This window comes from Pseudomonas sp. CAM1A (genome assembly GCF_047501685.1).
In the GTDB taxonomy this organism is placed as follows: Bacteria; Pseudomonadota; Gammaproteobacteria; order Pseudomonadales; family Pseudomonadaceae; genus Aquipseudomonas.
In genome coordinates, this window is sequence record NZ_JBFNXP010000009.1 from 57,672 (window position 1) to 282,278 (window position 224,607).

Annotated in this window: 204 protein-coding genes and 6 pseudogenes (2 of these 210 running past the window's edge); 103 read left to right on the plus strand and 107 right to left on the minus strand. The window is 65.0% G+C overall.

Translation table 11 applies throughout. The features are described 5' to 3' along the window. The 6 genes from ABZO33_RS19920 to ABZO33_RS19945 form a co-directional block, all read left to right on the plus strand. Positions 1–97, plus strand: partial view of an MdtA/MuxA family multidrug efflux RND transporter periplasmic adaptor subunit gene (locus ABZO33_RS19920; protein ID WP_414537401.1) — the 3' portion only. The gene continues 1,184 nt to the left of window position 1, outside the view; the window shows 97 of its 1,281 coding nt (coding positions 1,185–1,281); its start codon lies off the left edge, out of view; the stop codon is at positions 95–97. Next, on the plus strand, positions 94–3,192 hold the full coding sequence (locus ABZO33_RS19925) for an MdtB/MuxB family multidrug efflux RND transporter permease subunit (RefSeq protein WP_414537402.1): 3,099 nt from the start codon (positions 94–96) through the stop codon (positions 3,190–3,192). Before ABZO33_RS19920 ends, ABZO33_RS19925 begins: the two co-directional genes overlap by 4 nt. Next, on the plus strand, positions 3,189–6,299 hold the full coding sequence (locus tag ABZO33_RS19930; protein ID WP_414537403.1) for a multidrug efflux RND transporter permease subunit: 3,111 nt from the start codon (positions 3,189–3,191) through the stop codon (positions 6,297–6,299). Before ABZO33_RS19925 ends, ABZO33_RS19930 begins: the two co-directional genes overlap by 4 nt. Then, positions 6,296–7,780, plus strand: a complete 1,485-nt coding sequence (locus tag ABZO33_RS19935) for an efflux transporter outer membrane subunit (protein ID WP_414537404.1) — start codon at positions 6,296–6,298, stop codon at positions 7,778–7,780. Before ABZO33_RS19930 ends, ABZO33_RS19935 begins: the two co-directional genes overlap by 4 nt. Positions 7,781–7,916: 136 nt before the next feature. Then, a complete protein-coding gene (locus tag ABZO33_RS19940) occupies positions 7,917–8,726 on the plus strand; it encodes a substrate-binding periplasmic protein (RefSeq protein WP_414537405.1) in 810 nt (269 codons plus the stop codon). A gap of 118 nt (positions 8,727–8,844) precedes the next feature. Further along, positions 8,845–9,525, plus strand: a complete 681-nt coding sequence (locus ABZO33_RS19945) for an alpha/beta hydrolase (RefSeq protein ID WP_414537406.1) — start codon at positions 8,845–8,847, stop codon at positions 9,523–9,525. Here ABZO33_RS19945 and ABZO33_RS19950 read toward each other — a convergent pair whose 3' ends face one another. After that, the gene (locus tag ABZO33_RS19950; protein WP_414537407.1) at positions 9,526–9,807 is read right to left on the minus strand and encodes a hypothetical protein; all 282 of its coding nucleotides are present in this window, start codon (positions 9,805–9,807) and stop codon (positions 9,526–9,528) included. 320 nt (positions 9,808–10,127) lie between these two features. On the opposite strand from ABZO33_RS19950, the gene ABZO33_RS19955 reads away from it, so the two are divergent. Beyond that, complete coding sequence (locus ABZO33_RS19955; protein ID WP_414537408.1) at positions 10,128–12,215, plus strand: putative bifunctional diguanylate cyclase/phosphodiesterase; 2,088 nt, start codon at positions 10,128–10,130, stop codon at positions 12,213–12,215. Here ABZO33_RS19955 and ABZO33_RS19960 read toward each other — a convergent pair. After that, complete coding sequence (locus ABZO33_RS19960) at positions 12,212–12,475, minus strand: DUF1652 domain-containing protein (RefSeq protein ID WP_414537409.1); 264 nt, start codon at positions 12,473–12,475, stop codon at positions 12,212–12,214. The two genes, ABZO33_RS19955 and ABZO33_RS19960, sit on opposite strands and share 4 nt — an antisense overlap. A gap of 292 nt (positions 12,476–12,767) precedes the next feature. Between ABZO33_RS19960 and ABZO33_RS19965 the strand changes: the two genes are divergently transcribed. Beyond that, positions 12,768–13,997 (plus strand): pyridoxal phosphate-dependent aminotransferase, encoded by a 1,230-nt coding sequence (locus tag ABZO33_RS19965; RefSeq protein WP_414537410.1) that lies wholly within the window; start codon positions 12,768–12,770, stop codon positions 13,995–13,997. Here the strand turns inward: ABZO33_RS19965 and ABZO33_RS19970 are convergent. Both ABZO33_RS19970 and ABZO33_RS19975 read right to left on the minus strand, forming a co-directional pair. Further along, on the minus strand, positions 13,914–14,570 hold the full coding sequence (locus ABZO33_RS19970) for a DUF1345 domain-containing protein (protein WP_414537411.1): 657 nt from the start codon (positions 14,568–14,570) through the stop codon (positions 13,914–13,916). The genes ABZO33_RS19965 and ABZO33_RS19970 overlap by 84 nt on opposite strands. Positions 14,571–14,639: 69 nt before the next feature. Continuing rightward, a complete protein-coding gene (locus tag ABZO33_RS19975; protein ID WP_414537412.1) occupies positions 14,640–15,821 on the minus strand; it encodes an NnrS family protein in 1,182 nt (393 codons plus the stop codon). 217 nt (positions 15,822–16,038) lie between these two features. On the opposite strand from ABZO33_RS19975, the gene xerC reads away from it, so the two are divergent. Beyond that, positions 16,039–16,953 (plus strand): site-specific integrase, encoded by a 915-nt coding sequence (xerC, locus tag ABZO33_RS19980; RefSeq protein WP_414537413.1) that lies wholly within the window; start codon positions 16,039–16,041, stop codon positions 16,951–16,953. A gap of 23 nt (positions 16,954–16,976) precedes the next feature. Here the strand turns inward: xerC and ABZO33_RS19985 are convergent, their stop codons facing one another. Continuing rightward, positions 16,977–18,155 (minus strand): type II secretion system F family protein, encoded by a 1,179-nt coding sequence (locus tag ABZO33_RS19985; protein WP_414537414.1) that lies wholly within the window; start codon positions 18,153–18,155, stop codon positions 16,977–16,979. A 12-nt stretch (positions 18,156–18,167) separates the two neighbouring features. Beyond that, positions 18,168–18,593 (minus strand): type II secretion system major pseudopilin GspG, encoded by a 426-nt coding sequence (gene gspG, locus ABZO33_RS19990; RefSeq protein ID WP_414537415.1) that lies wholly within the window; start codon positions 18,591–18,593, stop codon positions 18,168–18,170. Positions 18,594–18,779: 186 nt separating this feature from the next. Here gspG and ABZO33_RS19995 point away from each other — a divergent pair, with 186 nt between their 5' ends. The 4 genes from ABZO33_RS19995 to ABZO33_RS20010 all read left to right on the plus strand — a co-directional run bounded on the left by ABZO33_RS19995 (position 18,780) and on the right by ABZO33_RS20010 (position 24,116). Further along, entirely contained in the window at positions 18,780–19,379 is a 600-nt protein-coding gene (locus ABZO33_RS19995) for a lytic transglycosylase domain-containing protein (RefSeq protein WP_414537417.1), read from the plus strand. Between the two features lie 108 nt (positions 19,380–19,487). Further along, positions 19,488–20,933 carry a sensor histidine kinase gene (locus ABZO33_RS20000; RefSeq protein ID WP_414537418.1) on the plus strand — a complete coding sequence of 482 codons (1,446 nt, stop codon included), beginning with the start codon at positions 19,488–19,490 and terminating at the stop codon, positions 20,931–20,933. Between the two features lie 293 nt (positions 20,934–21,226). Then, a complete protein-coding gene (locus ABZO33_RS20005; protein ID WP_414537419.1) occupies positions 21,227–22,720 on the plus strand; it encodes a sensor histidine kinase in 1,494 nt (497 codons plus the stop codon). Further along, positions 22,689–24,116 carry a sigma-54-dependent transcriptional regulator gene (locus tag ABZO33_RS20010; protein ID WP_414537420.1) on the plus strand — a complete coding sequence of 476 codons (1,428 nt, stop codon included), beginning with the start codon at positions 22,689–22,691 and terminating at the stop codon, positions 24,114–24,116. Before ABZO33_RS20005 ends, ABZO33_RS20010 begins: the two co-directional genes overlap by 32 nt. Positions 24,117–24,185: 69 nt before the next feature. Here ABZO33_RS20010 and ABZO33_RS20015 read toward each other — a convergent pair whose 3' ends face one another. The 3 genes from ABZO33_RS20015 to ABZO33_RS20025 form a co-directional block, all read right to left on the minus strand. Then, entirely contained in the window at positions 24,186–24,485 is a 300-nt protein-coding gene (locus tag ABZO33_RS20015; RefSeq protein WP_414537421.1) for a hypothetical protein, read from the minus strand. A gap of 108 nt (positions 24,486–24,593) precedes the next feature. Next, positions 24,594–25,946, minus strand: coding sequence for a GntP family permease (locus ABZO33_RS20020; RefSeq protein ID WP_414537422.1), 1,353 nt, complete (start codon positions 25,944–25,946; stop codon positions 24,594–24,596). Positions 25,947–26,060: 114 nt separating this feature from the next. Further along, positions 26,061–26,600 (minus strand): gluconokinase, encoded by a 540-nt coding sequence (locus ABZO33_RS20025; RefSeq protein ID WP_102685267.1) that lies wholly within the window; start codon positions 26,598–26,600, stop codon positions 26,061–26,063. Between the two features lie 208 nt (positions 26,601–26,808). Here ABZO33_RS20025 and ABZO33_RS20030 point away from each other — a divergent pair, with 208 nt between their 5' ends. Beyond that, entirely contained in the window at positions 26,809–27,828 is a 1,020-nt protein-coding gene (locus tag ABZO33_RS20030) for a LacI family DNA-binding transcriptional regulator (protein ID WP_414537423.1), read from the plus strand. Positions 27,829–27,938: 110 nt separating this feature from the next. Next, positions 27,939–28,262, plus strand: a pseudogene (locus ABZO33_RS20035) (RHS repeat-associated core domain-containing protein); the annotation flags it as partial. A 600-nt stretch (positions 28,263–28,862) separates the two neighbouring features. Here the strand turns inward: ABZO33_RS20035 and ABZO33_RS20040 are convergent. Then, the gene (locus ABZO33_RS20040) at positions 28,863–29,753 is read right to left on the minus strand and encodes a bile acid:sodium symporter family protein (RefSeq protein ID WP_414537424.1); all 891 of its coding nucleotides are present in this window, start codon (positions 29,751–29,753) and stop codon (positions 28,863–28,865) included. 173 nt (positions 29,754–29,926) lie between these two features. Here ABZO33_RS20040 and ABZO33_RS20045 point away from each other — a divergent pair, with 173 nt between their 5' ends. Beyond that, positions 29,927–30,805: a Dyp-type peroxidase gene (locus tag ABZO33_RS20045; protein WP_414537425.1), complete on the plus strand. Its 879-nt coding sequence runs from the start codon at positions 29,927–29,929 to the stop codon at positions 30,803–30,805. An 86-nt stretch (positions 30,806–30,891) separates the two neighbouring features. Here the strand turns inward: ABZO33_RS20045 and ABZO33_RS20050 are convergent, their stop codons facing one another. The 6 genes from ABZO33_RS20050 to ABZO33_RS20075 form a co-directional block, all read right to left on the minus strand. Next, on the minus strand, positions 30,892–32,178 hold the full coding sequence (locus tag ABZO33_RS20050) for a hypothetical protein (protein ID WP_414537599.1): 1,287 nt from the start codon (positions 32,176–32,178) through the stop codon (positions 30,892–30,894). A 168-nt stretch (positions 32,179–32,346) separates the two neighbouring features. Next, on the minus strand, positions 32,347–33,114 hold the full coding sequence (locus ABZO33_RS20055) for an SDR family oxidoreductase (protein WP_414537426.1): 768 nt from the start codon (positions 33,112–33,114) through the stop codon (positions 32,347–32,349). Further along, positions 33,111–33,902: an SDR family NAD(P)-dependent oxidoreductase gene (locus tag ABZO33_RS20060; RefSeq protein ID WP_414537427.1), complete on the minus strand. Its 792-nt coding sequence runs from the start codon at positions 33,900–33,902 to the stop codon at positions 33,111–33,113. Before ABZO33_RS20060 ends, ABZO33_RS20055 begins: the two co-directional genes overlap by 4 nt. After that, complete coding sequence (locus ABZO33_RS20065) at positions 33,899–34,717, minus strand: molybdenum cofactor biosynthesis F family protein (protein WP_414537428.1); 819 nt, start codon at positions 34,715–34,717, stop codon at positions 33,899–33,901. Before ABZO33_RS20065 ends, ABZO33_RS20060 begins: the two co-directional genes overlap by 4 nt. 75 nt (positions 34,718–34,792) lie before the next feature. After that, on the minus strand, positions 34,793–35,452 hold the full coding sequence (locus ABZO33_RS20070) for a response regulator transcription factor (protein WP_414537429.1): 660 nt from the start codon (positions 35,450–35,452) through the stop codon (positions 34,793–34,795). A 2-nt stretch (positions 35,453–35,454) separates the two neighbouring features. After that, complete coding sequence (locus tag ABZO33_RS20075; protein ID WP_414537430.1) at positions 35,455–36,942, minus strand: aldehyde dehydrogenase family protein; 1,488 nt, start codon at positions 36,940–36,942, stop codon at positions 35,455–35,457. A 284-nt stretch (positions 36,943–37,226) separates the two neighbouring features. Here ABZO33_RS20075 and ABZO33_RS20080 point away from each other — a divergent pair, with 284 nt between their 5' ends. The 5 genes and pseudogenes from ABZO33_RS20080 to feaR all read left to right on the plus strand — a co-directional run bounded on the left by ABZO33_RS20080 (position 37,227) and on the right by feaR (position 42,320). Next, on the plus strand, positions 37,227–38,396 hold the full coding sequence (locus ABZO33_RS20080; protein WP_414537431.1) for a p-hydroxyphenylacetate 3-hydroxylase oxygenase component: 1,170 nt from the start codon (positions 37,227–37,229) through the stop codon (positions 38,394–38,396). Between the two features lie 46 nt (positions 38,397–38,442). Then, positions 38,443–38,952: pseudogene (locus ABZO33_RS20085) on the plus strand (flavin reductase family protein); the annotation flags it as partial. Between the two features lie 188 nt (positions 38,953–39,140). After that, on the plus strand, positions 39,141–40,640 hold the full coding sequence (locus ABZO33_RS20090) for an APC family permease (RefSeq protein WP_414537432.1): 1,500 nt from the start codon (positions 39,141–39,143) through the stop codon (positions 40,638–40,640). After that, entirely contained in the window at positions 40,621–41,184 is a 564-nt protein-coding gene (locus ABZO33_RS20095) for a DUF3156 family protein (protein WP_414537433.1), read from the plus strand. The genes ABZO33_RS20090 and ABZO33_RS20095 overlap by 20 nt, the downstream gene beginning before the upstream one ends. A gap of 170 nt (positions 41,185–41,354) precedes the next feature. Then, the gene (gene feaR, locus ABZO33_RS20100; protein ID WP_414537600.1) at positions 41,355–42,320 is read left to right on the plus strand and encodes a transcriptional regulator FeaR; all 966 of its coding nucleotides are present in this window, start codon (positions 41,355–41,357) and stop codon (positions 42,318–42,320) included. Between the two features lie 85 nt (positions 42,321–42,405). Here feaR and ABZO33_RS20105 read toward each other — a convergent pair whose 3' ends face one another. The 7 genes from ABZO33_RS20105 to ABZO33_RS20135 form a co-directional block, all read right to left on the minus strand. Next, positions 42,406–42,771: a cupin domain-containing protein gene (locus ABZO33_RS20105; protein WP_050705511.1), complete on the minus strand. Its 366-nt coding sequence runs from the start codon at positions 42,769–42,771 to the stop codon at positions 42,406–42,408. 30 nt (positions 42,772–42,801) lie between these two features. After that, positions 42,802–44,100: an NAD(P)/FAD-dependent oxidoreductase gene (locus ABZO33_RS20110; protein WP_414537434.1), complete on the minus strand. Its 1,299-nt coding sequence runs from the start codon at positions 44,098–44,100 to the stop codon at positions 42,802–42,804. Between the two features lie 269 nt (positions 44,101–44,369). Next, the gene (cprA, locus tag ABZO33_RS20115) at positions 44,370–45,527 is read right to left on the minus strand and encodes a cationic peptide resistance protein CprA (protein ID WP_414537435.1); all 1,158 of its coding nucleotides are present in this window, start codon (positions 45,525–45,527) and stop codon (positions 44,370–44,372) included. A 341-nt stretch (positions 45,528–45,868) separates the two neighbouring features. Continuing rightward, positions 45,869–46,540 carry a ligase-associated DNA damage response endonuclease PdeM gene (gene pdeM / locus ABZO33_RS20120; RefSeq protein ID WP_414537436.1) on the minus strand — a complete coding sequence of 224 codons (672 nt, stop codon included), beginning with the start codon at positions 46,538–46,540 and terminating at the stop codon, positions 45,869–45,871. 11 nt (positions 46,541–46,551) lie between these two features. Then, a complete protein-coding gene (locus tag ABZO33_RS20125; protein WP_414537437.1) occupies positions 46,552–49,146 on the minus strand; it encodes a ligase-associated DNA damage response DEXH box helicase in 2,595 nt (864 codons plus the stop codon). Continuing rightward, on the minus strand, positions 49,143–50,798 hold the full coding sequence (locus tag ABZO33_RS20130) for an ATP-dependent DNA ligase (RefSeq protein WP_414537438.1): 1,656 nt from the start codon (positions 50,796–50,798) through the stop codon (positions 49,143–49,145). Before ABZO33_RS20130 ends, ABZO33_RS20125 begins: the two co-directional genes overlap by 4 nt. Then, positions 50,798–51,808 carry a ligase-associated DNA damage response exonuclease gene (locus tag ABZO33_RS20135; protein WP_414537439.1) on the minus strand — a complete coding sequence of 337 codons (1,011 nt, stop codon included), beginning with the start codon at positions 51,806–51,808 and terminating at the stop codon, positions 50,798–50,800. Before ABZO33_RS20135 ends, ABZO33_RS20130 begins: the two co-directional genes overlap by 1 nt. Positions 51,809–51,982: 174 nt before the next feature. Here ABZO33_RS20135 and ABZO33_RS20140 point away from each other — a divergent pair, with 174 nt between their 5' ends. The 3 genes from ABZO33_RS20140 to ABZO33_RS20150 are packed head-to-tail and all read left to right on the plus strand — an operon-like array spanning position 51,983 to position 52,883. Further along, complete coding sequence (locus tag ABZO33_RS20140; protein WP_414537440.1) at positions 51,983–52,447, plus strand: hemerythrin domain-containing protein; 465 nt, start codon at positions 51,983–51,985, stop codon at positions 52,445–52,447. A 43-nt stretch (positions 52,448–52,490) separates the two neighbouring features. After that, positions 52,491–52,724, plus strand: coding sequence for a PLD nuclease N-terminal domain-containing protein (locus ABZO33_RS20145; RefSeq protein ID WP_414537441.1), 234 nt, complete (start codon positions 52,491–52,493; stop codon positions 52,722–52,724). Positions 52,725–52,733: 9 nt separating this feature from the next. Next, a complete protein-coding gene (locus ABZO33_RS20150) occupies positions 52,734–52,883 on the plus strand; it encodes a hypothetical protein (RefSeq protein WP_414537442.1) in 150 nt (49 codons plus the stop codon). A 15-nt stretch (positions 52,884–52,898) separates the two neighbouring features. On the opposite strand, the gene ABZO33_RS20155 is transcribed toward ABZO33_RS20150, so the two are convergent. Beyond that, positions 52,899–53,729, minus strand: coding sequence for an alpha/beta fold hydrolase (locus tag ABZO33_RS20155; protein WP_414537443.1), 831 nt, complete (start codon positions 53,727–53,729; stop codon positions 52,899–52,901). A 117-nt stretch (positions 53,730–53,846) separates the two neighbouring features. Here ABZO33_RS20155 and ABZO33_RS20160 point away from each other — a divergent pair, with 117 nt between their 5' ends. Then, positions 53,847–54,272, plus strand: coding sequence for a MerR family transcriptional regulator (locus ABZO33_RS20160; protein WP_414537444.1), 426 nt, complete (start codon positions 53,847–53,849; stop codon positions 54,270–54,272). Between the two features lie 42 nt (positions 54,273–54,314). On the opposite strand, the gene ABZO33_RS20165 is transcribed toward ABZO33_RS20160, so the two are convergent. Beyond that, positions 54,315–55,268, minus strand: a complete 954-nt coding sequence (locus ABZO33_RS20165; protein WP_414537601.1) for an acetoacetate decarboxylase (ADC) — start codon at positions 55,266–55,268, stop codon at positions 54,315–54,317. A gap of 206 nt (positions 55,269–55,474) precedes the next feature. On the opposite strand from ABZO33_RS20165, the gene ABZO33_RS20170 reads away from it, so the two are divergent. Both ABZO33_RS20170 and arfB read left to right on the plus strand, forming a co-directional pair. Beyond that, complete coding sequence (locus ABZO33_RS20170) at positions 55,475–56,701, plus strand: NADH:flavin oxidoreductase/NADH oxidase family protein (RefSeq protein WP_414537445.1); 1,227 nt, start codon at positions 55,475–55,477, stop codon at positions 56,699–56,701. Between the two features lie 46 nt (positions 56,702–56,747). Then, positions 56,748–57,161, plus strand: coding sequence for an alternative ribosome rescue aminoacyl-tRNA hydrolase ArfB (arfB, locus tag ABZO33_RS20175; RefSeq protein WP_414537446.1), 414 nt, complete (start codon positions 56,748–56,750; stop codon positions 57,159–57,161). Between the two features lie 6 nt (positions 57,162–57,167). Here arfB and ABZO33_RS20180 read toward each other — a convergent pair whose 3' ends face one another. The 7 genes from ABZO33_RS20180 to ABZO33_RS20210 all read right to left on the minus strand — a co-directional run bounded on the left by ABZO33_RS20180 (position 57,168) and on the right by ABZO33_RS20210 (position 63,192). Further along, positions 57,168–58,073, minus strand: a complete 906-nt coding sequence (locus tag ABZO33_RS20180) for a MurR/RpiR family transcriptional regulator (RefSeq protein WP_414537447.1) — start codon at positions 58,071–58,073, stop codon at positions 57,168–57,170. A 66-nt stretch (positions 58,074–58,139) separates the two neighbouring features. Then, positions 58,140–58,904, minus strand: coding sequence for an ABC transporter ATP-binding protein (locus ABZO33_RS20185; RefSeq protein WP_414537448.1), 765 nt, complete (start codon positions 58,902–58,904; stop codon positions 58,140–58,142). Between the two features lie 19 nt (positions 58,905–58,923). Next, positions 58,924–60,036, minus strand: coding sequence for a succinylglutamate desuccinylase/aspartoacylase family protein (locus ABZO33_RS20190; protein ID WP_414537449.1), 1,113 nt, complete (start codon positions 60,034–60,036; stop codon positions 58,924–58,926). 10 nt (positions 60,037–60,046) lie between these two features. Further along, the gene (locus ABZO33_RS20195) at positions 60,047–60,745 is read right to left on the minus strand and encodes an ABC transporter permease (protein WP_038706090.1); all 699 of its coding nucleotides are present in this window, start codon (positions 60,743–60,745) and stop codon (positions 60,047–60,049) included. 12 nt (positions 60,746–60,757) lie between these two features. Next, positions 60,758–61,447 carry an ABC transporter permease gene (locus ABZO33_RS20200; protein WP_094012169.1) on the minus strand — a complete coding sequence of 230 codons (690 nt, stop codon included), beginning with the start codon at positions 61,445–61,447 and terminating at the stop codon, positions 60,758–60,760. 24 nt (positions 61,448–61,471) lie between these two features. Beyond that, entirely contained in the window at positions 61,472–62,248 is a 777-nt protein-coding gene (locus ABZO33_RS20205) for an ABC transporter substrate-binding protein (protein WP_414537450.1), read from the minus strand. Positions 62,249–62,412: 164 nt separating this feature from the next. Next, positions 62,413–63,192, minus strand: coding sequence for an NAD(P)H-dependent oxidoreductase (locus ABZO33_RS20210; RefSeq protein WP_414537452.1), 780 nt, complete (start codon positions 63,190–63,192; stop codon positions 62,413–62,415). A gap of 84 nt (positions 63,193–63,276) precedes the next feature. On the opposite strand from ABZO33_RS20210, the gene ABZO33_RS20215 reads away from it, so the two are divergent. Continuing rightward, positions 63,277–64,188, plus strand: a complete 912-nt coding sequence (locus tag ABZO33_RS20215; RefSeq protein ID WP_414537453.1) for a LysR family transcriptional regulator — start codon at positions 63,277–63,279, stop codon at positions 64,186–64,188. Here the strand turns inward: ABZO33_RS20215 and ABZO33_RS20220 are convergent. Beyond that, positions 64,137–65,354: an MFS transporter gene (locus ABZO33_RS20220; RefSeq protein WP_414537454.1), complete on the minus strand. Its 1,218-nt coding sequence runs from the start codon at positions 65,352–65,354 to the stop codon at positions 64,137–64,139. The two genes, ABZO33_RS20215 and ABZO33_RS20220, sit on opposite strands and share 52 nt — an antisense overlap. Before the next feature lie 145 nt (positions 65,355–65,499). Here ABZO33_RS20220 and ABZO33_RS20225 point away from each other — a divergent pair, with 145 nt between their 5' ends. From ABZO33_RS20225 to ABZO33_RS20325, 21 genes are all read left to right on the plus strand, one after another. Continuing rightward, positions 65,500–66,435, plus strand: a complete 936-nt coding sequence (locus ABZO33_RS20225) for a LysR substrate-binding domain-containing protein (RefSeq protein WP_414537455.1) — start codon at positions 65,500–65,502, stop codon at positions 66,433–66,435. 48 nt (positions 66,436–66,483) lie between these two features. Further along, positions 66,484–66,990, plus strand: a complete 507-nt coding sequence (locus ABZO33_RS20230) for an AAA family ATPase (RefSeq protein ID WP_414537456.1) — start codon at positions 66,484–66,486, stop codon at positions 66,988–66,990. 702 nt (positions 66,991–67,692) lie between these two features. Next, entirely contained in the window at positions 67,693–69,672 is a 1,980-nt protein-coding gene (locus tag ABZO33_RS20235; RefSeq protein ID WP_414537602.1) for a cytochrome D1 domain-containing protein, read from the plus strand. Next, complete coding sequence (locus ABZO33_RS20240; protein ID WP_414537457.1) at positions 69,669–70,322, plus strand: SCO family protein; 654 nt, start codon at positions 69,669–69,671, stop codon at positions 70,320–70,322. Before ABZO33_RS20235 ends, ABZO33_RS20240 begins: the two co-directional genes overlap by 4 nt. Beyond that, the gene (locus ABZO33_RS20245; RefSeq protein ID WP_414537458.1) at positions 70,319–70,975 is read left to right on the plus strand and encodes an SCO family protein; all 657 of its coding nucleotides are present in this window, start codon (positions 70,319–70,321) and stop codon (positions 70,973–70,975) included. Before ABZO33_RS20240 ends, ABZO33_RS20245 begins: the two co-directional genes overlap by 4 nt. Positions 70,976–71,003: 28 nt before the next feature. Next, entirely contained in the window at positions 71,004–72,491 is a 1,488-nt protein-coding gene (locus ABZO33_RS20250; protein ID WP_414537603.1) for an ABC transporter substrate-binding protein, read from the plus strand. A 19-nt stretch (positions 72,492–72,510) separates the two neighbouring features. Next, positions 72,511–73,152 carry a SurA N-terminal domain-containing protein gene (locus ABZO33_RS20255; RefSeq protein WP_414537459.1) on the plus strand — a complete coding sequence of 214 codons (642 nt, stop codon included), beginning with the start codon at positions 72,511–72,513 and terminating at the stop codon, positions 73,150–73,152. 239 nt (positions 73,153–73,391) lie between these two features. Beyond that, on the plus strand, positions 73,392–73,925 hold the full coding sequence (locus ABZO33_RS20260; RefSeq protein ID WP_023631301.1) for a response regulator: 534 nt from the start codon (positions 73,392–73,394) through the stop codon (positions 73,923–73,925). Positions 73,926–73,979: 54 nt separating this feature from the next. After that, positions 73,980–75,698, plus strand: coding sequence for a GspE/PulE family protein (locus tag ABZO33_RS20265; RefSeq protein ID WP_414537460.1), 1,719 nt, complete (start codon positions 73,980–73,982; stop codon positions 75,696–75,698). Continuing rightward, positions 75,679–76,461 (plus strand): hypothetical protein, encoded by a 783-nt coding sequence (locus ABZO33_RS20270; protein WP_414537461.1) that lies wholly within the window; start codon positions 75,679–75,681, stop codon positions 76,459–76,461. Before ABZO33_RS20265 ends, ABZO33_RS20270 begins: the two co-directional genes overlap by 20 nt. 1 nt (position 76,462) lies before the next feature. Further along, the gene (locus tag ABZO33_RS20275) at positions 76,463–77,005 is read left to right on the plus strand and encodes a pilus assembly protein (protein ID WP_414537462.1); all 543 of its coding nucleotides are present in this window, start codon (positions 76,463–76,465) and stop codon (positions 77,003–77,005) included. Continuing rightward, positions 76,992–77,543: a type 4a pilus biogenesis protein PilO gene (gene pilO / locus ABZO33_RS20280; RefSeq protein WP_414537463.1), complete on the plus strand. Its 552-nt coding sequence runs from the start codon at positions 76,992–76,994 to the stop codon at positions 77,541–77,543. Before ABZO33_RS20275 ends, pilO begins: the two co-directional genes overlap by 14 nt. Next, a complete protein-coding gene (locus ABZO33_RS20285; RefSeq protein WP_414537464.1) occupies positions 77,543–78,046 on the plus strand; it encodes a hypothetical protein in 504 nt (167 codons plus the stop codon). The genes pilO and ABZO33_RS20285 overlap by 1 nt, the downstream gene beginning before the upstream one ends. Then, positions 78,043–79,920: a secretin N-terminal domain-containing protein gene (locus ABZO33_RS20290; protein ID WP_414537465.1), complete on the plus strand. Its 1,878-nt coding sequence runs from the start codon at positions 78,043–78,045 to the stop codon at positions 79,918–79,920. Before ABZO33_RS20285 ends, ABZO33_RS20290 begins: the two co-directional genes overlap by 4 nt. Beyond that, positions 79,917–80,390, plus strand: coding sequence for a type II secretion system protein (locus ABZO33_RS20295; protein WP_046855689.1), 474 nt, complete (start codon positions 79,917–79,919; stop codon positions 80,388–80,390). The genes ABZO33_RS20290 and ABZO33_RS20295 overlap by 4 nt, the downstream gene beginning before the upstream one ends. Before the next feature lie 5 nt (positions 80,391–80,395). Beyond that, a complete protein-coding gene (locus ABZO33_RS20300; RefSeq protein WP_414537466.1) occupies positions 80,396–80,770 on the plus strand; it encodes a type II secretion system protein in 375 nt (124 codons plus the stop codon). Beyond that, complete coding sequence (locus ABZO33_RS20305; protein ID WP_414537467.1) at positions 80,745–81,266, plus strand: type II secretion system protein; 522 nt, start codon at positions 80,745–80,747, stop codon at positions 81,264–81,266. Before ABZO33_RS20300 ends, ABZO33_RS20305 begins: the two co-directional genes overlap by 26 nt. Next, positions 81,263–81,658, plus strand: coding sequence for a curli production assembly/transport protein CsgE (gene csgE / locus ABZO33_RS20310; protein WP_102685112.1), 396 nt, complete (start codon positions 81,263–81,265; stop codon positions 81,656–81,658). Before ABZO33_RS20305 ends, csgE begins: the two co-directional genes overlap by 4 nt. Further along, positions 81,655–82,074, plus strand: coding sequence for a curli assembly protein CsgF (locus ABZO33_RS20315; protein WP_414537468.1), 420 nt, complete (start codon positions 81,655–81,657; stop codon positions 82,072–82,074). Before csgE ends, ABZO33_RS20315 begins: the two co-directional genes overlap by 4 nt. Before the next feature lie 33 nt (positions 82,075–82,107). Continuing rightward, the gene (locus ABZO33_RS20320; RefSeq protein WP_414537469.1) at positions 82,108–82,959 is read left to right on the plus strand and encodes a CsgG/HfaB family protein; all 852 of its coding nucleotides are present in this window, start codon (positions 82,108–82,110) and stop codon (positions 82,957–82,959) included. A 112-nt stretch (positions 82,960–83,071) separates the two neighbouring features. Continuing rightward, a complete protein-coding gene (locus ABZO33_RS20325) occupies positions 83,072–83,239 on the plus strand; it encodes a DUF6021 family protein (RefSeq protein WP_177410828.1) in 168 nt (55 codons plus the stop codon). A 1-nt stretch (position 83,240) separates the two neighbouring features. Here the strand turns inward: ABZO33_RS20325 and ABZO33_RS20330 are convergent, their stop codons facing one another. Beyond that, positions 83,241–83,624 carry a winged helix-turn-helix transcriptional regulator gene (locus ABZO33_RS20330; protein WP_414537470.1) on the minus strand — a complete coding sequence of 128 codons (384 nt, stop codon included), beginning with the start codon at positions 83,622–83,624 and terminating at the stop codon, positions 83,241–83,243. A 129-nt stretch (positions 83,625–83,753) separates the two neighbouring features. Here ABZO33_RS20330 and ABZO33_RS20335 point away from each other — a divergent pair, with 129 nt between their 5' ends. Then, positions 83,754–84,308 (plus strand): ester cyclase, encoded by a 555-nt coding sequence (locus tag ABZO33_RS20335; RefSeq protein WP_414537471.1) that lies wholly within the window; start codon positions 83,754–83,756, stop codon positions 84,306–84,308. A gap of 136 nt (positions 84,309–84,444) precedes the next feature. Here ABZO33_RS20335 and ABZO33_RS20340 read toward each other — a convergent pair whose 3' ends face one another. Then, entirely contained in the window at positions 84,445–85,419 is a 975-nt protein-coding gene (locus ABZO33_RS20340; RefSeq protein ID WP_414537472.1) for a polysaccharide deacetylase family protein, read from the minus strand. A gap of 103 nt (positions 85,420–85,522) precedes the next feature. On the opposite strand from ABZO33_RS20340, the gene ABZO33_RS20345 reads away from it, so the two are divergent. Further along, on the plus strand, positions 85,523–86,401 hold the full coding sequence (locus ABZO33_RS20345) for a LysR family transcriptional regulator (RefSeq protein ID WP_414537473.1): 879 nt from the start codon (positions 85,523–85,525) through the stop codon (positions 86,399–86,401). Positions 86,402–86,449: 48 nt separating this feature from the next. Here the strand turns inward: ABZO33_RS20345 and ABZO33_RS20350 are convergent, their stop codons facing one another. Continuing rightward, positions 86,450–86,701, minus strand: coding sequence for a hypothetical protein (locus ABZO33_RS20350; protein WP_367858516.1), 252 nt, complete (start codon positions 86,699–86,701; stop codon positions 86,450–86,452). A 28-nt stretch (positions 86,702–86,729) separates the two neighbouring features. Continuing rightward, positions 86,730–87,230: a DUF4142 domain-containing protein gene (locus tag ABZO33_RS20355; protein WP_414537474.1), complete on the minus strand. Its 501-nt coding sequence runs from the start codon at positions 87,228–87,230 to the stop codon at positions 86,730–86,732. A gap of 145 nt (positions 87,231–87,375) precedes the next feature. Between ABZO33_RS20355 and ABZO33_RS20360 the strand changes: the two genes are divergently transcribed. Genes ABZO33_RS20360 through ABZO33_RS20370 form a run of 3 tightly spaced genes read left to right on the plus strand, consistent with a single transcriptional unit; the run spans position 87,376 to position 90,021 of the window. Beyond that, entirely contained in the window at positions 87,376–87,618 is a 243-nt protein-coding gene (locus tag ABZO33_RS20360; RefSeq protein ID WP_414537475.1) for a hypothetical protein, read from the plus strand. Next, the gene (gene xth, locus ABZO33_RS20365) at positions 87,615–88,409 is read left to right on the plus strand and encodes an exodeoxyribonuclease III (RefSeq protein WP_414537476.1); all 795 of its coding nucleotides are present in this window, start codon (positions 87,615–87,617) and stop codon (positions 88,407–88,409) included. The genes ABZO33_RS20360 and xth overlap by 4 nt, the downstream gene beginning before the upstream one ends. Positions 88,410–88,452: 43 nt before the next feature. Beyond that, the gene (locus ABZO33_RS20370; protein WP_414537477.1) at positions 88,453–90,021 is read left to right on the plus strand and encodes a diguanylate cyclase; all 1,569 of its coding nucleotides are present in this window, start codon (positions 88,453–88,455) and stop codon (positions 90,019–90,021) included. 23 nt (positions 90,022–90,044) lie between these two features. Here the strand turns inward: ABZO33_RS20370 and ABZO33_RS20375 are convergent, their stop codons facing one another. The 8 genes from ABZO33_RS20375 to ABZO33_RS20410 all read right to left on the minus strand — a co-directional run bounded on the left by ABZO33_RS20375 (position 90,045) and on the right by ABZO33_RS20410 (position 97,123). Continuing rightward, positions 90,045–91,004 (minus strand): ribonuclease Z, encoded by a 960-nt coding sequence (locus ABZO33_RS20375; RefSeq protein WP_414537478.1) that lies wholly within the window; start codon positions 91,002–91,004, stop codon positions 90,045–90,047. Positions 91,005–91,147: 143 nt separating this feature from the next. Further along, positions 91,148–91,948 carry a 4-hydroxy-2-oxoheptanedioate aldolase gene (hpaI, locus tag ABZO33_RS20380; RefSeq protein WP_414537479.1) on the minus strand — a complete coding sequence of 267 codons (801 nt, stop codon included), beginning with the start codon at positions 91,946–91,948 and terminating at the stop codon, positions 91,148–91,150. 9 nt (positions 91,949–91,957) lie between these two features. Next, positions 91,958–92,761 carry a 2-oxo-hept-4-ene-1,7-dioate hydratase gene (gene hpaH, locus ABZO33_RS20385; RefSeq protein WP_414537480.1) on the minus strand — a complete coding sequence of 268 codons (804 nt, stop codon included), beginning with the start codon at positions 92,759–92,761 and terminating at the stop codon, positions 91,958–91,960. A 7-nt stretch (positions 92,762–92,768) separates the two neighbouring features. Then, positions 92,769–93,179: a 5-carboxymethyl-2-hydroxymuconate isomerase gene (locus tag ABZO33_RS20390; RefSeq protein WP_414537481.1), complete on the minus strand. Its 411-nt coding sequence runs from the start codon at positions 93,177–93,179 to the stop codon at positions 92,769–92,771. A gap of 11 nt (positions 93,180–93,190) precedes the next feature. Further along, a complete protein-coding gene (gene hpaD / locus ABZO33_RS20395; RefSeq protein WP_414537482.1) occupies positions 93,191–94,114 on the minus strand; it encodes a 3,4-dihydroxyphenylacetate 2,3-dioxygenase in 924 nt (307 codons plus the stop codon). Between the two features lie 101 nt (positions 94,115–94,215). Continuing rightward, on the minus strand, positions 94,216–95,676 hold the full coding sequence (gene hpaE / locus ABZO33_RS20400) for a 5-carboxymethyl-2-hydroxymuconate semialdehyde dehydrogenase (RefSeq protein ID WP_414537483.1): 1,461 nt from the start codon (positions 95,674–95,676) through the stop codon (positions 94,216–94,218). Further along, a complete protein-coding gene (locus ABZO33_RS20405; protein ID WP_414537484.1) occupies positions 95,673–96,452 on the minus strand; it encodes a fumarylacetoacetate hydrolase family protein in 780 nt (259 codons plus the stop codon). The genes hpaE and ABZO33_RS20405 overlap by 4 nt, the downstream gene beginning before the upstream one ends. Then, positions 96,449–97,123 carry a fumarylacetoacetate hydrolase family protein gene (locus ABZO33_RS20410; RefSeq protein ID WP_414537485.1) on the minus strand — a complete coding sequence of 225 codons (675 nt, stop codon included), beginning with the start codon at positions 97,121–97,123 and terminating at the stop codon, positions 96,449–96,451. The genes ABZO33_RS20405 and ABZO33_RS20410 overlap by 4 nt, the downstream gene beginning before the upstream one ends. Before the next feature lie 163 nt (positions 97,124–97,286). Here ABZO33_RS20410 and hpaA point away from each other — a divergent pair, with 163 nt between their 5' ends. Beyond that, positions 97,287–98,189: a 4-hydroxyphenylacetate catabolism regulatory protein HpaA gene (hpaA, locus tag ABZO33_RS20415; RefSeq protein ID WP_414537486.1), complete on the plus strand. Its 903-nt coding sequence runs from the start codon at positions 97,287–97,289 to the stop codon at positions 98,187–98,189. A gap of 170 nt (positions 98,190–98,359) precedes the next feature. Beyond that, positions 98,360–98,782, plus strand: coding sequence for a homoprotocatechuate degradation operon regulator HpaR (gene hpaR, locus ABZO33_RS20420; RefSeq protein WP_023632900.1), 423 nt, complete (start codon positions 98,360–98,362; stop codon positions 98,780–98,782). Positions 98,783–98,891: 109 nt separating this feature from the next. Here hpaR and ABZO33_RS20425 read toward each other — a convergent pair whose 3' ends face one another. Then, a complete protein-coding gene (locus ABZO33_RS20425) occupies positions 98,892–99,488 on the minus strand; it encodes a TetR/AcrR family transcriptional regulator (protein ID WP_414537487.1) in 597 nt (198 codons plus the stop codon). Between the two features lie 5 nt (positions 99,489–99,493). Beyond that, positions 99,494–100,702 (minus strand): multidrug effflux MFS transporter, encoded by a 1,209-nt coding sequence (locus ABZO33_RS20430; RefSeq protein WP_414537488.1) that lies wholly within the window; start codon positions 100,700–100,702, stop codon positions 99,494–99,496. 339 nt (positions 100,703–101,041) lie between these two features. Here ABZO33_RS20430 and ABZO33_RS20435 point away from each other — a divergent pair. From ABZO33_RS20435 to ABZO33_RS20475, 9 genes and pseudogenes are all read left to right on the plus strand, one after another. Further along, positions 101,042–101,164, plus strand: a pseudogene (locus tag ABZO33_RS20435) (general stress protein); the annotation flags it as partial. Positions 101,165–101,223: 59 nt separating this feature from the next. Then, positions 101,224–101,403 (plus strand): hypothetical protein, encoded by a 180-nt coding sequence (locus tag ABZO33_RS20440; RefSeq protein WP_414537489.1) that lies wholly within the window; start codon positions 101,224–101,226, stop codon positions 101,401–101,403. Positions 101,404–101,418: 15 nt separating this feature from the next. Continuing rightward, positions 101,419–102,753, plus strand: a complete 1,335-nt coding sequence (locus ABZO33_RS20445) for an iron-containing redox enzyme family protein (RefSeq protein ID WP_414537490.1) — start codon at positions 101,419–101,421, stop codon at positions 102,751–102,753. Further along, positions 102,753–103,709, plus strand: coding sequence for a methyltransferase (locus ABZO33_RS20450; RefSeq protein WP_414537604.1), 957 nt, complete (start codon positions 102,753–102,755; stop codon positions 103,707–103,709). Before ABZO33_RS20445 ends, ABZO33_RS20450 begins: the two co-directional genes overlap by 1 nt. A 4-nt stretch (positions 103,710–103,713) precedes the next feature. Beyond that, positions 103,714–104,838 carry a carboxylate-amine ligase gene (locus ABZO33_RS20455; RefSeq protein WP_414537491.1) on the plus strand — a complete coding sequence of 375 codons (1,125 nt, stop codon included), beginning with the start codon at positions 103,714–103,716 and terminating at the stop codon, positions 104,836–104,838. 173 nt (positions 104,839–105,011) lie between these two features. Then, positions 105,012–105,782, plus strand: coding sequence for an RHS repeat-associated core domain-containing protein (locus ABZO33_RS20460; RefSeq protein WP_414537605.1), 771 nt, complete (start codon positions 105,012–105,014; stop codon positions 105,780–105,782). Positions 105,783–105,924: 142 nt separating this feature from the next. Further along, entirely contained in the window at positions 105,925–106,830 is a 906-nt protein-coding gene (locus ABZO33_RS20465) for an SDR family oxidoreductase (RefSeq protein WP_414537492.1), read from the plus strand. An 81-nt stretch (positions 106,831–106,911) separates the two neighbouring features. Further along, positions 106,912–107,049, plus strand: coding sequence for a PSPA7_2676 family Cys-rich small protein (locus tag ABZO33_RS20470; RefSeq protein ID WP_414537493.1), 138 nt, complete (start codon positions 106,912–106,914; stop codon positions 107,047–107,049). A 9-nt stretch (positions 107,050–107,058) separates the two neighbouring features. Continuing rightward, positions 107,059–107,895: a Ku protein gene (locus ABZO33_RS20475; protein WP_414537494.1), complete on the plus strand. Its 837-nt coding sequence runs from the start codon at positions 107,059–107,061 to the stop codon at positions 107,893–107,895. Between the two features lie 13 nt (positions 107,896–107,908). Here the strand turns inward: ABZO33_RS20475 and ABZO33_RS20480 are convergent, their stop codons facing one another. The 5 genes from ABZO33_RS20480 to ligD are packed head-to-tail and all read right to left on the minus strand — an operon-like array spanning position 107,909 to position 113,463. Next, the gene (locus ABZO33_RS20480; protein WP_414537495.1) at positions 107,909–108,571 is read right to left on the minus strand and encodes a glycosyltransferase; all 663 of its coding nucleotides are present in this window, start codon (positions 108,569–108,571) and stop codon (positions 107,909–107,911) included. Next, complete coding sequence (locus ABZO33_RS20485) at positions 108,568–109,167, minus strand: class I SAM-dependent methyltransferase (RefSeq protein ID WP_414537496.1); 600 nt, start codon at positions 109,165–109,167, stop codon at positions 108,568–108,570. Before ABZO33_RS20485 ends, ABZO33_RS20480 begins: the two co-directional genes overlap by 4 nt. A gap of 10 nt (positions 109,168–109,177) precedes the next feature. Beyond that, positions 109,178–109,933 (minus strand): PIG-L deacetylase family protein, encoded by a 756-nt coding sequence (locus ABZO33_RS20490; RefSeq protein ID WP_414537497.1) that lies wholly within the window; start codon positions 109,931–109,933, stop codon positions 109,178–109,180. Beyond that, on the minus strand, positions 109,930–110,970 hold the full coding sequence (locus ABZO33_RS20495; RefSeq protein WP_414537498.1) for an acyl-CoA dehydrogenase: 1,041 nt from the start codon (positions 110,968–110,970) through the stop codon (positions 109,930–109,932). Before ABZO33_RS20495 ends, ABZO33_RS20490 begins: the two co-directional genes overlap by 4 nt. A gap of 21 nt (positions 110,971–110,991) precedes the next feature. Continuing rightward, positions 110,992–113,463: a DNA ligase D gene (gene ligD / locus ABZO33_RS20500; RefSeq protein WP_414537499.1), complete on the minus strand. Its 2,472-nt coding sequence runs from the start codon at positions 113,461–113,463 to the stop codon at positions 110,992–110,994. Between the two features lie 155 nt (positions 113,464–113,618). Here ligD and ABZO33_RS20505 point away from each other — a divergent pair, with 155 nt between their 5' ends. Both ABZO33_RS20505 and ABZO33_RS20510 read left to right on the plus strand, forming a co-directional pair. Beyond that, the gene (locus tag ABZO33_RS20505; RefSeq protein WP_414537500.1) at positions 113,619–114,080 is read left to right on the plus strand and encodes a phosphotransferase system, HPr-related protein; all 462 of its coding nucleotides are present in this window, start codon (positions 113,619–113,621) and stop codon (positions 114,078–114,080) included. Continuing rightward, positions 114,080–114,310, plus strand: coding sequence for a metallothionein (locus ABZO33_RS20510; RefSeq protein ID WP_414537501.1), 231 nt, complete (start codon positions 114,080–114,082; stop codon positions 114,308–114,310). Before ABZO33_RS20505 ends, ABZO33_RS20510 begins: the two co-directional genes overlap by 1 nt. A 1,092-nt stretch (positions 114,311–115,402) precedes the next feature. Here the strand turns inward: ABZO33_RS20510 and ABZO33_RS20515 are convergent. From ABZO33_RS20515 to ABZO33_RS20535, 5 genes are read right to left on the minus strand one after another with little or no spacing between them, the layout of a single operon-like run. Next, positions 115,403–115,831 carry a hypothetical protein gene (locus ABZO33_RS20515; protein WP_414537502.1) on the minus strand — a complete coding sequence of 143 codons (429 nt, stop codon included), beginning with the start codon at positions 115,829–115,831 and terminating at the stop codon, positions 115,403–115,405. A gap of 27 nt (positions 115,832–115,858) precedes the next feature. After that, entirely contained in the window at positions 115,859–116,818 is a 960-nt protein-coding gene (locus tag ABZO33_RS20520) for a lysylphosphatidylglycerol synthase domain-containing protein (protein WP_414537503.1), read from the minus strand. Then, positions 116,818–118,020: a cardiolipin synthase ClsB gene (clsB, locus tag ABZO33_RS20525; protein ID WP_414537504.1), complete on the minus strand. Its 1,203-nt coding sequence runs from the start codon at positions 118,018–118,020 to the stop codon at positions 116,818–116,820. Before clsB ends, ABZO33_RS20520 begins: the two co-directional genes overlap by 1 nt. Further along, positions 118,017–118,790, minus strand: coding sequence for an endonuclease/exonuclease/phosphatase family protein (locus tag ABZO33_RS20530; RefSeq protein WP_414537505.1), 774 nt, complete (start codon positions 118,788–118,790; stop codon positions 118,017–118,019). The genes clsB and ABZO33_RS20530 overlap by 4 nt, the downstream gene beginning before the upstream one ends. Further along, positions 118,787–119,704 (minus strand): DUF72 domain-containing protein, encoded by a 918-nt coding sequence (locus ABZO33_RS20535; RefSeq protein WP_414537506.1) that lies wholly within the window; start codon positions 119,702–119,704, stop codon positions 118,787–118,789. The genes ABZO33_RS20530 and ABZO33_RS20535 overlap by 4 nt, the downstream gene beginning before the upstream one ends. Positions 119,705–119,860: 156 nt before the next feature. Here ABZO33_RS20535 and ABZO33_RS20540 point away from each other — a divergent pair, with 156 nt between their 5' ends. After that, positions 119,861–120,256 (plus strand): low affinity iron permease family protein, encoded by a 396-nt coding sequence (locus ABZO33_RS20540; RefSeq protein ID WP_414537507.1) that lies wholly within the window; start codon positions 119,861–119,863, stop codon positions 120,254–120,256. A 14-nt stretch (positions 120,257–120,270) separates the two neighbouring features. Beyond that, positions 120,271–120,822, plus strand: coding sequence for an ATP-dependent Clp protease proteolytic subunit (locus ABZO33_RS20545; protein WP_367858492.1), 552 nt, complete (start codon positions 120,271–120,273; stop codon positions 120,820–120,822). Positions 120,823–120,868: 46 nt separating this feature from the next. Here ABZO33_RS20545 and ABZO33_RS20550 read toward each other — a convergent pair whose 3' ends face one another. Continuing rightward, positions 120,869–124,999 carry a CheR family methyltransferase gene (locus tag ABZO33_RS20550; RefSeq protein ID WP_414537508.1) on the minus strand — a complete coding sequence of 1,377 codons (4,131 nt, stop codon included), beginning with the start codon at positions 124,997–124,999 and terminating at the stop codon, positions 120,869–120,871. A 324-nt stretch (positions 125,000–125,323) separates the two neighbouring features. On the opposite strand from ABZO33_RS20550, the gene ABZO33_RS20555 reads away from it, so the two are divergent. Together ABZO33_RS20555 and ABZO33_RS20560 are read left to right on the plus strand one after the other, a co-directional pair. Then, complete coding sequence (locus tag ABZO33_RS20555; protein ID WP_414537509.1) at positions 125,324–125,533, plus strand: general stress protein; 210 nt, start codon at positions 125,324–125,326, stop codon at positions 125,531–125,533. 104 nt (positions 125,534–125,637) lie between these two features. Continuing rightward, positions 125,638–125,859 (plus strand): DUF6555 family protein, encoded by a 222-nt coding sequence (locus tag ABZO33_RS20560; protein WP_046855649.1) that lies wholly within the window; start codon positions 125,638–125,640, stop codon positions 125,857–125,859. Positions 125,860–125,935: 76 nt separating this feature from the next. Here ABZO33_RS20560 and ABZO33_RS20565 read toward each other — a convergent pair whose 3' ends face one another. Together ABZO33_RS20565 and ABZO33_RS20570 are read right to left on the minus strand one after the other, a co-directional pair. Then, positions 125,936–126,103, minus strand: a complete 168-nt coding sequence (locus tag ABZO33_RS20565) for a hypothetical protein (protein ID WP_158659514.1) — start codon at positions 126,101–126,103, stop codon at positions 125,936–125,938. A 146-nt stretch (positions 126,104–126,249) separates the two neighbouring features. Next, positions 126,250–126,864, minus strand: coding sequence for a LuxR C-terminal-related transcriptional regulator (locus ABZO33_RS20570; protein WP_414537510.1), 615 nt, complete (start codon positions 126,862–126,864; stop codon positions 126,250–126,252). A 106-nt stretch (positions 126,865–126,970) separates the two neighbouring features. Between ABZO33_RS20570 and ABZO33_RS20575 the strand changes: the two genes are divergently transcribed. Beyond that, on the plus strand, positions 126,971–128,590 hold the full coding sequence (locus tag ABZO33_RS20575; protein ID WP_414537511.1) for a hybrid sensor histidine kinase/response regulator: 1,620 nt from the start codon (positions 126,971–126,973) through the stop codon (positions 128,588–128,590). A 17-nt stretch (positions 128,591–128,607) separates the two neighbouring features. Here ABZO33_RS20575 and ABZO33_RS20580 read toward each other — a convergent pair whose 3' ends face one another. The 16 genes and pseudogenes from ABZO33_RS20580 to paaF all read right to left on the minus strand — a co-directional run bounded on the left by ABZO33_RS20580 (position 128,608) and on the right by paaF (position 144,527). After that, positions 128,608–128,919, minus strand: coding sequence for a hypothetical protein (locus tag ABZO33_RS20580; RefSeq protein ID WP_046855646.1), 312 nt, complete (start codon positions 128,917–128,919; stop codon positions 128,608–128,610). A gap of 187 nt (positions 128,920–129,106) precedes the next feature. Next, positions 129,107–131,155, minus strand: coding sequence for a phenylacetic acid degradation bifunctional protein PaaZ (paaZ, locus tag ABZO33_RS20585; RefSeq protein ID WP_414537512.1), 2,049 nt, complete (start codon positions 131,153–131,155; stop codon positions 129,107–129,109). 39 nt (positions 131,156–131,194) lie between these two features. After that, complete coding sequence (locus tag ABZO33_RS20590) at positions 131,195–132,427, minus strand: OprD family porin (protein ID WP_414537513.1); 1,233 nt, start codon at positions 132,425–132,427, stop codon at positions 131,195–131,197. Positions 132,428–132,462: 35 nt separating this feature from the next. Further along, positions 132,463–134,031: pseudogene (locus ABZO33_RS20595) on the minus strand (cation acetate symporter); the annotation flags it as partial. Beyond that, positions 134,022–134,330, minus strand: a complete 309-nt coding sequence (locus ABZO33_RS20600; protein WP_414537514.1) for a DUF485 domain-containing protein — start codon at positions 134,328–134,330, stop codon at positions 134,022–134,024. The gene ABZO33_RS20600 and the pseudogene ABZO33_RS20595, both read right to left, overlap by 10 nt. 131 nt (positions 134,331–134,461) lie before the next feature. Next, on the minus strand, positions 134,462–135,538 hold the full coding sequence (paaE, locus tag ABZO33_RS20605; protein WP_414537515.1) for a 1,2-phenylacetyl-CoA epoxidase subunit PaaE: 1,077 nt from the start codon (positions 135,536–135,538) through the stop codon (positions 134,462–134,464). A gap of 15 nt (positions 135,539–135,553) precedes the next feature. After that, positions 135,554–136,072 carry a 1,2-phenylacetyl-CoA epoxidase subunit PaaD gene (gene paaD / locus ABZO33_RS20610; RefSeq protein ID WP_414537516.1) on the minus strand — a complete coding sequence of 173 codons (519 nt, stop codon included), beginning with the start codon at positions 136,070–136,072 and terminating at the stop codon, positions 135,554–135,556. Next, positions 136,059–136,817, minus strand: coding sequence for a 1,2-phenylacetyl-CoA epoxidase subunit PaaC (paaC, locus tag ABZO33_RS20615; protein ID WP_414537517.1), 759 nt, complete (start codon positions 136,815–136,817; stop codon positions 136,059–136,061). Before paaC ends, paaD begins: the two co-directional genes overlap by 14 nt. Positions 136,818–136,825: 8 nt before the next feature. Continuing rightward, positions 136,826–137,107 carry a 1,2-phenylacetyl-CoA epoxidase subunit PaaB gene (paaB, locus tag ABZO33_RS20620; protein ID WP_023631078.1) on the minus strand — a complete coding sequence of 94 codons (282 nt, stop codon included), beginning with the start codon at positions 137,105–137,107 and terminating at the stop codon, positions 136,826–136,828. Between the two features lie 26 nt (positions 137,108–137,133). Further along, positions 137,134–138,123, minus strand: a complete 990-nt coding sequence (paaA, locus tag ABZO33_RS20625; RefSeq protein ID WP_414537518.1) for a 1,2-phenylacetyl-CoA epoxidase subunit PaaA — start codon at positions 138,121–138,123, stop codon at positions 137,134–137,136. A gap of 215 nt (positions 138,124–138,338) precedes the next feature. Then, complete coding sequence (paaK, locus tag ABZO33_RS20630; protein ID WP_414537606.1) at positions 138,339–139,658, minus strand: phenylacetate--CoA ligase PaaK; 1,320 nt, start codon at positions 139,656–139,658, stop codon at positions 138,339–138,341. A 94-nt stretch (positions 139,659–139,752) separates the two neighbouring features. After that, the gene (gene pcaF, locus ABZO33_RS20635) at positions 139,753–140,973 is read right to left on the minus strand and encodes a 3-oxoadipyl-CoA thiolase (RefSeq protein ID WP_414537519.1); all 1,221 of its coding nucleotides are present in this window, start codon (positions 140,971–140,973) and stop codon (positions 139,753–139,755) included. Further along, positions 140,966–141,415 carry a hydroxyphenylacetyl-CoA thioesterase PaaI gene (gene paaI / locus ABZO33_RS20640; protein ID WP_414537520.1) on the minus strand — a complete coding sequence of 150 codons (450 nt, stop codon included), beginning with the start codon at positions 141,413–141,415 and terminating at the stop codon, positions 140,966–140,968. The genes pcaF and paaI overlap by 8 nt, the downstream gene beginning before the upstream one ends. Beyond that, on the minus strand, positions 141,408–142,925 hold the full coding sequence (paaH, locus tag ABZO33_RS20645; RefSeq protein WP_414537521.1) for a 3-hydroxyacyl-CoA dehydrogenase PaaH: 1,518 nt from the start codon (positions 142,923–142,925) through the stop codon (positions 141,408–141,410). The genes paaI and paaH overlap by 8 nt, the downstream gene beginning before the upstream one ends. Before the next feature lie 2 nt (positions 142,926–142,927). Beyond that, entirely contained in the window at positions 142,928–143,722 is a 795-nt protein-coding gene (gene paaG, locus ABZO33_RS20650; RefSeq protein WP_414537522.1) for a 2-(1,2-epoxy-1,2-dihydrophenyl)acetyl-CoA isomerase PaaG, read from the minus strand. A 31-nt stretch (positions 143,723–143,753) separates the two neighbouring features. After that, a complete protein-coding gene (gene paaF, locus ABZO33_RS20655; protein ID WP_414537523.1) occupies positions 143,754–144,527 on the minus strand; it encodes a 2,3-dehydroadipyl-CoA hydratase PaaF in 774 nt (257 codons plus the stop codon). Between the two features lie 340 nt (positions 144,528–144,867). On the opposite strand from paaF, the gene paaY reads away from it, so the two are divergent. From paaY to ABZO33_RS20670, 3 genes are read left to right on the plus strand one after another with little or no spacing between them, the layout of a single operon-like run. Further along, complete coding sequence (gene paaY / locus ABZO33_RS20660; protein WP_414537524.1) at positions 144,868–145,467, plus strand: phenylacetic acid degradation protein PaaY; 600 nt, start codon at positions 144,868–144,870, stop codon at positions 145,465–145,467. A 59-nt stretch (positions 145,468–145,526) separates the two neighbouring features. Next, positions 145,527–146,450, plus strand: a complete 924-nt coding sequence (paaX, locus tag ABZO33_RS20665; protein WP_414537525.1) for a phenylacetic acid degradation operon negative regulatory protein PaaX — start codon at positions 145,527–145,529, stop codon at positions 146,448–146,450. Positions 146,451–146,460: 10 nt separating this feature from the next. Next, a complete protein-coding gene (locus tag ABZO33_RS20670) occupies positions 146,461–147,426 on the plus strand; it encodes an RHS repeat-associated core domain-containing protein (protein ID WP_414537526.1) in 966 nt (321 codons plus the stop codon). A gap of 128 nt (positions 147,427–147,554) precedes the next feature. On the opposite strand, the gene ABZO33_RS20675 is transcribed toward ABZO33_RS20670, so the two are convergent. The 7 genes from ABZO33_RS20675 to ABZO33_RS20705 all read right to left on the minus strand — a co-directional run bounded on the left by ABZO33_RS20675 (position 147,555) and on the right by ABZO33_RS20705 (position 155,856). Then, a complete protein-coding gene (locus ABZO33_RS20675) occupies positions 147,555–148,469 on the minus strand; it encodes a fatty acid desaturase family protein (protein WP_414537607.1) in 915 nt (304 codons plus the stop codon). Positions 148,470–148,557: 88 nt separating this feature from the next. Further along, positions 148,558–149,625, minus strand: coding sequence for a GNAT family N-acetyltransferase (locus tag ABZO33_RS20680; protein ID WP_414537527.1), 1,068 nt, complete (start codon positions 149,623–149,625; stop codon positions 148,558–148,560). A 421-nt stretch (positions 149,626–150,046) separates the two neighbouring features. Then, positions 150,047–151,342, minus strand: a complete 1,296-nt coding sequence (locus tag ABZO33_RS20685) for a histidine decarboxylase (RefSeq protein WP_414537528.1) — start codon at positions 151,340–151,342, stop codon at positions 150,047–150,049. Positions 151,343–151,422: 80 nt separating this feature from the next. Beyond that, on the minus strand, positions 151,423–152,205 hold the full coding sequence (gene dhbA, locus ABZO33_RS20690; RefSeq protein WP_414537529.1) for a 2,3-dihydro-2,3-dihydroxybenzoate dehydrogenase: 783 nt from the start codon (positions 152,203–152,205) through the stop codon (positions 151,423–151,425). Beyond that, positions 152,172–153,038, minus strand: a complete 867-nt coding sequence (locus tag ABZO33_RS20695; RefSeq protein ID WP_414537530.1) for an isochorismatase family protein — start codon at positions 153,036–153,038, stop codon at positions 152,172–152,174. Before ABZO33_RS20695 ends, dhbA begins: the two co-directional genes overlap by 34 nt. A gap of 17 nt (positions 153,039–153,055) precedes the next feature. Beyond that, positions 153,056–154,657, minus strand: coding sequence for a (2,3-dihydroxybenzoyl)adenylate synthase (locus ABZO33_RS20700; RefSeq protein ID WP_414537531.1), 1,602 nt, complete (start codon positions 154,655–154,657; stop codon positions 153,056–153,058). A 26-nt stretch (positions 154,658–154,683) separates the two neighbouring features. Further along, positions 154,684–155,856 carry an isochorismate synthase gene (locus tag ABZO33_RS20705; protein WP_414537532.1) on the minus strand — a complete coding sequence of 391 codons (1,173 nt, stop codon included), beginning with the start codon at positions 155,854–155,856 and terminating at the stop codon, positions 154,684–154,686. A gap of 128 nt (positions 155,857–155,984) precedes the next feature. Here ABZO33_RS20705 and ABZO33_RS20710 point away from each other — a divergent pair, with 128 nt between their 5' ends. Both ABZO33_RS20710 and basC read left to right on the plus strand, forming a co-directional pair. Then, a complete protein-coding gene (locus ABZO33_RS20710) occupies positions 155,985–160,271 on the plus strand; it encodes an amino acid adenylation domain-containing protein (RefSeq protein ID WP_414537533.1) in 4,287 nt (1,428 codons plus the stop codon). A 75-nt stretch (positions 160,272–160,346) separates the two neighbouring features. Further along, on the plus strand, positions 160,347–161,666 hold the full coding sequence (basC, locus tag ABZO33_RS20715) for a putative histamine N-monooxygenase (protein WP_414537534.1): 1,320 nt from the start codon (positions 160,347–160,349) through the stop codon (positions 161,664–161,666). A 153-nt stretch (positions 161,667–161,819) separates the two neighbouring features. Here the strand turns inward: basC and ABZO33_RS20720 are convergent, their stop codons facing one another. Next, positions 161,820–163,925 carry a condensation domain-containing protein gene (locus tag ABZO33_RS20720; protein WP_414537535.1) on the minus strand — a complete coding sequence of 702 codons (2,106 nt, stop codon included), beginning with the start codon at positions 163,923–163,925 and terminating at the stop codon, positions 161,820–161,822. A gap of 218 nt (positions 163,926–164,143) precedes the next feature. On the opposite strand from ABZO33_RS20720, the gene ABZO33_RS20725 reads away from it, so the two are divergent. The 8 genes from ABZO33_RS20725 (at position 164,144) to ABZO33_RS20760 (ending at position 174,326) form a co-directional block, all read left to right on the plus strand. Further along, positions 164,144–164,659 carry a sigma-70 family RNA polymerase sigma factor gene (locus ABZO33_RS20725; RefSeq protein WP_414537536.1) on the plus strand — a complete coding sequence of 172 codons (516 nt, stop codon included), beginning with the start codon at positions 164,144–164,146 and terminating at the stop codon, positions 164,657–164,659. Positions 164,660–164,779: 120 nt separating this feature from the next. Continuing rightward, a complete protein-coding gene (locus ABZO33_RS20730; protein WP_414537537.1) occupies positions 164,780–166,564 on the plus strand; it encodes an ABC transporter ATP-binding protein in 1,785 nt (594 codons plus the stop codon). Positions 166,565–166,566: 2 nt separating this feature from the next. Continuing rightward, positions 166,567–168,336 carry an ABC transporter ATP-binding protein gene (locus tag ABZO33_RS20735; protein ID WP_414537538.1) on the plus strand — a complete coding sequence of 590 codons (1,770 nt, stop codon included), beginning with the start codon at positions 166,567–166,569 and terminating at the stop codon, positions 168,334–168,336. After that, positions 168,333–169,277 carry an ABC transporter permease gene (locus ABZO33_RS20740; protein WP_414537539.1) on the plus strand — a complete coding sequence of 315 codons (945 nt, stop codon included), beginning with the start codon at positions 168,333–168,335 and terminating at the stop codon, positions 169,275–169,277. Before ABZO33_RS20735 ends, ABZO33_RS20740 begins: the two co-directional genes overlap by 4 nt. Beyond that, a complete protein-coding gene (locus tag ABZO33_RS20745; RefSeq protein ID WP_414537608.1) occupies positions 169,277–170,212 on the plus strand; it encodes an iron chelate uptake ABC transporter family permease subunit in 936 nt (311 codons plus the stop codon). Before ABZO33_RS20740 ends, ABZO33_RS20745 begins: the two co-directional genes overlap by 1 nt. Next, entirely contained in the window at positions 170,209–170,991 is a 783-nt protein-coding gene (locus tag ABZO33_RS20750) for an ABC transporter ATP-binding protein (protein WP_414537540.1), read from the plus strand. The genes ABZO33_RS20745 and ABZO33_RS20750 overlap by 4 nt, the downstream gene beginning before the upstream one ends. Then, the gene (locus ABZO33_RS20755; protein ID WP_414537541.1) at positions 170,988–171,950 is read left to right on the plus strand and encodes a siderophore ABC transporter substrate-binding protein; all 963 of its coding nucleotides are present in this window, start codon (positions 170,988–170,990) and stop codon (positions 171,948–171,950) included. Before ABZO33_RS20750 ends, ABZO33_RS20755 begins: the two co-directional genes overlap by 4 nt. 138 nt (positions 171,951–172,088) lie before the next feature. Beyond that, positions 172,089–174,326 carry a TonB-dependent receptor gene (locus ABZO33_RS20760; RefSeq protein ID WP_414537542.1) on the plus strand — a complete coding sequence of 746 codons (2,238 nt, stop codon included), beginning with the start codon at positions 172,089–172,091 and terminating at the stop codon, positions 174,324–174,326. An 81-nt stretch (positions 174,327–174,407) separates the two neighbouring features. On the opposite strand, the gene ABZO33_RS20765 is transcribed toward ABZO33_RS20760, so the two are convergent. Beyond that, positions 174,408–175,304: a LysR substrate-binding domain-containing protein gene (locus ABZO33_RS20765; protein ID WP_414537543.1), complete on the minus strand. Its 897-nt coding sequence runs from the start codon at positions 175,302–175,304 to the stop codon at positions 174,408–174,410. 120 nt (positions 175,305–175,424) lie between these two features. Between ABZO33_RS20765 and ABZO33_RS20770 the strand changes: the two genes are divergently transcribed. Continuing rightward, entirely contained in the window at positions 175,425–176,756 is a 1,332-nt protein-coding gene (locus ABZO33_RS20770; RefSeq protein ID WP_414537544.1) for a serine hydrolase domain-containing protein, read from the plus strand. 39 nt (positions 176,757–176,795) lie between these two features. On the opposite strand, the gene ABZO33_RS20775 is transcribed toward ABZO33_RS20770, so the two are convergent. Together ABZO33_RS20775 and ABZO33_RS20780 are read right to left on the minus strand one after the other, a co-directional pair. After that, positions 176,796–177,659, minus strand: a complete 864-nt coding sequence (locus ABZO33_RS20775) for a methyl-accepting chemotaxis protein (RefSeq protein WP_414537609.1) — start codon at positions 177,657–177,659, stop codon at positions 176,796–176,798. Then, positions 177,657–178,403 (minus strand): annotated as a pseudogene (locus tag ABZO33_RS20780) (HAMP domain-containing protein); the annotation flags it as partial. The pseudogene ABZO33_RS20780 and the gene ABZO33_RS20775, both read right to left, overlap by 3 nt. A 251-nt stretch (positions 178,404–178,654) precedes the next feature. Between ABZO33_RS20780 and ABZO33_RS20785 the strand changes: the two are divergent. The 4 genes and pseudogenes from ABZO33_RS20785 to ABZO33_RS20800 all read left to right on the plus strand — a co-directional run bounded on the left by ABZO33_RS20785 (position 178,655) and on the right by ABZO33_RS20800 (position 184,324). Further along, positions 178,655–179,302: pseudogene (locus tag ABZO33_RS20785) on the plus strand (IS5 family transposase). 237 nt (positions 179,303–179,539) lie between these two features. Further along, a complete protein-coding gene (locus tag ABZO33_RS20790) occupies positions 179,540–180,157 on the plus strand; it encodes a response regulator (protein WP_414537545.1) in 618 nt (205 codons plus the stop codon). 9 nt (positions 180,158–180,166) lie between these two features. Continuing rightward, positions 180,167–183,364: an ATP-binding protein gene (locus ABZO33_RS20795; RefSeq protein WP_414537546.1), complete on the plus strand. Its 3,198-nt coding sequence runs from the start codon at positions 180,167–180,169 to the stop codon at positions 183,362–183,364. A 120-nt stretch (positions 183,365–183,484) separates the two neighbouring features. After that, positions 183,485–184,324 carry an EAL domain-containing protein gene (locus ABZO33_RS20800; RefSeq protein ID WP_414537547.1) on the plus strand — a complete coding sequence of 280 codons (840 nt, stop codon included), beginning with the start codon at positions 183,485–183,487 and terminating at the stop codon, positions 184,322–184,324. A 45-nt stretch (positions 184,325–184,369) separates the two neighbouring features. Here the strand turns inward: ABZO33_RS20800 and ABZO33_RS20805 are convergent, their stop codons facing one another. The 4 genes from ABZO33_RS20805 to ABZO33_RS20820 all read right to left on the minus strand — a co-directional run bounded on the left by ABZO33_RS20805 (position 184,370) and on the right by ABZO33_RS20820 (position 189,345). Beyond that, positions 184,370–185,359, minus strand: coding sequence for a fimbrial protein (locus ABZO33_RS20805; RefSeq protein ID WP_414537548.1), 990 nt, complete (start codon positions 185,357–185,359; stop codon positions 184,370–184,372). 1 nt (position 185,360) lies between these two features. Continuing rightward, complete coding sequence (locus ABZO33_RS20810) at positions 185,361–187,850, minus strand: fimbria/pilus outer membrane usher protein (RefSeq protein WP_414537549.1); 2,490 nt, start codon at positions 187,848–187,850, stop codon at positions 185,361–185,363. 113 nt (positions 187,851–187,963) lie between these two features. Beyond that, the gene (locus ABZO33_RS20815; protein ID WP_414537550.1) at positions 187,964–188,683 is read right to left on the minus strand and encodes a molecular chaperone; all 720 of its coding nucleotides are present in this window, start codon (positions 188,681–188,683) and stop codon (positions 187,964–187,966) included. Between the two features lie 71 nt (positions 188,684–188,754). After that, the gene (locus ABZO33_RS20820) at positions 188,755–189,345 is read right to left on the minus strand and encodes a fimbrial protein (protein ID WP_414537551.1); all 591 of its coding nucleotides are present in this window, start codon (positions 189,343–189,345) and stop codon (positions 188,755–188,757) included. Positions 189,346–189,828: 483 nt separating this feature from the next. On the opposite strand from ABZO33_RS20820, the gene ABZO33_RS20825 reads away from it, so the two are divergent. Next, complete coding sequence (locus tag ABZO33_RS20825; protein ID WP_414537552.1) at positions 189,829–190,566, plus strand: hypothetical protein; 738 nt, start codon at positions 189,829–189,831, stop codon at positions 190,564–190,566. 295 nt (positions 190,567–190,861) lie between these two features. Here ABZO33_RS20825 and ABZO33_RS20830 read toward each other — a convergent pair whose 3' ends face one another. The 5 genes from ABZO33_RS20830 to ABZO33_RS20850 all read right to left on the minus strand — a co-directional run bounded on the left by ABZO33_RS20830 (position 190,862) and on the right by ABZO33_RS20850 (position 197,198). Next, positions 190,862–192,220 (minus strand): DUF4041 domain-containing protein, encoded by a 1,359-nt coding sequence (locus ABZO33_RS20830; RefSeq protein WP_414537553.1) that lies wholly within the window; start codon positions 192,218–192,220, stop codon positions 190,862–190,864. Between the two features lie 367 nt (positions 192,221–192,587). Beyond that, complete coding sequence (locus ABZO33_RS20835) at positions 192,588–192,896, minus strand: DUF3077 domain-containing protein (protein ID WP_414537554.1); 309 nt, start codon at positions 192,894–192,896, stop codon at positions 192,588–192,590. Positions 192,897–192,971: 75 nt separating this feature from the next. After that, positions 192,972–193,208, minus strand: coding sequence for a hypothetical protein (locus ABZO33_RS20840; RefSeq protein WP_028688843.1), 237 nt, complete (start codon positions 193,206–193,208; stop codon positions 192,972–192,974). 627 nt (positions 193,209–193,835) lie between these two features. Then, a complete protein-coding gene (locus ABZO33_RS20845; protein ID WP_414537555.1) occupies positions 193,836–194,555 on the minus strand; it encodes a hypothetical protein in 720 nt (239 codons plus the stop codon). 660 nt (positions 194,556–195,215) lie between these two features. After that, a complete protein-coding gene (locus ABZO33_RS20850) occupies positions 195,216–197,198 on the minus strand; it encodes an ATP-binding protein (protein ID WP_414537556.1) in 1,983 nt (660 codons plus the stop codon). A gap of 383 nt (positions 197,199–197,581) precedes the next feature. On the opposite strand from ABZO33_RS20850, the gene ABZO33_RS20855 reads away from it, so the two are divergent. Both ABZO33_RS20855 and ABZO33_RS20860 read left to right on the plus strand, forming a co-directional pair. Then, complete coding sequence (locus ABZO33_RS20855) at positions 197,582–199,312, plus strand: ATP-dependent nuclease (RefSeq protein ID WP_414537557.1); 1,731 nt, start codon at positions 197,582–197,584, stop codon at positions 199,310–199,312. Then, positions 199,302–200,720 (plus strand): UvrD-helicase domain-containing protein, encoded by a 1,419-nt coding sequence (locus ABZO33_RS20860; RefSeq protein ID WP_414537558.1) that lies wholly within the window; start codon positions 199,302–199,304, stop codon positions 200,718–200,720. Before ABZO33_RS20855 ends, ABZO33_RS20860 begins: the two co-directional genes overlap by 11 nt. 296 nt (positions 200,721–201,016) lie before the next feature. Here the strand turns inward: ABZO33_RS20860 and ABZO33_RS20865 are convergent, their stop codons facing one another. Genes ABZO33_RS20865 through ABZO33_RS20880 form a run of 4 tightly spaced genes read right to left on the minus strand, consistent with a single transcriptional unit; the run spans position 201,017 to position 203,697 of the window. Continuing rightward, on the minus strand, positions 201,017–201,568 hold the full coding sequence (locus ABZO33_RS20865) for a YdeI/OmpD-associated family protein (protein ID WP_414537559.1): 552 nt from the start codon (positions 201,566–201,568) through the stop codon (positions 201,017–201,019). 22 nt (positions 201,569–201,590) lie between these two features. Beyond that, positions 201,591–202,724 (minus strand): alanine--glyoxylate aminotransferase family protein, encoded by a 1,134-nt coding sequence (locus ABZO33_RS20870; protein ID WP_414537560.1) that lies wholly within the window; start codon positions 202,722–202,724, stop codon positions 201,591–201,593. 39 nt (positions 202,725–202,763) lie between these two features. Beyond that, a complete protein-coding gene (locus ABZO33_RS20875; protein WP_414537561.1) occupies positions 202,764–203,372 on the minus strand; it encodes a glutathione S-transferase in 609 nt (202 codons plus the stop codon). A 16-nt stretch (positions 203,373–203,388) separates the two neighbouring features. Next, the gene (locus ABZO33_RS20880; RefSeq protein WP_414537562.1) at positions 203,389–203,697 is read right to left on the minus strand and encodes a hypothetical protein; all 309 of its coding nucleotides are present in this window, start codon (positions 203,695–203,697) and stop codon (positions 203,389–203,391) included. A gap of 337 nt (positions 203,698–204,034) precedes the next feature. On the opposite strand from ABZO33_RS20880, the gene ABZO33_RS20885 reads away from it, so the two are divergent. Then, complete coding sequence (locus ABZO33_RS20885) at positions 204,035–204,628, plus strand: hypothetical protein (protein WP_414537563.1); 594 nt, start codon at positions 204,035–204,037, stop codon at positions 204,626–204,628. Between the two features lie 309 nt (positions 204,629–204,937). Here the strand turns inward: ABZO33_RS20885 and ABZO33_RS20890 are convergent, their stop codons facing one another. Then, a complete protein-coding gene (locus tag ABZO33_RS20890; protein WP_414537564.1) occupies positions 204,938–211,561 on the minus strand; it encodes a DUF3320 domain-containing protein in 6,624 nt (2,207 codons plus the stop codon). Positions 211,562–211,875: 314 nt separating this feature from the next. On the opposite strand from ABZO33_RS20890, the gene ABZO33_RS20895 reads away from it, so the two are divergent. The 5 genes from ABZO33_RS20895 to ABZO33_RS20915 all read left to right on the plus strand — a co-directional run bounded on the left by ABZO33_RS20895 (position 211,876) and on the right by ABZO33_RS20915 (position 216,285). Continuing rightward, positions 211,876–212,811, plus strand: a complete 936-nt coding sequence (locus ABZO33_RS20895; RefSeq protein WP_414537565.1) for a cyclase family protein — start codon at positions 211,876–211,878, stop codon at positions 212,809–212,811. Positions 212,812–212,923: 112 nt separating this feature from the next. Then, positions 212,924–213,829, plus strand: a complete 906-nt coding sequence (locus ABZO33_RS20900; RefSeq protein ID WP_414537566.1) for a LysR family transcriptional regulator — start codon at positions 212,924–212,926, stop codon at positions 213,827–213,829. A gap of 92 nt (positions 213,830–213,921) precedes the next feature. Continuing rightward, the gene (locus ABZO33_RS20905) at positions 213,922–214,719 is read left to right on the plus strand and encodes an SDR family NAD(P)-dependent oxidoreductase (RefSeq protein WP_414537567.1); all 798 of its coding nucleotides are present in this window, start codon (positions 213,922–213,924) and stop codon (positions 214,717–214,719) included. A gap of 22 nt (positions 214,720–214,741) precedes the next feature. Continuing rightward, positions 214,742–215,149: an SRPBCC family protein gene (locus ABZO33_RS20910; protein WP_414537568.1), complete on the plus strand. Its 408-nt coding sequence runs from the start codon at positions 214,742–214,744 to the stop codon at positions 215,147–215,149. Positions 215,150–215,298: 149 nt separating this feature from the next. Next, complete coding sequence (locus ABZO33_RS20915; protein ID WP_414537569.1) at positions 215,299–216,285, plus strand: zinc-binding dehydrogenase; 987 nt, start codon at positions 215,299–215,301, stop codon at positions 216,283–216,285. An 82-nt stretch (positions 216,286–216,367) separates the two neighbouring features. Here ABZO33_RS20915 and ABZO33_RS20920 read toward each other — a convergent pair whose 3' ends face one another. From ABZO33_RS20920 to ABZO33_RS20940, 5 genes are all read right to left on the minus strand, one after another. Beyond that, positions 216,368–217,378: an aldo/keto reductase gene (locus ABZO33_RS20920; RefSeq protein WP_414537570.1), complete on the minus strand. Its 1,011-nt coding sequence runs from the start codon at positions 217,376–217,378 to the stop codon at positions 216,368–216,370. Between the two features lie 124 nt (positions 217,379–217,502). Then, complete coding sequence (gene hutH / locus ABZO33_RS20925) at positions 217,503–219,026, minus strand: histidine ammonia-lyase (protein WP_414537571.1); 1,524 nt, start codon at positions 219,024–219,026, stop codon at positions 217,503–217,505. 12 nt (positions 219,027–219,038) lie between these two features. Next, entirely contained in the window at positions 219,039–219,872 is an 834-nt protein-coding gene (locus ABZO33_RS20930; RefSeq protein WP_414537572.1) for a quaternary amine ABC transporter ATP-binding protein, read from the minus strand. Then, the gene (locus ABZO33_RS20935; protein ID WP_258701588.1) at positions 219,869–220,720 is read right to left on the minus strand and encodes an ABC transporter permease; all 852 of its coding nucleotides are present in this window, start codon (positions 220,718–220,720) and stop codon (positions 219,869–219,871) included. Before ABZO33_RS20935 ends, ABZO33_RS20930 begins: the two co-directional genes overlap by 4 nt. 76 nt (positions 220,721–220,796) lie before the next feature. After that, positions 220,797–221,765, minus strand: a complete 969-nt coding sequence (locus ABZO33_RS20940) for an ABC transporter substrate-binding protein (protein ID WP_414537573.1) — start codon at positions 221,763–221,765, stop codon at positions 220,797–220,799. A 102-nt stretch (positions 221,766–221,867) separates the two neighbouring features. Between ABZO33_RS20940 and ABZO33_RS20945 the strand changes: the two genes are divergently transcribed. Further along, on the plus strand, positions 221,868–222,782 hold the full coding sequence (locus ABZO33_RS20945) for a LysR family transcriptional regulator (protein ID WP_414537574.1): 915 nt from the start codon (positions 221,868–221,870) through the stop codon (positions 222,780–222,782). A 177-nt stretch (positions 222,783–222,959) separates the two neighbouring features. Here the strand turns inward: ABZO33_RS20945 and ABZO33_RS20950 are convergent, their stop codons facing one another. Continuing rightward, positions 222,960–223,211: an SMI1/KNR4 family protein gene (locus ABZO33_RS20950; protein WP_414537610.1), complete on the minus strand. Its 252-nt coding sequence runs from the start codon at positions 223,209–223,211 to the stop codon at positions 222,960–222,962. Between the two features lie 151 nt (positions 223,212–223,362). On the opposite strand from ABZO33_RS20950, the gene ABZO33_RS20955 reads away from it, so the two are divergent. The 3 genes from ABZO33_RS20955 to ABZO33_RS20965 form a co-directional block, all read left to right on the plus strand. Further along, a complete protein-coding gene (locus tag ABZO33_RS20955) occupies positions 223,363–224,004 on the plus strand; it encodes a hypothetical protein (protein ID WP_414537575.1) in 642 nt (213 codons plus the stop codon). Next, the gene (locus ABZO33_RS20960; protein ID WP_414537576.1) at positions 224,004–224,357 is read left to right on the plus strand and encodes a CPCC family cysteine-rich protein; all 354 of its coding nucleotides are present in this window, start codon (positions 224,004–224,006) and stop codon (positions 224,355–224,357) included. Before ABZO33_RS20955 ends, ABZO33_RS20960 begins: the two co-directional genes overlap by 1 nt. Positions 224,358–224,517: 160 nt before the next feature. Continuing rightward, on the plus strand, positions 224,518–224,607 hold the 5' portion of the coding sequence (locus ABZO33_RS20965; RefSeq protein ID WP_414537577.1) for an FAD-binding oxidoreductase. 1,377 nt of this gene lie beyond the right edge of the window; only the first 90 of its 1,467 coding nucleotides appear in the window; the start codon lies at positions 224,518–224,520; the stop codon falls past the right edge of the window.

Below are 224,607 nucleotides of genomic sequence, written 5' to 3' on the forward strand. Positions count from 1 at the left end.
CTCGCAAGTGCCGACCACCCCCGGCCAGCACCTGCAGGGGCAGGGCGCCAACGGCTCGGCGCAGACCGGTGAACCAGGCTCCAAGGCGGGCGCATGAACCTCTCGCGCCTGTTCATCCTGCGGCCGGTCGCCACCACGCTGAGCATGCTGGCCATCGTCCTGGCCGGCCTGATCGCCTACAAGCTGCTGCCGGTGGCAGCCTTGCCCCAGGTCGATTACCCGACCATCCGCGTCATGACCCTGTACCCCGGCGCCAGCCCCCAGGTGATGACCAGCGCCGTCACGGCACCCTTGGAGCGTCAGTTCGGCCAGATGCCGGGCCTCGAACAGATGGCCTCGACCAGCTCCGGTGGCGCCTCGGTGCTAACCCTGCGTTTCAACCTCGACATGAACATGGATGTCGCCGAGCAGCAGGTGCAGGCCGCGATCAACGCCGCCAGCAACCTGCTGCCCAGCGACCTGCCGGCGCCGCCGGTGTACAACAAGGTCAACCCGGCCGACACGCCGGTGCTGACCCTGGCCATTTCGTCGAAGACCATGCCGTTGCCCAAGCTCAACGACCTGGTCGATACCCGCGTGGCGCAGAAGATCGCCCAGATCAGCGGCGTCGGCATGGTCAGCATCGCCGGCGGCCAGCGCCAGGCGGTGAGGATCAAGGTCAACGTCGACGCCCTGGCGGCCAACGGCCTCAACCTGGACGACGTGCGCACCCTGATCGGCGCCTCCAACGTCAACCAGCCCAAGGGCAACTTCGATGGCCCGACCCGGGTGTCGATGCTCGACGCCAACGACCAGCTGCGCTCGCCGGCCGAGTACGCCAACCTTATCCTCAAGTACAACAATGGCGCGCCGCTGCGCCTGAAGGACGTCGCCGAGATCGTCGACGGCGCCGAGAACGAGCGCCTGGCCGCCTGGGCCAACCAGAACGAAGCGGTGCTGCTGAACATCCAGCGCCAGCCCGGCGCCAACGTCATCGAGGTGGTCGATCGGATCAAGGAGCTGCTGCCGTCGATCACCGACAACCTGCCGGCGGGCCTGGATGTCAGCGTCCTCACCGACCGTACCCAGACCATTCGCGCCGCCGTGCGCGACGTGCAGCACGAGTTGCTGTTCGCCATTGCCCTGGTGGTGATGGTGACCTTCCTGTTCCTGCGCCGGGTTTCGGCCACGATCATCCCGTCGATCGCCGTGCCGCTGTCGCTGATCGGCACCTTCGGGGTGATGTACCTGGCCGGCTTCTCGGTCAATAACCTCACGCTGATGGCCCTGACCATCGCCACCGGTTTCGTGGTGGACGATGCCATCGTCATGCTGGAGAACATCTCCCGGCATATTGAAGAGGGCGAGACACCGCTGCAGGCCGCGCTCAAGGGCGCGAAACAGATAGGTTTCACCCTGATCTCGCTGACCTTCTCGCTGATCGCGGTATTGATCCCGCTGCTGTTCATGGCCGACGTGGTCGGGCGGCTGTTCCGCGAATTCGCCATCACCCTGGCGGTGGCCATCCTGATTTCCCTGGTGGTGTCGCTGACCTTGACGCCGATGATGTGCGCCCGCCTGCTCAAGCGCGAACCCAAGGAAGAGGAGCAGGGCCGCTTCTACCGTGCCAGCGGCGCCTGGATCGACTGGCTGATCAAGCACTACGCCAGTGCCCTGACCTGGGTGCTCAAGCACCAGCCGTTGACGCTGCTGGTAGCCGTGGCAACCCTGGCGCTGACCGTGGTGCTCTACCTGATGGTGCCCAAAGGCTTCTTCCCGGCCCAGGACACCGGGGTCATCCAGGGTATTTCCGAGGCACCGCAGTCCACCTCGTTCGCTGCCATGAGTCAACGCCAGCAGGCCCTGGCCGAGGTGATCCTGCAGGACCCGGCGGTGCAGAGCCTGTCGTCGTACATCGGTGTGGATGGCGACAACGCCACCCTCAACAGCGGCCGCCTGCTGATCAACCTCAAGCCCCATGGCGAGCGCGACGTGACGGCCGCCGAGGTGATCAGCCGGTTGCAGCCGCAGCTCGACAAGTTGGTCGGCATCCGTCTGTTCATGCAGCCGGTGCAGGACCTGAGCATCGAAGACCGGGTCAGCCGCACCCAATACCAGTTCAGCCTAAGCTCCCCGGATGCCGACATGCTCGCCGAGTGGAGCGGCAAGCTGGTGCAGGCACTGAAGGACCGCCCCGAGCTGCAGGACGTGGCCAGCGACCTGCAGGACAAGGGCCTGCAGGTGTACCTGGTGATCGACCGCGACATGGCCAGCCGCCTCGGCATCACCGTGGCGCAGATCACCAACGCCCTGTACGACGCTTTCGGCCAGCGGCAGATCTCGACCATCTACACCCAGGCCAGCCAGTACCGCGTGGTGCTGCAGTCGCAGACCGCGGCCAGCCTCGGCCCGCAGGCCCTGGAGGCGGTCCACGTCAAGGCCGCCGACGGCGGCCAGGTGCGCCTGTCGGCGCTGGCGCGCATCGAGCAGCGCCAGGCCCAGCTGGCCATCTCGCACATCGGCCAGTTCCCGGCGGTGATGATGTCGTTCAACCTGGCCCACGGCGCGTCCCTGGGCGAGGCGGTCAAGGTGATCGAACAGGTGCAGCAGGACATCGGCATGCCGATCGGCGTGCAGACCCGCTTCCAGGGCGCCGCCGAGGCGTTCCAGGCTTCGCTGTCGAGCACCTTGCTGCTGATCCTCGCCGCCGTCGTGACCATGTACATCGTGCTCGGCGTGCTCTACGAGAGCTACATCCACCCGGTGACCATCCTCTCGACGTTGCCCTCGGCGGCGGTGGGGGCCTTGCTGGCGCTGCTGCTGAGCGGCAACGACCTGGGCATGATCGCCATTATCGGCATCATCCTGCTGATCGGCATCGTCAAGAAGAACGCGATCATGATGATCGACTTCGCCTTGGAGGCCGAGCGCCAACAGGGCATGAGCCCGAGTGATGCGATCTACCAGGCTGCGCTGCTGCGCTTCCGGCCGATCCTGATGACCACCCTGGCTGCGCTGTTCGGCGCGATGCCGCTGATGCTTGCCACCGGCTCCGGCGCCGAACTGCGCCAGCCGCTGGGCCTGGTGATGGTCGGCGGCCTTCTGGTGAGCCAGGTGCTGACCCTGTTCACCACACCGGTGATCTACCTGTACTTCGATCGCCTGGCGCGCCGTTGGCGCCCGGCGGCCGAGCAACAGCAGGCTGAAGCATGAACCTGTCCGGACCCTTCATTCGCCGGCCGGTGGCCACCATGCTGTTGAGCCTGGCAATCATGTTGCTGGGCGGGGTGAGTTTCGGCCTGCTGCCGGTGTCGCCACTGCCGCAGATGGATTTCCCGGTGATCGTGGTACAGGCCAGCCTGCCCGGGGCCAGCCCCGAGGTCATGGCGTCCACCGTGGCCACGCCGCTGGAGCGCAAGCTCGGCGCCATTGCCGGCGTCACCACGCTGACCAGCAGTTCCAACCAGGGCTCGACCCGGGTGATCATCGCCTTCGAGCTGGGCCGCGACATCGATGGCGCGGCACGCGAGGTGCAGGCAGCGATCAACGCCACCCGCAACCTGCTGCCCAGTGGCATGCGCAGCATGCCCACCTACAAGAAGATCAACCCGTCCCAGGCACCGATCATGGTGCTGTCGCTGACCTCGCAGGTGCTGTCCAAGGGTAAGCTGTACGACCTGGCCGACACCATCCTGTCGCAGAGCCTGTCGCAGGTCAGCGGAGTAGGGGAAGTGCAGATCGGCGGCAGTTCGCTGCCGGCGGTGCGCATCGAGCTCGAGCCGCAGTTGCTCAACCAGTACGGCCTGTCCCTGGATGACGTGCGCAACGCCGTGGCCAACGCCAACCAGCGCCGGCCCATGGGCTTCGTCGAGGACAGCGAGCGCAACTGGCAGGTGCGCGCCAACGACCAGCTGGAAAAGGCCGAGGACTACAAGCCCATCGTCATTCGCCAGCAGGACGGCTCGATCCTGCGCCTGTCGGACGTGGCCAAGGTCAGCGATGGCGTGGAGAACCGCTACAACAGCGGCTTCTTCAACGACGAGAGCGCGGTGCTGCTGGTGGTCAACCGCCAGACCAACGCCAACATCATCCAGACCGTCGAGCAGATCAAGGCCGAGCTGCCGGCGTTGCAGTCGCTGCTGCCGGCCAGCGTCAAGCTCAACGTGGCCATGGACCGCTCGCCGGTGATCAAGGCGACCCTGAAGGAGGCCGAGCACACCTTGCTGATCGCCGTGGTGCTGGTGATCCTGGTGGTGTACCTGTTCCTCGGCAACTTCCGCGCTTCGTTGATCCCCAGCCTGGCGGTGCCGGTGTCGCTGGTGGGCACCTTCGCGGTGATGTACCTGTGCGGATTCTCGTTGAACAACCTGTCGCTGATGGCGCTGATCCTCGCCACCGGTCTGGTGGTGGACGACGCCATCGTGGTGCTGGAGAACATCTCGCGGCATATCGAGAAGGGCGAGAGCCCGATGCGTGCCGCCTACAAGGGCGCGCAGGAGGTCGGTTTCACCCTGTTGTCGATGAACGTCTCGCTGGTGGCGGTGTTCGTCTCCATCCTGTTCATGGGCGGTATCGTGCGCGGGCTGTTCAAGGAGTTCTCGATCACCCTGGCGGCGGCGATCATCGTCTCGCTGGTGGTGTCGCTGACCCTGACGCCGATGCTTTGCTCGCGCTGGCTCAAGGTCCATGGCCCGCAGCAGCAGACCCGCCTGCAACGCTGGAGCGATCGCATCCACCAGCGCATGGTCGCCGGCTATGACAAGAGCCTGGGCTGGGCGCTGCGCCACAGGCGCCTGACCCTGCTCAGCCTGCTGGCCACCATCGTGCTCAATGTCGCGCTGTACGTCGTGGTGCCCAAGACCCTGATGCCACAGCAGGACACCGGTCAGTTGCAAGGCTTCATCCGTGGCGACGACGGCCTGTCGTTCACCGTGATGCAGCCAAAGATGGAAATCTACCGTCGCGCCCTGCTCGCGGACCCGGCCGTGGAGAGCGTCGCCGGCTTCATCGGCGGCAACAGCGGCACCAACAACGCCTTCGTGCTGGTGCGCCTGAAGCCGATCGCCGAGCGCAAGGAAAACGCGCAGAAGGTGATCGATCGTCTGCGCAAGGACTTGCCGAAGATCCCCGGCGGGCGCCTGTATCTGATGGCCGACCAGGACCTGCAACTCGGTGGCGGCGGTCGCGACCAGACCACCTCGCAATACCTCTACACCCTGCAGAGCGGCGACCTGGCTGCTTTGCGCGAGTGGTTCCCCAAGGTCACCGCCGAGCTGCGCAAGCTGCCCGAGCTGACCGCCATCGACGCCCACGACGGTGCCGGCACCCAGCAGGTGACCCTGGTGGTCGACCGTGACCAGGCCAAGCGCCTGGGCATCGACATGGACATGGTCACCGCGGTGCTCAACAACGCCTACAGCCAGCGGCAGATCTCGACCATCTACGACAGCCTAAACCAGTACCAGGTGGTGCTGGAGATCAACCCGAAATACGCCTGGGACCCGAGCACCCTGGAGCAGGTGCAGGTGATCACCGCCGACGGCGCCCGGGTGCCGCTGTCCACCTTCGCCCGCTACGAGAACAGCCTGGCCAACGACCGCGTCAGCCACGAAGGGCAGTTCGCCTCCGAGGACATCTCGTTCGATGTCGCCGAAGGCTACAGCCCCGACCAGGCCCTGGCCGCGCTGGAGCGGGCGGTGGCCAAGCTTGGTCTGCCCGAATCGGTGATCGCCAAGCTCGGTGGCGATGCCGACGCCTTCACCAAGACCGCCGAAGGCCAGCCGTTCATGATCCTCGGCGCCCTGGTACTGGTGTACCTGGTGCTGGGCATTCTTTACGAAAGCTACATCCACCCGCTGACAATCCTCTCCACGCTGCCCTCGGCCGGGGTCGGCGCCTTGCTGGCGTTGTACCTGACCGGTGGCGAATTCAGCCTGATCTCGCTGCTGGGGCTGTTCCTGCTGATCGGCGTGGTGAAGAAGAACGCCATCCTGATGATCGACCTGGCCCTGCAACTGGAGCGCCATGAAGGCCTGTCGCCGGAGGAGTCGATCCGCCGTGCCTGCCTGCTGCGCCTGCGGCCGATCCTGATGACCACCCTGGCCGCGATCCTCGGCGCGCTGCCGCTGCTGCTCAGCCGCGCCGAGGGCGCCGAGATGCGCCAGCCGCTGGGCCTGACCATCATCGGTGGCCTGGTGTTCAGCCAGATCCTCACCCTCTACACCACGCCTGTGGTCTACCTGTACCTCGATCGCCTGCGCCACCGGTTCAACCGCTGGCGCGGCGTGCGCACCGACGCTGCCCTGGATACCCCGCTATGAACTTTGCCCACACCCGAATCCATCGCGCCCTCAGGCTGCTGACCCAAGGGCGCGGCTCGCGCCTGGCCAGCGCCGGGTTGTGCGTGGCCATGCTCAGTGCCTGTACCTTGAGCCCGGACTATCACCGCCCGGAGATCAGCACCCCGGCGCAGTTCAAGCAGGCCGAGGGCTGGACCCAGGCCAACCCGTCCGATGCCATCGCCCGCGGGGCATGGTGGGAGCTGTATGGCGACAAGCAGCTCGACGCCCTGGTGGAAGAGCTCAACCGCAGCAACCAGACAGTGGCGCAGTATGAGGCGCAGTACCGCCAGGCCCAGGCGTTGGTGCGCAGCAGCCGCGCCGCGCTGTTCCCCTCGTTGAACCTCACCGCTGGCAAGAACCGTTCGGCCCAGGGCACCGGGAGCTCCAGCTCGAGCCTGTCGAACAACAGCAGCGGCATCCGCAACACCTACAACGCGCAACTCGGTGTGAGCTGGGAGATCGACCTGTGGGGCAAGTTGCGTGAAGCCATGAACGCCAACGAGGCAAGTGCCGAGGCCAGCCTCGCCGATATGGCGGCCATTCGCCTGAGCCAGCAGTCGGAACTGGTGCAGAACTACCTGCAACTGCGGGTGATCGACGCGCAGAAACGCCTGCTCGAGGCCACGGTAGCGGCTTATGAGCGGTCGTTGAAGATGAACGAGAACCAGTACCGCGCTGGGGTTGCCGGGCCAGATGCCGTAGCCCAGGCGCGCACCCAGCTCAAGAGCACCCAGGCCGACCTGATCGACCTGGCCTGGCAACGGGCGCAGTACGAGAACGCCATCGCCGTGCTGATGGGCAAGGCGCCGGCCGACTTCGCCCTGGCCGCGAGCCGCGACATTCCGGCGTTGCCGCCGGTGCCGGTGTCGCTGCCGTCGCAGTTGCTCGAGCGCAGGCCCGATATTGCCTCGGCCGAGCGCAAGGTCATGGCGGCCAACGCCAATATCGGCGTCTCCCGGGCGGCGTACTTCCCCGACCTGTCGCTGAGCATGAATGGCGGGTATTCCAGCAGCAGTTTCAACAACTGGATCGAGCTGCCCAACCGCTATTGGTCCGTCGGCCCGCAGTTGGCGTTGACGCTGTTCGATGCCGGCAAGCGCAGCGCCGAGGTCGACCGCACCGTGGCGGTGTACGACCAGACCGTGGCGCAGTACCGGCAGACGGTGCTCGATGGGTTCAAGGAAGTGGAGAACTACCTGGTGCAGCTCAAGGTGTATGGCGACGAAGCCGTGGTCCGGCAGGAAGCGCTCGAGGCGGCGCGGGAGTCGTTGCGCTTGACCGAGAACCAGTACAAGGCCGGGTTGATCGGTTACCTGGACGTGGTGAACGTGCAGACCACGGCGCTGAGCAGCGAGCGCAGCGTGTTGACGCTGTTGCAGGGGCGGCTGGTGGCGAGCGTGCAGTTGATCGCGGCACTTGGCGGTGGCTGGGATGCTCGGACGGAGTTGGCCGAGCAGTGACCTGCTGTGGGCGACCTTGCCCGTGACGCTGCACCGCATCACAGATCGCCACATGGCACGTGGCGTTCGGCCATTTCTCGTGCAAACTGTGTAAGGCCACGTTGTCGGTGGCGTAATCCATTGCACGAGGAACGCCATGAGCGGACGTTGTCTGGGCCTGTCTGTGTGGTTGTCGTGCCTACTGGCCGTGGTTCCACTGCGCGGCTTTGCCGCAGACAACTGCCAGCACCTCACCGCCACCGGCAACCCGGAGTACCCACCTTACCTCTGGCGCGACCCGCATAACCCCGAGCAACTGATCGGCGCCAATGCTGACCTGCTGAAGCAGGTGGCCAAGGATCTTGGCCTGGTGGTGGATGTGGTGTATGTCGGGCCGTGGTCCAGGGCGCAGGAGGAAGTGAGCAGCGGGCGCATCGACATGCTGGCCGGCTACTTTCGCACCCAGGCGCGCGAACTGCTGACCGACTTCATCAGCCCGCCATTCCTGTTCAATTCCAGCGTGGTCTGGGTACGCAAGGGTGAGGGCTTCGCCTACAGCGACTGGTCCGACCTGAAAGGGCGACGTGGCGGGACGCTGGTCAACAACAGCCATGGCCAGGCGTTCGACGACTACGCCCGGGCGCAGCTCGACCTCGAAGCGGTGCCCAGCGTTACACAGGCCTTCCAGAAGCTGCTGCTCAAGCGCAGCGACTACGTGATCTTCGAGCAGTACCCAGGCATGGCCCTGGCGCGCACGCTGGGCAAGGAGAACGAGCTGGAGATACTTGAGCCGCCGGTGTCCAGTGAAGGGCTGTACCTGGCGCTATCGCACAAGTCGGGTTGCAACCAGCCGGCGCTGCGCGAACAACTTGCGCGCAAGATGCGGGAGCTGGTGGCGGGGCCCTTGCCCGCGCAACTGGTGGCCGAAAACCTGGAGCGCTGGCAACGGCAACAGGCCGGCAAGTGAAGCGTTCGCGGCATTAGCCCGTGCCTCGTCCTGCCTCTTCGATCTAAGCCCGCACCTTCTTGGGCCTATGCTGTTGTGGCGAAACTCCATCCTGGTTTTCTGGCGAAGGTAATCATTCATGAGCAAGCCAACAGTCGTGCTGGTACACGGGTTCTGGGGCGGGGCCGCCCATTGGGCAAAGGTGATCGTCGAGCTGGCGCGCAAGGGCATTACCGACGTGCGCGCCGTGGAGCTGCCACTGACTTCCCTGGCTGACGATGCCGAGCGCACCCGCAAGATGGTGGCCCAGGTGCAAGGCGAGGTGCTACTGGTGGGACATTCCTATGGTGGAGCGGTGATCAGCGAGGCCGGCAACGCGCAGAACGTGGTGGGGCTGGTCTACATTGCGGCCTTCGCGCCCGACGCCGGCGAAAGCCCTGGTGGGCTGACGCAGCAGCATCCGCCCCTCGCGGCAGCGAACCTTGCGCCGGACAGCGATGGCTATCTGTGGATCAAGGCCGACAAGTTCCACGAAAGCTTTTGCCAGGATCTGTCGGCAGATGAGGCATGGGTCATGGCGGTGACGCAGAAGGCGCCGCTGGCGAGCACCTTTGGCGACACCATCGGCGACCCGGCCTGGAGGCACAAGCCCTCCTGGTACCAGATTTCCAGCCAAGACCATATGATCGCCCCGGCCAATCAGCAACTGATGTCGGCGCGCTTGCAGGCGCGCAAGGTCATCACCCTGGATGCCAGCCATGCGTCGCTTGCTTCGCGGGCAGGTGAGGTGGCCGCGCTGATTGAAGAAGCGTTGGGCTAATCAGCTCTTGCACTTGGCCACGACGACCTGGCAGGTCCGCGGCGTGCCCCCGGACCTGCCGGCGTAGCGCATGCAACTGTCCAGCGACTTCCTGCTCGCCATGGCCAGTGTCGAACCAAATGCCAGGCCGCCTTCACCGCTGCTGGGCAGGGCCTTGGCGTAGCAATTGGAGCCTTGGGCGGCGTAGCGGGTGCTGGCGTGCTTGTTCGAACAACCGGACGAGACGGAGAGGGCGATGGCGAGCAGGGCGAGCGGCACTGCATGCCGGGGCAGGGTGGCCATTGCGGGCTCCAGGAACAGCGTGATGGTGTGTTGAGCTTAGCCGGAGTCGCTTCGCTTGGCTTGGTGTTTCTCATGGTCAGGGATCTGCAGGACGTGCCTGATCGAAGGGTTTGCCCGCGATCAACGCCATGAGCAGAAGCAAACGACAAGTGGCATTATGCCTTCAGCTACTCGCGCAAACGCTCTAACCCCCTCACTGCGGGGCTTGCGAGCGGATTTTGGATCCATCGAGAAGCGCGAAAACCCCGTGCGTTTCAGCAAAGCTTGAGTACAATCATCGGCTTTTCCCGGGCCACCCCGGTTCGTTCCTGGAAGTGCGAATGCTGATCGGTAGCTACTCCTCCTCGCTGGTGTTGATCTCGCTGTGCGTGGCCATCCTTGCCTCTTACACGGCCCTGGACCTGACCGGGCGCATCGCCACGGCCAAGGGCCGGGCGGTGTACCTGTGGATGGGCGGCGGGGCATTGGCCATGGGCATCGGCATCTGGTCGATGCACTTCATCGGCATGCTGGCGTTCAGTCTGCCCATCGAGCTGGGTTACGACACCGCACTGACAGGCCTGTCGCTGCTGATCGCGGTGGCTTCGTCGGGTTTCGCCCTGTGGCTGGTGAGCCAGCCGAAGCTGCCGTGGCTGCAACTGGCCTTCGGGGCCTTGATCATGGGTACAGGCATCGCTTGCATGCACTATATGGGCATGGCCGCGCTGCGCATGCAACCGGGCATCGACTACGACCCGACGCTGTTCGGCGCCTCCCTGGCCATTGCGGTGGGGGCTTCGGCGGCGGCGCTATGGATAGCTTTCCGCCTGCGCCAGCACACGCCCTATGTACGGCAGATCCGCGGCGTGGCGGCGGTGGTGATGGGGATCGCCATCGTCGGCATGCACTACACCGGCATGGCGGCGGCCAACTTCCCGGCGGGCAGCTTCTGCGGTGCACTGGCCACGGGGCTCGCGGGCGATGGCCTGGATTACCTGGTGCTGATCACCACCCTGGCGGTGCTGGCGGTGGCCTTGCTGACTTCGGTGCTCGACGCTCGGCTCGAGGCACGCACGGCGGAACTGGCGCGCTCGCTGACCCTGGCCAACCAGGAACTGACCCAGTTGGCCCTGCATGACACCTTGACCGGGCTGCCCAACCGCACGCTGCTGGCCGACCGTATCGACCAGGCCGTCGGCCGTGTGGCGGAGCAGGGCGGCTGCTTCGCGCTGATGTTCATCGACCTTGACGGCTTCAAACCCGTCAACGACGCCTTCGGCCACCATGTCGGCGACCTGCTGCTCAAGGCAGTGGCGGCGCGTCTGCGTGGCCACCTGCACAGCCAGGACACCCTGGCGCGCATCGGCGGCGACGAATTTGTGCTGCTGGTAGAGCTGGACGAGCCGGACGACGCCATGAACGTCGCGGCCAAGCAGGTCAACCTGATGGCCAAGCCGTTTCGTGTGGCCGAGCACGACCTGCAGCTGTCGGCGAGCCTGGGCATCGTGCTGTATCCCGGCAATGGCCTGGACCAGCACGAACTGCTGCGCAACGCCGATGCCGCCATGTACCACGCCAAGAGCGCCGGCAAGAACGGCTACAGCTTCTTCGATGCGTCGATGAACAGCAACGCACGCCAGCAGCTGCAGCTGCTGCAGGACCTGCGCACGGCCCTGGAGCACGGCCAGTTCCGCCTGCACTACCAGCCCAAGTTCGACGCGGTGCAGCGCCTGCCCATCGGTGCCGAGGCCTTGCTGCGCTGGGAGCACCCGCAACATGGGCTGATGCTGCCGGACCGTTTCATCGGCCTTGCGGAAAAAACCGGGCTGATCATCCCGATCGGCGAGTGGGTGCTGGGTGAGGCCTGCCGGCAGATGCGCCAATGGCTGGACCAGGGCAATGAAGCGTGGCGGATTGCGGTCAACCTGTCGGCCATCCAGTTCTGTCACGTCGGGCTGGTCGACAGCGTGGCCCGCGCGCTGGACGAAAACGGCCTGCCACCCAATTGCCTGACCCTGGAAATCACCGAAACCACCGCCATGCGCGATGCCGACGCCAGCCTGCACGTGCTGCAGCGCCTGTCGAACATGGGCGTGGACCTGTCCATCGACGATTTCGGCACCGGCTACTCAAGCCTGATGTACCTCAAGCGCCTGCCGGCCAACGAGCTGAAGATCGACCGCGGCTTCGTGCGCGACCTGGAGCAGGACAGCGATGACGCGGCGATCGTCTCGGCCATCGTCGCCCTGGGCCAGGCACTGGGCTTGCGCATTGTCGCCGAAGGCGTGGAAACCGACCGCCAACAGGACTTCCTCACCCGCCTGGGTTGCGATTCGCTGCAGGGTTATCTGCTCGGCCAGCCGGTGCCGCCCGAGCAGTTCATGGCAGGGCTCCAGGCGCTCAAGGCACGCCAGGCCCAGTTGGGCTAGACAGCGCTGCGCAAAGGGCTGGCCATCAACTCGAAGGTTTCCATCTCGGCCTCCACGGCCTCGATGATCCGCTCGACATCGGCGGCGTGCATGATGGTTGCGCAGGGGATGCCGGCAATGGCCAGCAGGGTTTCGCCGGTAGCCCGGTCGAACAGCCGGGCGACCATGCTGCGTGGGGCATCCATGCTGGCCTCGAAGCCCAGCGGATGAAAATGCCAACGCATCACCTGGCAGGCGTTGGGGAACGTCATCTTGTTCATGCCAGCCTCCTTGTTCGTGAACGTGGTGATTGCAAAGCGGTAACAGCCTAGGCCGTCCTGGCCGTCAGGACTCTAACCTTAGCACCTGCCATGGCAGTATTCGCTGGAAAATATGGCAGATGTACTAATGCATGACAGCGGTCACAGTCCTGTCACGATGAACGGTGGGCGCGCAAGGGGCAGGCAAACGTTTTCCCCGTGGGCCTGCGCCTGGCTGCCAGCAGCGCTCTGCTATGTTTACCGTCAGCGCTTTTCGGACCAGCGGTGCCGGCCGGTAGACAGGGAGACAGTCATGCGGTATTCCACGCTCACCCAACGCATCGCCGGTCACGCAGCCGCGGCCTGGGATATTCACTACCAGGCCCTTGAGCAACGCCGCCAGGGGCGCGAGGTCTTCCTGCTGTCGGTGGGCGATCCAGACTTCGACACGCCAGCCCCGGTGGTAGACGCCGCTATTGCCAGCCTGCGCCGGGGCGAGACCCATTACAGCGATGTGCGCGGCAGCCACACCCTGCGCCAGGCCGTGGCGCGGCACAGCCAGTTGGCCCTCGACCCCGAGCGGGTGGTGGTCACCGCCGGGGCCCAGTGCGGGCTGTTCGCCACCTGCCAGTGCCTGTTCGAGGCCGATGACGAGGTGATCGTCGCCGAGCCCATGTATGTCACCTATCACACTGTGCTCGGTGCCTGTGGCGCGCGCGCCGTGCAGGTACCGGTGCGGCCGGAGCAGGGGTTCCGCCTGGACCCGGCGGCCGTGGCCCGGGCGATCACCCCGCGCACGCGCGGGCTTCTGCTCAACAGCCCGCACAATCCCACGGGTGCGGCCATCGACCTGGTAGACCTCAAGCATCTGGCGCGGTTGTGCGAGGAACACGACCTGTGGCTGATCTGCGACGATGTCTACCAGTCACTGTTGTACGACGGCGAGGCACCGAATCCGCTGGGTCTACCGGGCATGGCCGAACGCTGTGTGTCGATCGGCAGCCTGTCCAAGTCCCACGCCATGAGTGGCTGGCGCGTCGGCTGGGTGATCGGGCCGCCGTTGTTTGCCCGACACCTCGGCAACCTGGTGATGAGCATGCTGTTCGGCCTGCCGGAGTTCGTCATGCAGGCGGCCTGCGTGGCGCTGGATCAGGCGGAAGATGAGGTGCGGCGGATGCGTGAGGTGTACCGGGCGCGGCGCGACCGGGTGTGCAACTCGTTTGAGGATTGCCCCGGCATCCATGCGCATCAGCCAGCGGGGGGCATGTTCGTGATGCTCGATGTCCGGGGCACCGGGCTCAGCGCCCAGGCGTTCGCCCAGCGTCTGTTGAACGAAGAGGGCGTGGCGCTGTTGCCGGGTGATGGTTTTGGGCCCAGCGCAGCGGGGCATGTGCGGCTGGGGTTGGTGCTCGAGGCACAGGTGCTGGCACAGGTATGCCAGCGCATCCGCAACTGTGCCTTACGCGCCCTGGCCGAGCAGCCCGGCCGCGATATTGATGGTGAAGCCCAGGATCGCCGTATTGAACACGAAGCCTACCAGTGAGTGGGCCAGCACCACCCGGCGCATGGATCGCCCGCCGACGCCGATGTCGGAGGTCTGCACGGCGACATTGATGGTGAACGAGAAGTAGTGAAAGTCCCAGTAGTCCGGGTTGCGCTCGCCATCGGCAAAGCGCAGCGGGGGCTCATGGCGGTCACCGGTGTAGAACAGGCGGGCATAGTGCAGGCTGAAGATGCAGCCGATCAGCAGCCAGGAGCCGGCCACCGTCAGCCCGGTGTACAGGTAGTGCAAGGCCAGGGCACTGCCCTCCAGGCCCCGGCTGGAGACCAGTTGCAAGGTGACCGCCGCCAGGCTGGCGATGGCCGAGACGCACACGGTGATCAGCACCAGGCCGGCGTTTTCATCTTCGATGCGGGCGACCTTGCGCACCCGCTCGGCATTGGCCCGCAGGCTCAGCCACAGGACCATGGCCAGGTAAAGCCAGACGCCGATGTTCCAGCCGACGAGGATATGCTGCACGGTATCGCCGGCGGGGATCAGCCAGCCGCCGAGCAGGCCGGCCAGGGTGGCGATACTCAGGCGTGGGTGAGTGCGGGTGAGGTGGTGGAAGGCCATGCGGTCCCTTGGTGGTTGAGCGTGGCTTCAACTGTAGACCAGATGCGGCCCTGGCGCGGGGCAAGCCCGCTAGCCCGGCATGCCGTCCACCCGCGCACGCAGCAGGATCGGCAGGTAATGCCAGAGGAACAGCAGCAGCGCCGCGCTGCCGAACAGCACCGACAACCCCAGCCCCAGGGGCGTGAACGGCGTCACGGCGACCCGGGCCAGCGCCGCCAGCTGGATCAGCGCGAATGCCCAGCCAATGCTGCGCGGCACCGCCAGTGGCCGCCCGGTGTGCCCCAGGCTGACCCGTGCCATCATCGCCACGATCAGCCCGGTCATGGCGCCGACCGTCAGGGCGTGGGCCGCCAGGCTCGGGTTGATCGCCACCCCGGCATGCCACAGCGCCAGGCCCAGGCAGGCCGGGATCAGCCAGGCATAGGCCAGGTGCAGCGACCACAGCAGCGGTACATGCCACAGGCCACGGTCGTGCCACAGCACCAGGCGCATGCCATGCAGCACTGCCAGGGCGGCGAACAACGCGGCCATCAGGGGTTGCGGCGCATCGTTGAAGCCAAGTACGTAGGTCAGTGGCAGCGCCACGCTGCCCAGCAGGCAGGTGCGGTCCAGCCATGGGCGGGCGGGTGCCGGGCTCATGTTGCCCAAGCCGCGCTGGGTGAAGAATGGAATCACCCGGCCGCCGATCACGCTCATCATCGCCGCCACCAGCCAGAGCCCGGCCAGCACGCCACGTCGTTGCCACAGCTCGCTGCCCTGCAGCCAGCCGACCAGGGTCAGCCACTGGCAGGCGGCGATCAGCAGCACCAGGGCGACGATGGGGTAGTTGTTGCGCAACCGTCGCTGAATGATCGGCCGCGCCAGGGCCAGCGCCACCAGGGGCAGGAAGGCGCCCTCGATCAGCACCAGCAGCCAGGCCGGCAAGGGCAGGAACCAACCGAGCCGGCCCAGCAGCCAGAGCAGGAACAGCGCCTGCAGCGGTCGGCCACTGAGACCCGGGATGCCACTCCAGTTCTGCACCGCCGTGAGCAGGAAGCCTGCGACGATGGCCACAGCGAAGCCGAACAGCATTTCATGACGGTGCCAGGCGAGCATGCCGCCGGCCGGTTCGAGCGCGTATGCGCCGACGAGCACGCCGGCCCACAGCAGCAGGGCAACCAGGGCGAACAAGCTGCCGCCGAGGAAGAACGGACGAAAACCCAGGGCCCAGAGGGCTTGGCGGGGGCGGGCGGTGATCGGCTGGACGAGCATGGCGTGGACCTTGGTTCGATCGAAACGGTTGAATGGGGTACCATCACGAACCATGCCAGCGTTCAAAAACCTTGAATATCAAGGTGATGGCACTGCTTCATGTCATTATGACTCTTTCAGTAATTGGTCATTTTGACTTTGATCATGGTTTAAATGACTCGCTTTTGTGCCGCTTTGCTTCTATACGCCAGGGCGGCTTTGCTACAGGATCCCCGTTGTGACCGACCTCCTGCGCAATCCGCTGCTGCAGTACCTCGCCCGCCTGGCCCCGTCCAGCCAGCTGACCATGCGCTACATCCTGCAGGACGCCGCCGACCGCCTGGGGTTTGCCGACTGCGACATCGCCGAAGTGCCCTGGCACCGCCTGGAACCTGGCCATGTGATCGCCCTGGTCGCGGCGTTGCGTGCCGATGGTTATGCGCCCAACACATCGTCGTTGTACGTCAATGCTGTGCGTGGGGTAATGAACGAGGCCTGGCGTCAGGGTTTGATCGAGCACGAACAGTTGTTGATGATCCGCGAGGTCAAGCCAGCCGCCGGTAGCCGCCTGCCGCCGGGACGCAACCTGCGGCGCAGCCTGATCCGCGAGCTGATGGACGTGTGCGCCGCCGACCCGCGCCCTCAGGGGGTGCGTGACGCAGCCATCCTGGCGTTGCTCTATGGCACCGGGATGCGCAAATCGGAATCGGTCGATGTCAACCTTGACCAGGTGGATTTCCAGGAGCGCAGCGTGCAGGTGCTGGCCAAGGGCAATCGGCAGCTGGTCAAGTATGCCCCGGCCTGGGCCTTCGACAAGCTGCAGGCCTGGCTCGACTTGCGTCGCCAGCAGCTGCCGGCCGGCGAGCGCGACGACAGCTTCCTGTTCAACCGCATCCGCCGTGGCAGCCACATCACCCGCGCGCGGATCACCAAGCACGCGATCTACTACATCGCCCGCCAGCGCGGGGCGCAGGTGGGGGCGAAGATCATGCCGCATGATTTTCGCCGGGCATTTATCACCCGGGTGATCGAGGAGCACGACCTGTCGATCGCGCAGAAGCTGGCACACCACGCCAATATCCAGACCACGGCCGGGTATGACCGACGGGACGACAACGAGCGGCGCAGGGCAGTGGAGCGGTTCGACTACTGAACCGCTGCATTTGCCTGCGAGCATCAATGAATGCTCGATGCCAGCTCGAAAATCGGCATGTACATCAGGATCACGATCAGCCCGATCAGCAGGCCGATAAAGGTCATCAACAACGGCTCGAACAATTTCACGAACCACTCTACCCAGCGCCCGATCTCCTGGTCGTGGAAGTCGGCGCAACGCTCGAGCATCTCACCCAGGTTGCCCGATTGCTCGCCGGCACGCAGCAGGCGCAGCGACACGGGGGTCACCAGTTGGCCGGCCTGCAGCGCATCGGACAACGGCAGGCCCTCGGCGACCCGTTGGCTGGCCTGCTCCAGGCCCTGGGCCGCAGTGCTGCCCAGCAGGCCGCGGGCCATGCCCAGCGCGGTGAGGATGGGGATGCCCCCTTGCAGCAAAATCCCCAGCGAACGGTAGAAGCGCGCCAGTTCATACATCATCAGGCGCTGGTGCAGTGCGGGCAGTCGGCGCAGCAGGCGGCCGGCGCCACGGCGCACGGCCGGGTGGCGGCGCAGGGCGACCAGGGCGCCGACGCCGACAAGCGTGCCCAGCCCCAGGGGCAGCTGCTGGGCATGCAGGAACAGACCGATCTGCATCAGCACCCGCGACAGCCATGGCAGTTCGGTGCCCATGCCCTCGAACACCAGGCTGAAGCGTGGCACCACGTACCCCAGCAGGAACAGCACCACGCCGCCGCCCACCAGCAACAGCAGCAACGGGTAGACCGAGGCGCCGACCAGCTTCTGGCGGACCAGATCCAGCCGCTGGCGATAGCTGATGTAGCGGGTGAGGGCGTCGCCCAGCGCGCCGGTGCGTTCGCTGGACTGCACCAGGGCCACGTACAGGGTGGGGAACACCCGGGGCTGCAATGCCAGGGCCTGGGACAGCGAGCGCCCCTCGTAGAGTTGGCGTACCAGTTGCTCCAGGGTCTTGCGCGTGGCGCCGCCAGGGGCTTTCTCGGCCAGGCTCTCGAGGGCGTCGATCAGCGGCAGGCCGGCACCGAGCAAGGTGGTCAGTTCCTGGCTGAACAGCATCAGGTCGAACACTGCTGTGCGCCGCCGCAGGGCCAGGCCCTGGCTGCGTACGCTGAGCACGCGCAGGCCTTGGTCCTCGGCTTGGCGCCGGGCCTGGTCGCTGTCCTCGGCCTCCACCTGCAGTTGCACCACGCCCTGGGTTCCCAGGGCCTTGAGTTGATAGCGCATGGCCGGTTTCCTTCACTGCCAACTGGTGATTTCGGCGTTTTCGCCGTCACCGCCGGGTTGACCGTCCTTGCCCATCGACAGCAGGTCGTACTCGCCGCCGTTCTCGCCGGGCTGCTTGTAGATGTAGGGGCGGCCCCAAGGGTCCTGTGGCACAGCCTTCTGCAGGTAGGGGCCCGACCAGCGCGCTTCGCCACCTGGCGCGATCACCAGGGCCTGCAGGCCCTGCTCGCTGCTGGGGTAGTGGCCGACCTCCAGGCGGTAGAGGTCCAGGGCCTTGCCCAGCCCCTCGATCTGCGCCCGCGCCACCTTGGCCTCGGAGCGGCCCAGCTGGCTGAAGTACTTGGGCGCGACGATGCCGGCCAACAGGCCTAGCACCACCAGCACCACCAACAGTTCGAGCAGGGTGAAGCCGCTTTGGGTACGGATGCTGCGTTGCATGGTGAAACCCTCCGGTGCATTTACCCCTGCCATGCAACAGCCGTGCACGTCTGCGCCGGGCCCTTGCGCCATGGGCCGCGGCAGGCGGCACGCGGCTTGCGTCGTAGTAGCAAAGCCCGGGTTAACGGGGCATCTCCCCCACATCGGGGGCCACGCTTGAGTGAGTTGCGGCGGGAGGCGAACGACATGCGAGGACTGATCCTGGGACTGGTGGCCGGGCTGATGGCGTTCGGCGCCCAGGCCGACATCTATGTCTCGAGCGATGGCAAGGGCGGCTTCGTGCTGTCCAACGTGCACCGGCCAGGCCGGCATTACGACCGGGTCATCAGCGAACGCCCGACAGCGGGCGGGCCGGTCAATGCGCAACTGATCACCGGCCGACCCTACGCCGACCTGGTAGCGGCCGCCGCGATGGCCCACGGTGTGCCCCAGGCGTTGCTGCACGCACTGATCAAGGCCGAGTCCGGCTACAACCCCAAGGCCCGCTCGGCCAAGGGCGCGGCGGGGCTGATGCAACTGATGCCGGACACGGCGAAGGAAATGGGGGTCAAGGATGTACTCGATCCGCAGGCCAACGTGCAGGGTGGGGCGCGCTACCTCAAGCGCATGCTCACGCTGTTCGACAACGACATCACGTTGGCCGTGGCGGCCTACAACGCGGGGCCTGAGGCGGTTCTCAGCCGTGGACGGGTGGTGCCGCCGTTCGCCGAGACCCAGCGCTACGTGCCGAATGTGTTGCGTGACTATCGCCTGCTGCGCGGGCTGGCTGGGGATGCGCCGCTGTGAGGGGGCAAGGTGTTTGCCGCAAGTGTTGCAGCGCCACCCACCTGATGACCCATGCTTCCCCCAACTTTGGGCTATAACCTCTAGAGGTGCCCAGCCGCGGAGCCCGCCATGGACCTCGCCCCCCGTCACGACACACTGCTGCCGACCGAAGCTGCCCCGGTGCGCAAGCCGTTCAACCTGCTGCGCTGGTACGCCTGGGTCAGCCTGGCGATCATCCTCTCGGTAGGGGTGGGCCTGGGCCTGATCTCCAGCCGCTTCATCATCGACGAGAGCGTCGAGCGCGATGCCTTGCTCACCGCGCAGTTCATCACCTCCATCGCCGACGCCGAAGTGCGCCATGTCTCGATTCCCAATGTGCGCACCATGGGCGAGCTGCTCGACCCGCGCACCGACCATGCCTTGCCCGATGTCGACCCCGAGGCCCGGCGCCGGGCCCGCGGCGAGTTCCTCGACCACATCGCCCACCTGCCGGACATGCTCCTGGCCAATATCTACGCCCCCGACCGCACGGTGATCTGGTCGAGCAACCCGGCGCTGATCGGCAAGCTGATCGAATCGGACGACGATCTCGACCGGGCCTTCGAGTACAAGATGCGCGTGTCGGCCAGTTACCACAACTTCGAGCAGGCGCGCAGCGAGCAGAAGTTCGTCACCCCGCCCGAGCAGCTGTTCATCGAGAACTACATTCCCTTGTTCGACGCAGACGGCGAAAGCGTCTCGGCCATGGTCGAGATCTACAAGGAACCCCATGACCTGATCGTGCGTATCGAGCACGGTCTGCTGCTGATCTGGCTGGCCATCGCCGTGGGTGCGGGCCTTGTGTATGTCGGTCTGTACGGCATCATGCGCCGCGCCGCCCGGCTGATGGCGGTGCAGCAGAAGCGGCTGATCGGCAACGAAACCTTCGTGGCCCTGGGCGAGGTGTCGTCGGCGGTGGCTCACAGCCTGCGCAACCCGCTGGCCAGCATCCGCTCCAGCGCAGAGTTGGCCCAGGCCTTCGACGAGGGCCCGGCACAGAAGAACATCAGCGACATCATCAGCCAGGTCGACCGCATGTCGCAGTGGGTGCGCGAGCTGCTGCAATCGCTGCGCCCGCTTGGCGACGAAGCCGTGGCGGTGGATGTGGCCCAGAGCCTGCGCGACAGCTTGCAGGCGTTTGCCCAGGCGCTGGAGCGCGGCGGCGTCCGCCTGCTGCTGCCTGAGCTGCCGAGCGTGCAGGTGCTGGGCCAGCCGGCGCTGCTCGGGCAGATCTTCAGCAGTCTGATCGCCAACGCCCTGGAGTCGATGGAGGCTGGTGGCGAGCTGCGCATCGAAGTGGTGCGCAGTGATCGGCGCAATCTGAGCCTGCGGCTCTCGGATACAGGCAAGGGCATGAACGAGCAGCAGCAGCGCATGGCCTTCCGGCCATTCTTCACGACCAAGCAAGGCGGTGTAGGCGTGGGGCTGATGCTGGTGAAAAGGATCATGGAGCGCTTCGGCGGTTCGGTGCGGTTGAGCAGTCGTGAGGGAGCAGGGACCCGGGTGCTGCTGAATTTTCGGGTGGCAGTAACTTAATCTTTCGCTATAAATATCGGGTCTAAATCACTGATTAATAACGGAATTGTTCTTTTTGGGTAGTCATTACCCAAAAGTGGGGATTTTTGCGATAAGTAAGATTAACAAGCAGCTGTAATCTTTTGATTTATAAAGAAAAAATTTATATTTAAATTGCTGGCTGACTTTTTGCTTGGCCTCTCGCAAGCCTGCGCTGACACCTTCAGCACAGGTTCGATGGAATCACTTTGCTACCACCGGTAGCAGAGCAGCATGCCGGTGAATCTCATCGGCCTCCAGGTGGGAACGACGCGATGCAGACGCTCGAAAACGGTGCCCCCGACAAGGCCGCGCCTCCCGCCAGCGGGTTGGCCACGCCGCTGCACGAGTTCAACCTGCTGCGCTGGTTCTCACTGGTCAGCCTGCTGATCATCGCCTCAGTGGCCGGTGGATTGGGCTACGTGTCGACGCGTTTCGTAGTGCAGGACAGCGTCGAGCGCGACGCCATGCTCACCGCCCAGTTCATCCAGGCCATGGCCCAGGCTGAGGTACGCCACTCGCAGCTGCCGCCGGGCATCACCATGGGCGAGTTGCTCGATCCGCGCCTCGACCAGCAGCACCTGCAGTTCACCCCTCAGCTGGCCGAGTCGACCCGGGTGGAGTTCCTCGACCACGTCGAGCACCTGCCCGACACCTTGCTGGCCAATGTCTATGCCCGCGACCGCACGGTGGTGTGGTCGACCAACCCGCACCTGATCGGCAAACGCATCGATGAAGATGACGATCTGGAGCACGCCTTCCGCTCGCGCAAGTCGGTGTCGGCCAGCTATCACAAGGCCGACGAGGACCGCGAAGAACAGAAGTTCCAGCGCGAGCCCCGGCACCTGTTCATCGAGAACTACATCCCGCTGTTCGACAGCCAGGGCGAGCAGGTGCTGGCGATGGTCGAGATCTACAAGGAGCCGCATGACCTGGTGCGGCGCATCCATCGCGGTTATGTGCTGATCTGGGCCTCCACCCTGGTCGGCGGGGCGCTGATCTACTTCGGCCTGTTCTGGATCGTGCGCCGCGCCGCCAGCCTGCTGCATCACCAGCAAGACCGCCTGGTTGCCAGCGAGACCTATGTGGCCCTGGGCGAGATGTCCTCGGCGGTGGCCCACAGCCTGCGCAACCCGCTGGCCAATATCCGCTCCAGCGCGGAGCTGGCCCAGGACATCGCCAGCCCGGCGGCGCAGAAGAACATCGGTGACATCATCACCCAGGTTGACCGCATGTCGCGCTGGGTCCGCGACCTGCTGGTGTCGCTGCGCCCGACCAGCGACGAAGCCGAGTCGGTCGACCTGGTGGCGGCCGTCGAGGATGCGCGGCAGGCCTTCGCCCCGCAGATCGAGCGCAACAACGTGCGTTTCGCCTTCGACGGGCCTGCGACGCAATGGGTGGCCAGCCAGCCGTTGCAACTGACGCAGATCCTCAACAGCCTGTTCGCCAACGCCCTGGAGGCCATGCCCCAGGGCGGCGAGTTGCGTGCCGAGGTGCGCCAGCTGGAGGGGCAGCAGGCGCAACTGCAGCTCAGCGATACCGGCAAGGGCATGAACGAGCAGCAGCGGCGCATGGTGTTCAAGCCGTTCTTCACCACCAAGCAAGGCGGCCTGGGTGTTGGCCTGGCCCTGGTCAAACGGATCATGGAACGCTTTGGCGGCAGGGTCGAACTGACCAGCCGCGAAGAGGAAGGAACCCGCGTCAGCCTGACTTTCAATATTGCAGCGGGAGGGGACCATGGAGCACAGCATCCTGGTGGTCGAGGATGATGAAATCCTTGCCGACAACATTCGTACCTACCTGAACCTCAAAGGGTTCGAGGTCACGGTGTGCCATAGCGCGGAACTGGCGCTGGAGCAGATCAAGCGCGCCCGGCCCGACGCCGTGCTGACCGACAATTCGCTGCCCGGCATGAGCGGCCACGACCTGCTGCGCACGCTGGTGGCGCAGGCGCCGGAGCTCAAGGTGATCATGATGACCGGCTACGGCAACGTCGAGGATGCCGTGCTGGCCATGAAGGAGGGCGCGTTCCACTACCTCACCAAACCGGTGGTGCTGGCCGAGCTCAAGCTGATGCTGGACAAGGCCCTGGCCGCCGAGCGCATGGAGCGCACGCTGTCGTTCTACCAGGAGCGCGAGGCGCAGAAGTCTGGCTTGCAGGCATTGATCGGCGAGTCGCCGGCCATGCTCGAACTCAAGCACACCTTGCAGCAGCTGCTCGACGCCGAGCGGCGCATGGCTAGCGGCGATCTGCCGCCAGTGCTGGTCGAAGGCGAGACCGGTACCGGTAAGGAGCTGGTGGCGCGCGCCCTGCATTTTGACGGCAGCCGGGCCAAGGGGCCGTTCATCGAGTTCAACTGTGCCTCGATTCCCGCCAACCTGCTGGAGGCCGAGCTGTTCGGCCACGAAAAAGGCGCCTTCACCGATGCCAAGGAGCGCCGCGTGGGCCTGGTCGAGGCGGCCGACGGCGGTACCCTGTTCCTCGACGAGATCGGCGAGATGGACCTGGTGCTGCAGGCCAAGCTGCTCAAGCTGCTGGAGGACCGCACCATCCGCCGCATCGGTGCGGTCAAGGAGCGCAAGGTCGACCTGCGGGTGATCAGCGCCACCAACTGCAACCTGGAGCAGATGGTCCAGCAGGGCAAGTTCCGCCGTGACCTGTTCTTCCGACTGCGCATCATCGCTCTCAAGGTGCCGCGGCTGTTTGCCCGTGGCCAGGACATCCTGCGCCTGGCCCGGCATTTCCTGGCCCACCACGGGCGGCGCTACGGCAAGCCCAACCTGCGCTTCTCGGCCGAGGCCGAGGCGCTGATGCTGGGTTACGGCTGGCCGGGCAACGTGCGCGAACTGCGCAACATGCTCGAGCAGACGGTGTTGCTGGCGCCCAGCGAGGTGATCGGTGCCCACCAGCTGAACCTGTGCCTGACCTTGATCGACGAACCGCTGGCGCAGCCGGCGCAGGTGCTGGCATTCGAGGCGCCACGCCACGAGCCACCGGCAGCGGCCAGCCTGCCGGACATGGAACGCGACATGGTCTGCCGCACCCTCGACCGCACCGATTGGAATGTCACCAAGTCGGCACGGTTATTGGGGCTGTCGCGGGATATGCTGCGCTACAAGATCGAGAAACTCGGGCTGACACGGCCGGACAAGCGGCAGTGGTGAGTGGGCTTGACTGGCTAGCAGGCAGCAGGATTGTCCTGCTGTGCTAAGTGAAACCCGCTTTCACAAAGCTCAGGGCTTGCCGCCGTTGCCTGAGCCTGCGCCTTCACGCCCCATCCCCTCCGAGCCGCTGCCCCCCATCCCCGGCAGATCGCGGTTGTCATTCTGTTCGGCCGGCGGGCTGTCCGGGTCATTGCCCTTGATCCGCGGGTCGGTATCCCGGGGCATGGGCTTTTCGATCGGGTTGAGGGTGCTGTCCACGCCGGGCTTGGGCGCCGGGTTGTGCGGGTCGTCAGGATAGGTGGTGCCGGTGCCGGCGGCGAAGGCCAGGGGCGAGGCGAGCAGGGCGGCAAGCAGGAAGGAACGTTTCATGCGGGCAAGCTCCTTGGTGATGACAAGAAGTCGGCCCTGCCTGCGCAGGGCCTCGTTCTCATATGGGCCATGACCCCATCAGCAAGGTGCCATTACGGCGACCAGCGGTCACACCACCATCGACAGCAGCATGATGAAGATGATGCCGACCACCGAGAGGATGGTCTCCATCATGCTCCAGGTCTTGAAGGTCTCGGCCACGGTCATGTTGAAGTACTGCTTGACCAGCCAGAAACCGGCGTCGTTGACGTGGGACAGGATCAGCGAGCCGGCGCCGGTGGCCAGCACCAGCAGCTCGCGGTTGACCCCCGGCACCAGGTCGATCACCGGGGCGACGATGCCGGCACCGGTGATGGTGGCCACCGTGGCGGAGCCGGTGGCGATGCGGATCACCGCCGCCACCAGCCAGGCCAGCATGATCGGCGAGATCTCCGCCTGCACCGCCATCTGCCCGATCACGTTGCCCACGCCGGTGTCCACCAGCATCTGCTTGAAGCCGCCGCCGGCGCCGACGATCAGCACGATGGCGGCGGTGGGGGCCAGGCTCTGGTCGAGCATCTTCATGATCTGCTGGCGGTTGAAGCCACGGGCCGAACCGAAGGTGTAGAAGGCCAGCAGCAGGGCGGCGAGCAGGGCGGTGATCGGGTGACCGATCAGGTCCATCCACTGGCGCACGATGTGCTCGGCCGGCAGTACCACGTCGGCGAAGGTCTTGAGCAGCATCAGCACCACCGGCAGCAGCACGGTGATCAGGGTCACGCTGAAGCTGGGCAGGTTCTGCTGGTTCGACTCGCGGGCGATCTGGTCCATCAGCTCCTGGGACGGGTTGCCCGGGATGTAGCGCGAGATGAAATTGCCGAACAGGGGGCCGGCAATCACTGCCGTGGGCAGCGCCACCAGCAGGCCATAGAAGATGGTCTTGCCGATGTCGGCGTGGAAAATGCCGATCGCCAGCAGCGGCCCCGGGTGCGGCGGCACCAGGCCGTGCACCACCGACAGGCCGGCCAGCAGCGGGATGCCGATCTTCACCAGCGATACGCCGGAGCGGCGGGCGACGATGAACACCAGCGGGATCAGCAGCACGAAGCCGATCTCGAAGAACAGCGGGATGCCCACCAGGAAAGCGGCGAACATCATTGCCCAGTGCACCTTCTGCTTGCCGAAGGCGCGGATCAGGGTCTGGGCGATCTGGTCGGCGCCGCCGGAGTCGGCCATCAGCTTGCCGAGCATGGTGCCCAGCGCCAGGACGATGCCGACGAAGCCGAGCACGCCGCCGAAGCCGTCCTGGAACGACTTCATCACCTTGGCCACCGGCATGCCGGAGGTCAGGCCGAGAAAGCCCGCGGCCAGGGTCAGGGCGACGAAGGGATGGACTTTGAAATGGGTGATCAGCAGGATGAGCCCGACGATGGTGACCAGTGCGTCGAGCAACAGGAAGGTATCGGTAGCCAGTCCGAACATGGTTCGTGAACCTCGGTCTTTTCGTTGTTGTTTTGGTGTCGCGTGTCTTGCGTCATTGCACTTGCAGAGGCATGGAGACAGCGCTGTCTTTGGTGAGCCGGAAAAACCGCCGGGTCAGGCAGTCCGCGCCAGCGCCTGCTCACCGCAAGGCTTTAGCCACTGGTGCACGTCCTCGGCCAGCGTGGGCAGCGGGCGGGTGGCGTCCAGGGCCAGGGTCAGCGGCTCTGCGTGCGGGGGCTCCAGTGCGGCGAACTGGCTGTCGATCAGGCTGGCCGGCATGAAGTGACCGGGGCGCGCCAGTACGCGCTTCTCGGCTTCCTGCGGGGTCAGCTCGAGAAACACGAAGCACAGCTCGGGCACGGCCAGGCGCAGGGTGTCCCGATAGCGGCGCTTGAGGGCCGAGCAGGTGAGGATCGGGCGTTCGCCGGCGGCGAGGGTAGCCTGCAGCTCCTCGCCCAGGCGCACCAGCCAACCGGCACGGTCGTCGTCGTTCAGGGGAATGCCGGCGCTCATCTTGGCGATGTTGGCGGCGGGGTGGAAGGCATCGCCTTCGATCAGGCGGCCGCCGCTGCGGGTGGCAATGGCGGCGCCGACGCTGCTTTTACCGCAGCCGGCCACGCCCATGACCACGATCGCGGACAGGGAAGGGTTCATCTGTACCTCCTGCTGGGTGAGATAGCGCTGTCTCGGTCGGGACGAGCCGAAAAACCATGCGCCACCCTCCCGGGTGTTGTTGATCTTGTCTTTGGCAGTATGGACGCTGAACGCATGCCTGCTACCAAGATTGCATTGCCTGCATTCAGAGACAGCGCTACCTTAGTGACCGTTCCCCATTCCTGCAAGCGGTAAAATTACAACACTCATGTCCCGCATTGGCTCGCGCACTACCGGTCGTCCCACCCTGGCGGAAGTCGCCAAGCTTTCCGGGGTTTCCCCAATCACCGCCTCCCGCGCTCTGCGCGGCGTCAGCACGGTCGCGCCGGAGCTGGTGCAGAAGGTCATGGCCGCGGCGGCCAGCCTTGGCTATGTCGCCAACCCGGCCGCCCGTGCCTTGGCGTCAGCGCGCAGCCAGTCGGTGGTGGTGTTGATCCCCTCGCTGTCCAACCAGCTGTTCATCGACACCCTCGAGGCCATCCACGAGGTGATGCGCCCCCGTGGCCTGGAAGTGCTCATTGGCAACTATCACTACGATGTTGCCGAGGAAGAGAACCTGATCCGCAACTACCTGGCGTACCAGCCGTGCGGCGTGCTGCTCACCGGCTTCGAGCGCAGCGAGGCCTCGCGGCAGATGCTGGCCGCGAGCCGGGTGCCGTGCGTGCACATGATGGAGCTGGGCGGCGAGGGTGATGCGTTGTCGGTAGGGTTCTCCCAGCACGCGGCCGGACGCGCCGCGGCACGCCACCTGATCGAGCGTGGCCGCCGACGCCTGGGGTTCATCGCCGCGCAGCTCGACCCTCGGGTGATGCAGCGCGCCGAAGGCTTCCGTCAGGCCCTCGCCGAGGCCGGCCTGCAAGCCCCCGAGCTTGAAGTGCTCGACCCGCAACCCTCGTCCATCGGCCTGGGCGGCACGCTGTTCAGCCGCCTGCTGGCCAAGGCGCCGGATGTCGATGGCATCTTCTTCTGCAACGACGACCTGGCCCAGGGCGCGGTGCTGCAGGCCCTGCGCGAAGGCATCGAAGTGCCGCGCCGGGTGGCGATGGTCGGTTTCAACGACCTGCCGGCCTCGGCGCACATGGTCCCGCGCCTGACCTCGATCCGCACCCCGCGCGCGGCGGTCGGGCGTGGCGCGGCGCAGGCGCTGTTGGCGTTGCTGGACGGCAAGCGGGTGGCCACCGGGCAGCAGGACCTGGGGTTCGAGCTGATGGTGCGGGAGAGTTCCTAGCACGCTAGGCGCCGGGGACGTTCATTGTTGGGATAGGCCTGTTATTTTTACCAGTTTCGCCCTTTCGTGCAGGTCGGTCATCCTTTCCGGAGAAAGGAGGAGGACCAATGATGGCAGAAACCCGTTTATTACAGGTGGACTACAGCGGTACTGTCACCTACGCCCGTATCAATTCAGGCGATGTGGGCCTGGCATATAACGCCTACGGCCTGGATGCCGCTTCTCTGATTCGCGCACCTTACTTGAGATTCAACGGACAATGCCTTGAGTTGCCTCTTGGTCACTATCTGCTGGGGAAAGGCTATCGGGGATACAATCCGGTACTAATGCGCTTCAACTCGCCGGACAGCTACTGCCCATTTGGTCCCGGTGGATTGAACGCCTTCACATACTGCACTGGCGACCCTGTTAATCGCTCAGACCCATCCGGACATGTGGGACGCACCAATTCAGCGGTTAACAAACTGTTCAGACAGAACGTTGACAATGGCAAACCCATCCTTTCAGGCTTTCGACGCCTGTCGGAGGAGGGCGAGAGACGGTCCGCATTTTCTGCCGGGGTACTTGCGAGACCTAGCGCTCCTGCCATGGATGATTTAAGTTGGCGCGGCTCGCAAACATCAATTGCATCTGACTTCACACCCTCCGCGCCGCCGGCAGCTGAATTTTTCAGGCGGGGTTCGAGCGCTTCACAGGAATCTGAGAACATACCTTCTGCTCCCCCCGTGAGCGAATTTGTGCGGCGAGGTTCGTCGGTGTCGATTGCCTCGAACCACTTACCTTCAGCTCCGATGTTCAAAGACTCTCCAGATCAAGCGTGGGAAGTGCCCGCGGCGGTTCACCCATACGCTTCAACTACGACTGCGCAGATCTCGACCGCAGGGCTTGGACAACAAGTGAGACAGGCTGATTGAACTTGCCTGCGTAAAACGGATAGCACTCTGCACGGTTCGGATATTCCCACCCAGGGAGATAACCTGACCCGGCCTGAACAACAATCGAGGCTCTGGCCATGTCCCAGGGATTCGACTATCTCACGATGGCTGCTCTGCCGCGTTCTCCAGTGCTTGCCCGCGACTGACCCACCAGCCGAACCCTGCCGCGGTGAAGAACATGATCAGGCTGTAGATCGCCGCCGGCACCGCCATGGTCGCGTTGTTCAGCAGCGACGGGCTCAGGGCCAGGGCGATGGCCAGCGTGCCGTTGTGGATGCCGATCTCCATGCCGATGGCGATCGCCTGGCGTTTCGGGATGTTCAACAGGCGTGGCACCCAGTAACCCACGCCAAGGCTGAGCAAGTTGAACAGCAACGCGGCGCCACCGACGATCGGCGCGTACTCGACTACGGTCTGCCAGTCCTTGGCCAGGGCCAGGACAATGGTGAAGGCCAGGAACAGCGCCGCGACGATCTTCATCGGTTTCTCCATGCGCGCGGCGAAACGCGGCGTCCAATGACGGATCAGCATGCCCAGGGCCACCGGCAGCAGGACGATGGCGAACACCTGCATGACCTTGGCAAATTGCAGGGGGATGGCCTGGTCCGACGCCATGAACCACATCAGCGACAGGTTCACCAGCAGCGGCATGGTGAGGATGGCGATCAGCGAGTTGACCGCAGTGAGGGTGATGTTCAGCGCCACGTCGCCGTGGGCCAGGTGGCTGAACAGGTTGGCCGTGGTGCCGCCGGGCGAGGCGGCCAGCAGCATCAGGCCCACCGCCAGTGCCGACTCCAGGCCAAAGCCGTTGGCGATCAGGAAGCACACCAGCGGCAGCAGCAGGATCTGGCAGACCAGGCCGATCACCACCGGCTTGGGGTACTTCACCACCCGGGCGAAGTCGGCCAGGGTCAGCGACAGGCCCAGGCCGAGCATGATGATGCCCAGGGCCAGCGGCAGGAGGGCGGTGAGCAAGGGGGAGGCGGTCATGGGCGGTCTCTCGGGCGAAGGATCCCGAGGAGTGTAGGTGGGTGCGCAACGATCGCTAATCGTGCCTGAACGATCTTGGTAACCGTTTGTTACTGGCCTGATGACGCCATGTCGCGTTGCGATGCCGGGCCTGTGGCAGTAGCATTCGCGCTTTTGCCGAGGATTAGCCCGTCATGCCGTTCCAGCAAGGTCTGCTTGCCACCCCGGTGCCGGCCCACGCCCGCCACCTGTTCTTCGCCCTCGATTCCCTGGAGGCGCTGCCGGCCGTACTCGACCAGCTGTTGCCACAGGTCGATGGACAAAGCCTGATCCTGGGCGTCGGCGCGCCGCTGGCCAAGGCCCTGGGCCGCGCGGTGCCGGGCCTGCGCAGCTTCCCGCAACTGGACGCGGTGGTGGAGAACCCGGCGACCCAGCACGCCTTGTGGCTGTGGCTGCGCGGTGCCGAACGCGGCGAGCTGTTCCTGCGCGCCCAGGCCTTGCAGCAGGCGCTGGCGCCGGCCTTGCGCCTGGTCGACAGTGTCGACGGTTTCCTGCACCGCGGCGGCCATGACCTGACCGGCTACGAAGACGGCACCGAGAACCCGGTGGATGCCGACGCCGTCGCTGCTGCCATCGTGCCGGGCGACATTCCCGGCCTGTCGGGTTCGAGCTTCGCCGCCTTCCAGCTGTGGAAGCACGACCTGGGCTACTTCAAGTCGTTGCCCCAGGCCGAGCAGGACAACATCATCGGTCGTCGTTTGAGCGACAACGAGGAGCTCGATGATGCGCCCGAGTCGGCCCACGTCAAGCGCACGGCCCAGGAGAGCTTCGCACCCGAGGCGTTCGTGGTGCGTCGCTCGGTGGCCTGGACCGATGAGCGCGGCGCGGGCCTGGCGTTCGTCGCCCTGGGCTTCTCGCTGGACGCCTTCGAGGTGCAACTGCGGCGCATGAGCGGGCTGGAGGATGGCGTGGTCGATGGCTTGTACCGCTTCAGTCGGCCGTTGACGGGTGGCTACTACTGGTGCCCACCGTTGGCTGAAACCGGCGCCGACCTGCGCCTTCTGTTGGGCTGACCGGCCCTCATCGCGGGGCAAGCCCGCTCCCACGCCTTGAGCCTGATGCCCGGCTCGGCGTGGGAGCGGGCTTGCCCCGCGATGACTCAGAACGGCACCGCCACCGTCAGCTGGCTGTACACGTTGGTCCCGCTGCCCACCTGGTTGCCGCCATTGCTTTGATCCTTGCGCGGCTTGAACAGCCCCAGCAGCGGGGTGACGATCAGGTGCTCGTTGACCGCCCACTCCACATACAGGTCCAGCTCCTGGGCATCCAGGTTCAGGGTCTCGCGGGTGCGCACGGTGTCGAAGTCGAAGAACAGCGCACCGACGGTGAGGTCGTCCCGTGGCATGGCCTTCAGGCCGACATGGTGGATGCCGCTGTTGGTGTTGAACGGCCCGGCGTAGTTGCCGGCGACTTCGCCCTGGATCCAGGTGCCGTAGCCGCTGGAAAGCCCTGTGAACAGCAGGTCCCAGCCTGCGGAGTAGCGGGTGTAGCGGTAGGTCAGCTGCGGCGCCCAAGGGGTGTCGGCGAAGCTGTAGGCCGCTTCGGCGTACCAGGCGGTCTCATTCCCGCCGAGCTTGTCCTGCCAGGCATATTCGAAGGCTAGCCGGGTGTTTGCCAGGCCCGCACTGCCTTCGCCGCGCAGGCTGTATACATCCATGCCTTCGCGGGCTTTCTGGAATTCGCTGGCCCATTGGTCCGTCACGTCGATGCCGTGGATATAGGTCAGGCCCAGCGTACCCAGGTCATGGGTGTAGTCCAGGGTGCCGGCCGCCAGCTCGGTTTCGGCCTGGGCGCGATTGTCGGACTTGAGCCACAGCACGCTGCCATGCAGCCCCTCCTTGCCGCCCAGGCGCAGCACCGTGGTGCGGTCGAAGGCGTGGCGCGCGCCCAGATAGAAGCCGCCACCACGGTTGAGCTGGCCGTCGGCCGGGCCCTTGCCCAGGTTGGGACCGTCGTCGTTGATCAGGAAGCCGCTGCCCAGGCGGATCACCTGGCGGCCCCCGGACAGGTCCACGCCATCCTTGCCCAGCAATGGGAACAGGTCGCCCGAGCGCCAGCCCAGGTAGGCGTCCTCGATCTTGGTGGTGCGTTCGGAGCCGTCCTGGTTGCCGCCGGCGTCGCCGTCGCCCCAGGCGCCGGAGCTGACCCAGTTGAAGGCGCCGTACAGGCTGCCGTTGCCGGCCAGGCCTTGGTCGCCGCTGAGGCCGTACTTGATGAAACCCTCGCGCCAGGTCGAGCCACCGGGGGTGCCGTCGTAGTTGTGGCGGCTGTTGAACATGCCCCAGACCGCGAGCAGATCGGCATTCAGGTGGCTGTCGTCGTCGGCGTACAGCTCATAGGCCGGGCTGGCCTGGCCATGGACCAGCAGGGTCAGTGCCGTGGCCATTGCGGTGCGACGTGGAGTGAGACGCATGGATCGATCCCCGTTTTTTGTGTGCGGTCTTGAATGCCGCGTTGTTGTGGAGGCAGTGTCGAAAGGCGACGGGCTATTAGCGCGTGGAACGCTGGCGGTGGTCTTGCCCGTGGCTGCCAGCGCCCTTGCATGTCGCCGCCATCACAGGCTCGCGGTGGTCTCCGGCAAGGTGGCGCCGCCGTCGACCACAAGGGTCTGGCCGGTGATGTAACGGGCGGCGTCGGAGGCCAGGAACAGCATCGCGGCAGCGATATCGGCGGGTTCCCCCAGTCGTCCCAAGGGCACGCCGGCGGCGATCCGGGTGTTCAGGGTGGTATCGCCGAGGTTGCCCATGGCCGGGGTGCGCACCATCCCCGGCTCCACGCCGTTGACCCGGATATTGAATTGCGCCAGTTCCAGTGCAGCGTTGCGGATGAAGCCGTTGACCCCGGCCTTGGACGCGGCGTAATGGCTCAGGCCCGGATAGGCCACCCGCGGGCCGGTTACCGAGGAGGTGGCCAGCACACAGCCGCCACCTTGGCGGCGGAACAGCGGCAAGGCGCCTTGGGTGAGCCAGAACAACGCCTCCAGGTTCACCGCCAGTGTGCGTTGCAGCAGCGCCGGGTCGATCTCGGCGAACGGGGTAAGCGGGAAGTGCGCGGCGTTGTGCACCAGCACATCCAGGCGTTCCAGCGCGGCCAGCAAGGTGCCGATCGCTCCGGGGTCGGCCAGGTCCAGCGTTTCCCCCTGCACGTCGTGACCCAGGGCCCGTTGTGCTTCCATCAGGCGCTCAAGTGCTGACGAATCGAGATCCACAGCCAGCACCTGGGCACCGCCTCGGGCGAAACCCTCGACGATGGCCTGGCCAATCCCGCCCGCCGCGCCGGTGACCAGCACGGTGCGGCCCTTGAAGTCGTAGCGCGCGTTCATGCCGACGGCTCCAGGTGGGTAAAGGCCAGGGTCGGTACATCGACCACCGTCGAGCCACCGTCTGCGGTGATCACCGCACCGGTGACGATGCTGGCCTCTGCGCTGACCAGGAACTGGCACACGGCGGCTATTTCATCGCTGCTGGCCGGGCGGCGCAGCGGTACGTCGGCGGTGACCCGGCGGTAGGCGGCGTCGAGGTCTTCCTGGTGGTAGTCCATCAACGCCTGCATCTCCTGATCCGCCATGGGCGTGCGCACCCAGCCCGGACAGACGCAGTTGACCCGCACACCGAACGGTCCGTAGTCGCGGGCCAGCGAGCGGGTCAGGCCGATCAGGGCATGCTTGGCGGTGGTGTAGCCGCAGACCTCCGGGCCGGCCGCCAGGGAGGCGATGGAGCCCAGCAGCACCAGGCTGCCGTGTCGCTCGCGCAGCAACGGCAGGCAGGCCCGGGCGGTGTGGAAGGCGCTGTCGAGGTTGCCGCGCAGGGCTGCGCGCCAGGCCTCGTCGCTGGTCTGCTCGAGCGCGCCCAGGCCATGGCCGCCGGCGCAGGCGATCACCGCGTCGAGGCCGCCGAAGCGGGTGCGTACCTGTTCGATGAAGCCGGCCCAGGTGGCACTGTCGGCGGCGTCGCCGGCCAGTACCAGGCCATCGCACCGTTGCGCGACGCGCTGCAACGCTTCGCGACGGCGGCCCACCAGCGCCACCTGCCAGCCCTGGCGGGCCAGGCGCAGGGCGCAGGCTTCACCGATGCCGCTGCCGGCGCCGGTGATCAGCACGCTGCGGCTCACTGCGCATGCTCCGTGCGGTTGAGCACCCGGCAGTGGGATGACACCGGGAAATTGGCCAGGGCATTGAAGCCGCCGCCCTGGTAGCCGAAGATCTTGCCGTCGCTGCGGTGCTGCGCCAGGTCGATCATTACCAGGCCCAGGGTGGGTACGATCTTCTCGCACCAGACGAACAGGTACAGCTGATCGGCGATCTTGTAGTAGTACGCCCGGTCGGTGTCGCACAGGCCCTGCTCGACGCCCTTGAGGCACTGCCAGCTGTAGTAGTTGGCGTTGAGGTAGATGTGCTCGTACTCCTCGGTGGGGCTGTAGCGGTAGTGGTTGCGCAGGCCGACCAGCTCGGTGGTCGGCGCGTGGGGGCAGGCGCCGGCCTGCCAGGGGCGGTCGAGGCTGCCGTGCAGGAAGCTGGCTTCGACGCCGGTCAGCGCTTCGCCGGCCAGGGCCAGGGCATACAGGCCGCGCTGGGCGCGGGCCTGGTCGGGCAGGCGGCCGAGCACGGCGGTGAAGGCCTGCGCCAAGGTGTCGAGCACCAGCGACACCGACCAGGCCTGGCCGGCCTCGTGCTTGATGAAATCGACCAGGTAGATGCCGGGGCGCACGGAGGTGGCTCGGTAGCCAGCGCTGCCGCTGCTGTGGCCGTCCGCCGCGTGCCAGTGCAGGCGCTCGCTGTCGAAGCGGTGCTCGATGATCCAGCCATTGGCGAAGTTCAGGGTGAGCGAGCGCCCGGACAGGTCGGCCAGTTGCGGCAGGATGAAGGCCTCGGGTGCGAAGCCTTCGGCGAGGGCGCCCACGGTGATCCAGTCGGTTTGCTTCGGCATGTCGTTGACTCCTGTGTTGGGGTGCCAACAGAGTGCGACGCTGCGTCAAGTGGCGGTATCAACCGGATGGTTGAGTCACAGGTAGAGGGCGGCCACCAGCTCGGTGCGGTTGCGCACGCCGAGCTTACGGAACAGGTTGATCAGGTGGGTTTTCACCGTCGGCAGGCCGACACCCAGGATGCGGGCAATCAGCTTGTTGCTGGTGCCCTGGCGCAGCAGCTCGGCGATCTGCCGTTCGCGTGGCGTCAGTTCGACGGGCGCGGGCGCGCTCGCCAACGGCTGGCTGGCCACGGCGAACTGCATCAGGCCGTGCAGGGGCAGCAGGCGTTCGAGTTCGTCGCTGCGAAACTCACCGAGGCTGGCGCAGCGCAACAGCGAGACCCCGGCCACCGGGCGGCCATCGGCCTGGGCGATGATCTCGACCACGTCCACCACCTGATGCTGTGTAAGGAAACGCCGGTAGCTCTGGCCCTGGGCTTCGGGCAGGCGGGCCAGGCCCTGGCGCAGCGACACCACCGGTCGACCGATCGCCAGGCAACGCCCGGGCTGCAGCGGGTCGAACGCTCGATAATGCTCGAGGTAGCGGGCATGCATCGCTGCCTGCAGGTCCTGCAACAGGAAGTCGCAGGCCTGCTGCCCGGCATCGATGCGGTAGAACGCCGCCAGCGACGCCGGTACCTGCTGACTGAAGGCCTGCAGGCAGTAGCGGCCCAGGTCGTGGTTGGCGCTGGCCATGGTCAGTAGCGGATCATCACCGATTTCAGCTCGGTGAAGTCGTCGATGAAGGCCGAGCCGAACTCGCGGCCAATGCCGGACGCCTTGATGCCACCGAACGGCACCGCCGGGTCGAGCAGGGTGTGCATGTTGACCCACAGGGTGCCGGCCTGGATTTCCGGGATCAGGCGCATGGCCTTGCCCAGGTCGTTGGTCCACAGGCTCGCGCTCAGGCCGTAGGGCGAGGCGTTCATCAGGTGGATCAGTTCGTCCTCGTGGTCATAGGGCAGGAAGGTCGCCACCGGGCCGAAGGTTTCCTGGTTGAGCAGGGTGTCGCCCGCGTTGTTGGCAAGGATTACGGTGGGCTCGACGAAGCAGCCCGGGCCGTCGCCGAGGCGGCCGCCATGGACGATGCGGTTACCCTCGGCGCGGGCGGTGGCGAACAGCTCGCCGAGTTTCTGCTGGTGCGGTTTGTTGGCTACAGGGCCGAACTGGGTGGTTTCGTCCAGGGGTGAGCCGATCTTCAGCTGGCTCAGGCGCTGGGACAGGGCGTCGAGCAACGGGTCCAGGCGTAAGCGATGAACGTAGAAGCGCTCGCCGGCGGCGCAGATCTGCCCGGAATGCAGGAAGCCGGCCTCGATGATGCCGTCCACCGCCTTGTCGACGGCGACATCGGGCAGGAACGCCACGGCGTTCTTGCCGCCCAGCTCCAGGGTCGCCCGGGTCAGCCTGGCACCCATGGCCGCCTGGCCGACGGCGATGCCGGTGGGCACGGAGCCGGTAAACGACACCTTGTCGGTGCCGGGGTGCTCGACCAGCGCCTTGCCCACCAGGCCGCCGCCGGTCAGCACGTTGAGCGCGCCCGGCGGCAGGCCGGCCTCGCTGGCCAGTTCGGCGATGCGCAGCAGGGTCAGCGGGGTGAATTCGCTGGGCTTGAGCACGATGCTGCAGCCGGTGGTCAGGGCCGAGGCCAGTTTCCACAGGGCGATCATGGTGGCGAAGTTCCACGGCACGATACCTGCCACCACGCCCACCGGCTCGCGCAGGGTAAAGGCGCTGTAGCGCTCGCCGGCGAAGGAGGGCAGCGACGGGGTGATGGTCTGGCCGGTGATCTTGGTGGCCCAGCCGGCGTAGTAGCGCAGGAAGTGCGCGGCCTGTTCCACCTCGAAGGCGCGGGCGATGCCGATCAGCTTGCCCGACTGCAGGGTTTCCAGCTGGGCCAGTTGCTCGCGGTTGGCCTCGAGCAGGTCGGCCAGGCGCAACAACACTGCGGCGCGGGCGGCAGGGCTGGTGCGCGACCAGCTGGCAAACCCCTGACGGGACGATGCGACGGCGCGCTCGACATCGGCCAGGTTGGCGTCGGCGACCTGGGCGATGGCTTCGCCGTTGGCCGGGTTGTGCACGGTGATGCGGGCGCTGGATTGGCTGGCCACCGTTTCGCCGTGGATGTACAGGCCGTGGTCACGGGCGAGGAAGGCGCTGACGCTGGGGAGGAGGGGGATATCGCTCATGACAGGGCTCCGGGTGGGTTGCCGAGGGCTTCGTGGCAGCGGGCTTGCCCCGCGATGGGCCGCAGCGGCCCGATTTGCGCAGGTTAGAGCGCGGCAGACGGGCGTTCTTGTCTGCCCATGCCAGCCACCATGACTCAGCCTGCCAGGCCCATGAAAAGTGCAATCCGAGGTGCGGAAGTTGCATTTTCCGGCCTGCCCACGGCTCCCATACTGACCCGGCATTCATCAGCGAACGCGCGCTTTCAGGCACCGTTCGCCAGGGTCCAATAACAATGAGCCAGACCATGAAAAAGCCAAACTCCCTGCTCGAAGACCTCAAGCCCCTGTTGCCGGCCATCGCCGCCCGCGCCGACCAGGCCGAGCGCGAGCGCAGCGTGCCCGCCGAAAACATCGCCGCGCTCAAGGCCATCGGCCTGCACAAGGCCTTCCTGCCCAGGCATTACGGCGGCCAGGAACTCAGCCTGCCGCAGTTCGCCGAATGCATCGCCGCGCTGGCCGGCGCCTGTGCCAGCACCGCCTGGGCGATGAGCCTGCTGTGCACCCACAGCCACCAGCTGGCGATGTTCCCGGCACGCCTGCAGGACGAGATCTGGGGCCGCGATCCGGACGCCACCGCCAGTAGCAGCATCGCCCCGTTCGGGCGTACCGAAGAAGTCGAGGGAGGCGTGCTGTTCAGTGGCGAGATGGGCTGGAGCAGCGGCTGCGACCACGCCGAGTGGGCGATCATGGGCTTTCGCCGAAGCAACCCCGAAGGCGGCCAGGACTACTGCTTCGCCGTGCTGCCGCGCAGCGACTACCAGATCCGCGACGACTGGTTCGCCGCCGGCATGCGTGCCAGTGGCAGCCGCACGCTGATCGTCGAGCGCGCCTTCGTGCCCGAGCACCGTATCCAGAAGGCCCGGGACATGATGGAGGGCCAGTCGGCGGGCTTCGGGCTGTACCCGGACAGCGCGATCTACTTCAACCCGTACCGGCCTTACTTCGCCAGCGGTTTCTCCACGGTCAGCCTGGGCATCGCCGAGCGCATGCTCGAGGTCTTCAGGGACAAGACCCGCAACCGCGTGCGCGCCTACACCGGCGCCGCCGTCGGCGCGGCCACCCCGGCGCTGATGCGCCTGGCCGAGTCCACCCACCAGGTCGCCGCGGCGCGGGCGCTGCTGGAAAAGAGCTGGGAGCAGATCGCCGAGTACAGTGCCCGCCACCAATACCCGACCCGCACCGAGCTGACGTACTGGCGCACCAACCAGGGCTACGCGGTCAAGCTGTGCATCCAGGCCGTGGATCGGCTGATGGAGGCGGCCGGCGGTGGCGCCTGGTTCGAGGGCAACGAGCTGCAGCGGCTGTTCCGCGATGCGCACATGACCGGCGCGCATGCCTATACCGACTACGACGTCTGCGCGCAGATCCTCGGGCGCGAGCTGATGGGGCTGGAGCCGGATCCGGCGATGACCTGAGCCTGAACACATGAAAATGGCCTGAACAATACCTACGGAGCCTTGCATGTCCACTTCCTTCGATAACCGCGCCTTCCGCCGCGCCCTGGGCAACTTCGCCACCGGCGTTACCGTGATCACCGCCGCCGACGCCTCGGGGCGCAAGGTCGGGGTCACCGCCAACAGCTTCAACTCGGTGTCCCTCGAACCACCGCTGGTGCTCTGGAGCATCGACAAGCGCTCCAGCAGCCATGCGGTGTTCGAGGCCGCCGGGCACTTCGCCGTGAATGTGCTGGCGGCCGACCAGGTCGATCTGTCCAACACCTTTGCCCGCCCCAGCGAAGACCGCTTCGCTGGGATCGAACACGAGACCGGCGAAGGCGGCGCGCCCTTGTTGCCAGGCTGCTCGGCGCGTTTTCGCTGTGAGAAGTTCCAGCAGATCGATGGCGGTGATCACTGGATTCTTATTGGCCGGGTGCTGGCCTTTGACGACCTCGGGGGGCCGCCGCTGCTCTATCACCAGGGCGCCTACTCCAGGGTACTGCCCCATGAGCTGATGGATCGTTGCGTGCAGGGGTAAGCCGTTTCGAAGTGTTCGACGCAAGGGGTGCGGCACCTGGCAACACGGATCAAGGCCTGCGGCAGGCAGTGGCAAGACCTGCCTGGGTGGAGGCCGCAAAGTGACGGGGAAGACCCGGCGCACGCCAGCACTTGCGGCGTGCCGGGCAAGCGGTCATCTTTCTCTCGTCCACCCAGGGCCCACCCATGACAACCAATAATAAGCTCACCGAGCACCTCAACCGCGGCAGCGTCGGCTTTCCCACCGCGCTGGCCAGCACCGTCGGCCTGATCATGGCAAGCCCCGTGATCCTCACCGCGACCATGGGCTTCGGTATCGGCGGCAGCGCCTTTGCCGTCGCCATGCTGATCGCCGCAGTGATGATGCTGGCGCAATCGACCACCTTCGCCGAGGCGGCGGCGATCCTGCCCACCACCGGCTCCGTCTACGACTACATCAACTGCGGCCTGGGCCGCTTCTTCGCCATCACCGGCACCCTGTCGGCGTACCTGATCGTGCATGTGTTCGCCGGCACCGCCGAGACCATCCTCTCCGGGGTCATGGCCCTGGTGAACTTCGAACACCTCAACACCCTGGCCGAATCGGCCGGCGGCTCTTGGCTGCTGGGGGTGGGTTTCGTGCTGGTGTTCGGCGTGCTCAACGCCTTCGGCGTCAGTGCTTTCGGCCGTGCAGAAGTGGTGCTGACCTTCGGCATGTGGACCACGCTGATGGTGTTCGGCGTGCTCGGCTTGATCGCCGCGCCCGCCGTCGAGCTGGAGGGGCCGTTCGGCGTGTCGCTGGTCGGCACCGACCTGATGACCATCCTGTCGCTGGTGGGCATGGCCATGTTCATGTTCGTCGGCTGCGAGTTCGTCACCCCCTTGGCCCCGGAACTGCGCCGTTCGGCCTGGGTGATGCCCAAGGCCATGGCGCTGGGGTTGTTCGGCGTGGCCAGTTGCATGTTCATCTACGGCGCGGCGATGAAGCGCCAGGTGGAAAACGTGGTGCTCGATGCCGCCAGCGGCGTGCACCTGCTGGACACGCCCATGGCCATTCCGCGTTTCGCCGAACAGGTGATGGGTGATATCGGCCCGGTGTGGCTGGGCATCGGTTTCCTGTTCGCCGGCGCCGCCACCATCAACACGCTGATGGCCGGGGTGCCGCGGATCCTCTACGGCATGGCGGTGGACGGGGCGTTGCCCAAGGTATTCACCTACCTGCACCCGCGCTTCAAGACGCCGCTGCTGTGCATCCTGGTGGTGGCGCTGATCCCGTGCCTGCACGCCTGGTACCTGGGCGGCAACACCGACAACATCCTGCACCTGGTGCTGGCGGCGGTGTGCGCCTGGAGCACCGCGTACCTGCTGGTGACCCTGTCGGTGGTGATCCTGCGCATCCGCCGCCCGGACCTGCCGCGCGCCTACCGTTCGCCGCTGTTCCCGCTGCCGCAAATCGTTTCGAGCATCGGCATCCTGCTGGGCATGTGGTTCATCACCCCGCCGGGCATGAACCCGGCCGATGTCTATGTGCCGTTCGCCGTGATGCTCGGCGCCACCGCCGCCTACGCGCTGTTCTGGACCTTATGTGTGCAGAAGGTCAACCCGTTCCGGCCGGCGCGGGTCGAGGATGTGCTGGAGAAGGAATTCGCCACCGAGCCCGGTCAGCCTCACAGCGAGCAGGTGCGCCATGTCGGCAAGCTGGCTTGAGCGCCTGACCGGGCCACGCGCTCCGGCCGGGTATCGGCCAGGGGCGACCCTGGCGCGTCTGGGGCGCAACCTTGGATTGGCGGATTTGCAATCCGCAGCATCCTTTACCTACCGCGAGGATGGTCCGCGTGTCGAGGTGCGTGAGCGCACCGAAAGTCACCTGCTGATGCACCTGGTGATGTGCGAGTTCATCTTGCGTGTGCCTGCCCGCGGCCAGGGCATGCTGCGTGCCGAACTGCACCATACCGGTATGCTGCGCCGCAGCGGGCTGGGCTGCCGCCTGCGCGGCGGTGACCCGCTATTGTTCGACGCGCTCAAGGCGCGCCTGGCAGCGGTGCAGGCCGTCCTGATGCCCCTGGACTTCAAGCGCCTGGCCATCGACTGCTGCGACGGTCAATGGCAGGTGACCCTGGAGCATATGGGGGCCAGCGAGGTGGTCAACCGGATGCCCGCTTTGCGTCGCTACATCCCGCTCACCACTGAGCAACGCCACCACCTCTGGCTGGCGTTCGACGCGTTGGTGTACACCCTGCGCGACCTCTGACTGTAGGAGCGGCTTTAGCCGCGATCACCCGCAAAGCGGGTGCCAGGTACCGCGATACCTGCATCGCGGCTGAAGCCGCTCCTACAAGAGATGACAGTTGTGCCTTCATTGATAACATGTTAACAATTGCCTCCATAACAACAACCGTTGCTGTGGAGGTCGACATGCCCATGCCCCAGCCCGCTTCAGTGCACAGCGTAAGCCCGGCCCGGGACGGCCTGGAGCGCTGGACCACGGCCATGCAGAAAGTCTGTGGCCGGTTCCAGACTGAACTTGCCTTCAACCGCTCGCTGTTCATCGGCGAGATCTCGACCTACAACCGCGCCGGCCTGGCCCTGGCCAACCTGCGCACCAATGCCGGCACTATCCGCCGCCTGGGCGACAACCCCGACCGCGACGATGACCAGCATTGCTTCCTGGTCAGCCAGCGCATGGGCTACTCGCAGGTCACCCAGGACGGCGTGAGCATCCAGCTGTCGCCGGGCGAACTGCTGCTGATGGATTCGGTGGGCCCGTGCGAGATCACCCCGTTCGGTCTGATCGAGCATGTCTCGCTGTCGCTGTCCCGCGAGCAGGTGCGCAAGCACGTGACCGGGCAGGGCGCGACCTTCGGCAAGATCTCCTCGACCAATGCCTGCGGGCGCATGCTGCACCTGCTGATGGACCAGCTGTGCCGCGAGGGCGACGAGGCCGGGGCAACCCAGGGCGAGGCGCTGCAGGCGGCGTTCATCGCTCTGCTGGAGCCGGGCTTCGAGCACGCTGATGACAACCCCGGCTCGCTGGCCGGGCTCGGCGGTGTCAGCCTGCGCGGCTACGTGCAGAAGGTCATCGACGAGTCGCTGGGCCAGCCGGGCCTGACCCCGGCCAACCTGGCCGAACGTCTGAGCATCTCGGTACGCCACCTGTACCGCCTGTTCGAAGAGGAGGGCGACAGTGTCTGCCGCTACATCCAGCGTTCACGGCTCAAGCGCAGCGCCGACGACCTGTCCAACCCGTTCCTCAAGCGCGAGTCGATCACCTCGATCGCCTTCAAGTGGGGCTTTACCGATTCGGCGCATTTCAGCCGGGCGTTCAAGAAGCAGTTCGAGCAGTCGCCGAAGGATTTCCGGGCGATGGCATTGATGGCAGGGCGCTAAAAGCATCGCCGGCAAGCCGGCTCCCACAGGGTTATGCGTCCCCTGTGGAAGCCAGCTTGCCGGCGAAGCAACTCCCAGGCTGTAATCAGGCAATCGCCAGATAGTGCTTGACGAACGTCTCGCTCAACACCTCCCACAGCACCGGCGTGCCCTTGGTCACGAACCAGGCATCGCCTGCCTTGTAGCGCGTCACCTGACCGGTGGATTCATCGGTCAGCTGAATCTCGCCGGTCACGATCACCGCCTGCTCGCTGAACGGGTAGACCATGCGGAACTTGCCCTGGGTGGTGCCGAAATAGGCGCTGCTGACCGGGTCGGTCGGGGCGCCGTGGGTCATCTTGCCGTAGCACTTGACCTCGCCTTCGAGGATAGTCGAGCCGAGGTCGGCAACGGTGCCCCAGGCGTCGAGTTCGGACAGCTGCACACCCTGGCGGACGGCGGTGAGGGTCATGGTGGTTCTCCTGGTCTTGTTCAAAAAGAATCAACGGCGGCCGTTGAAGAAGCCCGACAGCTGATGCACGGTCTTGCCGGCGGTCAGCAGCAGCGGGCGGATATGGTCTTTGCCGAGGATGCGCGCATGCTTGACCGAACTGATCAGGTCGTAACGGGCCGAGCCTTCGCTCATGCCCTCGGCGAGGATCTTGCAGATGATGTGGCTGGGGGTGACGCCGAAACCCGAATAGCCCTGCACGTAGAAGGCGTTGGGGCGGTTGCTCAGGGTGCCGATCTGCGGGAACAGGTTGGCGCTGGTGGCCATCGGCCCGCCCCAGGCCAGGTCGATGCGCACGTCCTTGAGGTACGGGAAGATCTTCAGCATCAGGTTGCGGTTCCAGGCCTTCAGGTCCTTGGGGATGTGCTCCACGAACGGCGTGGCGGCACCGAACAGCAGGCGGTTCTCGCGTGTGACGCGGTAGTAGTCGATCACCGGGCGGATATCGCTGTAGGCGCCACGGATCGGGCTGATGCGCTGGATGAGCTCATCCGACAGTGGTTCGGTCATCAGCTGGAAGGCGTAGGTGTTGACGGTGCGCGCATGCAACTCGGGTTCGAGCTTGTTGAGGAAGCTGTCACAGGCCCACAGCAGCTTGCTGGCCTTGACCGAACCGCGCCCGGTGCGCACGGTGATCCGCTCGCCGTAGTGCACCTCCAGGGCCGGGCTGTGCTCGAAGATCCGCGCGCCGTGTCCGACCAGGGCCTGGGCTTCGCCGAGCAGCAGGTTCAGCGAATGCACGTGACCGCCGCCCATGTGCAGCAGGGCGCTGCTGTAGGCGTCGGAGCCGATGATCTGCCTGACCTCCGAGCCGCCGAGAAAGCGGATCTCGTCCTTGCCGTTGATGGCCTTGAAGTCTTTCTCCCAGGCGCGCAGGGTCTTTTCCTGGCGGGCGTTGAAACCCATGTAGCCGTAGCCGTGGCAGAAGTCGGCGTCGATCTGGTAACGGGCGATGCGCGCCTTGATGATGCCGGCGCCCAGTTCGCTGATCTCGAAGATCTCGCGCAGGCCTTGGTCGCCCACGCTGCTCTTGATCTTCTCCAGGTCGTGGCCGATGCCGGCCATGATCTGCCCGCCGTTGCGCCCGGTGCCGCCGAAGCCCAGGTAGCGGGCTTCGAGCACGACGACATTGGTGATGCCTTGCTCGGCCAGTTCCAGGGCGGTGTTGATGCCCGAGAAGCCGCCGCCGATCACCACGACATCGGCGTCGATGTCGCTTTCCAGGGTGGGGAAGCTGAGGTTGTACTTCTTGGTAGCGGTGTAGTACGTCGGCGTTTCGATGTTGATCATGGCGCAGCCTGGACAGTTGGAATTGTTGGACAGCAGGGCTTGCACAAGCGCTGGCGGTTGCAGGTATTGAGCACCTAACGAAAGGTAGGTGTCTTGCCTGGGACTGCCAGGGTTTTGCTTCAGGCTGCCAAGTTGTCCATTGAGTCCAACACCGTAGGCATACGGCGGCAGCATGACCTCCACAGGAGAAGTGGTGATCATGCGCCTCATGAATATGTTAAGTAAATTACCCTCTGTTGCTGCTTACCTGTAGGCGCGGCAAATGGCGCTCACTTGAAATCCCACTGCATCTGCGTGGCGATGCTCACACCGCTGGACGACCTGACGCACACGTCCAGGTAGTCGGTGAAGCGTGGTGGCACGGCAATACCTTCTTCCAGCAGCCGGCTGTTGTCGAACAGGTAGTTGAGGTCGGCGAAGCCGCTGTACAGGCGCAGTGCGCGCAGCACCAGGCGCGGGTTGGCCGGGCCGATGCGGGTTTCGAAATGGCTGGCGAGCGATTTGAGGTCGTCCGCCTCGACCTTGCGATAGCGCTCGCCCACCGGCTCCGCGCCATTGGCCAGGGCGAAGGCCTGGTCGATCTCGGCGAAGGTGCAGGCCGAGTGATGGCCGGCGGAGATGTGGTACAGGTCATGGCTCAGGCGCGGCTTGAGCGCCAGGCCGATCAACGCCTCGGCGCAGTAGTCCACCGGGATCACATCGATCTGTTCGTCCAGGCCGCAGGTGAAGCTTTCCAGGGCGAAGCCCATGCGGAATACCCAGAAGATGCTGCCCGAGGCCTGGCAGCCGAGGCTGCGGTGGCCGACCACGATGGACGGCCGCGCCACCACCAGCGGCAGGCTGGGCAGCTCTTCACGCAGGCGCCGTTCGATCTCCGCCTTCGAGGCGGTGTAGTCCACCAATTGCTGCGCGGCCTCGGGGAACTCCCACGATTCGCTGATCGGCGATTCGCGCTGCGGGCCGCAGCACATGGCGGTGCCGACGTGGAGGAAACGCTTGAGGCGGCTTGAGCGGCTCAGCACTTGGGCGAAGGCGAAGGTACCTTCGACGTTCACCGGCCAGATGTTCGGGTTTTTCGAGAACGATGCCACAGCGGCGCAGTTGATCACCCGGTCAATCTGCATCAACTGCGGGGTCTCGCGGGCCAGCCAGGCGGTGTCGAGGAAGTCGCCGCAGATAATCTGCGCCTCGCTCAGCGCCAGGCCCTGGCTGTCACTGACGCCATGCTGGCGCAAGTTGTCGCGCAGGCGTTGCAGGCCTTGGGCCGGGTTGTCGGCGCGAACCAGGAAGCACAGGGATTCGGCATACCCTTCGGCGATCATCTGGGCGGCGACGGCGCCGCCGAGAAAACCTGTGGCGCCGGTCAGCAGAATACGCTCCTGGGACGGTTGAGGGGCGGTAGGCGTATGGATGGCGGGGGTATTCATAGGTTTCCTCGGCAAGTAGTTTGCCTGTGTTCGATCCGTTCTGGCGGATGTGAAAGTTGCGTAAAAGTTTGAACGCCGAGCAAATTCAGGTCAGCACGTATCAGCCTTCTTTAAATAATAAGGTGCGCTGCGCCAGTGCAGGCTGATAAGTGCGCCATCTCTGGGCCAGGCCTTTGCGGCCGGGGTGGCGAGTAATTGTCTGGCGGGTGGGCAATTAATGCAATTAACTGTTTACGCAGCTTTGCAGGCTTTTGGTGAAAGAATTTTAATGGCCAGTGCGTCGATGTGAGTAATTGTAGAAATGTGTAAATATATTTAGAAATATTGTTCGAGCCCCCGAGTTACATGGGCACTTCCCAGATCCCACCGTCACCAATAACGAATACCCGCTGACCGGCACTCGCCTGCAGTGTCATCGCCCCGGTGAAGCTGCCGAACGATGGCAACAGGGTCAGGTGTTCTGAAACCATGAAACAGGGCAGACGCACCTGCTGGCGACCACGGCCGCGCAAGCGGTACGCCGGATGCACATGCCCCGCCAGCACATGCCGGCCAGGGTGCGCGCAGGGTTCGTGGTGCAGGGCGAACGGGCCGAGCAGCAAAGGCTCGGTCACCACCTCGAAGCCCAGTGCGGGCGGAGGGTCACCGGCATGGCGGTCATGGTTGCCGCGTACCAGAGTGACGGGCAGCGCCGCATGGCGCGCGCGCCACTCGGCCAGGGTCGCCAGGGTCTGCGGGGTCCTGCCTTGGGCGCTGTGCAGGAAGTCGCCGAGGAACACCAGCTGTTGGCAGGCAAGACCGTGCAGCAGTGCATCCAGGCGTTGCAGGTTGCAGGAGGTGGTGCCGCTGGGCACCGGTTGGCCCAATGCCCGGTAGCCAGCCGCCTTGCCCAGATGGAGGTCGGCGACCAGCAAGGTGTGGCGCTCGGGCCACCACAGGGCCTTCTGCGCCAGCAAGCAGAGCTGGGTGCCGGCCACCCATACCACCTGGTGCGCCAGGGGGACGCCGGGCATGCCCTGCATGGTCACGGCCGCTGCCGCGCCGGGCGCGGCAGCCCGTCCTTGGTACGCCGCGTTCGGCGCGCGCTGCCCGGCTCGCGGTTGTCGTCCTCGACCCACACCGTTGTCACAGGCGCGTCGCCGCCGCCTGGCCCTGCGGCCTGTTCCAGGTCGGCGAGCATGCGCCGGATCCGGTCGGCGAGTTTCTCCGAGCTGAGGCTTTCGCGAAAGCGCTCCACCAGCAGGGGGAAGGCAAACGGCGTGGCGCGCCTGATCACGCGCACGTCCAGGCGCAACGCCTGCAGGCGTTGCAAGGTCTGGCGCAGGCGCTGCACGTCGAGCTCCTGGCTCAGCACCTCCTGGCGCGCCTGCGTGAGCAGCAGGTTGTCAGGGTCGTGCTGCTGGAACACGTCGAAATACAGCCCGCTGGAGGCCTGCAATTGGCGTGTGCTCTTGGGCACGCCGGGATAGCCGGTGAACACCAGCCCGGCGATCCGGGCGATCTCGCGAAAGCGCCGCCGCGCCAGCTCGCCGGCATTAAGGCTGGCGAGCACCTCGGGCAACAGCTCGTCGCTGTCGAACAGGGCTGGGGTGAGGGCGCCGGGGTAGTCGACCGGGCTCGCACAGAGCAGCTCCAGGCCATAGTCGTTGACCGCGATGGAGAAGCTGCGCGGCGTCTCCCGCGCCAGGCGCCAGGCCAGCAGGCTGGCGAGGCCCAGGTGCACCGAGCGACCGGCGAAGGGATAGAGGAACAGGTGCCAGCCTTCACGGGACTTCAGCGTCTCGGCCAGCAATGTGCATTTGCCGGGCAGCGCCGACCAGGCTTGCTGCACGCTCAGCAGCGGGCGCAACAGGCGCATCTCCGGGCTGTGGTAGTGGCCCTGGTCCGCGGCATCCAGCTGCTCCAGCAGCGCCTCGGCGAGTTCGCCGCTGAGCGGCATGCGCCCGCCGTTCCAGCGCGGGATGGCGGCCTTGCGGCCACTGGCGCGGCGCACGTAGACGCACATCTCGCGCACTTCCACCAGCTCCAGGGTGCGGCCGCCGAACAGGAAATGGTCGCCCGGGCGCAGGCGGGCGATGAAGCCTTCCTCGACGCTGCCCAGCGAACCGCTGCCGCCACGGCCCCAGAACTTCACGGTGAGGCTGGCATCGCTGACGATGGTGCCGATGCTCATACGGTGACGCCGTGCCAGGCGTGCGTCGGGCACCCGCCAGCGGCCTTCGGCATCCGGCTCGGCGCGGCGGAAATCGGGGTAGGCCGTGAGCGAGAGACCGCCGTGGCGGATGAACGCCAGGGCCCATTGCCATTGGCCGTCGGACAGGTCGCGGTACGACCAGGCGCTGCGCACCTCGGCGAGCATGTCCTGGGCATCAAAGCCATCGCCGAGGGCCATGCTCACCAGGTGCTGGACCAGTACATCCAGCGGCCGCTCGGGCGCCTGGCGCGCCTCGACCTTGCCTTCGGCCACCGCCGTGCGCACGGCGGCAGCCTCCAGCAGCTCCAGGCTATGGGTCGGCACCAGCGTTGCCCGCGAGGGGCGGCCCGGCGCATGGCCGGAGCGCCCGGCGCGTTGCATCAGGCGGGCGACCCCCTTGGCCGAACCGATCTGCAGCACCCGCTCCACGGGCAGGAAGTCCACGCCCAGGTCCAAGCTGGAGGTGCACACCACCGCTTTCAACTGGCCTTTCTTCAAGGCCAGTTCCACCCAGTCGCGCACCTCGCGGGACAGCGAGCCGTGGTGCAATGCCAGCAGCCCAGCCCAGTCGGGCCGCGCCTCGAGCAGCGCCTGGTACCAGGTTTCCGCCTGCGAGCGGGTGTTGGTGAACACCAGCGTGGCAGGGCTGCCCTCCAGCTGCTCGACGACCTGCCCGAGCATGCGCAGCCCCAGATGGCCGGCCCAGGGGAAGCGCTCGAGGGTGGCCGGCAGCAAGGTGTCGATACGCAGGTCCTTGGCGTCGTGCCCCTGTACCAGGCGGCCCGCCGGCATCAGCACTTGCCGGGCATGGTCCAGGTTGCCCAGCGTGGCCGAAAGCGCCCAGACCAGCAGCGACGGCTGCCAGCGGCGCAGGCGGGCGAGGGCCAGTTGCAACTGCACGCCCCGTTTGTTGCCGAGCAACTCGTGCCATTCATCCACCACCAGCATGCGCAGGCCGGCGAATGCCTCGCGCGCATTGGCCTGGGTCAGCAGCAGGGTCAGGCTTTCCGGCGTGGTCACCAGAGCGCTGGGCAGGCGCCGCGCCTGGCGGGCGCGCTCGGCGCTGCCGGTGTCGCCGGTACGCAGGCCGATGCTCCAGCCGATTCCCAGGTCATCCAGGGGCGCCTGCAATGCCCTGGCCGTGTCGGCGGCCAGGGCGCGCATGGGGGTGATCCACAGCACGGTCAGCGGCGCCATGGCAGGCTTGCCGAGACGTGCGGGCGTGGGCAGGGGGGCACACTGCCCGGCGAAGCTATCCAGCGCGGCGAACCACACGGCGTAGGTCTTGCCGGCGCCGGTGGCGGCGTGCAGCAGCCCCGATTCGCCATCGGCCACGGCTTGCCAGACGGCCTTCTGGAAGGTGAACGGCTTCCAGCCGCGCTCGGCGAACCAGCGGCTGGAAGGCTGGCGGCGCTTGACCGTCATAGCAGCCCCTGCAAGGTGGCCAGCGTGTCGGCCTGCTCGATGGTCTTGTCGGTGCGCCAGCGCAGCATGCGTGGAAAGCGCACCGCGATGCCGCTCTTGTGGCGCTTGGACAGGGCGATGCCTTCGAAGCCCAGTTCGAACACCAGGGTCGGGGTGACGCTGCGTACCGGGCCGAACTTGTCCACCGTGGTTCTGCGCACGATGGCGTCGACCTTGCGCATCTCTTCGTCGGTGAGGCCAGAGTAGGCCTTGGCGAAGGGCACCAGCACCCGCTCGCCCGGCGCGCTGTCGTCCCACACCGCGAAGGTGTAGTCGCTGTACAGGCTGGCGCGCCGACCATGGCCGCGCTGGGCATAGATCAACACCGCGTCGATGCTGAACGGGTCGATCTTCCATTTCCACCACAGGCCCAGGTCACGGGTACGGCCCACGCCGTACAGCGAGTCACGGCGCTTGAGCATCATGCCCTCGACACCCAGCTGGCGCGAGGCCTCGCGCTGGCGGGCGAGCGCCTGCCAGTCGTCACCGGTCACGCGCGGCGACTGGCGCAGGTGCGTATCGCCGATGCTATCGACCAGCGCCTCGAGCTGTTCCCGACGCTGGTCCTGGCTGCGGCTGCGCCAGTCTTCGCCTTGCCACTCAAGCAGGTCGTAGGCCAGCAGCGCCGCCGGCAACTCGTCCAGCAGCTTCTTGCCCAAGGTCTTGCGCCCGATGCGTTGTTGCAGCAGGGCGAACGGCTGCACGCCGAACGCCTGGTCGTCGCCGTCGGGTGGCGCCTTCCAGATCACCAGTTCGCCATCGAGCACGGTGCCGTCGGGCAGCACGGTGGCAAGTTGCGCAAGCTCGGGGAAGCGCTCGGTGATAAGCTCCTCGCCCCGCGACCACAGCCAGGCACGCCCATCGCGTTTCACCAGCTGGACGCGGATGCCGTCCCATTTCCATTCCACCAGCCACTCCTGGGGCGGACCGAGCACCGCGTCGAAGCGCTCGAGCGGCTCCTGCAGCGGGTGCGCCAGGAAAAACGGGTAGGGCTGGCCGCCGCGCTGGGCATGTTCCTCGGCCGACTCCGGGGCGATCAACCCCAGGTAGCGCTGGGGCGTCGGCTGGTGCGCAAGGTCGGTGTAGCCGACCATGCGCTGCGCCACGCGCTTGGCGTCGACCCCGGCCAACGCGGCCAGGGCGCGGGTCACCAGCAGCTTCGAGACACCGACGCGAAAACCGCCGGTGAGCAGCTTGAGGCTGACCATCAGGCTTTGCCGGTCGAGCCGCGTCCACAGCGCCTGCAGGCGCGGCGCGAGTTCCTCGGGGGGCAGGCCGCGCAACGGCAGCATTTGCTCAAGCCACCACTGCAAACTTTCATCCGCGACCTGGGTCGACTCTGGCAGCAACAGCGAAAGGGTTTCGGCGAAATCGCCGACGGCCTGGTAGCTCTCCTCGAACAGCCACTCGGGCAGGCCGCACAGGCGGATCGCCAGGTCGCGCAGCACGCGGGTCGGCACCACCTGGCGTGGGCGCCCGCCAGCGAGGAAGTACACCGCCCAGGCGGCATCGGCAGGCGGCGCGGCGGCCAAGTAGTCCTGCAGCGCAGCGAGCTTGGCCTTGCTCGAGGTGGTGGCATCGAGCCGGGCGTAGAGTTCGGCGAAGGCTCTCATCAGGCGCTCGGCTCCAGGCTGTCATCTTCCTCGCCGTACTCGGTCTGGAAGGCTCGGGCATCCAGGCCGCGCTCGGTCAGGTAGCGAACCAGCACATTGACCTGACCGTGAGTGACCATCACCCGCTCGGCGCCGCTCTGCTCGATGGCCCAGAGCAGGCCGGGCCAGTCGGCGTGGTCGGAGAGCACGAAGCCGCGATCGACGCCGCGCCTGCGGCGGGCCCCGCGCAATAGCATCCAGCCGCTGGCGAAGGCGTCGCTGTAGTCGCCGAAGCGGCGCATCCAGGTGCTGCCCCCCGCCGACGGCGGGGCGAGGACCAGCGCCTGGCGCAGCAATGGATCGCCCTTGGCGGTCGCCGTGGCGGGCAGGGTTTCGGGCAGGCGCACACCGGCGGCGCGGTAGACCTGGTTCAGCGGCTCCACCGCGCCATGCACAAGCAGCGGGCCAATACCGGCATCGATGCCGTGGAGGATCCGCTGGGCCTTGCCGAAGGCGTAGGCGAACAGCACGCTGGTGCGCCCGGCGGCGGCATTGGCGCGCCACCAGGCATCGATGTCGGCGAAAATGCAGGCCTGGGTTTGCCAACGGTAGATCGGCAGGCCAAAGGTCGATTCGCTGATGAAGGTGTGACAGCGCACCGGTTCGAAGGCATCGCAGGTGCCGTCCGGCTCGACCTTGTAGTCGCCGGAGGCGACCCACACCTCGCCGCGGTATGCCAGGCGCACCTGGGCCGAGCCGAGCACATGGCCGGCGGGGTGAAAGCTCAGGGTCACGCCGTGGTGCTCCAGCGGCGTGCCGTAGGGCAGGGTCTGCAGGTCGATGTCCTCGCCCAGGCGCGCCCGCAGTATCCCGGCGCCGGGCGCCGCGGCAAGGTAGTGGCGATTGCCGCGCCGGGCATGGTCGCCATGGGCGTGGGTGATCACCGCCCGGTCGACCGGCCGCCAGGGGTCGATGTAGAAATCACCGGGTGGGCAGTACAGCCCTTCGGGACGCGCGACGATCAGCTCCATGGCTCACCTTGGCCTGGGGGTTAACAGCTCAGAGCCTCGGCAGGTGCATCAGGTTCATAGTTCGTTGCAGGCAATGCACGGGCCGCCACCGTTCATCGTCTCTGTCGAACGCCCCGGGCATGCGTGGCTCAACCGGAAGCAATGTTCATTCTCGATAACCGGACGAGGCCTGCCATGAATGCCATCGAATTGCTGGTGCAAGACCACAAGAACGTGAAGAAACTGCTCGACGAGCTGGCGGCCACCACCGAGCGTGCGGTGAAGAAACGTGGCGAGCTGCTGGCGCGCATCGAGCAGGAGTTGAAGATCCACACCGAGCTCGAGGAGCGCATCCTTTACCCGGCCATCAAGCAGGCCGGTGGCAGGGAGGAGGAAAAGATGTACCACGAGGCCAAGGAGGAGCACCGCACGGTCGACTCGCTGGTGCTGCCCGACCTGCTCGGCACTGCCACCGACACCGTCGAGTTCGCCGGGCGGGTCAAGGTGATGAAGGAGCTGCTTGAGCACCATATCGAGGAAGAAGAGGGCGAGCTGTTCCCGACCGCCAGGAAACTGCTCGGCAAGCAGGCGCTGGAAGATATGGGGCAGGCGATGCAGGCACAGAAGAAACTGCTTGGCACCGGGCAGTCCGCGGCGTGACGTGCCAGGATCTCGGGCAGGCGCCTGAAGAGGAGGGCGAGTCATGAGTGACCCCGTGACGTATTTCTGGATCGCCGTGGTGGCGATTCTCCTGCTGGTCGACCTGTGGGCGATCGTCAGCGTGTTTCGCAGCGACAAGTCCGATGGTGTGAAGGTCTTGTGGTCGCTGCTGCTGGTGGTGTTCCCCGTGGTCGGGCTGGCCATCTGGGGTGTTGCCGGGCCGCGAGGCATCAAGCGTGGCACCGGGCCCACTTCGCCGGAACACAGCAAAGGCTAGGAGATGTGTATGAAACAGCAGCCAGATCGTCGCCAGCCGCGCCCAGCGGGCGAGGCCGAGCGCGACAACGATGCCCATCGGCCCGAGGGCTCCAGCGGTACGCAACATGACTCGACCGCGCAGAAAGCTGCGCGCGGCAAGGGGCGGCGCCAAGGATGACGCCGCCCGGGCCTGTCAGCTACGGAAGAACGCCAGCAGGTCCTGGTTGATCACGTCGGCATGGGTGGTGGGCATGCCATGGGGGTAGCCCTTGTAGGTCTTCAGGGTGCCCTTGGCCAGCAACTTGGCTGACAGTGGCCCCGAATTGTCGTAGGGCACGATCTGGTCGTCGTCGCCATGCATCACCAGCACCGGCACCGTCACCTTTTTCAGCGATTCGGTGAAGTCGGTCTGGGAGAACGCGACAATGCCGTCGTAGTGCGCCTGGGCGCCGCCCATCATGCCCTGGCGCCACCAGTTGAGGATCACCCCCTGGTCCGCCTTGGCCCCGGGACGGTTGTAGCCGTAGAACGGCCCCGCCGGGATATCGTGGTAGAACTGCGCGCGGTTGGCCTTGAGCTGGGCCTGGAGGTCGTCGAACACCGACTTGGGCAATCCGCCGGGGTTGCTGGCGGTCTGGACCATCAGCGGCGGAACCGCGGCGATGATGGCTGCCTTGGGCACCTTGTCTTCGGGATGGCGGGCCATGTAGTGGATCACCTCGCCACCGCCGGTGGAGTGGCCGACATGGATCGCGCCCTCGACGCCCAGGTGCTTGACCACGGCGGCGACATCGTCGGCGTAGTGGTCCATGTCGTGGCCATCCCAGACCTGGCTCGAACGGCCATGGCCGCGGCGGTCATGGGCGACCACGCGGTAGCCTTCGGCGACGAAGAACAGCAGCTGGGCATCCCAGTCATCGGCGCTGAGTGGCCAGCCGTGGTGGAAGAAGATCACCTGGGCATTACGTGGTCCCCAATCCTTGTAGAAGATCTCGACACCGTCTTTGCTTGTGACGTATCCCATTTCGCTTCTCCTGTCTCTAGGGGGTGGAGCGGGCAGGCCGGTGAAGGTTCACCTGGCCACCGGACAACACTAGGATTAAAGTGCGCTTCAAGGTCAATGCAATTTCAAAGGTGCCGCATGAGAATAGGGGAGTTGGCCAAACTTACCGGGCTGGCTGCGTCGCGCATCCGCTTCTACGAGGCCAGCGGGCTGATCAGCTCGGTCGAGCGTAAGGCCAATGGCTACCGCGACTACGACGCCGACGCGGTGTGGGTGCTGGAGATGATCACCAACGCCCAGGCTGCCGGGTTCTCGCTGGAGGAGATCCGCCAACTGCTGCCGGCCAAGGCCAAGGGCTGGCAGCACGACGAACTGCTCGGCGGGCTCAGGCGCAAGGTCGAGGAGATCGAGCGCCTGCAGGAGCGCCTGGCGCGCAACAAGGCGCAGTTGCTGCTGGTGATCGAGGGCATCGAGAGCAAGCCCGAAGGCATGCCCTGCGTGGACAACTCGCAGCGGGTGCTGGAGCGGCTGCGTGAGGAAATGGCCCAGCGATCAAAGTTGTAGCTCCCACGCAGCCCGCGTTTCATCAAAGAATCGCGTTTCGCCTCAGTTGCCCGACGCCAGCGCTGCCAGCGGCTGGGGCGCGTACAAGGCACTCTGGAACTCGGGCACATACTCGTACTTGACCATCCGCCCCAGCTGCAGATCGCGCAGGTAACGCGACAGCTCGCCGTCCCCCAGCACCAGTTCCGCCGAATCCCCGCGCATGCTCGAGGCATGCAGGGTCTGGCGCGAGGTGGCGTAACCGTAGGCCAGCTGGCCCTTGTGGTCGAGGTTGGTGAAACTGTTGGTCACCAGGCCCGGCTCATCGGACAGCCCCTCGAGCTTGCTCGCCCTGAAAATCACATCCACCTTGCCGCTCTGCGCATCGCCGATGTCGTAGGTCACCGCCCGCGCATCCTCGCGCCGGTCGATCGCGGTCAGCCACTTCGGCAGGTTGTAGCCCACCACGCCACGCACCCGCGCCAGCTCGGTATTGACGGGCAGCTTGAGCACGTAGCCCCAGAAATCCTTGGCCATCGACTGCCCGACCAGGGAGAAGGGCCCGAGGTTCGCCTTGCCCGGCTTGCTGGTGATGATCGACAGGGCGATCTCGTTGTAGCTGTCGTTGTCGCAGTAGTCGTAGGTGTAGGCGGTGAACGCCACCAGCCCGCGCCCTGGCCACACCTGCAACGGTTGCACCTGCTCGAGCACTTCGGCGGGCATCAGGGCGCGCAGGCGGTCGAGGTCGGCGGTGTAGACAGCGGTGACGCGGCTGTTGCGGTAGTAGAAGTTCGGAGAGTACGACTCGAAACCCATGTCGACCCGGGTCTTCTCCAGGCTCTTGAACCAGCTCAGGTCGATGCCCGGCGCCTCGGCCTGGATCACCGCCAGCGGCGGGTTGGAGCGGTAACGGTCGTACAGCCCGCCCTTGAGCACCGGCACCGGGTGCCCGGCGATGTCGATCTGCGTGGTGGCGGCATGCTCAGGGAGGCCGTTGGCGGCGTGGGTAGCGGGCATCAGCAGGGCGCCGGCCAAGGCGGTTGCGCTTGCGAGTTTCACGGTGCGGTATCTCCAGGGGGGGATGATGTCGGGGGCTGCGTAATCACCCTAACGTTCAACCCAACTTGAGAGTCAATGCTGAATTTTCCTCCGCATCAGGGCTTGACCTTAAAGTTGACTTTAAAGCTAACGTCTGCGGCACGCACTTAGTCGAGGTAACGCCGATGGACGTCTTTTCCCCCCTGACCCTGCCCAATGGCGCGGTCATCCCCAACCGTATCGCCAAGGCTGCCATGGAAGAAAACATGGCCGATGCCGCCCATGCGCCCTCCGACCGGCTGATGCGCTTGTACCGGGCCTGGGCGCAGGGCGGCGCCGGCCTGCTCATCAGCGGCAACGTGATGGTCGACAACCGCGCCATGACCGGTCCCGGCGGCGTGGTGCTGGAGGATGATCGGCACCTGGAGCGTTTTCGCCAATGGGCTGCCATCGGCCGCGCGAAGGGCGCGCAGTTCTGGTTGCAGATCAACCACCCCGGCCGGCAGATGCCCGCGAGCCTCGGGCAGGAAACCTGGGCCCCCTCGGCCGTGGCGTTGGACCTGGGCAGCATGTCCAGGCATTTCTCCACCCCGCGGGCGATGACCCACGAGGTGATCGATGATGTGATCCGGCGCTTCGCCAACACCGCTCGGCTGGCGGAGCAGGCGGGCTTCAGCGGGGTGGAAATCCACGCGGCCCATGGCTACCTGCTCAGCCAGTTCCTTTCGCCCCTGAGCAACCAGCGCACTGACGAGTGGGGTGGCACCTTGGAAAATCGTGCGCGACTGCTGCTGGAGGTGGTCAAGGCGGTGCGTGCAGTGGTGTCGCCCGGCTTCGCCGTGGCCGTCAAGCTCAACTCGGCGGACTTCCAGCGTGGCGGCTTCAGCGCAGACGATGCGCGGCAGGTGGTAGCCCTGCTCAATGAGCTGGCGGTCGACCTGGTGGAGCTGTCCGGTGGCAGCTACGAGGCCCCGGCGATGCAGGGCCAGGCTCGGGATGGCCGCACGCTGGCGCGCGAAGCGTACTTCCTGGAGTTCGCCCGAGACATCCGCACGGTGGCGAAGATGCCGGTGATGGTCACCGGCGGCATCCGCCGCCGACCGGTCGCCGAGCACGTGGTGCAAAGCGGCGTCGAAATGGTCGGCATCGGCACCGCCCTGGCCATCGCACCGGCCTTGCCCCGTGACTGGCAGGCGGGGCAGGAGGCGGTGCCGGAACTGCGCCCGATCACCTGGAAGAACAAGGCGCTGGCCTCGCTGGGCAACATGGCCATGGTCAAGTTCCAGCTGCGCAGGCTGAGCGAAGCCAAGGCGCCCGATCCCCAAGTGGCGCCCTGGTGGGCGCTGCTGCGCCAGCAATGGAGCGACGCCGCCCGTGCCAGGCAGTACCGGCGGCACATGGCGCGGCAGTGAAGGCAAGGAGATGTGATAATGGCCGGGTTATCACCAGAGGCACACCATGCTGACCATCTCCAACAACGTGCACGTGCCGGACGCCGAGATCGAGCTGAGCTATATTCGCGCGCAGGGCGCCGGCGGCCAGAACGTCAACAAGGTTTCCAGCGCCGTGCACCTGCGCTTCGACATCACGGCCTCATCGCTGCCCGCTTTCTACAAGGAGCGGCTGCTGGCATTGCGCGACAGTCGCATCACCGCCGACGGCGTGGTGATCATCAAGGCCCAGCAGTACCGCACCCAGGAACAGAACCGTGCGGACGCCCTGGCGCGCCTGGCCGAGTTGATCATCAGCGCCGCCAAGGTCGAGAAGAAGCGCCGGCCGACCAAGCCGACTCTTGGCTCGAAGACCCGGCGCCTCGACACGAAATCCAGGCGCGGCTCGATCAAAGCGGGGCGCGGCAAGGTGGACTTCTAGGCCCAATTACGGCTTCAGCGTCTTGCCACCTGGCACATGCAGATACGACATCACGCTTTCAGTCAGCTCCGTGGCCAGTTTCACCGCCTCCTTGTTGCGCGCCATGACGCCGGCCACCAGCCCTTCGATCAACGCGAGCACGGCCATGTTGGAGCTGGTCAGCACCGGATGATCGGCGGGCGCGTACAGCACATGGTGGGCCATGGGCGCCAGCGGCGAGGCGGGTGAGTCGGTGATCGCCAGTACCGTGGCGTTGCGTTCCTGGGCGAAACGCGACAGTTGCAGGGTGTCCTGCGAATAGCGTGGCAGGGCGATGGCCAGCAGCACGTCCTGCTCGGTGATCGCTGCCAGGCGGTAGGCGGCATTCTCGTTGCCACCTTCCATGCTGATGGCACAGGTGTCCTTGCAGAACGGCACCAGGGTCGAGGCGGCCAGCCCGGCCAGGTACACGCTGTTGCCGAAGCCCAGTACATAGACCTTGCGCGCCTCGAGCAGGCAGCCGACGAACGCCTCGAAGGTGTCGGCCTGGTTGTTGCTGGCGGTGGTCGCCAGGTTGCTGGTGGCGCTCTGGATCTGTTCGTGCAGGCCAAAGTCGCCGGCTGGGCGCAGGGCAAGTTCGTTACGCAGCTTGTCAACCGGCGAGACCATCTGTTGCAGGGTGCTCACCAGCTCGGCCTTCAGGCCGCTGTAGCCGCCCAGGTCCAGGGCCTTGGCCAGGCGATTGACCGCCGCCGGCGAGGTCGCGGTGGCCTGGGCCATGTCCTCGATGGTCAGGGTCGCGGCCTTCAGCGGGTGGCGCAGGATGTATTCGGCGACCTTGCGCAACGACGGTGGCAGTTCGGCCAGGCTCTCCGACAGCTTGCGCATGACCGGCGCGGCGTAGACGGTGGTGTTCTTGGTATGGCTCGACATCCGGCGCGAAGCTCCCTGTGAATTGCCGGTAGTGTATCCGAAGGCGCTCCACGGAGCGCCTCGGGGTTACTTCAGGCTGCCGGCGAGGAACTGGCGCAGGCGCTCGGACTGCGGCCGCGCCAGCACCTCGCGTGGGTCGCCGCGTTCCTCGGCCAAGCCCTGGTGGAGGAACAGCAGTTGGTTGGACACCTCGCGGGCAAAGCCCATTTCGTGAGTGACCACGACCATGGTCCGGCCCTCCTGGGCCAGGTCCTGCATGACCTTGAGCACATCGCCGACCAGTTCCGGATCGAGCGCCGAAGTCGGTTCGTCGAACAGCATCACCTCGGGCTCCATGGCCAGCGCCCGGGCAATGGCCACCCGTTGCTGCTCGCCTCCGGACATGTGCGCCGGGTAGGCGTCGCGGCGATGGCTGACACCGACCTTGGCCAGGTAGTGCTCGGCTTTCTCGCGGGCCTCCTTGCGGTTCATGCTGAGCACGTGCACCGGGGCTTCCATGACGTTGTCCAGGGCGCTCATGTGCGCCCACAGGTTGAAGTGCTGGAAGACCATGCTCAACCGTGCGCGCAGGCGCTGCAACTGGCGTGGGTCCGCCGCGCGCAGCCCACCGCGGGGGCATTCGCGCAGCTTGAGCTGTTCGCCGTTGACCAGGATCTGCCCGGCGTTGGGCTGCTCGAGCAGGTTGATGCAGCGCAGGAAGGTGCTCTTGCCCGAGCCGCTGGAGCCGATGATGCTGATCACGTCGCCGGCATCGGCCTGCAACGAAACGCCCTTGAGCACCTGGTGGTTGCCGTAGCTTTTGTGCAGGTCGTGGATGTGCAATTTGTTCATCAGACGGTACTCGCAGGGTTCAGTCGCTGAGCAGGCGACCTTGGCGGATGGAGGTGTTGCCGGCGACCTTGGCCAGCCACAGGCCGGGCTGGGCGAAGCGCAGGCGTTCACGGGCGTAGAGGATGCCGTCGGTGGTGGCCCTGACCACGCTGTGGCGGTCGCTGAGCGGGTCGAGCACTTCGAACAGCGGATCGCCCACACGTACCTGCGCGCCCAGCGGTTGCAGGTAGCTGACCACGCCTGGGTGCTCGGCGTAGGCGTATTGCGCGCCAGCGAAGGGCGTGGGTTGGCAGCAGTGTTCCGGGGCGGCCGGCCACGGGCCGCGGATCATGCCCTGGTCGGCGAGGTAGCCGAGGATCTGCTCGGCGCTGGCCTGGCACTGCTCGCGCTCGGTGTCGGCCATGCCGCGCAACTCGATGGTGGTCGCCACGCAGGCCAGAGGGATCTCGGCCTCAGGGAAGTACTCGCGCAGGTGCAGCCAGGGCGCGGCGCAGGCTTCGTCGAAGGCATCGCCACCGGCGCCTTCGGCCAGCAGCGCCGCTTGCGCGCCAAGGCGAGCCGCCAGCGGACGCAACTGCGCCCAGTGCTGCGGCATGGCGTACAGCAGCATCACCGACTCGAAATCGCAGTGCAGGTCGAGCACCAGGTCGGCGTCGCAGGCGTGGCGCAGCAGCAGGCGGCGCAGGCCATCGAGCTCCGAGTCGGGCGCGGGCAGTTCGTCAAGGAGTTCGAGCATGGCCTGGCGGATGGTCGTGACGTTAGCCTGGCCATCGCCGCCCAGGCGGCCTTCCAGATGCGCGGCCAGCGCTTCGGTCAGCGCCGGGAAATCGCGATTGAAATTCTTGCCGCTGTTGAACTCGAAGCGGCCCTGGTGGGTGGCCTGGAACATCTGGCCGATACCGATCGGGTTGGCCAGGGGCACCAGTTCGATTACCGCGTCCAGCCGGCCCTGCGCCTCGAGCTCCAGCAACCTGCGCTTGAGCTCGATGGCCACGCGCATTCCGGGCAGTTCATCGGCGTGCAGCGAAGCCTGGATATAGGCCTTGCGCGGGCCGCTGCCAAAGCGCAGCACGCGCAGCGAACGCTCGGTGCCGCAGGCGCTCCAGGGCAGGGTATGGTCAATGTGCTGCATGTAAAGCTCCTTAGTGCTTGCGCGGGGCCAGGTAGGCCAGCCAGTGGCGCTCGGCCAGCTTGAACAGGCGCACCAGCATGAACGTCAGGGCCAGGTAGATCAGCCCGGCGGTGATGAAGGCCTCGAAAGGCAGGTAGTAGCGTGCGTTGAAGGTCTTCGCCGCGCCGGTGATGTCCACCAGGGTGACGATCGAGGCCAGGCTGGTGGTCTGCAGCATCATCAGCACCTCGTTGCTGTACTGCGGCAGGGCACGGCGCAAGGCCGAAGGCAGCAGGATGCGCCGGTACAGCGTCAGGCGTGACATGCCCATGGCACGGGCGGCCTCGACCTCGCCCCGGGGCGTCGAGCGCAGGCTCCCGGCCAGCAGCTCGGCGCTGTAGGCGCTGGTGTTGATGGCGAAGGCCAGGCAGGTGCAGAACGTCGCGCTGGACAGATACGGCCACAGCGGGCTCTGGCGCACGGCCTCGAACTGGGCCAGGCCGTAGTACACCAGGAACAGCTGCACCAGCATCGGCGTGCCGCGGATCACGTAGGTGTAGAGCCAGGCGGGGTAGCGCAGCAGGCAGGTGCGCGAGACACGCATCAGCGCCAGCGGGATCGCCAGCGCCAGGCCGCAGGCCAGCGAAATCAGCAGTACCTTGAGGGTCAGGGCAACGCCGTTCAGGTACAGCGGCAGGTTCTGCCAGATCAGTTGATAGTCGAGCGTCATCGGGCAGCTCCCCTAGAGTTCGGCGGCTTTGAAGCCGACCGAGTAACGTTGTTCCACGCCGCGCAACAGCAGCAGTGACACGCTGGTCAGCAGCAGGTACAGCGCGGCCACGGCGAGGAAGAAGGTGAACGGCTGGTGGGTGGCGTCGGCGGCGTTCTTGGCCTTGAACATCATGTCCTGCAGGCCGATCACCGAGATCAGCGCGGTGGACTTGGTCAGCACCAGCCAGTTGTTGGTAAAGCCCGGCAACGCCAGGCGCACCATCTGCGGCAGGCTGATCCGCCAGAACACTTGCAGGCCGCTCATGCCGTAGGCGGCGCCAGCCTCGGCCTGGCCCTTGGGGATCGCCAGGAAGGCGCCGCGAAAGGTCTCCGAGAGGTAGGCACCGAAGATGAAGCCCATGGTGCACACCCCGGCAACGAACGGATTGATGTCGATGTACTGTTGGTAGCCCAGCGCCAGTGCCAGGCGATTGACCAGGTCCTGGCCGCCATAGAACACCAGCAGGATCAGCACCAGGTCGGGGATGCCGCGAACCACCGTGGCATAGACCTCGCCCAGTGCCGCCAGCCATCGCAACGGTGACAAGCGGCAGGCCGCGCCGAACAGGCCCAGGCCGATGGCCAATGCCATCGCCAGCAGTGCCAGGCTGACGCTCAGCCACGCGCCATCGAGAATGCTCGATCCATAGCCATGAAGCATGATGAAAACCCTCGTCGGCCGGCGTTACTGGCCGTAGATGTCGAACGGGAAGTACTTGCGCTGCACCTGCTGGTAGGTGCCATTGGCGCGGATCGCGGCGATGGCGGCGTTGAGCCGCGCGAGGTTGGCGCTGTCGCCCTTGCGCACGGCAATCCCGGCGCCGCGGCCGAAATAGTGCGGGTCGCGGATGTCCGGGCCGACCAGGGCGAAACCTTGGCCCGCCGGGGTCTTGATGAAGCTCTCCTCGGTGTTGACGATATCGGCGAGGGTGGCGTCCAGGCGCCCGGACACCAGGTCGAGGAAGGCTTCGTTCTGCGAGGCGTAGCGCACGATCTCGACGCCCGCAGGTTCCAGTTGTTCGGTGGCGAAGCGGTCGTAGGTGGACGACCGCTGTACCCCGACCTTGCGGCCCTTGAGGTCCACCGCCGGGGTGTCGAGCCGGCTGCCGGCCTTCATCGCGAACTTGCCGGGGGTCTGGTAGTACTTGTCGGTGAAGTCGACCGACTTCAAGCGATCCTCGGTGATCGACATCGATGACAGCACGGCGTCTATCTTGCGCACCTTCAGCGACGGGATCATGCCGTCGAACTCCTGGATCACCCACTGGCACTTGACCTGCATCTGCGCGCACAGCGCGTTGCCGATGTCGTAGTCGAAGCCGGCGAGCTCGCCTTCTGGGGTGCGATAGGAGAAGGGCGGGTAGGCGGCCTCGATGCCGATGCGCAGGCTGGCGTCGTCGGCCTGGGCGAAGGCGCTGCAGGCACAGAGTGCCAGCGCGCCGAGAAGTCCTGTCTTGTTCATGTTCTTGACTCCGGTGGGTGGGGCGTATCGTCCAGGGCCTTGCTTGGGAAGCGCCTGGGCACGGAGAAGAACATGACATGAAATATTTCATTAATCAATACGGTGAAAATAAATGTATCAGCGTGGTGGTCGATGGTGTCCGCCGACAGGGTTGTGGCGGACACCTAGTCGGCAACATGCACACCCAATCCGTCCCGACCAGGCGCAAGCTCTGGCCGCAGGGTCAACGCCGGAATCGCATAATCCCCGCCGTTCTGCTGCCGGAACGGGATGGGCGCATCACTCCACAAGCCATCGAGCCGCTGGCCCAGTGCCCCACAGGCTGCCGCGAAGCCCGCGTCGTCGACCCGGCTGGTGCGATACACCGCGAACGGTGGCAGCACCTCGAACCCCGGGTAGAACAGGATGCCGTGCTGGATGGGAAACAGGATGTCGTCGAGCGGGCCGTTGATGCCGCGCTCGCTGTAATGCGAGGCCCAACCGCCCATGCTGACCATCAGCATGGCGCGCTTGCCCGCCATCCGGCCCTCGCCGTAGCGATCTCCCCAGTGCCGGTCGGAGTGCTCGCCGACACCGTAGGCGAAGCCATAGGCGTACACACGCTCGACCCAGCCCTTGAGGATCGCCGGCAAGCCGAACCACCACAGCGGAAACTGCAGGATCACTGCGTCGGCCCACTGCAGCTTGGCCTGCTCGGCGACGATGTCGGCCGCCTGGGTGCCATCGGCGAACGCCCGGCGCGAGGCGTCGGAGGGGCTGAAACGCTCACCGGCGGGGTGTTCGACGCTGTCGTCGGCGTCCAGCACGGCCTTGAACTTCATGGCATAGAGGTCCGAGACCTGGACATGGTGCCCCTGGCCTTCGAGGTGGCGGACGGCGAAGTCCTTGAGGGCGGCATTGAGCGAGCGGGGTTCGGGATGGGCGTAGACGATCAGGATGTTCATGGTCGGGCTCCGGTAGGGGATGGTCAAAGCATGCGGATACCCTGCATATTGTTGAAATGAATAGATTGAATTGCAGGTATTGCCATGCATGATTCCTTGCGAAGTCTGGACCTGAACCTGCTGGTTACCCTCGACGCGTTGCTCGCCGAGCTCAACGTCACCCGCGCCGCCGAACGCCTGCACCTCGCCCAGCCGACGGTCAGCGTGCAGCTGGCACGATTGCGTGATGCGCTGGGCGATCCGTTGCTGTTGCCGGGTGCCCGCGGCATGCGCCCGACTGCCCGCGCCCTGGCGCTTCGTGAGCCGTTGAGCCAGGCCCTGGAAGCGCTGCGCCTGGCCATCGCCGCCGAGCGGCCATTCGACCCGTCCCAGGCACAACTGACCTGGCGGGTGGCCGCGACCGATTACACCGAAGCGACCATCTTGCGCCCTGCGCTGGGCCCGCTGCGTGCGGCCGCCCCCGGCACGCGCCTGGTCATTGTCGACATGAACCCGCCGACACTGGCGCGCAAGGCCGAGCAGGGCGAGCTGGACCTGGCTTTCCACATCGCCATCGATGCGCCGCCCGGTTTGCGCCAGCGCCCGTTGTTCGCTGACCGCTACGTGCTGGCCGGGCGCGCCGATCATCCGCGACTCAGGCGCAGGCCGACGCTCAAGCAGTTCTGCGCGCTGGAGCATGTGATCGTTTCGCCCGACGGCGGTGGCTTCAGCGGCCCCACCGACGACGCCCTGGCCAAACAGGGCCTGGCGCGCAACGTGGTGCTGTCGGTACCGCGTTTCTCGGGTCTTGCGGCCATGCTGGTCGATAGCGACCTGGTGGCCATGCTGCCGCAGCGCCTGGTGGCCGGGAACCCGGCCCTCGCGGTGGTGGAGGCACCCCTGGCGGTGCCGGGCTTCGAGATGCTGATGCTGTGGCCGGAGCGGGTGCACCGCGATCCTGCGCATCAGTGGTTGCGCGAGCATCTGGCCCGGGAGGTATCGATCGCGTTGCGATAGGCGCAGGGCGCGGCCAGCATCGCCGCGAGCGAGGCCAGTACGCCGATCAGGAATACCGCGGGTACCCCTTCCTGGCGGGCGAGCAAACCGGCCAGCGGCGCCGCCAGGCCGATGGAAATATCGAAGCAGGCGTCATACAAACCAATGGCCAGTCCCAGGCTGTGCAATGGCACCGCACGCAGCGCCACCAATGCCAGCAAGGGATAGATCATCGACACGCCGAAGCCGCTCAGTACCGCCCCGAGCATCGCCTGGGCGGGGCTCGCCGCCAGCCACAACAGCAACTGGCCGATGGCCTCGATGGCCAGCATCGACAAGGCCATGCCCGGCCCCCCGGTGCTGTCCACCCGAGTGCCGAACAACAGGCGGGCGCAGACGTAACCCGCACCGAAGGCGGCGAGGGCATAGCCGGCGCCGCTCCACTGATGGTGCGCGTAGGTGAGCGTGATGAACGACGAGACCGACACATAGCCCACGGTCGCCAGCGCGAACACCAGACCGGGGCGCCAGATCCGAGCCAGCAGCGCCGCCAGGGGCATCGATGCGCCCGGTGTGTGGACGAGGCGGGCCGCCGGCGTGCGCAGTGCAATCAGCAGGCCGAGCAGCGGAATGATCGCCGTCACCGCCGACACCCAGGCAAAGCTTGCGACTTCACCCAGCTGCGCTGCCACCGCCGCGCCGCAGGCAATACCGGCGAACATTGCGATACCAATCCAGGACAGCGCCTTGCCGGCCTGCTCTGCGCCGAACAGAGCGATCGGCCAGGTGCTGCCACCGGTAAACAGCAGGCTCTGGGCAAAGCCCATGGCGATCCGCCCGGTGATGATGGCTGCCAGACTGGCCGCAGGGGCATCCTGCAGTTGCGCGGCCACCAGGTAGCAGAGGCCGGAGGCCGCGCTGCCCAGCAGGCCCATAACCACCGCCCGTTTCGGGCCGCGACGGTCGGCAGCGGTCCCGGCGAAATGACGGGTGAGCAGGGTGGCCAGCGACTCGACGCCCATTACACACCCCACCACGAGCATGCCGTAGCCCAGCTGCCCATGGACCCACAGCGGCACGCTGGCCAGCGGCATGCCCATGGTCATCAGGCCGAGGAACACCGCAGTGGCCACCGGTAGCAAGCGGCCGGTGGCAGTGTGCTGTGCTGGTTGCGTTTCAATTGTCATGATCCAGGTCCCTGGGAAGGTGAAAGGAGGGCAGGCAGGCGCTTGGGGCCACCTTGCTTTTGCCGTAGCCTATTGGAGAACCCAGGATCGATCTGGGCGATAAATTCCGCAGGTAGCGGAATTTTCGTCATCAATGGAGTGGCTGATGTACGCATCCGAACGGTTGAAGGGAATCGACGTCTTTGTCGCGGTGGCCGAGATGGGCAGCTTCAGCGCCGCCGCCGAGCGCCTTAGTCTCAGTGGCTCGGCGGTGAGCAAGGGGGTGGCGCGGCTGGAGGCGCGCCTGGGCGCGCGATTGTTCAACCGCACCACCCGCAGGTTGTCGCTGACCGAGGCGGGGGTGCTGTTCTACAAGACCTGCACCGGCGTGCTGGCTGATCTGGAAGAGGCCGAGCAAGCTATCTTCGCCGAAAGCGATGCGCCTCATGGCAAGGTACGGATCGACCTGCCAGCCGCCTTTGGCCGACTGCATGTGCTGCCGCTGATCGTGGCGTTCACTCAGGCCCATCCGCGGTTGCAGCCGCATGTATCGTTTTCCGACCGCTACATCGATCCGGTGCAGGAGGGCGTAGACATTCTTGTGCGAATCGGCGGCGGGCAAGCCTGGCCCGCGGCTCTGGGGCACCAGTATTTCGGTGCCCAGCGCCTGGCGTTCTGCGCCTCGCCCGACTACCTGACGCGGCATGGCACGCCACAGGACGAGCAAGCCCTGGAGCGCCACCTGTGCATCGGCTATGGCGAGGCTACAGGCCTGGTCACGCCGTGGTACCTGGGCGGCGGCCTGCCGGGCGAGGTCAGGCAGCGGATTGTCCAGCCACACCTGGCCATCGGCGATGGCGAAGGCATGCTTGGCGCGGTCCTGGCGGGCCTGGGCATCGGCCAGCTGCCGACCTGGCTGACCCGGAGTCATATCGAGCGTGGCACGCTGGTCGAGGTGTTGCCGCAGCTCACCTCACAGGGGTTGCCGATGAACCTGGTTTGGCTGAAAAGGCGAGAAGGGTTGCCCAAGGTCCGGACGTTGCTCGATTACCTGTTGCCCCGGCTCACTGCCGAGGGCAGCCTCGGGGAGCCCAGGCAGTGATTCGACAGGGGCTTGGTCGCTCGGCATCCACTCATTCAAGGACAGTCAATGCTCATCGTCTTCAGCGGCTTGCCCGGTACCGGGAAAAGCACCATCGCCAAGCACCTGGCCGCAAGGTTCGGTGCGGTCTATCTACGTATCGACACCCTCGAGCAAGCCCTTCGACGTTCCGGCGAGCTGGCCGGGGAGGTCGGGCGTAGCGGCTACCTGGTGGCCTTTGAACTGGCACTCGACAACCTGCGACTTGGTCGCACGGTGATCGCCGACTGTGTCAATCCCGTGGCCGAGAGCCGGGCGGCGTGGCGCGATGTAGCGACACGGGCAGGCGTTCGGTTGGTGGATGTCCTGGTGATTTGTTCCGATAAGGTGGAGCACCGGCGCAGAGTAGAGCGCCGTGAGGTCGATATTCCGGGCTTGACGCCTCCGATCTGGGCGTCGGTGGTGAATCATGAGTACGAGTCGTGGGAAGAGGAGCCGTTTACAGTCGACACTGCCTTGATCTCTTCGGAGGAGGCTGCACGGCTGATCGGTGAATGGTGTGTTTGCGGCGGATGAGTGTGGAGAGTCGAGGGTCCTGTGTATGTCTTCATCAGTGGTGAATTAGAAATAATTACATACTACGTGGTACGTAATTTGGTTGTCCGGAGACAGAGAGCGCGTGATGGGCACTAAGTGTTCGCCTGAACCCTTGCAGCGCCTATGAGACCGAGCGCCGCCCGCGCGGCGCATCGCGGATGAATCCGCTCCTACATTCGTTGCAACGTACCGAACCTGTCAGGCCAGGGTTGCCAGCCTTGGCACAGGGCTTGAGACAGGTGGGGCGGCAGCAATGCCCTTCGAGAAATCGCGTCAAACGCACAAGGCTAACAACCATGGCCTATCAGGCATGGCCACGTTGCAACAGATGTAGGAGCGGATTCATCCGCGATGCGCCGCGCGGGCGGCGCTCGGTCCCGAGAGCGCTGCAAAACTGTCGTCTTACATCTGGCTGCCCTGACGCGGTCATTCCCACCCTGAAACATCAGACTTAACCGGTCTCCCGGCTCTATGCTGGTACTGGCCTGAAAGAGGGGGCGCAAAGCGCCCCCGTGTTTGGGGCAGCCTCCCCATTACCTTCCACTTGTTTCTCCAACACGCTGATTCAAAACAATTTTATTGATGGCATAACGCTTGCTTCCACCCTCCACAGAACCCGTGAGTCCTGTGGAGGTGCAGCATGTTCATCCCCCTCGAAGGCGCTACCCCATGCGTGCCGGCATGAATCGCAAGCTGCGCCCAGCCTACCTGGGCCTGCTGCTGGGCACCGCGCTGATCGGCTTCGGCGTCGCCTACGAAAAACTCTGGTGCGACCCTCGCGAGCTGCTGCAGGAGTCTGCCGACCCCCAGGCCTTGCACACGCTCAGCCGCGACGGCGTCACCGTGGAGTTCGAGGCGCGGCCCCTGGCCGGCGGTGAACTGCGCGAGGGCGACTTTGCCAATATCCGTTTCAAGGTCAGCGACCAGAGCAGTGGCCAGCCGCTGTCGGGCATGGCCCCGGGCGCCTGGCTCGACCCCGCGCAGTCGGCGCCGGTCGGTGACCGCGACAGCAGCTGCAAGGCGCGCGTGGCGCTGTTTCTCAAGAGCAGCATCGGCGCTCGCCCTTTGCTCGACCTGAACAGCTACTTCCTGCTGGTACTGAACAAGGACGCCAGCCTGACGGTGATCGACCCGACCGTGTCGGTGGGCGGGGTCACCAGCACCCTGGCGCGCATCGACCTTCCGGGGCGGCCCATGGACTGGGTGGCCACCGGCGATGACAAGCAGGTGTTCGTGTCCATGCCCGAGCGCAACCAGGTGGCCTTGATCGACACCGAGACGTTTACCCGCGTGGCCACCCTCGACGCTGGCGAGCAGCCGCTGCGGGTGGCGCTGCAACCGGACCAGCGCCTGCTGTGGGTGGGCAACAACAGCCATGACCCGGCCAAGGGTGGGGTGACGGTGATCGATGTGCCCAGCCGCACCACGCTCAAGTCGTTCGCCACCGGCTCCGGCCACCACGAAATCGCCTTCAGCGCCGACTCGCGCTTCGCCTTCGTCAGCAACCGCGACGGCGGCACCCTGAGCGTGATCGACACTGCGCAGATGCGCCTGGTGAAGACCCTCGAGGTTGGCCCGCACCCGTTGTCGGTGGCCTATTCGCCGCTGTCGCAGGCGGTGTACGTGGTCGATGGCCAGGAGGGCACGGTGCGGGTGATCGACGCCCGCAGCCACACCCAGCGCCACACGGTCAAGGCCGAGCAGGGCCTGGGGCCGATGCGCTTCAGCCAGGATGGTCGTTACGGTGTGGTGCTCAACACCCTGGAGAACCAGGCGCTGGTGATCGATGCCAGTACCGACCAGTTGCTCCATCGCATCCCGGTGGCCGCCGAGCCATACCAGCTGACCTTCACCAAGGCCTACGCCTACGTGCGTGGGCTGGCTTCGCCGAAGGTGAGCATGATCAACCTGGCAAGCCTCGGCCAGGGGCGCGAGCCAATTGTCCAGGGTTTCGAGGCTGGCCCGGCGGCGCCGCGCCAGGCCGGCGACCTGCCATTGGCCCAGGGGGTGAGCATTTCCCGCGACGACAATGCGGTGTTCGTGGTCAACCCGGTGGACAACACCACCTACTTCTATGCCGAGGGCATGAACGCGCCGATGTCGGGCTACAACAACCGCGGCCACCAAGCCCGCGCCGCGCTGGTCATCGACCGCAGCCTGCGCGAGCTGGCGCCCGGCGTGTACGGCTCGACAGTGAAGCTGCCGGCCGCCGGCACCTTTGACGTGGCATTCCTGCTCAACCAGCCGCAGATCATCCACTGCTTCAGCACCGAGGTCGCGGCGTTGCCACAGTCGGGCGTGCCCAAGCGTGCCCACGCCGAGTTCATCGGTACCGACCAGCCGCTGCTGCAGCACACTCCGTACCTGGCCCGGGTGCGCATCCTCGGCGAGGACGGCAAGCCGCGCCTTGGGCTTGGCGACCTGAGCCTGCGCTATTTCCTCGCGCCCTCGTCGCTGCCGCGCAACGTGGCGCTGGTCGAGGTGGGCGAGGGGCTCTACCAGGCGCCGCTGGAACTGGCCGAGGCCGGCGCCTGGTACCTGCACGTGCAGTCGCCGAGCCTCGGGCGGGCCTTCACCGAAGAAAACTACACCAGCCTGCGCGTCCTGCCGGCCGCCGAGGCGCCCACCGCTTCCCAAGGGGAACCCAGGAGTGTGCGATGAAAAGTCTGCAGGGTGGAAAACTGCTTGGCCTGAGCCTGCTGCTGGCCAGCAACCTGGCGCTGGCCCACGCCGGCCACGATCACGGCGGCACGCCCGAGCAACCGCCGGCCGCTCACCAGGAGAAAGCCAGCGTGCGCTTCGCCGATGTGGCGCTGCTCGACCAGGATGGCATGCCGGTGCGCCTGGAAAAGGACCTGGTGGGCGATCACCTGGTGGTCATGGGCTTCATCTACACCAGCTGTACCACGGTGTGCCCGGTGGTCTCGTCGATCATGAGCAAGGTCCAGCAGCAGCTGGGCGGGCGGGTGGGCGAGGAGATCCGCCTGGTGTCGATCAGCGTCGATCCACAGCGTGACGATTCCAGGCGCCTGGCCGGCTACGCCCGGGCATTCCAGCACGGGCCGGGGTGGAGCTGGCTGACCGGTTCGCCCTACGCCATCAGCGAAACGCTCAAGGGGCTCGGCAGCTTCAGCGCCAACCTCAGCGAACACCCGCCGTTGATCCTGGTGGGTGACGGGCGCAGCGGCCACTGGACGCGTTTCTACGGCTTCACCGACCCCAACGTGCTGATCGGCGAGGTCAACCGCCTGAGCGCGCGCCGGGTGCATGCCAAGAGCACGGCCATCGCCGGCCAGGAGGTACAGCCATGAGCGCCCACACTTCCCGCCATGCCAGCATGCGCAGCCTCGACTGGCTGGTACTCGGCGCCTGCCTGTGGATCCTCGCCTCGGTGGCGTTCGCCCACGAGGGCCACGCGCCGACGCCACAACCGGCGCCGCAGACCATGAGCAGCGGCGCTGGCACCCGTGATGCACAGACCTGGTTCACCGACACCGTGCTCAAGGACCAGGACGGCCGCGAGCTGCGCTTCTACAGCGATGTGCTCAAGGACAAGGTGGTGATGCTCAACGTGATCTTCACCCACTGCAACGATGCCTGCCCGCTGATCACCCGCAAGTTGCGCGAGGTGCGCGAGGCCATGGGCCCGGCACTGGCGGCGCAGGTGACGTTCGTGTCGCTGAGCAGCGACCCTCTGAACGACACGCCAGAGGTACTCAAGGCGTTTGCGCAGAAGCAGGGAGTCGATGGGCCAAACTGGCTGTTCCTGACCGGCGACAAGGCCAGCGTCGACCTGGTGCTGGGGCGGTTGGGTCAGTTCCTGCCCAGCCCCGAGCAGCACTCGACGCAGTTGATTGCCGGTGACGTGGCGGGCAAGCGCTGGAGCAAGATCCGCCCCGACGCGCCACCCGCTGCGATCGCCCAGCGCATGCAACTGCTGGCACAGCCGTTGGCGGGGCGCTGACATCATGAGCGCCGCTGCCAAGTGGGTCATGCTCATGTTGTGGGGGTGCCTGTGCGGGGCGGTGCAACTGAGCGAACAGGAACTCGCCGGCAAACGCCTCTACCGCGAAGGCGTCTCCAGCAGCGACGCCCAGTTGCTGGCCCGGGTCGGCCCCGGCGACATGAGTGTGCCGGCCAGCGTGTTGCCCTGCGCCGGTTGCCACGGCAACGACGGGCGCGGCCGCAGCGAAGGCGGAGTGCGCCCGCCGAGCCTGGACTGGCAACGCCTGGCCCTTGGCCCTGGCTATCGCGAGGCCAACAACCGGCGCTACCCGGCCTACACCGATGCCAGCCTGGCGCGGGTCATCCGCAGCGGCACCGACCCCGCCGGCAATCGCCTCGACCCGGCGATGCCACGCTTCGACCTGAGCCTGGCCGACCAACGCAACCTTGCCGCCTACCTCAAGCGCCTGGGCGAGGACCGCGACCCCGGCGTGGAGGAGGGCACCTTGCGCCTCGGTACCTTGCTGCCCGAGCAGGGGCCGCTGGCCGAGGCCGGGCGAACGGTGCGGGCAGTGCTGGAGGATGGCGTCGCGCAGTTGAACCAGCAGGGAGGCATCCATGGACGACGCCTGCAACTGGTCGCGCTGGACCCAGGGCAGGACCCGGCCAGCACCGCACAGGCACTGGACACGCTGATGCAACGAGAGCGGGTGTTCGCCCTGGTCGCGCCCCTGGCGCCACTGCTCGATAGCCGTCAGCTGGAACAGGCCGGCCTGCCGCTGATCGGTGCCACGCCACGTAGCGGTGGCAACGCGCAGGTGTTCGATCCCTTGCCGAGCGTGCCCGGGCAATTGCTCAGCGTGGCGCTGCATGCCCGCGATGCCCTTGGCCTGGCGCCCGCTGCCTTGCGGGTGGTGTATGCCGGCGCAGGGCAGGCCGATGCGGCGCAGGCAGTACAGCAGCGTTTGCATCAATTGGGGTTGGCCACCGCTGCGCCCGTGGCGTTCACGGGCCAGGCCCCGGACGGCGAGGGTATCCTCTTCCTCGGCCACGCCCAGGCCTTCACCGAGCTGGCGTCGAGCCTGCAGGCGAGCGGGCGCGACCCGTACCTGTTCGCCGCGTCGGGGCAGGTGGCCGGCGCCGTGCCGGGGTTGCCACCATCATGGTCGCGGCGGGTGCTGCTGGCCTATCCCTTCGTACCCGGCGACTGGACCGCGCAAGGCCGGGCGACCCTTGCCGGGGTGCAGTTGCGCCAGGGGCTGGAGCCGCGCCAGGCGTCGTTGCAGGTCAGTACCCTGTGCGCCTGGCAGTTGTTGGTCGAAGCCTTGAAGCAGATCGGGCGCGACGCCAGCCGTGAGCAGCTGTTGATCGCCCTGGAGCAGTTGCATGACATCGATACCGGCTTCACGCCGTTGCTGGGTTTCGGCCCCGGACGCCGCCAAGGCATGACAGGTGCCCATGTGGTGGAGGTAAGCCTGCCGGGCCCCGGTTTCATTGAAGTGGCACCGTACCGAGCGCTGCCGGACAGCCCTTGAGACTCAGGAGAAGATCACCATGCGCACCCTGATTGCCTGCCTGTTGTCGCTGCTCGCCCTGGCCAGCCACGCCGACACCCCGGCGGCGCGGGTCAATGGCGTGGAGATCGGGGTGCTGCGCCTGGAGCGCTACTTCAGCGAATACCTCCAGGCCCAGGGGCGGGCGGTGGCGAGCATCCGCAACCCCAACCTTTACCAGCGTCTGCGCGCGCAGGCCCTGGATGAACTGATCGACAAGGAACTGCTCTGGCAGGAGGCCCAGCGCCAGGGCATCGACATCAGCGATGCGCAGGTGACGGCGCGGGTCGGCGAGGTTGAGGCGGCCTTCGGCAGCCCCGCGGTGTTCGAGCAGCGCCTGGCGCAGGCCGGCTTCGATCGGGCAGGCTTCGCTGACTACACTCGACATGAGATGGCCGCCCAGCAGGTTTTCGCCCGGCTGAGTGCGATCGAAGAACCCAGCAGCGCCGAAGTTGCAGCCTTCCATCAAGCCAACTGGCATAGACTGCAAGGAATGCAGAACCAAAGTGATAATACTTCTGTCCTACCAGAACAAGGCCTGCGCCTGGCCAGGGATGCGCTCGTCGCGCAACTGCAGGGTCAGGCCCGGCAAGCCGTGCGCCAACGTTTGCGTGATTCCGCTACAGTGGAGCGCGCCGACTGAAGGGCGGGCAGGGCGTTCCCCATTGTTGGGGGAAACGCTACCGGGCAATGTGCCATCATCTTCCCCGGATATGGGGAACGGCCAGCCTGCAAGCTCTGAGGTGACAGACAAGCTTCAACGATATCAACGACTTGAAAGCGGTAAGCACTGATTTTTCATGCCTGGCACGAAGCCTGCTCAAGCCTCTACAAGGCCGCACTTCGCAGACCGGGGAACCGGGCAGTTCATGGGAGTGGACCTTGGTGAACAGAGTATTGGTAGTCGATGACGAACAGACCCTTGCGCAGAACCTGCAAGCTTATCTGCAGGCGCAAGGCCTGGAGGTCCATCTCGCCCACGACGGTGCCACGGGTATCGAAGAGGCCGAGAGACAGGCACCGGACGTGATCGTGCTGGATTACCGCTTGCCCGACATGGAGGGGTTTCAGGTCCTGGAGACCGTGCGCAGGAACAGGCAATGCCATTTCGTGCTGATCACCGCCCACCCGACCGCCGAGGTCCGTGAGCGGGCTGCCGAACTGGGCGTGACCCATGTCCTGTTCAAGCCGTTCCCGCTGATGGAACTGGCCCGCGCCGTCTTCGACCTGATGGGCATCGAGCGCCAGCGCAGAAGCACCGACCAGCCGGCCGAAGGGTACGTCGAACGACGCCAGAACAGGAACGAGTCGTTCCCCTTGCAGTTGTACGATGGCAGCTGGGTCCTGGCCGACCGCCGACGCAATGGCGGCAAGCCCACCGAACCTGACGACGAACAACTGCTCACCGGGGAATAGCGGCGCCCAAGGCCCCCAAGCCCGCGGCGCCGCCCCTGAGCGGAGTCGCAGGCCATGTCCCAGGCATTTGATGCAAGCAGTAAAGGCCTCGTCGCCGGCAATCCGGAACAGGCGCCCCTTTATCTTCCATACCCCCGCGATCTCCTGGCCCAGGCCCGCCAGCAAGCCGGCCATGAGCGCCTTCTGGCCTGCCTGGAACACCTGTCCAGCGACACCCCGGCCACCTTCACCCAGCGCCTGGCCACCACCCTGCATTACCCGGTGCTTGCCACCCAGGCGCTGTTCGCCTGCGCCCCGGCGTTCGACCGGGTCAGCCTGGCGCAGTGCCTGAAACACGAATTCGCCCTGGTCGAACACGACGGCGAGCGGGTCGGTGTGTTCGCCGACCCCTTCGACAGCGCCCGCCTGGCCTGGATCGACGACTGCCTGCAGGGCGCGCCGCTGTACCTGGCCCACGCCGCCGACCTCGCCGCGTTCCTGGCCCGCCACGAGGAAAGTTTCCACGCCGTCGATGCCCTCGGCCACGAGGCTGAACCTGGCAGCGAGGCCGACCCGCTGCAGCGCCTGTCGCTGACCAGCATCAGCGAAGACCAGAGCCGCGTGGTCAAGCTGGTCAACTCCACCCTGTACGACGCCCTCAAGCTGCACGCCAGCGACATCCACCTGGGGATGACTGGCCAGGGCCTGACCATCAAGTACCGTATCGACGGCGTGCTCAACGCTGCCGGCAAGGCCAGCGGCAGCGCCTTCGCCGAACAGGTGATCTCGCGGATCAAGGTGATGGCCGAGCTGGACATCGGCGAGAAACGCGTGCCCCAGGACGGTCGCTTCAAGGTGGCCATCGGCGAGCGGCAGATCGATTTCCGCGTCTCGATCATGCCGAGCATCTTCGGCGAGGACGCGGTGCTGCGGGTGCTGGACAAGCAGGACCTGTCCGACCAGGTCAGCGGCGTGCAGCTGCAGGCCCTGGGCTTCGAGGCGCACACCTTGCAGGCCCTGCGCCGGCTGGCCGCCGAGCCCTACGGCATGATCCTGGTCACCGGCCCCACCGGCAGCGGCAAGACCACCACCCTCTACGCCATGCTCAGCGAGATCAACCATGGCATGGACAAGATCATCACCATCGAAGACCCGGTCGAGTACCAGTTGCCCGGCGTGCTGCAGATCCCGGTCAACGAGAAGAAGGGCCTGACCTTCGCCCGTGGCCTGCGCTCGATCCTGCGCCACGACCCGGACAAGATCCTGGTCGGCGAGATCCGCGACCCGGATACCGCGCAGATCGCCGTGCAGTCGGCGCTCACCGGGCATCTGGTGTTCACCACCATCCACGCCAACAACGTGTTCGACGTGATCGGCCGCTTCAGCCAGATGCAGGTCGATCCCTACAGCTTCGTCTCGGCGCTCAATGCCGTGCTGGCCCAGCGCCTGGTGCGCCTGGCCTGCCCGCACTGCGCGCAGGCCTGCGAACCGGACGACGACTTGCTGGCCGCCTCGGGCCTGGCCCGTGACGCGGTGGCCGACTGGCGCTTCGTGCGCGCCCAGGGCTGCGGCCAGTGCCGTGGCAGCGGCTACCGCGGGCGCAGCGCGATTGCCGAACTGCTGCACCTGGACGACGACCTGCGGCAGATGATCGTCGAACGTCGCCCGCTTTCGCAGATCAAGCAGCTGGCCTGCCAACGCGGCCTGCGCCTGCTGCGCGCTTCGGCCGTGGACCTGGTCCGCGATGGCCGCACCACACTCGAGGAGATCAACCGTGTCACATTTATCGCCTGATCGGTATTGCGCGGTGCTGGGCGCCGAGGGTGTCGGCCTGGGCCATTGGCACGGCCGGCAGCATCAATGGCTGGGCAGCCGCGCGTTTGCCTGCGACGCCGCCCAGCCGGCCTGGGCCCCGGCCTTGCAAGCCCTGGCCGGGCTGCTGGGTGAGCATCCGGCACGCGGCGCGCAGTTGCGCGTGCTGCTCTCGGCCCGCTACAGCCGCTTCTGCCTGGTGCCCTGGAGCGATGCCATCGGTACCCCGCGCGAACTCGACGCCTACGCCCGGGCCTGCTTCGAGAACCTTTACGGGCAGCCTCTGGATGACTGGCGCATCGTTCTTTCGCCGGAGCCGGCCGGTGCCGCGCGCATCGCCACCGCACTGCCCGAGGCACTGCTCCAGGGCTTGCAGGCCCTGGGGCGGGAAAGCCGCCTGAGCCTGCGCTCGGTGCAGCCGTACCTGATGGCCGCCTACAACCGCTGTTCGGCGCAACTGGCCCAAGGCGACTTCCTCTTCGTACTGGCCGAGCCGCGCCGCAGCGTGCTGCTGCTGGCCTCCGGCGGTGCCTGGCAGCAGGTGCTGGCCCAGGGCTGCGCCGACAACGACCAGGCCCTGCAGGCGCTGATCGAGCGCACCTGCGAACTGTATGGCGAGCAATTGCCTCGGGTGTACCTGCACGCCCCGGGGCGCACGGCAGCCTCGCAACTGGCCGCGGTGCAGCTGTGCGCCGCCAGCGCCGAATCCGATCCGTTGTGCGCCATGTGGCGGGCGGTGGCCTGACATGCGCCGCCTCGACCTGGAATTCCAACCCCGCCACAGCAGCCCCCTGGCCTGGTCGTTGCTCGCCCTCGGCGGCGCCGTGCTGGCCGTGCTGGTGCTGGCCCAGCAGCAACTGGTGAGCGAGCAGGTGCACCTGGAAGGCCGCGTGCACCAACTCGAACTCAAGCTCGGCCGGCGCCCGGCCACCGCCGCGGTGCAGAGCAACGCGGTGATCCGCGAGCAGACCGAGCGCCTGGCGCAGATGCGCAGCGTCTCGCAGCAGTTGCAGCGGCCATGGCAGCAGCTGTTCGCCATGCTCGAAGTGATGCCGCAGGAAGACGTGGCACTGCTCAGCCTGACCCCCGATGCCCGCAAAGGCCAGGTACGCATCAGTGCCGAGGCGCGCAACCTCGAGGCCATGCTGCAGTACCACCAGCGCCTGGAGCGCAGCGCCGAGCTGTCGGACGTGTCGCTGCTCAACCACGAGGTGGTGGCCGGGCAGGTCGAGCATCCGGTGCGCTTCAACCTCACCGCCACCTGGGAGACCGGCCATGCGCGCCCGTAGCCTGATTGTCCATGAAGCGCTGCGGCGCCTGGGCCGGGCAGGGCTGGCCGCGGTGCTGGTCGGCGGCCTGGCCCTGGCGGTCGCCCTGGCCGGGGTGCTGCCCCACTGGCAGGCGGTGCGCGAACTGCGTGCCAGCGAGGCCGATGCCAGTGCCCAGGTGCAGCGCCTGGCGCGTGGCGAGCTCAAGGTGCAGGCCAAGCCCGAGCAGCAGGCGCTGGACGACCTGCGTCAGCAGCTGCCCGGCCAGCCCCAGGCCAGCGAGCTGATCGAGCGCCTGTACCACCTGGCCAGTGCCGAGCGCATCAGCCTGGCCCGTGGCGAGTACGCCCTGGGCGTGGACCCGAAGACCCAGCTGGCGCGCTACCAGATCGTCCTGCCGGTGCGCGGCAGCTACCCGCAGATCCGTGGCTTCCTCAAGGCGCTGCTTGGCCAGTTACCGACGCTGGTACTGGAAGACCTGGAACTGCAACGCAAGCGGATCGGTGACCGGGAACTGACCGGTCGTGTGCGCATGACCCTTTACCTGTCGAGGTCGTGATGAACACTCAGCGTGCGGTGATGTGGGCCGGGTTCCTGGGGTTGAGCGCGGCGCTGGCGTGGGCGCCGGGGCATTGGTTTGGCGTGGAGGAAGAGGAGGTTGGCCCGATCGCGGGGCAAGCCCGCTCCCACGCAGCACCCACGGCCCCAGTGGGAGCGGCCTTGCCCCGCGATGAAGGCAAAAGCCCTTCACGCGACCTGTTCCCCAGCCAGCAATGGACCCCACCCCAGGCCCTGGCCAGCGTCACCGAGCAACCCGTGGTCACTATCCCGGAGCCCGCCGCACCTACCGCCCCGACGCTGCCGTTTCGTTTCATCGGTCGCATGGGTGAGCGCGACGACCTGCAGATCTTCCTGCAGAGCGGCGAAAAGCTCTACGTCGTGCGCCAGGGCGATGTGATCGACGACACCTACCGTCTGGACCGCGTCTCGGCCACCGAGCTGAGCCTGGTCTACCTGCCACTGCATCAGCCACAGACCCTGTCTGTCGGGAGCGCACCATGAAACCGTCGAAGTTGTGCAAGCCTGCGCCGTTCGTGCTCCTGGCCCTGTGCGTGGCCATTGCCGGATGCGGCTCGAGCGCCGCGCGCAAGGACAGTCAGGAACTGATCAAGGAAGGCCAGTACGAGGCCGGTATCGCTCGCCTGGAGGAGGCCCTGCGCGAAGATCCGCGCGACACCGAGCTGAACATCGCCCTGGCCCACGGCCGCCAGGCCGCGGTCGAGGCGCTGCTGACCCAGGCCGACAGCGACCGCGTGCGCCATGACTTCGCCGGCGCGCGCATGGGCTACGGCCGGGTGCTGTCCCTCGAGCCGAACAACCGCCGCGCCCAGGAGGGCATCCGCCAGCTGGAGCTGATCCGCACCCTCGACGACCGTGTCGCCCTTGGCCAGGCTGCATTGCGCCAGGGCGACCTGTTCGGCGCCGAGCGCTACATGCGCGAGGTGCTGCGCCTCGACCCGCAGAACCAGAAGGGCCAGATGCTGCGCAGCGACATCGAGAACGTCCAGGCCCGTACCGCCACGCCGTACCCGCAACTGCGCAGCAAGCTGGAGCGCCCGGTCACCCTGGAGTTTCGCGATGCCGACCTGAAGACCATCTTCGAGGTGCTGGCCCAGGTCGCCGGGATCAACTTCATCTTCGACAAGGACCTGCGCCCGGACATGAAAGCCACCATCTTCGTGCGTGAGGTGCGCATCGAGGACGCCGTGGCCCTGCTGCTGGAGCAGAATCAGCTGCGCCAGAAGATCGTCAACGACAACACCTTGCTGCTCTACCCGGATTCGCCGCAGAAGACCAAGGACTACCAGGAACTGGTCATGCGCACCTTCTACCTGACCAGCATCGACGCCAACACCGCGTTGAACATGGTCAAGACCATGCTCAAGACCCGCGACGTATTCGTCGACGAGCGCCTCAACACCCTGACCATGCGCGACACCCCCGACGCCGTGCGCATGGCCGAGAAGCTGCTGCAGTCCCAGGACCAGTCCAACCCCGAGGTGGTGCTGGAAGTTGAGGTGATGGAAGTGGCCACCTCGCGCATCCTCGACCTCGGCCTGCAATGGCCCAACACCTTCGGCGTGCTGACCAGCGACGGCAAGTCGGTCAGCGTGCTCGACCAGCTGCGTGGCATCGATTCCAGCCGCATCAGCATCTCGCCGGCGCCGCAAGCCAAGATCAATGCCCAGGACAAGGACATCAACACCCTGGCAAGCCCCGTGATCCGGGTCAGCAACCGCGAGCAGGCGCGCATCCACATCGGCCAGCGGGTGCCGATCATCAGCGCCACCTCGGTGCCCTCGACCCAAGGCCCGGTGATCACCGAAAGCGTCACCTACCTGGATGTCGGTCTCAAGCTCGAAGTGCAGCCCACCGTGCACCTGAACAACGAGGTGGCGATCAAGGTGGCCCTGGAAGTGAGCAACGCCACGCCCCTGGAGGCCACCCGCCAGGGCACCATTCCGGTCCAGGTCGATACCCGCAACGCCCAGACCAGCTTGCGCCTGCACGATGGCGAGACCCAGGTGCTGGCCGGCCTGGTGCGCAACGATCACAACGCCAGCGGCAACAAGATCCCGGGGCTGGGCGACATTCCCGGCCTGGGCCGGCTGTTTGGTAGCAACAAGGACGACATGAGCAAGTCCGAACTGGTGCTGGCGATCACCCCGCGCATCGTGCGCAACCTGCCGTACCAGAGCCCGTCGGACATGGAGTTCGCCACCGGCACCGAATCGGCCCTGCAGGTGCGCCAGCTGGCGCAACCGGCGCCGGCCAGCGCGCTGCCGGCCGATGCTCCGGTTGACGAGCCGGCCGCGGCGCCGCTGGTCGAGGGGCAGATGGCCGTGGTGCCTGCCGCCGCGAGGCCACGGCCATGACACGCCGCCAGCAGGGTTTCAGCCTGATCGAGGTGGTGCTGACCCTGGCGCTGCTCGGCTTGCTCGCCAGCATGGCCGCGCCCCTGACCGAGACCGTGGTGCGCCGGGGCAAGGAGCAGCAGCTGCGCGAGGCGCTGTACCAGATCCGCGACGCCATCGACGCCTACAAGCGCGCCTTCGACGCCGGCTACATCGAGAAGCGCCTGAACGCCAGCGGTTATCCGCCGAGCCTGCAGGTGCTGGTGGACGGCGTGCGCGATGTGCGCAGCGCCAAGGGTGCGAAGTTCTACTTCCTGCGGCGCATCCCCCACGACCCGCTGCGCGCCGCCAAGGACGACGACCAGGGTGGCTGGGGCCTGCGCGCCTACGACAGCGCGGCCGACAGCCCACGCGAAGGCGAGGACGTGTTCGACGTGTATTCCAAGGCCAGCGGCAAGGGCCTGAACAACGTGCCCTACGGGCAATGGTGACGGCGATGAAAGCGAGCAGAGGCTTCACCCTCATCGAACTGCTGGTGGTGATGGCGATCATTGCCACCCTGATGACCATCGCCATGCCGCGCTACTTCAACAGCCTGGAGGCCTCCCGCGAGGCCACCCTGCGCCAGAGCCTCTCGGTGCTGCGCGAGGCGCTGGATCACTACTACGGCGACACCGGGCACTACCCCGACTCGATCGACCAACTGGTGGAGCAGCGCTACCTGCGCAACACCCCGGTCGATCCGATCACCGAGCGGCGCGATGCCTGGCAGCTGGTGCCGCCGCCCGAGGGCGTGGCCGGCGCGGTGGCCGACATCAAGAGCGGAGCAACCGGGAGGGCGCGCGATGGCAGCCTCTATGCCGAATGGTGAAGCCGGCTTCACCTACCTGGGTGTGCTGCTGCTGATCGCCGTCAGCAGCGTGGCCCTGGCGGCCACCGGCACCCTGTGGGCCACCAGCCTGCAGCGCGAGCACGAGCGCCAGCTGCTGTGGGTGGGCGGCCAGTACGCGCAGGCCCTGCGCAGCTACTACCGCGCCTCGCCGGGCCTGGCCCAGTACCCGCAGGACCTCGGTGAGCTGGTGGAAGACAACCGTTTCCCGTCGCCGCAGCGCCACCTGCGCAGGCTTTATCCCGACCCTGTCGGCGGCGGCGAGGAATGGGGCTTGCTGCGCGCGGTCGATGGCCGCATCACCGGGGTGTATAGCCGCTCCGACGCCGCGCCGCTCAAGCGCAGCGGCTTCGACGCCCAGTGGAGCGCCTTCGAGGGGCTGGAGCACTACAGCGACTGGCAGTTCGTCGCCGAGCAGGCCTTTGCCGAGAGCGCCGGCGGCGCCCGCCAGCACGCAGGTCCGGGAGTGGCGCCATGAAACGCCTGGCCGCTCGAGTGTGCCTGTGCCTGGCCTTGTTGCATGGCCAGGCACAGGCCGGAGCCGAGGACGAGATGATGGGCTTCATCGTCGACAACACCATCTCGCACATCGGCCACGACTTCTACCACGCCTTCAGCGACCGGCTGCGCGCCACCAGCCGGCTGGATTTCAACCTGGTGGTGCGCGAACGCCCGGATGCCCGCTGGGGCAGCCTGGTGACGGTGGAGTACGAACGCGAGGTGCTGTACCGGCGCTTCCTGCCGCCCAACACCACGCAACTCAACGACGAGGCCATCGCGGCCGCCGACCTGGTCCGCCAGCAGATCATCCAGCGCAAATTGCAACGGCTGCTGCAGGACACAACCGATCTGGAGAGGGACGAGCTATGAGCAACCACCTTGCACGACGCATCGCCGCCTGCCTGCTGGCCGCCGGCCTCGGTGGCCAGGCCCTGGCCACCGAGCTGGTGTACACCCCGGTCAACCCGTCCTTCGGCGGCAACCCGATCAATGGCGCCTGGCTGTTGAACAACGCCCAGGCGCAGAACGACTACGACGACCCCGACCTCAAGGACCGCAGCTCGGCATTCGCCGGCACCTCGGCCCTGGAGCGCTTCAGCAACCAGCTCGAGTCGCGCCTGCTCGGGCAGTTGCTGGACAACATCAGCAACGGCAACACCGGCAGCATGTCCACCGACGCCTTCCTGATCGACGTGATCGACGATTCCGGGGCGCTGAGCATCAAGGTCACCGACCGGGCCACCGGAGAAATTTCGATCATCGAGGTCAGCGGCCTGAACCCCTGAGAGGGACGGGTCTTTTACTGGGGAGAGAACGCCATGAAACGCCTGCTGAGCACACTGCTGATCGTCGCCGCGCTGGCTGGCCTGCAAGGCTGCGGCCTGCGCGAGCCGATGCCCGCCGAACAAGACGCCGAGACCCCGACGCTGACGCCGCGGGCCTCGACCTACTACGACCTGGTCAACATGCCCCGGCCCCGCGGCCGGCTGATGGCGGTGGTGTACGGCTTCCGCGACCAGACCGGGCAGTACAAGCCGACCCCGGCCAGTTCGTTCTCCACCAGCGTCACCCAGGGGGCGGCGAGCATGCTGATGGACGCGCTCAACGCCAGTGGCTGGTTCGTGGTGCTGGAGCGCGAGGGCCTGCAGAACCTGCTGACCGAGCGCAAGATCATCCGCGCCTCGCAGAAGAAGCCTGACGTTGCCGAGAACATCCAGGGCGAGCTGCCGCCGTTGCAGGCCGCCAACCTGATGCTCGAGGGCGGCATCATCGCCTACGACACCAACGTGCGCAGCGGCGGCGAGGGCGCCCGCTACCTGGGCATCGGCCTGTCCCGCGAGTACCGGGTCGACCAGGTCACGGTCAACCTGCGGGCGGTGGACGTACGCACCGGGCAGGTGCTGGCCAACGTGATGACCAGCAAGACCATCTACTCGGTCGGGCAGAACGCCGGGGTGTTCAAGTTCATCGAGTTCAAGAAGCTGCTCGAAGCCGAGGTCGGCTACACCACCAACGAGCCGGCGCAGTTGTGCGTGCTGTCGGCCATCGAAGCCGCGGTGGGCCACCTGCTGGCCCAGGGCATCGAGCGGCGGTTGTGGCAGGTGGCCGGGGAAGGGACGGGGGACAAGGCGGTGCTGGACAAGTACCTGAGCCAGTATCAGCAGCAGTAGCGACCCACGGGGGCACGTGGTCCGCCGATGCCCCCTGCAGTCGGCGTTCAAGGCAAATCAAACTTTGCAGCCGTGGCGGCATCTCCAGGTAATGCAACCAGGAGAAATCACCATGTCAGATCCACGCCATTCGCCGGCCAAGCAGGGCCCGCACTCATCCGAGCAGGCCACCGAGCCCGACGACCTCGGCTTCGACCCGGACTCGCCGGATGTCGATGATCCGCAGGTTGATCCCCAGGGGCCGGCGAAGCCACCGAGGGATGTCGAAAAAGAGGGCTGAATCATTCGCCGCATTGGTCGTACAGCTGGCGCGCCTGAACAATCGCCGGCATGTTCGCCTCCGCCCACTGCGCCAGCTGCTCCACCGTCCCGCCCAGGGTCGCACCCAGCTCGGTGAGGGCGTAGTCGACGGTGGGCGGTACCGTCGGATACACCTGGCGCTCCACCAGGCCGTCGCGTTCGAGCCGCTTCAGGGTTTGCGACAGCACCTTCTGCGAGACGCCGGCGATATCCCGGCGCAGCTGGTTGAAACGCACCCGCTCGCCGGCGCTGAGGCGGTCGATGAGCAGCAGCACCCATTTGTCGGCGAGGCGGTCGAGCACCAGGCGGGCGGGGCAGTTCGGGGCGAATACGTCGTAGGCGGGGCATTCGCGGTAATGGGCCATGGGTTACTCCAAGGTAATCAGGTGAGTGAAAAGTGCCTTCTTGAGCGCCTGGGCGGGACTGGTTAGGCTTTTGTCCATGGTTTGCGGCCGCGCCATACCCTCCTGTTGAACGCACTGAAGGAAACTGAGATGAACACCGAACCCAAGGCTTCGGCGCTGCGTGCTGGCCGCTGGATCACCCTGCTGCTGTTGAGCGCGGCGGCCAATCCGGGCAATGCCGGCGAGCTGGTGGCCCCGGCCACCCTGGTCGTGGACCAGAGCCTGCCCAAGGCCCAGCTGGAGCAGCAGATCCTCGCCGCCCGCCGCTACGACACCTTCTGGAACACCGGCGACGAGGCCATGGCCCGCGCCGCGCTGGCCGCCGACTTTCGCGACAACACCCTGCCACCGGGACGGCCACAGGGCGTGGAAGGGCCATTGACCGCTTCCAGGGCATTCCGCGCAGCGGTGCCGGACCTGCGCTGCGAGGTACTGCAGATGATCGTCGCCGGCGACCGGGTCACCGCGGCGCTGCGTTTCACCGGGCACTTCAGCGGCAAGCTGGGCGAGCACCAAGGGCAGGGCCAGGCCATCGATTTCATCGCCATGGATATCTACCGTGTCGCCGAGGGCCGGATCGCCGAGGACTGGCATCTGGAGGACAACCTTGCATTCATGCGCCAGGCGGGGTTGGTTGGGCGCTGAACACCCGGACTCGCCTTGATCCAGGGTTGTCAGGACTGGCCTCATCGCCGGCTAGCCGGCTCCCACAGGTACAGAGCATGCGCGGTCGGTGTGGGAGCCGGCTGGCCGGCGAAAGGGCGTAAAGCGCCCCTTGCGGTCAGTCGAACACACGCGGCGGATTGACCGGCGTATCGGCCTGGGCCAGGGCCCAACGGGCAATCTCGTCCTTGCGCATGAACGCCACGCCGGCATGGCTGCGGGCATAGGCGAAGAACTGATCCAGCGCGCGCACCACGGTAGGGGTGCCGCCGATGCGGTCATGCGCCGACAGCGACATCAGCCGGCGCCGTTGGCGGCCTTCGGCATAGAGCACGTCGAACTCGTCCTTGAGCTCCTGCAACAGCGCGGCGCCGGTCATCGCCGTGGACCCGGCGATGCGGCCGATGTCGTTGTTGCGCAGGGTGTAGGGCACCACCGCGAACGGCTTGCCGCGCACCGGGGTGATCGAGGGCTCGTCGCGGGCCAGGTCGTCGATGTGGTAGAGAAAGCCGAGGTCCTGGAGGATGTTCAGGGTCTCGCGGGAGTGGCGCATCCAGAAGGCGTTGAAACCCACCGGGCGTTGGCCGGTGACGCGCTCGATGATGGCGCTGGCCTGCTCGTACTGGCGACGCTCTTCTGCCGGCGTCAGGCTGTACTGCGGCGCCCAGTGCAGGCCGTGCCCGGCGGCTTCGTGGCCGCGGCGGACCACCTCGGCGGCGAGCTCCGGGTAGGCTTGCACAGCCTTGCCGACCATGTGCGAGGTGACCTTGATGCCATGGCGGTCGAACAGCGCGAGCAGGCGCGGCACGCCTTCCAGCGGGCCATAGCGGTACCAGCTGGGGGCGATGGTGTCGGGGTACCGTGGGTCCAGCGGCGGGAAGGGGCTTTCGGCGTGTTCCGGCTGGCCACCGGACTCGAATTGCAACGACACGGAAATCACCAGCTGCGCGCCATTGGGCCAGAACCCCTTGCCATCGGCGCTTTCGGGCGGCGCCGCGGTGCTGCTGCCCGGCTCTTTCGCCAGTACTGCGCCCGCCGCGACGGCGATGCCGCCGGCGAGGGTGCCTTTCATGAAATCTCTTCTGCTGGTCATCGGCTTGCTCCTGTGCGGTGTCGATGCCGGGCAGTGTAATTAGCGAGGAAATCACCAATAATCAGGCGAAAGCCAAAATCATATTTCGGAAAAATCGAAAAGCATGCTGGATCACCTGGCGTTGTTCCTGACCATCATCGAAAAAGGCAGCCTGTCGGCGGCGGGCCGCGAGCGCGGGTTGTCACCGGCCACGGTGTCCGAGCGCCTGGCGGCGCTGGAGGCGCACTACGGGGTGGCGCTGCTGACCCGCAGCACCCGGTCGCTGAGCCTCACCGACGCTGGCCGGCAACTCGCCGAGGGCGCACGGCGCCTGCTGGCCGAGGCCGACGAGTTGGAAAGCCGGCTCAGAGACGGCCAGCAGAAGATCTCCGGGTTGGTGCGCCTGAGTGCGCCGGTGGACCTCGGCCAGCACTGCATCGTGCCGCTGCTCGACCGCTTCCTGGCCGAGCATCCGCAAGTCTCGATCGACCTGGACCTGACCGATGGCTACGTCGATCTGGTGGGACAGGGCATCGACTTCGCCATCCGCTACGGCACCTTGGCCGACAGTTCCCTGCGCGCACGGCCCCTGGGTGACAATCGCCGGGTGGTGTGCGCCGCGCCTGACTACCTGCGCCGCCACGGCACGCCCCTGCACCCGGACGATTTGGCCCGCCACGATTGCATCGTCATGCGGTTCGGCATCCACGCCGAACGGGTCTGGCCATTTCGCCTGGACGGCATGGCCTACCCGGTGAGCGTGCGCGGGCGGCGGGTCGCCAACAACGGCGAGCAGGTGCGCCGCTGGGCGCTGGACGGGCACGGGCTGTGCCTGAAATCGCTGCGCGATGTGCGCGACGACCTCGACAACGGCCGACTGGTCGAAGTACTGGAAGGCTTCAGCGCCGGGCAGGTGGCCCTGCAGATCGTCTACCCGCCGACACGGGTGCAGCCACAGCGGGTGCGGGCGTTGATGGAGGCGATCATCGAAGACCTGCGCTAGCGCGCCCCGTGGCAGCTGGCCGAGCCATTGCCACAGGGCAGACCGGCATCAGCCTTCGGCTTGTCTGGCGGCCTCGACACCGGCGGACGACAGCTTGATCGGGTAGTTGACGCTGAGCGTGTGGCCGGCTTCGACATTCACGCTGCCGTCGTGGATCAAGCCTTGCTCCTGCAGGGTCTTGAGCATGCCGGCCACGGCTTTCTCGCCGCGGTAGTTGTCCAGCACTTCCTTGCCCAAGCCTTGCGGGTGGGCGTGCAACAGACGGGTCAGGACTTCCGAACGCAGTGCATCATTGCTCATGGGAGCCTCGCTTTGTCAGTGGGCCGGGTTACTGGCCGTGCTTGGCCTGCAGTTCCTTGGCATGCTTCAGGTGCTCTTCGAGCTTGGGCAAGGTTGCGCTGGCGAAGGCCTTGAGCTCGGCCTTGTCGGACGATGCGGCCTCTTTCTTGAACAGTTCCACGGCTTTCTCGTGGGCCTCGACCTGGTTGTTGACGTAGGAACGGTCGAACGACTCGTCGCGCCACTCCAGGATCATCTTCTTGACCTTGTCGGTCAGCGCCGCTTCATCCGGCACGCTGATGTCCAGTGTACGGGCGATGTCGCCGAGCTTCTGGTTGGCCTGGGTGTGATCGGTGACCATCTGCTGGGCGAAGGTCTTGATTTGCGGGTCCTTGCTCTTGTCCATCGCCAGCTTGCCGGTCACCACTTCGGCGATGCCGGCCTCGGTGGCGGCGTCGACGAAATCGTCCGACGAGGCGGCCATGGCCTGTAGCGATGCCATGGCCAGCACCATGGAAAACCCGACCCGCTTGAGGAACAGATTGCTCATGTGTGACTCCTTATCCGTTGGCGCGACGTCAGTGTCGCGTACGGTTGAGGGCCGGCGGCGGGCAAAGGTTTAATTTTTCTGCGCGGTTTGAACCGATGGCGGCGGGCAGCGCTCACACCTTCAAAGGTGGCAGAGGAGCCCGACCATGAGCATCGAACGCAGCATTCCCGAACTCGAGGCCTGGTACGCCCAGTACGACGATGCCAGCTATCGCCGCGAATCGCCCGACGCCTATCACCATGAACTGCTGCGCACGGCCGAGGCGCTGCGCGATGATGGCGCGATCGACTGGGACGACTGGCTCAAGCTCAAGGAGCTGGCCGACCAGGCCCACCTGGGGGCACTGGAGGACGCGGTGCAGGCCCGCGTGGACGATCCCGACGCATGAAAGCGCTGAAGATCGCCACGTTCAATGTCAACGGCATCCGCAGCCGGCTCGACAACCTGCTGGCCTGGCTGGCGCGTGAGCAGCCCGACATCGTCTGCCTGCAGGAGCTCAAGGCCAGCGACGCGCAGTTTCCCGGTGAGGCCATCGGGGCGGCCGGTTACGGCTGCCTGCACTTCGGCCAGGCGTCATGGAACGGAGTCGCCATCCTCGCCCGCGGCAGCCAGCCCCTGGAGGTGCGCCGCGGCTTGCCGGGCATGGAGGACGACAGCCAGAGCCGTTACATCGAGGCGGCGGTGCATGGCGTGCAGGTGGCCTGCCTGTACCTGCCCAACGGCAACCCGCAGCCGGGCCCCAAGTTCGCCTACAAGCTGCGCTGGTTCGAACGCCTGATCGCCCATGCCGACACGCTGCGCGGTGCCGATCATCCGGTGTTGCTGGCGGGAGACTTCAACGTGGTGCCCACCGACCAGGACATCTACAACCCGAAATCGTGGCTCAAGGACGCGCTGCTGCAGCCCGAGTCACGCGCCTGCTACCAGCGCCTGCTGGAGCAGGGCTGGAACGATGCGTTGCGGCAGCTGTACCCGCACGAGCGGGTGTACACCTTCTGGGACTATTTCCGTAACCACTGGCCACGCAACGCCGGGCTGCGCATCGATCACCTGCTGCTCAACCCGGCCCTGGCACCTTACCTGAAGGACGCCGGGGTCGACGCCTGGGTGCGCAACGAGGCGCACGCCAGCGACCATGCGCCGGTGTGGATCCGCCTCGGCACACGCAAGCGGCGCTGAACTATAGTCATTGGCGGCCAAGGGTCGATGACAAGGGACTTCAATGCGCGCAGTCAGGAAACAGACCGAGGACGGCGTCTTCCCGGTGACCGGCGAGGGCCGCGCCGTGTCGCTGTTCCGCCTGATGCTCAGTTTCATGGCGGTGGTGATGCTGGCTTTCGTGCTGGTCGAGGGCTGGCGGATCTGGCGCGACTACCGACAAGTGTTTACCAATGCCGAGCACGCGGTCAGCAACCTGGCCCGGGCTACCGCCCAGCATGCCGAGGATGCCATCCGCCAGGTGGATGCGATCACCGCGGCCCTGGCCGAGCGCCTGGAGGGCGATGGTTTCGACCATGTCGACCGCCCGCGCCTGCACAAGTTGCTCAAGCAGCAGGCGCAGATCATGCCGCAACTGCATGGCCTGTTCGTCTATGGCCCGGACGGCGGCTGGATCGTCACCGACAAGGATGACGTGCCAGCGGGGGCCAACAATGCCGACCGTGACTATTTCATCTACCACCAGACCCACGCAGACCGCCAGGTGCGGATCGGCTCGGTGGTGCGCAGCCGCTCCACGGGCGACCTGATCATCCCCATCTCGCGGCGCCTGGACAATGCCGATGGCAGCTTTGCCGGGGTGTTGCTGGGGACCATCAAGGTTGACTGGTTCGTGCGCTACTACGGCGACTTCAAGATCGACGAGCGTGGCGCCCTGGTGCTGGCCAAGCGCGACGGCACCATCCTCGTGCGCCGGCCATTCGTCGAGCAGGTGATCGGGCGGAGCCTGGCGGCCAGCGACATCTTCCGCAAGTACCTGCCCCATGCCAGCGAAGGAGTGGCCGAAGCGGTGGCGGTGGTCGATGGCACGCCGCGCCTGTACGGGTTTCGCGCACTGAGCAGCTACCCGCTGGTGGTGGAGGCGGGGTTGTCGCTTGAGTCGATCATCGCGCCGTGGCGCCACGACATGCTCAAGTCGTTGGCCGTGCTGGTGCTGTTGCTGATCGGCGTGGCCGGTTTCGGCTGGATCGTCCTGCGTCAGTTGCGCGAGCGCATCGCCATCGAGCGTGCGTTGCACCAGGCCCACCAGACCCTCAAGGCGCTGGCCCTGACCGACAGCCTGACCGGGCTGGGAAATCGCAGGCGGCTGGACGCGGTGCTGGAACCGGAGATCCGCCGGGCGCGGCGCCAGGGCTATGCCCTGGCTCTGGTGATGCTCGACCTGGACTGCTTCAAGGCCTACAACGACCGCTACGGGCATCCGGCCGGCGACCAGTGCCTGCGCCGCTTCGGCGAACTGCTGCGCCAGGCGCTCAAACGCCCGGGCGACCTGGCGGTGCGTTATGGTGGCGAGGAGTTCACCTTGCTGCTGCCCGATACCGATGCCGCGGGGGCCAGCCAGATCGTGCAGGAGATCCTGCAGTTGCTGCGCCGGCAGGCCATCGAGCACGGTGGCAGCCCGTTCGGCCATGTCACGGCCAGCGCCGGTATCGCGGTGAGTGCACCGACGTTGGAGACGGTGACCCCGGAAAACCTGATGGCGGCGGCGGATGCGGCGCTCTACCAGGCCAAGCGGCAGGGGCGCGATCGCTACTGCCTGGCGGCCAGTGTGGAGCAGCATCCGGCGCATTGAACCAGCGCTCGAGGGCTGGGGCGTTACTCCACCTCGACCAGCACCCCGTCACGGTCAATCCGATAGCGCGCCAAGTCTCGGGCCAGGGTCAGGCGCCCCTTGTAGTGCGCCTGCGCCTCTTCGCGCACGTCCTCGATGGAACCGCCGCGCCCGCCGCCCGACTGGTAGCGGGCGCTGAAGTGCGTCAGCACCAGGTTCTTCACCGCCGCCATCTCGGCGAAGCGCGCCACCGCAGCCGCCGTGCTGTGGCCGAAGCTGGCCTGGGCTCGCTCGACCACCGGCTGGGTGAAGGTGGCTTCGTGGACCAGCACGTCCACGTTGGCGGCCAGTTCGCTCAACAGCTCAGGGCGGTCGTTGTCACCGCAGACGATGATTCGCTGTGCCGGGCGCGTCGGTTGCAGGTAGGCCAGCGGGTCGATCTGCCGACCTTCGTGCTCGACCGTCCGGCCACGGGCGATCTGCCCCCACAGCGGCCCGGCCGGGATGCCGTCGGCGCGCAGGCGCTCGGTGTCCAGGTGCGGTTGCGGGTCGCGCTCCTCGAACACGAAGCCATAGGAGGGTACCCGGTGCGATAGCTCGACCACGCCGACCTGGATGTTGCCGTGGCTCTGGCCAGCGAAGGTCTCCAGCGCCTGCATCTGCAACTCGAAGGGCAGGTAGGTGTCGCTGACCGCCAGGCTCTGCCGGACCCAGGCCTGCAGCTCGGCCGGCAGTACCAGCTGCAACGGCTCCTTGCGCCCTGACATGCCGGCGCTGGCCAGTAGCCCCGGCAGGCCGAAGCAGTGGTCGCCATGTACATGGGTGATGAAGATGGCGCGCAGGTCGCGCACCGACAGCGGGCTGTGCAGCAGTTGGTGCTGGGTGCCTTCGCCGCAATCGACCAGGTACCACCCCGTACCGGACGACTCGATGACCGCAGTCGCACTGACGTTGCGGGCCTTGGTGGGCACCCCGGAAGAGGTGCCCAGAAACAGCAGGTCCATTGCCTGACTCCTTGATTCGACGTTGTCGCGGCCCCGCAAGGCGGGGCGCGCGGAGGCTAGCATGGTGCTGCCGGGCGGGCCAGTAGTGCTTTCTGTCATCACCGGAGTGCCGCAACATCGAGCTTACGCGCTACAAGGTCAGGCTAGTAGACACCGCCCTGGGCAATGGCGGCGGTCCCTGCCTTGAACGTGCCCGCCAGCCCCTGCAGGCCGCGCATCAGCACAGTGGTGTCGACCCCCACAGCGACGAACGCCGCGCCCAGCTCGATATACCGGCGCGCCAGTGCTTCGTCGGCGCTGAGGATCCCCGCCGCCTTGCCGGCGCGACCGATGCGCACGATGGCGTCGTCGATGGCCGCCTGCACCTCGGGATGCCCCGGATTGCCCCGCTGGCCCATGGCGGCGCTGAGATCGGCGGGGCCGATGAACACGCCATCGACGCCTTCGACGGCGCAGATCGCGTCGAGGTTGGCCAGGCCTTCGCGGTTCTCCACCTGCACCAGCAGGCACATCTGTTGGTCGGCCTGGTCCAGGTAGCCGGGGATGCTGTTCCAGCGCGAGGCCCGCGCCAGCGCGCTGCCGACACCACGCACGCCGAGGGGCGGGTAGCGCATCGCCCGCACCAGCTGGCGCGCCTGCTCGGCGCTTTCGACCATGGGCACCAGCAGGGTCTGCGCGCCGATATCGAGCAACTGCTTGATCAGTGCGGTATCGCCGATCACCGGGCGGACGATGGGCTGGGCCGGGTAGGGGGCCACGGCCTGCAACTGGCCAAGCAGGCTGCGCAGGTCGTTGGGCGCGTGCTCGCCGTCGAGCAGCAGCCAGTCGAAGCCGGCGTTGGCCGCCAGCTCCGCGCAGTACGGGTCGGCCAGGCCAAGCCACAGGCCGATCTGCGCCTGGCCGCTGCGCAGGCGTTGCTTGAAGGTATTGATGGGCATGTCCATGGGCGCTCCTCAGACGAAACGGCAGGCGATCGAGCCGAGCTGGTCGTAGTCGACGTGGAAGGTGTCGCCGCGACGGGCAGCCACCGGGCGGGTGAACGAGCCGCCGAGGATGACCTGACCGGCTTGCAGACCCACGTCGTGCGCCGCCAGCTTGTTGGCCAGCCAGGCCACGCCTTTGGCCGGGTGATTGAGCACCGCGGCCGACACCCCGGACTCCTCGATCACACCGTTGCGGTACAGCACCGCCGGGACCTTGCGCAGGTCGATGTCGCCCGGGCGCACGGCGCGCCCGCCCATCACCACGCCAGCGTTGGCGGCGTTGTCGGAGATGGTGTCGAACACCTTGCGGGTGGCGCCGCTGAGCGGGTCGACCTGTTGGATGCGCGCATCGATGATCTCCAGCGCCGGAATCACCCACTCGGTGGCGTCGAGCACGTCGAACAGGGTCACGTTCGGCCCCTTGAGCGGCTTGCCGAGGATGAACGCCAGTTCCACCTCGACCCGCGGCACGATGAAACGCTCGAAGGGAATGTCGCTGCCTTCGTCGAACAGCATGTCGTCGAGCAGCGCGCCGTAGTCCGGCTCGGTGATGTTCGAGGAGACCTGCATGGCCCGGGAGGTCAGGCCGATCTTGTGGCCGACCAGCTTGCGGCCGTCCTCGATCTTCTGCGCCACCCAGGCGCGCTGGATGGCGTAGGCGTCCTCGATGCCGATCGAGGGGTGTTCCAGGGAAAACTGGCCGACCTGTTCGCGGGTGCGTTCGGCCTGGTCGAGGCGGGCGGCGGCTTGCTGGATGATGCGGGCGTCGAGCATGGAGACCTCAGGGCTGGCGGGTGAACAGAGGGTGCAGGCTGCTGTGCTTGGCGTCGTACACCTGGGCCTGGCTTTCGTCGATCTGCAGGGTCACGCCAACCGGGCGACGTTCCAGCAGCGTATCCAGGTGCCGGCGCAACACCGCCAGCAGCGCGTCGCCGACCTGCTGGTGCACCGCGGCGCCGCGGCCAGCGCCCATGCGCAGGTTGGCGTAGACGAAACCGTAGGTGCCGCGGCCATCGGCGATTGCCGCATGGGCGGCGGGGTAGGCCAGCACACGGGTGCCGCCGGTGGGGAACACCTGGCGATCGTGTTCGTCGCGCTGGGCGAGCATGCAGTCGGCCAGGGCGCGGCACAGGCCGGGCATATCGGCGTCGGCTTCGATATCCGGGCTGTAGAGCAGGACCAGATGGGGCATGGTGGTGCTCCTTACAGGCGGCTTGTGGAGGTGATGCCGGCCGGGTTCGAGGCCTGGGCGGCGGGGATCGCGCTGCCGTCCTGCGGGGTGACCGGGAAGATCGCGTTGATCTGGCCGGTGCCGGAGGAGCCGAAGTAAGGCGTCACCACCTCGGCCTTGCCGTCGTACTGCGACCAGCCCAGGGCGCCGAGCAGCATCGCGGTGTCGTGCATGAAGCCTTCGCCATGGCCCTTGACCGCGTACTCGGGCAGCATCGCGCAGAAATCGGCCCAGTCGCCGTCCTGCCACATGCGCACCACGCGGTGGTCGAGGGTTTCCAGGAACGGGCTCCAGACCTTGGTGGCAAAGTCCGGGGCCTGGCCGTTCTGGGCGAAACGGTGGGACAGCGAGCCGCTGGCCAGGAACGCCACGGTGCCGTCGTAGTGTTCCTCGACCGCCTTGCGCATGGCCCAGCCCAGGCGGGCGCTGTCGTTGAGGTAGTGCGAGGTGCACAGCGCCGAGACCGAGACCACCTTGAAGTGCTGGTCGGCGTTCATGTAGCGCATCGGCACCAGGGTGCCGTACTCAGGCGCCAGGGTGGTGGCGTCATGGGCCATGGTTTCCACGCCCAGGCGGTTGCATTCTTCCGCGAGGATGCGCCCCAGCTTGGGGTTGCCGGGGAAGCCGTAGTTCATGTTGGCGATGAAGTGCGGCAGTTCGTTGCTGGTGTACAGGCCTTCGAAGTGCGCGGCGCAGTTGATGTGGTAGTTGGCGTTGACCAGCCAGTGGGTGTCGAACACGACGAGGGTGTCGACGCCCAGTTCGCGGCAGCGCCGGCCGATCTCGAGGTGGCCGTCGATGGCCGCCTGGCGAAAGCCCTGGCGCGGGCCGGGCAGTTCGGACAGGTACATTGACGGCACGTGGGTGATCTTGGCGGCGAGAGCGAGTGTGCCCATGGGAATCTCCTGTGATTGTTGTTGTGGCCGCATCGCGGGGCAAGCCCGCTCCCACGCCGATTTGGCACATTGCGTGGGAGCGGGCTTGCCCCGCGATGGCGTCAGATGCCCCAGCGCGGAATGTGATGGCTACCCATGGATATACACACGTTCTTGATCTCGGCGAAGACCTCGAAGCTGTATTGCCCACCCTCGCGCCCGGTGCCCGAGCCCTTGACGCCACCGAACGGTTGGCGCAGGTCGCGTACGTTCTGGCTGTTGATGAACACCATCCCGGCCTCGATGCCACGGGCCAGGCGATGGGCCTTGCCGATGTCCTGGGTCCAGATGTACGAAGCCAGGCCGTACTCGGTGTCGTTGGCCAGTTGCAGCGCCTCGGCCTCGTCCTTGAACGGGATCAGGCACACCACCGGGCCGAAGATCTCTTCCTGGGCGATGCGCATCTTGTTGTTCACATCGGCGAACACCGTTGGCTGGATGAACTGCCCCTTGGCCAGGTGCGCCGGCAGGCCCGCCGGGCGCTCCAGGCCCCCTGCCAGCAGGCGTGCGCCTTCCTCCAGGCCGATGCGGATGTAGCCGGTGACCTTGTCGTAGTGCTGCTGGGTGATCATCGAGCCGACCTGGGTCTTCGGGTCGGTCGGATCACCGACGATCAGGCGCTTGGCGCGTGCGGCGAACTCGGCGACGAACTGCGGGTAAACGCTCTGTTGGATGAAGATGCGGCTGCCGGCGGTGCAGCGCTCGCCGTTGAGCGAGAAGATGGTGAACAAGGCGGCGTCCAGCGCACGCTCGAGGTCGGCGTCCTCGAAGATCAGTACCGGCGACTTGCCGCCCAGTTCCATGGAGTACTTCTTCAGGCCGGCCGTCTGCATGATCTTCCTGCCGGTGGCGGTGCCGCCGGTGAAGGAGATGGCGCGCACGTCCGGGTGGCGCACCAGGGCATCGCCGGCGCTGGCGCCGTAGCCCTGGATCACGTTGAGCACGCCATTCGGAATGCCGGCTTCCACGGCCAGGCGCCCCAGTTCATTGGCGGTCAGCGGTGACAGCTCGCTCATCTTCAGCACCGCGGTGTTGCCCAGGGCCAGGCACGGCGCGGTCTTCCAGGTGGCGGTCATGAACGGTACGTTCCACGGCGACACCAGCGCGCACACGCCCACCGGCTGGTACAGGGTGTAGTTGAGCATCTGGTCGTCCACCGGGTAGCTGTGGCCGTCCATGCGCGTGCACACCTCGGCGAAGAAGTCGAAATTGTGCGAGGCGCGGGGAATCAGCACGTTGCGCGTCTGGTGGATCGGCAGGCCGGTGTCCAGGGTCTCCAGCTCGGCCAGCTGCGGCACATTCTGCTCGATCAGTTCGCCCAGGCGACGCATCAGCCGGGCGCGCTCCTTGGCCGGTGTATTGGCCCATTTCGGGAAGGCTTGCTTGGCCGCGGCCACGGCCAGGGCGACTTCCTCGGCGCCGCCGCTGGCGACTTCGCCGATGGCCTCGCCGGTGGCCGGGTTGTAGTTGACGAAGGTGTCGCGGCTCTCGACTTCGCGGCCATCGATCCAGTGCTTGATCATGCTGTTGCCTCTTGTGCTTTACGGGCGAAGAACTCGGTTTCGCTGACGATCCGGTTGACCAGGCGGCCAACGCCTTGCACTTCCACCACCACTTCGTCGCCCGGGACCACGTCGGCCAGGCCTTCCGGGGTGCCGGTGGCGATCATGTCGCCGGGTTGCAGGGTCATGAAGCTGGAGAAGTATTCGATCAGGTAGGGGATGTCGAAGATCATGTCGGCCGTGGTGCCTTGCTGTTTCAGCTCGCCGTTGATCCAGGTGCGCAGGGTCAGGTTCGACGGATCCTGCACATCGGAAACGTCGACGATCCACGGGCCCACCGGGGTGGTGGTGTCACGGTTCTTCACCCGCAGGTTGGGGCGGTAGTAGTTCTCCAGGTAGTCGCGGATGGCGTAGTCGTTGCACACCGTGTAGCCGGCCAGGTAGTCGAGGGCGTCCTCGCGCTTGACGTTGCGCGCCGGCTTGCCGATCACCGCCACCAGTTCGCACTCGTAGTGCATGTACTTGACGTTGTCCGGGCGCCAGCTGACCTGGTTGTGCCCGGTGTAGGTGCCGGGCGACTTGACGAAGGCCAGCGGCTCGGTGGGCGGGGTGAAGGCCAGCTCGGCGGCGTGGTCGGCATAGTTCAGGCCCAGGGCGAACATGCTGCCGGTAGCCGGTGGCAGCCAGGTGACCTGGTCGGCCTCTACCAGGCGCCCATCGGCCAGGCGCAGTTGCTGGTCGTTTTCGACGGTGGCCGCGTGGACTTGGCCGTCGAGCAGGATACGGGCGTGCTTCATGGGGCGAGTCCTTGTTCGGCGACGATGGGGTTGGTCAGCTGGCCGAGGCCGTCGATCTCGACCGTCACCTGGTCGCCGGGCAGCACATCGATGCGGCCTTCCGGCGTGCCGGTAATCAGCACGTCGCCGGCATGCAGGGTCATGAACTCGCTGATCTCGGCGATCAGCCGGGCCACGCCGCGCACGCAGTTGGCGGTGTTGTTCTGCTGGCGCAGCTCGCCGTTGACCCACAGGCGAATGCCCAGCGCGTCGGGGTTGCCGACCTGCGCGGCCGGCACCAGTTGCGGGCCGAGCGGGCAGAAGCCGTCGCGGCACTTGGCCTTGACCGCCGGGCGGTAGTAGCTGTCTTCGGGCAGGCTGAACTCGTTGACGATGGTGTAGCCCGCCACGTGCTCCAGCGCGTGGTCCAGGCTGACGCGGCTGGCGTCCTTGCCGATGACCACGCCCAGTGCAGGGCCCGCTTGCAGGCGTTCGACTGCCGATGGGTAGGTCACCGGCTGGGCGTTGCCGTTGCGGGTGTTGGGCGTCTTGATGAACAGCACCGGCTTGACCGGCGGTTGCTGGTACGGCGCTTCGTGGAAGGACGCCAGATGCTGTTGCAGCAGGCCCTGGTAGTTCAGGGCGACGCCGAACAGGCTGCCGCTGGCGACCTCGTGCAAGGCACGGCTCATGCATTTCTCCTGCGGTGGGCGAAGCGATCGGGGGCGCTTCGTGGTGTTTTTGTTAATGTGTTAACGTTATATTTAATATGTTAACGATCGTCAAGGCATTCGCCGCTGGCCGGTGGTGCTAGGATGATTTCCCCCGGCGCGTCTCACCGCTGCGAGAACAACAATGAAAGAACGACAGCCGATCCCCAACATCAACATCGGTCAGGTCTACGACCAGCGCTACAGCGACAGCGAGGTGCACTATGACCGGCTGGGCAACTTGGCCGGCTTCTTTGGCCGCAACATGCCGGTGCACCGCCACGACCGCTTCTTCCAGGTGCACTACGTGAAGACCGGCAGCGTGCGGGTGTACCTGGACGAGCAGCGTTACCACGAGTCGGGGCCGATGTTCTTCCTCACCCCGCCGACCATTCCCCATGCCTTCGTCACCGAGCCCGATGCCGATGGCCATGTGCTGACCGTGCGCCAGCAACTGGTCTGGCAACTGCTGCAGGCCGAGCCTGGACTGGCGTTGGGGCCGAGGCTGCAACCGGCCTGCGTCGCCCTGGGTCATTTGCAGGGCGCCGCGGCCGGGGAAGTCCGGCGCCTGGAGCAGCTGTTCGACCTGCTCGGCGACGAAATCGGCCACGGCCAGGCCGGGCAGGGCACCGCCGTGCAGGACCTGGCGCGCCTGGTGATGATCAGCCTGCTGCGCCTGTGCGCCAATTCGCTGGAGGCCACGCCCGCGCGGCACGAGGACCTGCAGCTGTTCCACCGTTTCAACGAACTGATCGAGCGCCACTACCTCGACCACTGGACCCTGCCGGCCTATGCGGCGGCGCTGGGCGTGACCGAGGCGCGCCTGAACGACGTATGCCGGCGCATGGCCGACCTGCCGTCCAAGCGCCTGGTGTTCGAGCGGCTGATGCAGGAGGCGCGGCGTTTGCTGCTGTACACCGGCGGCTCGGCCAACGAGATCTGCTATCGCCTGGGGTTCAAGGACCCGGCGTACTTCAGCCGCTTCTTCCAGCGCCATGCGCAGATGACGCCGGGTGAGTATCGTCAGCGCCAGGCGGGGTTGCGTTGACATGCGTTGGCTGGCTCCGGGTTGCAGGCCTGGAGCAAATCGTGCGATGGGCGCGGGGAGGGTGAAAGGGGTGTTTGCCAGGAACGCTGGTACTTTTCACAGGGCTGGACAGCCCGGGTGAAAATGTATTTCACTTTATTAATATCTTAATAAAACAGCCCTGTATCCTGATGACCCAACCAAGACCCTCCCTGACCTTGACCCTGCTGCAGGCCCGCGAAGCGACCATGGCGTTCTTCCGCCCGGCCCTGAATGCCCACGACCTGACCGAGCAGCAATGGCGGGTGATCCGCATCTTGCGCCAGCAGGGCGAGCTGGAAAGCCACCAGTTGGCCGACCAGGCCTGCATCCTCAAGCCGAGCATGAGCGGCGTGCTCAAGCGCCTGGAGCGCGACGGCCTGGTGGCGCGGCGTAAATCGCCGGAAGACCAGCGACGCATCTTCATCAGCCTGACTGTGCGCGGCCAGCAGGCGTTCCTGGCGATGAGCGAGGAGATGGAGCGCAACTACCAGGAGATCCAGCGCCAGTTCGGCGCGGACAAGCTGGAGCAGTTGATGGGATTGTTGAACGAGCTGAAGAAGGTCAGGCCCTGATCGTGTGAGCGCGGGTCACTGTCATCGCGGGGCAAGCCCGCTCCCACGGGTACAGCGTGGGAGCGGGCTTGCCCCGCGATAAGGCCCTTGGGTCGGATACAGGGGCCTGCTACAGCCCGGCCAGGTACAGCGAATCATCGAGAATCTTCAGCAACGACGCTGCCCGCCGCGCATACACCGCCGGGGGCGCGTACAGCAGCTCCACATGCAGGCTGTCGATGATCCCCAGGTAGGCATCGCCATACAGCTCCAGCTTGTTGCCATCACTGCGGGCCCAGGCGTGCCGGTCGAGCAGCGCCTGGCAGAAGCCCTGGCGGATCCGCTCCAGGTACGCCTCGAAGCCGCTGGTGACGATCGAGCGGACCGGTGCCGGCGGCAGGAATGCACTGCGCAGCACGAAGCGCAGGTTGGCCGACGCCGCGTAGCGCTCGGCCAGGTGCAGCGGGTGCCAGTGTCCCGGCGCCTCGCGGCCAGCCGCTTCATGGCCGAAGCCCGCCTCGACGTAGGCGGTCTCATCGGCCAGGGCCCGTTCGAAGGCGCAGGCGAACAACGCGTCCTTGTTGGCGAAGTGGGCGTACAGCGAGGCCTTGCGCATGCCCGCCAGGGCGGCGATCTCGTTCAGCGACGAGCCGTCGTAGCCGTGTTCGGCGAAATGCTCCACGGCGTGCTCGCAGATGCGCGCGGCGGAAGGGGTCAGGGCTTTCAAGGCGGTCACTCCGGGTTGACGCTGCAGGACGAGGCGCTGATTGTCTGTGCCACGGCGGCGCGGGTCAAACCGACGATGACCACGGCTGCCGCCGCCAGCAACCAGGCCCAGGCCAGCGCGCCCAGGGTCGCCAGGTGCCCGGCCAGGGGCGTGGCGCTGGACGAGATCACCAGTTGCAGCGCGCCGAGCAGGGCCGCCGTCGAGCCGACATCGCGCTGCTGCGATGACATCGCCAGGGCCATCAAGGTGGCCTCGCATATCCCTAAGCCGAACAGCGCCAGCACCACGCCCGCCAGCAGCAGCGGCAGGCCTGCGCTGGACAGGCCGGCAAGCACCGCCAGTGCTGCGCCGGCACCCATGCACAGCGCCCCCCACCAGGCAACCCGGGCCACGCCGTGCCGGCTGACGCAATAGCCGGACAGCGCCGCGCCAAGCAGGATGGCAACGCCGCAACCGCCGAACAGCAGGCCGAAGTGCGTGCTGGAGAGGCCGAAGTGCTGCTGGTACACATAAGCCGAGCCGGCGATGTAGGCGAACAGGAAGAAGAACACCGCCGACAGGGCCAGGGCCGGGCGCAGGAACGCGCCGTCGGCGGCGATGCGGGCGTAGGTACGCCATACCGTGGCCGGTGCCAGGCGCACCCGATGCGCCGGCGGCAGGGTTTCATCGAGGGTCATGGCCGAATTGACCAGGGTCAGCAGGCCGAGGCCGGCCAGCACCAGCATGATCGCCCGCCAGCCATAGGCCGCGTCGATCATCCCGCCCAGGGCCGGGGCGAGGATCGGCGCCAGGCCCTCGATGGTCATCAGCAGGGCGAAGATCTGCGCCGCCCGTGCGCCATCGGCGCTGTCGCGGACCATGCTCATGATCACCACCAGCGTCAGCGCGCTGGCCAGGCCTTGCAGCAGGCGCGCCAGCAGCAGCGTGTCCAGCGACGGCGCGCCCGCTGCGGCCAGCGAGGCGATGCAGAACACCAGCAGGCCGGCGAGCAGCGGGCGACGCCGCCCCAAGGCATCCACCAGTGGCCCGAACAGCAGTTGCCCGGCACCCATGGCCAGCAGAAACACGGTCAGCGTCAGCTGAACCTGGGTATAGCCGGTGGCGAAGTCGCGCGCCATTTCCGGCAGGCTGGCCAGATACATGTCGATGGCAGACGGGCCAAGGGCGCCGATCAGGGCGAGGGAGGCGGCGAAGCGCAAATGTGAAGCGGGCATGAGCAAGGGTCCGTGAAAGCAAGATATCAACCTACCGGTCGGTAGGTTGGCAAAGTATGCCAGATATCCGCCTGGGGTCAACGCAAGGTCTGCCTACCGGGCATCCGCTTGCGCCCCAAATACACCGTCGCCGCTTGTTTAGCGCCACCGGTCCGATCTGCTCGGAATAATCCGAATCCCTCTTTATCGCCGTACTCCCAATCCATGTACGGCACCTCGCCGTGCAACCCTTAGCCACACGAGGTTTTTGCAACCATGGCCAACAAAGACAGCAACATGACCGGTCGCCAGGACACCAACAAGCAGGACGCCAACAAGACCGGCAGCCAGGGTGGAACGAAGAACCCAGGCAATTTCGCCAATGACCGCGAGAAAGCGTCCGAAGCCGGTCGCAAGGGCGGGCAGAGCTCCGGTGGCGGCAATCGCCAGAGCGAGTCCGGCCACAAGGGCGGCCGCTCGTAAGTGAGGGCACGCGGTGCCGGGTTCGCCTGGCACCGCGCACACCGCACCAGGAGGTTTCCATGCGTATCGCACCCCTGATTTGCCTGTTGGGCAGCCTGAGCCTGTTGGGCGGCTGCTTTGACCGCGACAACGACCATCCGGCGAAAGACGCCGACCCGAGCAAGCCCTCGCTGCAGATGCAGCAACCCAATCCACCGACCAGCAATCCGTCCCCCGAAACCAAGCCCCAGAATCCATAGCGCGAGGTGACCGGCATGGTGGCGATGATCCGTGACGGCGTGCGTTGGCAGGCCACGCAGAACATGACCGATGATCTGGCGCACCGCTACCAGGCGCTGCTGGCCGGACGCGATGCCACTGCCGAAGACTGGCTGGAAATACAACTGCGCCGCGTTCGTGAGCGGGACGATGATTTGCCGGACGACCCTGAACAGTTGCCCGAATGGGCCGAAAACCATGCCGCCCAGGTCGCCCACGACCATGCGCATTACCTGCGGCAGCGGCGCGAAGGAGCGCCCCGGCGCTACTTCGCCACCCGCGCCCAGGCCTTGTGGTTCCTGCAGCAGGTCGCGCCGACCAAGGCGGTCGACGGCGCCTGGCTACACGGTACCCTGCGGCACTGGCGCGACCCTCGTTATCACGGGTTGATCCGCACCTTTCTCGAAGAACTGGGCGACGGCGACCCCCGTTGCAACCATGTGCTGATCTACCAGCGCCTGCTCAGCCGCCTGGGGTGCCTGCAAGGGCTGCCACTGGAGCCTTCACGCTTCATGCAGGGCGCCGTGCAATTGGCCCTAGGCCAGCATTGCGAGCGCTTCCTGCCCGAGGTGATCGGCTACAACCTGGGGTATGAACAGCCACCGCTGCACCTGCTGATCACCACCCACGAACTGGCCGAACTGGGTATCGACGCCCACTACTTCCAGTTGCACGTGACCATCGACAACGCCGCCAGCGGCCATGCCCGACGTTCGCTGGAGAGCCTGCGAATGTTGGCGCCAGCGGGCGATGAGGATTTCTATGCGCGTGTCAGGCATGGCTATCGGCTCAACGACCTGGGGCTCGACACGCCCTCGCTGATCGCTAGCTTCGACCTGCAGGGCGAACTGCTCGCCGCGCTGGAGCGCAAGCGCGTGTTCGGCCAGTTCATGCATTCCGATCGCTGTCGCCTGCAAGGGCGAACTATCAACCAGTGGCTTGCCGAGCCGGGGGCGATGGCCGGGTTCCTGGAGGCCCTGCAAGCCCAGGGGTGGATCAAGCGTGACAGCGACCCGATGCAGAGCCGTTTCTGGTCACTGATCAACGGCCCCGGCGCGGCGATGTTCGGCGTGTTCAGTGCCTACGAGAAACAACTGTGGCATGACTGGATCGCCGGCAACTGGCAAGGGGACCTTCCTCGCCGCGTGCCGCCAGGGCAGTGGGAGCAGGCGCTGGCCCTGCAGGCGGAGCCGCCCGGATGGGCCCAGGCGTCGGATATCGCCTCCCTGATCGAGGCCATGGCTGGTAACCGGCACGCCGAACCCGCGGGGCTGCGTGCCACCCGCGACTACATCGCAGCCACCGGGCTGTTCCAGGGAGGGCCGCCGTGATGCAACTCGACCAGAACCAGATCCGTGCCGACGAGGCCTTGTTGCAATTGGGCCGCAGGCTGCATGCCGATAGCTACCGTTTCACCTGCGTCACCCCGGCCACCCAGGCGCGGGTCAACGCCCGACCTCAGGCCCAATGTGCGCATACGCTACGCGATGTATTCGGCTGGAGCCGGCCGTTCCCGGCTTCGCTGATCAGTGGCGACGAGTTGGAACAACTGGGCACGGCCGGCGTGCTGCAGGCGCACGGCGACCTGTGGCGCAGCCGGGTGCGTTGGTCGAGCCTGGACGACCTGCTGCTGGTGCATTCGGCCTGGCCGACGGACAGCAGCGACGCGGTGTTCTTCGGGCCGGACAGCTACCGTTTTGCCCAGCTGATCGAGGATCACCTGCGGCGCAGCCCCCGGCGCGTGCAGCACGCCGTCGATATCGGTTGCGGCAGCGGCATCGGCGCCTTGCTGATTGCCCGCGCCGCGCGTCATGCGCAGGTCAGTGCGCTGGACATCAACCCCCTGGCACTGCGCTACACCGCGGTCAACGCCGCCCTGGCCGGGCTGGCCAATGTCTCGGTCGAGCCCAGCGACCTGCTCACGGGGATCACCGGCACATTCGACCTGATCGTTGCCAACCCGCCCTATATGCTCGATGCCAGCCAGCGCGTCTATCGTCACGGCGGTGGGGCGCTCGGCGCCGACCTGTCGCTGCGTATCGTCGAGCAGGCCTGTGAGCGCCTGGCACCGGGCGGTACATTGCTGCTGTACACCGGAGTGGCGATCGTCGAGGGGCGCGATGCCTTGCTCGAAGCGGTCCGCCTGCGCCTGGCCGGCCCTGACTTGAGCTGGCACTACCGGGAGCTGGATCCGGACGTGTTCGGCGAGCAGTTGCTCGAGCCCGGCTATGAACAGGTCGAGCGCATCGCCGCCGTGGCCCTGACCGTCACCCGCCGCGGCGGATGAGCGCATGGGGCGGCCTTGCACGTTCGGCATCGAGGAAGAGTACCTGCTAGTGGCGCTGGACAGCGGCCGGGTGCTGTCCGCGCCGTCGGCGGCACTGACCCGTCTGTGCCGTGAGGTGCTGGGGGCGTGTTTCGCCGAAGAGATGTTCCGCAGCCAGATCGAACTGGCTTCGCCGGTGTTCGACACGCTACACCAGGCCCGCGCTTTCCTTACCGAGCAACGCCAGCGCCTGAGCCAGGCGCTGGCTGGCGAGGGGGCGGGTCTGTACTGTGCGGCAAGCCACCCCAGCGCCCAGTGGTTGCGCCAGCATCCACGCGCAACCCCGCACTTTCGCCAGTTGTTCGACGACTACCGGCTGGTGGCCAGGCGCAGCCTGTTGAACGGCTTGCACGTGCATGTCGGGGTGCCGCCAGGGCTTGATCGCATGCAGGTGATCAACCGAGTGCTGTACTGGCTGCCCTTGCTGTTGGCGCTCAGCACTTCGTCGCCCTACTGGGGCGGTCAGGACACCGGCTACATGAGCTACCGCCGCGTGGTGTGCGGGGAGTGGCCGCACATGGGCCTGCCAGAACCGCTGCCGGACTGGAGCGCCTACGAGCGTTATCGCGCGCTGTTGCAACGCACCGGCACACTGGCCGAGGACGGCGACTTCTGGTGGGCGATCAGACCCTCGCGGCGGTTTCCTACCGTCGAATTGCGTATCTGCGACGGTTGTCCGCGGCTGGAGGACGCCTTGGCCATCGCCGGCCTGTTTCGCCATCTCGTCGAGCATGCGCAGGGGCGGCACACTGGCACCGCCAGCCGGGAGATGCGCTGGATCACCCAGGAGAACTATTGGCGCGCCCTGCGTCATGGCCGCCAGGGGGTATTCATCGGCATTGAAGAGCAACAACCGGTGAGCGCCGAGGCGTGGTTGGCTCAGCTCCAGGTGCAGTGTCCGGCCGACAGCGCTGATGCCGAACGGGCATTCATGGGGGCTTGGCGAATCTTGCGCGAGGGCACCAGTGCCGACCATCAACGAGAGCTGTTGGCCGCGGCGATAGCTGAAGGCGAAGACAAGGCTGGGGCTCTGCATAGGGTGGTGAAACTGGTGGTTAGCGAGACAGGCGGCGTCGTGCTACATAGATGACAGCAGCTGGGTGGCACCTGATAAAACTGCTAGTTGTGGCGCTTGCCTCCAGCAAGGAAGCTGAGGGCCATTTCTCGCGGAGTAACGCTATGTCTGGGCCATCGGTGGGTCTGTCGCATTCCGAACCTGAGCAAAGCCTGCTTTTGGCAACGGATTCGCTGCGCAGTTGCATGATGACTGCATCGGCCAGGGGGGGCGTTGGTCTCAGCTATACACCGTTCGGCTTTGTCGGGACCCCGCCTGGGACGCCTCCAGCTACCGGATTCGCTGGCGAACGGCGAGAAGCGCCGATGGGTGGGTATTTACTGGGGAGCGGTCATCGCTTTTACAGCCCAGCCTTGATGCGGTTCCATTCAGCCGACAGGGAAAGCCCGTTCCTGGCTGGTGGCATCAATGCTTATGCCTATTGCCTTGGTGATCCGGTGAACATGTGCGACCCCTCTGGCCATGCCCCCATTCGAGTCGGCGTGGCGCGGCCACAGGAGAGGGTTGTCCAAGGGCCCTCCCTGGACGGCATGCCCATGAGGAGACCCAACGGAGATTCAGGTTTGGTTCACCGGCCCATTGGTGCTCGCCAACAGTCCATCGTTCGACCGCTGAATCCTCCAGCACAGGAGTCGGTAACGAGGTCAGTGAGCGCTCCCGTCTCTGAGGACCTGGGCATGTGGAACCAGGCAACCGGAAGCTTTGAGCCGCGCCGGCCTTTACCTGGGGCAGTCATGCCTGCGACGAATGGGCGGATTGAGACTGTTTCCATGGAAGATACGTCGGCAACCAGACCGCGCCCAACTGCCACGGTGGCACCTCAAGTTCGGCAGCCCGCGCCAGGGGATATCGATGAGGCGCCTTCGATGTCTGTGAACCTGGGTATGTGGAACGGCTCAAGTTTCGTCCCACCCAGTGTTACTGCAACTTCGCAGAGGCTCCGTGATGCAAATGGTTGACCCGCTAGTGAGCTGGTTTCAGCCTTACCTTCTGTCGCTGTCGTTGTAGATCAATGCAAACTAACGTTCTGCGGGCGCTCTCGAAAAGTGGCGGGGTCCATAACCGGGCCCGTACCGCCAACCTTGAGCAGGAGTCCAGCCCATGTCTGGTAAGCCGCAAGACCAGTTCACCCTGCAGAACCCGCTGACCCAATATCCGCATCCGCCATTTCCCGCCCAGCATCAATCTGCCCCAGGCCTGGATGCGCACATGCAACCCAAGCCTGACCACGGCGAAACCACTTACAAGGGCTTTGGCCGCCTGGCCGGCCGGCGCGCCCTGATCACCGGCGCCGATTCGGGTATCGGCCGGGCCGTGGCCATTGCCTTCGCCCGGGAGGGCGCCGACATCGCCCTCAATTATTTGCCGACCGAGGAGCGCGACGCCCGCGAAGTGGTGCAGCTTATCGAGGCCGAGGGGCGCAAGGCCGTGGCGTTGCCCGGTGACCTCAAGGATCCGCGCTTTTGCAGCCAGCTGGTCGACCAGGCCCATGAACGGCTTGGCGGGCTCGACATCCTGGTCAACGTCGCCGGCAAGCAGGAGGCGCGCAAGGAGATCGGGCAGATCACCCACGAGCAGTTCGACCATACGTTGAAGACCAACGTCTATGCGTTGTTCTGGTTGTGCCAGGCCGCCGTGCCGCTGATGCCGGCCGGGGCGACCATCATCAACACGGCTTCGATCCAGTCCTACCAGCCATCGGCCGCGCTGCTCGACTACGCCACCACCAAGGCCGCCATCGTCGCCTTCACCAAGGCCCTGGCCAAGCAGGTGATCGAGCGCGGTATCCGGGTCAACGCGGTGGCCCCCGGGCCAATCTGGACCGTGCTGCAGCCCAGCGGCGGCCAGCCACCGGAGAAGATCCCCGACTTCGGCGGGCACACGCCGATGAAGCGCCCGGGCCAGCCCGCCGAGTGCGCGCCGTTGTACGTGCTGCTGGCCAGCCAGGAGTCGAGCTACATCACCGGCGAGACTTTCGGCGTCACCGGGGGCAATCCGTTGCCGTAGGGCAAAGCCGAATAAACCTTCCGCGCGCCGCGCAGTCAGTCCTTGTAAGCGCCCCGTCAATGTGGGCCAGGGAGGTGGCTGATGAAACTCGTCTGCCTGCTGCGTGGCTGCCAATGGCGCAGCCTGCTGAACCGTGAAGTCGCCGGGCTCGAATGCCAATGCTGCGAACGCTGTGGCGCGTTGCGCTACAGCCAGCCCGGCCTGTCCTCGAACGCATAGGAGCCAGCCATGGCCAGGGCTATCTGGAAAGGCGCGATCAGTTTTGGTCTGGTGCACATCCCGGTGTCCCTCAACACCGCCGTGCGCAGCGAGCGGGTGGATTTCGACTGGCTGGACAAGCGCAGCATGGAGCCGGTCGGCTACAAGCGGGTGAACAAGGTCAGCGGCAAGGAAATCGACAAGGAAAACACCGTCAAGGGCGTGGAGTACGAGAAAGGCCGCTATGTGGTGATCAGCGAGGAAGAAATCCGCAAGGCCCGGCCCGAAGCGACCCAGACCATCGATATCTTCTCGTTCGTCGAGGCCGGCGAGATCCCCCTGCAACAGTTCGACACGCCGTATTACCTGAGCCCGGACCGCCGGGGCGGCAGGGTCTATGCCTTGCTCCGCGAGACATTGGAGAGCACCGGCAAGGTGGCCTTGGCCACGGTTGTGCTGCACACCCGCCAGCACCTGGCATTGCTGCGCCCGCTTGATGAAGCGCTGGTGATGATCACCCTGCGCTGGCCGGAGGAGGTGCGCGGGCTGGAAACGCTGGAACTGGACAAGAGCGTGACCGACAGCAAGGTCGACAAGCGCGAACTGGACATGGCCAAGCGCCTGGTCGAGGACATGAGCGGGCCATGGAAGCCCGATGAATACCACGACGCGTTTCGCCAGACCATTCTCGACCTGGTCGAGGAAAAGGCCAGCAAGGGCAAGATCGAGACCGTGGAGAAAGGCGAGGGCGCCACGGCGGAAAAGGGCGCGGACATCATCGACCTCACCGAACTGCTCAAGCGCAGCCTGGGTGGCAAGACCAAGGCCAAGAAACCGGCGGCGAAACGCCCGCGCAAGGCGTCGTGATCCGAACGCCGGTCTACAGGATCTGGCCTTCCAGTCCGCTGAGGTAATCGCCGAATCCCTGCCGCGCCCGGCTGTCCCTGCGGCTGCTGGTCGCCACGCTGTGCCTGGCGGTCCAGACAATCTGCGCGCCGATGGCCTCCAGTGCCAGCACCAGTTGCACATCCTCGTGGGCCGGCAGCGGCTGGAAGCCGCCGACCTTGGCATAGGCCTTGGCGCACACCCCAAGGTTGGCGCCGTGGATATGCCGGTGGCCTTCCGTTGCCTGGTAGCGGCTGTGGTACAGCTGACGCAAGGCGACGCCCTGCCAAGGTTGCCAGCGCTCGATATGTACCGTGCCGCACACCGCGTCGGCATGCCATTGCAGCTGCGACAGCAGCCAGTGGCCAGGCACGCGGCTGTCGGCGTCGGTGAATGCCAGCCACTGGGCGCCGCGCTCGATCATCCACGCCGCCCCCAGGCGGCGGGCGATGCCGACATTGCCGGCCTCCAGCGCCAGCGTGTGCACGCCATGGCGCCGGGCGATGCGCGCGCTGGCGTCGGTACAGCGATCAAGCACCACCAACACCTCAACCTCCAGGCCTGCGGCTTCGGCCCGCGCAGCTGCCATCCGCACGGCGTTCAGGCAATGGCCGAGGCGCCGGGCCTCGTTATGGGCGGGAATGATCACCGCGATCATGGGCAGGTCTCGTCCAAGTCGACCACCCGGGGCTGGCACGACCAGTATTCGAGCAGGAAGTCCGCCTCTTCATGGCGCAACAGCGGATACAGCGGCAGGTGCCTGGCCAACAGGGCGTGCACCTGGCCACCGTCCTGGGGGCAGCCGGCAATCGGATGGCGCCAGTGGCAGGCCAGCAATCCGCCGTCGCCAGCCAGGCAGGCCACTGACTGTTCGATTACCTGCAACCAGTCGGTGGGGTCGAGGTAGTAGCCGATCTCGCTGAGCACAATCAGGTCGAACTGCCCGCCCGGCCAATCGCCCGGCAGGTGCCCCTGTTCGACGCGGGCATGCTCGACACCTGCCAGGCGTTGACGGGCCAGCCTGACGGCAGTGGCGTCGATGTCATGGCACAGCAGGCTGGCGCAGCGCTCGGCCAGCAGCACGCTAAGTTCGCCGTTGGCGCAGGCCGGCTCGAACACCCGGCCATAGCACTGGCTGGGCAGGCTGGCCATCGCCAGGTCGCGCTTGCGGCGTTCGTACCAGCGGGTACGAAAAGCCCATGGATCGTCGTTGCCGGCATACAGGTCGGCGAAATACTGCGCGTCGAGGCTCATGACGACTCCATTACAGGAAGACCAGTTCGAAAGGCTGCAACAGGCAGGCCTGCAGGGTGACGGGCAGCACCGGAGGATGCTCGCCGTCGGGCTGCAACTGGCTGGCGTGGGCGGCCAGGGCCTGGCGTTTGCGCGCCAGGCGGGTGTCGTCGAGCTGTAGCCGATGGGCCTGGGGCCAGGGCAGGCGCGGGTCATCGGGCGTCGCCCAATGCCACGCCCACACCGGCGCCTCGGCCAATTGCACCCGGCGGGCCTGGGCCGCCTGGGCAGCGGCGCGGCCGGCCGCTTCGTGGTCGCAGTGGCCGTCACCGCGCCAGGTGGTCAGCAGCAGGTCGTCCGGTTCGAGCAGTTGCTCCAGGTAGTTGGCCAGGAACGCTTGGTCGCGGGGCAGGGCGCCGTCCTTGAGGTTCAGGCGCCGCCAGTCCAGGCGGTTTAGGTCCAGCTCCAGCTGTTGCAGGGCGTGCCGGCTTTCCTGGGGGCGCTGGTGGCGCAGACGGTGCTCGGTCCAGTGGGTGGAATGAGGATGGCTGCCTTCGCCGTTGGTGGCGGAAATCAGCACGAGGTCCTGCTCGCGTCCGTGGAAACCGGCCAGCAGTCCGCCGGCCATGAGGATTTCATCGTCCGGGTGGGGGGCCAGCAACACCAGGCGCCGGCCGGGTGGACAGAGCTGTTCGGGCTTGAGCCACTTGGCCCGGGCCAGGTGCGCGGATTGCTGCCAGTCGCGCCAAGGGGTGCCGGCAGCCGCCTGGATACGGTTCTCGCTCATAGCTGCCAGGCCCCCGCCGGCATGCCGGTCACCTGCCTGCCCAGTTCGGCGAGGTCGCGTTCGGCATGGCTCTGGCGCAGGTACACGGGCAGGTCGGCGCTGAGCCGGGCGAAATGACTGCTGCGGCAGAAGGGTGTGGCACCCAACGCCCTGCCGACGTGGTGAATCACCTGCTCGACAGCCTGTTCGACCTGGGCGCGGCAGCGGCGTACTTCGAAGCTGGCGTCGGCATGAGGCTGCTGGTCGATCCAGGCGGCGCATTCGCGAAGGGCGGCGCGGGCGCCGTACAAGGCAGCATCCACCGCCCCCAGATGGGCATCGGCGTGCGGATCGGGCCGTGGCTTGCGGCAATGCTCGCGCAGGTAGTCGGCCAGGGCCTCGGCCGCGCCGTACCAGCAGGCGGCGATGCCGGCGCCGCCATGCCAGAACCCTGGGCGGGCCAGGTATTGCCCGGGCAGGCCGATGGCCAATCCGGGCGAGTCGTCGAACTCGATGGCGACGCTGGTGGTGGTGGCCATGCCCACCGCCTGCCACTGATCAGCCTGGATGCGCTGGCTGGGGTGCGACAATTCGATGGCCACCAGTTGCGGCTGGTCATTCTCCCAGGCGGTGATCAGTGCCCGGTCGATCTGCAGCGCACCGGAGCACCAGGCCTTACGCCCTTGCAGGCGTACCTGCCGGTCGTGCCGCTCGACGATACGGGCACGGGCGTCCGGCGGCTCAGCAGCCCACACGCCCCAGATCCCGTCCTGGGCGTGGTGGGCGGCGCCGCATTCGGCGAGGATCGCCAAGGCATCGGTATGGCCTTCATAAAGCTTGGCCAGGGTCAGGTCGCAACCGGCGACCCGCGCGAGCGTCTGCCAGCGCTTGAGGGTCTGGCCCTGGCCGGGCAGGGGCAACAGGTCGAGGTGGTCGGCCAGCATGGCCTGCAGCAGTTCCGGCAGCAAGGTGTCGAGGTCGATGGCCTGCGGGCGGGCGCCGAAGCGGCGCAGTAGGCGGTCGAGGTTGGTCAGGTCGAAGTCCTGGACGATGCTCATGAGTACGTTCCCCCTTTGGCCTCAGTCGATGCCCAGCTGTTTGCGCATGCGCACGGTGATGGACTGCCGGGTCTTGGCCATGTCCGCCCAAGGGTCGTCCACCTCGGCCAGCCGCGCCTGCAGATTGCCGATGTGCCACTGGTTGGCGCCCTTGAGCTGGGTCAGCTCTTCGCGCCAGATCGGCACCGACACCGGCAATCCCTCGCGGGCACGCAGCGAATACGCCGCGACCGTGGTGGCGCCCTTGCCGTTGCGCAGGTAGTCGATGAAGATTCGCCCGACCCGGTTGCGGGGGCCTGAGACGGCGCTGAGCCGATCCGGGAACAGGCCCGCCATATGCTCGACGAGGGCATGGCTGAAGTCCTTCACTTCGTCCCAACCGGCGCGGCGGGTCAGTGGCACCACCAGGTGCATGCCTTTGCCGCCGCTGGTCTTGAGGAACACCTTCAGGCCCAGCTCATCGAGCAGGGTGAGGGTCAGCTGGGTAGCTTCGAGCATGGCTTTCCAGGGCAGTGCCGGATCGGGGTCAAGGTCGAGGACGAAGCGGTCGGGCTTGTCGAAATCCTTGTCTGTGGCGTTCCAGGTGTGCAGCTCGAGCATGTTCATCTGCACCGCGCCCAACAGGCTGTCGGCGCGGTTGAGCACCATCGCCGCCTGGCCAGCCTGGGCCTTGCTGTAGCTGCGCACCACCGGAATGTGCAGCTGGCCGGCGTTCTTCTGGAAGAACAGTTCGCCGCTCAGCCCGTCCGGTGCCCGCACCAGCGCCACGGGACGGTCCTTTAGCTGCGGCAGCAGCCAGTCGGCGACCTGGGCGTAGTACTCGGCAACCTGGCGCTTGGTGGTGCCGGTGCTGGCGTCGACCACACGGTCGGGGTGGGTCAGACGCAGGCTGCCGAGGGCCTCGGCGGGTGGCTGCGCGGCGCGCTTGGCGGGCATGGCTCGCTCCAGGTCGATGGCGGTGGCGGGTTTGTCGTCGCGCAGGCCGTGGAACACCGAGTGGCGCACGATGCCTTCGCGGGTCATCTGGGCGTAGGCGACTTCGGCCAGCAATTGCGGCTTGAGCCAGTGCACGCCACGAGCCTCGGCGCCACGGGGTGGTTTGGGCAAGTCCGGCTTGTCGACCTCCAGGGGCTTGAGGCGCGCATGCAGGCTGTCCAGCGTGGTGGCGCTGAATCCGGTGCCGACCTTGCCGGCATAGCGCAGCTGGCCGCTGTCGGGGTCGTGCAGGGCCAGCAGCAGGGCGCCGAAGGCGTTGCGGCTGCCTTTGGGATCGGTGTAGCCGACGATCACGAACTCCTGGCGCTGCTTGCACTTGAGCTTGATCCAGTCACTGCTGCGCCGGCCCATATAGGGGCTGTCGGCGCGTTTGCCGATCAGGCCTTCGAGCTTCAGGCGGCAGGCGCTGTCGAGCAGCGACTCGACCGGCTCGGTGAAGTCGGCGGAGAATTTGAGGAGGTCCGAGGACGTGTTTTCGAGCAGCCGGGCCAGGGTGGCGCGTCGCGCCTGCAGCGGTAGTGGGCGAAGGTCCTCGCCACCCAGGTAGGGCAGGTCGAACAGGTAATAGGTGATGCGTTCGTCGTGCTCGGTGTCGAAGGCGTTCTGCAAGGACTGGAAGTCGGCCACGCCCTGGTCGTCGACCACCACCATCTCGCCATCGAGCCAGGCCGAATCGAGCCCCAGCGCTTTCAAGGCCTCGACCTGGCGCGGCATCTTCGCACTCCAGTCGTGGCCATTACGGGTGAACAGGCGCACATCCTCGCCCTCGATGCGGGCGAGGATGCGGTAGCCGTCGAACTTGACTTCGTAGTGCCAGTCACCGCTGGGCGGCGAATCCACCAGGGTGGCGAGTTGCGGCTGGAGCCTGTCCGGCAGGGCGACGGGGCCGGCCTTGCCCTTGGGTTTGCTGGACGTGGCTGTCTTGGCGGGCCGGCGCGGCGCCAGGGTGCGGTCGCTCAGCACACTGTCCGGCAGGGCTTCGACGATGCGGTAATCCGTTTCGCTGCGGGCCTGGCCATCGTGGGACTTGACCAGCATCCACTGCTCCTTCTTGCCGGCCAGGTGGGTGCGGAACAGATTCCAGACACCTGACAGTTTTTCGCCTTGCAGGCGAAAACGCAGCTTGCCCTTGGCGTAGGCCTCGCGAGGGTCGCCCTCAGGCTCCCAGATACCCCGATCCCAGACGATCACGTCACCGGCGCCGTAGTGGCCTTCGGGGATGTTGCCTTCGAAGTCGGCGTAGTCCAGCGGGTGATCCTCCACATGCACCGCCAGGCGGCGGACCTTGGGGTCGAGCGAGGGGCCCTTGGGGATCGCCCAGCTTTTCAAGGTGCCATCGAGTTCCAGACGAAAGTCGTAGTGCAGATGGCTGGCGTCGTGTTTCTGGATGCAGAACTGCAAGGCATGGGCCTTGCCCGTGCGGCCGCGTTTGCCGGCAGGCTCGGGCGTGGCGTTGAAGTCGCGCTTGCGCTGGTACTCCTGCAGGGGCTTGGCCATGGCGGGCTCCGAAACGGTTCGCGGGTCTCTAGGTTGGGAGGCGAGGGGCCGGGCGGAGTTCAAAAAAAGCGAGGGCGAGTGCTCTGTGCAGAAACTCTGAATCATTGCCTGGCAGGGGCAGTCGACCGAATGAGCCCACAAATCGGAGAGCGATCATGCCCATTCCCGAAGACCCCAAGCCGACGGTCGAGATCGACGACACGCAAGACCGCATGGGCAGTGTCCATGAACTGGATTTCAGCGAACGCCGCGATGAGCGCCGGGGCCGTATTGGCGACGAGCGACCGGCGCGGGAGGTAGAGGAGGAATATCCACCGAGACGTGTTGCCGAAAGTGGCATGACCGGTGGCGAGGCGCTGAGTGACAGCCTGCACGAGGACAATGTCACCCTCGATGACCTGAGCCCTGACACGCTGCTGGACGAGACCGGTGCCCGCGATCCGGATGAGCCGGGCATGGCGGGCGGTCCGGCGGACAAGACCCTGCGTCATGTCGAGGCCCACGAGATCGGTGGCGGCATCGGCCTGGACGAGGCCGAACTGGCCCGCTCGGCGCCGCTGGACGGCGAGCCGTGGACCGACGAGGTCACCCCTGAAAACGAGCGGAGAGAACGCTGATGAACGAGCAACGTTGTTCTTGCAACCACTGTTCCTGCACCGTGGATGGCAATGCCGTGGTCCAGGATGGCAAGGCTTACTGCTGCGAGGCGTGCGCGACGGGGCATCGTGAGGGTGAGCCCTGTCGCATGGGGGATTGCAAATGTGGGGAGGTGAGTCAGCCGAAGGAGAGTAATGTCGATAATGCGTTAGATGAAACTTTCCCGGCCAGTGATCCTATTTCGCCTTGATATTCTTTTATACAGCAGCCCTGTCATTGACTAATTAGACAATAGGGCTGCTGCTCACTAAAGCTACATATATTCACTCACACTAAAAACTTTCGCTCTTGCTCTTGCTCTTGCTCTTGCTCTTGCTTCTAAGTGCGCGATATGTCAGGCGACACAAGTTGCGACTTCAGGAGGCCGAACGCAGGTCTTGCGGAGGGAGGTGACGGGCATGGATGCCCGTCAAGCGCTGCGCCCCAGGATGGGGCGTTCAGCGCGGTCCTCCCGGGAGCAAGGCCGGAGTGAGGGGACCCCGGAGCGAAGCGTAGGGGGATGGGGCGTTCAGCGCGGTCCTCCCGGGAGCAAGGCCGGAGTGAGGGGACCCCGGAGCGAAGCGTAGGGGCCGGATGATGGAGCGAGGATTTTTTGGTGACTTTTTGATCCTTCAAAAAGTTACCCGCCGTAAGGGCGGAAAGGTGATTATGCGTCACCATCGTAAATGAATGCGCATATAACTTTCAAAACGCACACTGTGTAAGTCAAAGTCAAAGTCAAAGTCAAAGTCAAAGTCAAAGTCAAAGTCAAAGTCAAAGTCAAAGTCAAAGTCAAAGTCAAAGTCAAAGTCAAAGTCAAAGTCAAAGTCAAAGTCAAAGTCAAAGTCAATCGGCATCGGTTTTTATAGTTGTAAGCGCATTCATTTACGATGTCGACGCGCACTCACCTTTTCGCCCTTACGGCGAGTCACTTTTTGTCAAACGCCCGGAGCGCCGGCCGGACAAAAGTAACCAAAAAACGCTGCGCTCCATTCATCCGGCCCTCCGCTTCGCTCCGGGTCCCCTCACTCCGGCCTTGCTCCCGGGAGGACCGCGCTGAACGCCCCATCCTGGGGCGCAGCGCTTGACGGGCATCCATGCCCGTCACCTCCCTTCGCAAGACCTCCGTTCGGCCTCCTGAAGTCGCGAAGTTACGGGCGGCGCCTGGGCTGACGCAGCTGTCGCTAGCTGGGTAGGGCGCTAGACTCCTGAACGGCAACGGCAACGGCAACGGCAACGGCAACGGCAACGGCAACGGCAACGGCAACGGCAACGGCAACGGCAACGGCCCCACGCGTTCGCGTCAATGCGTCTGCCAGATCCCATTGCTACGTTCGCAATCACTGCGCGCCTGCCCCAGGCTCGGGGTGTCGTAGTAGTAGGTGATGATCCGCGCATCCTTGGGCACCGCCGGCCGGGTAGAGGGCTCGCCGCGCCCTGCGGCATCAGGATTGGCCAGGGTCTCCTGGGTCAGCGGGGCGATGCAGCTGCCCACGCTGCCATCGGCGCATCGCTCGACCTTGCGTTTCTGGCTGTTGAGCATCTCCTTGCTCTCGTTGCTGCACGACCAGGCAATCGCTTCGGCCGGCATGTTGACGTAGCTGTAGCAGGTGTGCTGCTGTACCGGCTTGACCGCCTCGCTGGACGAGCGGGTGACCACGTCGCAACCCTCGGCCAGCACCTGCCCGCTGAGCAGGCTGGCCAGCAATGCCACACACAGAATGAACCGCATGACGTACCTCCCGGGCCCATGAGGCCCTCAGCGCTTGTCCAGGGCTGGCCCGGCCTGTCGGCGCAGGGCCTTGGCGCGCTTCTCCAGAATCAGGTAGGTGATCACCGCCAGCAACAGCGGGATCAGGTAGTACAGCGTCCGATACCCCAGCAATGCGGCCACCAGCGTGCCCTGGCCCAACTGTCCGTGCAGCAGGGCAAGAAACACCGCCTCCAGCACCCCCAGCCCGGCAGGAATATGCGCCACCACCCCCGCCACGCAGCTGATCAGCAACACCCCCAGTACCGAGGGATAAAACAGCTCCGGCGGCAGCAACAGGTGGATCAGCGCCGCCATCAACGCCCAGTTGCTCGCGCCCAGCGCCACCTGGCACAACGCCAGGCGCAGGCTCGGCAGGGTCACTTCATGCCCGCGCAGGTGCCAGGTACGTCGTTTGGCGAAGGCACAGGCGAGCAGGTAGCCAGCTGCGACCGCCACCATCAGCACACCGATCAGGCGCAGGCCGCCGGCACCCACCGCCCAGCTTGCCGGCAGCTTGACCAGGCCCAGGGCGAACACCGTGCCGGCCAGCAGCAGATAGCCCATCCAGTTGGTCAACAGCCCCAGGGTGAGGATGCGGGTGATGGTCGCGGTGTCCAGCCCCAGCCGGCTGTACAGGCGGTAGCGCAGCGCCACGCCGCCGACCCAGGTGGTGAAGTTGAGGTTGAACGCATAGCAGACGAACGCCACCGGCAGCACCTGGTGGGCCGGCAAGCGGTGGCCGGTGTAGGCGCGGGCGAGCAGGTCGTAGCTGGCGAACACCAGGTAGCTGCACAGGGCCAGCAACAGCCCCAGGGCCAGGGTCGAGGGCCGGTAGGCCAGCAGCGACTGGCGCACTTCGTTCCAGTCCAGGTTGCGCGCCAGGGTGAACAGCAGCACCGGGATCAGCACCAGGAACAGCAGGGTGAGCAGGCGCATGCCCCAGGTCTTCCAGCGTGGCTTGGCCATCAAGTCTTGCCCCCGTTGAAGTCCACCGGCGCTTCGTTGTCCGCCTGCAGCGACTGCAGACGCTGCCGGTGCGCCGGGAACCAGCCGGCGATGCGCGGGAAGTAGCGGGTGATGTGAAAGCCCAGGAAGATCAACGGCGCGCGCCACCAATAGCCACGCACCATGCGTTCCAGGGTCACGCGCTTGCAGTGTGCGGCGGTCAGTTCGCTCAGGTGCCGGTACAGGCCATCATTGAACGCGCGGTCGCGGATCATCAGGTTGGCCTCGAGGTTGAACGACAAGCTCAGCGGGTCGAGGTTGCTGGAGCCCACGGTGGACCACTCGTCGTCCACCAGTGCCACCTTGCCGTGCAATGGGCGCTGGCAGTACTCATGGATCTGCACATTGTCGCGCAGCAGGTAGTTGTAGAGCAGCCGCGACAGCGCGCGTACCCAGCGCATGTCCGGTTGCCCCTGGAGGATCAGGGTCACCGCCACGCCACGCCGGGCAGCATTGCGCAGCTCGCGCAGCAAGCGGTAGCCGGGAAAGAAATAGGCGTTGGCGACGACGATGCGTTGCCGGGCTTCACGGAAGACTTGCAGGTAGCACGCCTCGATGTCGGTGCGATGGCGGCGGTTGTCGCGTTCCACCAGCACGGCGCTGGCCGAACCTGCGGCGTCACCGCCCGGCACCACCGCGCTTGGGGCGTCCAGCACGGGGGCGAGCATGCGGCAGCTGGAGGCGTGGACCTGGGCCAGCACCGGGCCTGTGACTTCCACGGCGTAGTCCTGCTTGGCCTGCGGGCCGAAGTCGCCGAGGTGGTCGGCACTGTAGTTGATACCGCCAATGAACGCGCGCTGACCGTCGACCACCAGGATCTTGCGATGCAGGCGCCGGAACAGGTTGGTGCGCATGCCGGCCAGGCGCGGTTGCGGGTCGAATGCATGGAAGCGCACCCCGGCCTCGGTCATCGAGGCAATGAACCCGTCAGGCAGGTCGGCGGTGCCATAGCCGTCAACCGCCACCTCCACCCGCACGCCACGCCGCGCCGCGTCGATAAGCGCCAGGCGCAGCGGCTGGCCGACCTTGTCGTCGTAGATGATGAAGGTTTCCAGGAGAATCTCCTCCCGTGCCTGGGCTATCGCCTCGAACACGCGCGGGTAGTACTGCTCGCCATTGATCAGCAGTTCGACGTGGTTGCCGTCGCTCCAAGCCTGCTTCATAGCATCACCTGCGCTACCAGCGGAGCATGGTCGGAGAGGTGCGACCATGGGTACCTGGACAGCACCCGTGCCTCACACGCCTGAGCATTGCGCAGGTAGATGCGGTCCAGGCGCAGCAGCGGCAGGCGCGCGGGAAAACTGCGTGCCGGCGTTCCGAAGGCTTCGCTCAGAGATAGCGACAGCCGCGCATCGGCCTTCAGGCGCCAGTCGTTGAAGTCGCCGGCGACGATGACTGGCTCCTCCGGCGGCAGGCGCTCGAGCAAGGCCAGCAACAGGTCGACCTGACGCTGGCGGTGCTCCTCGCGCAGGCCCAGGTGCACACAGATCGCATGCACCTGCTCATGACCGGGCACTTCGAGCTGGCAGTGCAACAGGCCGCGCTCCTCGTTGCCATGGATCGACACATCGAGGTTGTCGTAGGCGCGGATAGGGAACTTGGACAGCAGCGCGTTGCCATGGTCGCCATGGGGGTAGACCGCGTTGCGCCCGTAGGCGAACTGCGGCCACATGCTGTCTGCGAGGAACTCGTACTGCGGGGTCTGCGGCCAGGTCGGATGGCGCTCGGCATGGCGCTGATGGCTGCCGTGCACCTCCTGCAGGAACACCAGGTCGGCGCCGGTGGCGCGCACCGCCTCGCGCAGCTCGGGCAGGATGAAACGGCGGTTGAACAGGGTGAAGCCCTTGTGCACGTTGAGGGTCAGAACTGTCAGACGGTGCACGGCCGTGACCTTGTCGATGATGCGGTCGGGGGCGGGCAGGGTGCCGTTCATAGTGACTCCTGCGGCTCGACGCCGGGTTCGGTCACCAGCTCGCCGTCCAGGCCGAGCTTGCCCAGCAGGCGGCGGGCATCGTAGGGGGCATGCACCTTCTGGTCGTTGTCGAAGTAGCAATACACGTCACGCGAGGCGCGCTTGGCCGGGGCGCGGCGCACGACGCGCCGGGCATCCTCCGGCTGGCCACCCGCGGCCCAGGCCTGGATGCGCAGGCGCCAGCGGCGCAGCGCGCTGGCGGTGTAGCCGCTGCTGTAGAGCTCGACATCGCCGTGCAGGCGCAGGTAGACGAAGTCGGCTGTGACTTCCTCGACACAGGGCCATTTGCCGGCGCTGTCGGCGACCACCAGCGCGACCTTGTGCTTGCGCAGCAGGTTGATGAAGGTGTCGCAGAGGAAGCTCGGGTGGCGGATTTCCACGGCATGGCGCAAGCGCGCATTGCCGCGAATGGCGCTACCACCGTTGTCCTGCAGGCGCTCGGCGGCCTGCCGGGCACAGGCGCGCGCGGCCTTGCGGTCGCGGGGCAGCAAGGCGAGGAAAGTGCTGAAACGCTCGGCGTCGAACTTCATGCTCGGGGGAAATTGCCAGAGGAACGGCCCCAGCTTGTCGCCCAGCAGCAATGGCCCCGAGGCAAAGAAATTGGCCAGCGGCTCGTCGATGTCGCGCAGCCGTCGCACATGGGTGATGTAGCGCGGCGCCTTGACCGAGAAAACGAACCCTTCCGGCGTTTCATCGCGCCACTGGCGGTAGCGCTCGGGGGTCTGCAAGGCGTAGAACGAGCCATTGATCTCGATGCTGTTCACCGCCCGCGAGGCGAACGCCAGCTCATCGTCCTGGCGCAGCCCCTTGGGGTAGAAATCCTTGCGCCATGGGCCATAGCGCCAACCGGAAATACCAATGCGGATCTCGCTCACGAGGGCTCCCTTTCGTTCGTGCACTCTTGACTAGCGACCGGCATTGCGGCGTCAGGGTTCAGCAGGAGTGACGAGTGGCCAGTGGCGCAAAACCTGGAACTTTGCCTGCCTTGCGGCCCTCCACCACAGAGGGAAGCAACCAAAGGAGCGCTAGCCATGAGATTCGATCGTTTCGCCCAATGGCTGGCCAACCGCAGCGGACGTCCACTGACCTTTGCCGTGGCATTGCTGTTGATCATCGTATGGGGCGTGAGCGGACCGCTGTTCGATTTCAACGATACCTGGCAACTGGTGATCAACACCTCGACCACGATCATCACCTTCCTCATGGTGTTCCTGATCCAGAACACCCAGAACCGCGATAACGACGAACTGCACATCAAGATCGACGAACTGCTGCGCACCACCCAGCGGGCGCACAAGGCGCTGCTCGACCTCGAGGACATGGGGCCGGCCGAACTGCATGCGCTGCGCAAGCAGTACCAGCAACTGGGCGAGCACGACCAAGCGGCGCCGGGCAACGATGCACCGGCCAAGGACACCCCTGACTGACCCTGGAGGACGGCATGGCCAGACACATCATCCACTACACCGGCCCGATCAATTCCGCGACCTGCGGCAACCTCATCAACACCTGTTCCAAGGCGTTGCAGCAGGGCGCCGAGGTGCTGCAGATCAATATCGCCACAATGGGCGGCGAATGCAGCTACGGTTTCACCCTGTATAACTTCCTGCGATCACTGCCGGTGCCGGTGCACACCCACAACCTGGGCACGGTCGAATCGATGGGCAACATCCTGTTCCTGGCCGGCAGCCACCGTACCGCCTGCGCCTACAGCAAATTCCTGTTTCATCCCTTCCACTGGACTCTGCACGGCTCGGTTGACCATGCACGGATGGCCGAGTACGCCATGAGCCTGGACTATGACCTGCGCCTGTATGCGCAGATCGTCGCCGAGCGCACCGAGGGTGCGAGCGAGCGGCTCGATGTGACGCGCTACCTGATGGCGTATCCGAGGATCCTGGGGCCCCAGGAAGCGCTCGACAGTGGGATGATCCATGCCGTGGACGAACTACCGATCGAGGCCGATGCCGTGCAGTGGAGCGTTCACGCCTGATGCGCGACGGCGCCCCGGCCACAGGCCGGCCGGGGCGGGTAGGGCGTCAGTAGGGTAGTGAGCCGCTCAGACCCTCGATCGCCTCGATCAGCTCGTCGTAGCCCACCGGCTTGTTCAGGTGCCGGTCGAAGCCCGATTGGCGCGAGCGGTACTGGTCGGCGCTGGCCCCGTAGCCGGTCAGGGCGATGGCCGGGGTGTAGCGCAGGTGCTCCAGGCCCCGCAGGGCCTTGATCAGGGCGTGGCCGTCCATGACCGGCATGCCGATATCGGACAGGATGATGTCATAGCGGCCATTGGCGGCCGCCTCAAGTGCGGCCTGCGGGTCACTATAGGCCTCGACTTCGGCGCTTTCCATCTCCAGCAATTGCTGCATCACCTCAAGGATTTCCACCGAGTCGTCCACCAGCAACACCCTGACGCCGTTCAAGCGACCCTCGACGCTTTCGTCGGAGGTATCTGGCTGTACATGCTGCCCGGGATCGCACAACGGCAGGCATACGGTGAAGGTGGTGCCGCAACCCAGTCCGGCGGAAACCGCGCCGACGGTGCCGCCATGGGCTTCCACCAGCTGGCGCACCAGCGACAGGCCGATACCGAGCCCATCGCGGGGGGGGCCGGAGCCTTGTGGCGCGGCCTGGGAAAACAGGTCGAAGACGCTTTCCAGGCTTTCGTCGGTCAGGCCGATACCCTGGTCGATCACCTCCAGGCGCGCCTGGTTGCCCTGGCGGGCCAGCGCCAGACGGATCTCGCTGCCAGCAGGGCTGAATTTCAACGCATTGTTGAGCAGGTTCCAGACGATCTGCTCGAGCCGGGTGCTGTCGGCCTCGACATACACCGGGGCGCCGTCAGCGGGCAGTGCCAGGCGCACCTCGCAGGCGTGCTGCTCGTTGGCCAGCACCGCCTGGATGGCCTGCAGCACCGCGCACAGGTTGAGCACCTGGGTCTTGAGCTTGAGCTTGCCAGTGCGGATACGCGCCACATCGAGCAGGTCATCGATGATCCGCGCCTGGCTGGAGACCGCCTCGCAGATGGTGCCGACCGCCTTGCTGGCGACACCGTTGCCCTTCACCGACGGGGAGCGGCGCAGGATTTCGGCATTCAGCTGGATCAGGTTGAGGGGGTGCTTGAGTTCATGGGACATGACCGCGAAGAACTCGTCTTTCATGTGGCTGGTGTTCTGCGATTCGGCCAGCTGCTTGCTTTGCTCATCGTGCAGGCGCTTGTGCCCGGTGAGGTCGCGGGCGATCTTGACGTAGCCGCGCAGGCTGCTGCCCTTGAGCCTTGACACTTCGCCGCTGCAGTAGAAGCGACTGCCGTCCTTGCGCACATGCCAGCGCTCGTCCTGGCCGCGACCGTGCAGGCGGGCGCTGCGCAGTTCGCGTTCGGGCACGCCGCTCGCCTGGTCCTGCTCGGTGAAGATCAGCTGGTAATGGAGGCCGAGCACTTCGTCCTTGCCATAGCCGAAGATCAGCGCGGCGCCGGTGTTCCAGTCGGTGATCAGGCCTTGCTCGTCGAGCAGGATGATGGCGAAATCGTGAGTGCTCTCGGCGACCAGGCGCATGCGTTCCTCGCCCTGGCGCAGGCGTTCCTCGGCGGCGCGGCTCTGGCTGATGTCGATAAAGGTCAGCACGGTGCCGTCGACGTTGCGCTCGCTGGCCTGATACGGCAGCAGGCGGGCCAGGTACCAGTGCTGGTTGTGGCCGACCACTTCGCGCTCGATGGTGGTCTCGCGCTCGACCACGGCCCGGGCGTCATCGGCCAGGCCCGGATAATCGAGGCGGTGGGTGATGTCGAGCAGCGAGCGCCCGGTGTCCACCGGCAGCATGCTGAAGATATCGGTGGCGCGGGGAGTGAACCAGCGGATGCACAGGTTGCGGTCGACGAATACCGTGGCGATGTCGGTGGACGCGATGAGGTTGGTCAGGTAGTCGTTGACCTTGTCGGTTTCCTCGACCTTGGTCTTGAGTTCGTAGTTGACCGTCAGCAGTTCTTCGTTGATCGACTGCAGCTCTTCCTTGCTGGTTTCCAGCTCCTCGCTGGCCGAGCGCAGCTCCTCGTTGATCGCCTGCATCTCTTCGTTGGAGGCGGTCAGCTCCTGGCTGGAAAACTCCGACTGCTCGATGGTTTCCTGCAACTGCAGGCGCGTGCGGTGCAGTTCACGCTCCAGGTTGCCCAGCAGCATCCCTTCGGTCTGTTCGACGGCGGGTGCCTGGGTGGTCGCGCTGTCGGCTTCGCCGCTCTGGAAGACCACCAGCAGGCACTCGCTGCCACTGGGTTCGTCCTGATGCGGTTGGACCAGGATGCGTACCCCATCGGTATGCTCACCGAGGTCTAGGGGGACTGTGCGCGAGGTCACGGCCTGGCCGCTGCCCTGGGCCTGCAGCAAGGTGCTGCGCAGGGCCGGACGCAGCGGCGTGAGGACCAGGTTGAGCAGGTTGTGGCTGAGCTCGCCGCCGGCATGGCGCAGATAGCGCCCCACACCCTCGCTCATGTGCAGGATATTGCCCTCGGCATCGACCACCAGGCTCGGCGGCGTGCAGCGGGCGAGGGCGCGGTGATGGATTTCGGCATAGGACAGCTTGCGGGCGGCGCGTGCCCGGGCCGGCGCCGGGGCGAGCGCAGGCTCGGGGGCTTGCAGGCGCGCCGGATGACGCACGGCCGCCACTTCACGGGCACGGAAGATACGGTTGCGCTTGTCCACGGCGACGAACAGATCGGCCGCCAGGTCGGTGGATTCGGAACTGCCCAGGAACAGATAGCCGCCCGGGCGCAGCGCGAAGTGGAACAGGCGCAGGATGTCGCGCTGCACTTCGCGGTCGAGGTAGATGAGCAGGTTGCGGCAGACGATCAGGTCCAGTTGCGAGAACGGCGGGTCGGACAGCAGGTTATGGCGGGCGAACAGGACTTTCTCGCGGATCTCCTTGCGCACCCGGTAATGCTGGTCCTCCTTGAGGAAAAACTGGCGCAGGCGGGCCGGCGACACATCGGTGGCGATGGCGTCCGGATACTGCCCGCCGCGACCGATGCCGATGGCGCGGTCGTCGAGGTCGGTGGCGAAGATCTGCACCTGGGTGCTGCGTCGTTCGATCGTCAGTTGTTCGCTCACCAGCATGGCCAGGCTATAGGCCTCCTCGCCGGTCGAGCAGCCTGCCGACCACACGCGGACCTCGCAGGCCGGCTCTTCGTTGCCTTCGCGGTTCACCAGGCCTGGCATCACATGGCGCTGCAGGGCCTCGAAGGCCTCGCGATCGCGGAAGAAATTGGTCACGCCGATGAGCATGTCGGCCAGCAGCGCCCGGGACTCTTGCGGGTGGCATTGCAGGTAGTCGCGGTAGCCGGCCAGGTCGGTCTGGCCGGTGACGTGCAGGCGCCGCTCCAGGCGGCGCAGCACGGTGGCGCGCTTGTAATGGCTGAAGTCGTGGCCGGTGTTGTCCTGCAGCGACAACAGGATTTCGTCGAGCAACGGGTCGCACGCCGCCGGGTCGCCCTCGCGCTCGCCCAGCGCGGGCGGCAGGCTGTCGTCCTCGATGCGTGGCAACTTCACCTGGCGGGCGGTGCGCCACAGCTCGACCAGGCGAGCGGGCATCTCGGCCACCGGCAGCACCAGATCGACCATGCCGGTGGCCAGCGCCGCCCGGGGCATCTCGGGGTATTCGGCGTCCTCGGGGGCTTGCACCAGGGTCACGCCGCCTTGTTCCTTGATCCGCGACAGACCCACGGCGCCGTCGCTGCCGGTACCCGACAGCACCACGCAGAACGCATGGTCCTTGTGCACATCGGCCAGGTCGCGGAAGAACAGGTCGATGGCGACATGGTCGCCACGGCTGCGCTTGGCCGGGCTGACGCGCAGGTAACCGTCGTTGGTCGACAGGCGATTGGCCGGCGAAATCACATAGACATGGTTGCGCTCGATCGGTACCGGTTCGCTGACCTGGCGCACAGGCATGCCGGTCACCGCCTGGATGATCCGGTCGGCCTGGCTCTGGTGGTCCGGCGACAGGTGCAGCACCACCACGAATGCCATGTCGCAGTCCTGCGGGGTGTGGCGGAAGAAGGTGCGGATTGCTTCCAGGCCGCCGGCCGAAGCGCCGATGCCGACCACGGGGAAATCCAGGTGGCTCGGGCTGAGTGCCGGATTGTGCGGCGAGGCGAGGGACGTTTTGCTGGAGGACTTCATGGCATCAGCCTTGTACGGACCTGGAAATGGCCCGTTTGGTCGGGCACTGGGCGCAGATTATAGGCTGCTGTTCATCCCGGCGACGAGCGGTTGGCGCCGAGCAAGGGCCGGTGTACGAGGGTAAGCGGTCGGCAAGCGCGGTGCATGGGGGCGTCTCCTTCGTCCACCGTCATTAGTCAGAGCTGTGACCCTTGGCCAGGCGGATAAGTGCCGTCGGTCAGAACCCCGGTACAACAAATGAGCCGTTGGCCTGCGCCCCTGTTCGTAATTAAATGCACGGCATCTTCGTGCGGCACGTCCAACCCAGCGTAAAGGAGAAACGTCATGGCTCGTGACCAGGATCAGACCGGACAACGCGGCGGCACCAAGGACACCAACCCCGGCAACTTCGCCAACGACCGTGAAAGGGCCTCGCGGGCGGGCCAGAAGGGTGGCCGCAACTCTGGCGGCAACTTCGCCAATGATCGCGCCCGCGCCTCCGAGGCCGGCCGCAAGGGTGGCCGCAACAGCCACGGGAGCGCCAGCGGTTCGTGACCTTGCGGGCCCTCCCTTCCTGATTGTCGGACATTTTTTGAATTTTCATGGAACGACGTGATCTGTCAGAAAGTCATCCATGGAGAAGAGGAGGGCCTGCGTCAATGCCAAGTCCCCAGCTGTTTACCATCGAATACCTGCTGCACGGTCAGCCACGGCGTTTCATCATCCGCCAGGAACACATGGACAATGCCGAGGCCTGGCATTGGGCCAGTTGCGACGCGGGTTTGGGGATCATTCCGAAGTTCGGGCGCGAGCGCATCAAGAAAGTCAGCCGGCCCATGGCCGAACGGCATGGGATCACCGATGTGCGCTGGCGGGTGTGAAGCGGCGTGGACCTGAACAGACAACAGACTTCAGTGTGAGAGCGAGCCTGGCCCGCTCTCACACTGCCATGCACACTCAGGCGCCTGACTCCGGGTCGCTGGCCGGTACCCCGGGGCGGTTCTCTTCCTCGGTCAGGTTCGGGTCGGCATCCGGGTCGTCGGCCTGATCGTTGCGGCGGTCTGGCTCGAGTTCCGGCCAGTCGCTCTGCACATCGCCACCGCCCATCCAGTGTTGCGTGCTCATGTCGTCATCCTCTGCTCAGAGTGAAAAAACGGCCCACGGTCGGGCAGGCCGAATACAGGCGTGAACATCGCCACCCTCATGGATTGGGAGGTCGCAAAGCCCTGGCAGGGTCGATTGCATGCCAGTGTGCGCCGACCAGCGGTCGCTCAGTGTCCGGAATACTTCACCGCGGCGGCCGTGCGGGTCGGCACATTGAGGGTCTTGAGCAGCGACGACACATGGATGCGCACGGTGAATGGCGAGATGTCCAGTGCCCGGGCGATCTCCTTGTTGGTCTTGCCCTGGGCGATCAGGCGCAGTACGTCCTGCTGGCGGTGGGTGAGTTGTTCCAGCTCGCTGGAGGCATCCAGTTGCGGCAGCAACCCGCTGGGCGCGTAGTCGACCACCACTTCGCCGTCGCGAATGGCAAGGATGGCCGCGCCGATCGCCTCGGGGCTGACGCTCTTGCCGATGAAACCATCGACGCCGGCGGCCATGACTTCGCAGATCACCTGTGGGTCATCGACCATCGACACGACGATCAGCGTGGTGCGCTGCAATTGGCGGCGCAGTTCGGCGAGGCGGCCGATGCAGGTGAGGCCGGGGAAGCGCAAATCGAGGATCAGGGTGTCGGGCGTCTCGCCCATGGCGGCCAGCCGGAGCACATCGGCCAGGCTGCCGGCTTCCTCCAGGCGTGCCTCGGGCAGGATGCGCCGCACGGTGTTGACCATGGCCTCCCTGAACAGCGGATGATCATCCGCCACGATGATGCGGCAACTCACGTCGTGGAACTCCCTGTCAGCCGACACATGCTAATTTAGCAGTCACCTGCGGTTTTTTCCCACGCAGCGTGCCGCAAATGCCGACTGGCGCACAAGGACGTTACCCATGAAGTTCGAGAAGAACAACGAGCTGGACCAGGCCAACCTGCGCATCATCGTCGCCTCCTGTGCGATTACCTACGTGGCGTTGCTGGGTTTCCTGCCGGGCCGCTCGCCCGCCACCTACCTGCCGGTGCTGCTCTACTACGCGGGGTTCGTTGTGGTATCGATCGGCATGCGCCAGGCGATCAAGCGTTGGCCCGGGCACTACCCGGCGCGGCGCATCTTCGGCATGCTGGGCGATTACACCGGCACCAGTTTCGGCCTGGTGGTGGGCGGTGAAACCGCGCTGCCGCTGTATGCGGTGATGGTCTGGATCAACCTGGGCAACGGCATGCGCTTCGGCTCGCGCTACCTGGCCATCGCCACGGTACTGGCCCTGGCCGCGCTGGTTGCCGTGTGGCGATTGACCCCCTATTGGCAGGAACAGCCGTTTCTGCTGCCGATGCTGCTGACCACTAGCACTTTGATTCCGTTTTATGCCCACCTGCTGCTGGAGCGCACGCGCAAGGCCACGGCCCTGGCCGAGGCGGCGACCCGCGAGAAGTCGCGCTTCCTGGCCCAGGCCAGCCACGACCTGCGCCAGCCGATCCACTCCATCGGCCTGTTCACCGCCTGTCTGCGTGAAGCGCGGCTGGGCGAGGAGGAGCGGCGCCTGGTGGACAGCATCGACCGCTCGCTGCTCAACGTCTCGCAGTTGTTCCGCTCGATCCTCGACCTGTACACCCTGGACAACGGCCGGGTGCAGCCAAAGTGGGAAACCTTCGCCGTGGACGGCTTCCTGCGCGAACTGTTGCGCCAGAACAGCGAGGCGGCGCGCTGGGCCGGGGTCGAGATGCGCCTGGTGCCCAGCCGCCACTGGACACGCGCCGACCCGGGGATGCTCGCGACCATGGTGCAGAACGTGCTGTCCAACAGCTTCAAGTACGCCGCCGGGCGGCCATTGCTGATCGGCGTGCGGCCACGCGGCGAGGGCCTGGCCATCGTCGTCTGCGACCAGGGCCGGGGCATTGCCGAGGAGCACCAGGGCCGCGTGTTCGAGGAGTTCTACCGGGTGCGCGAGGCACGTGACAAGGATGTCGAGGGGGTTGGCCTGGGGCTGGCCATCGTCAAGCGCCTCGGGCAACTGATGGGTTTGGCGGTCAGCCTGCGTTCGCGCCAGGGGCATGGCACCACGCTGACCTTGCAAGGGTTGCCCAAGGTGCCGGCACAAGTGCCACGGGCCGTTGCCGACCAGGCCTTGCAGGCAGGCATGCTCACCGGTTTGCGGGTGTGCCTGGTGGAGGACGATCACAACGTGCTGCAGGCCACCAGCGCTCTGCTGCAACGCTGGGGATGCGAGGTCCAGGCCGAGAGTTCGCCCCATGGCCTGGTCAGCGACTGCGATGTGATCGTCGCCGACTACGACCTGGGTCCGCAGGCCACCGGCATCGACTGCATCGACCAATTGCGCGCGCAGCGCGGTGCCGAAGTGCCGGCGCTGATCATGACGGGCCATGATATCGACAGGCTGCAGGGTGCCCTGCAGGCACGGGGTATCGCGGTACTGGCCAAGCCCGTGCGACCGGCGGAGCTGCGGGCGGCGCTGCGGGGTTTGCGTGAGACCGTGGCGGCGCCGGTGATCTAGCGCGGCGCCCTCGACCATCACTGGAATACCGGCGCCTGGCCTTCTTTCCAGCAGGTGGGGGATGGCGTGTAGATACCCATGCCGGCCACGGCCACCAGGCCGCCGCTGGGCACCTGGCAGTCGTACTGGCCCTTGCTGGTGCTGGCGGTGAAGTAGGTGGTGTTGGAGTCGCTGCGCAGGTTGCTGACCTTGCTCACGGGCACGCCCAGGGTCACCTCGGTGCGTTGCTTGAGGGTGTCGGCGCTGGGGCTGGCGGTCTGGCAGCCGGCCACGGCGGCAAGGCCGGCGAGCAGGACGAGGGACTTGAAGGGGAAGGACTTGAGGATCATCGCGTTGCTTCCTTGGCATTGTTCTCGGTACGGCGCCCGCGCCGCCAGGAAGGGGGCTGGCGGTGGGACGCTGGACCGACTATAGCGCCAGCGGAACGTTGCGCGATGTAGGGCGGATGTGCGAGGTGGCATATTGCCTTTAGTGTGCGGCAAGGCTATCGCCAGGCCCCTCGCACCCCAACCGCGCTCAGCGCTTCACTACCAACGTCAAGATGTCATAACTGGCCACCAGCTCACCCAGCTGGTTGGTCACCTCCACATCCCAAGCCACCACCCCTTGCGCCTGCCCCAGCGGGCTGGTCTTGCCCTGGTCGATCTTGCGCTTGCAGGTCAGGCGCGCCTGGATGGTGTCGCCGATCCCTACCGGAGTGATGAAGCGCAGGGTATCCAGCCCGTAGTTGGCCAGCACCGGCCCTTCGCCGGGGCTGACGAACAACCCGGCCGCCGCCGATAGCACGAAGTAGCCGTGGGCGATGCGCTTGCCGAACTGCGACTGTTTGGCGGCGATCTCGTCGAAGTGCATGTAGAAGTGATCGCCCGACAGGCAGCCGAAGTTGACCAGGTCGGTCTCGGTCACCGTGCGGCGGTGGGTCAGCAGCGACTCGCCGATACGCAGGTCGTCGAAATGGCGACGGAACGGGTGTACCTCGGTTTCGATCACCTCGGCACCACGCACATACTCGCCGGTTACGGCCATGAGCATGCTCGGCGAGCCCTGCACGGCGGCCCGCTGCAGGTAGTGCCTGACCGCGCGCAAGCCGCCCAGCTCCTCGCCGCCGCCGGCACGGCCGGGGCCGCCGTGCTTGAGCTGTGGCAGGGGCGAGCCATGCCCGGTGGATTCCTTGGCCGCCTCGCTGTCGAGCACCAGCAGCCGCCCGTGCCAGGCCGCCGCCACGGGGATGGCCTTGGCCGCCACGGCGCGGTCGGCGGTGACCAGGCTCGCCACCAGGCTGCCCTTGCCGCGGGCAGCCAAGGCCAGGGCCTCGTCGAGGTCGTCGTAGGCCATCAGCGTGCTGACCGGGCCGAACGCTTCGATATCATGGGCACCGCCCTCGGCATGCGGGTCACGGGCCAGCAGCAGGGTCGGGGCGAAGAACGCGCCCTCGGCCACGTCATCGCCGACCGGGGTGAAACCGTCACTGGCGCCCAGCAGTTGGTCGCAGCTGTCCAGCAACTGGCGCACGCGCTCGGCGACATCACGCTGCTGGTCATGGGAGGCCAGCGCCCCCATGCGCACGCCTTCCACCGAAGGATCGCCCACCACCACCTTGCGCAGGCGTTCGCGCAGACGAGTGGCCACCGCGTCGATGTGCCTGGCCGGGACGATGGCGCGGCGGATCGCCGTGCATTTCTGTCCGGCCTTGGTGGTCATTTCTCGCGCCACTTCCTTGATGTACAGCTCGAATTCCTCGCTGTCGGGACTGACGTCCGGGCCAAGAATGGCGCAGTTCAGCGAGTCGGCCTCGGCGGTGAAGGGCACCGAGTTGCGGATCAGGTTCGGCGTGACGCGCAGCTTGGCTGCGGTGTCGGCGGAGCCGGTGAAGGTCACCACGTCCTGCCCCTGCAGGCGTTCGAGCAGGTCACCGGTACTGCCGATCACCAGTTGCAGGCTACCGGCCGGCAACAAGCCCGATTCGTTCATCAGGCGTACCACGGCCTCGGTCAGGTAGCTGGTGGACGTGGCAGGCTTGACGATGCACGGCATGCCGGCGAGGAAGGTCGGGGCGAATTTCTCCAGCATCCCCCAGATCGGGAAGTTGAAGGCGTTGATATGCACGGCCACGCCCGCACGCGGCACCAGGATATGGCTGCCGGCGAAATGGCCTTGCTTGCCCAGGGGGATCGCCGGGCCTTCATGCACCAGGTTGCCCGAGGGCAGCTCGCGGCGGCCCATGCTCGAATAGGCGAACAGCGTGGCGTTGCCGCCTTCGATATCGATCCAGCTGTCGGCGCGGGTGGCGCCGCTGTGATGGGACAGGGCGTAGAGCTGCTCCTTGCGCTCGGCCAGGTACAGCGCCAGGGCCTTGAGCCGGGCGGCGCGCTGCTGGAAATCCATGGCCATTAGCTGCTTCAGGCCCTGGGCGCGGGCGAAGTCCACGGCCTCGGCGAAATCCGAGCGCTCTTCGTGGCTGTAGGCCAGGACGTGGCCATCGAGGGCGCTGCGCAGGGCCTGGGCGCCGTGCTGGCCGATCCAGCGGCCGGCGATGAAGCTTTGCAGGGTAGGGGCGGCGGACATGCTGTTCTCCATGCTGTTCTGATAGACAGGGGGGCGCGCTTACCAGAGCGCCAGGGTGTAGCCGATGATCAGGCGGTTTTCGTCCACGGCGTTGGTCAGGCCATTGCCGGAACGGAAGGTGACGTTGCGCCAGCGCAGGCTGACGTCCTTGAACGGGCCGCTCTGGATCACATAGGTGATGTCGGTGTCGCGTTCGCGCTCGCGGCCATTGCTGAGCGTGGCGGTTTCGGCGTGGCGGCCGTCGGTGTAGCGGGTCATGAAGCTCAGCCCGGGGATGCCCATGGCCACGAAGTCGTAGTCGTAGCGCAGCTGCCAGGAGTCGAGCCCGGCGCGAGTGAAGGTGTTGTAGGTGACCAGGTTGACGGTGTATGGATCGCCGCCGTTGAGGAACGGGAAGGCGCTGTCGCCGGACATCTGCTGCCAGGTGGCGGTGAACTTGTGGGCCTTCACCCCCAGGGTGAACATGGCGTTGAAGTTGCGGTTGTCGATGTTGCCCGCGCGCTCGGCGCCGTCGCCGCGGCTGTCGAAGTAGCGCAGGTCGCTGCGCAGGCTGACGCCTTCGGCCAGGGGCTGGGTGTGCAGCAAGCCCACATACTGCTGGCGGTAGATGTCCTCAAGCTTGGCGTAGTAGTAGCTGACGCTGGCCTGCGGGGTGATGGCGTAGCTGCCGCCGCCGAAGTCGAAGTGGTCGCTGCTGGCGGCGCCGTAGCCGATATCGTCGCGCCCGGACGAGTCGCGCAGGTTGGCCTTGGTCAGGCGGCCGCCATTGAAGGTCAGGCCGTCCAGCTCCTGGCTGGTCAGCAGGCCGCCCTGGAAGGTCGACGCCAGCAGGCGGGTGTCGTTGTACACCACCACCGGCAGGATCGGCTGCAGGGTGCCCAGGCGCAGGGTGCTCTTGGAGACCCGCAGCTTGGCGGTCAGGCCCAGCTCGCTGTAGTCGTCCACCGGCTCCAGGCTGTTCGGCCCGTAGGGTAGCAGGCCGGTGTTGCGTCGGTCGCGGCTGGAGTCGAGCTTGATGCCCAATTGGCCCATGGCGTCCACCCCGACACCAAGCGGCCCCTCGGTGAAACCCGATTCGAAGCGGGCGGTGAAGCCCTGGCCCCATTCCTCGGCCTTGCTCTGCGGGGCGTTGGCCTGGCGGAAGTCGCGGTTGATGTAGTGGTTGCGCAGTTCGAGGCGGGCGTGGCTGTCAGCGATAAAGTCCGCCATGGCCGGCACGGGCAGGGCGAGGGTGGCCAGCCAGGCGGCTGACTTGAGGTGCGTGCGGTTCATTGTTGTTGTACCCGACATTGTTATTGTTCTTGAGGTCAGTGCTTGCTGGCACCGGCGGCGCCGATACCGGTCATGGAGCGGATGAACTGGGCCAGGTAGCGCCCACGCTCTTCACGCGCCCGTTCCGTGCCGTCGGTGACCGAGAAGGCCCAGGCCGCGAGGAAGGCCAGCGACATGGAGAACAGCGCCGGGTTGCTGTAGGGGAACAGCGCCCGTTCGTTGTGCAGCACGTTGACCCACACCGCCGGTCCCAGCACCACCAGGACGATCGCCGAGACCAGCCCGGCCAGGCTGCCGCCCACCGCGCCACGGGTGGTCAGGCCCTTCCAGAACATCGAGAGCAGCAGCACCGGGAAGTTGACCGAGGCGGCCACCGCCAGCACCAGGCCGGAGAGGAAGGCAATGTTCTGCGACTCGAACAGCAGCCCCAGCAGCACCGCGAACAGGCCGATCCCCAGGGTGGCCAGGCGCGATACGCGCATTTCTTCCTGCTCGCTGGCCTGGCCCTTGCGCACCACGCAGGCGTACAGGTCGTGGGATACCGCCGAGGCGCCGGACAGCGCCAGGCCCGCGACCACGGCGAGGATGGTGGCGAAGGCCACCGCCGAGATGAAGCCGAGGAACAGGTTGCCGCCCACCGCCTGGGCCAGGTGCACCGCGACCATGTTGCCGCCGCCGATGATCGCCCCCGTAGCGTCGCGATAGGACGGTTCGGTGCCGACCATGACGATGGCGCCGAAGCCGATGACGATCAGCAGCAGATAGAAGTAGCCGATGAAACCGGTGGCGTAGAACACGCTCTTGCGCGCTTCCTTGGCGTCGCTGACGGTGAAGAAGCGCATGAGGATATGCGGCAGGCCGGCCGTGCCGAACATCATGCCCAGGCCCAGGGAGATGGCGTCCACCGGGTTGGACAGCAGCGCCCCCGGCGCCATGATCGCCTGGCCCTTGGCGTGCACGGCCACGGCGCTGGCGAACATCGCCTCGGTGCTGAAGCCGAAGTGCCTGAGCACCATGAAGGCCATGAAGGTGGTGCCCGACAGCAGCATCACCGCCTTGATGATCTGCACCCAGGTGGTGGCAAGCATGCCGCCAAAGGTGACGTACAGCACCATCAGCACGCCCACCAGCATCACCGCGTACAGGTAGTTGATGCCGAACAGCAGCTCGATCAGCTTGCCGGCGCCGACCATCTGCGCCACCAGGTACATCAGCGCCACGGCCAGGGTACCGAAGGCTGAGGTCAGGCGCACCGGAGCCTGGGCCAGGCGGTAGGAAACCACGTCGGCGAAGGTGTACTTGCCCAGGTTGCGCAGGCGCTCGGCGATCAGGAACAGGATGATCGGCCAGCCGGCCAGCACGCCCAGGGCATACAGCAGGCCGTCGTAGCCATTCATGAACATCATTGCCGAGATGCCCAGGAAAGACGCCGCGCTGATCATGTCGCCGGCGATCGCCAGGCCGTTCTGCATGCCGGTCAGGCCGCCGCCGGCGGTGTAGAAGTCACTGGCCGAGCGGGTGCGCAGGGCGGCCCAGCGGGTCACCAGCAAGGTGAAGCAGACGAACACCAGGAACATCGAGATGGCGGTCCAGTTCATCGCGCGCACTCCTGCTTGACCACCTCGTTGAGCGGGTCGATGACGCGGTTGGCGCGGTGCATGTAGACGCCGGTGAGCGCGAAGGACAGCAGCACCATCAGCACGCCCACCAGCATGCCGACGCTGGTCACGCCGCCGCTGAGGGACTGGCCGAGCACGCCGGGGGCGAAGGCCACCAGCAGGACGAAGCCGTAGTAGGCGACAAACATGGTCAGGGTCAGGCTGCCATTGAGGCGGCGTTTGCGCTTGATCAGTTGCACGAAGGCGGGGTGGTTGCTGATGGTTTCGATGTGTTCGGGTGTCATGGGAGCGTTCTCTCTGGCTGTTGTAATTGTTTTTTCAGGTCACGCGGGTGTTGCGGTGTTGCCGAGGGCCTCATCGCTGGCAAGCCAGCGCTTGTGGGAGCTGGCTTGCCAGCGATGAGGGCAACGCGGTCTCAAAGCTGGTCGAAATCGAGCACCACCTTGTCGCTCAGCGGGTAGGTCTGGCACGACAGCACATAGCCGGCGGCCACTTCGTAGTCTTCCAGGGCATGGTTGCTATCCATCTCCACCTCGCCCTCGATCACCTTGCACTTGCAGGTCGAGCACACCCCGGCCTTGCACGAGTACGGCAGTTCGGCGCCGATGGCGTTGCCGGCCTCGAGCACGCTGCGGGTGTTGCGCGGCAGGTCGAAGGCCAGGGCGCGGCCATCGCTGATCACGGTCACATGGCTGACCGCCGAATCCAGCTCGTGGGCCGCTTCACGGGCCTCGCGGCGGGCTTCGCTGCCGGCGGCGGCGAACAGTTCATAGTGGATGCGCGCCTTGTCCATGCCGTTGGCCTGCAGGCTGTCGCGCACGGTTTCGGTCATGGCCTGGGGGCCGCAGATGAAGGCAGCATCGAGTGAGGTCACGTCGAGCCAGCGGGAGAACAGCTGGCCGCACTTGTCGGCGTCGATGCGGCCGTTGTACAGGTCGACGTCCTGCTGCTCGCGGCTGAACACGAAGATCAGGTTGAGGCGGTCGAGGTACCGGTTCTTCAGGTCCTCCAGGCGGTCGCGGAACAGCGCGCTGTTGCTGGCGCGGTTGCCGTACAGCAAGGTGAAGCGGCTGTCTGGTTCGGTGGCCAGCGTGGTGGCGACCAGCGATAGGATCGGAGTGATGCCGCTGCCAGCGGCCACGCCCAGGTAGTGGCCCCGGCGCGTCGGTTCCAGCGGCACGAAGAAGCTGCCCGAGGGCGGCATCACTTCGAGCTGCTGGCCAGCCTTGAGCAGTTCGTTGGCAAACGCCGAGAAACGACCACCCGGCACGCGCTTGACAGCGACCCGCAGCTCGTCGTCCTGCACCGCGCTGCAGATCGAGTAGGAGCGGCGCACCTCTTCGTCATCCAGGCGGGTGCGCATGACCAGGTACTGGCCCTGGGTGAAACGGAACTCATCGCGCAGGTGCGCGGGCACGTCGAAGGCGATGGACACCGCGTCACGGGTCTCCTGGCGCACTTGCTTGATGGTCAGGCTGTGAAACTGGCTCATGGCGATCTCCACGGCTCAAAGGCATTTGAAATAGTCGAACGGTTCCAGACAGGCGCGGCAGCGGTACAGAGCCTTGCAGGCGGTGGAGCCGAACTGGCTGAGCAGCTCGGTGTGGGTGCTGCCGCATTGCGGGCAGCACACCTTGGCGTCGTGCAGGCTGACGCCGCCCGCAGGTGGGGCGATGCCATAGGCCAGCAGGCGCGCGCGTCCTTGCACGGTGATCCAGTCGGTGCTCCACGCCGGGGTGAGACGACGCTCCAGCGCAGGCTCGGCGAAGCCGGCCTGTTCCAGGGCCTGGCGAATATCGTCCTCGATCACTTCTGTGGCCGGGCAACCGGAGTAGGTCGGGGTGACCACCAGGTGCAGGTGGCCGGCGCGCCAGTCGAGGTCGCGGACGACACCTAAGTCGACCACGCTGACCACCGGCACTTCCGGGTCCATCACCTCGGCCAGCACCGCCCAGGCCCGGCTCAGGTCGCCATCGCGCAAGGGTCTGGCACCACGGTCGCCGGCGATCAGCTCACCAGGTCGCATCGGGGTAGGCTCGCGGCAGGAACTGCATCTCGGCCAGCAGCAGGCCGAGGTGTTCGGTGTGCAGGCCCTTGCGCCCGTCCAGGTAGAAGTAGCTGGCGGCCTTCGGCAGGGGCAGCTCGACCGAGGCGAAGATGGCCGCGACGGTGTTCAGCCAGTGCTGGGCGATCCGCGCCGGGTCGGCGCCGATACCGGCATTGGCCAGCTGGACTTCGCCGTCGTTGGCCACGCTCAATTCGACCGTGAAGCGCCACAGCGTCGGGATGGCTTCGAGCATGCGCCGCCGGCTCTCTTCAGTGCCGCCGCCCAGGCGCTGCACCCACTCGCCGGAGCGGCGCAGGTGATAGGTGACTTCTTTCAGGGCCTTGGCGGCGATGCCGGCGATGCGTTCGTCGCGCGAGTCGCCGAGCGCTTCAAGCGTGGCATGGTGCCAGGCGTCGTACAGGAACTGCTTGAGCAGGGTCACGGCATAGTCGCCGTTGGGTTGCTCGACCAGCAGCAGGTTGCGGTAGGCGCGTTCATCGCGGCGGAACGCCAGGGCATCGGCGTCGCGGCCGTCGTCCAGCAGTTCGGCGGCGTAGTCCAGCCAGTTGCGCGCCTGGCCCACCAGGTCGAGGCCGATATTCATCAGCGCCAGTTCCTCTTCCAGCGCCGGCGCCTTGCCGCACCACTCGCACAGGCGCTGGCCCTGGACCAGGGCGCTGTCGCCGAGCAGCAGCAGGTATTGGATAAGTGCTTGCTTGTGCATGGCGGGCCTCACATGTGTCCGACTTCGGCGGGCAGCTCGTAGAAGCTGGCATGGCGGTAGACCTTGTCATCAGCCGGAGCGAACAGCGGGTCTTTCTCGTCGGGCGAAGAGGCGGTGATCAGCGCCGAGGGCACTACCCATAGGCTCACGCCCTCGCTGCGGCGGGTGTACAGCTCGCGGGCGTTCTCGATGGCCATGGCGGCGTCGGCGGCGTGCACGCTGCCGACGTGCTTGTGGTTCAGGCCGTGCTTGCTGCGCACGAATACTTCGTAGAGGGTCCAGTCAGACATGCTCGATCTCCGCATCGATGGCCGCTTCAGGCGGCGTTCTTGTTCTGTTGCTTGCGCGCATAGGCCACGGCGGCCTCGCGTACCCAGGCGCCGTCTTCGATGGCCTTGCGGCGGGTGGCGACGCGCTCCTGGTTGCACGGGCCGTTGCCCTTGAGCACCTCGTAGAACTCGTCCCACTGGATCTGGCCGAAGTCGTAATGGCCACGTTCGGCGTTCCACCTCAGCTCAGGGTCAGGAGCTGTACAGCCGAGCAGTTCCAGCTGCGGCACGGTCTGGTCGATGAAGCGTTGGCGCAGTTCGTCGTTGCTCTGGCGCTTGATCTTCCAGGCCATGGACTGCGCGCTGTTGGGCGAGTGTTCGTCGCTGGGGCCGAACATCATCAGCGCCGGCCACCACAGGCGGTCGATGGCGTCCTGGACCATGTCCTTCTGCGCCTGGGTGCCGTGGCGCATCATGGTCAGCAGCAGCTCGTAGCCCTGGCGCTGGTGGAAGCTTTCTTCCTTGCAGATGCGGATCATGGCGCGGGAGTAGGGGCCGTAGGAGGTGCGCTGCAGCACCACCTGGTTGACGATCGCCGCGCCATCCACCAGCCAGCCCACCGCGCCCATGTCGGCCCAGCTCAGGGTCGGGTAGTTGAAGATGCTCGAGTATTTGGCCTTGCCGCTGTGCAGCTTGGCGATCTCTTCGTCGCGGTCGGCGCCGAGGGTTTCCATGGCGCTGTACAGATACAGGCCGTGGCCGGCCTCGTCCTGGATCTTGGCCATCAACTGCAGCTTGCGCTTGAGCGAGGGGGCGCGAGTGACCCAGTTGCCTTCCGGGAGCATGCCGACGATCTCGGAATGGGCATGCTGGGAAATCTGGCGGATGAGCGTCTGGCGGTAGGCCTCGGGCATCCAGTTCTTGGCTTCGATCTTGATCTCGGCGTCGATCTTCTCCTGGAAGGCGCGCTCTTCGGGCGACATCTCTTCCAAGGTCTTCAGGCGTTTGACGCCGGTTTCTACGAGCTGTGCGTACATGGTCGGGCTCCCGCTGATGGGCTGCTTGGGGCGTGGGTCATTTATAAGCGATACAAAACACAACATCAAACAGTATTTGATGTATCAAATGTTATTTATGTATCGCTTCCGCAAGACTTCGCCGGGCGTGGGAGCGGGCTTGCCCCGCGATAACGGTCGGCCAGGCGAAAAAAAGCCCCGGACCTTGGCCGGGGCTTTCCAGGAAGCGCAATCGGTCAGCTGGCCAGCCGCTTGTCATACACGTGACAGGCCTTGCCTTCTGAACGCTTCAGCGTACCGCACGGCTGCAGCTGGATCTGCGTGCTGATGCCGATATAGGTCTTGATCTGCTTCGCCAGCTCACCCACCACCTGCTTGCGCTGGCCCTCGTCGAGGTACTGGCTGTCGCTACGCAGTTCCACATGCACCTCGACGCTGTCGAGGTTGCCATTGCGATACAGATGGATCTCATACAGCTCGGAAAGCTGTTTTATCTTGAGCACCTGCTCCTCGATCTGCGTCGGGAACACATTGACCCCGCGGATGATCAGCATGTCGTCGCTGCGCCCGGTGATCTTGCCGATGCGCCGCATCGGCCGCGCCGTGCCCGGCAGCAGGCGGGTGAGGTCGCGGGTACGGTAGCGCACCATCGGCAATGCCTCCTTGCTCAACGAGGTGAACACCAGCTCGCCGAGCTGGCCGTCCGGCAGCACCTGGCCGGTGACCGGGTCGATGATCTCGGGGTAGAAATGGTCTTCCCAGATGGTCGGGCCGTCCTTGGTTTCGATGCACTCCATGGCCACGCCCGGGCCCATGATTTCCGACAGCCCGTAGATATCCAGGGCGTCGATGCCCAGGCGCTGTTCGATGGCGCGGCGCAGTTCGTCGGTCCAGGGTTCGGCGCCGAAGATGCCCAGGCGCAGCTTGAGGTCGTGCGGGTCGATGCCCTGGCGCTCGATCTCGTCGGCGAGGTTGAGCATGTACGAGGGGGTGACCATGATGATGTCCGGCTGGAAGTCGCGGATCAGCTGCACCTGCTTCTCGGTCTGGCCGCCGGACATGGGGATCACCGTGCAGCCCAGGCGCTCGGCGCCATAGTGCGCGCCCAGGCCGCCGGTGAACAGGCCGTAGCCGTAGGACACATGCACCTTGTCGCCGCGGCGCCCGCCAGCGGCGCGGATCGAGCGTGCCACCACGTTGGCCCAGGTGTCGATGTCGTTCTGGGTGTAGCCGACCACCGTCGGCTTGCCGGTGGTGCCGCTGGAGGCGTGCAGGCGCACCACCTGGTCCTGGGGCACGGCGAACATGCCGTAGGGGTAGTTGTCGCGCAGGTCGTTCTTGCCGGTGAAGGGGAACTTTGCCAGGTCGTCCAGCGACTTCAGGTCGTCGGGGTGGGCGCCGCAGGCGTCGAAGCGCTGGCGATAGAGCGGCACCTTGGCGTAGGCGTGGTTCAGGCTCCAGCGCAGGCGCTCCAGCTGGTGCTGGCGCAGCGCGTCGAGGCTGGCGGTTTCCATCGGGTCGAGCAGGGCGCGGTCGGCATCGTGGTAGAGATTCATGGTTTCACTCGAGTTGTTCTTGTCGTGGGCCAGGGCCCTGAGTGTCATGGCAGGCAGCATACTGCCCGCGTCGCGTGGCGTCTCTGGCGGCTGATCAGAGGCGTTCGATCACCAGGGCGATGCCCTGGCCGACGCCGATGCACATGGTGCACAGGGCGTAACGGCCGCCGGTCTGCTCCAGCTGGTGCAGGGCGGTGGTGACCAGGCGTGCACCACTCATGCCCAGCGGGTGGCCCAGGGCTATGGCGCCGCCGTTGGGGTTGACCCGCGGATCGTCGTCGGCCAGGCCCAGCTCGCGCAGCACGGCCAGGCCCTGGGCGGCGAAGGCTTCGTTGAGCTCGATCACGTCCATGTCGGCCAGCGCCAGGCCGGTCAGCTCCAGCACCTTGTGGGTCGCCGGCACCGGGCCGATGCCCATGAGGCGTGGTTCGACGCCCGCCACCGCCAGGCCGAGCACCCGGCCACGGGCCTTGAGGCCGTGGCGTTGCGCGGCGAGTGGGCTGGCCAGCAGCAGGGCGCAGGCGCCGTCATTGACGCCCGAGGCATTACCGGCGGTGACGCTGCCGCCCTCGCGGAACGGCGTGCCCAGGCGCGCCAGTTGTTCCAGGGTGGTGTCGCCCCGCGGGTGCTCGTCCTGCTCGATGCGCTTGGCCGGGCCTTTGCGCTGGGGGATTTCAACCGCGACGATCTCCTGGGCCAGACGGCCATTGGCTTGGGCGGCGGCGGCTTTAAGCTGGCTGCGCAGCGCGAAGGCGTCCTGGTCTTCGCGGGAGATATCGAAGCGCTCGGCGACGTTCTCGGCGGTCTCGGGCATCGAATCGATGCCGTATTGCGCCTGCATCGACGGGTTGACGAAGCGCCAGCCGATGGTGGTGTCGAACAGTTGCGCGCTGCGGCCAAAGGCCTGTTCCGACTTGCCCATGACGAACGGCGCACGCGACATCGACTCGACGCCGCCGGCCAGCATCAGCCCGGCTTCGCCGCAGCGCAGGGCGCGGGCAGCGTTGCCGATGGCATCCAGCCCCGAGCCGCACAGGCGGTTGATCGTGGTGCCGGGCACCTCGATCGGCAACCCGGCCAGCAGGCCGGCCATGCGTGCGACGTTGCGGTTGTCTTCGCCGGCCTGGTTGGCGCAGCCGAGGATCACATCGTCCAGCGCCGCCCAGTCCAGCCCGGGGTGGCGCGCCATCAGCGCCTTGATCGGCACCGCGGCAAGGTCGTCGGGCCGCACGCTCGACAGGGCGCCGCCGTAGCGGCCGATGGGGGTGCGCACGGCATCGATGATCAGCGCGTGGGGCAGGCTGGCGTCAGTCATTTGCAGTCTCCGGCGACAGCACAGTGCCGCGCACTTTGTAGGATTTGCCGTGGAACAGGGCGATCAGCTCGCCCTGCTGGTTCTCTATGCGCACGTCGTAGTTGCCGGTGCGGCCTTTGCGGCTTTGTTCGCTGGCGCTGGCCTGCAGACGGTCGCCGAGCCGCGCCGGGGCGACATAGTCGATGCTGCAACCCAGGGCCACGGCCGCTTCATCGTAGCTGTTGCAGGCGAAGGCGAAGGCCGAATCGGCCAGGGCGAACAGGTAGCCGCCATGGCAGGTGCCGTGGCCCTGGATCATGTCGGCGCGCACGGTCATGCCCAGGCGAGCGCTGCCGGGGCCGGCGTCGAGCAGTTCGATACCCAGGCCCTGGCTGGCGGCGTCACGGCCGAACATGGCCTCGGCGCAGGCGCGGGCCAGGGTGTGTGCGGGTTGATCAGCCATGCAGGCGGCCTCCTTCGGCGTGGGTGCGGCGCAGCAGCAGGGACGGGCGGTAACGTTCCTCGCCATAGCTGCGTTGCAGGTTGTCGAGCACGTTCAGGGTGTAGCCGATGCCCAGGTCGTCGGCCCAGGCCAGCGGCCCGCGCGGGTAGTTGAGCCCGGCGCGCATGGCCAGGTCGATGTCACCGGGGGTGGCAACGCCTTGCAGCACGGCGTCGGCGGCTTCGTTGGCGAGCATGGCCACGGTGCGCAGCACCACCAGGCCGGGCAGGTCGGCCACCGGGCAGGCGCTCAGGCCGCCCCGGGCAAGCAGGGCGACGGCCTGGTCCAGGGCCACCGTGCTGCATTCGGCGCCGTGGCTGATGGCCAGGCGCGGGGCGCTGGCGTAGTCCAGGGCCAGGTCCAGCAGCACCAGGTTGCGCAAGCCGTCCTCGCGGGCGCGTTGGCTGGCCAGGCGGCCATCGGACAGCGCCAGGGTGGCATCTCCCACACGAAGCAGGCCGGTGCCGGCGCGTTCGGTGACGCCGACACCGTTGGCGCGCAGGCGCTCGACCAGGGGCAGCAGGGCACCCAGGTCACCTTCCACCGTGCAGCGTTCGACAGACGCCTGGCTGGTGAGCGCTGCGGGCTCTGGTCGCTCGGTGCCTTCGGCGTAGCTATAGAAGCCTTGGCCGGTCTTGCGCCCGAGGCGCCCGGCGTCGACCAGCTCTTTCTGCACCAACGATGGCTGGAAGCGGAAATCACCATAAAAAGCTTCGAACACCGAGCAGGTTACCGCGTAGTTGACGTCGTGACCGATCAGGTCGGTCAGCTCGAAGGCGCCCATGCGAAAGCCCCCAGCATCGCGCAGCAGGGCATCGAGGGTGGCGCAGTCGGCGGCGCCTTCCTGCAGCAGGCGCAGGCTCTCGGCATAGAAGGGTCGGGCCACGCGGTTGACGATAAAGCCCGGCGTCGAGCGGGCATGTACCGGTTGCTTGCCCCAGGCCAGGGCGGTGTCGTAAAGCGTGGCCGCCAGGTTCGGCGCGGTGGCCAGCCCGGAGACGACTTCCACCAGCGCCATCAAGGGTGCCGGGTTGAAGAAGTGCATGCCAATGACCCGCTCCGGGTGCCTGAGCCCGGCGGCGAGGCTGGTGATCGACAGCGAAGAGGTGTTGCTGGCCAGGATGCAGTCCGTGGCGCACAGGGCTTCAAGCCGACGCAGCAGGTCCTGTTTGACGGGCAGTTGTTCGACGATGGCTTCGATCACCAAATGGGCCTCGGCCAGGGCATCGAGGCTGTCCACCGCTTGCAGCCGGCCGCGGAACGCGCTGCGGCTGTCAGGCGCAAGCTTGCCCTTTTCCACCTGCCGGCCGAGCAGGCGATCGATACCTTCGATCGCCTGCTCGGCGGCGCCGGGGCGCGTGTCGTAGAGGCGCACGGGATGGCCGGCCTGGGCCGCCACCTGAGCGATGCCGGCCCCCATGGCGCCTGCGCCGATTACTGCCACCAGGGTGTGGTTGTCGAGTGCGGCCATGGTCAGCGCCCCTTGAACACAGCTGTGCGTTTGTTCATGAAGGCGCTGACGCCCTCGCGGTAGTCCTCGCTGCGCCCGGCCAGGCGCTGCAGGTCGCGCTCCAGTTCCAGCTGTTCATCGAAGCGGTTGTCGAAGCTCTGGTTGAGGGCACGTTTGATCAAGGACAGGCCATAGGTGGGCTGGGCCGCCAGGTGACGGGCGAGGCCGAGTGCTTCGTCGCGCAGCGCGGCATCGTCCACCACCCGATGGATCAACCCCCATTGCTCGGCCTGCTCGGCGCTCAAACGCTCGCCCAGCAGGGCCAGCGCCTTGGCCCGGGCCATGCCGACCAGCCTGGGCAGCAACCAGGTGCCGCCGGAGTCCGGTACCAGGCCAATCTTGCAGAACGCCTGGATAAAGCTCGCCGAGCGTGCCGCCAGCACCAGGTCGCAGGCCAGTGGCAGATTGGCCCCGGCACCGGCGGCCACGCCGTTGACCGCGCAGATCACCGGCAGCGGCAGGTCGCGCAGGCTGCGCACCAGCGGGTTGTAGAACTGCTCGATGGACTGGCCAAGGTCGGGCAGCTCGGCGCCGGGCGCGACATTGCGGTCGGCCAGGTCCTGGCCTGCGCAGAAGCCACGGCCTTCGCCGGTCAGCAGCAGTACCCGGGCGTGTTCGCTGTGGCGTACCTGCTTCAAGGCCTCGCGCACCTCCAGGTGCATCGCGGTATTGAAGCTGTTGAGCTGCTCGGGCCGGTTGAGCGAGAGGAGGGCGACACCGTCGTCGCCGATGGAAAACAGAATGTGCTGGAAAGACATGACTGGCTCGCTCCGTCAGTCGGTGGAAGGCTTACAGCCCTTGGAATCGGGCCGGGCGTTTTTCCTGGAAGGCGCGGATGCCTTCGTTGCGGTCGGCGGTGCCGGCCAGCAGGGTGAAGGCGTGGCGCTCGAAGCGCAGGCCGCTCGCCAGGTCCATGTCCTGGGCCTTGAGCAACGCCTCCTTGGCCAGGCGCACCGCCAGCGGCGCCTTGGCGGCGATCGCGACGGCCACCTGCAGGGCACGCTCGACGGTGAGTTCGGGCTCTGTGACTTCACTGACCAGGCCGGCCTGCAGGGCATGGCGGGCGTCGATGGCCTCGCCGCCGAGGACCATCTGCATGGCCAGCGGCTTGCCCACGGCGCGTAGCAGGCGCTGGGTGCCGCCGGCGCCGGGGAGGATGCCGAGGTTGATTTCCGGCTGGCCGAAACGCGCGTCGCTGCCGGCGATGACGATATCGGCGCACATCACCAGTTCGCAGCCGCCACCGAGGGCGAAGCCGTTGACGGCGGCGATCAGGGGTTTGGCGAAGCCGGCGATGCGCTGCCAGTGGGCCACGCGGGGGTCGTCGAGGATGCCGACCAGGTCGCGCTGGGCCATTTCGTTGATATCGGCGCCGGCGGCGAAGGCCTTGCGGCTGCCGGTGATGACCACGGCACGGATCTGCGGATCCTGGTCGGCGGCATTCAGTTCTGCGGCCAGCTCTGCCAGCAGCGCTGTGTTCAGGGCGTTCAGGGCTTGCGGGCGGTGCAGGGTGATCAGACGGACACCGTCCGCCGGGGCCTGCACGATGAGGTTGCTTGGCATGGGGTACCTCAGGCTGCACGTTCGGCGCCGGCTGGGGCCGGCTTTTCTTGGAGTTGTTCGTGGTGCTGAGGCAAGTATATGTTCAAAGCGATACGTAAAATCAACATGCAAATTGTAATTGCGTATCTATATTTGAGGTGAGTGACGCTATCGCGGGGCAAGCCCGCTCCCACACAGCCTCGCTCTCGCTATGATTTGTAGGAGCGGGCTTGTCTCACGACGAAGTCTGCACTGACCTGAAGCTTTGTGAAGCAAGCGATACACCAGCAAGGCATTGACTAAGTGATTTGATATGATACAGGATCGACAAGTCTTCTGAATCATATCGAGAGCCAAACCCATGCCCTGCTATCGCCTCGACGGCCTGACCCCCGTGGTGCATCCCAGTGCCTACGTACACCCCAGCGCCGTGCTCATTGGCGACGTGCTGGTCGGCGCAAACTGCTACATCGGCCCCTTGGCCTCACTGCGCGGCGATTTCGGGCGAATCATCCTGGAAGAGGGTGCAAACCTGCAGGACACCTGCGTGATGCACGGTTTTCCCGGCGGCGACACGGTGGTCGAGCGCAACGGCCATATCGGCCATGGCGCCGTGCTGCACGGCTGCCGGATCGGCGAGGATGCCCTGGTCGGCATGAACGCGGTGGTCATGGACGGTGCGCATATCGCCCCGCGCTGCATCGTCGCCGCCACGGCCTTCGTCAAGGCGGGCTTCGAATGCCCGCCGCAACACCTGGTGGTCGGCGCGCCGGCCGTGGCCAAGCGCTCGCTCAGCGACCAGGAGCTGGCCTGGAAACAGCGCGGTACCGCCGAATACCACAGCCTTGCCCGGCGTTGCCTGAGCGCGCTGGTGGAATGCCCGCCATTGACCGCGCCGGAGCAAGACCGCCCGCGCATGGGCGACTCCGGCTTCAGGCCCAAGGCCGAGGGCGGTGCATGAGCCTTGCGCGGTCGCGGCAGGCAGGTATAGTCGAGGCTTTAGCCGCGCCTCGTTCCCCCATGAGCAGCCTTGCCCCCCTGAATCACCTGATCACCCGTTTCCAGGAACAGACGCCGATCCGCGCCAGCTCCTTGATCATCACCCTCTACGGCGATGCCATCGAACCCCACGGCGGCACGGTCTGGCTGGGCAGCCTGATCAACCTGCTGGAGCCGATGGGCATCAACGAGCGGCTGATCCGCACCTCGATCTTCCGCCTGACCAAGGAAGGCTGGCTGACCGCCGAAAAGGTCGGCCGACGCAGCTATTACAGCCTCACCGGCACCGGCCGGCGGCGCTTCGAAAAAGCCTTCAAGCGTGTCTACAGTGCCAGCCTGCCGGCCTGGAACGGCGCCTGGACCCTGGTGCTGCTGGCCCAGCTCGACGCCACCAAGCGCAAGGCCGTGCGTGAAGAGCTGGAGTGGCAAGGTTTCGGCGTCATGGGCGCGAACCTGCTGGGCTGCCCGCGCACCGACCGTGCCGACCTGGCTGCCACCCTGCGCGAGCAGGATGCCGAGGACGACTGCATCGTCTTCGAGACCCTCGCCCAGGAAGTGCTGGCCTCCAAGGCCCTGCGCGCCCAGGTGCGGGAAAGCTGGAATATCGAGGAACTGGGCCAGCACTACAGTGAGTTCATCCGCCTGTTCCGCCCGCTGTGGCAGGCCATGAAGGACCTGGACGCGCCAAGCCCGCAGGACTGCTTCCTGGCGCGCACGCTGCTGATCCACGAGTACCGCCGCCTGCTGCTGCGTGATCCGCAGTTGCCCGATGAGCTGTTGCCGGGGGATTGGGAAGGGCGCGCGGCGCGGCAGCTGTGCCGCAACCTGTATCGGCTGGTGCAGGGCAGGGCGGAAGACTACCTGGCCAGCGCGCTGGAAACGGCAGACGGGCCGTTGCCGGATGCCAACGAGAGTTACTTCAAGCGCTTTGGTGGGCTTGGTTGAGTCGAGGGCGTTGGCGACCTGGCAATTCTGCCAGTTGCCAGCGTTGCGATCCGTTGCAAGGATTGCCTGCATACCCACGGCAGGCAGCGCTTCTACCATGAGTCGGGCTCGGTTGCGGCATCCACAAAGCATCCCCTCGATCCTGGCCACAGACCGGCAAGGTTCGATCCTGCTCTCCAATGACCAAGCGAATCGACACACCGTCTATGGCGACAATCGCCAGAGTTCAGCCCGGCTCGGCTTCACCGGCCAGTATTGTGAGACGAATGTGGGTGTCTATTTGCTAGGTAACGGCTATAGGCATTACAACCCTCGGCTGATGCGCTTTGGCTCGCCTGACAGCTTCAGCCCGTTTGGTGCCGGTGGAATCAATGCCTATGCATACTGTGGTGGGGATCCAGTCAACCGCATCGATCCGAGCGGTCATGTGCCTGGCTCCTACACTCTGTACGCAGGGGCAACCTCAGCGGGTGGGAAGTTGAAAGTCATTTCTCATGGTAAATCCGTGTCCCAGGGGCCAGGGCACAAGGCTTCAAAGAGCTTTCTGAATCCATGGGATGCGGAAACAAATTTCTTTACCGAAAACAGATACAGGGCCGTGGTCGACAATGACCCGGACAGCGTGAACTCAATCCCCAATTTCGTAAATGGCACTCGCCCCGTGGTACAGAGCTATAAATCGGGGGCAAAGGTTCCAAATTATGAATTGAAGGAACTGGTCCGAAACAAGGCGTCCACCGAGACCATATCGGAATCAGAAAGAGTAGCCTTCAGAGCGCCGATTCAAAAAATGGCTGAGGTCCATCAGGTGGACGTTGTGCTTATCAATAGTCCGATCACGTTGGAGGCTCTCTTGTCCTCACTGCGTGAGAGCGACCACATGTACAGCTCTGTTGATTGTCTGCACTGTCGCGGCAGTCTGAGCCCGCGCCACCCAGCCGTGTTGAAAAGCGTTCTTAGTCGAATACCAACCTGACGGGACGACTTGCGGGAGTATGAGGGCGCACATCGCGGGAAAGTTTGGGATTGCAGTATGCGCCCAATCGATATTTTGTTGCTGATGATCGTTTGGGGCGCGTTGCGCCCCATTCTTGGCCCCGACCCTCAACCCCGCTGATCGAAGAAATGCCCCATCAGTTGCAACAACGGCCGGCGCCGGTTCTTCACCGCGAACTCCCATTCATGCGTCTGCGACGGCGCATGGCCGAGCTCATGCTCGCCCAGCAGCTTCTGCACCTTGGCCAGGCGGTACCAGGGCACCGAGGGGAAGGCATGGTGGACGATGTGCAGGTTGAAGTTGAGGATCACGAAACGCGACCACAGTGGCAGGCTCTTGCAGTCGTGGGACACGCCATCCTGCTCCCAGAACTGCAGGCGATCGGCATCGCGGGCGAGCAGTGGCGCCTCGGCGTGGTGCGGCAGGTTGAGCAGTTCGACCATGAAGAACAGGAACACCCAGGTGATCAGGTAGAACAGCACCAGGTCCAGCAGGTGCCCCAGGCTCCAGGCCAGCACGGCCGCCGCCAGGTAGCCGGCCAGGTACAGGCGGGCGAAGCGGATCTCCTTGAGAATCCGCGGCGAGCTGTCGCCATTGGCCTTGGCGATGAATGGCGCGCGCCAGTTGAGCAGGAAATGGTTGGCGGCGATCATCGGGATCCAGTGCTTCCAGACGAACTCCAGGGTGCGTTCCTGCTTCTTGGTCATCACCGAGAAGCGCTCGATCATGCCGCGGTTCTCCGGGTCGTTCAGCGGGTGCGCGGTCCAGGTGTGGTGGGCCATGTGGAAACGTCGGCGGACCAGGAACGGCAAGGCGATCAGCCAGCCGTTGCAGTGGCCGATGAAGTCGTTGAAGCGGCGGTTGGCCGAAGCGGCGCCGTGGGTCGCCTCGTGCATGATCAGGTAGATCTGCACGGTGGCCAGGCCTGCCAGCGCCAGGCCCAGCAACTGCAGGGCGGTGGAGTCGGCGAGCCAGAGGTTCCAGGCCACCGCCAGCAGCAGCAGGTCGGCAACCCAGAGCATCACGGTCCAGGGTTCCCGGGCGCCGTCGGGGATCTGTTTTCTTACACTAAGCCATTGGTCCTTGGTCACTTGCTGAAACTCCGATCGGTTAGCTGGCGGCCCGGGAAGCCGGGGCCGGGGTCAGGCTGCAGAGGTTGTTGGCCAGGTGCGCGTAGGCCAGGTCGAAACGGGCGATGTCGTCGTCGAAGCCGTGGCTGCGCGGCGCCACGGCGAAGTCCTGGAACACCAGTTGGATGCAGTCGTAGCGCGCCCCGTTTTCCAGGTGCCAGGCCGGCAGGTAGGCGGTGATGGCAAAGCCCAGGCGGCGCAGGCTGGCCAACAGCTCCAGCTTGTCGGCCAGGATCACCAGGCTGACGTACTCCGCCTGCGCATGCTGGCGCAGCAGCGCGCCCAGCTCCGCCAGCACGGCTTGGCTCGACAGGTAGCGACCGCACTGGCCCGACAGCATGAGCGCGCCGGTCTGGGGATCGTGGGTGTAGCTGAGCTGGCCATGGCGTTCGGCGCCGGTGGGGCCGCTCAGAAAGGTGTCCGGGTAGCTGCCTGGGGTGACGCCGAGCCGCAGGGCGGGGTAGAGCAGGCGGCGGACGAAGTCGGCGGCGCGAGTGGTCACGTACCAGGGCGCAACATGGACAAAGCCGGCCTGGAGCACCGGCTGGATGGCGGTCAGGTGATATTCGCGCAGGCCGTCGACCGTGTCCGGGCCGCCGTCATGCCCCACCAGCACGGCGGGGCGGATCTTGTTCATGACGCCGTGGCTGGCGATGTTGCGGGTGATGTAGAAGCCCAGTTCCACGGGCTCGGGCTGGTGGCTCTCGAAGCCGAGGCGGATCAGGCTGGAGATGGCGCCGGTCCTGCGCGCATCGGGGTGGATGACCCCATGGCAGACTTCCCACGAGCGGTTCCAGGGGCGACGGGCGATGCAGCAGCAACCGAGCAGCTGGCCCTCGGCCTCGGCAACGAACCACTGTTGTTGGCCACTGCCCATGGAGTGGCGGATATAGCCCGGGCTCTGGCAGGGGTGGGTGGTCTGCCCATAGACCTGCTGGAACAGCGCGGCGAGGGCTTCGATATCGGTGGGGTTGGCCGGGCGATAGCGCAGTGATTCGGTTTCCGGCAACGGCGCAACGGCCGTTTGCGGCGAACGGGTCGCAGTCATGACGCACCTTTTGTCTTTATTGAAGGCGAACGAAAGCGGTGACCGCCCAGGGCAGGTCACGGGCACGTGGCGGGGCAGGGGTCAGTGACGCAGAAGTCGTCGCAGGGGGGCGCGGCAGGGTGGTTGGTGTAGCGGTTGAGGCGAGCGTGCGTCATCCGTGAGCATGGCCATCATGCGACTCCTGTACATGGCGGGTTCTGGTCCAAGGCCAGCGCAAATCCTTGCTGCTGCCAGGAAACGGACTATAGAGCCACGCCATGAGCCGTCAAACGAGCAGAGGCGGCGTCAGCAACGGGCTGCGCCGCCAGGATGCCGAGACGGCGGGCAGGCCCGCCCCCCTGTTTTTCGGCACGCCATGTCCCTGGGCGGTACGCTGTAGGAGAAGGCTTACATGTAAAGGGTTGTAAAGACGACCAGGCGTTCAGATATCACTGTCCTTGAGGCGGGCAAGGTTGCTGCCGTGCCCGGGCCTGGCATGGCCCGGCAATGGCTCCGGCCGGGGCTGCCCAGCCGTGCTGTAGAGCTGGGTGCGACTGCCCAGGCCGTTCACCAGGGGGCCTTGCAGAGGGGGCCGGGTGGCGGGTTTGTCGCGGGCCTTGAGGTCGGCGATCACCTCGTCGAGCAGTGCGTCGATCTGCTGGCTGTCCTGGTGGTGGGCGGTGGTGATCAGGTGCGCGGTATCGCCCGAGGTGGCCAGGCAATGGCGTTTCCACACACTGGCCGAGGGGCAGGGGAATACCACGGTGATCGAGTTGGGGTTGCGCCAGGCCTCGATGCCGGCCGCCCGCAGCCGGTCCACCGCATACTGGGCCAGGTCCAGGCAGCGCTGGATGCGTTGGCGCCAGTCGCCCGGCGAACGGCTGCACAGGGCGGCCCACATCATCAGCGGCGTATGGCCGTTGCGCGAACCGCTGATGGTCTGGTCGCGGGCGCTGATGTAGTCGATCTCCACCGAGATGCGCTCGACATTGCCGCGCCGGGCCACGACGATGCCGCAGGGCATTGGCGAGCCGATCATCTTGTGCCCGGAGACGCAGATCGAGTCGATGCCATCGGCGAACGAGTAGGGCTCGGGGGCGTCGACGAAGGGCAGGATCATGCCGCTCAGGGCCGCGTCGGCGTGCAGGTAGTAGTCCTCGCGGCGGATGCCGGCCCGGGCCAGGCGCTGCTGGATGGTGGCGATGTTGTCGGTGGCGCCGCGCAGGGTGGTGCCGAGGTTGGCAAAGATGATCGGGTGGCGTTCGCCGTCGGCCGCGATCCGTGCGACCAGGTCGTCGTAGTCCATCTCGCCATTGGCCTGGGATTCCACCACCTGGGCCTTGATGCGTAGCAGGCGGACGATCTTGGCCACCGAATAGTGGGTGTCCTTCGAGTAGTAGAGGATGGCGTCGGGGAACAGCTCGCGGGCCAGGTAGCAGCCGAACATGTTGCCTTCGGTGCCGCCGTTGGTGACATAGCCCCAGCTGTCCTCGAAGGGGATATGGAACAGCTCGGCGAAGAAGCGCATCACTTCGCGCTCGAAGTCGAACGAGTTGAGCAGGTAGTTGCTGGGCTCGTTCCAGTCGCCGCAGTTGTTGATGGAAAAGCGCATGAAGCGGTGCAGCAGGCTGTAGTCGAAGTCGGCCGACTCGGGGTAGCCGACGTTGAAGTACTGGTGGGTGAGGCAGTATTGCCAGAAAGCCTCGAGACGCGTGTGGTCGGCGGGTGAGAATGTCATGTCCAGCTCCATGGTGCGCGCTCGGCCAACCAGGGCCGAGCGCGGTGCGGGTGAAAATCCTTGTCAGTGCCGCATTTGGCTCAGGCGGCCAGGGTGGCGCCGCCGTCGACCACGATGTCCTGCAGGGTCACGTGCCCGGCCTGTTCGGAGGCCAGAAACAGCACCACCTGGGCGATGTCGTCCGGCGTGGCGATCTTGCCCAGCGGCACGCCGAGCTTGAACTGCTCAGGCAAGCCGTCGACCAGCTGGCGCTCGAGCGCCGGGTCGCCCAGCATGCCGGCCAGCATCGGCGTGCGCGTCGAACCCGGCGAAACCACGTTGCAGCGCACGCCATAGGGCGCCAGCTCCAGGCCCACGCAGTGGCTGAGGCTGACCAGCGCGGCCTTGGAGGCGCAGTAGGCGGCCATGTTCAGGCGCGGCACATGAGCGGCGTTGGAGGCGACGTTGACGATGGCGCCGCGCCGCTGGCGGCGGAACACCGGGGTCCACTGGCGCATCAGGTAGAACGGCGCACTGGCATTGACGTCGAGGCAACGCTGCCAGTCCTCGCAGGACACCTCGTCGCTGCGCCCCAGGCGCAGTACTCCGGCGACGTTGACCAGCACATCGAGGTACTGCGCCTGTTCCTTGAGGCGGTCGCAGACCCGCTGCACGTCGGCCGGGTCGGTCAGGTCGACATGCAGCAGCGGGAACGGTACATCGGCCTCCTCGCAGTCCAGGCCGATCACCTCGGCGCCTTCGTCGAGAAACTGCTGCGCCACGCAGCGGCCGATGCCGCTGGCAGCACCGGTGACCAGCACGCGCCGGCCAGTGAAGCGGGCCATGGCCATCAGGCGGCCCCCCGCGCTTGCACCAGCGACCACCAGCCATCCAGGGTCGGCGCGTTGGCCAGTTCCTCGAAGCTGACGGCAATGCCACGCTGCTTGAGCTCGGCGGCGAGTTTCATCACCTGCAGCGAGTCGAGGCCGTAGAAGATCAGGCTTTCCTGAGGATCGAGCTCGCTGTCGTCCTCGATCATCTGCCGCACCCGGCCGTGCAGCCAGTCGCGGGTGGTCACGCCCGCCGGTTGGGTCAGCAGGGTGGCGGTGTCGGTGACATGGCCGCAGCGTGTGGCCACGTACTTCAGGGCCAGGCGGTGCTCCTCCTCGGAGAAGTCAGCCACCGCGTCGCCCACCAGGAAGGCCTGGATATCGTTCATGAAGGCATCGGCGACGGTGATCATGCAGCCAATATGGGCGTACACGCCGCCGATCAGCAGTTGGTCACGCTGCCAGCCACGCATGCGTTCGAGCAGGTCGGAGCGCTGGAAGGCGCTGTAGCGCCACTTGGTCAGCACCGTGTCGCCAGGCTGCGGTGCCAGGGCGTCGATGATCGGTTGCTGTTCGGGGCTGGCAGCCGGCAGGCCCGGGCCCCACATGGCGTTGAGCAGGGCGCGGTCCTCGGGTGGTTGTTCATGGGGCTGGGCGGTGTAGACCACCGGGATGCCCTGCGCGCGAGCCCACTGGATCAGCCGCGACAGGTTGTCCACCAGCGCGGTGAGCAGGGCACCGTCGGGCTGGTAGAAGCGCAGGAAGTAGCGCTGCATGTCGTGGATCAGCAGCACGGCGCGGGCCGGGTCGGGTTGCCAGGTGGTCTTGTTGGCCGGATAGCTGGCCGGTTGCGGCATGGGGTAGTCGTGGATGGTTGGAATGGTCATGTCGAGTCCTTGGACGGTCAGGCGGTCGTGGCAACGGCGAGCAGCGCGCGCAGTTGCTTCTTGTCGATCTTGCCCACCGCGGTCAGCGGCATGGCGTCGATCAGCCGGATCCGGTCCGGGAGCTTGTATTCGGCGATGCCCAGGCCCATCAGGTGGCGGCGCAGGGCGATCGGTTTGAGTTGCGGGTTGCGCGAGACGATGAAGGCGCAGCTCTTCTCGCCAAGCAGTTCGTCGGGCAGCGCCACCAGGGCGGCGTGGGTCACGTCGGGGTGCATGACGATCAGGTTCTCGATCTCTTCCGAGGCGACCTTTTCGCCGCCACGGTTGATCTGGTCCTTGACCCGGCCGACCACCCGCAGGTTGCCGTCGGCGCCGCGCTGGACGATGTCGCCGGAGTGGTAGAAACCGTCCTGATCGAACACCTGGGCATTGTGTTCGGGGCTTTTGTAGTAACCGCAGAAGGTGTAGGGGCCGCGAGTGGCGAGCATGCCCGGCTCGCCGTCGGCGACCGGCTGGCCCTGTTCGTCGAGGATGCGCACCTCGTCCAGCTCGCTGATCGGCCGGCCCTGGGTGGTGAATACCTGCTCGTCGCTGTCGTCCAGGCGGGTGTAGTTGACCAGGCCCTCGGCCATGCCGAATACCTGCTGCAGCTTGCAGCCCAGCACCTCGGGAACCTGGCGCGCCAAGGCCTCGGCGAAACTGGCGCCGCCGACCTGCAGCAGGCGCAGGCTGCGCAGTTTGGCGGCGTGCCCGGGGGCGGCCTGCAGCCACAGGGCCACGGCACTGGGCACCAGGGCGGCCATGGTCACGGCGTGGCGCTCGATCAGGGCGAAGCAGTGCAATGGCTCCGGGTTGGCCGCCATGACGATGCAGCCACCGGCGTGCAGCACGCCCAGGCCACCGGGGGAACTCAGGGTGTAGTTATGCGCGGCGGGCAGCGCGCAGAGAAAGCGCGTGTCGCTGTCGAGGGCGCAGATCTGCGCGCTGGCCCGCACGCTGTAGGCGTAGTCGTTGTGGGTGCGCGGGATCAGTTTGGGGGTGCCGGTGCTGCCGCCGGACAACTGGAACAGCGCCACCTCGCCGGACGGACTGGGCGCGTAGTGGGTGCCGCGCACATCGGCGCTGGCGCTCCAGTCGTCGAGGGCATCGAGCATCAGCGTCAGCTTCGGACGCAGGCCTTCCTTGGCCATGTCGTCGAGGAACGCGTCATTGTAGAAAACCTCATGCTCTGCCGAGGCGATCAGCAGGGCCGGCTGGATCTGCCGGGCAAAGGCGCCCAGCTCGTGCTGGCGGTGGCTGTACAGCGCATTGACCGGGGCGATGCCGGCCTTGAACAGGGCAAACAGCACGATGTAGAACTCGGCGACGTTGGGCAACTGCACCAGTGCCGTGTCGCCCTGGCCCAGGCCGTGGGCGGCCAGGCGCGACGCCAGGTTGGAGGCGCGGCGGTCCAGTTCGCCGTAGCTGATGCGGCGTTCGCCGCAGAGGATCGCCGGGGCTTGCGGCTGCACGGCAGCGCGGGCGATCAGCAACTGGCTGAGCGGCTGGTCGTTCCAGTAGCCGGCGGCGCGATAGCGCTGCGCCCGGTCCGCGGGCCAGGGGGTGAATTCGATAGTCATGAAGGTCTCGGAAAGCGGGTTTGAGGTCAATGGTCCAGGCCGCAGGCACGCAGCATGGTGCCGAGCTTGGTCTGCACTTCGTTCCATTCGCTGTCGGGGCTGGAGGCCTCGACGATGCCGGCACCGGCAAACAGGCGCACGCGCTGGCCGCTGAAGCTGCCGCAGCGGATGGTCACCACCCACTCACCGTTGCCCTGGGCGTCGCACCAACCGACCATGCCGGTGAACAGGCCACGCTCGAAGGGTTCGACGAAGCGGATCAGCTGGCGGGCGCGCTCGGTGGGGTAACCGCACACGGCGGGGGTCGGGTGCAGGCGGCAGGCCAGTTGCAGGGCGTCGATATCGGCCGAGGCCAGTTCGCCCTCGATGCGCGTGGACAGGTGCCACAACGCGGCGGTGCTGATCAGTGACGGCCGCTCGGGGACCTGCAGGTGGCTGCACAGCTCGCCGACACGCTGGGCGATGTCCTCGGTGACCAGGCGGTGCTCGTAGTGGTCCTTCTCCGACGCCGCCAGCCATTGCGCGTTGCCGCGGTCGGCCTCGGGGTCGGCCATGCGTCGCACGGAACCGGCCAGCGGGTTGCTGACGAAGGCGCTGCCTTGCTTGTGCACCAGCAGTTCCGGGCTTACCCCCAGCAGGGTGGAGCCGTCGGCCAGGGGCACGCGGAAGTGGAAACCCTCGCGGTTCAGCGCCTTCAGGTTGGCCTGCACCTGAGCCGGGTCCACGGGCGCGGCAAAGTGCAGTTCGCGTTGCACCGAGAGCACGGCCTTGCGCACATCGCTGTGCTGGAAGTTGACGATGGCGTGGCGCACAGCGCGCTTGAAACCGTGTTCGTCGGGGATGTTGGCCTGGCTGAGCAGTGCCGGCAGCGTGCCGCCCTGTGCAGAAGCTGCAGTGCGCGCCTGCCAGGTATAGGCCTCGGGAACGTACAGGCTCGAAGCCTGGCTGGTGTCGAAAGGGATGGCGCCGACCACGATCGGGTTGTCCTGCCCGGCCTGGCGGGCGCGTTCGAAGGCCTGGTCGATGCTGCGCCGCAGCGCGCCACCGGGCAGGTGGCTGCCGTGGGCCGGGGTGTCGATACGCTCGCGCAGGCCGCTGACGCTCAGCTCGCGGTCGCCGGATGTGAATGAAAAGCTCGAGTCCTCTTGGCTGAGCGGCACGGTGTCCCTGTCTTGCAAACGCAGGGTGCCTGTCTTCATGGATTGCCTCCTTGGCGATGGGTGAGAAAGAAAACCTTGAAATATAATCATTCTCGTTAGTAAATATGAGGACGCGAAACACATGGATTTGTCAACTACGCGGGTAAGCGATGAGAGAGTTAACTTCGATGCAGGCCGCCTGTTGGATCGGGCGGGATGCACATGCGGCACTGGGTGGCGTCAGCGCGCACCTGTATGCCGAGTTCGATGGCCAGGCCATCGATGTGGCGCGGCTTGCCGGCGCACTTGAGGGGCTGTACCAGGCGCACCCGATGCTCAGCCTGCGCATCGACGGGCAGGGTCGGCAGCGCATCGACGAGGTGCTGCGCGGCCATCTGGAGCTGGAGGATTTCAGCGATCTGGACGCGCCGGCCGCAGAGCGGCGCCTGCTGGAGAAACGTCAGCAGTGGAGCCATCAGCGCCTGGACCTGGGCGCCGGCCAGGGGGCGCGCTTCGGCCTCAGCCTGCTGCCGGGCAATGCCACCCGGCTGCATGTGGACACCGACATGATCGCGCTGGACCCGTCAAGTTTCCGGGTGCTGATGGAAGACCTGGCCCGGCTGTACGACACGCCTGAAAACATTCTGCCGACCACACCGAGCTACTTCGACTGGCTGGACCAGGTGCGTGCCGATGCCGACCTGCGTGCCGCCCGCAGCCGCGACCGCGCCTGGTGGCGAGCACGCCTGGCGCAGCTCGCCCCGGCGCCCACGTTGCCCTTGCTCCCTCCAGGGCCGGCACGCAGCGAGCGCTTTGCCGCTCGCCTTGAACCTGCGCAGTATCGTGCCTTGCAGCACGCGGCGCGGGCGCAGCGGATCACCTCGTCGGCGTTGATGCTCGGGCTGTTCGCCACTGCCCTGGGTGAGCACACCGGCGATCGGCGCTTGCGCCTGAACGTCCCGGTGTTCTGGCGCGAACCGCTGCTGGAGCCCGTGCAACGTATCGTCGGCGAGTTCGCCAACCTGGTGCTGGTCGATGTCGACTTCACCGGCGTCGCCAGCCTTGCCGCGCTGTGCCGGGACCTGCATCGGCAACTGGTCGAGCGCCTGGCGCACAGCGCCTATCCGGGCGTGGACCTGATGCGCGACCTGTCGCGCCATCACGGCACGCCGCAACTGGCCCCGGTGGTGTTCACCGCAGGGCTGGACCTGCCTGGCGGCGAGCTGTTCTCCGAGCGAGTAGGCCGGGTGTTCGGGCCGATGGACTGGGTGATCTCCCAAGGTCCGCAGGTGGCCCTGGATGCGCAGGTGGCCCAGGTCGACGGCGGCCTGCTGGTCAACTGGGATGTGCGCCTGGACGCACTGCCAGCCGACTGGGTCCAGGGCCTGTTCGAGCGCTTCATCGCCCTGGCCGTGGCGGTTGCCGCCGACACGGGCGCGCTGCACCAGCCATTGGCGATCGCGGCCAGCCGGGATCGACCACTGAACGCCCTGCAGCAGGCCTACCTGCTGGGGCGTGGCGAGCACCTGCCGCTGGGCGGCGTGGCCATGCAGGAGTTTCGCGAGTACCGCGGGCACATGGACCTGGCGCTGCTGCGCAGCCGCCTCATGGACATGGTGCGCCGCCATGGCAGCCTGCGCACCCGCATCGACGCTCAGGCACTGACCCAGTCGGTAAGCGACCAGGCCCAGGTCAACCTGGACGAAATCGATCTGCGTACCCTCACATTCGAGCAGGCCCAGGCGCAGCTCGACGCCCGCCGTGAAGCCTATGCCCATGCGCTGTTCGACCTGGCCGGGCCGCCCTGGAATGTCACCGCCTTCCAGCTGCCGCAGGGCGAGCTGGTGGTGTTCGTGCGTTTCGATGCGCTGATCCTCGATGGACGCTCCATCGCCACCTTGATGGTCGAACTGTTCGACGGGCAGTGCCAGCCGCTGACAGCAAGCGAGCCGACGGCGGCTGTCGAAGCGCAGAACGAGGTGCGCAAGGCCGATGCCGAGTATTGGAAGTCAAAGCTGGCGGAGGTCGACGGCGCGCCAAGGCTGCCGTGGCGCCAAGCCTTGGACAAGGTCGGCGTGGCCCGATACGTCCGCCAGCGCCAGGTAATCCCCGTCCCGGCGTTCAAGGCGTTGAGCCGCGCCGGTGCGCGTGAGGGGTTGTTCAAGAACTCGACGATCATGGCCGTGGTGCTGGAAGTGCTCGGCCACTGGCTCGACGAAGGCAGCCTGTGCGTGGCGGTGCCGGTGGCGCCACCCCAGGACGGCGCATTTGCCAACCGCTCCAGTTTCATCGCCATCGATTGGCAGCGCGGCCTGCCCAGCCTGGCCGAGCGCGCCAAACGCCTGCAGGCCGATGTGCTGGAGGGCTTGCAGCATCTGGCGTTCTCCGGCGTGGACCTGGCCCGCCTGCTGTATGACAGCAACGGCCCGGGCCCGGCGCTACCGGTGGTGCTGACCAACGGCCTGTCCTGGCCGGTGGGCGCGGTCGATGGCCCCATGACCCTGAGCGCGGGCCTGACCCAGACGCCGCAGGTGGCCATGGACATCCGTTTCTGCAACACCGCCGAGGGCGGACTGGCGTTCGAGATCGACTATGCCCGCGAAGCAGTCGATGGCCGCTGGGTCGGGCAGTTGCTCGCGGCCCTGAACCAGGCGGTGGCGCAATTGGCCGGGCAGGCTGCATTCGAAGTCCACGCACGGCAGTTCATCGACCTTGGCCACTACCGCCTGAACAGCAGCGAGGCGCAGGCCGAGCCGGTCGACTTCCTCGGCTGCATCGCCCACAACCTGTTCGGCCCGGACAATGAGCGCATCGCCTTGCTGCACGGCGAGCGGCGCATCAGCTATGCCGAACTGGGGGAGGGTGTGAAGCGCATCGCCGGGGCATTCCAGGCCCGCGGGCTGCGCCCCGACCAGGTGGTCGCCATCTGCCTGCCACGTGGCCCGGAGCACACCATGACGACCCTGGCCTGCGCCCTGAGCGGGCTGGTCTGGGTGCCGATCGACGCGGCGGCGCCCGAGGAGCGCCTGCGCTACCTGCTGGACAACTGCCAGCCGGCGCTGGTGGTCGACACAGCCGCGCCACTGCTGGCCAGCCCGCCGGCAGCCTTGGACCTGACTGGCCTGGCGTCCTTGTCGGCGAGCACCGCGCCGGCCTATTACCTGTACACCTCCGGCACCACCGGCAAGCCCAAGTGCGTGGTGCTGAACAACCGCGCCACCGCCAACGTCATCGGCAGCACCCTGGCGCAGTGGCAGGTCAACCGCGACGATGTGTTCATCTCGGTGACGCCGCTGCACCACGACATGTCGCTGTTCGACGTGTTCGGCAGCCTGTGCGCAGGCGCGGCGCTGGTGCTGCCCGAGCCCGGCGAGGAAAAGGATGCGCTGCGCTGGAACCAGTTGGTCAGGCAGCACGGCGTAAGCCTCTGGTGCTCAGTGCCGGCCATCCTCGAAATGCTCCTGGCCTGCCGCCAGGGCGACGGGCTGAGCAGCCTGCGCCTGCTGGCCCAGGGGGGCGACTATATCAAGCCGGCGGTGGTCGCCGAATTGCGCGAGCAACTGCCCGAGGCGCGGCTGGTGTCCCTGGGTGGCCCGACCGAGACCACCATCTGGAGCATCTGGCACGAGATCGGCGATCAGGACCTGGCCAAGGTGCCCTACGGCCGGCCGTTGCCTGGCAACCGCTACTGGCTGCTGGACGAGCACGGCGCGCATTGCCCGCAGGGCGTCGCCGGGCGTATCCACACCAGTGGGGTGGGCTTGGCCTTGGGCTACCTGGAGGACGGCGAGCTGGTGCAGAACGACTTCGTCAATGTGCTCGACGAGCACGGCGCGCCAGTGCGTGCCTTCCGTACCGGTGACCGTGGCCGCTACCGCGAGGATGGCGTGCTGCTGTTCGACAGCCGGGTCAATGGCCACGTGAAGGTGCGCGGCGTGCGCGTGTCGCTGCCGGACATCGAGATCGAGCTGATTCGCCACCCGGCGGTGCAGCAGGTGCTGGTGGTGGACTATGGCGACACGCAACAGGGCGAAGCCTGCATCGGCGCGCTCTATGTGCGGCGCCATGATGCGCCGCCCGGCGCCGTGGCGTTGCGCGAGCATGCCCGGGCGCTGTTGCCGCAGTCCCACGTGCCCACGCGCTTTGTCGAAGTGACCGAGTTGCCGTTGACCGCCAACGGCAAGCCGGACCGCCGACGCGCCGGCGCCTTGCTGGAAGGCGAAACCGAGCCGGCGCCGGCCCCGACGGCCAGTGACCCGCAGCGTTGCGCCCAGGTGCTGGCGATCTACCAGCAGGTGCTCGGCGCCACGCAACCGGCTCGGGATTTCCTCGCCATGGGCCTGCGCCCCCAGCACCTCAAACCCCTGGCGGCACGCCTGGGCGAAGCCTTCGCGGTACGCCTGTTGCCCGCGCAGTTGCTGCCGTGCCGCACGGTGGAAGAGGTCGAGCGCCTGCTGGTCGCCGCCCCCGTGTGAAACCACCGGCCTGAATCACTCGCCCTGGGCCTGGCCCTGGGCGCCAATCATCGTTCTTGGGAAATCATCGAGCATATGGACATCGCACACCTGGATATCGCCGGTATCGGCGTCGGACCTTTCAACCTGGGCCTGGCCGCGCTGCTGTCGCGCCACCCGGACCTGCGCTGCGCGTTCCTTGAGCGCAAGGCGCAATTCCGCTGGCACGAGGGGCTGCTGCTGCCGGGCACCACCTTGCAGGTGCCGTTCCTCGCCGACCTGGTAACCCTGGCCGACCCGTGTCACCCGCTGAGCTACCTCAACTACCTGCATCAGCACGACCGGTTGTTCCAGTTCTACTACTACGACCACTTCCAGGTACCCAGACGCGAGTACGATCACTATTGCCGCTGGGCGGCGGACCAACTGCCGGGCTGCCATTTCGGCGAAGAGGTCACGGGTGTGCGCTACGACAACGCCAGCGAACGCTTCGTTATCGACAGCGTGTCGGTGTCGGGCCTGGAACGGCGCTACAGCAGCCGCGACCTGGCTATCGGTCTGGGTACCCAACCATGGTTGCCGGCCTGGGCGCGTACCCGCACCCAGGCGCCGGTGCTGCATTCGGCGGAGTTCGGCAAGCGCCAGGGCGAACTGGAGCAGTGCCGGCGCGTAGTGGTGGTCGGCTCCGGGCAGAGTGCTGCGGAGTGCGTGCTGGCGTTGTTCAACGCGTTGACGCCGGAGCAGGTGGAGGCGGGGGCGTCGATCCATTGGATCACCCGTTCGGGCGGTTTCCATCCCATGGAGTACTCCAAGCTTGGCCAGGAGTGCTTCACCCCGGCCTATATGAACTACTTCCACACACTTGACCGGGACAAGCGCCGCGAGATCGTCGCCCAGCAGGGCCTGCTGTACAAAGGCATCAGTTTCTCCACCATCGGCGCAATCTACGACCTGATCTACGAGCGCTCCATCGGCGGGCGCGAGCCTGGGCTGACGCTGCTGTCCAGCTGTGACGTGGAGACGGTCGAGGACCTGGCCTCGGCGGGGCTGCGCATGACCTTCCGGCATAGCCAGCTGGAGCAACGGGCAACGCTGGAGGCCGACGCGGTCGTCGCAGCGACCGGCTATGCCCATGCCTGGCCGCAGTGGTTCGAGCAGCTCAAGGGTTCAGTGCTGGCCACCGATGCGCACGGCGATTGCATCGTCGGCGAGGACTTCACCGCGCAGCGCTGTGATGGCGGCAGTGGCCGGGTGTTCGTGCAGAACGCCGAGATCTTCCAGCATGGCGTCGGTTCGCCAGACCTGGGGCTGGGGCCAGTGCGCAATGCGGTGATCCTCAACCAGTTGCTGGGCCGGGCGCAGTACCGGGTGCCGCAGCGCTCGTCGTTCCAGCGCTATGGCTTGCCGCAGGACTGAACGATGGGGCTTTAACCAGGACTGCGTGGGAGCGGGCTTGCCCCGCGATGCCATGCATGGCACCGGCTTCGCCGGTGATCGCGGGGCAAGCCCGCTCCCACGCAGACACCGTTCCCTGTATCGGGAAAAGGGGCGCAAAGCGCCCCCGGGTTGCTACAACTCCACGTCGTCCAGCGCCCTCCGGCCGCCATCCACCTCGGCCAGCACCCCGAACGCAGCCGAAATCATCGCGCACAGGCGCTCGACCTGGGCGGCGCTGTAGCGATCGCTGCGGTAGGTGACCACCAGGCGCAGCGAGCGCTGGCCATCGAACACATCTTCCATGATCTCGAACTGCAGGCCGAACATCGACTCGCTCTTGTCGGGGTCGATCTGCTTGTAGCGGATAGCCCGGCCATCGGGCGCCTGCAACGCACCATTGAGGGCGTTGTTAGCGTGGATCTGCACATACACATCGAACATCAGCCCCTCGGCGGGGGTCATGCCCAACGCCTGCTGGATGGTTTCCATGGGCACGTCGGCATAGGCCATCGAGTCGTTGATCATCCGCGTCACCTCGCCCAGCAACCCGGCCAGCGACTGTTCGGGGGCGAACTGCACGCGGTGGGCGACCATGGTGGTGAAGTAGCCGACAGTGTCGAAATACGCAGGGTCGGTACGCCCCGAGGCCGAGGTACCGATCACCAGGTCTGACAGGTTGCCGAGCTTGTGCAGCGACAGGGCGATGGCGGTGTAGATCACGCTGAACAGCGACGACTGGTGCTGCCGGGCACTGGCGCCCAGTTGCTCCAGCACACCGGGTTCGGGGCGCAGCTCCAGCCAGCGCGCGCGGGTGGTCGCCTGGTCGGCGGGCAGCAGCGTGGCGTCGTCGCAGGCGGGCAAAGCGAGACCACGGGTGGCCTCGCGCAGCAGCTCGGTCCAGTACGCCAGGTGGCGCGGGTTCGGGCCCTGGGCACTCTGGGCCAGGGCGAACGCGTGGAAGCTGCGCGCCGCCGCCGGCCATTGCGGCACCTGGTCCTGGGCGCGGGCCAGGTAGGCCTCGGCCAGTTCGGCCATGATCACGTTCAGCGACCACTCGTCGATGGCCATGTGGTGGACCAGGAACGACAGCACCTGGTGGCCATTGTGCGGGTCACGCAGCATGCGCAGCCTGAGTGGCAGTTCGCGGGCCAGGTCGAAGCGGTGCTTCGCCTCGCTGGCCAGGCTCGCGCCGGCGCTTTCGGCGCTGTTCCAGAACCACGTGTAGCGGCCCAGCTCGGCCAGCGGCACGATGCGCTGGCAGGCGCTGTCGCCCTCGCCGTGGTAGGTGGTGCGCAGGCTGGCGTGGCGCTCCAGCAGATCGCTGAAGGCCTGCTGCAGCAGCGCCTCGTCCACCGGGTCGTGGAAGTCCAGGGCAAAGGGCAGGTTGAAGATCGTGCCGTAGTCGAAGGCCGCGCAGGCGCGCCACAACGACGCCTGGGCCAGGGCCATCGGCGCCTGCTGGATATCCCCGGCCGGGTCGCTGGCCTGGCCGGCTTGCCCTTGGCTCAGCTTGGCGCGGGTGGCCAGTGCTGACGCGCTGGGCGAGCCGAAGAAGTCGCTGAAGCGCAGTTCGATGCCGTGCTCGCCCTGCAAGCGCCCGATGATCCGGGTAGCCAGCAGCGAATGGCCGCCCATGTCGAAGAAGTCGTCGTCCAGGGTCATGCCAGGCTCCGCCAATGCCTGGCGGAACGCGTCGAGGATGCGTTGCGCGATGTCCGTCGAGGGCGCCTGCGACAACGGTTCGAGCTCCAGTGGCTGGTCGCCGGCCTGGGCGTCGTATGCGGCGCGAATACGTTCGAGCAGGGCTTGCGGCGACTGGCGCAGCACCGCATGGCAGAGCAGACCAAGCGCAGCCTGCTGCTCGCCGGCCAGCAGCAGGGCCTCGAACGGCGGCTGCGTGGCCGAATCCCAGGGCGCCGCCTGGCGCGCCCGCAGCAGGGCGTCCATGCCCTCGGCCGCGCTCCGTTCGATACGCAGGCACGGGTACCAGCCGGGTTCCTGGGTCTTATACAGGTCGCCGTCGTCGCTGAAGTGGTAGCGGCTGTTCAGGCCCGGCGTGGCCTCGACCACCACCTGCACGGCCAGGGCCAGCAACGACAGGTCAGCCCTGGGGCCAAGGCGCCACGCGCCCACTTGCCGGTGCAACTGCTCGGGTTGCTGCTGCTGGGCGAACCAGGCGAGCTCCTCGTGTTCATCCAGGTTCTGGGGTGAGGGTGGGGTGGTGTTGCGTTCCAACATGGTTAGCTTCCTGCTGTTCAATCGTTCAAGGCCCGCGTCGGCCTTCACTGCCATCCGTGGATCACGGTGAGTGGCCGCGCAGAGGGTTCGCACCACAGGGGTGCATTGCGTGAATCCCGGGGATTCGTTATGGTGAGAAAGATGCAAATAATTATCATCTAGATTGGCGCACGTCAAAGGAAGCCGTCTGGAATGCACCACGCTCAGGGAGAGGTACCGTGGACAACGGAACGTTCGCGCTTCGTCAGCAGCTGCAACAGCTGTATCAGGATCATCACGGCTGGTTGTGCGACCTGCTGCGGCGCAAGCTGGGCAATTCGGTGGATGCGGCGGACCTGGCCCACGACATCTACCTGCACCTGATGAACAAGGGGCAGGTGCCCAGCGCCGAGCAATCGCGCTGCCACCTCACACAGATCGCCAACGGCAAGGTCATCGACCTGTACCGCCGCCGCCAGCGCGAAACCCGCTACCTCGAGGACCATGGCCAGCAGCCCGAGCCGCGGGCGCCGTCGGAGGAGGCGCGGGCGCTGGTGGTCGAGGCCCTGGGGGCGATCGACAGCGCCCTGCAGCGGCATTCGCCCAAGGCGCGCCAGGCCCTGTTGCTGTGCCGCCTCGAGGGCATGGCCCACCGCGCCATTGCCGCCGAGCTGCGGGTCTCGGTGTCCTCGGTGGAAAAGTACATCGCCGCCGGCCTGCGCACCTGCAGGCGCTACCGGCTGGGCGGCGCCTGAGCGTGCGCAGATTTTCTTGCGGGTTTGCCCGCCTCGTGCGGAATACAGGTTGAGAAGGACACGCGGGCAGGGCGCCCCTGGGACGGCCCGGCCCGCTCCTCGTGCTGAAAAGGAGCATTCATGAGTGTTGAACAAGGGGTGACTGAAGTGTCCGCCCGTGGACCGGTCGCCGAGGTGCTTGCGCCGATACGCGGCCGATTGATCGTCGCCGGGTTGCTCGCGGCCCTTGGCGCCATGCTGACCCTGGCGCCGCTGGTGGCCATCGCCGAAGTCGCGCGGCTGGCCTTCGCCGGCGGGCAAGGCATCGACCAGGCCTGGCCGGTCATCGCCGTGGGGCTGGGTTGCCTGTTCGCCGGCATGGCGCTGATCTCGCTGGGCGACCTGGTGGCGCACTTGGCCGACAACCACATCACCGGGACGCTGCGCCTGGCGATCATCCGCCGCCTGGCGCGGGTGCCGCTGGGCTGGTTCACCAGCCGCGCCTCGGGCGAGGTCAAGCAGGCCATGCAGGACGATATCGGCATCCTGCACAGCCTCACCGCGCACTTCTATACCACCCTCGGGCGCAGCGCCGGGGCGGTGCTGGCGTCAATCATCTACCTGTTCGCCATGGACTGGCGCATGGCGATCGTGTCGATGCTGCCGTTCCCGCTGTTCTTCCTGTTCTTCGCCCGCGCCCACCAGGCCAGCGCCCGCAACATGCAGGCTTTCGGTGCCGGCATGGGGCGGATCAACCAGGCGGTGGTCGAGTTCGTCAACGGCATCCCGGTGGTCAAGGCCTTCGGTGGCCAGCGCAAGGCCCACGGCAGCTACCGCGAGGCGGTGGACGCCTTCGCCGCGGCCTTCACCGACTTCACCCGGCCGCTGGTCAGCGCCATGGCCAACGCCAACGCGATGATCGCCCCAGTGTCGGTACTCGGCGTGGTCCTGGCGTTCGGCACGCTGTTCGTCGGCCTGGGCTGGATCACTCCGGTGCAGGTGCTGCCGTTCGCCCTGGTGGCGCCGGGCATCTGCGCGCCGCTGCTGTTGCTGGCCTACATCACCCACGACCTGAACAACGCCACCGGTGCCGCCCAGCGTGTGCAGACGCTGCTGAACACGCCGGTGCTGGAGACCGACGGCCAGGGCGCCGGCAAGCTGCCGGCCGATGCGCGGATCGAGGTGCAGGGCCTGGGCTATCACTACGATCCGCGCAACCCGGTGCTGAGCGAGGTGTCCTTCACCCTCGAGCCCGGCACGGTGACAGCGGTGGTCGGCGCCTCGGGGGCCGGCAAGTCGACCCTGGCGCGCCTGCTGCTGCGCTTCTTCGATCCCAGTGCCGGGCGTATCACCCTGGGCGGTGTCGACCTGCGCCAGATAGACACTGCCCAGCTGTACCGACGCATCGGCTTCGTCCTGCAGGACGTGCGCCTGATCCATGCCAGCGTGCGCGAGAACATCGCCCTGGGCCGGCCTTCGGCAACTCAGGAGCAGATCGAGGCGGCGGCGCGGATCGCCAATATCCACGAGCGTATCCTCGCCCAGCCGCATGGCTATGACGCGGTGATCGGTGAGGACGTGCAGTTCTCCGGCGGCGAGCTGCAACGCCTGAGCATCGCCCGCGCGGTGCTGCTCGACCCGCCGGTGCTGGTGCTCGACGAAGCCACCGCGGCGGCCGACGCCGAAAACGAAGTCAAGCTGCAGCAGGCGCTGTCGCGCTTCGCCCAGGGCCGCACGCTGCTGGTGATCGCCCACCGCCTGGACACGGTGATGCACGCCGACCAGATCCTGGTGCTGGACCAGGGCACGGTCGCCGAGTGCGGCACACACGACGAACTGCTGGCCCGGCGCGGTCTGTACGCCCGCTTGTGGGCCGCTGGCGGCTATGCGAAGGCGCGGGCCACCGCGCAGGTGGAGGAGCACTGATCATGCTGAAGATTTTCGTTCGACTGCTCGGCGACGACGCCGTGTTCCTGCGCCGTTACATCCGCCTGGCGCTGGTGTATGGCGTGTTGTGCGGGCTGACCATCGTCACCCTGGTGCCGATCCTGCGCCACCTGCTGGGCAACCAGCTGGAGGCCGCCGGCCAATGGCTGGCGCTGCTGGGCCTCGGCGTGGTGGTGTGCTGGTACCTGCGCCGGCGGGTGGAAAAGGCCGGTATCGCCGTGGGCATCGCGGTGCTGCGCGGTGGCCGCCAGCGCCTGGGCGAGCATGTCGGCACGTTGCCGGTGGGTTGGTTCAGCGCCGCCAACACCGCGCGCCTGAGCCATGTCGCTACCCAGGGCATGATGGAGATCGCGCAACTGCCGGCCCACGTGTTTACGCCGCTGTTCACCGGGGTGGTGACGCCGCTGGTGATCCTCGTCGCGCTGTTGCTGGTCGACCTGCGCCTGGGCCTGGTGGCCCTGGTCAGCCTGCCGCTGCTGGCCGTGGTGATGCTGGCGACGATGCGCCTGGGCCAGCGCGCCGACCAGCGCTACCAGCGCGACACCGCGCAGACCAGCCAGCGCATGGTCGAGTTCGCCCAGGCGCAGTCGGTGCTGCGCGCCTTCAATGGCGAGCAGGGCGGCACGCGCTTCCTGGAGCAGGCCGTGGCCCAGCAACAGCAGGCCGCGCGCAAGCTGATCCAGCTCTCGGCGCTGTCGTCGGTGCTCAATGTCTGGGCGGTGCAGGCCAGCTTCGCCGCCTTGCTGGTGGTTGCCACGCTGTGGCTCGGCGAGCAGGCCGGCAGCGCCTTCGACAGCGCGACGGTGATCGCCACCCTGGTCGCGCTGGTACTGGCGACCCGCTTCATCGACCCGCTGCTGGATGTGGCCGGCTACAGCGAGGTGCTGCGCGGCACCCGTGGCCAGTTGCAGGCGGTGGCCGAGCTGCTGGCCGTAGAACCGCTGCCCGAGCCCGCCGCACCGCAGGCGCCGGCCGACGGTTCGGTGCAACTGGAGCAGGTCGCGTTCCGCTACGGCGACGACCAGCCCGAAGTGCTGCGCGAAGTCAGCCTGGACATCGCGCCCGGCAGCATGACCGCACTGGTCGGCGCGTCGGGTTCGGGCAAGACCACCCTGGTGCGCCTGATCGCACGGTTCTTCGATGTCACCCAGGGCCGGGTCAAGGTCGGCGGGGTGGATGTGCGGCAGATGTCCGCCGAACAGCTGGCCGGGCAGATCAGCCAGATCTTCCAGGACGCCTACCTGTTCCAGGGCAGCATCGCCGACAACATCCGCCTGGGCAAACCCGACGCCAGCGAGGCCGAGGTGCTTGAGGCGGCGCGACTGGCCGGTGTGCAGGAGATCCTCGAGCGTCTGCCCGAAGGCTTGCACACGCCGGTGGGCGAGGGCGGTGCGCGCCTGTCCGGCGGCGAACGCCAGCGCATCTCGATTGCCCGCGCGCTGATCAAGGACGCACCGATCCTGCTGATCGACGAGGCCACCGCGGCACTGGACGCCGAGAACCAGGCGGCCATCGCCGAAGCGCTGGCACGCCTGCGCGGCAAGCGCACGCTGATCGTCATCGCCCACCAGCTGTCGACGGTGGCCATGGCCGACCAGATCGTGGTGCTGGACCAAGGGCGCATCCGCGAGCAGGGCGCCCATGCGCAGCTGGCTGCCGAGGGTGGCTTGTACGCGCACTTCCTCGAGCAGCGCCGGGCCGCCAAGGGCTGGCGTATCGGCGAGGCGGTGGGTGATGGAGTGACCGCTTGAGTCGGGTGCTGCTGCCAACGCTGTTGTTGCTCTTGTGTGGCGCTTCATTGATGGTCGGGGCCAGCCAGATGTCCTGGTCGGCCTTGCTGTCGGCCTCTGACGATGCCTGGCTGACCCTCACCGCCAGCCGCCTGCCACGCCTGGCGGCGCTGGTGCTGACCGGGGTCGGCCTGTCGATCTGCGGGGTGATCCTGCAGCAGATCGTGCGCAACCGTTTCGTCGAGCCGGCCACCTGCGGCGGGCTCGACGCGGCCAAGCTCGGCATCCTGGTGGCCCTGACCGTGCTGCCGGGTGCCGGGGCCAGCGGGCGCATGCTCTTCGCCCTGGTGTTCTGCCTGCTGGCGAGCCTGGTGTACGTGGCGATCATCCGTCGCATCCGCTTCACCAACCTGGTGCTGGTGCCGGTGATCGGCCTGATGTACGGCAGCCTGCTCAGCGCCATCGCCGAATTCTACGCCTACCGCCACAACATCCTGCAGAGCATGCAGGGCTGGCTGCTGGGCGACTTCTCGCGGGTGATCGAGGGCAACTACGAGATCATCTACCTGATCCTGCCGATCGTCGTGCTCACTTACCTGTACGCCCAGCGCTTCACCGTGCTCGGCATGGGCGAGGGCATGGCCACTAGCCTCGGCCTGAACTACGCAGCTACTGCCATCCTCGGCCTGGTGCTGGTGGCGGTGACCGTGTCGGCCACGGTGATCACCGTGGGCGCGATCCCCTTCGTCGGCCTGGTGGTGCCGAACCTGGTGGCGCTGCGCTACGGCGAGAACCTCAAGCGCACCCTGCCCATCGTCGCCATGTGCGGCGCGGCGCTGCTGCTGGCCTGCGACATCCTCGGCCGGCTGCTGATCCACCCCTACGAGGTGCCCATTGGCCTGACTGCCGGCAGTGTCGGCGGCGTGCTGTTCCTGCTGCTGATCCTGTGGAAGTGCAAATGATGCGCCGTGCCGCCTGGTTGTTGTTGCCGGCCCTGGCGCTGGCGTTCCTGCTGCTGGGCTCGGGCCTGGACTTCAGCTACGTGATCCCCAAGCGCCTGGTGCGCCTGGGCGCGATCGTCGTGGCCGGGGTGTGCATCGCCTTGTCCTCGGTGATCTTCCAGACCCTGGCCGGCAACCGTGTGCTGACCCCGGCGATCATGGGCTACGAAGGCATCTACCTGTTGTTCCAGGCCGTGCTGGTGCTGTGGCTGGGCACCGCCAGCGTGGCGTTGCTCGGCGCCCAGGGCAACGCGCTGTTGTCGATCGCGCTGATGCTCGGCTACTCGTGGCTGCTGCAGCGCTGGCTGCTACGCGAGAGCCGTGGCGATGTGTACCGCCTGCTGCTGCTGGGCCTGGTGCTGACCATGGTGCTGGGCACCTTCACCCAGTTCATCCAGCTCAAGACCAGCCCGGGGGAGTTCTCGATTCTGCAGAGCCTGGGCTACACCAGCTTCAACCGCGCCCAGCCGACCCAGGTGCTGTACTCGGGCCTGCTGGTGGCGGTGGTGGCGCTGCTGGTGGCGCGCAGCACGCGGGTGCTCGACGTGCTGGCGCTGGGGCGCGACCAGGCCATCGCCCTGGGCCTGGACCATGGTCGCTGCCTGCGCCTGCAGATGGCGCTGATCGCCGTGCTGGTGGCGGTGTCCACCAGCCTGGTGGGGCCGACCGCATTCATGGGCGTGTTCGTCGCCAACATCGCCTACGCCCTGGCGCGCAGCGCCCGGCACCAGGTGACCCTGCCACTGGCCTGCGCCGTGGCCATCGGCATGTTCCTGCTCGCCCAACTGCTGGTCGAGCACCTGTTCAACTACCGGACCAGCGTGAGCATCCTCGTCAACCTGGTGTGCGGCGCGTATTTCCTCGCGCTGATGGTCCGAACCCGAGGCAGCCCATGATCACCCTCGAACACCTGCACAAGGCCTACGGCGAGAAGACCGTGCTCGACGATGTGAACCTGGCGTTTCCCGCCGGCCGGGTCACTTCGCTGATCGGCCCCAACGGCGCCGGCAAGAGCACCCTGCTGATGTGCATCGCCCGGCTGCTGCCGGCCAATCGCGGGCGCATCCTGCTCGATGGCCAGGACATCGGCCGCATCGCCATCGCCGACTACGCGCGCCGTGTGGCCACCCTGCGCCAGGTGCTGGACTTCAACCTGCGCCTGACCGTCGAGGAGCTGGTCGCCTTCGGCCGCTTCCCCTACAGCCGTGGCCTGCTGACCGCGGACGATCAGCAGGTGATCGATGAGTCGCTGGACTTCCTGGGGCTGCAACCGCTGCGCCGGGCCTACCTCGATGAACTCAGCGGCGGCCAGCGGCAGATGGCATTCCTGGCCATGACCATCGCCCAGCGCACCGACCTGCTGCTGCTCGACGAGCCGCTGAACAACCTCGACATGAAGCACGCGGTGCAGATCATGCAGGCGATCCGCAGGCTCAGCGACGAGCAGGGGCGCACGGTGATCCTGGTGGTGCACGACATCAACTTCGCCGCCAACTATTCCGACCACATCGTCGCCATGAAGGGCGGCGCGGTGCACAGCCACGGGCCGGTCGCCGAGGTGGTCACCCAGGCCAACCTGCACGCGCTGTTCGGCCTGGCCTTCGAGATCCTGCCCAGCGCGCACGGTTTCGTCTGCAACTACTTCAACCCATCACTATCGAGAGAGCTGGTATGAACGGAATCTGCAAGATACTCCTGGCCGCCGCCGTGGCGGCCGCATTGCCGGGCTGCGACCAGGCGCCGCCGGCACAGGAGCGCGCGGCCAGCGCCGACTACACCCCGGTGAAGGTCGAGCACGCCCTGGGCACCACGCAGGTCGAACATAAACCACAGCGGGTGGTGGCCTTCGACATGAGCGAACTGGACACCCTCGACCAGCTCGGCGCGCCGGTGGTCGGTATCGCCAAGGACTATGTGGCGGGCTTCCTGGCCAAGTACCGCGACGACCCCAAGGTGGCCGATGTCGGCACCACCATCCAGCCCAACCTCGAACGCCTGCATGCGCTCAAGCCCGACCTGATCCTGATCTCGCCGCTGCAGGCGCAGAGCTACCAGGAGCTGAGCCAGATTGCCCCGACGGTGCACTACGACATCGACATGGACAACCGCCAGGGCAACGTCATCGACACCGCCAAGCAGCACCTGCTGACCGTCGGCCGCATCCTCGGCAAGGAAGACCAGGCCCGGAAAACCGCCGCGCGCATCGATGCCAAGGTGGCCCAGGTGCGCCAGGTGACCGACGGGCGTTCGGAGAAGGCGCTGATAGTGCTGCACAACAACGGCGCGTTCACCGCCTACGGCGTGCGCTCGCGCTATGGCTTCATCTTCGACACCCTCGGGGTCAAGCCGGCCAGCGACGACATGCAGGCCGGCCTGCATGGGCAGCCGATCTCCAACGAGTTCATCCACCAGGCCGACCCGGACATCCTCTACGTGATCGACCGCACCGCAGTGATGGAGCGCAGGGCCGCGCTGGACCGCGAGACCCTGGACAACCCGCTGCTGCGCCAGACCAAGGCCTGGAAGAATGGCCATGTGGTGTTCGTCGATGCGCAGACCTGGTACCTGTGCACGGCCAGCGTGACCTGTCTGGAGCGGGTGGCGGACGAGGTGGTGAAGGGGTATCAGGGCTGAACCCGCTTCCATGCTCTGGTCCCTGTGCTGGCTAAGCCGATAGTGGCCAAATGACTGTAATTTCTGTTGAGGGATTCGCCGACTCGTGCGGAATGACTAATGAGAAACATTACCATTTCGTCCCGGAAGGAATCCCTCATGTCTCCACTGCAACACCCCCAGGCCCCGAATCTGCCCCGCAGGGCCTTGCGCATGGCCGTGCTGCTGGGCATGGCCGCCATCGCCGGCAATGCCTTCGCGCAACCGCCACGCAGCACCTCCTCGGCGCAGCAACAGACCCCCGATATAAAGGAGGAGGGCCTGACCCTGCCGGAAACCCTGGTGCAGGACACCCGCGACTCCCTGGGTGCTCCACCATCGGAGTACGCCGGGGGCCAAGTCGGCTCGGGTAGCCGGGTAGGGCTGATGGGCAACAAGGACTTCAGCGAAACCCCGTTCAACGCCATCAGCTACACCAAGGAATACATCGAGAACCGCCAGGCCCAGGACATCGGCTCGGTGATCGGCGCCACCGATCCGTCGGTCTACGTGCCGAGCAAGCGCGGCATCTTCGAGACCTTCTTCATCCGTGGCCTCTACAGCACCGGCAACGACATCACCTTCAACGGCTTGCCGAGCATGGCGCCGAACATGCGCGGCTCCACCGAGCTTGCCGAGCGCATCGAAGTGCTCAAGGGCCCGTCGGCGCTGCTCAACGGCATGCCGCCCGACGGCAGCGTCGGCGGCAGCATCAACATCGTGCCCAAGCGTGCCGGCGACGAGCCCCTGGCCCGGCTGACCGCCTCCTACGAGTCCGATGGCCTGGCCGGCATGCATGCCGATATCGGCCGCCGCTTCGGCGACCAGAAGCAGTTCGGCGTGCGCTTCAACGGTGTCTACCGCGACGGCGACACCCCGGTGGATGACCAGCAGCACCGCATGCAGCTGTCGTCGCTGGCCCTGGACTGGCGCGGCGAGCGGGCGAGGGCGTCGCTGGACTACTACCACCAGCGCGAGCGCATGGACGGGGTCAACTATTTCGGTATCGCCTCGATCAGCCCCGGCGTGACCCACCTGCCCAAGGCCAAGAAGGGTGATCACTCGCTGGCCCCTGAGTGGGGCTACACCGTCAACGACACCGACACCGTGGTGCTGCGCGGCGAGTACGACCTCAACGACTCGCTCACGGCATTCGCCGGCTGGGGCCATAGGGAAGGGGGCTACAACGCGCTGATGACCAGCGGCATGCTGCTCAATGATGCCGGCGACATCTCTGCCACACCGATTCGCTCGGCCCGCGATGGCGAGCAGACGTCCGGCGAAGTCGGCCTGCGCGGGCGCTTCGCCACCGGCCCGGTCGACCACGCCTGGTCGCTGGCGGCGACCCGCTACGACTCCGAGAACAGCTTCAAGGACAAGCGCCTGTCGTCGACCATCCGCACCAACTACTACAACCTGGACTACGGCCCGCGCCCGGAGATCGGCGAGTACGGCAACGTCACCTCGCGCATGCGTGCCCGGCTGAGCAGCGAAGCCTTGCTCGACACGATGTCGTTCCTCGATGACAAGGTGCAGTGGACCGTCGGCGCGCGCCACCAGAACGTGCGCGCGTCGAACTACAACGGCAACCACCAGCGCACCTCCAAGCCCTACGATGAAAGCCGTGTATCGCCGGCCACGGCTTTGCTGGTCAAGGTCACCGACGAGCTGTCGCTGTACGGCAACTACATCGAAGGCCTGAGCCAGGGCGGCATCGCCCCGGACAACGCGCGCAACGCCGGCGCGATCATGGCGCCGTACCAGACCAAGCAGTACGAACTGGGCGCCAAGCTCGACCTGGGCACCTTCGCCCACACGGTCAGTGTCTACCAGGTGAAGAAACCCAGCGCCTATACCGATCCGCTCACGCAGATCTACGGCGTGTACGGCGAGCAGCGCAACCGTGGCCTGGAATGGTCGTTCTTCGGCGAGCTCGAGCCGGGCCTGCGCCTGTTGGGCGGTGCGTCCTACACCAAGGCCGAGCTGACCAAATCGATACGCAAGGCGAAGGAAGGCAACCAGGCCACCGGCGTGCCCAAGGTGCTGGCCAAGCTCGGCGTCGAGTACGACCTGCGCGAGATGCCCGGGCTGACCCTGACCGGCAACGCCAACTATGCCGGCCGACGCTACGCCACCGATGCCAACAACCTGTCGCTGCCGTCCTACACGATTTTCGATCTCGGCGCCCGGTATACCCTGAAGGTCTCGGACAAACCGGTGACCTTGCGCGCCACTGTGCAGAACGTGACCAACAAGGCCTACTGGATCGGCTCGTGGAACGGCGGCGACGGCAGCGGCCTGTCCGGTGGGCTGGGTACGCCGCGGTCGTTGTTGTTCTCCACTTCGGTGGATTTCTAGTCAAACCAGCACTGGCTGTGTGGACGCGGCGGGGCACCGATGCGAGTTGCCCCGCGACCACCAGCACAGCCGGTGCCAGGCTCACAGCGCATCCGGAAACTCTTCACGCAGGCTGCTCCCCAGCCAGTCCATGAACCACAACGCATCGGCACTCGGCGGCTGCGCTGGCGTCAGTAACTGGTAACTCTCCAGCGCCACGGCCTGTTCCACGCAACGCACCAGGCTGCCTTCGCGCAGTTCACGCCCGACCAGCACCTCGGTGGCCAGGGCGATGCCGTGGCCGCGCTGGGCCAGGTTCAGCACGATATCGTTGCTGATATGCGAGGTATCGGCCTTGACCCGCACCCTCAGGCCATTGGCGGCGAACCAGCTGTTCCACCAGGTGCCGTCATCGACATGGATCAACCGCAAGGCGGGCAAGTCCGCAGCGCTCAGCCCCGCGGGCAACTGCGCCAGGTAGCTCGGCGCGCATACCGCGAACACCTTCGGGCGGATCAACACCTCGCGCACCCCGTTCAGCTCACCCGGCAGACCGAAGGCGATGCCCAGGTCCGCCTGGCGGGCATCCACGCTGGTGAACGTGGCATTGGGCTCGATGGCGATCCTCAGGTCCGGGCGCAGGCTGCGCAAGGTGTCGATGCGCGGTGTCAGCCAGCGTGAGGCGAACGCCGGCACGCAGAGGATGCGCAGCCAACGCTCGTCATCACGCCGGGCCAGGCGCGCACCGGCGTCGGCGAGAATCTGCAGCGCCTGCGCTGCAGCCTGGTAGTAATGGGCACCGGGCAGGGTAAGGGTCACCCCGCGCGGGGAGCGCTCAAGCAAGCGTACACCCAGCCAGTCCTCGAGGTTCTTCACATGCCGGCCGATCGCCGGCTGGGTCACGTGCAGCGCCTGGGATGCCGCGACATAGCTGCCCAGGCGGGCAGCGGCCTCGAACGCACGCACGGCGTTGAGCGGGGGCAGGCGGTCTTCGGCCATGGGCATTCCTTGGTTGTTAGTTTTTTTAATAGTGAAGGCAAATTTATTGTGCTTTTCCCGCTCGTTCAAGTTGCAGACACTCAGGGCTGCGTATTCCCGCGCTTTACGAGGAGCCCTCCGATGCGGCCAATAACAATAAAGAAGTCGTTCAACGGTCTTTCCATCCTGGCCCTGGCGCTCGCCGCACTGGCGGGTACGGCGCAGGCGGCCGACAGCCAGGGGGCCTGCGGCGTGCCGGGGCTTGAGCCTTGCCCGCAGCCTTTCGACAAGGTGCTGCCGGCGGCCAAGGACATGCTCACCTGGGACCAGGACACCCGGGTCGTGGGCTTTCGCAACACCTATCGTCTGTACGGCGGCGACGTCTTCGCCCCGCACGGCGCCACGCCATACCCCTTGCCGCAGGCCAGCCACAAACTGAGCGACGTGCAGTACCAGTTGGCCGGCAAGGCCCACAACCTGGCGGACTACCTGGCCAACCAGAGCGTGACCGGCCTGCTGGTGCTCAAGGATGGCAAGATCGCTTATGAGCACTACGGCAAGGGCAACACTCCGCAGACCTTGTGGACGTCGCGCTCGGTGGCCAAGTCGGTGGTCAGCGTGCTGGTGGGCATTGCCGTCAAGGAAGGCAAGATCCACTCGCTGGATGACAGGATCAGCCGGTATGTCCCGGAGCTGGAAGGTTCCGAGTGGCAGGATGTGACCCTGCAGCAGCTGTTGCAGCACACCTCGGGCGTCGTCTGGGACGAGAACTACGCCTCGAAGGATTCGGACTTCTCGCACATGACCCAGTGCGAGGCCACCGCCGATCCCTATCACTGCGTGCTCGAGCTGGTGCGCTCGGTCAAGCGCAAGCCCGGGGTCAAGCCGGGCGAGGTCTGGTCGTACAACACCGGCGGGGCCTGGCTGGTGGGTCGGGTGCTGGAAAACGCCACCGGCATGACCATCGCCGAGTACCTGCAGAGCCGTGTGTGGAGCCGCTACGGCATGCAGCAGGCTGGGGTCTGGCATGCGCTGGTGCCCGGAAAGGTAGACATGGGCGGCCACGGCTTCAATGCCACGTTGCGTGACTGGGGGCGGTTCGGCCAGTTCGTGCTGAGTGGCGGGCAATTGCCGCAGGGCGAAAAGCTGCTCCCGGACGACTGGATCGCGCGCTCCACCCACTGGACCCAGGCCAAGGGCTCAGTGACGGCCGCCGCGCCGAAGGGGCAGTACGGCTACCAGTGGTGGTACAACGCCCCGGCCCCGGACAGCGATGCCGAACCCAAGCGCACCGCCACCAGCGACCAGACGTTCTGGGCGCTGGGCATCTTCGGCCAGAGCATCGCCATCAACCCGGCGGAGCGTCTGGTGGTGGTGCAGTGGTCGACCTGGAAGAACGCCGAAAGCCCCGGCTCGCTGTATGACGAGCAGGCGGTGTTCGTCAACGCAGTGGCCAAGACGCTGAGCCAGTAGCGCCGGGCGAGGGCAGGGCGCCGGCAAGCGCCTGCCCTGTCACACGCGAAACCGCGACACGCTCGCCTGCATGCCCTGGGCAATCTCGCCCAGGCGCTGCGCCGCCGAGGCCAGCTGCCGGGTGGTGTCGGTACTGTCCCTGGACATGCGGGCGATCAGCTCGACCTGCTGCGCGACATCCTGGCTGGCCCGGGTCTGCTCACCGATGGTCTGCGAGATCTCCTCGACCACCGAGGCGGCGCGGCGGGCGCCTTCACGGATCTGCTGGATCGACGCCCCGGCCTGGGTGGCCAGCTCCACGCCGGCGCGCACCCGGGTGACGCCGGTCTGCATACTGTCGACGGCGTTGCCCGTGCTTTGCCGGATGCGTTCGATCATGCCGGTGATCTCCCGGGTCGACTGCGCCGTGCGCCCGGCCAGCCCGCGTACTTCGTCGGCGACCACGGCAAAGCCGCGCCCGGCCTCGCCGGCACGGGCGGCTTCGATGGCCGCGTTCAAGGCCAGCAGGTTGGTCTGCTCGGCGATGGTATTGATCACCTGGATGATCGAGTGGATTTCTTCCGAGCTTTGCCCCAGCACCGTGATGGTCTCGGAGGAGCGGTTGACCGCTTCGTCGATGCCCTGCATGCCGCCAACCACGTTGAGGATGACCTCGCCACCGTCGCTGGCCAGGCGCTCGGACTGCCCGGAGATGGCCTGCGCATCGCGTGCGTGGTCGGCGATCCGCGCCAGGTTGGCGATCATCTGCTCGGTGGCCGAGGCCATGCTCACGGCGCTGTCGGACTGCTGGCTGGTGCGTTGCACCAGGCTGCTGGAGGCCAGTCCCAGTTCATCGGCCACTTCGCGCAGCAGCAGGTTCTCTTCATGGATGGCCTTGATCATGTTGCCCAGGCTGTCACGCATGTCCGCCAGCGAACGCAACAGATGCCCGGTTTCGTCACGGTCGTGGACCTCGATCGCGGTGGTGAGGTCGCCCTGGGCGATACGCTCGGCAACCGCCATGGTCTGGCTCAACGGCCGCAGGATGGAGCGCAGCAGCAGGAAGGTGCACAGCGCCAACGCCAGGGTCGCCAGGATCATCCCGCCCACCAGCACGCTGATGCCCTGGTGCAGGGTGGCGGTGCTCTGTTCGCGGCTCTTGTCGGCATTGCCGGCGATCAGGTCGCTCAGGGTGCTGTTGCGCTGTTCCAGCTCCTTGAAAGCGGCGACGAAGGCCGGCAACTGCGCCTGCGCTTGCTCAGGCGATTGCAACGCTAGCTGGATGATCGACGTGGCGCTGGCGATGTAGTGGTCGAGGAGGGGGCCCAGGTCGCTGATGGCCTGGTGCAGGTCGTTGTCCAGGGGCAGTTCGAGGTTGCTTTGCACGACGCTGCGGAACCACTTGGCGTGCTCGTCGAGGTCGGCCAGTACCTGGTTGGCGGTGTCGGTATCGCCCGGCTTGACCAGCAGGGCGGCCAGCACATCGGCGCGCAGTGCATCGTGCATCATGTCGCCTTCCATATGATTGCGCAGGGCGGCCATGCTGGCCTCGCTGCGCTGTAATGCCTGGTTCTGGTCATGCTCGGCGAGCAGGCCGCTGCCGCCGAGCAACAGGGCGGCGAGGATGCTGACAAGACCGAACCCGATGGTTTTCTGGCGAATGTCCATTTTCGAACAGGCTCCGTGGGGTGGGTTTGGTGAGCATAGATGGTTGGCCAGGCGATGCACGGGGCATTGCCGTCGGGACTGAAACAGAGCACATTCAGCTTTTTCAGCGATTGATCGGAGCTCAAACAAGACCCTGCTGACTTGCAATTTCTCTCAAGCAGAGATCCAAGGCCCGCCTTTGAAACCTCACCGGTGCCTCAGGAAGCCCGATTTTCCGTAGAGTTCTCGCTTTTTAGGCGGAGGATTCTGCCATGTCCAAGCGATACGAACTTTCCGACGCAGAATGGGAAATAGTCGCGGAACTCTTCACAACACATCGACGTACAGGACGCCCAAGAGTTGACGACCGCTTGATGCTCAACGGTGCGTTGTGGGTGCTGTGCTCCGGTGCAACCTGGCTGGACATGCCTGAACGATTCGGGCCTTGGTCGACGGTATATCGACGATTTCGAGACTGGCGAAACCAAGGAACCTTCAACAAGATGCCCACTCCACTGCACGCTCTCAGGTGGTCACGCCAGCGACATCTCCCATGCTCAGCGACTGCTGGACGGTGTTCACATACCCTCGAGCCGAGGTAGGCCACGCAAGCGCTGCCGCTGGCTCCTGGCCGACAAAGGCTATGACGCAGAATCCTTGCGGCAATACTGCGACCGCTATCGGATCCAGCGGTGATTCCGCTGCGTGACATGAAACGCAAACCGAAGCAGGGCTTACCGCGCCTGTTTGACAAGCCCAAGTATCGGCAGCGGAACGCCATCGAGCGGCTATTTGGTTGGCTGAAGGAGTACCGCCGCCTGGGTACGCGCTATTGCAATCTAGCGGAAAGCTTTGCTGCGATGGGCACGCTGGCTTGCTGGCGGCGATATTTACGACATGACTTTTCGTACAGTGCCTAGACCAGATCGGCCCGCGTTGCGCCATACAGCGGTATGGATTGACTCACCCAGGCGAAGGCAAAGCGGGCAAGATAGTTCTTGGTGAAGCTCAAGAAGCGTCCTGGCGTATTTCGGGCGTATGGCTGGCAGAATTGTCTAGTTGAGAAGTTGAGCCGACCCACTACCCCAATGCCTGGACCATACTCACAAGCGCCATGGCCAACCCTTCATCGTTAGAACATTTGCCCCGGTGACTGCATGAGCAAGAAAGTCCTGATCGTCGACGACCACCCGCTGATTTGCCAGGCCATTGCCCAGGCCCTGGCGCCCATTGGCTTCGAAACCGTGGGCGAGACCGCCGATGGGGTGGATGCGCTGCGCATGGTCGCGGCGCTGGCGCCGGATGTGGTGATTCTCGATATCGGCCTGGAAAAGCTCGACGGCCTGAGCGTGCTGCGGCGCATCACCCGCGAAAAACTGCCCACCCGGGTACTGATCTACACCGCCCAGGCCAAGGAAAACTACGCCGCCCGCTGCCTGCAGGCCGGGGCCAGCGGTTTTGTCAGCAAGAGCGAGCCGATCGGCAAGCTGATCAAGGCGCTGGAAACGGTGGCCGACGGCTACGTGTTCTTCCCCCGCGACGCCATGCCGTTGCTGGGCAAGCCCGAGTTCAACGGCGACCTGGAAGACCTCACCGATCGCGAATTGCAGATCTTCAAGCTGCTGGCCGAAGGCTTCTCAAACGGCGATATCGCCACCCGGCTGAGCCTGAGCGCCAAGACCGTCAGCGGCCACAAAATCAATATCCAGACCAAACTCGGGGTGGCTTCGGTGATTGAACTGGCCGATATCGCACGCCGGCACAACCTGGTCTGAGCACTGCCTGTGAACCGCCTTCCACACCTGTTGGCCTGCCAGCTGCTGTTGCTGTGCTGGCGCGTCGGCCTTGCCCAGGAACATGAGCTGCAGCCCTTGGCTCGCCAACCCCTTGAGCAGCTCAAGGTGCAGCTCACTGCGCCCGAGCGGCTGTGGCTGGCGCAGCGTCAGGCGCTGGTGGTGGGGGTTATGCAGGAACCCTTGCCGCCGCTGCGCATCTTTACCGAGGGTCAGCGGTTGGAGGGGCTGCTGGCCGACTACGTGGTGGCGCTGCAGCGTGAGCTGAGTGTGCCGGTGCGGGTGCGTGCGTTCGACTCGCGCAAGGCGATGTATCGCGCCTTGCGCGAAGGCCGTATCGACATGGTCAGCAACATCAACCCGCTGATGGCCGACAGCCACGGCCTGGCGTTGAGCCCGCCCTATGTCCGCACCGAACTGGGGTTGTTCGCCGAGGGTGGCAACTTGCATGAATACAGCGTCGACGATGGCCAGACCCGCATTGCCGTGGCCAACGGCATGATGCTCGAGCTGTTTCAGAACGCCGGCGGGCGCGGGCGCTTTCTGCACTACCCGTCGGCATTGTTGGCCATGGCCTCGGTACTCACCGGCGAGAACGATGTGTTCCTGGGCGATGCGCTGTCCACCCAGTACCTGTCTAGCCAGCTGTTCAGCAACCAGCTGGTAGTCAACCAGAGCGCCAGCTTGCCGCAGGTGCCAGTGGGTTTTGGCCTGGAACCGGGCAATACCATGCTGCTGGGCATCCTCAAGCGCACGCTCGGAGGGCTGAAACCTTGCCAGGTCATCGCCGCGCAGCAGATATGGAGCGGTGCCGAGGGCTGCAAGGCCGATGACCTGCGCTCACGCCTGACCCTTGCCCAGCGGACCTGGCTGGACAGCGCCGGGCCGGTGCGACTGGTGGTCAGCGAAGACTTGGCGCCATATGCCTTCTTCAACAACCGCGGGCGTTTCAACGGCATTGCCTCGGATGTGCTGGACATCATCCGCCGCCAGACCGGCCTGCACTTTGAAATCCACCGGGTCAGCTCGCTGAGCGAGGCCGATGGCCTGCTGCGCCAGGGCGCGGCTACTTTGAGCATCCTGCCCGAAGCCTCGCCGTCGGCACCTGCGCGTTACCTGCACAGCCGGGCGCTGGCCACCGCGCCCTACCTGTTCGTGCAGCGCCAGGAGGGCACGCTGCAACGCATGGATGCGCTAACCCGCGGCACAGTGACGGTGGCCAAGGGGTATCTCGACCCACAGCAACTGCAAGCCCGCTACCCGCACCTGGACTTCTGGCAGACCGAGACCATGGGCGAGGCATTCAAGCTAGTGCGCGACGGCAGCGCCGACATAGTGCTGGCACCGGCCAACGTGGCGCGGTATTACCTGTCGTACAAGTACGAGAGCAGCCTGAAGATCGGCGGCGTTTTCGACGACCCCGGTGTGCGCATCGTGTTCAGCGCGCCCCAGGGGCAGGCGCAACTGGTCGGCATCCTCGACCAGGCATTGCTGGACATCACCCCGGGCCAGTCGCTGCAGATCATCGGCCGCTGGCGGGCCAACTCGGCCACCGACGACAAGTACTGGGAGGGTGTGGCGTCGTTCATCTGGCGCTCCTTCGAACTGCTCGGCGTCCTGCTGCTGGTGGCCGGGCTGTTGATTGTCACCCAGCGCCGACGCATCCGCCGCAAGCGCCACGACTTGCAGCAGCGCCAGTTGCTGCTGGACGAGCTGCAACTGGCCAAGGCCTCGGCCGACCGCGCCAGCCGCGCCAAAACCGTGTTTCTGGCGACCATGAGCCACGAGATCCGCACGCCGCTCAACGCCATCATCGGCATGCTCGAGCTGGTGCTGACCCGGCGCGGCGAGGCTGAGCTCAACCAGCAGTCGATCCATATCGCCTATGAATCAGCCATCAGCCTACTGGCGTTGATCGGCGACATTCTCGATATTTCGCGCATCGAGTCGGGCAAGCTGAGCCTGGCACCGGAGCCTGCGCGGGTAGAGGAGCTACTGCGCTCGGTGGGCAACGTGTTCGGTGGCCTGGCCCGGCAGAAGCAGTTGCACCTGGACCTGGAGATCGATGCACAGGCCGGCGAGCAGGTGTGGGTGGATGCGGTGAAACTCAAGCAGATCGTATCCAACCTGCTGAGCAACGCCATCAAGTTCACCGAACAGGGCGGCGTCGAGCTGCACTGCGCGGTGCAGGCTTCGGGCGATGCGGCGTTGCGTTTTTGCATCAGCGTGGTCGATACCGGCGCAGGCATACCCGCCGCGCAGCTGGAGCAGGTATTCAAGCCGTTTTATGTCACCGACGGAGCGGTTGGCGACCCCAATGCCGGCGCAGGGCTGGGCTTGGCCATCAGCCAGGCGCTGTGCCTGCTGATGGGCGGCACGCTCAAGGTGCGCAGCGAGCCGGGCTGTGGCACCTGCATGAGCTTTGAGCTGGTGCTCGAGCGGGTGTTGGGCGACACCGCAGCGGTGGCGCAGGGCACGCCTGCCAAGGCCGGCAGCGATGTCATGCTGACTGTGCTGGTGGTCGAGGACCACTTGCCCAGCCAGTACCTGCTGGTGCAGCAGGTGGGTTACCTGGGGCACCGCGTGCTGACCGCCAGCAACGGCCTGGAAGGGCTGGCGGCATGGAGCGAGCACGAGGTCGATATGGTCATCACCGACTGCAACATGCCGGAGATGGGCGGCCTGGAAATGGCCCGCACGCTGCGCCGTCTGGAGCGTCAGCAGGGCGTCAGGCCCTGCCTGATCGTCGGCCTTACCGCCGATGCCCAACGCGAGGTGTTGCAGCAGTGCCTCGACGCCGGCATGGACCACGCGCTGGCCAAACCCACCAACCTTGCCGCCCTCAACCGCCTGATTCCCAAGCTGGGTGCCGCGCAGCCCCATGCGGCGGAAAGCCCGTCCTGGGCCACCGACATCCGCGCCGCCATGGCTCGCCAGGTGCTGGCCAGCAACCAGAGCGAAAGCGCGGCCCTGCGCCAGGCGCTGGCGGCCGGCGATGTGCAGGGCGTGCGGCGCATCGCCCACAAGCTCAAGGGCACGGCGTACCTGCTCAATCACCCGGCGTTGCTGGAGCAGTGCGTGGCGTTGGAGGATGCCTGCGCCAGTGGGCCTGCGGATGCGCAGCAGCAGGCGGGCCAGTTGCTTCTGCTGAGCCTGCAACGGATCAACCAGACCCTGCAGCCGGAATAAACCAAGACTTTTCCGGGTTGAATTCCAGAATGTTCCCGGCTGCATGGCAGATGCTTCGCTGAAGGGGCAAAGGGGCGCTGGCGTAGGCTTTTCGGACGATTCGAAGCAGGGTTTTCCGACATGTCTACCGCCTATCCCACCCCCATGCCCAAAGGCGCTCAGGTGCGTTATATCGCCCGTGCCGTGACGACGGCGCCAGATATCGACGGCGACGAGCTGCGCGCAGGGCTGCGCCGCGGTGAGTTCCAGGCCTACGTGCAACCCAAGTTCGACTTGCACAGCCAGGCGCTGCAAGGGGTGGAAGTGCTCGCCCGCTGGCAGCACCCTGTACGCGGCCTGCTGCCTCCGGCGACCTTCATTACATTGATGGCCCGCGAGCAACTGCTCGACGAGCTGCTGTGCAGCCTGCTGGAGCAGGGCCTGGCTTGCCAGTTGGCGCTGCACCGCCAGGGGCAAACGGTTGGTTTTGCCTTCAACCTCAGCCTGCAGCAGCTGGCCACTGAGGGTTTGTTGCGTCGCCTGGTGGCGCGTTTGCAGGGCCACCCCTTGCCGCTGTCGCTGGTGACCCTGGAGGTTACCGAGGACGGCTGGGGGGCCGTTACGCCGCAGGTGCTGCAGCGTTTGGCCGCCTTGCGGCGATTGGGCGTTCGCTTGTCGATGGACGATTTTGGCACCGGGCATTCGTCGCTGTGGCGCCTGGAGCAGTTACCGTTCGACGAGATCAAGCTGGCCGGGGAGTTCACTCGCCGGCTGGAAGGTTCGCGCTGTGCGCGGGCGATCGTGCGCCACGGGGTGGGGCTGGCCGGGGAGTTGGGCATGCAGTTGGTGGTGGAGGGCATCGAGACCCAGGCCCAGCGGGGGATGTTGCTGGAGCTGGGGGCCGGGGTGGGGCAGGGCTATCTGTGGGCCAGGCCCATGGCGGCGGGGCGGTTGGGGGTGTTTTTGGCGGGGAATGGGTGAGGGGGCGGTGTTTGGCAGGGCTCCCTTCGTACACCTCCCACCCCCTCAGTCATACTCGATAATGTAATTCAACGTCGCATTGGCCGCCCCGGCCTCGACCTTCACCGTCCCCTTCCTGGCATACGTCGCACTGACCGGCAGGCGATACAGCTCGCCCTTGGGCTGGGTGCTGACCCAGCTCATGGCCAGGGCGGTACCCCTGGTGAATGGCAGCAAGGTGCCGCTGCCGTTGCGCAGGGTAATTTCCACGCCTTTCGCCCCCCCGGCATCCAGGTTCAGGCGCCCGGGGCCGCTGGAGTTGCCCTCGAAATACACCCGCACCGGGATTTTGCTACCGGCCGGCATGCCTTCGCACAGCACATCCAGGTTGAAGCTTTTCTGCTTCTTGCCGATCTCGCTGAACGATACCCGGCCCATGGGGATGTTGAGCTTTTCGACACCAGCGCAGCCGGTGAAGTAGCTGCGGGTGGTGAGCTCGGTGCTGCCGCCCACCTGCAGCTGCGCCGCGTTCCAGCCGTTGATGTCCTGCTCGATGCGGTAACTCAGGTTGGCCGTGCCCTTGCCGACGAACTGCGCCGTGCGGATGAACTCCATCTGCACGGCCTTGATTACGTTGATGTACTTGCTGGTGCTGTTCGTGTAGCCCTGGTCCAGCGGCAGGCTGCCGGATGCGTTGCCGGCCCAGCTCATGAACCTGACGCCGACCCCCGGGATGCCGGTCTTGTAGACATCGGTGAAGCCATCGGCCAGCTCGCCGTCGGCCACGTAATGCCGGCCACTGTAGTTGGCAACAGCCGGGAACGGGCACTTGATCTGCCAAATCTCGGTGTGGATGGTGACCTTGGGCACCGTCGCCATCACCGCGCCCACCGCGGCGCTCTTGAGCTCTATTTGTGTGGGTGCGGTCATGCTGAAGAAGCGCTTGATGCTACCGCTACCACCGGTGTACCAGTAGCAGCCTGGGTTTGCAGCTTGGGCGTTATTGCTGGCCAGCATGGTGCCGGCCGCCGCGAGGGCGAGTAGGTTCAGTTTCATTTCATGACTCCGTTGCCGGCTGGGCGCTGCAGGTGGCGTTGACCTGGTCGTACACCAGGGATGCATCGCGCTCAGGCAGGGTGTAGGGGATGTGGCAGGTGCCGCCGGCCCAGCGCAGGTGCAGCTGGCCTTTGTCGGCGATGCCGAACACCAGTGCGCGGGACTGGTTGTCGACCACTGCCAGCAGCTTCTTGCCTTCGAGCAGCTGGGCACCAAAGGGCACCTTGGCGCCATTGGCCTGGGCCAGGCTGAACTGCACCCGGCGCCCGGCTGCGGCCTGGAAGCTGGCCTTGACCACCGCTCCGCGGCGCGGCGCCACGCGGGTCGAGGTTTCGCTGACATCGACGTCGGTGCCCAAGGTCTGGGTGTCGAGGTTCAGGTCGTTGAAGCGGTAGGGCTGTACATAACCCTCAAGCGTGTAACCGGCGCGGTCGGTGCGCCCGCTGGCGCCCTCCAGGCCCACGCCCTTGACGCCCGGCACCTCGACCAGGGCGAAGGTTTCGCCCACTGGCTGGCCAAAAGTCACGCCGCCTGAGTGGGCGACGATGGCACCGGTGGCGGTCATGTCCAGGTGGCGCGAGGGGCCGCTTTTCGCGTAGTTGCCGGCAAGCTTGGCCGAGGGTGAGTCCCAGCCCATGCCGACGCTGCCCGAGCGCTCGCGCCCGGCTTGCCCGGCCTGGGCCGAATACGAAAGCGTGCCGGCGTCGTCGAGGTAACCGGAAACCCCGCTCTGCAGGCTGTCGTCGCCCTTGCCGGCGTGGGTGTAGCTGCTGTACAGGCGCTGCGAGCGGGCACTGGCGCCGAACGGGATGCTTACCGAAAACGCCAGCTGGTTGTCCGAGTCGCGCGAGCGGCCGGCACTTTGCGTGTGCGAGGTCGAAACGTTGAAGCTCACTTCACCGATGTTGCCGTTGTAGCCCAGCTGGATGCGACGGGTGTTGCCGGTGCGGTCCCAGTAGTTGGTTTCACCGGCGCTGAGAAACACCGAGCCGTGGTGGCCCACGGTCTGGTTGATGCTCAGGTCGAGGCGGCTCTTTGGCCGGCCGTTGACAAACCCTGGGTGGCCTGCGTTGGCCGTTTCCTGGATATGCTCGCTGAGAGTGCGGTAGCCGGCGGTGGAGTAGCGGTAGCCGACCATGGTGAAGGTGGTGTTGGTGCTGTTGAGCGTCTTGGAATACAAGAACCGCGCGCTCTGGCCCGTGGCGCCGGTGCCGTGCTCGGGGCGCGAGCGGCTGTTGGTGACGTCCAGCGACATGCCGCCGGCCGGGGTGTTCAGGCCCAGGCCCAGGTTGACGGCGTTGTAGCCGTCGACGCCGAGCAGCCCGCCATAGGTGGTCAGGTTGTCGCTGGCTCCATACACGGCTGTGGCCTGCACCAGCTTGGGCGCCGGCTGGTCCTGGTTGTCGTACTGGCCCAGCGACAGGCTGTACTGGAAGGTGCCGTGGCGCACCATCACCGGCAGGTAGGAATAGGCTTGGCTGAAGCTGCGCTTGCGCCCGTCGGCCTCGATGATATTCACCTCCAGGTCGCCGTTGGAGCCACCGGGGTAAATGTCGTGGATCTCGAAGGCACCCGGCGACACCGTGGTGGAATAGATCACGTAGCCGTTCTGGCGCACTTCCACGGTGGCATGGGTTTCGGCGATGCCGCGCACCACCGGCGCGTAGCCGGACTCGTTGTCCGGCAGCATGCCGATGTCCGAACCCAACTGCAGGCCGCGAAAACGGCTGCTGTCGAATATATCGCCGTTGCTGTACAGCTGACCGATGGCCAGGCGCCCCTTGAGCGCGGTGACATCGTGCTCCAGGTAGGTGCGGTTGCTGGAAAAATGCCGTTCGCTGCCGGTGCTCTGGCTTAGCGATGAATCGTTGCGCAGGCGCCACTGGCCGAAGTTCAAACCGCTGCGCAGGCCCAGGTAGCCGTAGTCGCTGCTGAAGCCGCCACTGGTGTTGCGGTTGTAGTTCAGCTGGTAGTTGCTGAACAGCGCGGTCACGCCATCGTCCCACAGCGACGGGTCGACGTAGCCGCGCGAGCGCCGCTTGATGTAGGCCTGGGGTACGCTCAGGTACAGCGCCAGGCTTGCGGGGTCCATTTCCACCGCAGCCCCTTCGATGCGCAGCAGCACCACCGGGTCGCTGTCCTGGCTGTCTGCGTCGACGATGCCCTCGTACATGAGGCGCTCGACGTCCACGCCCAGTTCGCGCAGCAGGCCGAGGCTTAACACGGGCTGGGCGTTGGCGGCATCGCCTTCGTCATCCACCGCAAAGCGGATGTCCTGGCGGCGCTCCAGGCGCTGGTTCAGGTACAGGTCGACGCTGTAGGTGCCCGGCACCACGCCATTGGCCTGCTCGAAGTAGCGCAGGTCGACTTCGGCGCCCTTGTTCTGCAGAAACATCGGGTTGAACTGCGCTGCATGCAGCGTGCCGGCGCCGAGCAGGCTGGCGGCGAACAGGGGGATGGTGCTGTTCGCGCGCTTGCGGGCGCGCAACATTACAGGCCTCTTGGATTGCTTCGCGGTCATGAACAGCACTTTCCTGTGCGCGCAGGCACGCCGGCCGGGCGCCGGCGTGCAAGGGGGTTGAAAAGGGGTAGGGGGAACGCGGGTCAGTACTGCAGCGCAGTGCTGTGCGGCTCCAGGGCGCCGTAGTCGTTGATCGACTCCCAGTGCACCTGCGCAGCGCCATTGAAACCGGCGGGCAGGCCCTTGATGCGCATCTGGCGGTTGCCGTGCGGGCCGACCATGGCCGACTCGACGGTATACTCCTGCTGGTTGGCCGTTACCCGCACCTGGGCCAGCGACACATGGAAGGCCGAGTCGTTGCTGGCTGCCAGCATGGGTGTGGTGCCGTCCCAGCGCAGTTGCCAACGCAGCTGGCGGGCGGCCTCGTTGGCGCTGCCGGGCAGGCCGGCGGGGCGGTAGAACAGTTTCAGGCGCTGGCGAAAGGCAACCTGCAGGCTGTTGTCGGTGACCGACACCTGGGGGATTTCCTGGATGCTCAGCCACACCACCGACTCGCGGTCGCTGGCCAGGCCCTTGCCTTGGTAGAAGATGCGCAGCGTCTGCTGCTTGCGATGGCTCAGGCGGGCCAGCGAGGGGGTGACGGCAAAGGGTACCTCGGCCTGGCTGTGGCCGGGTTCGGCCTCGACCCAGGACTGGATCATGATGTCCTCGGCACCCTGGTTGCTGACCTGGATGGCCGCCTCGCGGTCGCTGGCCGGGAAGATGATGCGGGTGCCACTGACCTGAATGCCGGCCAGGCAGGCCCCGGACGGCACCGACAGTGCCAGCAGCGCGCACAGGCGCAACAGCAATCCTGGTTTCATGGAAGGCTCGAAAGATCTGATGGACGAATGAATGAAAGCGCGAGGGTGCAGCGCACCCCCGCGGTGCTGCCTTACTCGTAGGTCAGGGTGAACGGCAGGGTGCCTTCGGCGGTACCCGGGACGATCTCCTCACCGTTTGCCACGTACGAGGCACGCATGTTCAGGGCGGCGGAGTACTTGGCCTCGGCGCCTTCGCCGGACACGGTCAGCGGTGCGCTGTAGGCTTCGTTGGCCGAGAGGTTGATCAACTTGCTGTTCTGGTCGTACATGCCGATGCCCACGCCTTTGGCGCTGCCGGTGGTCTTCAGCAGGTTGTTGTTGCGCGGGTCGACGCCGGAGCCGGACATCGGGTCGAAGCCGAACTTGACGGTGGTCAGGTTGGTGGCGGTGTTGCCGCAGTCCAGGTTCAGGTTGATCGAGGTACCGGCGGCCAGGCCGGCCTCGGCCGAGCCGCCCAGGGCGTCCACACTGACCTTGCCCAGGTTGACGTCGACGATCTGCTGGCCCTGGCTGCCGCCGACCGAGGAACCGGCGCCTGCGGAGGCTACGCAGGAGGCGGCGGTGATTTCACCGGTGAATTTGATGGTGCCGTCCGCAGCCAGGGCGGTGTTGGCCAGCAGGCAGGCAGCCGAGGTCAGCATCAGGTACTGGATTGCTTTCATTGAGGAGTCATTCCTTGCGAGGTTTTTTCGGGCAGATAGCGCCGTGATTCAGCGCAAGGAAATTCTAGGAAAGGAGGTGGCGCAGATGAACGAGAAGATTCTCGGAAGGCGCCAAGGGGCTTCTGCAAATGGCCGTCGGTTGGCATCTGTTGGCCGATCACACGGAGGGTGCTCTGGTCAATGAACACAATGTTCGCCGTGGATACCAACCACGGGCTACCTGACCGGGCAGCCACGATTTTTCTCCCAGAGAAATAATCAATTTGCTGAAACGAAATTCTTCGGTAGCAGCTGCAGAAAAGTAGACAGCGAGAAGAATAGAGCGCTCGTATCCATTTGATGCATATGGATAACTCAACTAAATGCTTATTTAGTTGAGTTAAGATTCAGGTTTATCAAAAACCGGGCAGGGCGATTGTACGCATTGTAGGCAGCCATCGACTCACATGGCCCTGCCAAAACCCAAAGGAATGAGACACCAGCATGCGTGGATTCAGCGTAGTACCCCTGTTGTTTTTCCCCATGATCGCCTGGGGCGACTGCACGGAGCACCTGCAAACCTGGGCCCGGGACCTGCATCCAACCTTGACGCTCGCCAGCGAGTTTGCGGTGTGCAAGGCCAATCCTGCGGATGCCAGCCAGGTACTTGCAGCCTTGCCTTTTATGGTTAACGTCGATGAAGACGGGCATGGCGATTACGGGCTGGATGTTCTGGTAGCCGATGCCGCCAGCGGCAAGGTCATTGCTCACAGCTACCAAAACACCGCGATCGCGTCTGATGCAGTGCGGTTTTCAGGCCTGAGCCTGGACACGGCACGCTATCAGGTTGCACCCGGGCTGCGGGCATTTGGCGTGCGGATCAGCCATACAGGCTCATCACGGGTCAATCCGTTCAGCAGTGAAACCCTGAATCTATATGCGAGCGATGGTTCATCGCTGCGCCAGATCATGGGGCATCTTGTTGTAAGCGGGAGCAATGGCGAATGGGATGGTTTCTGCACCGGTGAGTTCGGCGAGACAAAGCGGACGCTGGCGATTGGCAAACCTGGCAAGAATGGATTTGCCCGATTGCGGGTTACCGAGGTTTCGACTGGGAGGCAGGCGGTTCTCAAGGGCGAGGATGACTGTGAGGAGTTCGAGGCCAAGTCGACGACGAAGACGTTCAGCCTGGATTATGACGGCGGTCGGTATGGCGTGCCGAAGGAATTGATGTACCAGTAAGCAGGGTTGGTCACGAGGGCCTTGGTGGAGGCTGAAATCTGGCCTCCCTCTGGGGAGGACGCTCAATACGAACCTGCGCATAATGTATATTATGTTAAATTGCGTATTATGGGAGGTGACCTTCTGAGTCGATCACCTGTGGTTTGCGTTTGCCAGATCACGCTCGAGCTGCCGGCTCCATCTCGACAACTACGCAGCGTCCGTTCGTGCGTACCTTCTGCACCAGTCGAGCCCTGTTGATGAATACATCGATCTGGCAGCTGCCTGAGTGCTGCACCTCTTCCCAGGTCACGAATTAGCTTCGCGCAGCTATGCGCTCTGATTGCTGGATTGCCGGCTTGGGCAAGGCCATGCGAAAGCTTTCACGATACTGCTCCGCCGGCGCTTCATGGGTTACCTCGACAACCGCATCGTAATTTTCCCGGATGATCCTCTCGATCTCTGCAATCTCAGCTCGGAAGAACTCTTTCCGCCCGTTGACCTTGTTAAGCCGGCCAGATGCGAAATGCTCGTGGAGTTTCGCTTCCAATGCTGGAGCGTTGTTCGAGAACACCATTGCATGTACGTCGAACCAGAACGGTACTGACGCATCACCCAGCTCATCAACCCGATCCATAGGCTCCAGGCGGCGAGTCATGCCAATCTTGTAAATCCCTTCCCCGAATGCCCCCAGGTTGGAGATCACATACACATACCCAGCTTTGGCATTCTGCTCACGGTAATCAATGAGCTTTTCTTCGCTTTCAAGCTCGGCTCGACCTGCCTCAACCTGGGCCAACTTCACCAGCAGCGCTGAGCGCTCCTCATCAGATTGCACCTGCTCAAGGCGAACCTGAAGGTCACGCATTGCGGTCGTGAAGTGTTTCCGCTCCTTGGCAATTTTCTCTCGGGCCGCGCGAATTTCCTGCTCAAGCTTCTGCTGCTCTCGAAGCTCTTCACGAGCGCGTTTGGCCTCTTCCTTTTCCTCTTGCTTCTTGATCTGGAATTCATGAGCAAGGTGCAGTTCATCGAGCTTGAGATCGAGATAGATTCCAGATATCTCTACGCTCATGATCTTGCCTAGTCGATTGCAAGCTTCAAACGATTTGAGAATTCGCTTTTCACCTAGCTCGACATTGTCAAATTTAACGTTTGACACGCAGGCATCGGCTTCGTTGTTGAATGAACGAATCACCAATTTGATCATGTCGTTTACGAGCTTACGACCTTGGGTTTGGCTGTTGTTCACCGTCCAGTTCATGTTGCCGGTGGCTGCCTGCCCGTTCTTGATCTGGACTTTTTGACGATCACGAATATGATCCAATCGAGCCTTGTACTCCTGGCTGGTTGTCAGCTTGAACTTAGGTTCGTAGAGAGCAAAGCTTTCGAGGAGCAACGTCTCTTCCCATACGAGTATCTGCCCCTGCAGATCAGTGGACCGCTGTGCAAGTGCAGCCAACTCCCTCTCTGAACGTTGGATTTCCTCGCGTACACCTGCCAGCCTCGCTTGCTCTTGTTCAATCAGCCTCTGGATATCCACTACATCCATGGCGCCAATTTTCGTAACGAGCTCTTGCAACTGCGAATGCTGTACCAGAAGCTCCGCAAGCTGTGCTTCTAGAGCTTCAGCACGCTGTCGGTGAGCCGGGCCTTTCAGATAGTCGCTAAACGACATGGGTTCCTTCCTCGTATTGAGTCGAATGCATAGACTGAAGAAGCACGAGGTAGGTATCGCAACGCCCTACAACGATTTGCCGTGCAAAGCCCAAATGGCACGGGCTCAATGCACCTCTTCTCTGCCGAGAATGAGCGTAACCGGAGTGAAATCATAAAGCCATCACGAAGTCAGCAGTGTCCGATGCCTCGCTCTGCCTGGGGAAAAAGCTATTTGCATTCACACCGTGAACGGGCCGGACGCCTTGAGCGGCGCATGTCTGCTTGAGAGCGTCGCGGTCGGTGTGGGAGCCGGCTTGCCGGCGATGGGCCGCAACGCGGCCCCGGGGTCTAACAGTCTGACGCCAGCCAGAGCGGCCACCGCATTCCTACTCAGCCCTCCGACCCACCATCAACCCATGATTCACATCTTGGGCCAGCGCCTTGGCCATGCCACTGAGGTAATGCACCGCCGTCAGCAACGTCGGTAGATGATCCGTCTCCGCCATCGCCAGATCGCTGATCTTGTGTACCGCACACATCAGCACGGTTGCCTGCTCAACCGCATGGTCCATTGAATGGCCCGCCACAACACGGAACAGCGGGTCTTGACCGCCCTCCTCTCCAGCCTCGCCGAAATGCCCGACGCCGGTGGTTGCGACTTTCCTGATGCGCGGGGTTTGCAATTCCTTATCCATACCATTCCTCCTGCGGCCCCGCGAACGGCGCGGGGCCTGATCGGTGAACATTAGTGCGAGCCCAGGCTCGCCGGATCAATGCCGGGACTGCACGCGACTCAGCGCCACTTCCACCAAGGTGCGGGCGCTGTCAATTTCGTGCATGGCGGCGAGAGTCAGGACCTGGCCTGGAGGTTTGGCGTGGAGCAGAACAGTCTGCTGGCTGACGGTCAGGGCACAGACGAGGTATTCGGAGATCTGGACCAGGAGGTCTTCGAGGGTGTGGGTGGTGTATTTGTCGTGTAGCGGTGGGTCAGGAACGATCTTTAGCATGGTTACACTCCTTCATCGGGATTGAACCGCCAAGATCCTGCTGTCAAACAGAATGGTGGCAGCGGTACGTGGGTTGACAGACCGAGGATGAAGGAACCCGGCGCACACGGGGTGCCCCACGTACAGCCGCCATAAGCGACAACGTGCAATCCTTCTATCAGCTACGGCCTGTCAAAGCCGTGTCGCAGGTTTGGTAGCGACTTGGCGAGACTAGATGGCTGATGGGACTGCTGCAATGGGCTGTAAGGCGGTGGAAGTATGTTTCGGAAATGGACTACAGAGAAGAGGGAAAATCCGATTCAGAACAAATATTTAGTTTCAGCCAACCCGAATTCCACCACAGTTTTTGGTCCATTGAGCTTGAGGTGTAACCGTTTGAACATCTAGTTGAAGGTTCCTTGGCTTGGCCAGTCTCGAAGTCGCCCAGTACGCCGATGCATGGTGAAAAATCAGCGACTATTTCCCATTCTGCGCCGGCAACTTCGTATCGTTTGGGGATGGCAGAATTCTTCTATCTAAAAAGCGAAGACTATAAGACAATCAGGGTTTCAGAGTCCCCGGCGAGGTTTCAAAATTTTTTCATACAGAACCTAGAAACTCGGTTGCTCTCCGATCTAGCGGAAACTGCTAATTAGATTGCGCACGCTTTAAATCCCGAAGAAACTCTATCTTCTCCTTTAGTCTGAACTGCAAACCTTTAACCTGTTCTTCCGTTATCCATTTCGCCCCTAGTTTTACACCGCTGGCCTTTAGGCAAGCACTCAAAAAATCTCTTTCCTCCTCAGTAGGTGTCCGACCAAACATCTTGGCAGCTGCCATGTCGATTATTTCTGCCTCCCCAGCGGAGTAGCCACCATAAGAGTAGACATCTTCCGGATGCAAGTAGTCAAGCTCTACAATTACTTCGCTTTCGGAGTTGCTAAATTCATCGATGCCGTATTCAATGTTTGGCACTTGCGCCCTATACCTTTTAATCGCCGCACAGAAATCCTTAGACGAAAATAATCTATAGATATTCAGTACTGTTCTTCCCCTGTCAGGAAGTATTTTGAATACAACCCCTTGCCATCCGACAGGAGGAACACCACCATCAAAAGCTTTGGCGATAGCTGAGTCTAGCGTCCAAGAGGATATTTTCTCGCTCAATGATTGCTCACCTAGGAGCTGCCAAATACTAGACTTCCCTAATGCAACGCGACGATAAACAGGAGCCTCTCGAATTTTGAATTCAACGGGAAGATTTGTAGCAGCCTTGTCTACGAGTAACGCTACATCGGCGCTCGGAGTAATCATCCACCTATTCACTGCCATTACTAAATCAAGCGAAAAGCATTCATCAATTTCCATATATATCGCACTCGCACCGCATGAAAAAAATCAAAATAATAAACTCACCACGCACTTTAGAAATCATGCTCAGCCCCTTGTCACTCATGCTGTAAAAGTCAAGATGCATAAGTACCTGTCGGATCGTACAGGCGCACTGTGAACAGACCCTTTGTCAGTTTATTGTCATCAGTAATGAATGTAAAACTGTACGTGATAGAAGCGCCTCCATAATGCAACTATGACCTCAATCATGGCAAGGTCCTAGTGAAATTTTTCCTCATTAAGAACTGAGGCTACAGCTTCCGACGCAGAAGGCAGTCTTTCCTGTGAGCGCGATATGAATAGACTCATCGCTATGGCTGTTGCGGCTATCATCTGGGGCTGTCAGGAGATCGGTTTTTTTCCGCTCGTAGTTAGACCGCTAATTCTCGATCTTTGGAGATCGTCCGACAAACTCAACCTGCACCGCTCGTACCAGGTGGAGTAGTCCTTGGAACGTGAAGTGGGTAGCAAACTGAAGGAATTCCTTGGTCTACGGTTTAAGCGTGTGAACATAGCTGGAACTCACGCCGTAGAGGTTTTGCAGAGCAGCCTCGTCTCACAGTCCCGAAGCCCTTCTCACTCCCCCACTTTTCACAACCCTGCCTAATGGCTCTGAGGATGTTGAGCACCTGCTGATCAGACGACGTCCCTGATTTCCGCATCCGACGGTTCAGTAGCATTTGGAGCTACCAGGTCGAGATTGCCCTGCTCCTGGGTAGACAGTACCTTGGCCAGAAGCGTGTCTGTCGTGAGATTGTCGTACCTGTCCTCCAGGGTTTTCCGTAAGCGCATTAGGCGAAGGTTGGCTGTGCTCACCAAAGTGCCGTAGGTGGTAGCCCTGACTTGACCGTAGTTACGAGATTCATCACCCACTGTCTTGGAGGTACTCACTCCGGGGGCGATCGACTGGCCAACTACCCAAGCTGTGATGAATGGAGAGCCATTGACGTAGCCCGATGCGGCTATGTCCTGAACATACCCGTCGGCCTGGTTGACCTCCTTACGATTGAGTTTGAAGCCACCTTTCTTGAGCTCGATCAGCAGGATGTTTTGCATTTGGGCGATTGATGCGTCCTGAGGATCGAACTGTTCAATACCCACCAGTTGGGCAGTAGCTCGATCTGGCAACACCACGATGTCAGGACGCTTCCGCTCGTTGATGAACGAAGCTTCCCCGTCCCCCCAGAGCTGCTTCGCCACACTTTTCAGGGTCATGTTCGAGCAGTACTCCATGGACTCGAACTCTGGCCCGAACAACCAACGAGACCGCAGTATCAACGGATGCAGCGTATGAAGTTCATCCGTCTCAGGATCGTCTGCAAGCCTGGTGATCGCTTCGATGACGCTGAGCCGGCCATCAATCTCATCTAGCACACGCAAGGCGTCCTTGACTGACCAATCGGCCAAGAGAGAGTCCAAGCCCTCAATGTCCGTCGCGGGAAGGTTGGACAGCTTTTGAAGCAGCGATGCCCCGCTCTTGGATTTCTCTAGGTTGATCACAGCTTTCACTGCCGTGGCGAGGAAGTCCGGGGACACCATAGGGTGAGCCTGGGCCACTGCTTTCGTGAAGGCAGTGACTTCGAGTTGGGCGCCGTGCCCCAGCGATTTGAGCTCTGACCGATTCTGTACCAATGCATCTTCTGTGGTGGCTTCCACAACCTCAGCCGCCAACTCATCCGCCACCTGGCCAATGCACTCTGCGGCAGCCTTGTACAGCTCCTCGACAGCGGGCGTTGACTGAAACCCTGTCCAGTCCTGAATCACATGCCCTTCAAAGCCTTGGGTATCTACGATGACCTTGTAGCGTTTGGCGAACCTTGTGCGACCATCGAAGTTCGCTACCTGGCCGATAACCCACGAGGGGTTGCCGACGAGCCGGTGCTCAACCCAGAACGCTACGCCTTGGTGGATGGAGGAATGGTTCTGCTGTGTGGAGTCGATAACGATGACTTTTGCTGTGCGACCATCACTCAACTTCAAGCTATGCGAGCGAGCATGTTGCTCAAGCTTGGCGAGCGTCAGCGGTGTGCCATTGACTCTAATTTGGAAACTCGGGTCATGAATGAACCTTGCGGCCAGAACCGTGATTATTTCATTCACATCCGGCATCTTGCGGGTGACCGACACGGTCAACCGCGTGCCTGAGCCTTCTCGCTCACCAAACTCCTCGGAGCGCACCACAAAAGGACTGGGCCCAGATTCGGTACCCACGATGAAGGTGCTGAGCTTGCCATCGCGCCAGGTTTCTACTTGGTACTGGTCACCAAAGCAAAGTAGGCCATGCCGACCGACCCCATTGCGGCCATATGCTTTCCTGGATTTGCCGTTCTTTCCCTTGGGAAATTCAACCTTGAAGCTCTGATGCTTGAGACGGTTGTACCGAAGCGTCATCCAACGTTTGCTGAACTGCTGAGCTGTCATTCCGTGACCGTCATCAACCACGGTCAGCGTCCCGCCTGGTTCAGTGGGTAAAACCAAGTCGACCCTGCTCGCACCGGCATCCCAGGCATTGGCCACCAGCTCGGTGAGAGCCACCTGCGGCACGTGCGCGACGGGGCCCAATTCTCGGAGAAGATAGTCCTCTTCAAACAATGACAGATGACGGGTTTGGTCGGACATCGATTCCCTCCATGGATTGGTGCGCCCTGGCCAATTGCCAGACGACAGCAGATGTGAGCAATCCTACCTGATTGGCTTGCTGAGCTAAATCTGGGAAGATCACTTTCCGAGTGCACCCAAATCAGCGATCACGCAGTGCCGTACTCACCGCTTTTGAGTACCGTAAACCGACCTAGTTAACATTTCGGAAAGTGGTTAACAGCACCGCAACTTATAGGCTCGGAAGGTTGGCCGGGGCCTACACGCCTGACTAATTAAAATCACTGCCAGGACAGGGATTGCACGAGCATGCAATCGGGCCAACCACCATGCCGTCATCCAAATTCTGGCTATGATTCAGAGTGGAGCAGCATTGGGCTGCTCAGCATTCAGGAACGCAGCGTATGGCAAGGATTCGTCGACTTCAGATCGAGAATTTCCGTTCAATTCAAAGCTTGGATTGGACTCCTGCCCCGGGGTTCAATTGCCTGGTTGGCCCTGGCGACAGCGGGAAGTCCAGCATTCTCGACGCTATCGACCTCTGCATGGGCGCCCGTCGTAACGTGTCGTTCGGCGACACTGATTTCTACCAGTTGGATGTTACCCGCCCGATCCTGATCACGGCGACCATAGGCGACCTACCCGATGATCTGATCAATCTGGATAGCTACGGTGATTTCTTACGGGGCTTCGACCCTGTCAGTCGAACATTGGAAGACGAACCGCGCTTTGATATTGAAACCGTCTTGACGCTACAGCTCAAGGTAGAGAGTGACCTAGAGCCTCTCTGGCGCCTTTACTCTGAGCGTGCACACCAAGAGGAGATTGAGCGCAACCTTACTTGGAAGGATCGTGCTCGCATCTCACCAGTTCGCATTGGCAGCTACGCCAATATCAATTTATCCTGGAGTCGCAACTCCATTCTCAACCGGCTCACTGATTATCGGCCTGCCCTGGGCGGTGCGCTGGCAGCAGCGGCGCGAGATGCCCGCAACAGCTTCGGCGTACAAGTCGGCGCGCAGCTTCAACAGCCACTTCAAATCGTCACGCAGACCGCCATACAGCTAGGGGTTCCAGTTGGCGCATTCACCCAGGCCTTGCTGGACGCGCATTCAGTCTCAATTGGTGATGGCGCCATTGCCTTACACAACGAGCAAAGTGTTCCTCTGCGATCATTGGGTACGGGATCATCTCGTCTACTAGTTGCTGGGCTGCAGCGCCAAGCAGCCCAGGCTGCGTCCATCGCTTTGGTTGACGAGGTGGAGTTCGGTCTAGAACCGCACCGGTTGATCCGTTTCATGGATTCTCTTGGCGCCAAAAACAATCCTGAGCCGCTGCAGGTGTTTCTGACTACCCACTCCCCAGTCGCTCTGCGAGAACTTTCAGGTCATCAACTCTTCGTCGTTCGCTCACTCGCCGATCACCATGAGGTACACCAGGCCGGCATCACCGATGACGTTCAAAGCACACTTCGAGCAGATCCTGAGGCATTTTTGGCTAGGCGCGTGGTGGTGTGCGAGGGAGCCAGCGAGGTGGGACTGATGCGTGGGCTGGATCAGTACTGGGGCACATTGGGTTATCCCTCTTTCCTGGCCCTCGGTGGAGCATATGTCAACGTCAATGGAGGCAATCCCGACAGGGCCTACCAGCGCGGCTCCGCACTGCTAAGCCTTGGCTATCAAGTGCTCGTCATTGTCGATGCAGACAAGCCTGTGACCCCTGAAGTCCAGAATGCTTTCCTGGCTGCCGGTGGGCAGTCTGCGACTTGGGGACAGCAGAGGGCTCTAGAAGACGAGCTGTTCGCAAGTTTGCCGGATCATGCTGTTGATCGGCTGGTTGACCTGGCGATTGAAGTACGGGATCGTGACCTAGTAGCTAGCCACATTCGCGATCGCTCTCAGAATGCATTGAATCTTGAGGCGATCCAAGGGTTTCGGGAACGAGGTATTCCTTACGCTCCACCCACGCGAACATCATTGGGCCTGGCGTCTCGCATCCGCAATAATGGCTGGTTCAAGTCAGTGACAACATACGAGTTCATTGCCAAGAACATCATCGGCCCTGAACTGAATGCTTCTCACCAAAGCCTGCAAGCGACCATCAATTGGATCGAGGGCTGGATACATGCCGCCTGAGATCGCACTGTTCGATTTTCCTAGGGGATCAATAACCGCGCCGGCAGGCTGCGGCAAGACCCAGCTGATCACAGATACCTTGGCTCAGCACAGCGGCCCCAAGCCCATTTTGATCCTCACACATACCAACGCCGGAGTTACTGCCCTCCGCGCACGGATGGCTCGAGCCAGAGTAGCGCCGACCTCATTTCGAATAGCCACGCTTGATGGCTTCACCATGAAACTCATCAGCAAGTTCCCAGGCAGAAGTGGGCACAATCCTGCGATCATGCAACTGACTAATCGGGCCGCTGACTACCCGGCCATTCGCTCAGCAGCCCTCGGACTACTGAGGGCCAGACATCTTGATCAGGTATTGCGGTCGACCTATTCGCATGTGCTGGTCGACGAATACCAAGATTGCAACCAGACGCAGCACGCCATCGTCACCTGCTTGGCAGGGACATTGCCCACGTATGTCTTGGGCGACCCAATGCAATCGATATTCGACATCGCCCAAAACAGGTTAGTCGACTGGAATACCGAGGTTCTTCCGCGGTTCCCCGCTTTAGGAGCGTTGGCCACGCCATGGCGATGGCGAATCGCAGGAGCGGAGAACTTAGGGCTATGGCTACTGCACGTCCGGCAGCAACTACAAGCTGGACAGCCCATTGATCTCGCCGCAGTGCCACCTGAAGTTGAATGTGTGCAGATCCATGCAGCGACCGCCGATGCGCAGCGACGAGCTGCTGCTATGACACCTCTGCGCCAAGGGGAGACTGCGCTCATCATCGGCGACTCAAGAAACGTCAGTGGCCGGCAGCGCCTGACAAGCCAAACACCCGGCGCAACCACGGTTGAGGCTGTTGATCTGCCCGATCTCATCACTTTCGCTCAGCAATTCCAACTCACCGGGCCAGCGGCGCTGTCTCAAATAGCGAACTTCGCCGGGAATGTGATGACCGGTGTCGGCGTCAACCCCTTCCTTGCACGAGTCGAGACGATTCGCAATGCTCGCAACCGTACCCCGCCCACGGTCGCAGAGTCCGTGGCCGTAAACTTTCTCGTAGAGCCAACCTACCCAAGGGTGATAGATCTCTTACAGCGACTTTCCGAGCAGCAGGACTGTCGCGTGTACCGGCCTGAGATTCTTCGCTGCTGTATCGCCGCATTACGGATTGCAGCTTCTAGAACCCACTCATTCCATGAAGCCGCTATCCAGATCCGCGAACGCAACCGACTTCAGGGTCGACCTCTTTCTCGCAGGGCAGTTGGCAGCACGTTGCTGCTGAAGGGGCTAGAAGCGGATGTAGCGGTGATCTTGGAGCCTGAGGAGATGAATGCCAGGAATCTCTACGTTGCGATGACGAGAGGCGCTAGACGACTCGTCATCTGCAGTCAGAACCAATTCCTCGGACACCGAAGATAGATCAGAGTGGACGCCGACCGGCAGTCAGAAATGCCTCAAGTCATTACCCCACACATCATCTCCTCCGACTGAGCTTCACGACTCTGTGTCGTCGCTACACTGCCGGATAAAATGGATCATGTCGCAGGAAGTGGTGTAACTGAAGCAGCCGAAGGCCCCTTGCGGGCGGAAGTACGATGGTCGGTGCTGGCAGAACTGGCCGACAGCACCAGCGCCGCTACTAAGATATTTTCGCAATACAGTGCGCAGCTACTGCCAGCGCTATGTACCCTGCTGCGCAATTTGCCAGCCCAAGGTTAACTTCCTACCTCGGGCGCCCGAAAGGCTCGGCTGTAATAGCCGGACGAATCAAAACAGCAAACCGCCTTCTTACCGGTCGCAAGCATATCGCACGCATCCCCAATTCGCTTTTCACGCGTCTTGAGTTGCTTCGCTGAAGTAATCCAGTGGATCCAGTCCACCCGCGCAAGGGTCGTCGTAGTGTTCCAAACCTTTCGAGCCTCAGGTGTGGCTGCCAGGGCTTCCTCGAAATCCACTGGAATATCGGGCTCGGGCTCCTTCTTCACAGGGACGAGTTCGAGGGTAACGATATCGCCAACAGCCACACCTGCCGCGTCGAGTAAATCGCTACTGACCCTCAGCCAATGGCTCAACTGGCCATCGGGCTCAAGGGTTGCCCGGAAAGGATGCCCATTGATCGTGCCGTCAACGGACGTCCTTCCCCGCCTCGGTAGCCGTTCACTCGCGTCCCTTGGAAGCACTACGAACGCCCACAACCTACCCTCCCCGGGCTTTGCCGGACGAAGAAGCTTGGCTTCGAATCGAGACCTCGCATCCTCTGTTGTCATGGCAGGTTCTCCAACCGTGCGCTTACTTGACCAGCAACTCGTCCAGCGCCTGCTCAAGGGTGCTGACCGTACGCTCGAGATTGTGCAGCTTTTCCAGCCCGAACAGGCCGATACGGAAGGTCTGGAAGTCGGCCGGTTCGTCGCATTGCAACGGCACGCCGGCGGCAATCTGCAGGCCGAGGCTGGCAAACTTCTTACCACTCTTGATATCGGCATCATCGGTATAGCTCACCACCACGCCAGGCGCCTGAAAGCCTGCCGCAGCTACGCTCTTGATCCCTTTGCGGGTCATCATTGCGCGCACCCGATCCCCCAGGGCCTGTTGTTCGTCGCAGACCTTGTCGAAACCGTAGGCCTGCGTCTCTTTCATCACTTCATTGAAGCGCGCGAGGGCATCGCTGGGCATGGTCGCATGGTAGGCGTGGCCGCCCTGCTCATAGGCCTGCATGATCTGGAGCCACTTCTTCAAGTCGCAGGCGAAGCTGGTGCTTTGCGTCGATTCGATGCGCTCCAGGGCCAACGCGCTGAGCATCACCAGGGCGCAGCAAGGTGAGGCGCTCCAGCCTTTCTGTGGCGCGCTGATCAGCAGGTCGACCGCGCATTTGTGCATATCAACCCAGATCGCGCCTGAGGCGATGCAGTCCAGCACGAACAGGCCACCCACAGCATGCACGGCGTCGCCCACGGCCCGCAGGTAGTCATCGGGCAGGATGATCCCTGATGACGTTTCAACGTGGGGGGCGAAGACAATCTGCGGTTTCTGCGACTCGATGGCCGCCAACACTTCTTCCAGGGGGGCCGGGGCGTAGGCAGCCTGGCGCCCCGCTTCAACCGGGCGGGCTTTCAGCACCGTTGTGGCCGCCGGGATGTTGCCCATTTCAAGAATCTGGCTCCAGCGATAACTGAACCAGCCGTTGCGTAGCACCAGGCATTGCTGGCCGGTGGCAAACTGCCGTGCCACCGCTTCCATGCCGAATGTGCCACTGCCGGGAACCACTGCGACTGCCTGGGCGTTGTAGACCTGCTTCAGGGTGGCTGAAATGTTCTTCATCACGCCTTGGAACGACTGGGACATGTGGTTAAGCGAGCGGTCCGTGTAGACCACCGAGTACTCGACCAGGCCCTCGGGATCGATACCGGGGTATATCTTTGACATGGTGCAGCTCCTTTGGCTCAGAATGCTTGCAGTGCGCCTTCAGACGATCGGATAACGCTTGAACAGGTCAGTCGCTTCCAGCCGTGCCGTATGGGCCTTGAGGGCCGGGAAGTCGTCGGCCTTGACCACCTCTGGCAGCATCAGTTGCATGAACGACCAGGCCACGGCAGCGGTAAGCGCAGCCTGGTCTGGACGTTCGCTTCGCGATGGTGATGCAGCCCAGCGCTTGTCCAGCTCGGTGCAGGCCGCCAGCAATTGCCCGGTGACGCGCTCGACCCACGGCAGGTGAAGCTTTTCCGCCGGGCGTAGCTTGTTCTCATAGACGATCTGCACGGCTTTTTCGCACGCCGCCAGGGCCAGCCCCAAGGTGCTGAAGGCAGCGGCCAACGCCTGCGGCTGCTGTGGCAACAATCTGCTGGCGGGGCCGCTGAGGGACTCGAAATAGTCGATGATCAGCGTCGAGTCCATAAGTAGCGAGCCATCGTCCAGCACCAGCGTCGGTGCCTTGACCACCGGATTGATCCGGGAGAATGCCTCGAACGTGCTGAATACCGACAACGGATCGTGCTCGAATCTCACGCCGAGCAGATCCAGTGAGATCGCCACACGGCGTACATAAGGCGAGTCCAGCATGCCAATGAGTTTCATCCATTACCCTCCTTAGCTAATTGAACGAATTGTCATCATAGAACCATTCCCTTGACCCACACGCAAAACTCCTTGTCCCACCCACCCCTTTTTCCCATCCCCAACCCAAAATCCGCCCTTTCACGAGGTCGTCAAGCAAGCCATCACCTTGTTCAAAACCGGCAGACTGACGAGGGGCCGCCATCAGGTCGATTGCCTGTTCAGCCGCATGGTCCATCGATGGCCCGCTACAACCCGGAACAACGGGTATTGAGCGCCCCGCCGAAATGTCCGACACCGGTGGTGGCGTGCTTGCTGGTGTGTGGGTTTGCAATTCCTTATCCATACCATTCGCCAGGCCGGTGCCGGGCTTGCACGCGGCTCAGCGCCACTTCCATCAGGGTGCGGGCGCTGTCGATCTCGTGCATGGCGGCGAGAGTCAGGACCTGACCTAGGGGATTGGCGTGGAGCAGGACGGTTGCTGGCTGATGCTCAGGGTGCAGACGAAGTATTCGGCGATCTGGACGAATCGTTCATGCCTCCAGAGGCTGTGGGGAGGTTTCAATGGTTTTCACCTGGGAACGCCACCATAAGAAATCATCAGATGCAGAGGGCTACGCCTTTATTTACACTGCCGGTCGGTAACCCTCAATCACCCAGAATCCAGATCTACAGAACCGATAATGGAATATACGTTCGCTGTGCTCTCCAAGCATTTTTTTCATGATGATGAAGATATTTTGCTCGCCCCACTGGCAAATCTTTCAGATGCCGATGCAAAAAAACTTATAGAGGACCTGGTCAGGCAAGGTCCCGGGCTCGAGAACCAATGTCTAGGCATCCTGAGCTATCTAAGGCCGGAGTTGCATTGTCTGATTGATATCTGGACCGGGGGAAACTACGGGGATATTCGTGAGGGACAAGATAATGATACGCTGGACCAAAGAAATCAAAAGATAGTCAGTGATTTTTTTACGCATTGGGATCTTCTACCTCTGCCAGATCGGGATTTCATCCATTATTCCCACGGAGATGTCTGGAATGGTCTCGAAGTCGGCGACAGCATTGAGCTAACGAGTTTCATGAGCTGTGCCCCTCATGACTGGCGACATGATAGCAATGGACCAGCTCGGCTCCGATTCCGACCATCTTCACGAGCGCGGTATCTTGGAGCACTCACCAGGGTGCCGGGAGAGCGGGAGGTACTGATTCGGCCAAATTCCGAATTCGTAGTGGACGCCATCCATCAAGAGATACTCTATTTACTCGAAGTCTGACTTACCTCTCCAAGGGGCAGCGCATGGTAGTTCGCGTTTTCCGAAGCGATAGGCACTCATGACGTCGAACCGCTCTATGTAGGTGTTTGGCTGTTCTATGAATCGGGAGGTATGGCAGTTACCTGCCACCCCTGTGACCTCTCATAATGTATTAGGTACATAGTGAAAGGGATAAAGTGTAAAAGCTCCTGAGGCGTCCAAAGCCACACTGAGACATCTGGCCCACAAGTGGAAAGCCCACTTGCCAATGCGAGTGAAGCGCAGTATGAAGCAAAAGGGGCGCTGCAAAAACGCCCCTTTCGAATATCACTATGTGATCCGTTTTATCGCTTTTTCGATGCGCTGACGGCCAGCATGGGCGAGCTTACCGATCCCAGCCTCCTTAGCCACCGCATAAACTAGTCCCTCTCCAACGTGTCCATGCTTAGACATTTCGTCTACCAGAGCGCGCAATTCGGGTAAGCAAATTTCAGCGAGTGGCCGAGTTGAATCATCATCACCTGGTCTACGGAAAACGACGTTCGCATCCGATTCGAGATGTGCGGGCCAGAAGAAGGTTCCGGACTGCTCCTCTTCATGGGAGCGGAATCGTGCCCGCGCAATTTGATCGACACGATCGCGAATACGTGAGCCGGTTCTGACCCAGCCATGAGCACGTGCGATACGCCGTGCAAGCACCGTATCGAGCACAGGCCCCTCTCCTGCCACCACGTGGGCAATCATCTGCTCTAAAGTAACCGTGTAGTTCGCTTCGAAGAATCGGTCTGGGTCAATTCCTTCCACAGCCTCCGTAGGGTCTGTTTCCTTGTAAACCAGGTACTCAACTGGCACATAGGGAACCACGGCCTCGTCTAGTACTTGAACCGCAGCAGCTCTGGCGTATTTCAACTCAGGCAATGCGCCGGACGAATCATTGGCTTCGGCAACAGAGGTTGAAGCTACAACAGCAACATGATCCATCACTTCAATTACTTCAGTCATCGCGGCATCGACTTTCAGGCGCTCCGCCTCATGCGCAGCATCGATGACGGCTTGCTTGGCTCGGGACTCAGCAAGCAGTTCACTCAAGCGCTGATGAACCTTTTCCGCGGTCCCTACAGCGTCAACCCACCAGTCGGTCGACCAGATCCGCACGATTTCCCAGCCAAGTCCCCGTAGTACAAATTCCCGCAGCTTGTCGCGATCACGCGCAGTCGCACTGCGGTGGTAGGTAGCACCATCGCATTCGACGCCGGCGAGGAAGCGCCCTGGAGCGTCGGGGTGCACGACACCGAGGTCGACTCGGAAGGAGGACACACCAATCTGAGTGTGAACCTGCCAGCCCTTCTTGGCCAAGGCAGTAGCGACCGCCTCTTCGAATGGACTGTCAAATCCACCCACGCTTCCAAAGTTCGCCTCTGCCAAAGCCCGTGGGCCCCGCTCGGCAAACTCGAGGAAGTGCTTCAGGTCACGTACCCCGAGCGATTGCGTTCGGGCAAGGTCAATGTGCTCTGGGCGCAAAGTCGAAAACAACACCAACTCCTGGCGGGCACGCGTGATGGCAACGTTGAGCCGGCGCTCGCCACCCGGACGGTTCATCGGGCCAAAGTTCATCGACATCACGCCGGCAGCATCTTTCCCGTAGGTAGTCGAGAAGTAGATAATGTCTCGCTCATCACCCTGAACACTTTCCAAGTTCTTCACGAACACAGGCTCAAGCTCTGACTCAGCGAAATACGAGTCGAGCGACGGATCTTTCCGGCATGCCTCATCCAGCAAGTCCATAATGAGTTTCTGCTGCTCACCGTTGAACGTGACGACACCCACGGTGCGACGGCTCTCACGGAAGGCCGGCGACTGAAGACGGGCGACAAGGTCAGCGACCATGGCTCTTGCTTCAATAAGGTTGGTACGTGAACCGCCCTTGTCGTAGACGCCTGCCACAGGGCACAACCGAACGGCTTTGTCAGCCGTGAACGGCGATGGGAAGGTCACCAGTTTCGAGCCGTAGTAACGCTGGTTTGAGAAGGCAATCAAGCTCTCATGGCGGCTACGGTAGTGCCAGTTCAGGTTGCGCATCGGCAGGTTCGCGCTAATGCATTCATCCAGGATGCTCTCAAGATCGGCTTCGACATCCTCATCATCAGCTGTAGACTCGGCACGGTCGAAGAACGAGGTCGGCGGGAGCTGTTTCGGGTCGCCCACCATCACAACCTGCCTTCCTCGCGCCATCGCACCAATCGCATCCCAGACCGGAATCTGAGAGGCCTCGTCGAAAATGACCAGGTCGAATGGAGTCGAAGCCGGCGGCAGGTACTGAGCGATGGATAGCGGGCTCATCAGCAAGCAAGGCGTCAGCTTCGTCAGCGCTTCTGGTGCTCGCGTCATCAGATCCCTGAGTGGGATGTGCTTGGTCTTCTTCCCCATCTCATGGCGCAACAAGCCCCACTCAGAAGAGCGACTCACGCTGTCCTGACTTGGCAGGTCGGCACACAGCCGAGCACGGAGCCAATCCTTCGTCAGCTCGGTAAATTTGTCATCCAGTGCGCGGAAGTCGCGAATGCGCTGTTCGTGCTCGACACTGACGAACTTCCGAATGACCTCCTCGTTGTCTACGGTGGTATTCAGCCACCAGCGCGCGTAATTCACTTCGAGGACGCGGCGGACTTTTCCGGAGGTGATCGCCCCGCTTTCCATGGCCTGGACAATCGGTGCGAGGCCAACAGCGAAGGCCTCATCGCGAACCTTTCTCCAGGCACACCACGCCTTGAGTCGTGCCTCAGAAGAAATCACGGTCTCACAATTTTTCTTGAGGTCATTCAGCGATAGGTGAGCGGTATCATCAGTGCCGGATTCAGTGAAGTGTCCGATCGATGTCAGATGCGATGAACGCTCCCGCAGCAGCCCAAGCTTTTCACGCAGGGCAACGCCAGCAAGTGCTATCGCTCCTTCCGGTTCCAGCAACGCGTTGCCATCGCCCAGGAGTGTTTGCAGAGGAGCTTTGTAGGCCGCAATCTGCTCCGGGTTCAGGGCGAGCTTTGCAACAGCGGTCGCTACCTGCCCTTGGAACTCCACAGCCTGACGCGCGTTTTCAAGCTTGGTCTTCAGGTCACTCCAGATAGGTACCAACTCTCGCAGGTCAGCCAGGTCGGAAAGATCACGCTCAACCGCTGCCCGCTGCTTTAACAGATCGAAGTCACCCTTGAGGAGCGACCCACAGCGGCCCTCTTGCACTTCGGGGTGATCATCAACGAGGCGACCGCGTTCTTCGATATCCCGGCGCTCGGCCTGGAAGCGCATCGCCGCGCTGAGGTGATCGATGTTAGTGTCCCTGCCGCACCAAAGCTGCTGAGTGCTCGTGCCAAGGTCGGACAAGGTCGACATTTCGGCATCAAGGCGAGTCAGCGTGCGAAGCCGCCGGAGGTCTTCCTTCAATGCGTCACCCAGCTGGCCCTGTTCGACCAACTGGAACCCCTCATCGATCCAGTCCGAGTCAGTTTGTTGAAGCCGAATGGCCTCTTGAAGCTTGATCGACGTCGATATCTGATCAACGTCAGATTTCGAACCTTGCCAAACGGCAACGCACTCAAGCCCGGGATCGAGCTCATCTATAGCGCGGCGCACGGTGCGGATCTCTGCCCAGGTGGCCAGATCTTTACCGTGATCGGCTTCGCCTGCAGCGGTTTGAGACGGAGCTAATAGACCTGCGATTCGGCGCTTTCCGAACCAGGACTTTGGCCAGAACGCTTCCTCGGCTTCCTTCCACTCACGCAGCAACAGATCGATGTCGAGCGACTCAATCGTATCCCCATAGTTGGCACTGAGCTGCTGCTTGTACTCTGCTATTTGGCCAAGTAATGCTACCGCCTGCGCAAGCACATCGATGACACGCTCCGGCCATGCCGGGCTGAGCTCACCGAAGGTGGTACGACGCTCCCGCAGTAGTTCAATACCCTGCTTCGCGTCGGCCACAACGCGCGAAGGCCAGAGCGGCGAAAGCTTTGAGTTGAGCTCTCGGTGCTGTTCAATCCATGCACAACCTTCACTCAGCCGTTGGGAAATGGAGCGGGCATCAGGCCGCAACGTGAATCGCCAATCTTGTCCTGCTGCTGCGGGGAGTGCCTGGGAAAGGACTGATAGCCCCTCAAGTGCAGTCGGGCTGTATTCCGAAGCTGGGAGTCCAGCCAGTTCAACGAATCTATCAGCCGCCCGCTGGACATCCAGCACCGCAGGCAACACATCTCGAGCGGCCTGCACGAACTGTTGTTGCCAATGGGGTGACCACTCTGCCTGGCCTACAGCGGACAACGCATTGCCAGCAAGCTGACTATAATCAACCGCTTGCGCGTTAACTTCGAGGCGATCACCCAACTCTCGAAGCCCTAGCATGGCTTTCTGGTCGTGCGTGTCTGGTGAAGCCCAGCCAACAGGCGCGACAGCTTCATCACCACCAGAAGTGACTGTGCCGATCGCATCGTAGATGGTGTAACCGTTCCGATGGCGCCGGTGCAGGCGCTCGACGTAGATGTTCAGGCTATCGCGCAGCGTAGCAAGGCGCTGCGCCTCAATCTCCCAAGCCGCGGAATCCACTTGCCCCTTGGCTTCCCAAGCTGATTGCAGCTGGGCAAGGACGTCGGTCTTTCGAGCCTTGCTCGAGTGCAACTCAAGGCAGAACTCACCCAGCCCAATCTCACGTAGGCGACGGTACACAACATCCAGCGCCGCTATCTTCTCCGAGACAAACAGGACCCGACGCCCTTGGGCAATAGACTGAGCGATCATGTTGGAGATCGTCTGGCTCTTGCCGGTACCGGGCGGGCCGATGAGTACGAAATCTTTGCCCTTGGCGGCCGCCATCACTGCCGCAAGCTGAGACGAATCAGAAGGCAACGGACAGAAAACATCGGTCGGGCCGTAATCACGATCCAGCGACTGCGCCAGTGGGAACGGTGTATCCGAAACGAACGAGTCGCGCGGTGTATCCAGAAGGTGCTGAACCACTGGGCTCTGCCGCAGGTGCTCGGCGTTCTCGGCTAGATCCTTCCACATGAGGTACTTGGCAAATGAGAACATAGACAGCACAACGTCTTCGCTCAGTTCCCAGCCTGGAATGTCCTTGATGGCATGACCAACTTTGTTCCAGATGCCGGCGATATCCAGACCTGAATCGTCCCGAGGCAGCTCGTGCTCCAGCGAACCCAAGCCCAGTTCGAAATCCTGCCGAAGCATCTCAATCAGCGTCGGGTTGAAGCGCGGCTCATCGTCGTGGAGCACCATGGTGAATCCGGAGCGAGCGCTCTTGCGTTCCAGCGTGACCGGAACCAGGACGAGGGGCGCTTTGTACTTCTGCCCTGCTCTATCCTCTCGCGTCCAGCTCAAGAAACCAATGGCCAAGAACAGAGTATTGGAACCACCTTCTTGAAGGGCTGTGCGAGCACCTCGGTACAATTCAGTGAGTCGAGCGTCCATCTCGTTGGATGTTAGCGCGACGAAGACTTCTCTTCGCTTGAGCGCATCCTCGGCATGGCGGCGGCGAACATCCTCTCGCTCACGCTGTTCATAGAGCGCGCGTTCCCGCGGGTCGGCCCCATCCATGAGATCAGGCCGTGTCAGCAGCTTCAGCGACTGCCCGCTTGCCAGAAGATCCTCGAGCGCGCCCGGGTCGGGCGACTCAAGCTTCAACGCCCGCTTGCCCATCTTGAAGTTGAGCAAATTGTTTCTAAGAGAAAGGTCCAGTAATTTGCGCTGCCAACGGCCTAGACGATCAGCAGGGTCAAGCTTGGAAAGATCCTCGACAACAACTTCATGCACTTCATCTGGAATGTCTGCTCCATCTTCAACCAGCAGCGGTGGTGCATCATCTGGTACCTCCGAAGCGACTCGCGGTATCTGGGTCTCGGAACTCGCTAGTGGCTTGATACGCTGCAGGCGTGCACGGCGAATGTCGAGCAGTATCTCAAAGTCGCTGTCCGCGTCTTCGGCAATTTGCTTTGCGCCCCGCTCGACGGCGTAGGAGAAGGCCGGAGCAATGTTCTGTGTAACCAGTGTGGTCTCGAAAAGCACCAGCTCACGCAGTTTCACCCGTTTGCGCACTGCGGTCACATCATCCACAAGCGCTGTCGTAAACTCTTCTGGCTTCATCCACAGGCCCACAAAGGCATGCCCTCGGGTGAAGACGATCACGGGGTTCAGGCCAATTTGCTCAAGAGCCGCACAGAAAAGCAGGGTAAGATCCATACAGGTCGCCAAACCTGTGTCGGCGATCTGGCTTGGGCTGCGCACCTTTTGCCCTGTCTGCTCGAAGCTCGCCGGCGGCAAAGCGTAATCAAGCTTCATCCGTGCCACGGCGCCCCAGACCGCTGACGCCAGTTGCCAGGCACGCTTCGCGCCGCCCTCGTAGCCATCGAGCGCCGAAGATTTCTCGCTGAGTCGTAGCAATTCAGCCGTCTGCTTCAACAACCGGTCAACAGCTGGATCATTGGGCTGTACGAATGCGGCTGTCATGTCAGGGATATGATGAAGCCCTCCCCACTGGTTGCGTGGCAGAAGGTCAACAATCTGCTCCAAACGAGCGACTTCCTTCCGACCACTCTCGGACGCTTTGTCATCGGCCTCAAGCACGAAGGTGAAAGTAGATAACTCTGCCTCTGTGAGGCGATTAAGCAAGGGGCCGTCTAAGACAAGGTCTAGCCCCGGAATGACTCGGAAACTGTCCGCTGTTATTTCGTCTATCCGCCAGATTTTGGATTTAAAGACCTCGGGCTCTGACGACAGCGTGAGCGTCGCATTGACGAAGCGATCATCGGTCTCGTTCGAGATTCGAAGTTCTCGAATCACCGGGATGGCGTTCTGGAAATCCGCAAGGTTCAGCTTGGCAACCAAAGTGGCGAGGATCTTCACCTCTTTTGGCGGAATATCTTCTAGTGGCGTGAGTGACTGAACGATCTCGTCCATGCACAACCTTCCTTGTCGTTATACCCAAGGGAGTGCCGGATGTGGCCGGCCAAGGGGCTCCTCTTGAGCTGATGGCGGGATGATAGCGCTTCCAAGTTCAGGAGTAATGATCCTTTGGTCGTTGAACACCATGCAAAAATTGTTGGGGTTATCTGCATTCCTTGAACACCTGAGAGAAATCTGCAGATGCCGAGAAAAGACTCCCTTCGTTGACCCACACGCAAAACTCCTTGTCCCAGCCACCCCTTTTTCCCACCCCCGCCTCCCCCCAAAATCCGCCCCTGACATCCCTCCCCCGTTCAGGAGCCCACACATTGCGCTACTTCAAACCCCTGCTACTCACCCTGGCCCTGGCCACCACCGCCCAATCCACCCTGGCCGCCAACTGGCAATCCTCGCCCTACGGCGCAAACGACGAAATCGGCGCCGCCAATCTCCTAACGCCCGAAGTGGTCAAGCAAGCCATCACCCTGGTCAAGACCGGCAAGACCTACCCCCTCGCCGTCCCCGTCAGCAAGGACCTGCCCGCCTTCCGCCACCGCAGCTTCCACCTCTACAACATCCAGCCCGGCGAACAGGCCGGCCAGACCCTGGGCAAGAACAAGTTCAGCTTCAACGATGAGCTGGTCAACGGCTGGACCGGCGTCGGCACCCAGCTCAACGGCATCGGCCATATCGGCATCGACAACGTCTACTACAACGGCAACAAGGCCGCCGACTTCGTCACCGTCGAAGGCGTGACCAAGCTCGGCGTGGAAAAAGTACCGCCCATGGTCACCCGTGGCGTGGTGCTGGACATGACCACCTACTACGGCAAGGCCATCGTGCCGGGCGGGACGTCGTTCACCGTCAACGACATCAAGGCGGTGCTGAAGCAGCAAGGCATCACCCTGCGCAAGGGCGACGTGGTGCTGTTCAACACCGGCTGGCTGGAGCTGATCGGCAAGGACAACCAGCAGTTCCTCGCCACCGAGCCGGGCATCGACCTGCCGGCGGCCGAGTGGCTGGCCGACCAGGGCATCGTCGCCTTCGGCGGTGACACCTGGGCTTCGGAGGTCTACCCCAACCCCACGGGTGAAGAGTTCCCGGTCAACCAGTACATGCTGGCCAAGCGCGGCATCTACAACCTGGAGCTGATCGACACCCGCGCCCTGGTGCGCGACAAGGCCTTCGAGTTCCTGTTCGTGCTGGGCCAGCCGCTGTACAAGGGCTCGACCCAGGTCAACATCAACCCGGTGGCCATCCACTGATCATCAGGCCTTGAGTACCCGGCCCGCTGCTTGTAGCGGGCATTTGCGTTGATGGAGGCTAGCCAACGGAGGGCTGCGCTAGTACAACTCAGGGCTGTCCCCTGGAGGTCTCATGCAGGATCTACGTCAGTTGCGCTACTTCGTCGCCGTCGCCGAATGCGAAAACGTCGGCCGCGCGGCGGAACAGCTTCATATCTCTCAATCCCCTTTGAGCCGGCAGATCGCCCAGCTCGAGGACCATCTCGGCCTGGCCTTGTTCGAGCGGCGCAACCAGCGCCTGTTCCTCACCGCCGACGGTCGCACCTTCCTGTCCGAGGCCCGTGGCCTGCTCAAGCACGCCGAGCGCCTGGAGTCGCTGGGCAAGCGCCTGGGCCGTGGCGAGGAAGGCGGGCTGTGCATCGGCTACGTCAACCATGCCATCCATGCCGGCGTGCTGCCCGGCGCGGTGCGGGCCATACGCAGCGAACGGCCGAACATCCATATCGCCCTGTACAACATGACCCCGAGCGAGCAGTTCGAGGGCCTGCGCCAGCGCAGCCTGGACATCGCCCTGGTCTGCGAGCCGCCACCGGCCAACGACCCCGACCTGCGGGCGCATCCGGTGCTGGACGACCCGATGCTGCTGGCCATCCCCGCCGAGCACCCGTTGGCCGCCAAGGCCGACCTCAGCCCCGCCGACCTGCATGAGCAGGAATGGATCATCACCGGCGGGCAGCCCGACCAGCTCAACAAGCGCGACGATTTCATCGCCCGCTGCGCCGACGCGGGCTTCACCCCGCGCCTGTCGCTGGAGGCCACCGACCCGCTGAGCGTTCTCGGCCTGGTGTCCGCAGGGCTCGGCCTGGCCATGGTGCAGGGCAGCCTGCGCGCCAGCGCAGGCCCCACGGTGGTGCTGCGCAAGCTAGAGTGGTTCAGCCCCTGCGTGCAATTGTGGGCGGCCTGGCACCAGGTCGACCTGCGGCCGATCGTGGGGGTATTTCGCGAGCGCGTGCTGGCCTTGGCCGATCAGACTTCGTAGGTCTTAATTCAGTCGAATCTAGTCTTTTACAGTCTTATCGTGCGTCACTAGCATGGCTCCCATCGATGCAACTCATCCACAGGAGCCATTCCATGAACATCGACCTCGGCGGACGTACCGCCATCATCAGCGGCTCGACCGGCGGTATCGGCCTGGCCATCGCGCGCGGCCTGGCCCGCGCCCATGCCGACGTGGTCATCGCCGGCCGCAGCCAGAAGTCGGTCGACGCCGCCCTGGCCGAACTGCGCGCCCAGGGTGGCCGTGGCCAGGTGCACGGAGTGATCGCCGACCTGGGCACAGCCGAAGGCGCCCAGGCACTGATCGCCGCTCACCCGGGCGCCGACATCCTGGTCAACAACCTGGGCATCTACGATGACGTCGACTTCTTCGACGTCGACGACAGCGAGTGGAGCCGCTTCTACGACACCAACGTGCTGTCCGGCGTGCGCCTGGCGCGTCACTACGCACCGGGCATGGTCGACAAAGGCTGGGGGCGGATTTTGTTCATTTCCTCGGAGTCCGGCATCGCCATCCCGGCCGACATGATCAACTACGGCGTGACCAAGGCGGCCAACCTCGCCGTTTCCCATGGCCTGGCCAAACGCCTGGCCGGCACCGGGGTCACCGTCAACGCGGTGCTGCCCGGCCCGACCCTGACCGATGGCGTCGCCAACCTGGTGGCCGACGCGGCCAAGGCTTCCGGGCGCAGCATTCGCGAAGAGGCCGACCACTTCGTGCGCAGCGCCCGCCCGAGCTCGATCATCCAGCGCGCCGCCGACGTCGACGAAGTCGCACACCTGGTGGTGTACCTCGCCTCCCCTTATTCCTCCGCCACCACCGGCGCGGCCCTGCGGGTCGACGGCGGTGTGGTCGACAGCCTCGCTATCTGAATTCAACTCTGGAGATTTTCCCATGGCCAACGCCCAAGCAACCCTGAACACACCACACAGCCCCGAGCAGGTCTGGGCCCTGATTGGCGGCTTCGACAGCCTGCCCGACTGGCTGCCGTTCATCCCTGAAAGCCTGTCCAGCGAAGGCGGCCGCGTGCGCTCGCTGAAAGACCCGGACGGCAACAGCATCATCGAACGCCTGATGGCTTTCGATGAGCAGCAACGCAGCTACAGCTACACGATCCTGACCAGCCCGTTCCCGGTGACCGGCTACCTGTCGACCCTGCGGGTCATGGCCGATGGCCAGGGCAGCCGGGTGGAGTGGTTCGGCGAATTCACCCCGGTTGGCGTCAGCAACGAGGAAGCCACGGCGTTGTTCACCGGCATCTATGAAGGCGGCTTGCAGGCCCTGGCCAAGAGCCTGGGGTGATGTAACCCCCGAGATGCACAGCTGGGCCGCCTTCGAGCGGCCCTTTTGCATTGCTGATCCCAACTCAATACACCTTTGCCCCACCCCCGCTGTATCCCCGCCCCTCGGCTCGCTACCCTGCCCCGTTTCTGCCCCTACGAGAACCTCTCATGTCCATCACGCATCGCGCCTGGGGTTGGACCCCGGGCGCAGGCCTGGACGGCCTGCAACTCATCGATAAACCCTTGCCTGAAGTCGGCCCCGGCCAAGTGCTGGTGGCCAACCGCGCCATCGCCTTGAACCCGGTGGACTGGAAGATCTGCGAATGGGGCCACGCCGACTGGCATCCAGGCACCGTGCCCGGCGTCGATGGCGCGGGTAGCGTGGTCGCCGTCGGTGCCGGCGTCGACCTGGCGCTGGGTTCGCGCGTCGCCTACCACCAGTCGCTGTCCCGCGATGGCAGCTTCGCCGAGCACTGCCTGCTGGATGCGAACCTGGTCATGCACATTCCCGACAACCTTGACATCGCCGCGGCCGCCGCCGTCCCCTGCCCCGCGCTCACGGCCTGGCAGGCCCTGGCCAAGGTCGCCGACGGTGCATCGCGTGATGTGCTGGTGGTCGGCGCGGGCGGCGCGGTGGGCTTCTATCTCGTCCAGCTGGCACTGCAGCGCGGCCTGCGCGTGTGGGCCACGGCGGGCCGGCAGCACCATGATCGGCTCAGGCAACTGGGCGTGGCCGGGATGTTCGACTACCGTGCCGGCGACTGGCAGGCCGATGTGCAGACGGCCCTCGGCGAGCGTCCGCTGCATGCCCTGTTCGACACGGTCAGCGGCAGCCATGCTGCGAGCCTGGCCTATCTGCTGGGTTACAACGGCCATCTGGTGTGCATTCAGGACCGCCAGGAAAGCGCCCCGCTGCCCGCCTTCGGCACGGCGATCTCGCTGCACGAGGTCGCGCTCAACAGTGTCCATGCCCATGGCCGGCTGCTCGATCGGCAAGCGTTGAAGGTCGAAGGGGAGCGTTTGTTGCGTATGGTCGCTGATGGTCGCCTGCTGGCACCGAAGCGCCTGGACTTTCGCTTCGAGGCGCTGCCGCAGGCGTTGCGCCAACTCAAGGAAGGCAGCGCGTCGGGCAAATGGGTGACGCGCTTGGCGTAATCCGGCTGCACAAATGAAAACGCCGCGCTAAGCGCGGCGTTGATTCCAACAGGGCTGCACTGCAGCCCTGCCCTGTTCAAGCTCAGGCTGCCGGAACCGGCGCCAGTGCGTTGATCAGGCCTTGTTGACGCAGGTCGTTCCAGAACGCCGCCGGAATGACCGCGCTCAGGGCCGCATGGTCTTCATTGGCGTGCGCCACACGGGTGGAGCCCGGGATCGCCGCGACCACCGCTGGGTGGGCCAGGGCGAACTGCAGGGCGGCGGCCTTGACGTCGACACCGTGGGCACGGGCCACTGTACGGATACGCTCGAGCTTGGCCAGCACCGACGGGGTCGCCTTCTGGTACTCGAAGTGCTCGCCACCGGCAGTCACGCCGGAGCTGTAGGGGCCACCGACGACGATACCGACACCCTGCTCCGCCGCCTGTGGCATGACACGCTGTAGCGCGCGGTCGTGATCGAGCAGCGAGTAGCGCCCGGCGAGCAGGAAGCCATCGGGTTGCGGCTCATCCAGGTCGAGGGTCAGCTCGATCGGCTCGACCCGGTTCACCCCCAGGCCCCAGGCCTTGATCACGCCCTCTTCACGCAGGCGGGTGAGGACGCGGAAGGCGCCCTTGCGCGCGGTCTCGAAGCGCTCCAGCCACTCGTCGCCGTAGAAGTCCTGGGCGATGTCGTGGATCCAGACGATGTCCAGGCGGTCGGTCTGCAGCCGACGCAGGCTGTCTTCGATGGAACGCAGGGTGGCCTCGGCGCTGTAGTCGTTGACGATGCGATTGCGGTTGCCGTGCTCGAACAGCCCGCTCTTCTCGCCCAATTCCCGGCTGGTGGGGTCTTCCAGTTCATCAAGGATGATCCGGCCGACTTTGCTGCTGAGCACGTATTCGTCACGAGGCCGACCGGCCAGGGCATTGCCCAGGCGCGATTCGGACAGCCCGGCACCGTAGAACGGCGCGCTGTCGAAGTAGCGCACACCGTTGTCCCAGGCGGCGTCGACGGTGGCCTGGACCTCGGCCTCGGGTACGTTGCGGAACATGTTGCCCAGTGGCGCGGTGCCGAAGCCCAGGGGGTTGGCGATAAGGGATTTGAGGCTCATGGGTGTACTTCCTGATAAGGGGAGTTGCTGTGTGAACTCCAGTGGCGGCAATCCTATGCCGCCCCTATCAAGACCGTCCAAGTCATAATTCGACAGACTTGAGACCTTTCATGCATGACACCGCTCATAGCAGCTCGGGGAAGGCAACGCCAAGCAGGCCGGGATCTTTCAGGATCGATGCACTGCTGGCGATATCCGGTGCCAGCCAACGGTCCTGGGCATAGGCCGGGACCCGCTCGCGCAACAACCGCCAGGCAATGCTGGTACCGGCGCCAAAGCGCTGCTCCTTGAGGAACTCGAAGGCCTGGGCCGCCAACAGGTACTCGATGGCGAGGATCTGCGTGCAGTTCTCCAGGGCGCGGTGCAGCTTCAACCCGGCATTGGTGCCCATGCTCAGGTGATCCTCCTGCAAGCCGGAGGTGACGAAGTTGTCGATGACGGCCGGTTGAGCCAGCTGACGGTTTTCGGCACACAGTGAAGCAGCCACATACTGGACAATCATCATGCCCGAGTTCACACCCGGTTGACTGACCAGGAAGGCCGGCAAACCGCTGACCAACGGGTTGATCAGGCGATCGAGACGACGCTCGGCAATCGCCCCGATCTCGGCCACCGCAATGGCCAGCAGGTCGGCCGCCATGGCCACCGACTGGCCGTGCGGATTGGCCTGGGAAACCACCCGATACGACTCGGGTGTACCCAGCAACATCGGGTTGTCGGTCGTGGAGTTGAGTTCGGTTTCTATCTGCCGTGCTGCGTGTTCCAACTGATCACGCGCAGCGCCATGCACCTGCGGGATCGAGCGAATGCTCAAGGCGTCCTGGGTGCGGATGCCATGGCTGCTGGCAATGACTTCGCTGCCCTCGAGCAGGCGCCGCAAGTTCCTGCCCACGCGCTGCATGCCAGGGTGCGGTTTCATCGCGATGATTTCAGCGTCGAAGGCATCGAGTTGGCCGCGCAGGGCCTCGAAGCTCATGGCGCCGATGACATCCGCCCATTGGCTCAGCCGAGTGGCATCGTCCAAAGACAGGCAGCTGAGGCCGGTCATGCAAGGGGTACCGTTGACCAGGCACAGACCATCCTTGGCCCCCAGCTTGACCGGCGCCAGGCCGACCTCGGCCAAGGCTTGCTGCGCCGGCACGATCTGGCCGCGGTAGCTGACCTGGCCGACGCCCAGCAAACTGATGCTGATATGGGCCATGTGGGTCAGATACCCCACCGACCCCTGTTTCGGCACCTGTGGGGTGATGTGCTGGTTGAGCAAGGCCAGCAGCGCCTCTACCACCTTGCGCTGAAGGCCGGAACGACCCTGGCAGAAGTTGATGATCGCCGCGCACATGATCGCCCGGGTCTGTTCGTCCGACAGTGCCGCACCCACGCCACAGGCATGGCTGAGCAACGTGTTGTGCGACAGCTGGCTGAGTTGTTCGTCCTGCAACGAGACATTGCACAAGGCGCCAAGCCCGGTGTTGACGCCATAGGCGCGGTCACCGCTGGAAATGATGCGCTGGACAATCGCCTGAGCGTTGTCGATCCGCGCCCAGGCCGATGGGGCCAGCTCAAGCTTCGCACCATGCCGGGCCACAGCCACCACGTCCTGCCAGCGAACGGGCGAGTCGGCGATGATGATCTTTTCGGCAAACGTCATACACGCGGTTCCTTATAGCGAAGCTACGCGACGCTGCACGAAACGATCGACGTATTCGTCCGCAGGCTGGTAGAGGATTTCTTTCGGCGTGCCAACCTGGATCAGGCGGCCGTCCTTGAGGATGGCAATGCGGTTGCCGATGCGCACCGCTTCGTCCAGGTCGTGGGTGATGAAGACGATGGTCTTGTGCAGGGTCTTTTGCAGTTCCAGCAACTGGTCCTGCATTTCGGCGCGGATCAGCGGGTCGAGCGCACTGAAGGCTTCGTCCATCAGGATGATGTCGGTGTCGGCAGCCAGCGCTCGCGCCAGGCCCACACGCTGGCGCATGCCCCCCGACAACTGGTGCGGGTACGATTTTTCGTAACCCTTCAGGCCCACGGTGTTGATCCAGTGCAGGGCACGCTCTGCGCACAGGGCTTTGCTCTCGCCACGTACTTTCAGGCCGTAGGCGACGTTGTCCAGCACGGTGCGGTGCGGCAACAGGCCGAAGCTCTGGAACACCATGCTGATCTTGCGCCGGCGGAATTCGCGCAGCGCCTGCATGTCGTACTGCAGAATGTCTTGGCCATCGACCAGGATCTGGCCGCTGGTGGGGTCGATCAGGCGGTTGAAGTGCCGCACCAGGGTCGACTTGCCCGAGCCCGACAAGCCCATGATCACGAAGATCTCGCCGCTGCCGATGGACAACGAGAGATCGTTTACCCCAACCACACAGCCGGTTTCGGCCAGGACCTGCTCTTTGCTTTTGCTCTGGCGGATCAGTTTCAGGGCATCTTCGGCACGCGCACCGAAGATCTTGAAGACGTTTTTGACTTCGATCTTGTTCATCGTCTGCTTGGCGTTCATTTGCCCACCCCATGCCGTGGCCGGCCATAGGCCTGGGTAATGCGGTCGATCACAACCGCCAGGATCACAATGGCCAGGCCCGCTTCGAGGCCGCGGCCCACGTTCAGGGTCTGGATGCCGACCAGGACGTCTTCACCCAAGCCGCGGGCACCGATCATCGAGGCGATGACCACCATCGACAGGGCCATCATGGTGGTCTGGTTGATACCGGCCATGATGCTCGGCAACGCCAGTGGCAGCTGCACGCCGAACAGTTGTTGCAGGCGATTGGCACCGAACGCATTGATCGCCTCCATGACCTCGCCATCCACCTGGCGAATGCCCAGGTCGGTCAGGCGAATCAGCGGCGGGGCGGCATAGATGACGGTGGCAAAGATCGCCGGCACCTTGCCCAGGCCGAACAGCATCAGTACCGGGATCAGGTACACGAAGCTGGGCATGGTCTGCATGATGTCGAGCAGCGGCATCAACACCGCCCGCAGGCGATCGTTGCGCGCCGAAAGGATACCCAGCGGAATGCCGACCAGGACCGAGATCAGCGTGGCCACCAGCATCAGCGCCAGGGTCTGCATCAGCTTGTCCCAGAGCCCGACCGCACCGACGAGGAACAGCAAGCCGACGATTACCACAGTGGGTACGATTCTGCGGGTGGCGTGCCAGGCAATACCGCCGACGATGGCCAGCATCAGCCACCAGGGTGTGGCGCGCAGTAAACCTTCGAGATTGACGATGGCCCACAGCAGGGTGTCGGAAATGTGCCGGAACACGTCACCGTAGTTGGTGACCAGCGCATCGACCCAACCATTGACCCAGTCGGCAATGGAAAACGTGAAGTTTTTGGGAAACATGGAGTTCTCTCGAGCAAGTGCGTGAAGCGGACTGCTGTGTGGCATGCCCGACAGGCGCCGGACCGGCCCACACCCTTCAGAGTGCCGCGTCTACCTTTTTGGCTGCGTCTTCGCTGACCCAGCTATGCCAGACTTCGGGGTGCTCCTTGAGGAACGCCTTCGCCAGTTCCGCCGACTCGATACGGTCCCGGGTCATACGCGCCAGGTTCTGGTTCAGCAGATCGATCGGCAGATTGACCTTTTCCAGCACCGCCACCAGTTCCGGCGCCTGCTCGTGGAAGGTCTTCGATACGCCCACCTTGATGGTCACGGATTTATCCACGCCTGGCTTTTCGTCCAGCTTGACCAGGTCGGCCTGGCCCATCAGCGGGGTTGGCGACCAGTAGTAGAAGAGGATCGGCTCGCCACGCTTGTAGCTCGAGAGCACGGCGGCATCCAGTGCCGGGCCGGTGCCCGGGCGGAAGTTGGTGTAGGTGTTTTCCAGGCCATAGCTCTTGAGCATCTGGCTGTTGTCCAGCTCGCAGGTCCAGCCGGCCGGGCAGTTGTAGACGCGCCCCTTGTCCGGTTCTTCCGGGTCCTTGAATACCTGGGCGTATTGCCCCAGGTCGGCAATGCTCTTGAGGTTCGGTGCCTTGGCTTCGAGTTTGCGCTTGGCATCGCCTTCGATCACATAACGCGGCACATACCAGCCTTCGACCGCGCCAACCACCGGCGCGCCGACACCGACGACCTTGCCGGCGGCCTGCGCCTTGTTCCAGACCTCGCTGCGCCCTACCCACTCCTCGGCGAACACCTGGATATCGTTGCTGCTCAGGGCGTTCTCCATGGAGATGGAGTTACCCGGCAGGCTGTCGGTGTCACAGCCATAGCCATTTTTCAGCACGAACTGCATCACCTCAGTGAGCAGCATCCCGCTTTCCCAATTCAAACCGGCGAATTTCACCGGCTTGCCAGACTCGCACCAACCGGCGGCCTGGCTGGCGCCAGCGCTCGCCAAGAGCCCTAGAGAAAGTGTCGTGGTCAGCAGAGCTTTTGTAATTGTCATTGTGACGCTCCCAAACAAGATGATCACTGCGCAGGAGAAATATTTCACAACGATAAAAAAGGATAAAATAATAAGTCCTGATGCATCACCACGGAAAAAGCTATGAAGTTCACACTCAGGCAGCTTCGCTACGCGCTCGCAGCGGCCAAGCACGGAAACCTGACCACTGCCGCCATGGAGCTTCATGTTTCACAGCCTTCCATCTCGGCGGCCATCACCGAACTGGAGGCGGTGCTGGGTCAAGCCATCTTCATACGCCAGCGCGGCCTCGGCATATCGCTGACTCCCTTCGGTCGTACCGTCATGGTGCAAGCCCGCCGCGTGCTGGCAGAGGCGCAGACCTTTGCCGAGATCAATGCCGATGCAGGCGAGTGTGTCGGGGAACTGGTGGTGGGCTGTTTTGAAGACCTGGCGCCTTATTGCCTGCCCCAGATTGTGCGACGGATGCAGCAATCCTGCCCGAGGGTCACGGTCGATATGCGCGATGGCAGCTTCGATTATGTGGGCAAGCGGCTCAGTGAGGGCGCGATAGAGCTGGCCATCACCTATGACCTGGGTTTACCGCCAAACACTCAATGCACCCAACTGTGTCAGCTGACCGCCCAGGTGCTGCTGTCGGCCGATCACCCGTTGGCCAAGGCGCCACGCGTCAGCCTCAAAGCGCTGGCCGAATACACCCTGGTTGTCACTGATCAGGTCCACAGTTGGCAGCATGTGTTGGATCTGTTCAGCTTTTACGACATTTCACCCGCTGTTGTGCACCGTGTGCGCACCTTTGAGTTGCAGCGCAGCCTCGTCGCCAATGGCTTTGGCGTGGCGCTGATCTATACCCGGCCATTTGGTGACCATAGTTATGATGGCCAAGCGCTGGTGTGTCGGCCGACTCAGGAGAAACTGCCAACCCATAGCATCGTACTGGCGCACGATCAGCGCTACCCGCTGACGCCTTCGGCCGAGGCGTTCAAGGAGCTGGCGGTGGCATGGTTCGCCGAGCGACCGTCGTTTGCATCCGAATGAACAACAGGTGGGGCGAATGTCACGGGAGGACGGCTGATATTCAGCTGAGGAGCGTCTTCATTGGGTCGGAAACAGCCGTTCGCGACAGACCATTTTCGACCCGTAGCGCCCCTTTGCCGAGGGAAGCTACAAGTAACAAACACACAACGGGCGTGGATTGGAAGTATCGGACAGATACTACGCTCGGGCTATGCAGACCTGTTCGAACCCAGTAGCGAAGTCTGGCCAACTCTCGTCTGTACTTCCGTTATGGGACCAGTATCGAACAACCCCGGCCTCTGATATGCAGAAGTAGTCGCTGTTATCTTCAATGAAAGGCAGCCAATCCTGAGGCGCTCCCAGGGCCCAGGCGTCTGCGGCAATTTCAAAAATATCCAGATGCCCACACCCCGTCGCCACCTGTTTTAAGATCTCAGTCTGCTCCGCCATCTCCAAGGCGTCATCGACCTCAATGCCTGCGGGAAAACGCACACAACAGCTATCGAACCTGCACCCAATAATGGCACTATGACACCCATCAGGGAAAGCAGCATCCGGTACACGACATAACCGAATGCCATGCGCACAGGAACAAGGGAATATGGCTTCGATTCAGGTGGATGGTGAGGACAAGACCGCAAAGATCAGCGACTGGGCGATTCGCTGGAGCGAGAAGTACGAAACACTAGAACTGACCTGTCATTTCCCCTCCAGTAAAAAATACACCCGTCCGCTCAGTAACTGCCGAGTGTCACCTTCCCGCGAGTTGAGCAATGTACTACTGACCAAACCTGGCAGCACGATCGTCAAACCCATCGACAAAGCGGTGATCTACGGCGAGCGATATGCCGTGGTGCACTATCCAGGCGGCACCAGGCCCTATGTCCATAAGATGGACGGCCTCGTCTTCACCGCCCCTACCTCGATCAAGGACACGCCGGTCTTCGGTTATTTCACTGCGGTCGCGAGTGCCCGACACGCTCACGCGCAGTCGAAGGCTGATCGTGACATAGCCAGCAATGTCGTGACTCAGCTTGGAAAACTGCCCGCCATCGCCAGCACTGCCTTGCAAGCCTATTGCACTGGCGCAGCTGTGCTATCCGGCGCGTTGCCTGCTTCGCGGGCAAACCTGCTCCCACAAGGATCATTGCGACCCTCGCCGGCTGCTTTTGGCCCATTGCAGCCGTTCGGTATGTGGCTTGTCTCGATCAAGAACAGACGGCCACCTATAAGGAAGAATTGATGTTTACGTGTCCATGCTGCGGATATGCAGTCTTCGAGGAACCCCCAGGGTCATACGAAATCTGCCCAATTTGTTTCTGGGAAGATGACGAGTTCCAGCTCTACTACCCTCACCAGGAGGGTGGCCCGAATAGATGTAGCTTGATTGAGGCGCAGGTGAACTTCGTCCAATTCGGTGTGTGCGAGCGAAGCATGTCGAAGAATGTGCGAGAGCCTAGCGATAGCGATGTGCGTGATAGCGAGTGGTTTCCGCTCTGGGCTCGCCGAGTTGCCCTTCCAGATCCTGACTCCGACAATCAACCCTCTCTGCACATGCAGTCGAATTGCGACCTCTACTACTGGCTGCGGACGTAGTGTCCTGTCCCGGAAATAAGCTGTTCACTTTTGGCGGCGTCTTGGGCGCCCGGCCGGCGTTGCCACTCGCCAAAAGAGAACGTATTTCCGAGACAGGACACTAGTCTGCTTTGAAGTCCGAAGGCGCATGTTACTTTTGACTCTCAGCGAGGGAGCGCAATTGATCGACAGTACGCAACAGAACGCCGTTTCAGAGGCGTCGCCTATTCTCACTCGGCGCCATCTACTCCAGGCTGGGATGACCGGGATT

What these genes read in the sequence shown, in the direction of transcription:
- ABZO33_RS19925 (WP_414537402.1), top strand. Translation starts at nt 94, where the DNA reads ATGAACCTCTCGCGCCTGTTCATCCTGCGGCCGGTCGCCACCACGCTG.
- ABZO33_RS19930 (WP_414537403.1), top strand. Translation starts at nt 3,189, where the DNA reads ATGAACCTGTCCGGACCCTTCATTCGCCGGCCGGTGGCCACCATGCTG.
- ABZO33_RS19935 (WP_414537404.1), top strand. Translation starts at nt 6,296, where the DNA reads ATGAACTTTGCCCACACCCGAATCCATCGCGCCCTCAGGCTGCTGACC.
- ABZO33_RS19940 (WP_414537405.1), top strand. Translation starts at nt 7,917, where the DNA reads ATGAGCGGACGTTGTCTGGGCCTGTCTGTGTGGTTGTCGTGCCTACTG.
- ABZO33_RS19945 (WP_414537406.1), top strand. Translation starts at nt 8,845, where the DNA reads ATGAGCAAGCCAACAGTCGTGCTGGTACACGGGTTCTGGGGCGGGGCC.
- ABZO33_RS19950 (WP_414537407.1), bottom strand. Translation starts at nt 9,807, where the DNA reads ATGGCCACCCTGCCCCGGCATGCAGTGCCGCTCGCCCTGCTCGCCATC.
- ABZO33_RS19955 (WP_414537408.1), top strand. Translation starts at nt 10,128, where the DNA reads ATGCTGATCGGTAGCTACTCCTCCTCGCTGGTGTTGATCTCGCTGTGC.
- ABZO33_RS19960 (WP_414537409.1), bottom strand. Translation starts at nt 12,475, where the DNA reads ATGAACAAGATGACGTTCCCCAACGCCTGCCAGGTGATGCGTTGGCAT.
- ABZO33_RS19965 (WP_414537410.1), top strand. Translation starts at nt 12,768, where the DNA reads ATGCGGTATTCCACGCTCACCCAACGCATCGCCGGTCACGCAGCCGCG.
- ABZO33_RS19970 (WP_414537411.1), bottom strand. Translation starts at nt 14,570, where the DNA reads ATGGCCTTCCACCACCTCACCCGCACTCACCCACGCCTGAGTATCGCC.
- ABZO33_RS19975 (WP_414537412.1), bottom strand. Translation starts at nt 15,821, where the DNA reads ATGCTCGTCCAGCCGATCACCGCCCGCCCCCGCCAAGCCCTCTGGGCC.
- ABZO33_RS19985 (WP_414537414.1), bottom strand. Translation starts at nt 18,155, where the DNA reads ATGCGCTATCAACTCAAGGCCCTGGGAACCCAGGGCGTGGTGCAACTG.
- gspG (WP_414537415.1), bottom strand. Translation starts at nt 18,593, where the DNA reads ATGCAACGCAGCATCCGTACCCAAAGCGGCTTCACCCTGCTCGAACTG.
- ABZO33_RS19995 (WP_414537417.1), top strand. Translation starts at nt 18,780, where the DNA reads ATGCGAGGACTGATCCTGGGACTGGTGGCCGGGCTGATGGCGTTCGGC.
- ABZO33_RS20000 (WP_414537418.1), top strand. Translation starts at nt 19,488, where the DNA reads ATGGACCTCGCCCCCCGTCACGACACACTGCTGCCGACCGAAGCTGCC.
- ABZO33_RS20005 (WP_414537419.1), top strand. Translation starts at nt 21,227, where the DNA reads ATGCAGACGCTCGAAAACGGTGCCCCCGACAAGGCCGCGCCTCCCGCC.
- ABZO33_RS20010 (WP_414537420.1), top strand. Translation starts at nt 22,689, where the DNA reads ATGGAGCACAGCATCCTGGTGGTCGAGGATGATGAAATCCTTGCCGAC.
- ABZO33_RS20015 (WP_414537421.1), bottom strand. Translation starts at nt 24,485, where the DNA reads ATGAAACGTTCCTTCCTGCTTGCCGCCCTGCTCGCCTCGCCCCTGGCC.
- ABZO33_RS20020 (WP_414537422.1), bottom strand. Translation starts at nt 25,946, where the DNA reads ATGTTCGGACTGGCTACCGATACCTTCCTGTTGCTCGACGCACTGGTC.
- ABZO33_RS20025 (WP_102685267.1), bottom strand. Translation starts at nt 26,600, where the DNA reads ATGAACCCTTCCCTGTCCGCGATCGTGGTCATGGGCGTGGCCGGCTGC.
- ABZO33_RS20030 (WP_414537423.1), top strand. Translation starts at nt 26,809, where the DNA reads ATGTCCCGCATTGGCTCGCGCACTACCGGTCGTCCCACCCTGGCGGAA.
- ABZO33_RS20040 (WP_414537424.1), bottom strand. Translation starts at nt 29,753, where the DNA reads ATGACCGCCTCCCCCTTGCTCACCGCCCTCCTGCCGCTGGCCCTGGGC.
- ABZO33_RS20045 (WP_414537425.1), top strand. Translation starts at nt 29,927, where the DNA reads ATGCCGTTCCAGCAAGGTCTGCTTGCCACCCCGGTGCCGGCCCACGCC.
- ABZO33_RS20050 (WP_414537599.1), bottom strand. Translation starts at nt 32,178, where the DNA reads ATGGCCACGGCACTGACCCTGCTGGTCCATGGCCAGGCCAGCCCGGCC.
- ABZO33_RS20055 (WP_414537426.1), bottom strand. Translation starts at nt 33,114, where the DNA reads ATGAACGCGCGCTACGACTTCAAGGGCCGCACCGTGCTGGTCACCGGC.
- ABZO33_RS20065 (WP_414537428.1), bottom strand. Translation starts at nt 34,717, where the DNA reads ATGCCGAAGCAAACCGACTGGATCACCGTGGGCGCCCTCGCCGAAGGC.
- ABZO33_RS20070 (WP_414537429.1), bottom strand. Translation starts at nt 35,452, where the DNA reads ATGGCCAGCGCCAACCACGACCTGGGCCGCTACTGCCTGCAGGCCTTC.
- ABZO33_RS20075 (WP_414537430.1), bottom strand. Translation starts at nt 36,942, where the DNA reads ATGAGCGATATCCCCCTCCTCCCCAGCGTCAGCGCCTTCCTCGCCCGT.
- ABZO33_RS20080 (WP_414537431.1), top strand. Translation starts at nt 37,227, where the DNA reads ATGAAAAAGCCAAACTCCCTGCTCGAAGACCTCAAGCCCCTGTTGCCG.
- ABZO33_RS20090 (WP_414537432.1), top strand. Translation starts at nt 39,141, where the DNA reads ATGACAACCAATAATAAGCTCACCGAGCACCTCAACCGCGGCAGCGTC.
- ABZO33_RS20095 (WP_414537433.1), top strand. Translation starts at nt 40,621, where the DNA reads ATGTCGGCAAGCTGGCTTGAGCGCCTGACCGGGCCACGCGCTCCGGCC.
- feaR (WP_414537600.1), top strand. Translation starts at nt 41,355, where the DNA reads ATGCCCCAGCCCGCTTCAGTGCACAGCGTAAGCCCGGCCCGGGACGGC.
- ABZO33_RS20105 (WP_050705511.1), bottom strand. Translation starts at nt 42,771, where the DNA reads ATGACCCTCACCGCCGTCCGCCAGGGTGTGCAGCTGTCCGAACTCGAC.
- ABZO33_RS20110 (WP_414537434.1), bottom strand. Translation starts at nt 44,100, where the DNA reads ATGATCAACATCGAAACGCCGACGTACTACACCGCTACCAAGAAGTAC.
- cprA (WP_414537435.1), bottom strand. Translation starts at nt 45,527, where the DNA reads ATGAATACCCCCGCCATCCATACGCCTACCGCCCCTCAACCGTCCCAG.
- pdeM (WP_414537436.1), bottom strand. Translation starts at nt 46,540, where the DNA reads ATGCCCGGCGTCCCCCTGGCGCACCAGGTGGTATGGGTGGCCGGCACC.
- ABZO33_RS20125 (WP_414537437.1), bottom strand. Translation starts at nt 49,146, where the DNA reads ATGACGGTCAAGCGCCGCCAGCCTTCCAGCCGCTGGTTCGCCGAGCGC.
- ABZO33_RS20130 (WP_414537438.1), bottom strand. Translation starts at nt 50,798, where the DNA reads ATGAGAGCCTTCGCCGAACTCTACGCCCGGCTCGATGCCACCACCTCG.
- ABZO33_RS20135 (WP_414537439.1), bottom strand. Translation starts at nt 51,808, where the DNA reads ATGGAGCTGATCGTCGCGCGTCCCGAAGGGCTGTACTGCCCACCCGGT.
- ABZO33_RS20140 (WP_414537440.1), top strand. Translation starts at nt 51,983, where the DNA reads ATGAATGCCATCGAATTGCTGGTGCAAGACCACAAGAACGTGAAGAAA.
- ABZO33_RS20145 (WP_414537441.1), top strand. Translation starts at nt 52,491, where the DNA reads ATGAGTGACCCCGTGACGTATTTCTGGATCGCCGTGGTGGCGATTCTC.
- ABZO33_RS20150 (WP_414537442.1), top strand. Translation starts at nt 52,734, where the DNA reads ATGAAACAGCAGCCAGATCGTCGCCAGCCGCGCCCAGCGGGCGAGGCC.
- ABZO33_RS20155 (WP_414537443.1), bottom strand. Translation starts at nt 53,729, where the DNA reads ATGGGATACGTCACAAGCAAAGACGGTGTCGAGATCTTCTACAAGGAT.
- ABZO33_RS20160 (WP_414537444.1), top strand. Translation starts at nt 53,847, where the DNA reads ATGAGAATAGGGGAGTTGGCCAAACTTACCGGGCTGGCTGCGTCGCGC.
- ABZO33_RS20165 (WP_414537601.1), bottom strand. Translation starts at nt 55,268, where the DNA reads ATGCCCGCTACCCACGCCGCCAACGGCCTCCCTGAGCATGCCGCCACC.
- ABZO33_RS20170 (WP_414537445.1), top strand. Translation starts at nt 55,475, where the DNA reads ATGGACGTCTTTTCCCCCCTGACCCTGCCCAATGGCGCGGTCATCCCC.
- arfB (WP_414537446.1), top strand. Translation starts at nt 56,748, where the DNA reads ATGCTGACCATCTCCAACAACGTGCACGTGCCGGACGCCGAGATCGAG.
- ABZO33_RS20180 (WP_414537447.1), bottom strand. Translation starts at nt 58,073, where the DNA reads ATGTCGAGCCATACCAAGAACACCACCGTCTACGCCGCGCCGGTCATG.
- ABZO33_RS20185 (WP_414537448.1), bottom strand. Translation starts at nt 58,904, where the DNA reads ATGAACAAATTGCACATCCACGACCTGCACAAAAGCTACGGCAACCAC.
- ABZO33_RS20190 (WP_414537449.1), bottom strand. Translation starts at nt 60,036, where the DNA reads ATGCAGCACATTGACCATACCCTGCCCTGGAGCGCCTGCGGCACCGAG.
- ABZO33_RS20195 (WP_038706090.1), bottom strand. Translation starts at nt 60,745, where the DNA reads ATGACGCTCGACTATCAACTGATCTGGCAGAACCTGCCGCTGTACCTG.
- ABZO33_RS20200 (WP_094012169.1), bottom strand. Translation starts at nt 61,447, where the DNA reads ATGCTTCATGGCTATGGATCGAGCATTCTCGATGGCGCGTGGCTGAGC.
- ABZO33_RS20205 (WP_414537450.1), bottom strand. Translation starts at nt 62,248, where the DNA reads ATGAACAAGACAGGACTTCTCGGCGCGCTGGCACTCTGTGCCTGCAGC.
- ABZO33_RS20210 (WP_414537452.1), bottom strand. Translation starts at nt 63,192, where the DNA reads ATGAACATCCTGATCGTCTACGCCCATCCCGAACCCCGCTCGCTCAAT.
- ABZO33_RS20215 (WP_414537453.1), top strand. Translation starts at nt 63,277, where the DNA reads ATGCATGATTCCTTGCGAAGTCTGGACCTGAACCTGCTGGTTACCCTC.
- ABZO33_RS20220 (WP_414537454.1), bottom strand. Translation starts at nt 65,354, where the DNA reads ATGACAATTGAAACGCAACCAGCACAGCACACTGCCACCGGCCGCTTG.
- ABZO33_RS20225 (WP_414537455.1), top strand. Translation starts at nt 65,500, where the DNA reads ATGTACGCATCCGAACGGTTGAAGGGAATCGACGTCTTTGTCGCGGTG.
- ABZO33_RS20230 (WP_414537456.1), top strand. Translation starts at nt 66,484, where the DNA reads ATGCTCATCGTCTTCAGCGGCTTGCCCGGTACCGGGAAAAGCACCATC.
- ABZO33_RS20235 (WP_414537602.1), top strand. Translation starts at nt 67,693, where the DNA reads ATGAATCGCAAGCTGCGCCCAGCCTACCTGGGCCTGCTGCTGGGCACC.
- ABZO33_RS20240 (WP_414537457.1), top strand. Translation starts at nt 69,669, where the DNA reads ATGAAAAGTCTGCAGGGTGGAAAACTGCTTGGCCTGAGCCTGCTGCTG.
- ABZO33_RS20245 (WP_414537458.1), top strand. Translation starts at nt 70,319, where the DNA reads ATGAGCGCCCACACTTCCCGCCATGCCAGCATGCGCAGCCTCGACTGG.
- ABZO33_RS20250 (WP_414537603.1), top strand. Translation starts at nt 71,004, where the DNA reads ATGCTCATGTTGTGGGGGTGCCTGTGCGGGGCGGTGCAACTGAGCGAA.
- ABZO33_RS20255 (WP_414537459.1), top strand. Translation starts at nt 72,511, where the DNA reads ATGCGCACCCTGATTGCCTGCCTGTTGTCGCTGCTCGCCCTGGCCAGC.
- ABZO33_RS20265 (WP_414537460.1), top strand. Translation starts at nt 73,980, where the DNA reads ATGTCCCAGGCATTTGATGCAAGCAGTAAAGGCCTCGTCGCCGGCAAT.
- ABZO33_RS20275 (WP_414537462.1), top strand. Translation starts at nt 76,463, where the DNA reads ATGCGCCGCCTCGACCTGGAATTCCAACCCCGCCACAGCAGCCCCCTG.
- pilO (WP_414537463.1), top strand. Translation starts at nt 76,992, where the DNA reads ATGCGCGCCCGTAGCCTGATTGTCCATGAAGCGCTGCGGCGCCTGGGC.
- ABZO33_RS20285 (WP_414537464.1), top strand. Translation starts at nt 77,543, where the DNA reads ATGAACACTCAGCGTGCGGTGATGTGGGCCGGGTTCCTGGGGTTGAGC.
- ABZO33_RS20290 (WP_414537465.1), top strand. Translation starts at nt 78,043, where the DNA reads ATGAAACCGTCGAAGTTGTGCAAGCCTGCGCCGTTCGTGCTCCTGGCC.
- ABZO33_RS20295 (WP_046855689.1), top strand. Translation starts at nt 79,917, where the DNA reads ATGACACGCCGCCAGCAGGGTTTCAGCCTGATCGAGGTGGTGCTGACC.
- ABZO33_RS20300 (WP_414537466.1), top strand. Translation starts at nt 80,396, where the DNA reads ATGAAAGCGAGCAGAGGCTTCACCCTCATCGAACTGCTGGTGGTGATG.
- ABZO33_RS20305 (WP_414537467.1), top strand. Translation starts at nt 80,745, where the DNA reads ATGGCAGCCTCTATGCCGAATGGTGAAGCCGGCTTCACCTACCTGGGT.
- csgE (WP_102685112.1), top strand. Translation starts at nt 81,263, where the DNA reads ATGAAACGCCTGGCCGCTCGAGTGTGCCTGTGCCTGGCCTTGTTGCAT.
- ABZO33_RS20315 (WP_414537468.1), top strand. Translation starts at nt 81,655, where the DNA reads ATGAGCAACCACCTTGCACGACGCATCGCCGCCTGCCTGCTGGCCGCC.
- ABZO33_RS20320 (WP_414537469.1), top strand. Translation starts at nt 82,108, where the DNA reads ATGAAACGCCTGCTGAGCACACTGCTGATCGTCGCCGCGCTGGCTGGC.
- ABZO33_RS20325 (WP_177410828.1), top strand. Translation starts at nt 83,072, where the DNA reads ATGTCAGATCCACGCCATTCGCCGGCCAAGCAGGGCCCGCACTCATCC.
- ABZO33_RS20330 (WP_414537470.1), bottom strand. Translation starts at nt 83,624, where the DNA reads ATGGCCCATTACCGCGAATGCCCCGCCTACGACGTATTCGCCCCGAAC.
- ABZO33_RS20335 (WP_414537471.1), top strand. Translation starts at nt 83,754, where the DNA reads ATGAACACCGAACCCAAGGCTTCGGCGCTGCGTGCTGGCCGCTGGATC.
- ABZO33_RS20340 (WP_414537472.1), bottom strand. Translation starts at nt 85,419, where the DNA reads ATGACCAGCAGAAGAGATTTCATGAAAGGCACCCTCGCCGGCGGCATC.
- ABZO33_RS20345 (WP_414537473.1), top strand. Translation starts at nt 85,523, where the DNA reads ATGCTGGATCACCTGGCGTTGTTCCTGACCATCATCGAAAAAGGCAGC.
- ABZO33_RS20350 (WP_367858516.1), bottom strand. Translation starts at nt 86,701, where the DNA reads ATGAGCAATGATGCACTGCGTTCGGAAGTCCTGACCCGTCTGTTGCAC.
- ABZO33_RS20355 (WP_414537474.1), bottom strand. Translation starts at nt 87,230, where the DNA reads ATGAGCAATCTGTTCCTCAAGCGGGTCGGGTTTTCCATGGTGCTGGCC.
- ABZO33_RS20360 (WP_414537475.1), top strand. Translation starts at nt 87,376, where the DNA reads ATGAGCATCGAACGCAGCATTCCCGAACTCGAGGCCTGGTACGCCCAG.
- xth (WP_414537476.1), top strand. Translation starts at nt 87,615, where the DNA reads ATGAAAGCGCTGAAGATCGCCACGTTCAATGTCAACGGCATCCGCAGC.
- ABZO33_RS20370 (WP_414537477.1), top strand. Translation starts at nt 88,453, where the DNA reads ATGCGCGCAGTCAGGAAACAGACCGAGGACGGCGTCTTCCCGGTGACC.
- ABZO33_RS20375 (WP_414537478.1), bottom strand. Translation starts at nt 91,004, where the DNA reads ATGGACCTGCTGTTTCTGGGCACCTCTTCCGGGGTGCCCACCAAGGCC.
- hpaI (WP_414537479.1), bottom strand. Translation starts at nt 91,948, where the DNA reads ATGGACATGCCCATCAATACCTTCAAGCAACGCCTGCGCAGCGGCCAG.
- hpaH (WP_414537480.1), bottom strand. Translation starts at nt 92,761, where the DNA reads ATGCTCGACGCCCGCATCATCCAGCAAGCCGCCGCCCGCCTCGACCAG.
- ABZO33_RS20390 (WP_414537481.1), bottom strand. Translation starts at nt 93,179, where the DNA reads ATGCCCCATCTGGTCCTGCTCTACAGCCCGGATATCGAAGCCGACGCC.
- hpaD (WP_414537482.1), bottom strand. Translation starts at nt 94,114, where the DNA reads ATGGGCACACTCGCTCTCGCCGCCAAGATCACCCACGTGCCGTCAATG.
- hpaE (WP_414537483.1), bottom strand. Translation starts at nt 95,676, where the DNA reads ATGATCAAGCACTGGATCGATGGCCGCGAAGTCGAGAGCCGCGACACC.
- ABZO33_RS20405 (WP_414537484.1), bottom strand. Translation starts at nt 96,452, where the DNA reads ATGAAGCACGCCCGTATCCTGCTCGACGGCCAAGTCCACGCGGCCACC.
- ABZO33_RS20410 (WP_414537485.1), bottom strand. Translation starts at nt 97,123, where the DNA reads ATGAGCCGTGCCTTGCACGAGGTCGCCAGCGGCAGCCTGTTCGGCGTC.
- hpaA (WP_414537486.1), top strand. Translation starts at nt 97,287, where the DNA reads ATGAAAGAACGACAGCCGATCCCCAACATCAACATCGGTCAGGTCTAC.
- hpaR (WP_023632900.1), top strand. Translation starts at nt 98,360, where the DNA reads ATGACCCAACCAAGACCCTCCCTGACCTTGACCCTGCTGCAGGCCCGC.
- ABZO33_RS20430 (WP_414537488.1), bottom strand. Translation starts at nt 100,702, where the DNA reads ATGCCCGCTTCACATTTGCGCTTCGCCGCCTCCCTCGCCCTGATCGGC.
- ABZO33_RS20440 (WP_414537489.1), top strand. Translation starts at nt 101,224, where the DNA reads ATGCGTATCGCACCCCTGATTTGCCTGTTGGGCAGCCTGAGCCTGTTG.
- ABZO33_RS20445 (WP_414537490.1), top strand. Translation starts at nt 101,419, where the DNA reads ATGGTGGCGATGATCCGTGACGGCGTGCGTTGGCAGGCCACGCAGAAC.
- ABZO33_RS20450 (WP_414537604.1), top strand. Translation starts at nt 102,753, where the DNA reads ATGCAACTCGACCAGAACCAGATCCGTGCCGACGAGGCCTTGTTGCAA.
- ABZO33_RS20455 (WP_414537491.1), top strand. Translation starts at nt 103,714, where the DNA reads ATGGGGCGGCCTTGCACGTTCGGCATCGAGGAAGAGTACCTGCTAGTG.
- ABZO33_RS20460 (WP_414537605.1), top strand. Translation starts at nt 105,012, where the DNA reads ATGACTGCATCGGCCAGGGGGGGCGTTGGTCTCAGCTATACACCGTTC.
- ABZO33_RS20465 (WP_414537492.1), top strand. Translation starts at nt 105,925, where the DNA reads ATGTCTGGTAAGCCGCAAGACCAGTTCACCCTGCAGAACCCGCTGACC.
- ABZO33_RS20470 (WP_414537493.1), top strand. Translation starts at nt 106,912, where the DNA reads ATGAAACTCGTCTGCCTGCTGCGTGGCTGCCAATGGCGCAGCCTGCTG.
- ABZO33_RS20475 (WP_414537494.1), top strand. Translation starts at nt 107,059, where the DNA reads ATGGCCAGGGCTATCTGGAAAGGCGCGATCAGTTTTGGTCTGGTGCAC.
- ABZO33_RS20480 (WP_414537495.1), bottom strand. Translation starts at nt 108,571, where the DNA reads ATGATCGCGGTGATCATTCCCGCCCATAACGAGGCCCGGCGCCTCGGC.
- ABZO33_RS20485 (WP_414537496.1), bottom strand. Translation starts at nt 109,167, where the DNA reads ATGAGCCTCGACGCGCAGTATTTCGCCGACCTGTATGCCGGCAACGAC.
- ABZO33_RS20490 (WP_414537497.1), bottom strand. Translation starts at nt 109,933, where the DNA reads ATGAGCGAGAACCGTATCCAGGCGGCTGCCGGCACCCCTTGGCGCGAC.
- ABZO33_RS20495 (WP_414537498.1), bottom strand. Translation starts at nt 110,970, where the DNA reads ATGAGCATCGTCCAGGACTTCGACCTGACCAACCTCGACCGCCTACTG.
- ligD (WP_414537499.1), bottom strand. Translation starts at nt 113,463, where the DNA reads ATGGCCAAGCCCCTGCAGGAGTACCAGCGCAAGCGCGACTTCAACGCC.
- ABZO33_RS20505 (WP_414537500.1), top strand. Translation starts at nt 113,619, where the DNA reads ATGCCCATTCCCGAAGACCCCAAGCCGACGGTCGAGATCGACGACACG.
- ABZO33_RS20510 (WP_414537501.1), top strand. Translation starts at nt 114,080, where the DNA reads ATGAACGAGCAACGTTGTTCTTGCAACCACTGTTCCTGCACCGTGGAT.
- ABZO33_RS20515 (WP_414537502.1), bottom strand. Translation starts at nt 115,831, where the DNA reads ATGCGGTTCATTCTGTGTGTGGCATTGCTGGCCAGCCTGCTCAGCGGG.
- ABZO33_RS20520 (WP_414537503.1), bottom strand. Translation starts at nt 116,818, where the DNA reads ATGGCCAAGCCACGCTGGAAGACCTGGGGCATGCGCCTGCTCACCCTG.
- clsB (WP_414537504.1), bottom strand. Translation starts at nt 118,020, where the DNA reads ATGAAGCAGGCTTGGAGCGACGGCAACCACGTCGAACTGCTGATCAAT.
- ABZO33_RS20530 (WP_414537505.1), bottom strand. Translation starts at nt 118,790, where the DNA reads ATGAACGGCACCCTGCCCGCCCCCGACCGCATCATCGACAAGGTCACG.
- ABZO33_RS20540 (WP_414537507.1), top strand. Translation starts at nt 119,861, where the DNA reads ATGAGATTCGATCGTTTCGCCCAATGGCTGGCCAACCGCAGCGGACGT.
- ABZO33_RS20545 (WP_367858492.1), top strand. Translation starts at nt 120,271, where the DNA reads ATGGCCAGACACATCATCCACTACACCGGCCCGATCAATTCCGCGACC.
- ABZO33_RS20550 (WP_414537508.1), bottom strand. Translation starts at nt 124,999, where the DNA reads ATGAAGTCCTCCAGCAAAACGTCCCTCGCCTCGCCGCACAATCCGGCA.
- ABZO33_RS20555 (WP_414537509.1), top strand. Translation starts at nt 125,324, where the DNA reads ATGGCTCGTGACCAGGATCAGACCGGACAACGCGGCGGCACCAAGGAC.
- ABZO33_RS20560 (WP_046855649.1), top strand. Translation starts at nt 125,638, where the DNA reads ATGCCAAGTCCCCAGCTGTTTACCATCGAATACCTGCTGCACGGTCAG.
- ABZO33_RS20565 (WP_158659514.1), bottom strand. Translation starts at nt 126,103, where the DNA reads ATGAGCACGCAACACTGGATGGGCGGTGGCGATGTGCAGAGCGACTGG.
- ABZO33_RS20575 (WP_414537511.1), top strand. Translation starts at nt 126,971, where the DNA reads ATGAAGTTCGAGAAGAACAACGAGCTGGACCAGGCCAACCTGCGCATC.
- ABZO33_RS20580 (WP_046855646.1), bottom strand. Translation starts at nt 128,919, where the DNA reads ATGATCCTCAAGTCCTTCCCCTTCAAGTCCCTCGTCCTGCTCGCCGGC.
- paaZ (WP_414537512.1), bottom strand. Translation starts at nt 131,155, where the DNA reads ATGTCCGCCGCCCCTACCCTGCAAAGCTTCATCGCCGGCCGCTGGATC.
- ABZO33_RS20590 (WP_414537513.1), bottom strand. Translation starts at nt 132,427, where the DNA reads ATGAACCGCACGCACCTCAAGTCAGCCGCCTGGCTGGCCACCCTCGCC.
- ABZO33_RS20600 (WP_414537514.1), bottom strand. Translation starts at nt 134,330, where the DNA reads ATGACACCCGAACACATCGAAACCATCAGCAACCACCCCGCCTTCGTG.
- paaE (WP_414537515.1), bottom strand. Translation starts at nt 135,538, where the DNA reads ATGAGCCAGTTTCACAGCCTGACCATCAAGCAAGTGCGCCAGGAGACC.
- paaD (WP_414537516.1), bottom strand. Translation starts at nt 136,072, where the DNA reads ATGCGACCTGGTGAGCTGATCGCCGGCGACCGTGGTGCCAGACCCTTG.
- paaC (WP_414537517.1), bottom strand. Translation starts at nt 136,817, where the DNA reads ATGCACAAGCAAGCACTTATCCAATACCTGCTGCTGCTCGGCGACAGC.
- paaB (WP_023631078.1), bottom strand. Translation starts at nt 137,107, where the DNA reads ATGTCTGACTGGACCCTCTACGAAGTATTCGTGCGCAGCAAGCACGGC.
- paaA (WP_414537518.1), bottom strand. Translation starts at nt 138,123, where the DNA reads ATGTACGCACAGCTCGTAGAAACCGGCGTCAAACGCCTGAAGACCTTG.
- paaK (WP_414537606.1), bottom strand. Translation starts at nt 139,658, where the DNA reads ATGAATCTCTACCACGATGCCGACCGCGCCCTGCTCGACCCGATGGAA.
- pcaF (WP_414537519.1), bottom strand. Translation starts at nt 140,973, where the DNA reads ATGACTGACGCCAGCCTGCCCCACGCGCTGATCATCGATGCCGTGCGC.
- paaI (WP_414537520.1), bottom strand. Translation starts at nt 141,415, where the DNA reads ATGGCTGATCAACCCGCACACACCCTGGCCCGCGCCTGCGCCGAGGCC.
- paaH (WP_414537521.1), bottom strand. Translation starts at nt 142,925, where the DNA reads ATGGCCGCACTCGACAACCACACCCTGGTGGCAGTAATCGGCGCAGGC.
- paaG (WP_414537522.1), bottom strand. Translation starts at nt 143,722, where the DNA reads ATGTCTTTCCAGCACATTCTGTTTTCCATCGGCGACGACGGTGTCGCC.
- paaF (WP_414537523.1), bottom strand. Translation starts at nt 144,527, where the DNA reads ATGCCAAGCAACCTCATCGTGCAGGCCCCGGCGGACGGTGTCCGTCTG.
- paaY (WP_414537524.1), top strand. Translation starts at nt 144,868, where the DNA reads ATGCCCTGCTATCGCCTCGACGGCCTGACCCCCGTGGTGCATCCCAGT.
- paaX (WP_414537525.1), top strand. Translation starts at nt 145,527, where the DNA reads ATGAGCAGCCTTGCCCCCCTGAATCACCTGATCACCCGTTTCCAGGAA.
- ABZO33_RS20675 (WP_414537607.1), bottom strand. Translation starts at nt 148,469, where the DNA reads ATGCTCTGGGTTGCCGACCTGCTGCTGCTGGCGGTGGCCTGGAACCTC.
- ABZO33_RS20680 (WP_414537527.1), bottom strand. Translation starts at nt 149,625, where the DNA reads ATGACTGCGACCCGTTCGCCGCAAACGGCCGTTGCGCCGTTGCCGGAA.
- ABZO33_RS20685 (WP_414537528.1), bottom strand. Translation starts at nt 151,342, where the DNA reads ATGACATTCTCACCCGCCGACCACACGCGTCTCGAGGCTTTCTGGCAA.
- ABZO33_RS20695 (WP_414537530.1), bottom strand. Translation starts at nt 153,038, where the DNA reads ATGACCATTCCAACCATCCACGACTACCCCATGCCGCAACCGGCCAGC.
- ABZO33_RS20700 (WP_414537531.1), bottom strand. Translation starts at nt 154,657, where the DNA reads ATGACTATCGAATTCACCCCCTGGCCCGCGGACCGGGCGCAGCGCTAT.
- ABZO33_RS20705 (WP_414537532.1), bottom strand. Translation starts at nt 155,856, where the DNA reads ATGAAGACAGGCACCCTGCGTTTGCAAGACAGGGACACCGTGCCGCTC.
- ABZO33_RS20710 (WP_414537533.1), top strand. Translation starts at nt 155,985, where the DNA reads ATGCAGGCCGCCTGTTGGATCGGGCGGGATGCACATGCGGCACTGGGT.
- basC (WP_414537534.1), top strand. Translation starts at nt 160,347, where the DNA reads ATGGACATCGCACACCTGGATATCGCCGGTATCGGCGTCGGACCTTTC.
- ABZO33_RS20720 (WP_414537535.1), bottom strand. Translation starts at nt 163,925, where the DNA reads ATGTTGGAACGCAACACCACCCCACCCTCACCCCAGAACCTGGATGAA.
- ABZO33_RS20730 (WP_414537537.1), top strand. Translation starts at nt 164,780, where the DNA reads ATGAGTGTTGAACAAGGGGTGACTGAAGTGTCCGCCCGTGGACCGGTC.
- ABZO33_RS20735 (WP_414537538.1), top strand. Translation starts at nt 166,567, where the DNA reads ATGCTGAAGATTTTCGTTCGACTGCTCGGCGACGACGCCGTGTTCCTG.
- ABZO33_RS20745 (WP_414537608.1), top strand. Translation starts at nt 169,277, where the DNA reads ATGCGCCGTGCCGCCTGGTTGTTGTTGCCGGCCCTGGCGCTGGCGTTC.
- ABZO33_RS20750 (WP_414537540.1), top strand. Translation starts at nt 170,209, where the DNA reads ATGATCACCCTCGAACACCTGCACAAGGCCTACGGCGAGAAGACCGTG.
- ABZO33_RS20755 (WP_414537541.1), top strand. Translation starts at nt 170,988, where the DNA reads ATGAACGGAATCTGCAAGATACTCCTGGCCGCCGCCGTGGCGGCCGCA.
- ABZO33_RS20760 (WP_414537542.1), top strand. Translation starts at nt 172,089, where the DNA reads ATGTCTCCACTGCAACACCCCCAGGCCCCGAATCTGCCCCGCAGGGCC.
- ABZO33_RS20765 (WP_414537543.1), bottom strand. Translation starts at nt 175,304, where the DNA reads ATGGCCGAAGACCGCCTGCCCCCGCTCAACGCCGTGCGTGCGTTCGAG.
- ABZO33_RS20770 (WP_414537544.1), top strand. Translation starts at nt 175,425, where the DNA reads ATGCGGCCAATAACAATAAAGAAGTCGTTCAACGGTCTTTCCATCCTG.
- ABZO33_RS20775 (WP_414537609.1), bottom strand. Translation starts at nt 177,659, where the DNA reads ATGCGTGACAGCCTGGGCAACATGATCAAGGCCATCCATGAAGAGAAC.
- ABZO33_RS20790 (WP_414537545.1), top strand. Translation starts at nt 179,540, where the DNA reads ATGAGCAAGAAAGTCCTGATCGTCGACGACCACCCGCTGATTTGCCAG.
- ABZO33_RS20800 (WP_414537547.1), top strand. Translation starts at nt 183,485, where the DNA reads ATGTCTACCGCCTATCCCACCCCCATGCCCAAAGGCGCTCAGGTGCGT.
- ABZO33_RS20805 (WP_414537548.1), bottom strand. Translation starts at nt 185,359, where the DNA reads ATGAAACTGAACCTACTCGCCCTCGCGGCGGCCGGCACCATGCTGGCC.
- ABZO33_RS20810 (WP_414537549.1), bottom strand. Translation starts at nt 187,850, where the DNA reads ATGTTGCGCGCCCGCAAGCGCGCGAACAGCACCATCCCCCTGTTCGCC.
- ABZO33_RS20815 (WP_414537550.1), bottom strand. Translation starts at nt 188,683, where the DNA reads ATGAAACCAGGATTGCTGTTGCGCCTGTGCGCGCTGCTGGCACTGTCG.
- ABZO33_RS20820 (WP_414537551.1), bottom strand. Translation starts at nt 189,345, where the DNA reads ATGAAAGCAATCCAGTACCTGATGCTGACCTCGGCTGCCTGCCTGCTG.
- ABZO33_RS20825 (WP_414537552.1), top strand. Translation starts at nt 189,829, where the DNA reads ATGCGTGGATTCAGCGTAGTACCCCTGTTGTTTTTCCCCATGATCGCC.
- ABZO33_RS20830 (WP_414537553.1), bottom strand. Translation starts at nt 192,220, where the DNA reads ATGTCGTTTAGCGACTATCTGAAAGGCCCGGCTCACCGACAGCGTGCT.
- ABZO33_RS20835 (WP_414537554.1), bottom strand. Translation starts at nt 192,896, where the DNA reads ATGGATAAGGAATTGCAAACCCCGCGCATCAGGAAAGTCGCAACCACC.
- ABZO33_RS20840 (WP_028688843.1), bottom strand. Translation starts at nt 193,208, where the DNA reads ATGCTAAAGATCGTTCCTGACCCACCGCTACACGACAAATACACCACC.
- ABZO33_RS20845 (WP_414537555.1), bottom strand. Translation starts at nt 194,555, where the DNA reads ATGGAAATTGATGAATGCTTTTCGCTTGATTTAGTAATGGCAGTGAAT.
- ABZO33_RS20850 (WP_414537556.1), bottom strand. Translation starts at nt 197,198, where the DNA reads ATGTCCGACCAAACCCGTCATCTGTCATTGTTTGAAGAGGACTATCTT.
- ABZO33_RS20855 (WP_414537557.1), top strand. Translation starts at nt 197,582, where the DNA reads ATGGCAAGGATTCGTCGACTTCAGATCGAGAATTTCCGTTCAATTCAA.
- ABZO33_RS20860 (WP_414537558.1), top strand. Translation starts at nt 199,302, where the DNA reads ATGCCGCCTGAGATCGCACTGTTCGATTTTCCTAGGGGATCAATAACC.
- ABZO33_RS20865 (WP_414537559.1), bottom strand. Translation starts at nt 201,568, where the DNA reads ATGACAACAGAGGATGCGAGGTCTCGATTCGAAGCCAAGCTTCTTCGT.
- ABZO33_RS20870 (WP_414537560.1), bottom strand. Translation starts at nt 202,724, where the DNA reads ATGTCAAAGATATACCCCGGTATCGATCCCGAGGGCCTGGTCGAGTAC.
- ABZO33_RS20875 (WP_414537561.1), bottom strand. Translation starts at nt 203,372, where the DNA reads ATGAAACTCATTGGCATGCTGGACTCGCCTTATGTACGCCGTGTGGCG.
- ABZO33_RS20880 (WP_414537562.1), bottom strand. Translation starts at nt 203,697, where the DNA reads ATGGATAAGGAATTGCAAACCCACACACCAGCAAGCACGCCACCACCG.
- ABZO33_RS20885 (WP_414537563.1), top strand. Translation starts at nt 204,035, where the DNA reads ATGGAATATACGTTCGCTGTGCTCTCCAAGCATTTTTTTCATGATGAT.
- ABZO33_RS20890 (WP_414537564.1), bottom strand. Translation starts at nt 211,561, where the DNA reads ATGGACGAGATCGTTCAGTCACTCACGCCACTAGAAGATATTCCGCCA.
- ABZO33_RS20900 (WP_414537566.1), top strand. Translation starts at nt 212,924, where the DNA reads ATGCAGGATCTACGTCAGTTGCGCTACTTCGTCGCCGTCGCCGAATGC.
- ABZO33_RS20905 (WP_414537567.1), top strand. Translation starts at nt 213,922, where the DNA reads ATGAACATCGACCTCGGCGGACGTACCGCCATCATCAGCGGCTCGACC.
- ABZO33_RS20910 (WP_414537568.1), top strand. Translation starts at nt 214,742, where the DNA reads ATGGCCAACGCCCAAGCAACCCTGAACACACCACACAGCCCCGAGCAG.
- ABZO33_RS20915 (WP_414537569.1), top strand. Translation starts at nt 215,299, where the DNA reads ATGTCCATCACGCATCGCGCCTGGGGTTGGACCCCGGGCGCAGGCCTG.
- ABZO33_RS20920 (WP_414537570.1), bottom strand. Translation starts at nt 217,378, where the DNA reads ATGAGCCTCAAATCCCTTATCGCCAACCCCCTGGGCTTCGGCACCGCG.
- hutH (WP_414537571.1), bottom strand. Translation starts at nt 219,026, where the DNA reads ATGACGTTTGCCGAAAAGATCATCATCGCCGACTCGCCCGTTCGCTGG.
- ABZO33_RS20930 (WP_414537572.1), bottom strand. Translation starts at nt 219,872, where the DNA reads ATGAACGCCAAGCAGACGATGAACAAGATCGAAGTCAAAAACGTCTTC.
- ABZO33_RS20935 (WP_258701588.1), bottom strand. Translation starts at nt 220,720, where the DNA reads ATGTTTCCCAAAAACTTCACGTTTTCCATTGCCGACTGGGTCAATGGT.
- ABZO33_RS20940 (WP_414537573.1), bottom strand. Translation starts at nt 221,765, where the DNA reads ATGACAATTACAAAAGCTCTGCTGACCACGACACTTTCTCTAGGGCTC.
- ABZO33_RS20945 (WP_414537574.1), top strand. Translation starts at nt 221,868, where the DNA reads ATGAAGTTCACACTCAGGCAGCTTCGCTACGCGCTCGCAGCGGCCAAG.
- ABZO33_RS20950 (WP_414537610.1), bottom strand. Translation starts at nt 223,211, where the DNA reads ATGGCGGAGCAGACTGAGATCTTAAAACAGGTGGCGACGGGGTGTGGG.
- ABZO33_RS20955 (WP_414537575.1), top strand. Translation starts at nt 223,363, where the DNA reads ATGGCTTCGATTCAGGTGGATGGTGAGGACAAGACCGCAAAGATCAGC.
- ABZO33_RS20960 (WP_414537576.1), top strand. Translation starts at nt 224,004, where the DNA reads ATGTTTACGTGTCCATGCTGCGGATATGCAGTCTTCGAGGAACCCCCA.